Here is a 230,686-nt window from a genome sequence, read left to right as displayed (position 1 = left end):
GTGCGTTGCTCGGTTTGGTCCAGCACCTGCTCGATACCCGGCTGGCGCTGCAGCAAGGCTTTGACGCGGGGAATGTCCTGCGCCTGCTTCACATACACATGCGCGACCTGATGATCGGCCACCGCAAACGCCGCGCTGGCGCCAGGGTCGAGCAACTCCCAGCTCAAGGATTGGCGCACTTGCAACAGGCCTTCGGCGCGCAGCACGCGGTTGATCGACACCGATTGCTCGACCGCTTCGATGCCGTATTCGGAGAGCAGCATCACCGCCGCGCCCTGCGCCTCGGCAAAGCTCAGCAAGCGGCCCACCTCGGCGTCGATGGCGCGCACTTCATCGGCAATCGACGGATGTTCAGGCCCCACGCGCTGCAAGCTGTAGTCCAGATGGGGCAAGTAAATCAATTGCAGGTGAGGGCGATTGAGCTGGAACTCGGCCATCGCGCAATCGACGATCCAGCGGCTCGAGGCAATGCCCGCCGCCGGGCCCCAGAAGCCATGGAAAGGGAACTCGCCAATCTGCGCCTCGATCTGCTCATGCAGCCCGGGCGGCGACGAATACAAGCCGAACTGCTTGCGCCCATCGGCCGGGTAATGCGGACGCGGGGTGATCGCGGCGTCCACGTCGGCGTACATGTTGTACCACCAGAACAACTGGCTGCAGCGAAAACCCGGGATCTCACGCTTGAGCGTGTGCCAGACTTTTTCGCCCTGGATCAGCGCGTTGGGTTGCAGCCAGAAACGCACTTCAGCCTGGTCGCGAAAGTACCAGCCATTGCCGACAATCCCATGTTGCGACGGCGGCGCGCCGGTGAGGATCGAGGCCTGCACGGTCGAGGTGACGGCGGGGAACACCGGTTGCAGGGTGGCCATCTGGGCGGTCTTGAGCAGGGCATTGATGTGCGGCGTCGCTTCACCCAACAGCGACGGCGTCAGCCCGACCACATTGATCAGCAACAGCGGTTGTTCAGAGGGCATCGGCGTATACCTTCTGCACGTGCAACAGGTTGCGCTGGCGCAGTTGTTCTTCGACCCAGCGCAGTTCGGCGGCAATGCCTTGCAATTGCGCAGGCTCGGTGGCGGGCCGCAGCTCAAAGGGCAGCACGCCCCAACTGTAGGTTTCCACCTCCAGCACCGGGCGGAAATCGCCATGGGCCGCCAGGTAGTCGAAGGTCTGCGCCAGCGCCACTTGGCTGCCGCTGAGTTCGGGCAACAACAGGTGTTCGCTGAACAGTGGAATGTGGAAATGGATGCGCAGTTCGTTGAACCCGGCGCAATGCGTCAGGGCGGCGGGCAGGTCCGGCCAAGCCACTCGGCGGCCCTGTGCGTCGAGCGCCTTCACTTGGTGCAAGTAGGTGATTTCGGCAAAGCTGCTCAGGGTCTTGAGCACGTGTTCGCGGCGCTGTTCATCGTCAGACGGCAGGCGGCAAATCAGCGCGTTGGACAGCTGGACCTTGCCCACCGGCACCCCGGCCTCACGCAGCCGGTCCAGCGACTGGTAGCAGTCTTCAAACATCACCGCCTGGTGGCACACATCAAAACACAGTGCCAGGTAGGCATGGTTCGGGTCCATGGCTTGCCGGCGCTGGAAGAACGCGATGGCCTGCTCGGTAGTCTCCAGCACGCAGTCCGGTTCCATCTCCAGGCAGAACACGATTTTCTTGCCGGTTTCCCAATGCAGGTGGGCGAGTGCGGCGGTGAGTTGGCTCAGGTGCTCATCGGCGCGTGCCTGCAAGGCCTCGTTCCAGGTGGCGGCATAGCCCAGCGGTACGCTGGAAATCACCCCTTGGCGGCAGTCGGGAGGCAAGGCATGAGCGAGGATGCGCGCCAGGTCCAGGCTGTAGGCTAGCCGTTGCGGGTCGGCCCAGTTGGGCAGGTAGACGTCGGCTTTCACCGCGCCCTGATGGAATTCACCATAGGGGAAACCGTTCAGTGACGTCAGGCGCAGGCCGCTGTGCTGGAGCAATGCCAGGAACTGCACACGCGCCGAATCCTGCTGTAGTTGCGCCGCCGCGTGAGCGCAAATCCACAGGCCGCTGTCCTGTTCCTCTAGCCCGCGCAGGCTGCGCACGCCTTGAAAGTGCTGCTTGATGGAGGCGCGTAACCCGGCCAGGTCACGGGCCGGGTGCACGTTGCTGCAATACCCGACCTGGGCGGCCGTCCAGCTGCTGGCGGCACTCATTTGACCACCGGGTCCTGGCCGCGCAGGGCCGAGTTTTCCTGCCATTGCTTGCGCTGGTCGATGGGCAGTGGCGTGCTGACCAAGGCCTTGTCCAACTGGCCGCTCTGGGCAAAAAAGTCCACCGGGTTGTGGAACAGCACCTGTTCCACCTGGGCTTCAGTAAAGCCCGCTGCCAACATCGCCTGGCCGGTCTTGGGCACTTTCAGTGGGTCGCTGATGCCCCAGTCGGCGGCGCTGTTGACCACCATTTTTTCGGTGCCGTATTCCTTGAGCAAGGCGACCATGCGCTGCTCCGACATCTTGGTGTTGGGGTAGATGGAATGGCCGCGCCAGCACTCGCTGTCGAGCACCAGCGGCAAGGTCAGTTCGTTGAGGTGGTCGATGATCACCAGGTGCTCGGCGATCCCCACGTCGCGGATCACCGCCAGGGTGCGTTTGGTGCCGCCGATCTTGTCGCGGTGTGGCGTGTGCACCAGCACCGGCAGGTTGAATTGCTTCGCAAGCTCAAGCTGCGCGGCAAGAAAGCGATCTTCTTCAGGGGTGATGTCGTCGTAGCCGATTTCGCCAACCGCGACCACGCCTTCTTTCACCAGGTAGCGCGGCAGAATCTCCAGCACTTCATTGGCGATCGACAGGTCATTCGCTTCTTTGGGGTTCAGGCCGATGGTGCAGAAATGGTGGATGCCGAACATGCTCGCGCGAAAGCGTTCCCAGCCCAGCAGCGTGTCGAAGTAGTCGACAAAACTGCCGACGCTGGTACGCGCCTGGCCCTGCCAGAACGCCGGTTCGATGACGCCGGTGATGCCGGCGGCCGCCATGTTCTGGTAGTCGTCGGTGGTGCGGCTGACCATGTGAATATGCGGATCAAAGTACTTGAGCATGGTGAATCCTCGTCAAGGGAAGGCGATGTGCGTCAGTTCAGGTAGGCGTGCCATTGCACCGGCAAACGCAAGCCGCGCAGGCGCTGCAGTTGCGCCGGGCTGAGCAGCTCGAAGGCAATCACCCGGGGCAGCCCGGGGGACACGGTTCGTTCGGCGGCGAGTTGTTCGTCGAGCAGGTCGAGGGCCAACTGATTAAGCGTGACGCCGTGGCGTTGCGTGAGGCCGACCAGGCGCCCCACGTCGAGGCCCATGCCGAGTGCCTTGAGCACCAGTTGGTGAAAGGCGCGCTCCGAGTAGTGGCGTGACGGGTAGGCCGTGTCGAGGGCGAGGGCGGCAAACACCTGCGGGTTGCTGGTGCGCCCGGCCTGCAAGGCCAGTTCCAGGCACTCGCCGTCGCTGTCGAGCCAGTCGAGGGCGCTGAGCAGAGCGATTTTTTCCTGATCGTCGCCCCACAGGAACAGCTGGCGCAGCAGCGGCAACTGCTCGGCAGCCTCGGTGTATTCGAGTGCCTGGGCCAGCAGCAACCCGCGCGCTAATTTCACCGCAGGTGCCGGCAGGTAACGCTTGCACTGGCCGCTCAACAGCGCCGCTGTGGTGGCGCTGGGTTGCTGGGCAAGCTGTGCCTGCGCCGCTTGCCACCCTTGCAGTTCGGTGGCTTCCAGTTGCTCGCTCAGGGTTTGTTGGCGTTCGGTGAGGCCATCCTGGCGTATGTTCATGTCGGCTTGATCCAACGCTGAAAGTGGGGGAGCAGAAAAAACACCAACACACACAACAGGCTGCCCAACGGCTGGTTGGCTACCGCCAGCACCAGTGCATCGAACAACGGCAAGGCGGCCAGGCCTGCGCCGATAAACGCGCGGACGTTTCTGTGCTGCGGGTGGGCCAGGTGCTTCCAGTAGTGCCAGCCCAGCCAGGCCAACCACAGCAGCAGCACCGGCCAGAACCACAGGTTGTTGGAATAGAACGCCAGGGCCAGCGGGCTGAGCATCAGCAGCAACGGCAGGCGGCTGATCAACTGGTTGCGGTGTTCCTGGCGCGCCAGGTAGGTCAGGCCGCTGATGTACACACCGAGCAGAATCGCGCACAGCCAGATTGGCTCCGGCGGCACCGCCAGGCTGGCCGCCGCCGTGAGGTAAAGCGCCGAGCGGCAGGCGCCCATCAGCCACACGCTGTGGGCGTATTTCTTGTGCAGCAGGTTGTAGCCGACGATGCAGCCGACCAGCAGCACCACGCCGCCAAGCAGCCAATGCGGCTGGTCGATCAAGCGGCTCAAGCCCAGCACCGCCGCGGCGGCAAGGATCAGCAACAGTGCGGTGGCCAGGCCGACTTGCTGGCGGCTGGCCAAACCCAGGGTGATCGGGCGCGGGTTGTGATGTTGCTGGTCCCAATCAGCATCGAGCCAGTCGTTCAACAGCATGCCGGCCAGGTACAGCAACGACAGCGTGATCAACAGCAGCACCCACACCTGCGACGACGGCGGCGCCAGCGCGCCGGCACTGCTGGCGAGCAGGGCGGCGGCCAGGGTGTTGGTCCACACCGTGGGCAGGTTGGAAACCCGGCCGAGGGTCATCCAGGTTTTCATCGGGCTCATTGTGCGTAACCCTCACCCAGTGGCAGCGGCGCAACACTGCGCGACGCCAGCCGTTGCAGCGCCGCCTGCATCTTCGCGCTGTCGATTTCATGCAGGTCCACCGACTGGCCGATGCGGTTGAGCATCGGGATCGACAGTTGCCCACCCAAGTGCTGGCGGAACTCCTCCAGGCCTAGCAGCAGCGGCGAGCGGCCCTGTGCATCGATCAAACTCAGCTCCGGCGGGCACAGGTTGAAGCCCAACGTGCACAACAGGTTCATCACCCGCTCAGTGTCGGTATCGCCGAGCAGCCCCAATGCATTGGCATACAACCCATCCAACGCCATGCCCACCGCGACCGCTTCGCCATGGCGCAGCCGGTGGTGGCTGAGGTTTTCCAGTTTGTGCGCGGCCCAGTGCCCGTAATCCAGCGGCCGACCGTTACCGCGTTCGAACGGGTCGCCGGCACCGGTGATGTGCGCCAGGTGCAGCTCGGCGCAGCGGCGAATCGCGTAGCGGCTGGCGGGGTGATCGAAGCGGGCGAGGGCGTCGGCGTGCTGCTCCATCCACTCGAAAAATGCCTGGTCCTTGATCAGCGCCACCTTGACCGCCTCGGCCAGCCCGGCGATCTGGTCGCGGCGGGTCAGGCTGGTGAGCAACTGGAAGTCATTGATCACCGCCGTGGCGGGGTAGAAGGCGCCCAGCAGGTTTTTCTGGCCGAAGGCATTGATGCCGTTTTTTACGCCAATGCCGGCGTCGTTCTGGGCCAGCACGGTGCTGGGAATTCGGATCAGGCGAATGCCGCGGTGGAAGGTGGCGCAGGCGTAGCCCACCGCATCCAGCACCGCGCCGCCGCCTAGGGCCAGCACGTAGCAGTGCCGGTCCAGGCCGTGTTGCAGCATGTCGGTGTAGAGCTGCTCCAGCACTTGCGCGTTTTTGCTCAGCTCACCGGCCGGCACGGCGATGGGCGCGGCGTGCACGTGCAGGTCGGCATGGGCGGCGAAGTAGGCGTCGATCTGTGCCAACAACTGAGGCGCGCTGTGCAGCAGTTGCTCATCGGCAAACACCATCACCTTCACCGGCCCGTTGTGTGGGTGAGTGAGTTGCTGATGCAGGCACGGGTTGAGCGGGTCGAACAGGTGGTCGGTGAAGATCACCGGGTAGTCGTAACGGACCTCGAACCGCCCGCGCAGGGGCTGATCCACACTGGGCTTGCGCTTGAACAGGCTGTAACCGGCCACAAACGCCAGCGGCAACACCATGCTGGCGAGGAGGGTGACCAGCAGCGCGTGCTGCTCGATCAGCAACGTGCCAATGGCGGTGTAGGCCAGCGCCAGCCCCGCATTCGCCAACGTGGTAATCAGCAAAAACGCGCGCAGCGGATAACGCTGCATCCCGGCGGCCACTACCGACGTTTCCGCCAACACCGGCACACCGCGCAGGCAGATCAACGACAACGTACCCAGCCGATACGCCAACTGCCCAGGCTGGCGCTGATGCAGCCCAAGGCGGCCGGACAGCAACCGAAAATAACCGGCCCCCAGCGCATAACCCAACCCGGCGCCCAGGCACAGCCCGATGAAAATCACCAGGTAACCCCCGAGGCTGCCGAGTACGGCCACCGCCAGCAGCGCGACCATGCTCGACGGCACCGGCAGCACCACGTCGAGGGCGAGCAGGGCGATCAGCAGCAGTGCCAGGTTGAATGCTTGGGCAGGTGTCGAGGGTTGGTACAGGTTGAGGTGAGTCAGGAACGCTTGGATCTGTTGTTCAAACAACAGGAAGCTGGCAATCACCAGCACAGAAAAGCCCATCAACGACAGCCAAAAATGCGCGGCTGGCCCCTTTTTCGAAAACGCACGATACCACCGGCTGCGCTTCATCAAAGCATCCCTTTTGAGAGTTAAGACTTAAGTTCCGTGTCACTGTTAAGCGCTGTTTTTAGAGCAATAGAACCCCTGGCCTGAAGGGCGGGTTGTATACGTAATGGCTGATGGCTTTCACGGTATTCATGAACTTAGCCGGTTGTGGTTGTTTTGCAAGTTTGCGAAGGGATGTGTTTGAAACTGGCGTTTTAGGAGGCGCAGCCAGGCGGTGTTTATTCAGTGTTTACAATTAGTTGTATGGACTTTTTCCGCGCGTCAATAAGCCGTTGTTCGTGGCCCTTGCCAGTAAAAACTTAATCAATAAGTCGCTAGGTTCGTTATGTAGATTATTGCCGCTGGCTATATGTAACTCTAACAGCGGCGGGTGGTTGGGAACGGTTCCGCTTAACTCGGTGAGGGGTTAAGGCGCCGTGTCTGGTACCGCCCGATACACCGCGACCTGGTCCGAACGAATGGTCTCTTTCAACGTATACGTCGAGCCCGTCTTGATCTTGACCTTCCACTGTTGCGCCGCCTGGGAAGCGTTGGCGTTAAAGGCGGCGTCCGGGACGGCGGCGAAGGTGTCGTAGCGATACAGGGTGTAGGGCACGCTCGGCTTCAACCCGGAGACCGTCACGGTCAATGCCAACGCGGCAGACGGGGGCCGGGTATTGGCGTGTTGCGCCATCGGCGGTTGCTCGTCGATCACCTCGGTCCACAGCCGCACCGGCAGCGTCTGGCCGTCGTGATCGATGATGCCGGTCACTGCCACGCCGAACTGCCTGTTGCGCGGCAGGGAATACAGCGCCTGTGACGGCGCGTTGGCCTCCTGACGATTGGCCTGGAAGCGGTCGAACGAGAAGTGATACCGATACGCCGGGGCGCCGTCGGGTGACCAGAGGCCGTTGTCGCTCAGGGCCAGCACATCGTCGGGGTAAGCGTGCGGCGGTAACGTCAGCGGGTATTTCGACGAGATACCGTTCACCGGCACGATATGGTCGTACTGCGCGTCGCCGGCCTCGGCCTCAGTGGAGCCTTGGAACGCGTGCATGTTTTCATACACACCGATGATCACCGGGTAACCGGCCAGCACATTGCCCTTTAACCACGTCAGGAAGGCGTTGGCGTCCGGCGTGTTGACACTGTTCCACTGCACCGCCTGCAAATGCATCCGGGCGGCGGCGGCGCCATCGTTCACACCCACCAGCAACTGGCTCCCCGCTTTGGACTGGTCAATACCCGGGCTGGCAATGGCCCGGGCGTCGTATTGGGAAACGTACTGGCCGTAGTAGAGCCCGGCGCTGACGAAGGCCGCTTCACCGCAGTAACCGAAGTTCGCCGTCCATTGCAGACGCGGCGGGATATCGTTCTTCAGACGGGCGGCGCCAACGTCTTGAGCCCAGAGCCCTGCGGGCAACAACAGGACCATGAGCAGTACGCGTGGGTTGAGGGCCAACATGTCGATCGCCTTTGAACGTAGGGCTGATCAGGTTATCGACTCTCGATGGAGTTTCCCGTGAGGTTGTGTGGAGAAACGATGACCATGCTGGGTGCAGACTTCAATTGCCCACGAAGCGAAAACCACCGGATAGCTTGTCCTTGAGAAACCCCACCAACGCAGTCACTGACTTCGGCACATGCGGGGAGTACGGCCGAATCAAGTAAATCTCATCGGCAAACGCGCCTTTGAGCGTCCAGCCCTTGAGCACCTGCACCAACGTGCCACTGGCCAGCGCGGCATGCGCGCTGAAATCCGGGAGCAGGGCGATGCCCAGGTGGTTGAGCGCCGAGTCACGCAGGGCTTCGCTGTTGTTGGTGGAAAAGCTGCCGGCGATGGGCACGGTGATGCGCTCGACTTTTTTGCCGCCGCGTTCGAAGGTCCACGCCGGCTGGTCGGTGCCCCGTGGGTAGTACAGGCAGTTATGCGTGCTGAGATCGCTGGGTTCACGCGGCTCGCCGTGCTGTTGCAGGTAGGCCCGCGTGGCGACCAGCACCGAGCCGGTGTCGCACAGTTTCCACGCCACATGGGTTTCCGGCACCTGGAAGCCGTGTCGCACCGCCAGGTCGTAGCCTTCGGCGGCCAGCGAACTCAGGGCGTCCGACACGTCCAGCTGGATGCGCACCTGGGGATAGCGCTGCAAGAATTCGGACAGGTGCGGCACCAATTGTTGTCGGGCAAACGCTACCGGTGCGGTGAGGCGGACCAGGCCGCGAATCTCCCCGGCAGAGTCGCGCACCGAGGAGAAGCTGCGGGCGATGTGTTCATAGGCGCTACGCACTTCGCGGGTCAATGACTGCCCCGCATCGGTCAGCCGCACGCTACGTGTGGTACGGGTGACCAGCCGTGTACCTGTGGCCTTTTCCAGGTCCGAGATACGCTGGCTGACCGCGGATTTGCTCACGCCCAGGCGCGCGGCGGCGGCGGTGTAGGTGCCTTGCTCCTCCAGCACTGACAGCCAGTGAATATGCGTCCAGAGCCCCTCGATCTCAGCCTTTTCCATGATTCTATTGTTCGCTTATAAGGACAATAAGTTCTGGATTCTGCTCTGGTTTGGAACAAACCGAAAGCCTATCGTGGGCTCCAACGTTACCGACCTGGGATCAACTGCCATGAGCATCACCCTCGAGCACTACATCAACGACCAGCGCGTTTCCCGCGATGATCGCTATCAGGACGTCTACAACCCGGCCACTGGCGAGGTGACCGGCCGTGTCGCGTTGGCCAGCCGCCAGACCGTGGGCGAAGCCGTCGCCGCCGCCCAAGCCGCGTTTGCCGGCTGGGCCGACACGCCGCCGATCCGCCGTGCCCGTGTGCTGTTCGAGTACCTGCACCTGTTGCGCGAACGCAAGGACGACCTGGCGCGCATCATCGTCGCCGAACACGGCAAGGTGTTCACCGACGCCCAGGGCGAAGTCGACCGGGGCATCGACATTCTCGAATTCGCGTGCGGCATTCCGAACCTGCTCAAGGGCGAACATTCCGACCAGGTTTCGCGGGGCATGGACAACTGGACGATGCGCCAGCCACTGGGTGTGGTTGCCGGCGTGACGCCGTTCAACTTCCCGGTGATGGTGCCGATGTGGATGTACCCGATCGCCATCGCCGCGGGCAACACCTTCATCCTCAAGCCAAGCCCGACGGACCCGAGCGCCTCGCTGTTCATGGCCGAGCTGCTGCGCGAAGCCGGCTTGCCCAAAGGCGTGTTCAACGTGGTGCAGGGCGACAAGGAAGCGGTGGATGCACTGATCGAACACCCGGACGTCAAGGCCGTGAGCTTTGTCGGCTCTACGCCGATTGCGCAATACATCTATGAAACCGGCGCCCGCAACGGCAAGCGTGTGCAAGGCCTGGGCGGCGCGAAAAACCACATGGTGGTGATGCCCGATGCGGACATCGAAAAAACCGTCGATGCGCTGATGGGCGCGGCTTACGGCAGTGCCGGCGAGCGCTGCATGGCGATCTCGGTGGCGGTGCTGGTGGGCGATGTGGGCGACAAAGTCATCGCTGCCCTGACCGAGCGCGCCAAGCTACTGCGCATCACCGACGGCCGCGATTTAAAGGCCGAGATGGGCCCGATCGTTTCGCGCGCGGCACTGGAGCGCATCAGCGGCTACATCGAACAAGGCGTGCAAGCCGGCGCGCAATTGCTGCTCGATGGGCGTGACTACGTGCCCACCGAACCGGGCCTGGAAAACGGCTTCTGGCTCGGCGCTACCTTGTTCGATCACGTGACGAAAGACATGAGCATCTACCGCGAAGAAATCTTCGGCCCGGTGCTGGCCTGCGTGCGCGTGGATGACTTTGCCGAGGCGATCAAGCTGGTCAACGACCACGAATTCGGCAACGGCGTCAGCTGTTTTACCCGCGACGGTAATATTGCCCGCGAGTTTGCACGGCGTATCGAAGTGGGCATGGTCGGCATCAACGTGCCGATCCCGGTACCGATGGCCTGGCACGGTTTTGGTGGCTGGAAGAAGAGCTTGTTTGGTGACATGCATGCCTACGGCACTGAAGGCGTGCGCTTCTACACCAAGCAGAAGTCGATCATGCAGCGTTGGTCGGAGAGTATTGAGCAGGGCGCGGAGTTTGCGATGCCCGTGTCTAAGTAACATCGGAACACTGTAGGTCAACGGTGGGAGCGGGCTTGCCTGCGATGGGCATAGGTATCTACGCAACTTCTTGTGTCGTGCTAGGCCGATGACGGGTTTTTAGGTAGCTATGAGTGCATATCCGTTGCTGCGGTAACGGCTTCGTATGGTTCCGCCCTTACGGCGGGTCACTTTTGGAAAAGAGCCCCAAAAGTAACCAAAAGGGCTCTTGCCCCACCACTCGGTGCCTCGCCTAGGCTCGGCATGCCCTCACTCCGGCTTGAATCCGTGGGCCGCCGCCATGGGCCATCCTTGGCCCATCGCGGCTAACCCGGCGTCCTGCCGGGTTACCCACGGATTCAAGCCTGCGTTCGGCCATCGTGGTTTAACGGGGCGCCTCAGATCAAGATCAAAAGCAGACCAAAAGCAAGAGCACGGCGGCCTAGTAGCCGACCTGAGTGGTAGAAGCAAAAGCACGGCAGTACACTCTCTGTCTGATGTACTGAGATCCCAATGTGGGAGCGAGCAAGCCCGCTCCCACAATTTTGACCGAGTTTAGCTGCCAGCACTGCAATGCTCTGCTTTTCTGTGGGAGCTGGCTTGCCTGCGATGCAGACACCTCGGTGTATCAGGCATAGCCAGTTGATGTCATCGCAGGCAAGCCAGCTCCCACATTAGATTGAGTTCAGTTTCAAATATCAGGTCGGCTGTCAGGCCGCCTCGGCAGTGCTTTTGATTTAACCACTCAGGTCGGCTACTAGGCCGCCGTGCTTTTGCTTTTGATCTTGATCTTAGGCGCCCCGTTAACCACGCTGGCCGAACGCAGGCTTTGGAGCGTGGGTAAACCGGCAGGACGCCGGTTTAGCCGCGATGGGTCAAGGATGGCCCATGGCGGCGGCCCACGGTCCAAAGCCGGAGTGAGGGCACACCGAGCCTAAGCGAGGTGCCGAGTGGTGGGGCAAGAGCCCTTTTGGTTACTTTTGGGGCTCTTTTCCAAAAGTGACCCGCCGTAAGGGCGGAACCCATAGCAGCCGTTACCCAAATAACGGATATGCACCCAGCACCCCCCCGCGACAACCAAAGAACTCAACCCATAAAAAGATGTGTAGATACCTATGCTGCGATGGCGGTGTATCAGTCGTGCATTCGCTGGCAGACCCACCGCCATCGCGAGCAAACGCGGCTCCCACATGACTCAGGTGCTTCATACTGTCGGCTGGCGCGGGGGAAAGGATGAATGACATGCGGTATTACTTACTCAGACCGGATCACGCAGTACCGGAAAAATGGGTACTTGGGGACATACGGCACGTTAATAACTGGCACTTCAGAGATCCGCCAGTTAATTACATGGAGCCAGGCAGTTACACCCTCGACGTCAGGTTTGAAGGCGCTGAGGTTGATTACGCTTTGGCGGGTTATGGCAGTGTCCCGGTATTGAGCAGAAGAGCGCGTGATGCATTAGTGGGCTTGCCGGAGGTGGATGAGCCTTATCACCACCTCGTACTTGAGCCGGTGCAAATCGCGAACACGCGCGTTGAACAGGACTATTTCGTGATGATCATCGAGACGCAGGTTGAATGCGTCGATGAACAGCGCTCGGAATATCAGCGGTATACCGTAGATGATCCGGTGAGGCCGGACTTGGCGGGGGATTATCGCGGCTTTACCAGGCTCGTTATTGACCCGGTAAAAGTAGCTCGCCGAGATATTTTCAGGCTTAAGCACTATCTAGGCGCAATCATCGTCAGTGAAGAAGTAAAACGTCGCTTCGAAAGAGCTGGGGTAGTCGGCATAGCATTTGATTCGGTGAATGGTGACAAAACCACGGTGACCTAGGCGCGAGAAGCTGCTGTCGCTCGCACCTAGGCCGTCATCCCGTCAGAAAGCGGCTTTCACTTGTAAGCCCAATACCCATGCATTATCGATATCCACCCCGGAAAACGCCCCCGGCTCAATGATGTATTGCACATCCGGGCGCAGGGTCAGCCATGGCGTGGCCTGGTAGCCGTAGCTGAGTTCGATCAGTTGCTCGGCATTGTTCAGGTTGGGGTAGTCCGCCCCCGCGTTGAACGCTGCCAGTTCCTGCACGTCGCGACTGCGCGGGTTCGGCACCGCGCGGCCATAACCCAAGGCGACGGTATCGCGTGGGCGACCTTCAAACGGCTTGTACAGCACCACGCCCGCGCCATACCACTTGCTGAACGGCGAGGCGGCCTCACTGGCGGCCGAGTATTGGCCGAAAGCATGCAGCACGCGCCCGGCAGACGAACTGGACGCCCACACCGCCTGATCAATCAGCAGGTAGTGACCGCCACGGCCGCTGACCTCCTTGTTGCTGCCGATGCGTTTCACGTTGGAGCTGTCGTAGTAATACCCCAGCTTGTATTCACCCGGCAGAGTGCCCGCGTGCTTGTACACCAGCTCGATGGGCACCACGGTACCGGTGGTGTGTTTGGGCTCCAGGTGCCAGGCGCGGCTGGCGTTGCCGTTGCTCGACGGGTCGACATTGAACGCCGCCACGCGCAGTTGCCAGGACGGTGAAAAGTCGTATTTCACTCGCGCGCCGAGGTGCGCGTTCGGGTAGTTGGCCCAGCCGCTGCCGCCGGACATGTTCAGCGGGTGGCCGCAGAAACCGGCGTTCATGAAGTTGCACAGGATGCCGCTGTCGAGGCCACCGAGGTCATTGCCCATTGCCATGTAGCCGAGCTTGACGTTCAGCGCGGGGGTAAACAGCGTGCGCTCGTAGCTCAGCTCGGTGAGCCGTGTGTAGAGACCGCCGTAGTTTTCCTGGATCGGCAGGCGGTTGCCCACCAAGTCTTCGGAGGCACTGCTGCCACGCCGGTCGTTGATGGTCAGCTGGATGCGGTCGCCATTGTTCAGGCCGTAGAGCTTGCCCAAGTCGAACTGCACGCCAAGCTTGATGTTTTGCGAGTAGCGCGCCGAGCGGTGCTGGCCGCCGTCGGCGTTGTAGGCGGTCTCGCCGCTGTAGTCGCCGGTGAAGCGGATGCCTTGCTCGTCGAGTTCACGGCGCAGGCCGCCCCAGTCGCCGGTCAGGGTGGTGTCGTCGGCTTGAACGGGCAGGGCGGCCGCAAAGGCCAGGCCCAGCACCAGGCCGCCAAAGGGCAGATGAGAAGTGGGGTTCATGCGTGGTTTCCAAACAGAAGCGCGGTGCGGGGGCACCGCGCGAACACAGGGTTATTCCGGCAGTGCGTAGGCGATCACGTAGTCGCCACGGTCGGTGGACTGGCGCGCGCCGCCGGCGGTGATAACGATGTATTGCTTGCCGGTTTTCGGCGACACGTAGGTCATCGGGCCACCTTGGCTGCCCACTGGCAGGCGGGCCTTCCAGACTTCATCACCGTTGCCGCTGTTGAAGGCGCGCAGGTAGAAGTCCTGGGTGCCGGCGATAAAGATCAGGCCGCCCTGTGTCGACAGCGTGCCGCCCAGGGTTGGCAGGCCGACCTTGATTGGCAGGTGCATGCGGATGCCCAAGGGGCCGGTGTCTTCAACGGTGCCGACCGGCACTTGCCAGGCGATCTGCTGGGTCTTCATGTCAATGGCCGTCAGGGTGCCGAACGGTGGCGCCTGGCACGGAATGCCGGCGACCGACAGGAAGCGGTTTTTGTTCACCGCATACGGTGTGCCTTTGAGCGGCACGGCGCCCATGCCAGTGTTCAGCGCTTCGCCACCGGTCGAGGTCTGGGCCTTGTTCTGGGACGGCACCATCTGGATCCACAGGCCCAGGCGCATGTCGTTGACGAAGATAAAACCGTGCACCGGGTCAGTGGAAATACTGCCCCAGTTCATGCCGCCCAGGGAGCCCGGGAAGCTCAGCGATTTATCGGTGCCTGGCGCGGTGTACAGACCTTCGTAGCGCATGCCTTTGAAATCAATGCGGCACAGCAGTTGGTCGTACGGCGTGGCGCCCCACATGTCCGATTCGCTCAGGGTTTGCGCGCCGATTTGCGGCATGCCCACCGATTTAGGCTGGGTCAGCGAGTAGGGCTCGTTAAGGATGTTGGCGGCCTTGACCGGCACTTCCTTGACGTCGGTCAGCGGCTTGCCGGTGGCGCGGTCGAGCACATAGATCTGCCCGGCCTTGGTGCCGATCACCACCGCCGGTACAGGTTTGTCGCTGCCCGGTGGAGTGAAGTCGATCAGGCTCGGCTGCATCGGCAGGTCGAAGTCCCAGAGGTCATTGTGGACGGTCTGGTACACCCACTTTTCTGCACCGGTGGAGGCGTCCAGCGCCAGCACCGAGGCGCCGTATTTGTGGTTGAGTTGGGTACGTTCCACGCCATAGATGTCAGTGGACGAGCTGCCCATCGGCAGGAAAACCGTGTTCATCAACGGGTCATACGACATCGGCGCCCAACTGTTCGGGGTGCTGCGCACGTAGGTGCTGCCGGCGGCCGGGGCTCTCTTGTCCTCGGGGTTGCCCGGGTCGAAGGCCCAGCGCATTTGCCCACTGATCACGTCGAAACCACGGATCACGCCGCCGGGCATGTCGGTCTGCACGTTATCCGCCACACGCCCGCCCACCACCACGGTGGTGCCGGCGATCAGCGGTGCCGAAGACAGTTGGTAGTAGCTGTCCGGCACATTGCCCAGGCCGGCTTTCAAATCCACTTGGCCGTGGGTGCCGAAGTCTTCGCAGAACTTGCCGGTGTCGGCGTCCACTGCGATCAGGCGCGCATCAATGGTGTTGGTCAGCAAGCGACGCTGGCACTGCGCACCGGCGGGTACGCTGGCCGCGATAATTGGCGAGCTGTTCGGCTGGGTCGGTTGAGCAATCGGCGCGGTGGCGTCGAAATACGCCATGCCCCGGCAACGCTGCCACACCGCCGACGTGGCGTTAACTTCGTTCTTCCACAGCTCTTTGCCGGTGTCGGCATCCAGTGCGATCAGGTTGTTGTGCGGCGTGCAGATGAACACCTTGTTGCCGATTTGCAGGGGTGTCAGTTGGTCTTCGGCACCGTTGCCGTCGCTGATGGCCACGTCGCCGGTGTGGTAGGTCCACGCCACTTTGAGCTTGTTGACGGTGTCGCGGTTGATCTGGTCCAGCGCCGCAAAACGGCTGCCGCCTTCGGTATTGCCGTAGTGCGCCCAGTCTTTCTGCGCATCGGCCGCCGCCACCGGCGTGATGCCGGGGCCTTTGCCGGTTGGCGCTACGCTTGGGTGCGCGACGAACATATTGCCCGCCGCTACCGCCACGCCAACGGCCATCACGGCCGCGATGCCGTAAGCACCACGTGCAGGCCTGCCGGCCAGCAGCGGGTACACCAGCGCCACCACCACACCGATCACCGCAAACATGAACAGCCGCGAGAACAGTGGCCAGAACACCAGGCCGACATCCGCCACCGCCCACACGGCCGTGCCCACCAGGAAGGCCGCGAACAACCACGCGCCAGTCGGTTTACCCCGCGCGATCAACAGACCAGAAACCGCCATGGCCACGCCGCCGATCAAGAAGTACCAGGAACCGCCCAGGCTGACCAGTTTGGCGCCGCCAACGGCCATGGCCACGCCGAGCAGGGCAATGACAATGCCCAGTCCCAGCAGGAGAAATCTAGAGGCGCCAGCGGCGCGCGATGCTCGTTTCATATCGACAGAACTCGAAGGTGAGTGGGCAAAGACGCGATTTTAGCAAGATAAGTAACTAGTTAGTACATTGCGCCTGGTAATAGTCTTTTACAGGCTTGGGGATGATGGGGTGAGGTTTAGCGCCATTGTGGTGAACGGGCTAACTGTGGCGATTAGGCTCGGTGTGCCTGCGTTCGGCCAGCGTGGTTTTACGTGGCGCCTAAGATCAAAAGCAAGAGCACTGCAGTGCTGGCAGCCGAACTCGGTCAAATTGTGGGAGCGGCGGTGCGACGATTCGACTTGCTCGCGAATGCGGTGGTTCAGTTACAAATAAGCTGACTGACCCACCGCCTTCGCGAGCAAGCCCGCTCCCACATTTAGATCTCGGTACATCAGACAGAGAGTGTTCTGCTGTGCTGTTGCCCTGCTTTTGCTTCAACCACTCAGGTCGGCTACTAGGCCGCCGTGCTCTTGCTTTTGATCTTGATCTTGATCTTGATCTGAGGCGCCCCGTAAAACCACGCTGGCCGAACGCAGGCTTTGGAGCGTGGGTAAACCGGCAGGACGCCGGTTTAGCCGCGATGGGCCAAGGATGGCCCATGGCGGCGGCCCACGGTCCAAAGCCTGCGTGAGGGCACACCGAGCCTAGGCGAGGTGCCGAGTGGTGGGGCAAGAGCCTTTTGGTTACTTTTGGGCTCTTTCAAAAGTGACCCGCCGTAAGGGCGGAACCCCTATCAGCCGTTACCGCAGCAACGGATATGTACTCAATCTACCCAAAGATACGCCAGCCCTAAAACCAAACACCGCGCTCTGGCTGGCAGACCGCGGTGTATTTATTGGGGCCGCTTCCCAGCCCAACGCAGGGCAAGCCTGCTTGTCACACAGGGCTTGGTCTTCACCCCAAGGGCGCGAGAAACCCATCCACACACGCCATACACGCCTCACGCTCTTCAACATGCGGCATATGGCTCGATTGCTCGAAAATCTGCCAGCGCACGTCGCTGATGCCATCGGCAAACGGCTGCACGGTCGCAGGTGTGGCCTCATCAAACCGCCCGGAAATCAACAGCGTCGGCACCAGGATACGCGGCAGCCGATCAATGATGCTCCAGTGGCGCATGCTGCCGATCACATGGAACTCAGTCGGCCCATTCATCGCGTGGTAGACGGTAGGGTCTTCCTCAATGGCGACATTGGTGCGCTCAACTTCGGCGGGCACCGGCTGGACACGGCACACATGGCGCGCGTAAAACACCTCCGCCGCGGCGTGGTACTCGGCGCTGTCAGTGGTGCCTGCGGTTTCATGGCGTAGCAACGTCGCCTGCACCTCGCGTGGCAGCGCCTGGCGCAGCTCATCCGCCGCTTCGCTCCACAACGCCATGGAGGCTGGCGAGTTGGCAATGATCAATGCTTTCAAACCGGCGGGTTGGCGCACCGCGTGCTCGGCGCCGAGCATGCCGCCCCAAGACTGGCCCAGCAGCGCGTAGTCGCTGATCTCAAGGTGTTCGATCAGGTTGTCCAGCTCCGCCAGGAACAGCGCCACGGTCCAGAAGTCGGGGGAAACGCCGGGCAAATGCGTTGAGCGGCCATTGCCGACTTGGTCGTAGTGCACCACCGCGCGGCCAGTGGCGGCCAGGTCTTTGAAACTGTCGACGTAATCATGGGTGCAGCCCGGGCCGCCGTGAGCGACGATCAAGGGCAGGCGCCCTGAATTCAAGTCGCCGGTGACCCGGAACCACGTCCGATAGCCACGGAATTCGGCATAGCCTTCGCGTACCTGCATGTTCTGTACCTCCTTGGGATCTGATGGGGTACAGGCTAGCGAAAACGGTGCGTCAGGTGTACTGGTAAAAATGATAGGTTATCAACCGATACGCTCGCCACCCAGCGCATCACGCTGCATCGACTGCAGGTTTTTCTCGATGGTTTCGCAGATGCTTTCCATCTGGATCTGGTGCTCGCTGGAGTGAAACGGGCTTTGCAGGTCGGTGCCGATACGCTCGATGGCCAGCAGCATAAAGCCGACCACCGTCGACGCCAGCGGGGTGAACCAGCCCAAAGATTCCACCAGGCCCACCGGCACGATCAGGCAGAACAGCGAAATGAACAGCCGTGGGAAATACACGTAAGGGTAGGGCAGCGGCGTGTTGGCGATACGTTCCATGCCGCCCTGGGCGTTGGACAGGTCCACCAGCGTCGACTCCAGCCGCGCCAGGCGAATGCTGTCCAGGTGCCCGGCCTTGTATTCGCGGGCCAACAAAGCCGCCGAGCCGGTGAGGATGTCATTGGCAAAGTTGTTGGTCGCGCCGTTGCGCGCGAACTCCTCAGCGGGGATAAACGCGCGCACTTCCTCCGGGCAAGCATTACCCCTGAGGTGCGCCGCCAGGCAATTCACATAGGCCACATGGCGGCGCAGCAGCGTAGCTTTGACCGGGTTGACCTCGCCGTCCGGGTCATCCAGCAAGGTCAGCACCTGGCGGGCAAAGCTGCGCGAGTTGTTCACCATCGCGCCCCACAGCGTGCGGGCTTCCCACCAGCGGTTATAGGCGCTGCTGTTGCGAAAACTGATCAGCACCACCAGCGCCGAGCCCAGCAGCGTCAGCGGCATCAGCGGCAAATTGATCTTGGTGGTCAGAAACAGCATGAAGTCCACCGTGACGGCCACATCCCACAACAGCAGCCAGAACAAAGCCCAGCCCACATAGCCCATGGTCTTGATGATCAGTCGGTATTTTTTGATGATGGCGGCTTTCAAACGAGGACCTCGCGGCGGGCGATAAGCAACAGTGCTTAAGCTCGGACGCCCGTTTGCGGAGAAAGGTTCGCGTTGGGCCTGAATCGTTTCAGTTGCGTATGGCTATGTTTCAAACGCTCACGTCTAGGCGTGGCGGGTAGCTTGGAAATTCCGAAACGAAGACTTCGTTGATTTTGACACTGCAAAAAATCCGGCAAATGGGATAGATCGAGCCTTCAGGCAATGCGTCGACTTTTAGAAACTGTCACTTTTGAGGAAGATCAAATATGCGCATATGCATTTAAATGTTTGCGTTAATGCATATTCGCGCCTAGGGTTACCTCGAGCCAGATCGGAACGCGCCCTCGAATAGGCGCACCTCGGAACGTCGATCGCTCAGTAACACCGCTGCATCCATACACGCTGGACGCGTGTTTTCATTCATGGAGGATTGAAAAATGTTAACCCCTGAAACAACCCGGTTCACCGGCGACCCACAGCCCAACTGCCTGATCGGCCATTTGCTCGACCCGCAACTGGTCGAAGTCGAAGCGGCTCATCAGCCTAAAGTAATGGCGGCCGCCAGCCTGAATTTCAGCATGCAGAAACAAACCCAGACCAACTGGTGCTGGGCGGCTGTTTCCGCCTCGGTCGGTAACTACTACGGCACCGGGTCCTGGACCCAGTGCGGTGTCGCCAGCAACGCGCTGGACCGCAACTGCTGCAATCAGCCGGGACCGTGCAACGTCTACGGCTATCTGGATTCCGCCTTGCGAATCACGCGCAGCTACAACGGCATGACTCAAGGCTCGCTGCAGATGCCCGCCATCCAAAACCAGCTCAACAGGGGCCGACCCATCGGTTTGCGTTGCGCCTGGTACGGTGGCGGTGCGCACTTTCTGGTGATCTATGGCACCAACGGCAACTACCTGTTGATCGCAGATTCGATCTACGGCTATTCGACTCGCGCATTGAACTCGTTCCCCGGTTCGTACAACGGCGGCGGCAATTGGACCAACACTTACTTCACCGTAAAAAACTAAGGAGGGCTACATCATGCAACTGACTTATCCAAAGGCGCCCTCCAACGGCGTACAGGTACTGCGTCCAGCGCTGCAAGCTGCGCTGCAAACCCAGGGCTTTGGCATCAATCGCCAATTCGCGGCCGCTGTGCCGGGCCAAATCAGGCTGAGCGAAGGCTATCGTGGCTACTCGCTCAGCCTGGAGAACTTGAGTCTGGGTAAAGGCCTGAAAGACGCCGAGATCGGCGATTGGCATTACTTGGTATTTGCCGATGGAGCGACGATTGCCGACGCGCAATTGGCCGACGTACGCGGGCATGTCGAGTTCGCTTCGCTTAACCACGGGACGTTGGCAGCGGCGACGGTGGATGCGCTGAAACTGGCGGAACAGTCGCCGCAATTGCAGGGTAAAACCGTGGAGCTGCGTGTGTTATTCATCTCGGCACTGCACGTTGTGGCCATCTGGCTGCACGCCGACGGCGAAGAGGTGCTGATCCCGATTGAGCCGACCCCCAAGGAACTGGCGGTCACTCAGTTGTACGGTGAGGCGGCGCTGCTCGCGTTGCTCAAACCGGCGGCTGATCAGGCCCGCCAGCGTTTCGACGCGGACACCCGTGGGCAGTTGGGCAGTTGATAAAACTCTAGGGTGAAAAAACCCGGACATGGTCCGGGTTTTTTATCGACATGATTCAGCAAGACAGAGGCACGGTCGGCGTGCACCAGGTCATTTTCAAGCGGCAGCAGGGCGACAGGCGTGGAAGGCACCATGAAGTCATGAGCACCGCAGTACTGCGAGCGTCGTGCGCACATGGCCGGTTCCTCGAACTGCCCCCTGAGCGTAGACGCTGGATTTACAGCGGCGTCAGCACATTCATCACTGTGTCGAGCGCCACACGCGTGTCATCCAGCTGCACCAGCGAGGCGTGCCGGGCGCCGAGGGCGTCGCGGTTCTGGATCGCGGTGAGGATCGCCTTGTGGCGCGGCAGGCTCAGGCCCTGGATGTCGGGGCGGCGGTTGGTGATGTTGATCGACTCGCGCAACGGCAGTGAGAGCATGTTGCACATGTAGGCGAGCAAGTCGTTGCGGGTGGCATCGGCGATGGCGCGGTGAAAGTCCAGGTCGGCCTGCAGCAGGGCGTCGTGGGTCTTGGCGGTTTCCATGCCCAGGTAGGCTTTTTCGATGGTGGCGATGTCTTCGTCGGTGGCGGTGGTCGCGGCCATGGCGGCGATTTCCGGTTCGAGAATGCGCCGCACGCCGGCCAGGGTGTTGAAGAACTCACTGTGGGGCGTGGTCTGCATCAGCCAGGACAGCACGTCCGGGTCGAGCAAATGCCATTTCAAGCGCGGCCGCACCACGGCGCCTACCCGTGGTTTGGAATACACCAGGCCCTTGGCGCTGAGCACCCGCGTCGCCTCACGCAACACCGAGCGGCTGACCTTGTACTCCTCGCACAGCGTGGCTTCCATGGGCAGGCGTTCTTCGGGCTTGAAGCGACCGGAAACGATGTGCATGCCCAAGTCCTGAACGATCTGGGCATGCATGCTCTTGCGTGGCTTGGGCGGCTGGTGATCCATAACGAACGGGAGGCTCTGGCTAAATAGGCGGCATCATAGCATCCCAATTAGTGGGAATGACGGGGGACTTCAGCCCCCCGGCAACCCACCAGAAAGTCAAAGTCGCAGCCTTGGTCGGCCTGCAGCACATGGTCGATGTACAGCTGGCGGTAGCCGCCGACGATCAGCTTCTGCGGTGGCGCCAAGTCCGCCATGCGCGCCGCCAGCTCTGCGTCGGGGATGTCCAGGTGCAGGCGGCCGTTGGCGCAGTCGAGTTCGATCCAGTCGCCTTCTTGCACCGTGGCCAACGGCCCACCGGCGGCGGCTTCCGGCGCCACATGCAGCACTACCGTGCCGTAGGCCGTGCCGCTCATGCGCGCATCGGAAATACGCACCATGTCGGTCACGCCCTGGGCCAGCAGCTTGGCGGGCAAGCCCATGTTGCCGACTTCGGCCATGCCCGGGTAACCCTTGGGCCCGCAGTTTTTCATGACCAGGATCGAGTTGGCATCCACGTCCAATTCCGGGTCATTGATGCGCGCCTTGTACATGTCGAAATTCTCGAACACCACCGCACGGCCACGGTGCTGCATCAGTTGCGCGCTGGCGGCCGATGGCTTGAGCACGGCGCCCAGCGGTGCGAGGTTGCCGCGCAGCACGCAGATGCCGCCGTCGGCGCGGATCGGGTTGTCAAGGGTGCGGATCACTTCGTCCTGGCCGTAGATCGGCGAGTCCTTGGTGTTCTCGCCCAGGGACTTGCCGTTGACGGTCAGGGCATTCGGATGCGGGATCAGGTTGGCCTCGCCCAAGCGGCGCAGCACGGCAGGCAAGCCCCCGGCATAGTAGAACTCCTCCATCAGGAAGCGCCCTGACGGCTGCAGGTCGACAATGGTCGGCACGCCGCGTCCCATGCGCGTCCAGTCATCCAGGTCGAGTTCGACGCCGATACGCCCGGCGATGGCTTTCAAGTGGATCACCGCGTTGGTCGAGCCGCCGATGGCCGCGTTCACCCGTATCGCGTTTTCAAACGCCTCTTTGGTCAGGATCTTCGACAGCTTCAAGTCTTCGCGCACCATTTCCACCGCGCGCATGCCGGACATATGCGCCAGCACATACCGGCGCGCATCCACCGCCGGAATCGCCGCGTTGTGGGGCAGGGAAGTGCCGAGCGCCTCGGCCATGCAGGCCATGGTCGAGGCGGTGCCCATGGTGTTGCAGGTGCCCGCCGAGCGCGACATGCCGCCTTCGGCCGCGAGGAAATCGTCCAGGGTAATGGTGCCGGCCTTGACCTGTTCGCTGAGCTGCCACACCACCGTGCCCGAGCCGATGTCCTGGCCTTTGTGCTTGCCATTGAGCATCGGCCCGCCGGTGACGACGATGGCCGGCACGTCGCAACTGGCGGCGCCCATCAGCAGCGCCGGGGTGGTTTTGTCGCAGCCGGTGAGCAGCACCACACCGTCGATGGGGTTGCCGCGAATCGCTTCCTCAACGTCCATGCTCGCCAGGTTGCGGGTGAGCATGGCGGTGGGGCGTAGGTTGGACTCGCCGTTGGAGAACACCGGGAATTCCACCGGGAAGCCACCGGCCTCGATCACCCCACGTTTGACGTGCTCGGCGATCTGACGGAAATGCGCGTTGCACGGCGTCAGCTCCGACCAGGTGTTGCAAATGCCGATGATCGGTTTGCCATGGAACTGATGGTCGGCGATGCCTTGGTTCTTCATCCAGCTGCGGTACATGAAGCCGTTCTTGTCGGCGGTGCCAAACCACTGGGCGGAGCGGAGGGCGGGCTTTTTATCAGGCATGATCGACTCTCTTATTGTATGACTATATGTTCTATATGCGCCTAAACATAAGCGTAAAACCGAGGGTTTGGAAGTGTTGTTTTGTAAATAGTCATACTATATAGTCGGCTTCAACTGAGGCATGACCCTGGCTGAATTTGGCCGGAGGCGGCCTCCGAGCTTCTATAAAAACAACAATCGGAGATCGACCCATGAGCCAGGAACTGCGGCTGATTCGGCGCATCACGCTGAAACTGATTCCCTTCCTGATCCTGCTGTACCTGATCGCCTACGTGGACCGCTCAGCGGTAGGTTTCGCCAAGCTGCATATGGGCGCCGATGTCGGCATCGGTGACGCGGCGTACGGCTTGGGCGCAGGGCTGTTCTTTATTGGCTACTTCCTGTTCGAGATCCCCAGCAACCTGATGCTCGATCGCTTCGGCGCGCGGCGCTGGTTTGCGCGCATCATGCTGACCTGGGGCGCCATCACCATTGGCATGGCCTTCGTGCAGGGGCCGCACAGCTTCTATGTGATGCGCTTTCTGCTCGGCGCGGCGGAGGCGGGGTTTTTCCCTGGCGTGCTGTACTACATCACCCAGTGGTTCCCAGTGCGCCATCGCGGCAAGATCCTTGGGCTGTTCATCCTCTCCCAACCCATTGCGATGATGATCACAGGCCCCGTGTCCGGCGGTTTATTGGGCATGGACGGCATCCTCGGCCTGCACGGCTGGCAGTGGCTGTTCATCGTCATCGGTACCCCGGCGCTGCTGCTGACCTGGCCCGTGCTGCGCTTCCTGCCGGACGGCCCCCAACAGGTCAAGTGGATGAGCGAGGACGAGAAAACCTGGCTCACCGGCGAGCTGAATAAAGACCTGCAAGCCTACGGCCAGACTCGCCACGGCAACCCGCTGCATGCCCTCAAGGACAAGCGCGTGTTGCTGCTGGCGCTGTTCTACCTGCCGGTGACCTTGAGCATTTATGGGCTCGGCCTATGGCTGCCGACGCTGATCAAACAGTTCGGCGGCAGTGACCTGGTCACCGGTTTCGTCTCAGCAGTGCCGTACATTTTCGGCATCATCGGGCTGCTGATCATCCCGCGCAGTTCCGACCGGTTGAATGATCGTTATGGCCATCTCGCCGTGCTCTATGTGCTCGGTGCCATCGGCCTGTTCTGCAGTGCCTGGTTGAGTGTGCCGGTGCTGCAAATGGCCGCGCTGTGCTTGGCGGCGTTCGCGCTATTTTCCTGCACGGCAGTGTTCTGGACCTTGCCCGGGCGCTTCTTTGCCGGCGCCAGTGCGGCGGCGGGGATTGCACTGATCAACTCGGTGGGCAACCTCGGCGGCTACATCGGCCCATTTGTGATTGGCGCGCTCAAGGAATCCACCGGCAACCTGGCTTCGGGCTTGTACTTCCTGTCCGGGGTGATGGTGTTCGGGCTGGTCTTGACCGGCGTGGTCTACCGCGTGCTGGAGCGCAAGCACGTGCTGCCCGCCGACCAATTCGCCGCCAGCGCGCGTGGTGCTACACGTACTTAATCGAGGAGAAGCTGCATGCGTTTAGTTCAGTTCGAGTTACGCAACGGCGAACGCCGTGTCGGCGTGGTGCAAGGCAGCACGCTAAGAGAAGTGCGCACGGCGCGCAGCGTGCGCGAGTTGGCGCTGGCGGCCATCGAGGCGGGCGTCAAGTTGCAGCAACAGGTCGACAGCCTGGGCCTGGGCGACAGCTACGACTATGCCGAATTGCTGGCCGACCTGAAAATCCTGCCGCCACTCGATCACCCGGACCCGGCTCATATGCTGATCAGCGGCACCGGCCTGACTCACCTGGGCAGTGCCTCGGCGCGCGACAAGATGCACCAGCACGGCGCGCACGACAGCGCGATGACCGACACCCTGCGCATCTTCAAATGGGGCGTGGAGGGCGGCAAACCACCGGCCGGCCAAGCGGGCGTACAACCCGAGTGGTTCTACAAGGGCAACGGCAGCATCGTGGTACGCCCGGGCCAGGCCTTCCCGGTGCCGGCGTTCGCCGAAGACGCCGGTGAAGAGCCGGAAATCGGCGGCCTCTACGTGATCGGCCACGACGGCAAACCCTATCGCCTGGGCTTCGCCGTGGGCAACGAATTCTCCGACCACGTGATGGAGCGCAAGAATTACCTATACCTGGCTCACTCCAAACTGCGCAGTTGCAGCTATGGCCCTGAGTTGCGCGTGGGCGAGTTGCCCCAGCACCTGGCGGGCACCAGCCGCATCCTGCGCGACGGCCAGGTGATCTGGCAGAACGAATTCCTCAGTGGCGAGGCGAATATGTGCCACAGCCTGGAAAACCTTGAGTATCACCACTTCAAATACAGTCAATTCCTGACACCGGGCGACGTGCACATTCATTTCTTCGGCACCGCCACGCTGTCATTCGCCGACGGTATACGTACCCAACCGGGCGATGTGTTCGAGATCAGCCAGGCCGAGTTTGGCGCGCCGCTGGTCAACGCTGTCGGCAAGGCCGGCGCTGCGTTCGAGCCCGGCAATGTCATCACCCTTTAAGGAGAGCACCATGCCCCAGTTCCTCGGCCACAACTACATCGGCGGCCAGCGCAGTGCCAAAGGCCGCGTGACCCTGCAAAGCATTGATGCCAGCAGCGGCGAAGCCTTGGCCCAAACGTTCTACCAGGCCACACCGGAGGAGGTCGACGCCGCCGCCAAGGCCGCCGCAGCGGCTTACCCCGCCTACCGTGCGCTGAGTGCTTCGCGCCGCGCGCAGTTCCTGGATGCCGTCGCCGATGAGCTGGACGCGCTGGGGGATGACTTCGTCGCGCTGGTTTGCCGCGAAACCGCGCTGCCTGCCGCGCGTATCAAAGGCGAACGCGGTCGCACCAGCGGCCAGATGCGCCTGTTCGCAACGGTGCTGCGTCGCGGTGACTTCTACGGCGCGCGCATCGACCAGGCCTTGCCCGACCGCCAGCCACTGCCACGCCCGGACCTGCGCCAATACCGCATTGGCCTGGGCCCGGTGGCGGTGTTTGGTGCGAGCAACTTTCCCCTGGCGTTTTCCACCGCCGGTGGCGACACCGCCGCGGCGCTCGCGGCAGGTTGCCCGGTGGTGTTCAAGGCCCACAGCGGGCATATGGCCACGGCTGAGCAGGTCGCCGATGCGATCATTCGCGCGGCCGAGGCCACCGAGATGCCGGCGGGCGTGTTCAATATGATCTTCGGCGCTGGCGTCGGTGAGGCGCTGGTCAAGCACCCGGCGATCCAGGCTGTCGGTTTTACCGGCTCGCTCAAGGGCGGCCGCGCCTTGTGCGACATGGCGGCGGCACGCCCGCAGCCGATCCCGGTGTTTGCCGAGATGTCGAGCATCAACCCGGTCATCGTGTTGCCCCAGGCCTTGCAGGCGCGGGCGGACACGGTGGCTCGCGACCTGACCGCCTCGGTGGTGCAAGGCTGTGGCCAGTTTTGCACCAACCCTGGTGTGGTGATCGGCATTGCGTCGGCGCCGTTCACCGCGTTTACCCAGCAGGTTGCGCGACTGATCGCTGATCAGCCGGCGCAAACCATGCTCAACGCCGGCACCTTGAGCAGCTATGGCAAAGGCCTGGAGAAACTCTTGGCGCACCCTGGCATTCAGCACTTGGCGGGCAATGCCCAGGCGGTCAATCAGGCGCAGCCGCAGGTGTTTAAGGCCGACGTGGCTTTGCTGATCGACGGCGATGAAGTGCTGCAGGAAGAAGTGTTCGGCCCGACCACGGTGTTTGTCGAGGTGGCCGACCAAGCCCAGCTCAGCGCCGCCTTGCACGGCCTGCATGGGCAACTGACAGCCACGATCATCGGCGAACCCGACGACTTGCAGCAGTTCGCCGAACTCACCCCACTGCTGGAACAGAAAGTCGGGCGCATCCTGCTCAACGGCTACCCGACCGGCGTAGAAGTCTGCGATTCGATGGTGCATGGCGGCCCGTACCCGGCCACCTCGGATGCCCGTGGCACCTCGGTCGGCACCTTGGCCATCGACCGGTTCCTGCGCCCGGTGTGCTTGCAGAATTACCCTGATAGTCTGCTGCCCGACGCGTTAAAAAACGCCAACCCGTTGCGTATCCAGCGGCTGGTGGATGGCACGCCATCTCGCGACCCGCTGTAACCACCAGGAGGTTTTATGCCGTGTACCGCAGTTACTGCGCACCGTGCGCAGTTGGGCGAAGGCCCGTTCTGGGACGTGCCGACCCAGGCGCTGTATTGGGTGAATATCGCCGGCAAACAGGCGCTGCGCCTGATGGGCGGACACTTGCAGATCTGGCAGCTGCCCGAGCACGTCTCGGCCTTCATTCCCTGTGAAAGTGGCGATGCGTTGGTCACGCTGAGCAGCGGCGTGTATCGGCTGGACCTGGAAACCGAAGCCCTGAGCTTGCTGTGCGTGGCCGACCCGCAACCCGGTAACCGTGGCAATGAAGCGCGTTGCGATGCCCAGGGCCGCCTGTGGCTGGGCACCATGCAGAACAACATTGGCGAGCACGGCGAAGACCTGCCCATCACCCGACGTTCCGGCGGCCTGTTTCGCATTGATGCCGATGCGCAGGTCACGCCGCTGCTGCATGGCCTGGGTATTCCCAATACCTTGCTGTGGAGCGAGGACGGTAGCCAAGTGCACTTTGGCGACAGCCTGGATGGCACGCTCTACCGGCATTCGATCCAGGCGGGCGGCCAGCTCGACCCGGCGCAGGTATGGTTCGGTCCGCATTCACGTGGCGGGCCGGACGGCTCGGCGATGGACAGCCAAGGTTATATCTGGAACGCGCGCTGGGATGGCAGCTGCCTGCTGCGCCTGGCGCCGGACGGTGGCGTGGACCGGATTATCCAATTGCCCGTCAGCCGTCCCACCAGTTGCGTATTCGGTGGCCCCAACCTCACCACCCTCTACATCACCAGCGCCGCCAGCCCACTCGATCACCCGCTGGACGGCGCGGTGCTGGCCATCGAGGTCGATGTGCCAGGCACGCCCTGTCACCGCTTTGCCGGATAAACCCAAGACCCAAAAACAACAACAAGGAGTCACCCGTATGAATCGTCGTCGTGGTATCCGTTCCCTATGTTGCGCCGCTGCGGCGGTGTCGGCCCTGAGCCTGAGCGGCCTGTTGCTGGCCGCCGAGGAAGTGAAGATCGGTTTTCTGGTCAAGCAGGCGGAGGAGCCGTGGTTCCAGACCGAATGGGCCTTTGCCGAAAAAGCCGGCAAGGAACATGGCTTCACCGTGATCAAAATCGCCGTGCCCGATGGCGAGAAAACCCTCTCGGCCATCGACAGCCTGGCGGCCAACGGCGCCAAGGGCTTTGTGATCTGCCCGCCGGACGTGTCCCTGGGCCCGGCCATCGTCGCCAAGGCCCGCGCCAACGGCCTGAAAGTGATTGCGGTGGATGACCGTTTTGTCGATGCCAAGGGCAACTTCATGGAGGACGTGCCGTACCTGGGCATGGCCGCCTTCGAAGTCGGCCAGAAGCAGGGCGCGGCGATGGCGGCCGAGGCGAAAAAACGCGGCTGGGACTGGAAGGACACCTATGCGGTGATCAACACTTTCAATGAACTCGACACCGGTAAAAAGCGCACCGATGGCTCGGTCAAATCCCTCGAAGACGCGGGCTTCCCCAAGGACCACATCGTGTTCACCGCCGCCAAGACCCTTGACGTGCCGGGCAGCATGGATGCCACCAACTCGGCACTGGTCAAGCTGCCCAGCGGCGTGAAAAACCTGATCATCGGCGGCATGAACGACAACACCGTGCTGGGCGGCGTACGCGCTACCGAAACGGCCGGTTTTGCCGCCGCCAATGTGATCGGCATCGGCATCAATGGCACCGACGCCATCGGCGAACTGAAGAAAGCCAACAGCGGCTTCTTCGGCTCGATGCTGCCCAGCCCGCACATTGAGGGCTACAACACCGCGAAGATGATGTTCGACTGGGTCACCACCGGCAAGGAACCACCGAAGTACACCGCCATGGACGAAGTCACGCTGATCACCCGTGAGAACTTCAAGCAGGAACTGGAAAAAATCGGCCTCTGGAACTGAGGCAATCAAATGTGGGCGCAGGCTTGCCTGCGCCCACAGTTTAATCAGCGGAGAATTTGAACACGGTGTTCTGGCTATAAGTCTGCCCCGGGTTCAACCGGGTCGAGGCGAATGTGGGCTGGTTCGGCGCATCCGGAAAGTGCTGGGTCTCCAGGGTAAACGCGCTCCAGTGCGCATACGCCTTGCCGGCTTTGCCCTTCACCGTGCCATCCAGGAAGTTGCTGGTATAGAACTGCACGCCAGGCTCGGTGGTGTAGAGCTGCAAACGTCGGCCGGACGCGGGGTCGTGCACCTCGGCGGCGAGTTGCTTGATGTTGCCTTGGGTGTCCAGTGCCCAGTTGAAGTCAAACCCACCTTGTTTCGGCTCGGCGAATTTGAGCTGTGGATGCTCGTCCTTGATGCGCTGGCCGATAGGCGTCGGTGTGAGGAAGTCCATCGGCGTGCCTTTGACCGGCGCCAGTTCGCCCGTCGGAATCAAGGTGGCGTTCACTGGCGTGTAGTGGCTGGCGTGCAAGGTCGCCACTTGCTTGAGGATGTCGCCATTGCCCGCGCCGGCAAGGTTGAAGTAGCTGTGGTTGGTGAGGTTCAGCACCGTGGGTTTGTCGGTGGTGGCCTTGTAGTCGATGTGCAGTTCGTTGTTATCGTTGAGGCTGTAGGTGACCTCGGTTTTCAAGTTGCCCGGGAAGCCCATTTCGCCGTCCTTGGACAGGTAGCTCAGCTTCACGCCGACCGAATCCTTGCCCTTGACTGGTTCGGCTTGCCACACGTGTTTGTCAAAACCCTGGGCGCCGCCATGCAGCGAGTTGGGGCCATCGTTGAGCGGCACCTGGTAGCGTTTGCCGTCGAGTTCGAAGGCACCGCCGGCCAGCCGATTGCCGAAACGGCCAATGGTCGCGCCAAAAAATGCGGTGCCGCCCTGATAGCCCTGCACGTCATCGAAGCCGAGTACCACGTCATCGACCTTGCCGTTTTTGTCCGGCACTTTCAGCGACTGCAACACACCGCCGTAAGTGATCACCGTGGCTTGCATGCCATGGCTGTTGCGCAAGATGTATTGCTCGACGGCGGTGCCGTCATTGGTTTTGCCGAAAGGCTTGTGTTCACTGCTCAGCCCGGCCGCCTGGGCGCTGCCACTGGCGATCAACATGGACAAGGCGAGGCCTGAAAGCAGATGTCTAGGGTGCTTCATGGTCGAACTTCCTTTTGTTGTTTTGAGTGGAATAGTTCTACTAATGTGCGATATTTCGTCGAGTTGACAGCGAATTTATAGCCTTTAACGCCAGTTTCGCAAAATAAAATAAGACTAATTGATCGAGGCAATCGTTATATGAGTACTGAACAGGCCGTTTATCCTGACCTCAAGGGTAAGACCGTATTGATTTCTGGAGGTGCCTCAGGCATTGGCGAATTCATGGTGCGCGCCTTTGCCGCGCAGGGCGCCAAGGTGGCCTTCGTGGACCGCGCGCAAAGCCAGGGCGAGCGGCTGGCGGCGCTGTTGAGTGACCAGGGGCACACCGTGGAGTTCGTGTGGTGCGACATCACCGATGAGATCGCCTACAAGGCGGCGATAGCACGCTTTGAGCAATCGCTGGGGCCGATCACCGTGCTGGTCAACAATGCGGCCAACGACGTGCGTCACACCCTGGAAGAAGTCGATTCGGACATGTTCGACCGGCTGATCGCGGTCAACCTCAAGCACGCCTTTTTTGCCGCCAAGGCGCTGGTGCCGATGATGAAGGCCGCCGGTGGCGGGGCGATCATCAACCTGGGCTCGGTCGGCTGGATGATGGCGTCCGCCGGCTACCCGGTGTACGCCGCCAGCAAAGCCGCAGCCCACGGCATGACCCGGGCGCTGGCGCGGGAACTGGGCCCCAGCCGCATCCGGGTCAACACCTTGGTGCCGGGCTGGGTCATGACGGAAAAACAGCTGGCGATGTGGGTAGACGATGCGGCCAGGGAGTTGATCAGCCGCAGCCAGTGCCTGCCGGGCAGTGTGCTGCCGGAACACATCGCCAACATGGCGTTGTTTCTTGCCTCCGACGTGTCGGCGATGTGTTCGGCGCAGAACTTTATTGTGGATGGCGGTTGGGTGTAAGCCGGTTATTCGATGGGGTACTTCCTGAAGGCCGGATGTTGTTCCAGTTGGCTGGCGTGGCGTTGCAGGTTGGGAAACGCATCAGCCTTGAGCGCCGTCGGCAGCTTGAGTTGGGTGAACGACCAGGTCACGGCCGCCGTCAGCGCGGCCTGGTTCAGGTGTTCGCCGGTAGCCTGGGCCAGGTGTTTTTCCAGCAGTGAATAAGCGGCCAACAACTGCTCGGTCACCCGCTCGAGCCACGGCTCGTGCAGTTTCTCCGCGGGGCGCAGGTGGTGTTCGTAGACGATCTGTACGGTTTTCTCACAGGCCGCCAGGGCCAGCCCGAGCACTTGCAGGTGCTTGGCGCGGGTGTCGGCGGTGTGTGGCAGAAGTTTCTTGTCGGGCGGCGCCAGGGTGTCGAAGTAATCCAGGATCAGGCTGGAATCCATCAGCACCGTTCCATCATCCAGCACCAGCGTGGGCGCCTTGACCACCGGGTTGATCTTGGAGAACTCGGCGTAGGTGCTGAATACCGAGAGAGGCTCGTGCACAAAGTCCACGCCGTACAGCTCCAGGGAAATTGCCACGCGACGCACGTAAGGCGAGTCCAGCATGCCGACCAGTTTCATGAAGCCTCCATTGCTCTCAGGGGGGTGGTCTCACGAGATTAAGGGCACGGCGGCGGCCTGCGCAATAGCCTCGCGCAGTTGTTGATAGGCCTGCACGAGTTGGTCCAGGCTGAACGCCAGGTTGCGCCCGCTGGGGTTGGGCAGCACCCATACCGACGCGCCACCGAATAACTGCGCTTGCGGCCCCCACTCAATCTGCTGTTGGCCGGACAACGCGCTATAGCCGACTTTGCCGAGAAACGCGATGACGCGCGGCTGGCAGCGGTGGATTTTCTGTTCAAACGCCGTCGCCGCCTCCTTGAATTCATGCCGCGCCAATTCCCCCGCGCTGGCCGTCGGCCGCTCCACCAGCGTGGTTAGCCCGCAGTGATACTGCAACAGTGTGGTGCCATCCTGCGGGCGAATCTCATGGGGCGTAAAACCAGCCAAATGCAACGTGCGCCAGAAGCGATTGCTGCGATTGGCAAAGTGCTGGCCGAGCGCGGCGGAGCCTTTGCCCGGGTTGATGCCGCAGAACACCACGTGCAGGTGGTCGGCGAGGATGTCTTCGAGGCGGTCGCTCATGTTGATTCTGCCTGTAAATGGGTCAGCAGCCACTCGGTAAAGCGGCGCGCGAGCGGATCATGCTCACTGTCGCGATGGGTCAAGAGGGCCCAGTTGGGGCTGCGAATGGTGGCGTCTGCCAACGGTGTGAGCAAGCTATCTTCCTGCGCTGCGGCGCACTATGCCGAAGACCGTTCGACCTCGCGTTATCGCCAGCGCGCCGTGGCTTACCTGGATGTGGTGACTGCCCAATTGGCGGCGCTGCAGCGAATTACACCTGCAAACTCAGCCATTGAGCGCTAATGTAGGCGCTGATCAAAGCGCTGGGTGACGGGTGGAACGTGGCTCAATTGGCTGCGTCGAACCCTATTTAAACCAAGGAGAAGTCAGCATGACCGAGTACGTACCTCCGAAAGTCTGGACCTGGGACAGCGAAAGCGGCGGCACCTTTGCCAGCATCAACCGGCCTATCGCCGGTGCCACGCATGAGCAGGCACTGCCGGTCGGCAAGCACCCACTGCAACTGTATTCCCTGGCCACGCCCAATGGGCAGAAGGTCACGATTCTGCTGGAAGAGCTGTTGGCCCTGGGGCATGCCGGCGCGGAATACGATGCATGGTTGATCAAGATCGGTGACGGTGATCAGTTCGGCAGCGGCTTTGTTGCGGTGAACCCGAACTCGAAGATCCCGGCATTGCTGGATCGCAGTGGTGATACGCCGATTCGGGTGTTTGAGTCGGGTGCGATTTTGCAGTACCTGGCGCAGAAGTTTGGGGCGTTCTTCCCCACCGAACCTGCGGCGCGTGCGGAGTGTTTGTCGTGGTTGTTCTGGCAGATGGGCAGCGCGCCGTATCTGGGCGGTGGGTTTGGGCATTTTTATGCGTATGCGCCGAGCAAGATGGAGTACGCGATCAATCGGTTTGCCATGGAGACCAAGCGTCAGCTGGATGTGCTGGATCAGCGTTTGGCGGTGAGTGAGTATATTGCCGGGGACGAGTACACCATTGCCGATATTGCGATTTGGCCTTGGTATGGTGGGTTGGTCAAAGGCCGTTTGTATGGGGCGTCGGCGGAGTTTCTGTCGGTGCATGAATATAAACATGTGCTGCGCTGGGCTGAGGCGATTGAGGCGAGGCCGGCGGTGCAGCGGGGGCGGCGGGTGAATCGGGTTTCTGGGGAGCCTGCGGAGCAGTTGCGTGAGCGGCATGATGCGAGTGATTTGGACTGAGTACATATCCGTTGCGGCGGTAACGGCTTCGTATGGTTTCGCTCTTGCAGCGGGTCACTTTTGGCTGGGCCGGCATTCCGGGCTCTTTTCCAAAAGTGACCCGCCGTAAGGGCGGAACCCATATCAGCCGTTACCCAAATAACGGATATGTACTCGATCAAACCCCCGTCCGACTACCGGCTATTGTCAGGAATTTCCCACAAGAGTACAAATGTACTCCATGACAACCCTGACCCCCCGCCGCACCGCCATCCTGACCTTCATTCGCGACCGTATCGCGCAACAAGGCCAACCCCCCAGCCTCGCCGAGATCGCCGAGGCGTTCGGCTTCGCCTCGCGCAGCGTCGCCCGCAAGCACGTGGTGGCGCTCACCGAAGCCGGCTTCATCGAGGTCAACCCCAACCAGGCCCGTGGCATTCGCCTGCTTAACCAGCCGGCTCGTCCCGAATGGCTGGACGTGCCCGTGCTCGGCCGCGTCGCCGCCGGCTTGCCCATCGGCGCCGACGCCGAAGTGCACAACCGCCTGCAACTCGACCCCGCCACCTTCGCGAAAACCCCGGACTACCTGCTGCGGGTCCAGGGCGATTCAATGATCGAAGACGGCATCCTCGACGGCGACCTGGTCGGTGTACGCCGCAGCGCCGAAGCCTTGAACGGCCAGATCGTGGTGGCGCGCCTGGACGGCGAAGTCACCATCAAACGCTTCGAACGCCACGGCGAGCATGTGCGCCTGCTGCCGCGTAACCCCGCGTATCAACCCATCGTGGTCGGGCCCGATCAGGACCTGGCCATCGAAGGGGTGTTCTGCGGCCTGGTGAGGCAAGGCTGATGGGCGCCGTCGTTGCCCTGGACTCGCTGTTCAATGGCGGCCGAGTCTGGAAGGGCCGGCCTGCCGCGCCACCGGCCAGCGTGCACCCCACCGGGCTTGCGGCGCTGGATGCGGTGCTGCCCAGCGGCGGCTGGCCGGAGGCGGCCCTGAGCGAAATCCTGATGGCCAAGGAAGGGGTCGGCGAATTGCAATTGGTGTTGCCGACCCTGGCGCGCTTATCAAAGGCTGGCGAGCGCATCGTGCTGGTCGCGCCACCTTACACGCCGTACCCGCACGCCTGGCAGAACGCCGGGGTGGATTTGCGTCAGCTCTCGGTGATCCAGGCCGAGGAGCGCGATGCCTTGTGGGCGGTAGAGCAATGCCTGCGTTCCGGCAGCTGCGGCGCGGTGTTGTGCTGGCCGCGCAAGGCCGATGACCGTGCCCTGCGCCGCTTGCAGGTGGCGGCCGAAACCGGGCAGACCCTGGCGTTTGCCTGGCGCTCTTTACAGGAGGCGGTCAATGCATCGCCCGCCGCCTTGCGCCTGGCCGTTGAGGCAAAACCTGCGCAAGTGCGGGTGCTCAAGTGCCGCGGCGGGTTGGCCCATCCGGCGCCGATTGCGCTGGCGGGGCACTGAGGTTGCCATGCGCTGGGTGTGTATTGTCTTCCCGCAATTGGCGCTGGACGGGGTGCAGCGTGTGCATCCCGAGCCCGAGCAACCGCTGGCGCTGCTGGCCGGCACGCCGCAGCGCCGCGTGCTGCAAACCGTCAATGACGCCGCGCGCGCCTTGGGTTTGCGCCCCGGGCAATCGCTGACCGCCGCGCATGCCCTGGCCAAGACCTTCGCCAGCGCCGAATACGACCCCGCAGAGATCGAGCGCTGGCAGCAGTTTCTCGCGGCCTGGGCCTACCGTTTCAGTTCCCAGGTCAGCGTGTATTACCCGCGCGCCTTGTTGTTCGAGATCGAGTCGAGCCTGGGCCTGTTCGGGCCGTGGCCGCAGTTCGAGGCGCGGTTGCGCCAGGAGCTGACCGAGCTGGGGTTTCGCCACCGTATCGTTGCCGCACCCAACCCGGCATCGGCGCGGGTGCTGGCGAATAGTTACGATGGCCTGGCCGTGGCCGATGAGCACGCGTTGCACCAAGCCCTGGCGCCACTGCCGATTGATCGCGCCGGCCTTGACCCGCAGGCCGCCACCGCCTTGTCGCGCATGGGCCTGCGCACGCTGGCCCAGGTGCAGGCGTTGCCCCGGCATACCCTGGCGCGGCGTTTTGACGCCAGCTTGCTCAAGCACTTGGATGCACTGACCGGGCAGCGGCCGCTGCCACTGGCGTTCTATCAGCCGCCGGACCAGTTCGATGTGCGCATCGAGTTGAATTTCGACGTGCAATCCCACCAGGCGCTGCTGTTTCCCTTGCGCCGCCTGACCGGTGATCTGTCTGCCTTCCTTTGCGGGCGCGACAGTGGCGTGCAGCGTTTCGACCTGCACTTGGAACACGCCCAGGCGCCCGACAGCGTGATCAAGGTCGGCCTGCTCAGCGCCGAGCGTGAACCGGCGATGCTCTTCGAACTGGCCCGTGGCCGCCTGGAACAGGTGCAAGTCACCTCGCCGGTACGCGGCTTTCGCCTGGTGGCCCAGGACCTGCCGGTGTTCGTGCCGCAGCGCCAGGACTTGTTCGACGACCGCCCGCAACAGACTTTGCCCTGGGAGCAACTGCGCGAACGCCTGCGCGCACGTCTTGGCGATGAAGCGGTGCAAGGCTTGCGTTTTCATGCCGACCACCGCCCCGAATGCGCCTGGCAAGCCGCCGCCGATAACCGCGCGTGCCAAAGCTTGAGCAAGGTGCAACGCCCCGGTTGGCTGCTGCACGAACCGACCTTGCTGGCCGAGCAGGGCGTACAGATTTTGATGGGCCCGGAACGCATCGAGTCCGGCTGGTGGGATGGCGCCGATATTCGCCGCGACTATTACCTGATCCAGACCCGCGCCGGGCAGCAAGGCTGGGCCTATCGCACCGTGGGGCAAAGCGATGGGCTGTGGCTGCAAGGCTGGTTTGCATGAGCTACGCCGAGCTGCATTGCCTGTCCAATTTCAGCTTCCAACGCGGCGCGTCGAGTGCGCTGGAGCTGTTCGAGCGCGCCAAGCGCCAGGGTTATAGCGCCTTGGCGATCACCGATGAATGCACTTTATCGGGCATCGTGCGCGCCTGGCAGGCGGCGAAGGCGGTGGACTTGCCGCTGATTATCGGCAGCGAGGTGCGCATCGAGAACGGCCCGAAACTGGTGCTGCTGGTGCAGGACCTCAGCGGCTACCAACACCTGTGCCGCCTGATCACCCTGGCCCGACGCCGCGCCGAAAAAGGCCGCTATCGCCTGCTACAGGAAGACTTCGACCAGCCACTGCCGGGGTTGCTGGCATTGTGGGTCGCCGAAGACAGCGACACCCAAGCCTCGATCCAATGGCTGCGCCGCACCTTCGCCGAACGGCTGTGGCTGGCGGTGCACCTGCATTGCGGCCAGGACGATGCGCGCCATCTGGTGCAGCGCCTGGCCCTGGCCGCCAGCCTGCATATTCCGGCGGTGGCCTGCGGCGATGTGCACATGCATGCGCGTGGCCGCCGTGCCCTGCAAGACACCATGACCGCGATCCGCCATCACGTCACGGTGGCCGACGCCGGCACGCGCCTGCACCCCAATGGCGAGCGGCATCTGCGCAGCCTCGACGCCTTGGCCGCGCTGTACCCGCAAGCCTTGCTCGACGAAACCCTGGCTATCGCGCGGCGCTGCACCTTCGACTTGAGCCAGTTGCGTTACCACTACCCGCGCGAGCTGGTACCCGCAGGCCAGGATGCGAAATCCTGGCTGCGCCAGCTCACCGAAGAGGGCATCGCCCAGCGCTGGCCCCAGGGTGTCGACGCCAAGACCTTGCAGCAGATCAACCATGAGCTGGAGCTGATCAGCGAGCTGGGCTACGAGAGCTATTTCCTCACCGTGCATGACATCGTGCGCTTCGCCCGCAGCCGCTCGATCCTGTGCCAGGGCCGGGGTTCGGCGGCCAACTCGGCGGTGTGTTTTGCCTTGGGCATCACCGAGATCAACCCGAGCCTGATGAACATGCTGTTCGAGCGCTTCCTGTCCAAGGAGCGCAACGAGCCGCCGGATATCGACGTCGACTTCGAACACGAACGCCGCGAAGAAGTGCTGCAGTACGTGTTCCAGCGCTACGGCCGCACCCGAGCAGCGTTGACGGCGGTGGTCAGCAGCTACCACGCGGCTGGCGCGGTGCGCGATGTGGCCAAGGCCCTCGGCTTGCCGCCGGACCAGATCAACGCCTTGGCTGAATGCTGCGGGCGCTGGAGTGAAGACGCACCGCCCTTGGAGCGCCTGCGCGAAGGCGGCTTCGACCCGCAAAGCCCGATCCTGCGCCGCGTGCTCACGCTCACCCAGCAATTGATCGGCTTCCCCCGGCACCTGTCCCAGCACCCCGGCGGTTTTGTGATTTCCGAATACCCGTTGGACACCCTGGTGCCGGTGGAAAACGCCGCCATGGCCGAGCGCACCATCATCCAGTGGGACAAGGACGACCTCGATGCCGTCGGCCTGCTCAAGGTGGATATCCTCGCGTTAGGCATGCTCAGCGCGATCCGCCGCTGCTTCGATTTACTGCGCCGCCACCGCAACTTGGACTTGGCCTTGGCGAGCATCCCCAAGGAAGACCCCGCCACCTACGCGATGATCAGCAAGGCCGACACCATCGGTGTGTTCCAGATCGAGTCGCGGGCGCAGATGTCGATGCTGCCCAGGCTCAAGCCGCAAACTTTCTATGACCTGGTGATTGAGGTCGCTATCGTGCGGCCCGGGCCGATCCAGGGCGGCATGGTGCATCCGTACCTGCGGCGGCGGAACAAGGAAGAGCCCACCACCTATCCGTCGCCGCAGCTTGAGGCCGTGTTAAAGCGCACTTTGGGCGTGCCGCTGTTCCAGGAGCAGGTCATGCAGATCGCCATGGTTGCCGCCGATTATGGCCCCGGTGAGGCCGACCAGTTGCGCCGCTCTATGGCGGCCTGGAAACGCCACGGCGGGCTGGAACCGCATCAGGCGCGCCTGCGCACCGGCATGCTCAAAAACGGTTACAGCGAGGAATTTGCCGCGCAGATTTTCGAGCAGATCAAAGGCTTTGGCAGCTATGGTTTCCCCGAGTCCCACGCGGCCAGTTTCGCCTTGCTGACGTACGCCAGTTGCTGGCTCAAATGCCATGAACCGGCGGCCTTCGCCTGTGCACTGATCAACAGCTGGCCGATGGGCTTCTACAGCCCGGACCAGATCCTGCAGGATGCGCGGCGTCATCGCTTGCAGATTCGCCCGGTGGATGTGCTGGCCAGTGACTGGGATTGCAGCCTGGAACCCATCGACGGCCAGCAACCGGCGATTCGTATGGGGTTGCGCATGATCTCGGGGTTTCGCGAGGAGGATGGCCGGCGCATCGAAGCGGCCCGCCAGCGCCGGGCGTTCAGCGACATTGCCGACCTCGACGAGCGCGCCGGGCTGGATGCCCGCGCCCAGGCGTTGCTGGCGGACTCGGGCGCCTTGCGGGCCCTGGCTGGCAACCGGCACAAGGCGCGCTGGGAGGTGGCGGGCGTGCATAAGCAGCTGGGGCTGTTTGCTGGCCTGCCCAGCCCCGATGAAGCGCTGGTGGAACTGCCTGCCCCTACGGTCGGCGAGGACCTGCACGCCGACTATGCCACGGTGGGTACCACCCTCGGCCCGCATCCGTTGGTGTTGTTGCGTGCTGAGTTGCGTAAGCGCCGCTGCCGCAGTTCCCAGGAGCTGATGACGGTGGAGCATGGGCGCAATGTCAGCGTCGCGGGGTTGGTCACCGGTCGACAGCGCCCGGGCACCGCCAGCGGGGTGACCTTTGTCACGCTGGAGGATGAATTCGGCAACCTCAATGTGGTGGTCTGGCGCCACCTGGCCGAGCGTCAGCGCCAGGCATTAATCGGTTCACGACTGTTGAAAGTCGACGGGCGCTGGGAAGCTGTAGGCGAGGTGCGGCACCTGATTGCCGGGCGCCTGAGCGACCTGACGCCGCTGTTGGAAGGCATTCATGTGCGCAGCCGAGATTTTCACTGAGGCCAGTGGTTTTTGCCGGCATTACCCCCTAACGTATACCCAGTGAAACCATCTGCTGCTGGCGTGCTCCAAAACTTGCGACTGCCCTCTCTTTGCACAGAGCCAACCGATGCAATTTTTATCTAACCCCTACGGCTGTGAAGGCTGGTCTGGTGAAATGGCCCGGCGTATTCGTGCCTTCGATTGGTCGAGCACTGACCTGGGCGCGATCGACAGCTGGAGCACCAGCCTGGCCTGCAACGTGCAGATGATGCTGGCCTCGCCCATACCGATGGTGATGCTCTGGGGCCCGGCGGGGCACATGATCTACAACGACAGCTATTCGGTGCTTGCCGGCGGGCGGCACCCGTATTTGCTCGGTACGCCCGTGGAGCAGGGCTGGCCTGAAGTGGCCGAGTTCAACCGCTATGTGCTGGACACTTGCCTGGCGGGCGGCACGTTGTCGTTCAACAACAAAGAACTGGTGCTGCTGCGCAACGGCAAGCCCGAAGATGTGTGGATGGACCTTTACTACAGCCCCATCGCCGGCGATAACCAGCAACCGGCCGGGGTGCTGGCGATTGTGGTGGAGACCACCGCGCACGTGAACTCCGAGCGCCTGCGCCAGGAATTGACCCATAACCTGGAGCAACGCGTGGCTGCCGAAGTGCAGGCGCGTTCCGCCGCCGAAGCGCAACTGCGCCAATCGCAGAAGCTTGAAGCGATTGGGGGCCTCACCGGCGGCGTGGCCCACGACTTCAACAACCTGCTGCAAGTGATCGCTGGCAACCTGCACCTGCTGGCCCGGCATGAACCGGAAAACGCCCAGGTGCAGCGGCGTGTCACGGCCGCCATCGCGGCGGTGGAGCGCGGCGCCAAACTGTCTTCGCAACTGCTGGCCTTTGCCCGCCGTCAACCGCTGTCGCCGGCGGTCTATAACCCTCAGCGCATTTATGCCGGGTTGGTCGAACTGCTGCAGCGTGCGTTGGGCGAAACCATCCATATCGATGTGCAACTGCCCCAGGATTCCTGGTGCATCAACGTCGACCGCAACCAGTTGGAAAACGCGCTGCTCAACCTGGCGATCAATGCCCGCGATGCCATGCAAGGCGAGGGCGTGATCCGCATTACCGGCGAAAACATCCTCCTCAACCCCGACGACTGTGCAGGTAAGAGCCTCCTGCCGGGCGAGTACGTGCGCCTGGCCGTCACGGATATCGGCAGGGGCATGTCGGCGGCGATCCTGGCGCGGGTGTTCGAGCCTTTTTTTACCACCAAACGTGAGGGCCACGGCACTGGCCTGGGCCTGAGCATGGTATTTGGTTTTGTGCGCCAAAGCGGCGGGCATGTGGAGGTGTGGAGCGAGGAGGGCAGGGGCACGGTGGTGCAGATGTATTTCCCGCGCAGCCTCGGCGAGGAAAGCCACGACACCGAGGTTGACCCTGTGCTGCATACGGGTGGCCAGGAGACGATCCTGGTGGTCGAGGACAATGCTGACGTACGCGTGACGGTAGTGGATTTGCTCGAACAGTCGGGCTACACCGTGCTCACCGCCGAAGACGGCGACCGCGCGATGCAAACGTTGCTGGGCGGCGTACAACCGGACCTGATTTTTACCGATGTGGTGATGCCCGGCCGGATAAAAAGTACCGACCTGGCTGACTGGGCCCGCGCCCAGGTGCCGCCGGTGGCGGTGCTGTTCACCTCCGGGCATACCCGCGACATTCTCTCCAGCAATCACCTGCTGAGCCCCGACATTCACCTGCTGAGCAAGCCCTACAGCCCCGAAGCCTTGACGCAACGGGTGCGCAGCGTGCTCACCGCCAGACAAGGTTGCCCATGACTTCACAGCGCAACATCCCTCCCATCACTGCCCAGCGCCCAGGTTTTGTCCGGGTGCGCGGCGCCCGCGAACACAACCTGCGTAACGTCGATGTGGACATTCCCCGGGATGCCCTGGTGGTGTTCACCGGCGTCTCGGGCTCCGGCAAATCATCCTTGGCGTTTTCCACGGTGTATGCCGAGGCCCAGCGGCGTTATTTCGAATCGGTAGCGCCCTATGCGCGACGCCTGATCGATCAGGTCGGCGTGCCGGACGTGGACTCCATCGAAGGCCTGCCACCGGCTGTGGCCCTGCAACAGCAGCGCGGCACGCCGAGTGCGCGCTCTTCGGTGGGCAGCGTTACCACCTTGTCGAGCCTGATCCGCATGCTGTACTCCCGCGCCGGCAGCTATCCGCAGGGGCAGGCGATGCTGTACGCCGAGGACTTTTCACCGAACCTGCCCCAAGGCGCGTGCCCGCAATGCCATGGGCTGGGCCGGGTGTACGAAGTGACCGAGGCGCTGATGGTGCCCGACCCGTCCTTGACCATCCGTCAACGCGCGGTGGCGTCTTGGCCGTTGGCGTGGCAGGGGCAAAACCTGCGCGACATCCTCGTGACCCTGGGTTACGACGTGGATATCCCATGGCGCGAGCTGCCGAAAAAGCAGCGCGACTGGATCCTGTTCACCGAAGAAACCCCCACCGTGCCGGTGTACGCAGGCTTCACCCCTGAACAGACTCGCGACGCACTCAAGCGCAAGCTCGAGCCGAGCTACCAAGGCACTTTCAGTGGCGCGCGGCGCTACATCCTGCACACCTTCACCCACACCCAAAGTGCGCTGATGAAAAAGCGCGTGTCGCAGTTCATGCAAGGCAGTGCCTGCCCGGTGTGCGAGGGCAAACGGCTGACCCAGGCGGCGCTGTCGGTGAAGTTCGCCGGGGTGGATATTGGTGAGTTGTCGCAGCTGTCATTGTCGCAACTGGCCGAGTTGCTGCGCCCGGTCGCGGCGGGGCAGGACAAAATGAAACTGTCGGTGGAAAAGCGCCTGGCCGCGCAGCGTATCGCTCAGGATTTGCTGGAGCGGGTCAGCACCTTGACTGAATTGGGCCTGGGTTATCTGTCTTTGGAGCGCAGCACACCGACCTTGTCCTCCGGCGAGTTGCAGCGCCTGCGGCTGGCCACGCAATTGGGCTCGCAGTTATTCGGCGTGATCTATGTGCTGGATGAGCCGTCGGCGGGCCTGCACCCGGCGGATGGCGAAGCGTTGTTCACCGCGCTTGAGCGTCTGAAAGCGGCGGGCAATTCGTTGTTCGTGGTGGAGCATGACCTGGAAACCATGCGCCGCGCCGACTGGCTGATCGATGTGGGGCCGGCGGCCGGCGAGCACGGTGGGCAAGTGCTCTACAGCGGCCCGCCAGCGGGCTTGGCGGATGTCGAGGCATCGCAGACGCGCGAGTATCTGTTTACCGAGCAGCGCCCTTCGAGTCAGGCGCGTCGTGAGCCTTCCGGCTGGTTGAAGCTCAAAGGCGTGACACGCAATAACCTCAATGACCTGAACGTGGATTTCCCGCTGGGCTGCTTCACGGCAGTGACCGGGATTTCCGGCTCGGGCAAATCCAGCCTGGTCAGCCAGGCGTTGCTGGAACTGGTGGGCATTGGCCTGGGCCGCGTTGTGGAAAACGACGAAGAACCCAGCCTGGAAGACGCCACCCCACAAACCAGCGGTGGGCGTATCAGTGCCGGGCTGGAGCACATCCGCCGTCTGGTGCAGGTAGACCAGAAACCCATCGGCCGCACCCCGCGCTCTAACCTGGCAACCTACACCGGGCTGTTCGACAACGTGCGCAAACTGTTCGCCGCCACACCGGCTGCGAAGAAGCGCCACTACGATGCTGGGCAGTTCTCCTTCAACGTCGCCAAGGGCCGCTGCCCGAATTGCGAGGGTGAAGGGTTTGTCAGCGTCGAGTTGCTGTTTATGCCGAGCGTGTATGCGCCGTGCCCGACGTGCCACGGTGCGCGTTATAACCCGGACACCCTGGCGATCAAATGGCAGGGCTTGAGCATCGCCCAGGTGCTGGCGCTGACGGTGGAACAGGCGGTGGAGGTGTTTGCCGAACAGCCGGGGGTGTTGCGTTCGCTGCAGGTGCTGCGCGATATCGGCCTGGGTTATTTGCGTTTGGGCCAGCCGGCGACGGAACTGTCCGGCGGTGAGGCGCAGCGCATCAAGCTCGCGACCGAACTGCAACGCAATGCACGGGGCGCCACCTTGTACGTGCTGGATGAGCCGACGACCGGGCTGCACCCACGGGATGTGGACCGCTTGCTCAGGCAGCTGAATCATCTGGTGGACGCCGGGCATACGGTGGTGGTTGTGGAGCATGAAATGCGCGTGGTGGCGCAGAGTGACTGGGTGATTGATATCGGCCCGGGGGCGGGGGATTTGGGCGGGAAGGTGGTTGTCAGTGGCACGCCGCAGAAGGTGGCGAAAAGCAAGGTTAGCCGTACTGCGCCGTTTCTGAGCCGAGAGCTGATTTAACTAGCTATGAGGTCGAAATGTGGGGGCGGGCTTGCCTGGTATCTTCACATCTTTTTTTCGAATTGAATTGTGTGGTTGTTTTGGGGGGCGCTGGGTACATATCCGTTATTTGGGTGATGGCTGATATGGGTTCCGCTCTTACAGCGGCTCACTTTTGAAAAGCGCAAAAGTAAGCAAAACGCTCTTGCCCCACCACTCGGCACCTCGCTTAGGCTCGGTGTGCCCTCACTCCGGCTTTGGAGCGGGGGCCGCCGCCATGGGCCATCCTTGGCCCATCGCGGCTAAACCGGCGTCCTGCCGGTTTACCCCCGCTCCAAAGCCTGCGTTCGGCCAGCGTGGTTTAACGGGGCGCCTAAGATCAAGATCAAAAGCAAGAGCACGGCGGCCTAGTAGCCGACCTGAGTGGTTAGATCAAAAGCAAAGCCGAGGCGGCCTGACAGCCGACCTGATATTTGAAACTGAACTCAATCAAATGTGGGAGCTGGCTTGCCTGCGATGGCATCAACTGGTTATGCCTGATACACCGAGGTGCCTGCATCGCAGGCAAGCCAGCTCCCACAGAAAAGCAGAGCACTGCGGTGCTGGCAGCCGAGTTCGGTCAAAAGTGTGGGAGCGAGCAAGCCCGCTCCCACAGTTGGATCTCGGTACATCAGACAGAGAATGTGGTGCTCTGCTTCTGCCCTGCTTTTGCTTCAACCACTCAGGTCGGCTACTAGGCCGCCGTGCTCTTGCTTTTGATCTTGATCTTGATCTGAGGCGCCCCGTTAACCACGATGGCCGAACGCAGGCTTGAATCCGTGGGTAACCCGGCAGGACGCCGGGTTAGCCGCGATGGGCCAAGGATGGCCCATGGCGGCGGCCCACGGATTCAAGCCGGAGTGAGGGCATGCCGAGCCTAGGCGAGGCACCGAGTGGTGGGGCAAGAGCCCTTTTGGTTACTTTTGGGGCTCTTTTCCAAAAGTGACCCGCTGTAAGAGCGGAACCAATAGCAGCCGTTACCGCAGCAACGGATATGTACTCAATCCACCTAACCCCTCACAGGCTAAGCTCAACTTAAAGAGTTGCGTAAATATCTATGCTGCGATGACTGATACATCGGTCAAAGCAGTATCGACTGACAGCCCGCCATCGCAGGCAAGCCAGCTCCCACAGTCTTTGATCAGTGTTGAGTCAGTTGAATCTGCTCTTTAGCCAGCTTCACCACATTCTCCACCGTAAACCCAAATTTCTCCTGCAACTTGGCCAACGGCGCCGACGCGCCAAAGCTGTTCATCACCACCTTGGCGCCGGTCTGCCCGACATACCGGTCCCAACCCAATGGCCCGGCCTGTTCCACCACCACGCGCGCTTTCACCGCCGGCGGTAACACGCTGTCGCGGTAAGCCTGGTCCTGTTCTTCAAACAGCTCCCAGCTCGGCATCGACACCACTTGTGCCGAGATCCCTTGGCCTTTCAACTGCTCATACGCCGCCACCGCCAGGCTGACTTCACTGCCCGTCGCCAACAGCAGAACCTTCGGCTTGTCAGCACCCGCCAACACATAAGCGCCCTTGGCCGCGCCAGACGCCGCCGCATATTGGGTACGGTCCAACGTCGGCAATGCCTGACGCGACAACACCACACAACTCGGCCGATGAGTTTGCGCCAGGGCGACCTTCCACAACTCCAGGGTTTCGTTGGCATCGCCTGGCCGTAAGGTCAGCAACCCCGGCGTTGCACGCAGTTGCGTCAGATGCTCGATAGGCTGATGCGTCGGCCCATCTTCACCCACGCCAATCGAGTCATGGGTAAACACGAACACCACCGGCAACTCCATGATCGCCGCCAGGCGGATCGGCGGTTTCATGTAGTCGCTGAACACCAAGAACGTCGAGGTGTACGGCCGCAGGTAGGACAGCGCCATGCCATTGGCAATCGCGCCCATGGCGTGCTCGCGGATGCCGAAGTGCAGGTTGCGACCGCTGTAGTCGTCAGCACTGAAACGCCCGGCACCGTCAAAGGTGAGGTTGGTCTTGGTTGAAGGCGACAAGTCCGCCGAACCGCCGAGCAGCCAGGGGATGTGCTGGGCAAAGGCATTCAATACCTCGCCACCGGCGGCACGGCTGGCCACGCCCTTGGCGTCGGTGTCGAAGCTGGGCAGCTCATTTTGGCACTGCTCGGGCATTTCGCCTGCGCGCATGCGGCGCAGTTCATCCGCCAGTTCCGGTTCGTACTGTTCCAGCTGTGACAACCGCGCATTCCACTCTTCATACAACGGCTTGCTGCGCTCCAGCAGGGCGTCACGCAAAACGCTGCGGGCTTCGTCGGGCACCAGGAAATTGGAGTCTTCGGGCCAGCCGTAGGCGGCCTTGGTTAGGCGGATTTCGTCCGCGCCCAACGGCTCACCATGGGCGGCGGCGGTGTTGTGTTTGTGCGGCGAGCCATAGCCGATCACGCTGTCGACCACAATCAGGGTCGGCGCGCCGGTATTCGCTTTGAAGGTCTCCAGCGCCGTGCTCAAGGCCTGCAAGTCATTCGCGTCGGTAACGTGCAAGGTGTGCCAGCCGTAGGCCTGGAAACGCTTGATCACATCCTCACTGAACGCCAGCTCGGTGTGGCCCTCGATGCTGATGGTGTTGTTGTCGTAGATCCAGCACAGGTTATCCAGCTTCAAGTGCCCGGCCATCGACGCCGCTTCGCTGCTGATGCCTTCCATCATGTCGCCGTCACCGCACAGGGTGTAGACGTTGTAGTCGAACAGCACCTTGTCGTCGCGGTTAAAGCGCTGGCCCAGCCAACGCTCGGCCATGGCCATACCGACACTGTTGGCGCAGCCCTGGCCCAGCGGGCCGGTGGTGGTTTCAACGCCGGTGGTCATGCGGTACTCGGGATGGCCTGGGGTTTTGGAGCCCATCTGCCGGAATTGCTTGATATCGTCCAGGCTGATCGCCGGTTGGCCGGAGCGTTTGCCGTGGGCGTCAATCTCCACCACGCCGGCCAAGTGCAGCAGCGAGTAGAGCAGCATGGAGGCATGCCCCACCGACAACACAAAGCGGTCACGGTTAGGCCAGTCGGGGTGCTCGGGGTGATAACGCAGGAACCGGCTCCACAACGTGTAGCCCACCGGCGCCAAGCCCATGGGCGTGCCCGGGTGGCCGGAATTGGCCTTCTGCACGGCATCCATGGCCAGGGTGCGAATAGTGTTGATGCATTGGGTGTCGACAGCAGTGGCAGCGTGAGTCATAAAACCGTTCTCCCTCAGGTGGCGATCTACAGTGGAGGGCAGGGTGCGGCAAAGGTTTGATCCCATCGCCCACCTTGCGACGAACGGGGATGCATTGACTCAAGACATGACAAGACCCCTTGGAATGGGCTAGCTTCAAGAGCGTAGGCCATTGATCAACGTGCGGAGGTACTCCATGCCAGTGAAACACGACCTGTTGCAGGACCTGGGTTTGAGTAAAGAAACTGTCGACGAGCGCCGGGCAAAAAATCCCCATCTGAATGCGCTGTTTGATAAATACAAAACCGTCGATGACTTGGTGGTGACTGCTGAAAAAGCAGCTGGCAGCGATGAGGAACTGCGCAAGTTGAAGGAGAAGCGCTTGCTGGTTAAAGACGAGATTGTGCAGCACTTGGGCTAAATCAACGCCCGCGCTCCTACAGGGGCGCGGACATATTTGTTCAGAATTGCCTGAGGGACAGCGCGCTTTTGCGTGTTTATGATGCGCCCCGTCCACCCGGCTCTGGGGACTGTTGTGGCGCAAGGATTGCGCTGGTGAGCCGGGCGGACACTCTCATTTCATGCCAGTAGCGCTTGGGTGCATTCATCTATAGAGCGTTGCTGCGTCTCGCCATACAGCTTCAACTCATCAATCGTCTTGCGGCCCAGCGCCTTCTCGAATTCGGCCTGGTTCGAACTCGCCGCGTAGTGACTTTGCGCCGCATCCCCAAGGTTCGACTGAAAGATCCCCGCCGCACTCACCGGCAGAAAATCCTCATACACCAACGGTTCCACGTCGACGTGGCCGGCAGCAATCAGCGCCTCCAAGGTTTTCGGCTGATCGGCTTGGCCGTGTGCCGCCAGGCCTTGCTCGGTGGCGAAATAGCGAAAGTACGCCAGGCCCTGTTCGCGCATCTGCGTGTGGTTGTCGGGGAAGGCCGCGAAGTGTTGCTCCATCAAGTGCACATAACGTGCGGCGTTGGCCTCACTGGGAAAAGCCCCCAGTTCATCGCGCGCGGCGTTCAGCAGTTGGTCGTACAGGGCGCGGCCCTTGGGCGTCAACGCGACACCGCGTTGTTCAATTTCGCCGAAGCGCGCGCTGTGGCTGCCTTGGGCGTCGGTGAAGGCGATGGGCTCGTCGAGGGCCTTGAAGCTGGTCTGGCGCAGCAGGATCGGGCAGTGGCGGCGCGGCGGGCCTTCGATCACGGCCTTGGGGGTGATGCCTTTGCCGGGCATCGCGGCCTGCACCTTGTCGATGTCCAGCGTGCGCGGGGTCAGGTGGTTGATGTGCGGGCCCTTGAAGGCCACCACGTCGGCGATCAGGCGGTGCTGGTCGCTCAACTGCTGGTACTGCTGGCCGGTGACGGTGGCGGTGTGGTGCCAGCGGAAGGTTTCCAGGGCCTGGCGGATGAACGCTTCGGCATCAGGGGCGTTGAGGCCGCCGTCGCGTTCGGCTTGTTCGATCAACGCCAAGGCGCCTGGGGTGAAGATCTTGCGCTTAGCCAGCGCGCTTTCGGCGAAGGCGCGCAGTTCGAGGTTTTCGATCAGTTCCAGGCGCAGCAACGAGGTAAATACGCGGAACGGGCTGATCTGCAGCGAGCGTTCATGCACGGCGCGAAAGGCGGTGGAATGCACGGGCACGCCCGCCGGGGTCAGGTCGTAGTAGCCCACCGGTTGCATGCCCATCACCGCAAACAGGCGGCCGATGGTTGCCAGCTCAAAGGCAGTGCCCAGGCGGATGGCGCCGTGGCGCTCCTTGTCCAGGCGCTCGATTTCGCCGGTGCGGCGCAGCTGCCGGGCCAAGCTCGAATCACTGGCCAGCACCTGGGTATTGGTCTCGGCCACCAGCGCCATCAACGCCCCATACAGCGGGACTTCATCTCGGTACATGTCGGACATGGCCTTGGAGAAGCCTTTGCGGATCTCGTCGGGGCTGACATGTGCGGTGGTTGGCATAGAAAAATTCCTGATGGCTATTGTGATGAGCGTGGCCTGCCTCTGATTTTGTTGAGCTTGGGGGCGGCTTGCAAACGAAGATTCCTCTGGACTTCATTCTGCAAATGAATGAGATGACGTGAATATGACAAAAAACAGCAACGGTAAAATTTCATTTTCGCAGCCCCTTTCCTAACAAATTCTTCACGAGGTGCGCCCCGGTCCTCATGAAACAATCGTCACGTTTGTAGGGATGAAAACGCCGTTTTGCACACAACGTACATAAAAAAATGTTTAGGGGCCGTCACACATGAAAACTTCTACACTGGCGTTATCCATCACCGCCGCATTGCTCGCACAACAAGCCTGCGCGGATGATTTTGGGCTCGGCTCACTGGGCACGGGCACAGGTCACAGTGGCTTTGTTGAAGACAGCCATGCGGCGGTCAGTTCGCGGACCATGTACTACAGCGCAGATAACCGCTCGGGGACCAACAACGATCTGCGCGAAGCCGCGACCTTGCTGCGTTTCGACTACAAATCCGGCTACACCCAAGGCACCCTTGGCGTCGGTTTCGACGTGATGGCGTTCGGCGCCTTGCGTCTTGATGGTGGCGACGGCCACGCCGCTGGCCCAGGCCTGGCGGGGAACGGCAACAGCTTCTTCCCGACCAAAAACAACGGCACCGAGCCTGCCGACAGCTTCGGCCGCGCGGCGGGTAACGTGAAGTTCCGGATTTCCCAGACTGAGTTGCACGTGGGTGGCGGTTTGGCCCCGGTGCTGCCGATCCTGGTCTCCAACGACAGCCGTGTTGCGCCGCAGACCTTTGACGGCGGCATCCTCACCTCCAGCGACATTCCTAACGTGACCTTCACCGGCGGTGAGCTGAACAAGGCCGAAGGCCGTGCTTCGAGCAACTCCACGGGCTTGAGTGTGGCCGGTGGTACGCGTGACAGCGACAGCTTCAAGTTCGGTGGTGTGGACTACAAACCGTTCGGCTCGTCCGACAACGCCATCGCGAAAAACCTGACGTTGCAGTACTACTACGCCAACCTGCAGGACTTCTACAAACAGAACTATTTCGGCCTGGTCCACGTATTGCCGCTGGGCAATGACCAGTCGTTCAAGACTGACCTGCGCTACTTCGACAGCACCAGCGACGGCAAGAATGGCGAGAGCGGCTATGCGTTCAACAACAACGGTGGCTACGCCAAGCACGCCGGCGAAGTGGATAACAAAACCTACAGCGCCGCGTTCACCTACCAGTTGGGCGGCAGCAGCCTGATGCTCGGCCACATCGGCGTAAGCGACGATGGCGGCTTCGTATGGGTTAACCAGGGCAGCCTCGCCGACCCGCAACAACAAGGCGCCGGCGGCAGCGACTTCTACCTGTTCACCGACGCCGTGGTTGGCCAGTTCTCCCGTGCGGGTGAGCAAGTCAACTTTGGTCAGTACACGTATGACTTCAAGGCCTATGTACCCGGCCTGAAAGCGTCCGTGGCTTACCTGGACGGTACGGACATCAAGTCCAAGGTGGCCGGTGGCCCTGATCAGAAAGAAAACGAAACCGACTTGCGCCTGGATTACGTCGTGCAGGCCGGCCCGCTCAAAGGCTTTGGCACCACCTTCCGCACTGGTACGTATCACGGTCACAACACAGGTACTGCGGATCAGGATCAAACGCGCCTGATCTTCAACTATACCTACGCGATCTTCTAAGAAAGCGCGTGCTTTTACACAGTCGAAAAAGCGGAGGCCGCCTCATCAGCGGCCTCTTTTTTTGCGCGACTGGATGAGACTTCATGTGCATCGCAGCACGGATGGGTTCTACACTGCCCCTCACTTTGTCAGTGATGGAGGACCCAATGACGGCCACGCCCGTAACCAACATCCTTGAAACGATTGAAGGCCAACGCCTGGCAACGCAAGAGGCTGAGCGTTGGCGTGAGTGGGGCCCGTACTTGAGTGAACGCCAGTGGGGCACGGTGCGCGAAGACTACAGCGCAGACGGCGATGCCTGGGCCTACTTCCCCCATGAACATGCACGCAGCCGCGCCTACCGTTGGGGCGAGGACGGCTTGGCCGGTTTCAGCGACAAAGCGCAACGCTGGTGCCTGGGCCTGGCGCTGTGGAACGAGCGCGACGCGATCATCAAGGAGCGCCTGTTCGGCCTGAACAACGCCGAGGGCAACCACGGTGAAGACGTCAAGGAACTGTACTTTTTCGTCGATGGCGTACCGAGCCATGCCTACATGCGCATGCTCTACAAATACCCGCATGCGGCTTTTCCCTACGCCGACCTGACCACCGAGAACGCGCGCCGCGGGCTTGAGGATGCCGAGTACGAGATCCTCGACACTGGCGTGTTTGAAGACAACCGCTACTGCGATGTCAGCGTCGAATACGCCAAGCATCAGCCCGATGATATTTTCATGAAGGTCACCGTGCATAACCGCTCGGACCAGCCGACGCGTTTGCAGGTGCTGCCCCAACTGTGGGCCCGCAATGACTGGAGCTGGACCTTCGATGCGCCCAAGCCGCAGTTGCGCCTGGACGGCGAGCACGTGCTGGCCCAGCATCATGAACTTTCCGATCGCCACCTTAGCGCCTGGGGCCAGGACGGCGTGGAATGGTTGTTCTGCGAAAACGAGAGCAACTTTCCCACGCTGGGCGGGCAACCGGCGCCTGGGCCGTTCAAGGACGGCATCAATGATTACGTGGTAGGCGGCGTGCAATCGGCGATTCGCCGGGACGCCGGCACCAAGGTCGCCGCGCGTTTCATCCTCGAGCTGGCAGGCCTGGAAAGCAAAACCCTGTACCTGCGGTTTGCGCCCACGGACGCGCCCCAGGTCAATGCGCGCAAGCTGATCGAACAGCGCCGCCAAGAGGCCGATGACTTCTACGCGGCCTTGCAGCACGGCATTAGCGATGCAGACGCGCGCAATGTGCAGCGCCAGGCCCTGGCCGGGTTGCTGTGGTCCAAGCAGCTCTACTACTTCGACGTGAACCAATGGCTCGACGGCGACCCGGCTCAGCCCGCGCCGCCGCCTGAGCGCCTGCATATCCGCAATACCCATTGGCGGCACCTGTCCAACTTCGACATCCTCTCCATGCCCGACACTTGGGAATACCCGTGGTACGCCTCCTGGGACCAAGGCTTCCAGGCAGTGGCGATTGCGCTGATCGATCCTGGGTATGCCAAGCAGCAGTTGCTGCTGCTGGTGAAGGACCGTTTCATGCACCCCAACGGCCAGTTGCCGGCGTATGAGTGGCGTTTCGACGACGCCAACCCGCCGGTGCATGCCTGGGCCAGTTGGCGGGTGTATCAGCAGGATAAGGCGCTGACCGGCGTCGGCGACATGGATTTCCTCGAGCGGATTTTCCATAAGCTGCTGTTGAATTTTTCCTGGTGGGTCAACCGCAAGGATGCCGAAGGCCGCAACCTGTTCCAGGGCGGCTTCCTCGGTCTGGACAACATTGCCTTGTTCGACCGCTCGGCCACCTTGCCGCCGGGCTACCAGCTGGATCAGGCCGACGGCACGGCGTGGGTCGCGGCCTATGCGCTGGACCTGATGCGAATCGGGTTGGAGCTGGCCAAGCGCAACGTGGTGTATGTCGACATTGCGGTGAAGTTTTTCGAGCACTTCCTGTATATCGCCGGTGCCATTAACCGCGTCGACGACAGCGCCGAAGGGCTGTGGGATGAGCAGGACCTGTTCTTCTACGACGTACTGCACCGCCCCGACGGCCAGAACGAGCCGGTACGGCTGCGCTCCATTGTTGGCCTGATGCCGCTGTTCGCCGTGCTGGTGTTGGAGCAACGCGAGCATGAGGGCTTGCAAGGCTTGCGTGAACGCTTGCTGGGGTTCATGCACCACCGGCCGGACCTGGCCAAATTGGTGTCGCGCTGGAACGAGCCGGGGCAGGGCAATCGCCTGTTGCTGGCGCTGTTGCGTGGCGAGCGCACCAAGGACCTGTTGCGGCGCATGCTCGATGACAATGAGTTTCTGTCGGCCTTTGGTGTGCGCTCTTTGTCCAAGGCGTTTGCCGAGCAGCCGCTGGCGTTGAAGATGAATGGCGATACGTTGTGCGCGCGTTATCAGCCTGGGGAATCCGACTCGCGCCTGTACGGCGGCAACTCCAATTGGCGTGGGCCGTTGTGGATGCCGGTGAACTACATGCTGATCGAGTCGTTGCGTGAGTTTCATCGGTATTACGCGGATAACTTTTCGGTGGAGTACCCGACAGGCAGTGGTTATCTGGCGTCCCTGGAGGAGGTTGCTGACGGGCTGAGCCAGCGACTGACACGCTTGTTTTTAAGGGATGAGGATGGCTGCAGGCCGTCGATGGCGGGCTATGCGCAACTGGAGGCCGACCCGGCCAGCCGTGCTCTGGTGTTGTTCCATGAGTATTTCCATGGCGAGACCGGGCGGGGGTTGGGTGCTTCGCATCAGACGGGGTGGAGTGCGTTGGTGGCGTTGTTGTTGCAACCGAAAACTTAACGGTCACCAGCAATCGGGCGTGGGCGCTGGCTTGCCAGCACCCACATTGGCGCTGCATCGATTCAGAAATTGCATGCAAAAAAATCCTGCCGGCAACGGTTTGAATCAGGTAAATTCGCCGCCCCTTAAGACAAGGATGTAGACAATGGCGAATGTTATCGCGCGGTTTCGCAATGCGAGCCTCTTGGGTGCATTGCTGATGACCACCAGTATTGTCATCACGTCCCTGTATGCCCAGGCAAGTGTTGCGGCGCCCCTGATGATGCATTGCAGCGACTGCGAGAAAGGTGACCACACCTTCGATGCGACGAAATGGTTCAGCAGCGGCATGTACCGTCTTGAAACGGACATTGATCCCAGCCCGATGCGCTCGATGACGCGCAAGCATCCGGTGGTCTTCACGGCCAAGGACAATGACAAGCTGGTAGAGGCCGCGATAAGCGGGATCAAAAGATTCGACTCATCCCTCGATACCCGCACGCTTGAGTCACAGTGGCCTGTATTGACGGGACGTGTGCGTTACACCTACAGCGTCTTTGTGGCGCCTGACGAACCCAAGGACCTCTACGACATGTATTTGCAGATGGGTAAATACAAGGTGGTGATCGTGATTGGGTTGGACGTCAATACCGGTGATATCACCGACGAGAACGAAGCGCGTTACATTCGTGAGAACGATGGTAATGACCCCGCGTACATGGACACATTTGAACAGATGGATAACGCCGGCACCCGTTGATCGGGAGGCTGGCTGAACGAAAAATCCCGCCATTGGCGGGATTTTTTTTGAGCGCGGCGTTATCAGGCCGGGAACAGCTCGCTCAGTTTCATCGCCAGCATCATGTCGCCTTCGGTGCGCAGCTTGCCGCCCATGAACGCTTGCATGCCGTCGGTGGAGCCGTCAACGATGCCTTTCATGGTGTCGCCGTCCATGACCAGGGTCACTTGGGCGTCCGGGTTTTCGCCTTCCAGCAGTTCGCAGGTGTTGTTCTTCACTACCAGCGAAAAGTTCTGGGTGTCGTCGATACGGAAACCGAACACCAGGTCCAGGCCGTCGGCAGCGGCTGGGTTGAATTTGGCTTTCATTGCTTCTACAGCTTTGGCTACGTCAGTCATGGTTTCGATCCTTTAAGGTAGAGTCCAGTGACCTTGGGGTCACGGTTGGCCGCAATTCATCGGAAAGTGATGAACTGCGGCGCCTTCAACAGTTGCAAGTGGGTATGACTGTTGAAGGAAGCCAGTGCCACCTCGCGACCGCGGAATTTCAGCTGGTTGAGCGAGGTGTTAACAATTTGCCAGTTCAGTTCGAAGGCCTGGGCGGCAGGCATCCGGGTAATCAGGTGGAGCAGGGCGGTGATGGTACCGCCGGAGGTGAACACGGCGATCTTGTGCGAGCTGTCGGCGGCTTCAAGAATTCGTTGCAGGCCGCCTTGTACACGCTCGACAAACCCCAACCAGCTTTCCAGCCCCGGTGGATCATAAGTACCGGCCAGCCATCGCTCGATGATCAACGCGAAGATGCGCTGGAACTCGCTGCGGTTCTGCGCGCCATTACGCAGCACCTCCACAGCGTGGGGTTCACTGGCGAGCAAGTCAGGGAGCAGGGCGCGGATGATGGCCTCGCCGTCGAACTCGTTGAACGCCGGGTCGGTTTCCAGAGGCGGCACCGGCAGGCCCAGGGCGCTGTATTGATCGAACGCGGCCGTGGCGGTGTGCTGCTGGCGGCGCAGGTCGCCGGCGATGCAGCGGTCGAACGTCAGGCCCAGGTCGGCCAGGTGGCGCCCGAGTACTTGCGCTTGTTCCACGCCGACGGGCGACAGGACGTCATAGTCGTCTGCACCGAAGGAGGCCTGGCCATGTCGAATCAAATAAATGCTGCCCACGTCCGTTTTCCCGGTACGTTGAAAGTCTGGCGAGGTTATGAGGATGCCTGCGAGCTGTCAATGAAAAAACATACGCTTGTTTTAAAAGTGCGTTAGAGCAGCTTGGCTGCTGGCGGTTTGAGCACTGGTCGCCTGACGATCGCGTCGGTATGCTTGGGCAATCCGCGCCTGGCGCCGTGCATTGTTAAGGAGACACATGGATTTTTTGGCTGAATACGCGAGCTTTCTAGCGAAGACCGTCACCCTGGTGGTCGCTATTTTGGTGGTACTGATCAGCTTCGCGGCGCTGCGCAGCAAAGGCCGTCGCAAAGCGGCCGGCCAGTTGCAGGTCAGCAAGCTGAATGATTTCTACAAGGGCCTGCGTGAGCGCCTGGAATCGAGCCTGCTCGACAAAGACCAGCTCAAGGCCCTGCGCAAGTCCGAAAGCAAAACCGAAAAGAAGAACAGCAAGAAGAAGCCCGAGGCCAAGCCGCGGGTATTCGTGCTGGATTTTGACGGCGACATCAAGGCCTCTGCCACCGAAAGCCTGCGCCATGAAATCACCGCGCTGCTGAGCCTGGCCACGCCTAAAGATGAAGTGGTGCTGCGCCTGGAAAGTGGCGGCGGCATGGTCCACAGCTATGGCTTGGCGTCGTCCCAACTGGCGCGTATCCGCCAGGCCGGCGTGCCGTTGACCGTGTGCATCGACAAGGTCGCCGCCAGCGGCGGCTACATGATGGCGTGCATCGGCGAGAAGATCATCAGCGGCCCGTTCGCCATCCTCGGCTCGATTGGTGTGGTAGCGCAGTTGCCCAACGTCAACCGCCTGCTGAAAAAGCACGATATCGACTTTGAAGTGCTGACGGCCGGTGAATACAAACGCACCCTCACCGTGTTTGGCGAAAACACCGAGAAGGGCCGTGAGAAGTTCCAGGAAGACCTGGACATCACCCATCAGCTGTTCAAGAACTTCGTCTCGCGTTATCGCCCACAGCTGGCGATTGATGAAGTCGCGACCGGTGAAGTGTGGCTGGGTGTTGCAGCGCTCGACAAACAACTGGTCGACGAACTGCAAACCAGCGACGAATACCTGGCCACCAAGGCCAAGACTGCCGAGGTGTACCACCTGCACTATGCCGAGCGTAAAAGCCTGCAGGAGCGAGTGGGCCTGGCGGCCAGCGGCTCGGTAGACCGCGTGCTGCTGACCTGGTGGAGCCGATTGACCCAGCAGCGGTTCTGGTAAGTCGACCGATCGTTCCCACGCTTTGCGTGGGAATGCATCCTGTGACGCTCCGCGTCACCCTTGCGAAGGGCTTGAGTCTGGCGTGGGCAGGTTGGACGCGGAGCGTCCGGGGCGGCATTCCCACGCAGAGCGTGGGAGCGATCTAATCCCACATTTAGTTCTGAGTCAGTCTGGAAGACTGTTGTACTGAGGGAATCGGGTTTCTCATTAACGTCCCCACCACCAACGCCCCCAGCAGCCCCAACAACCCCGCCACCCACAACACCCCGCTGAAGCCACCCACAAATGCCTGCCGCGCCAGCGGTTGCACCTGCACCCGTGCCGGTTCCGGCAACACACCCATCGCCGCTGGCATATCACCTGCCACCACCCGCGATGCAATCCCCGCCACCTGGGCCTGCCACTGCGGATCGATGCTCGCACGCAGCAGCTGTTCACTATGGCTGCTCAGCAATGCCCCATACACACCGATAGCCAACATGATTGCGCTGAAACGCATGGTGGTGCTCATGCCCGAGGCCATCCCCGCGCGGTCTCGTGGCACGCAGGCCATGATGTTTTTCTGCGTGTCGCCATTGAGCAGGCCCGCACCGGCGCCGGTCACGGCAATCGCCAGGGCGAAGGGCAGATAGCCGCCCGCCGTTACCGCCCAGGCGCTCAACAGGTTGCCGCAACCGACCAGGGTCAAGCCGGTCGCCATCATCGTTGCCGGTGCAAAGCGCCCCGCCAGCCGCGCGCCGATGCGGGGGCAGATCAGCATGGTCAGCGCAAACGGCAACATGCCCAGGCCCGAAGCAATCGCGGAGAAGCCCAGGCCGTTTTGCAGGTAGAACGGCAGCAACGTCATCATCACTTGGGCGCACCCGGCATAGGCAAACATGCCGAGCAGGGCGCCGATAAAACGCGGATGGCGAAACAGTTGCAAGTCCACCATGGGCCGTTGTTGCACACGCTCGACGATCACAAACACACCCAGCAGCGCCGCGCCGCCGATCAGGCGTGCAGAGGTCAGCGGGTTAGCCCAGCCGATGCGATTGGCCTCGATCAGCCCCCACATCAGGCACAGCAGGCTCGCACTGAACGCCAGGCTGCCCCATGGATCAAGCCGCGCCGACTGAGTGTCGCGCGACTCTGGAATCGCACGCAGCACCAGCGCCATCAAGCCCAGGCCCACGGGCAGGTTGAGGTAGAAAATCCAGCGCCAGCCCAGGTATTCGGTGATCACGCCGCCCAGGGTTGGCGCGGCGGTCATCGCCACGCCCATGCACGCGCCCCAGAACGCCCAGGCTTTGGCGCGTTCCACTTCATCGTGGAAGGTATGGCCGATGGACGCGAGGGCGGACGTCAGCAACAAAGCCGCGCCGACACCTTTCACTGCGCGGGCGACATCCAGCAGCAGCGCAGTGGGCGCCGCACCGCAGCCTAGGGAGGCCAGGATGAAAATGCTCAAGCCCCAGATCAGCGTCTTCTGGCGGCCAAAGCGATCGGCGATGCTGCCGGCCGGTAGCAACAAGGCGGCGAACGCGAGCATATAGGCGCTGACCACCCACTCGATATCGGCGAAGTTGGCGCCCAGGTCGCGGGCGATGCTCGGCAGGGTCACGGCGACAATATTGGTGTCGAGCACGATCAGCGAACACACGCCGGAGGCGGTCAGTAGCGTCAAACGCGGACTGGCCCGGCTCATGGCTTAATTACCTTGCGGGCAATAGGGGAAAGGCAGTTGACTAACATCGCAAAGGCTCTCTAGTGTTGAGGTACGCTGAGCTTATCCCTAGCCGCAGCTCGTTCTATTAGCTGGCCTGAAGCACTTCATTACCTTTGAGCTAATCCTGCGATGGAAATCCGCCACTTCCGCTACTTTCTGGCCGTTGCCCGTCAGCGCAATTTCACCCGCGCCGCCGAGCAGCTAGGCATCGCGCCGCCGACCTTGAGCCGACAGATCCAGGACATGGAAGCCAGCCTGGGCACGCGTTTGTTTATCCGTCAGCAACGCGAAGTCAGCCTTACCGAAGCCGGCGCCGCGTTGTTGATTGAGGCCGAAGCCACGGTGCGCCAATTTGAATTTGCCCAGCGCAATGCCCAGCGCGCCGGGCGTGGCGAGATCGGCCATATCGAGTTGGGCTACGTGGCCTCGGCGGTGTACTCCGGTGTGTTGCAGCGGCAGATGCAAGCGTTCAGCCAGGCGTTTCCCGATGTAAGCGTGAACGTGCGCGAATGCGCGATGGCGACCTTGCCGAGTGCAGTGGCGGACGGGCGTTACGACATCGGCTATATCCGCTCGCCCATGACCCTGCCCGACGGTGTGGAAGCCTTGCGCCTGCACAGCGAAGGGTTTGTGTTGGCGCTGGCGCAGGATTCCTGGCTGCTGGGGCTCAAGGCCATTGGCTGCGAGCACCTGCAAAACGAGACGTTTATCCTGCCGGAGCAAATCAGCGGCACCTTGCACGTCGCCGCCCAGGGCGGTTTTGCCCCGCGCCTGGGGCCGCAGCCGGGTGGGTTGGTTGCGGTGGTGGCGCTGGTGTCGTTAGGGCAGGGCGTGGCGGTGGTGCCAGCGTCGATGGTCGGGCATGTGAGTTTGCCGGGCGTGGTGTACCGCGGTATTCAGGGCAGCGAGGCGTCGTCGTGGCTGTCGCTGATTCACCGGCGCTTTGAGAAAGCGCCGGCGGTGGCGCGGTATATCCAGCAGGTCAAGCAGATAGCTAGGGTGGAGGCTTGATCGCGGCGGGTGGGGTACTTTGCGGGTTAACGGTGTTGCTACCTTCGCGAGCACGCCCGCTCCCACATTCGACCGCATTCCAAATGCTGGAACTCGATCTAATGTGGGAGCGGGCTTGCTCGCGAAGGGGTCATCTGGGGCGCTACACCAACCTCGGTTGAACCGAATCCGCTAGCCGCGTCAGTATCAGGCAGCACGACACCGCCCCGGCATCCAGCACGCCCAGCGAGCGCTCGCCCAAACGGCTGGCGCGGCCGATTTTCGCGACCAGATCCTTGGTCGAGTCGCGCCCCTGTGAGGCGGCGGTTTTCATTGCGTCCAGCGCATCGTTGAAGGATGCGCCTCCTGCATGCGCGCGCTCAAAGGCTTCAACCGCCGGGATCAGGGTGTCCATCAAACACTTGTCGCCCACGCCCGCCTCGGTAATGTCTTGCAGTGAGGTCAGGCCACCGCGCAGCAGGTGGGCAAAGGTCGCGGCGTCGATGTCTTCACGGCCGCGCACTTCGTCGGCCATACCGATAAACAGGCTGCCGTACAACGGCCCCATGGAGCCGCCGATGCCTTCCATCAGGCTCAGGGTCAGTTCGTCCAGGGCTTCGGCCAGGGTCAGTTGCCGGCCCTCGATAGTGCGCCCGCAATGGGCGAAACCCTTGGCCATGTTGATGCCGTGGTCGCCGTCGCCAATCGCGCCGTCGACTTCGCTGAGGTATTCACGGTTGGCCACAATCACGCTGACCAAGTCGGCGACGATGGCGCTGCCGTCATGGGTGGAAAAATGTTGGCTCATGGTTCACTCCGCCTGGGTCATGCCGATGGAGCGGCAGGGTTGGTCGATCAGGGTTTTAAGCTCGGCGTCGAGGCCGAGCAGGGTCAGGGTCACGCCCATCATCTCAAGGGAAGTGAAGTAGTTGCCCACGTAGCAACGGTGAATCTTCAAGCCCTTGGCCTTGAGCTGGCGTTCCACCTCAGCGTAGAAAATGTACAGCTCCATGACTGGCGTGGCGCCCAGGCCGGAGACCAGCACGACCACGCTGTCGTCCTGGCTGAAGTCACGGTCGGCCAGGATCGGCGCGAGCATGCGTTCGGCCATGGCAGCGGCGGATTCGATGGCGATCACTTCAATGCCCGGTTCGCCGTGATGGCCGATGCCCAACTCCATCTGGCCGTCGGGAATCTGGAAGTTCGGCTTGCCCACCGCCGCGATGGTGCAGGGTGTGAGGCCGATGCCGATCGAGCGGCAATGGTCGACGGTTTTCTGCGCGACGCGAATCACCCCGTCGAGGTCATAATGCTGGGCGGCGGCGGCACCGCCGATCTTCCACATGAAGATTTCCCCGGCCACGCCACGGCGCTTGGCGATTTCGGCCTTGGGCGCGGAGGCCACGTCGTCGTTGGCGACCACGGTGCGGATGCGCATGTCTTTGCTGGCGGCCATTTTCATCGCCAGCTTCACGTTCATGTTGTCGCCGGCGTAGTTGCCATACAGGCAGGCCACGCCCGCGCCATGGTCGGCGGCGCGGAAGGCGTCGAAAAAACTCTTGGCGGTGGGTGAGGAGAAGATTTCACCGACGGCCACGGCGTCCACCAAGCCTGGGCCGACGTAGCCGAGAAACGCCGGTTCATGGCCGGAACCGCCGCCGGTGACAATGCCCACGTGGCCCTTGTTCGAGGGCTTGGCTTTGACGATAACACGTGGGTTGGACTCGTATTGGCGCAGCTCGGGGTGCGCGACCAGAATACCGCGCAGCATGTCCTCGACCACTTGGTCCGGATCGTTGATCACTCGATTCATAACGCGGGTTCCTGTGTTCTTATGTATAGGGCAACAAACTATCAACTGTGGGGGCTGGGGTCAGGGTTCCAGCACAACCTTCAGCGACTTGTCCCCGCGCTCCATCACCGCAAACGCTTCCTTGAAGTCCGCCAGCGCAAATTTGTGGGTCACTACGTCGCGCATGTCGATCTTGCGGTTGCCGATAAAGTCGATGGCGCGCGGGTACATGTACGGGCCCAGGTGTGAGCCCAGAATGTCCAGCTCTTTGCGGTCGCCGATGATTGACCAATCTACCGTGGCCTCATCATTAAAGACGCTGAATTCGACAAAACGCCCCAGCTTGCGCAGCATCGCCAGGCCTTGGTTCACCGCCTTGTGGTGCCCGGTGGCTTCGATGTAGATGTCGCAGCCATAGCCGTCGGTGATCGCGCGGATTTTGGCCATCACGTCGACTTCCGCCGGGTTCCACACTTCGTCGGCGCCCATGCGCAGGGCGAGGGCGGCGCGTTCGGGTTTCATGTCCAGCACGATCAGCTTTTTCGGGTTGCGCAGGCGCACGGCGCCGATGATGCCCAGGCCCAGGGTGCCGGCACCGGCCACCACCACGATGTCGTCATGGTCGACATTCGCGCGCTCGGCGGCATGCAGTGAGCAGGCCAGCGGTTCAATCAGGATGGCTTCGTCGGGGGCGATGGATTCCGGCACTTTGTGGATGATGCCTTCCTTGGTGAAGATCATGTACTGGGCCATGGCGCCCTGCACATTGTTCTGGAAGCCATACAGGTCATGCTTCTGGCACATCCAGTACTGGCCGTGGTTGCAGAAACGGCAGCCCCAGCACGGCACGATCTGCTCGGAGATCACCCGGTCACCGACCGCCACACCACGTTTTTCCGCGCCTGGGCCGAGGGCAACCACGCGGCAGACGAATTCATGCCCGGGAATCATCGGCGGTTTTACGTAGCGCGGTTGCTCGGCATCGCCCCAGAACGACGGCGCGCCGCGATAGGTCTTGATATCGCCCATGCAGATGCCGCACAGCTCGACTTTGGTGAGGATCTCGTCAGGCCCGGGCGTGGGCACGTCGACGGTTTCCAGGCGGTAGTCTTCCGGGCCATGGCAGACCACAGCCTGCATGGTTTTCGGGATGCTCGGGGCGAGTTGTTCAGGTGTGCGTTCGGTGACGGTGGACATGACAAAACCTCACGACAAAAAATGAATTACTGAATGCTGTAGCCGCCGTCGATCACCATGTTGGCGCCGGTGATCATCTGTGCTGCGTCGCTGAGCAGGTACAACGCCAGCCCGGCGATTTCTTCCGGCTGGGCGAAGCGGCCCGCCGGGATCTGCAATTTGGCCCGTTCGCCCACCTCACCGGCCCAGGCTTTCTTGCCCAGCGCGGTCTCGACGATGGTCGGGGAGATGGCGTTGACGTTGATCTGCGGCGCCCATTCCATGGCCAGCACCTTGGTCATGCCGACGATGGCGGCCTTGCTCGCGCAGTAGGCGACGTGGCGGTCCAGGCCGATCACGGCGGCTTGCGAGGCGAGGTTGACGATGCGCCCGCCGCCGTTGGCCAGCATGTGTTTGGCGCAGGCCTGGGCCACGAAGAAGCTGGCCTTGAGGTTGATATCCAGGGTGCTGTCCCAAGCGCTTTCGCTGACATCGACGGCCTTGTCGAGCAGGACGATGCCGGCGCTGTTGATCAGGTAATCCAGGCGTTGGAAGTGCTCGAACACCTGGTCGATGGTGTGTTGTACCTGGCCGATCTGGCTGAGGTCGACGGCAATGCCCAGGTGTTGGGCGCCCAGGCGGGCGGCGACTTCAACCACCGCTGGGTCACGGTCAAGCAAGGCCACGCGTGCGCCGCGCTCTGCCAGCAAGGTGGCGCAGGCCAGGCCAATCCCGGCGGCGCCGCCGGTGATCACCGCGCAACGGCCGGTGAGGTCGAAGGCTTGGTTCCAGAATCCAGACATGAATAACTCCTCTTTCAAAAGCGCTGCTGATCCAATGTGGGAGCTGGCTTGCCTGCGATGCAGGCGACTCGGTCTTTCAGTCAAACCGAGGTGATGCCATCGCAGGCCAGCCAGCTCCCACACTTGACCTTATTTCAAGGTGAAAGCTACTTACCGCCGCTGACTTGTTTGTACAGCGCATCCGCATTCGCATTGGTCACTGGTACCCACGGCAGGATGTAGTTTTTGGCCGTGCCATCAGCCCATTTCACGTCCTTGGCATAGCGCTCCCAGATCACTGATTGCGGCTTGTAGTCCTTGCCCGCCAACGCGCGCAAGGCCACGTCCAGCGCGCCTTGGGATTGCGCCTGGGCGTCTTGCAGGAAGGTGGTGACTTCGTCTTTTTTCGCCGCCTGGATCGCGTCCGGCATGCCGTCGATGGAGGTCACCGGCACGTCCTTGGAGGTCAGCCCGTGGGACTTAAGGGCCTGCACGGCGCCCAGGGCCATGTCGTCGTTCTGCGCGATCACGCCGTTGATGCCTTTGGGGTGCGCGTTCAGCCAGTCTTCGGTGAGGGTCATGGCCTGCGCGCGGTCCCAGTTGGCGGTCTTTTTCTCGATGATCTTGATGTCCGGGTGCTTGCCCAGCACTTCCAGCTCGCCTTTTTCCCGGTCGATCTGTGCCGACTGGCCAATCGGGCCCTGGATGATCACCACGTTGCCACGGCCGTTGAGCTTGTCGACCATGGCCTGGGCCTGCAGGCGGCCGCCTTCCACGTCATCGTTACCCACGTAAGGCACGGAGGCATCGGCTACTTTCGTATTGGAGGCGATGACCACCACGTCGTTGCTCATGGCTTGTTTCACGGTACCGACGCCGGCCTTGGTGTCGATTGGCACGAACAGGATGGCGTCGTAGCGCTGGGTCACCATGTTTTCGATCTGGTTGTTCTGGGTCAGGGCGTCGTAGTTGCCGTCGAACACGGTCAACTGCACGGTACCGTCCTTGACCGCCGGGTGTTCCTTCAGCTCGCGGACCCAGTTCTGCATGAACTGGCCCTTGAGGCCGTAGACGGCTGCGCCGACTTTGTAGGTCTTGCCATCGGCGGCCAACGCGATACTGCTGGCGAGCAGGGAGAGGGCCGCGACAGCAGCCAAAGACATTCCAGATTTCATGGTGAGAACTCCGCTTATTGTTGTGGGTCGTTCAGTGCATTTTTTGAGGAACAGCGACTAGCGTTTTTTCTTGCGCCACACATCGATCAGTACCGCGAACACGATGATCAGGCCCTTGGCGACCTGCTGGTAGTAGGAGGACACGCCGAGCAGGTTAAGGCCGTTGTTGATCACGCCGATCAACAGCGCACCAAACAGCGTGCCGACAATGCTGCCGGTGCCGCCCGACAGGCTGGTACCGCCGATCACCACAGCGGCAATCGCGTCCAGCTCATAGGAAACCCCGGCCTGGGGCAGGGCGGAGGTGGTGCGTGCCGACAGCACCACGCCGGCCAATCCGGCGAGCAAACCTGAGACCACGTACACCGAAAACATCACCTTGCGCACGCCGATGCCGGAGGTGCGCGCGCTCTTTTCGTTGCCGCCTACTGCGTACACATAGCGCCCGTACGTGGTGTAGCGCAGCACCATCCAGAAGATCAGCGCGACCACGGCGAAGATGACAATCGGCACGCCAATCGGGCCGATCTTGCCGATGCCCAGCGCCAGGTAAGCGTCGGGCAGGTCGGTGATCGGGCTGCCGTCGTTGAGGATAAAGGTCATGCCCCGCGCGATGCTGAGCATGCCGAGGGTGGCCACGAACGGTGGGATCGACAGGTTGGCGACCATAAAACCGTTGACCACGCCGAGCATCGCCCCGGCAAACATCCCGGCGCTGACCGCCGCCAGCAGGCCGTAGCCTTGGGTGGCGACCATGGCGCTGCACAACCCGGCGAACGCCAGGATCGAGCCTACCGACAGGTCGATGCCCTTGGTCAAAATCACGTAGGTCATGCCCACCGCGAGGATGCCGTTGATGGACGTCTGGCGCAGGATGTCCATCCAGTTGCGCCAGGTCATGAAGTATTCGCTGGAAAACGCCATCACCACGCACAGCAGGATAAACACCAGCGGCAAGCCGAAACGGTCAAGGGACAAACGCAGGCGATTGCGCGGCGTGGCAGTCAGGGGTGGGGCAATGGTTTTGGCATTCATGAGGCAAGACTCAACAAGGCTTCCTGGGAAAGGGCGGTGTCGGTGCTGATGGTCACCAGCCGGCCGCCCTTGAATACGGCGATGCGATCACTCAGGTGCAGCAACTCCGGGGCTTCGGACGACACCACAATGGCCGCGCCACCGGCACGTACGAACTGGTCGAGCAAGTGGTAGATCTCTTGCTTGGCGCCTTCATCAATGCCCCGGGTCGGTTCATCGCAGAGCAGGCACACCGGTTCGGTCGACAGGCATTTGGCGAGCACCACTTTTTGCTGGTTGCCGCCGCTCATGGAGGCCACCGGCAAGTCCAGTGAGGTGGTTTTGATCTGCAGGCGCTTGACCATGTCCTGCGCCAGCTGGGCTTCTTTGCGTGCATTGATCAGCGACCAGCTCGACAGGCGTTTGTAGGCCGACAGCGCAATGTTGGAAAGAATGCTGCCGGTGAGCACCAGGCCGCTGTCTTTGCGGTCTTCGGTGACCAGCGACATGCCGGCGTTGATCGTGGCCTTGGGCAAACCGATGGGCATGGGCTTGCCTTGCAGGGTGACGCTGCCGGAGTCCGCCACTGTCAGGCCGTAGATGCAGTTGAGAAATTCGCTGCGCCCCGAGCCCATCAGGCCATAGATGCCGAGGATTTCGCCTTGGCGCAGTTGCAGGCTGATGTCGTGAAACTCACCGTTGCGGCTCAGGTTATCGACTTGCAGGCAGGTGGCGGCGGCGCATTCGCGGCCGACCTTGTGGTCGATGCGCGTCAGTTCCTGGCCGACGATGCCGCGCACCAGGTGGTTGCGGTCGATATCGGCCATGCGCCCGCTTTCCACAAAGGCGCCGTCGCGAAAGATGCTGTAGTCGTCGGCGATCTGCGCCAGTTCACTTAAGCGGTGCGACACATACACGATGCCGGCGCCGCGGTCGGTGAGGCGGCGAATTGCCTTGAATAGGGTTTGCGCCTCGCGCTCGCCGATGGCCGAGGTCGGTTCGTCCATGATCATCACCTGGCAGTCATGGCTGAACGCCTTGGCGATTTCCACCAGTTGCACCTGCGCCACGCTCAGGCGGTGCATGGGGCTGGTGGCGTCGACGTCGAACTCCAGGCTGTCGAGCAGCTCGCGGGTGCGGCGGTTGAGGGTCTTGCTGTCGACGATGAAGCCAGCACGGCGCGGCTCACGGCCCAGCCAGATATTTTCGGCGACGGTCATATAAGGGATGGGTTCCAGCTCCTGGGTGATCATCGCGATCCCCGCCGCCAAGGCTTCGCTCGGGCGGTTGAACTGCACGGGTGCGCCGTTGAGCAGAATGCTCCCGGCGTCACGTTGGGTGATGCCCATCAGGATGCTCAGGAAGGTCGACTTGCCTGCGCCATTGCCGCCGCACAACGCGTGGACGCTGCCGGCCCGCAGAGAGAGGCGCCCGTCACGCAGGGCAGGCACCCCGGCGTAAGCCTTGGCGACGTGTTCAGCCTGGAGCAGTAATGGCGTGGCCATCGGCGTGTCCTCGTGCTGTGAATTCTTATTAGGTCGCACAGTCATGTTTTGCTGTGATCATATGTGTATCAAATGAAATTCTGATCAGTCAATCTCTTTCACTTAAAAGGTGTAAATCTCATCTGGCGGGGTCTCATCGCCCCTATATAGGGCTTTGACTGCGAGGTCAGTTAAAACTCGCTTGACAGGAAGGGCGGAATACCCGCGAAATGACTGAGCGAAATTTCATTGAGTGATCATATGATCAGTCATAAATACGATTACGGCAGCGGAGCCAGACGCCATGAACACACCATTCCCGGTGGCTATCGGATGCGATGAAGCGGGTTTTGAGCTCAAAGAGCTGTTGAAGCGCCATATCGAGGCGTTGGGTTACCCGGTGACCGACTTCGGCACCCACTCCACCGCGCCGGTGCTGTACCCGGACATCGCCCTGGCGGTGGCCAATGCCATCAATGCCGGGCAGCAGCGCCTGGGCGTGCTGGTGTGTGGCACCGGGATAGGCATGGCTATCTCGGCCAATAAGGTGCTGGGCATTCGGGCTGCGCAGGCGCATGACACGTATTCGGCGGAGCGGGCGCGCAAGAGCAACGATGCGCAGATCCTGTCCATCGGCGCGCGGGTGATCGGCGCAGAGCTGGCCAAAAGCATCGTCACCTCGTTCCTGGCGTCGGAGTTCGAGGCGGCGCGCTCCGGGGCCAAGGTGGCGCGCATCAATGCGATCGAGCGTGATGGGCATCAGTAGTGGACGGCGCGGGGTAAGAGTCGGGAGAATGCGCCTTTGACGCCGAAACGGAAGCCCGTCCCCATGAGTGAGAGTACCCAGCGCATCGCCAGCGATATCGATCAGATGACCGAAGTGGCGATGCTCTATTACCTCGAGAACGTCACTCAGGAAGCCATCGCCAAACGCTTCGACCTGTCACGCGCCAAGGTCAGTCGCCTGCTCAAGCGTGCGCGCGATGAAGGGATTGTCGAAGTGCGCGTGTTGCAGCACCCGGCGATGAACAACGAGCTGGAGCGGGCGCTGGTGGAACGCTTCAAGCTCGACCGGGCGTTGATCGCCGTCGACCACAGCGACCCCGACACCCAGCGCTCGGCCGTTGCCAGCCTGGTGGCCAACTACCTGAATAAAACCCTGAGTGACGGCATGATCGTCGCGGTGGGCATGGGGCGTAATGTGGGTGCGGTGGCTGACAACGTGTTTTTGCCGGTGACGCGCAATTGCACATTTGTCTGTGCCATCGGCGGTTCGCTCAAGGCTGGCGAGTACATGAACCCCGACCATATCTGCCGCCGCCTGGCCCTGCGCTTTGGCGGCGAGAGTGAAAGCCTGTACGCCCCGGCACTGGTGGCGAACCCGGAACTGCGTGGGGTGTTGATCAATAACGACACGGTGCGCTCGACCCTGGACCGGGCGCGGCGGGCGGACATTGCGCTGATTGGCATTGGCGATATGAGCGAAAACAGCAACATGGTGCGCATGGGCTGGTTCTCGCCTCAGGAAATCGCCCAGGCGCGGTTGTCCGGTACGGTGGGCGACATGATGGGCTATGACTTTATCGACATTCACGGGCAGCCGGCGGTCAACGCGATTCAAGGGCGGGTGATCGGGTTGACGGTGCAGGAGTTGTTTCGCATCCCGGATGTGGTGGCGATTGCCAGTGAGAACACCAAGGCGGCGGCGACGCTGGGGGCGTTGCGGTCGGGGGTGATTAATACCCTCGCAACCACGGTGACGAATGCGCATACGATTTTGGCGTTGGATGATGCAACGCGTAAAACCTGATTCAACACCGATTAAAATGTGGGATCGGGCGTGTGTGGGGGCTGGCTTGCCTGCGATAGCATCACCTCGGTCTTGTTGATAGACCGAGTCGCCTGCATCGCGGGCAAGCCCGGCTCCCACAGGTTTCTGTGGGGGTGAGAGGGTTGATTACAGATCTTGTAATAGTTTTATGTTGTGGGGAATTTGGGTTTGGGTTGTAGGATTTGAGTCCTTTTGTCATTTCAGGACTTGCATGAACACCCTCTCGGAGCCTCCCGGTCGTCTTTCCCCAAGACACCCACTGCCGCTGTTTGCGCTAAAGCATCCCGTATTCCGACTGCTAACATTGTCCCGGTCCACTGACCGCGCTTTGCCGTGTCTGGCACTCTGAAATCTATTACGAGACTCTATAAATGGAATGGTTAGCGGATCCAACGGCCTGGCTCGGCCTGTTGACCTTGATTGTGCTGGAACTGGTGCTGGGCATCGACAACTTGGTGTTTATCGCGATCCTGGCGGACAAGTTGCCGCCGGAGCAGCGCGACCGGGCGCGGTTGATCGGTTTGTCCCTGGCGCTGTTGATGCGCCTGGGCTTGCTGGCGAGTATTTCCTGGTTGGTGACGCTGACCCAGCCATTGTTCGAGGTGTTCGACAAGAGCTTCTCCGGCCGTGACCTGATCATGCTGTTCGGTGGTGTGTTCCTGTTGTTCAAGGCCACCATGGAATTGCACGAGCGCCTTGAAGGCCATGTGGCCCAGCGCTCGGGCAATGTGGCGTATGCGATGTTCTGGCCGATCGTGGCGCAGATCGTGGTGCTCGACGCAGTGTTCTCCCTTGACGCGGTGATTACCGCCGTGGGCATGGTCGATGAGCTGGCGGTGATGATGATCGCGGTGATTGTCTCCATCGGCCTGATGATCGTGGCCAGCAAGCCGCTGACCCGCTTCGTCAATGCGCACCCGACGGTGATCATGCTGTGCTTGGGCTTCTTGATGATGATTGGTTTCGCCCTGACTGCCGAAGGCTTGGGCTTCCATATTCCGAAGGGCTACCTGTATGCGGCGATTGGTTTCTCGATTCTGATCGAGGTGTTCAACCAGATTGCCCGTGCCCGTCGCAAGAAGTCGGCGCAAGGCACCTTGCCAGTTCGTCAGCGTACCGCGCATGCGGTGATGCGTTTGCTGGGCGGTCGCAGTCTGGCAGTGGAGGGCATGGATGACGAGGTTGCCGACCTGATGGGCGAGCCGGACGCGACCCAGGGCCCGCTGTTCGACCGACGCGAGCGCGTGATGATCAGCGGCGTGCTGCAATTGGCCGAGCGGCCGATCCGCACCTTGATGACACCACGGGCGCAGGTTGACTGTATCGATCTGGCGGACGATCCCGACACTATTCGCCTGAAACTGATGCATTCGTCCTACTCGCGGCTGCCGTTGATCCGCAATGGTGCCGTTGATGAGCCATTAGGCTTCGTGCATAAGAAGGAACTGCTCAAGGAATACCTGGCCGGCAACGAGCCGAACCTGGAACACCTGGCGCGCCGTGCGATTAACCTGCTGGAGAGTTTTTCGATCCTCAACGCCCTGGAGCAGATGCGCCAGGAATCCACCCACATTGCGTTCGTGATCAACGAATTCGGCGATTTCATGGGCGTGTTGAGCATGACCGACATTCTCGAATCCATCGCCGGTGAATTGCCGGATGCCAGCGAGATTGAAGGGCCGGATATCGTCGAGGAAGGTCAAGGTTTTCGCGCCAATGGCGCCTTGAACCTCAACCAGATTCGCCAGCGCACCGGCTTCAAGGCCGTGGCCACCGACGATTATCAGACCCTCGCAGGTTTAGTGATGAGCCTGCTGGACCGCCTGCCGATGGTCGGCGACAGCCTGGAGCATGAAGGCTGGCGCCTTACCGTGGCGGCGGTGGAGGAGCGGCGAGTTACGCAGGTGTTGTTAATGGCTAGTGCGCCTGCGATTTAAGCCGGTGTGTGCCATGTAGGTGATGCTTGGGGTTGTGCAGGGATGATGTCGGCCGTTTGTGCGTGTTTGCGTAGCGCATAAACGTCCGCATCAGCCGTTTTACCTGGCCCTCGTAGACGCCAAAGCCCTTGAGTTTTTCCTGCAACTGCCCATTGAGATAAATCAACAGCGTCGGTGTGCCTCCTACCTCTGGGTGCCTCGGCGTATTGGCGCAGTCGAGCACCAGGCTGACGACGTCCGGATACCTGGCAGCGATCAGTTCGAATAGCTCCACCGCGTCCGGGCAGGCAGGACAAGACTGCGAGGCAAACAGCAGGAACACGGGGTGGTGGGTGCTCAGAACTCTCTGATAGTCCTCGGCATTGGCAATGGTTGCGTTGGTGATCCCCATGGCAGTCTCCTTTTTTGACAGCATTCGTTTCGGCCAACGCTAAGTCGAGAGAGCACCACCGTCTACTGTCAACCTTCACAGGTAGACAGCTTCACGCATCCTCCGCACGCTCCACGCGTTCGCGAGCTTTGCGCGCCTGGCTCGCGCATTTCTTATATTCCTCGTTATCCCGCGACGCCTTTGCCTTGCGGTAACCATGATGGTTCTGGCTGGTGTAGTCCGTGCTGAAGGCCTCCTTGAGCTTGGTCAATTCTTCCTTGCATTCACGCCGATCATTGCTGGCCGAAGCCGTGCCGGCCGCCAAACAGCACAGCAAAACCACACTAAGGCTTAACTTCATCACGCCAGGCTCCTAAAGACAGATTTCCCTCAGCCTAGCCCAGCCCAAAAAATCAGCCAGAGCCCGGCAAAGAAACCCTTTGTGGGATCGGCGCACAGCCCCGCGACGGTGCACGGTAACGCCTCAATGGTGCACCCCATAACCCTGTCACCGCACTGTGTGGCCTTGAGTAGCAAACTGCTCCCACCTGCTGGCCCAGCGCGTTACTCCCCGAAAAATTTATCTACCTGATTTAAAACGAATTAATCCCCGACATGTTTTTCTCCTACAGCGTATGGCACACTTTCTGCTGTCTATTCCGTTGTTACATACCAAGTTCCGGTATAGCGGAATACACAACTCCTGGAGTGCTTGTCATGCATCACCGACCTTCCGTGTTTAAAGCGTGTGTTTTTCTCTTCGCCGCATCGGCTTCCCTCGCAAGCGTTGTGCAAGCGGCGGACAGCAAGCTCGATGATGTGCTCAAGCGTGGGCATCTCATCGTGGGTACAGGCAGTACCAATGCGCCGTGGCACTTCCAGGGAGCGGATGGCAAGTTGCAGGGTTTTGATATCGATATCGGCCGCATCGTGGCCAAGGGTTTGTTCAACGACCCGAGCAAGGTCGAGTTTGTGGTGCAGTCCTCCGACGCGCGTATTCCCAACCTGCTGACCAATAAGGTCGACATGAGTTGCCAGTTCATCACCGTTACCGCCAGCCGTGCGCAGCAGGTGGCCTTTACCTTGCCGTACTACCGCGAAGGCGTGGGCCTGTTGTTGCCGAATAACAGCAAATACAAAGAAATCGAAGACCTGCAGGCGGGCGGCGATGGCGTTACCGTGGCCGTGCTGCAAAACGTCTACGCCGAAGAACTGGTGCACCAGGCACTGCCCAAGGCCAAGGTTGACCAATACGACAGCGTCGACCTGATGTACCAGGCCGTGAACTCCGGCCGCGCCGATGCTGCTGCCACCGACCAATCCTCGGTCAAGTACCTGATGGTGCAGAACCCAGGCCGCTACCGCAGCCCGACCTACGCCTGGAGCCCGCAAACCTATGCGTGCGCGGTCAAGCGTGGCGACCAGGACTGGCTGAACTTCGTCAACACTGCGTTACATGAAGCCATGACCGGCGTGGAGTTCCCCACCTACAAAGCCTCGTTCAAACAGTGGTTCGGTGTGGATTTGCCAGAGCCGGCGATCGGTTTCCCGGTTGAGTTCAAGTAAATCGTAACCCTGGGGCGTCGCTGACGACGCCCCAATCAGGTACTGCCGACCATGAACTATCAGTTGAACTTTGCCGCCGTGTGGCGTGATTTTCCCAGCTTGCTGGCGGGGCTCGGCCTGGGCCTTGAGCTGGCATTGCTGTCGATCGCGATTGGCTGCGTGATCGGCTTGATGATGGCGTTTGCCATGCTGTCCAAGCACCGCGCGTTGCGAATCTTCGCCTCGGTGTATGTGACGGTAGTGCGCAATACGCCGATCCTTGTGCTGATCCTGTTGATCTACTTCGCACTGCCGTCACTGGGCATTCGTCTGGATAAAATCCCATCCTTCATCATTACCCTGTCGTTGTACGCCGGTGCTTACCTGACCGAAGTGTTCCGCGCCGGGCTGTTGAATATTCCCAAGGGCTTGCGTGAAGCCGGCCTGGCGATTGGCTTGGGTGAGTGGCGTATCCGCGCCTACATCACCGTGCCGGTGATGCTGCGCAACGTGCTGCCGGCGCTGTCGAACAACTTCATTTCGCTGTTCAAGGACACCTCGTTGGCCGCTGCGATTGCCGTGCCGGAGCTGACCTATTACGCCCGCAAGATCAACGTCGAAAGCTACCGGGTGATTGAAACCTGGATGGTCACGACCGCGCTCTACGTGGCTGCCTGTTACCTCATTGCCATGCTGCTCCGTTACCTGGAACAGCGTCTGGCGATCCGTCGTTAAGGAGGGTTTCCATGTACGAGTCCCCAAGCGTGTTGCATGAGTTGTGGATCGCCCGGGACACCCTGTGGGCGGGCTTTCAGGCCAGCGTGTATGTGTCTGCGCTGGCAATTATCTTCGGCACGCTGATCGGCATTGTCGCCGGGTTGATCCTGACCTACGGCAAATTCTGGATGCGCGCGCCGTTTCGTCTGTATGTCGATCTGATCCGTGGCACACCGGTGTTTGTACTGGTGTTGGCGTGTTTCTACATGCTGCCGGCGCTCGGTTGGCAGATCACCGCGTTCCAGGCCGGCGCCGTCGGGCTGACGTTGTTCTGCGGCTCCCACGTCTCGGAAATTGTGCGCGGTGCGCTGCAGGCCATTCCCCGTGGGCAACTGGAGGCGGGCAAGGCGATTGGCCTGACGTTCTACCAATCCCTGGGCTACGTGCTGTTGCCTCAAGCGCTGCGCCAGATCCTGCCGACCTGGGTCAATTCCTCCACGGAAATCGTCAAGGCCTCGACCTTGCTCTCGGTGATCGGTGTGGCCGAACTGCTGCTGAGCACCCAGCAAGTGATTGCGCGTACCTTCATGACTCTGGAGTTCTACCTGTTCGCCGGTTTTCTGTTCTTTGTCATCAACTACGCCATCGAGTTATTCGGGCGCTACATTGAAAAGCGGGTGGCCTTGCCATGAACCAACCTCAAAAAGAACAACCGCTGCTGAACATTCGCGGCCTGCGTAAACAGTACGGCGAGGTCGAAGTGCTCAAGGGCGTCGACCTGTCCATGCAACGCGGCAACGTGGTGACATTGATCGGCTCCAGCGGCTCGGGCAAGACCACGCTGCTGCGTTGCGTCAACCTGCTGGAAGAATTCCAGGGTGGGCAGATCACCCTGGACGGCGAGTCCATCGGCTACAGTGAGATCGCCGGCAAGCGCGTGCGTCACCCCGAGCGCGTGATCGCCCAGCACCGCGCGATGACCGGCATGGCCTTCCAGCAGTTCAACCTGTTCCCGCACCTGACGGCCTTGCAAAACGTCACCCTCGGCCTGCTCAAGGTCAAGAAGATGGGCAAGGACGAAGCCGTGGCCCTGGCCGAAAAATGGCTGGACCGCGTCGGCCTGCTGGAACGGCGCAACCACTTCCCCGGTCAGTTGTCCGGCGGCCAGCAACAGCGCGTGGCGATTGCCCGTGCGATTGCGATGAACCCAAGCCTGATGCTGTTCGACGAAGTCACCTCCGCCCTCGACCCGGAGTTGGTGGGCGAGGTGCTCAGCGTGATTAAGGGCTTGGCGGAGGAGGGCATGACCATGTTGCTGGTCACCCACGAAATGCGCTTTGCCTATGAAGTATCAGACAAGATCGTATTCATGAACCAGGGCCGTATTGAAGAGCAGGGCAGCGCGAAGGACATCTTCGAGCGCCCGCAATCGCCGCGCCTGGCGGAATTTTTGAAGAACATTCGTTTTTAATCAGGAGCAACTTTATGAGCATTACTCGTTACGGCACCGGCAGCACCGCCGGCGGTGGCCAACCTCGTCCTTTCGCACGTGCAGTGGAAGCGGACGGCTGGCTCTACGTCTCGGGCCAGGTGCCAGCGGTGGACGGTGAAATCATCAGCGGTGGCATCGTCGAACAGACCCGCCAGACCATGCGCAATGTGGTGGCGATCCTCGAAGAGGCCGGCTTTGAACTCAAAGACGTCGTGCGCGTGGGCGTGTGGTTGGAAGACCCACGGGACTTCTGGAGTTTCAACAAAGTCTTCGGCGAATACTTCACCCCAGAACACGCCCCGGCGCGCGCCTGTGTGCAGGCCAACATGATGGTGGACTGCAAGGTTGAGATTGATTGCGTGGCCTACAAGAAAAAAGGCTAAATGCTCGTTCCCACGCTCTGCGTGGGAACGTCGCCCTGGACGCTCTGCGTCCGCTTCTGTGACGCAGAGCGTCACGGTATGCCTTCCCACGCAGAGCGTGGGAACGATCATGGCTGCCTTGTAGCGCGCGCTATTGTGGCGAGGGAGCAAGCTCCCTCGCCACAGGGTTATCACTAGCTTTTAGACTTTGACCGGACCGAAACTGCCATGAGCGAAGACACCATCAAACGCCGCGCCAAAGGCCTGGACCGTGCATTCGACATCCTCGATTTCCTCAAGGAAATCGGCCAGCCCCTGCGCCCGAATGATATCGCCAGCGGCATCGGCAGCCCCAAATCCACGGTCTACGAACTGGTCGCGTCGTTGCTGGAACGGCGCATCCTCGAAACTGTAGGCAAGGACGGTCACGTCTACCTCGGCCGCCAGCTGTACTTCCTCGGCCAGGCGCACCTGCGTCATTTCGACCTGACCCGCGAGGCCGACCATGCCTTGCAGGAAATCGTCAGCCAAACCCACGAAACCGCGCAGATGTGCCTGCTCAACGGGCGCAAATACACGGTGGCGCTGATGCGCGAAGGCGAGCGGCATTTTCGCATCTCGTCGGACATCGGCGAAAACGCGCCAATCCCGTGGACAGCTTCCGGGCGCCTGCTGCTGGGGCACTTGAGCGACCAGCAAATCATCGACCTGATCGACTACGACGATTTCATCCTGCCGGACGGCCAGCGCCTGCCGCTGGAAACCTTCCTGGCGCAAATCCGCCAGGCCACCCTCGATGGGTTCTTCTCCTTCGACAGCGTGGCCGACACCTTTACCCATTGCTTTGCCGCCCCGGTGCGGGACGCGCAGGGCATCAGCATTGCGACCTTGTGCATCGTTGCCCCACGGGCCGACGCGCTTAAAAATTACAACGACTATCGCCGGGTGTTGATCGACAGCGCCAACAACCTGGCCCGTCGCATCAACGAATAGGAGTTTTTATGTCTGCCCTCAATGCCGTTGAAAAAGGCGCCGCCGCCGTTGGCGCTCACTTGGTCCGCGACGTCAGCCTGCCGGCTCTGGTGCTGCATCGCGACGCCCTGGAACACAACATCCGCTGGATGCAGGCATTTGTCAGCAACAGCGGCGCAGAACTCGCACCCCACGGCAAAACCAGCATGATGCCGGCGCTGTTTCAGCGCCAGATTGAGGCGGGCGCCTGGGGCATCACCCTGGCTAACGCGGTGCAAACCCGCGCCGCCTATGCCGGTGGCGTGCGCCGCGTGTTGATGGCCAACCAACTGGTCGGCGCGCCGAACATGGCGTTGATTGCCGACCTGCTGGCCGACAACGATTTCGACTTCCACTGCATGGTCGATCACCCGGACAACGTCGCCGACCTGGGCCTGTTCTTCGCCGCCCGTGGCCTGCGCTTGAACGTGATGATTGAGTACGGCGTGGTCGGTGGCCGTTGCGGTTGCCGCAGCGAGCAGGAGGTGCGCGAGTTGGTCACGGCGATCAAAGCCCAGCCAGCCTTGGCCCTCACCGGCATTGAAGGCTACGAAGGCGTGATCCACGGCGAGCACGCCGTCAGCGGTATCCGCGACTTCGCCGCCAGCCTGGTGCGCCTGGCCGTCGACCTGCAAAACAATGGTTCTTTCGACCTGCCCAAGCCGATCATCACCGCCTCGGGTTCGGCGTGGTACGACCTGATCGCCGAGTCGTTCGAGAGCCAGAACGCCGCCGGCCGTTTCCTCAGCGTGTTGCGCCCGGGCAGTTATGTGGCCCACGACCACGGCATCTACAAAGAGGCGCAATGCTGCGTGCTCGACCGCCGCAGCGACCTCAACGAAGGCCTGCGCCCGGCGCTGGAAATCTGGGCCCACGTGCAATCGATGCCCGAGCCAGGCTTTGCGGTCATCGCCCTGGGCAAACGCGACGTGGCCTACGACGCCGGCTTGCCGGTGCCGCTCAAGCGCTACAAGGCCGGTATCCTGCCGGCTGAAGGCGATGACGTGAGCGCCTGCAAAGTCACCGCAGTGATGGACCAGCACGCGTTCATGACCGTTGCGCCTGGGGTTGAGTTGCGTATTGGCGACATCATTTCCTTCGGCACTTCACACCCGTGCCTGACCTTCGACAAGTGGCAAGTGGGCTGCCTGGTGGATGAGCAGTTGCAGGTGGTTGAGTCATTGCATACCTGCTTCTAAACCGCGTCGCGCCCATCGCAGGCAAGCCAGCTCCCACATTGGAATTGTGAATACATTTCAAATGTGGGAGCTGGCTTGCCTGCGATGAGGCCTTAACGCCCACCAGAGACATTGGCTATGAACACACAACCGCGCATCGCCCTCATCGGCGAATGCATGATCGAACTCCAACACCGCGCCGATGCAAGCCTGCAACAAAGCTTCGGCGGCGACACCCTGAACGCGGCGGTGTACCTGCGCCGTGAGCTGGGCGATGTCGGCACGGTCGACTACGTCACCGCCCTGGGCGATGACAGCTTTAGCGATGCCATGTGCAAGCACTGGGCCGAAGAAGGCCTGGGCCTGGGCATGGTGCAGCGCCTGCCCGGGCGTTTGCCAGGTTTGTACTGCATCCAGACGGACGCGAACGGTGAACGCAAATTCCTCTACTGGCGCAACGAAGCCGCTGTGCGCGACTGCTTCACCACGCCGGCCGCCGAGCCGATCCTGGCCGCCCTGGCGGATTACGACGTGGTGTATTTCAGCGGCATCACCCTGGCGGTGCTGGGTGAAGTCGGGCGTGCTCGTTTACTGCAAACCCTGATCGAAACCCGCAAGCGCGGTGGCCAGGTGGTGTTCGACAACAACTATCGCCCGCGTTTGTGGGCCAGCGTCGAGGCGGCGCGCGCGGCCTATCACACGGTGTTGGCCGAAGTGGATATCGCCTTGCTGACCGAGGACGACGAGCGTGCGTTGTTTGGCTACGCCGACAGCGAGCAGGTGTTTGCGGCGTACCCGGCGATGGCAGAGGTGGTGCTCAAGCGCGGGGCGCAGGCGTGTTTGATCCGCTGCGCGGGCGAGCGCTTTGCCGTGCCGGCGCTGAAGGTTGAGAAGGTGGTGGACACCACGGCGGCGGGGGATTCGTTCAGTGCGGCGTATTTGGCCAGTCGGCTGAAGGGTGGTTCGCCAGAGGCGTCGGCCTTGGCTGCGCATCGGTTGGCGAGCCGGGTTATCCAGGTGCCCGGAGCACTGATCCCTAAACACTGATAGTTCCCACGCTCCGCGTGGGCATGCAGCCAGGGGCGCTCCGCGTCCCAGAAGCGGACGCGGAGCGTCCGGTGAGGCATTCCCACGCGAAGCGTGGGAACGATCGCTGGTCAGTCGCGGTAAAACACCTGCACCAAGTGGTACCCAAACTTGCTCTTGATCGGCCCATGCACCACTTTCACCGGCTTCTTGAAGATCACCGCATCAATCGCCCCCACCATCTGCCCCGGCCGCACTTCACCCAGGTCACCGCCGCGCTTGCCGGACGGGCAGGTCGAGTACTTTTTGGCCAGCACATCAAACGCTTCGCCCTTGGCAATGCGCTGCTTGAGCTGTTCGGCTTCTTCGCTGGTTTTCACCAGGATGTGACGGGCTTGGGCTTTCATGTTGTTACCTTGCAACGGTCAAACGTAAGGGCGCGCGATTATGCCTGAACTCACTCGTTGACGCTGATCATGCTGCGGATTTTTGTCGCCAGCAAGTCGATGGAAAACGGCTTGGCGACCATGTCCATGCCGTCTTCCAGGAAGCCTTGGCGCTCGGCGGCTTTTTCGGCGTAACCGGTCATGAACAACACGCGCAGGCCGGGCCGATGCTGGCGGGCGATTTCTGCCAGTTGCCGGCCGTTCATGCCCGGCAGGCCGACGTCGGTGACCAGCAAGTCCACGCGCAAATCCGACTCCAGCAACGGCAGCGCCGCGCGTGCGTCGGCTGCCTGGTGCGCGGTGTAGCCCAATTCATCCAGCACGTTGACCACCAACATGCGCACCGCAGGGTCATCCTCGACGACAACCACGGCCTCACCGGCCAGCGCCAGCGGGGCTTCGCTCAGGTGTTGCGGCAGGTTGCTCTCCAAGGCCGTGCCATGCAGGCGCGGCAGGTACAGGCGTACGCAGGTGCCTTGGCCGGGCTCGCTTTGAATGGTCACGTGGCCCCCGGACTGCTGGGCGAAGCCGTAGATCATCGACAGCCCCAGGCCGGTGCCCTGGCCGATGGGCTTGGTGGTGAAGAACGGGTCAAACGCCTTGGCCAGAATCTTTGGCGCCATGCCGCTGCCGTTGTCACTCACGCCGAGCATCACGTAATCGCCGGCCTTGACCGGTTCCAGCGTGGTGATGTCGGTGCCGTCCAAGTAACTGTTGGCGGTTTCGATCAACAATTCGCCGCCGTCAGGCATTGCATCACGCGCGTTGATCACCAGGTTGAGCAGGGCGTTTTCCAGCTGGCTGGCATCGGTGTTGACCGGCCAGATATCTTTGCCTAGTTCCACCTTGAGCGCGATGTGCGCGCCCTTGGTGCGCCGGAACAAGTCTTCCAGGGACGCCACCAGCGTGTTTGGGTCGAGCGGGCGCCGGTCCAGCGACTGGCGCCGTGAGAACGCCAGCAGCCGATGGGTGAGGGCGGCCGCGCGGTGGGCAGAGGACACCGCCGCGTCGGTAAACCGGCCGATCTCGTCACTGCGCCCGGCGGCGATATAGCGCTGCATCAGGTCGAGGCTGCCGATAATGCCGGTGAGCATATTGTTGAAGTCATGGGCGATGCCGCCGGTGAGTTGGCCCACCGCTTCCATCTTCTGCGCATGGCGCAGCGCATCTTCGGCACGCTCGCGTTCGAACATCTCGTTTTGCAGGCGCTGGTTGGCCTCGGCCAGCGCCTGGGTGCGCTGGGCCACCCGTTCTTCGAGGTTTTCGTTGAGGTTGCGCAGCGCTTCTTCGGTGAGTTTGCGTTCGGTTTCATCGATGACAAAGATGTAGAAACCGTTCACCGAGCCGTCATTGCTGAAGCGCGGCAGGTACTTCATCAACGCATGGCGCGGCCGACCGTCGTGGTGCGGCGTAACCGTCATGAAGCTGCACGCCTTGCCTCGCAGGGCGGCGGCGATCTTGTCCTCGCGCCCGGCATACAGTTCGTCGCCGATGATTTCGCGGATGCTCTTGCCGTACAACTCCTGCGGCGTCATGCCGTACCATTCCAGGTACGCGCTGTTGTTCAAGCGAAAGCGTTCTTCATGGTCGACGTAGCCGATCAGCACCGGCATGGCGTTGATGATCAGCTGCAGCTCGGTCTGGCTTTGGCGCAGGGCCTGTTCAGTGTGTTTGCGTTCGGTCAGGTCCAGCGCCGCGCCTAAAAAACGCGCCGGGCGGCCTTGGTGATCCTTGTAGCAACGGCCACGGGCAAACACCCAGCGCACTTGGCCGTCGGCTTGCAACAGGCGGTACTCCTCGGCGTACTCGGTGCCGAAGGTGATGCAGTGCTTGATGCTGCGCGCCACCATGCCACGGTCTTCGGGGTGCACGCCGTGCAGGTAGTCGCTGATCGGCAAGAGGTCGGCATCACTCGGGTCAACGCCGTGCAGGTAGGCGAAGTGGGCGTCGGCGACAAAACGGTCTTCGCCGATGTCCCAATCCCAGGTGCCGACCGCATCGGTCGCCGCGAGTGCCAGTTGCAGGCGTTGCTCGGAGTTGTGCTGGGCCTTGAGGCTGTCTTCGGAGCGCTGTTGCAGCTCCAAGGCTTTGCTGCGGCGTTCGTTGGTTTCGATGGCGGTGACCAGGATGCCGGCGACCGCGCCGCTTTCATCACGGACCGGGCTGTAGGTGAGGTCGAGCCAGATTTCAGTGTCGCGATGGTGGCGTTGCAGCACGAAACGCTGTTCGCTGAAGCTGCGCACCTGGCCGCTCAGCACCGCGTCGTAGACCGGCTCGGTGAAGCTCGCCAGTTCCGGCCAGGTCTCGTGGGCCGGCTGGCCCATGGCGCCGGGGTGCTTGTTGCCTGCGAGTCGGGCAAAACTGTCGTTGTACAGCTGGGTGAGTTGGCCGCCCCACAGCAGCAGCATCGGCATCGGTGAGTTGACGACGATATCCACCGCTGTGCGCAGGCTTTGTGGCCAATCATTGGCCGCACCGAGGGGGCTTTGCGCCCAGTCCAGCCGTGCAATCAATGCAGCAGCTTCGCTACCGGTGGATGTTGCGTTCATGAAAAAACCCTACGCATAACACTTTGAAAAACCACAAAAGCCGATTATCCCGCGAGTCGGGAACGGCTGACTACCCCTCGAAAAATAGCATGCATTGGGGCTTTGTCTTCAAATGAGTGCTTTTGCGCTGAAACCTTTCATCCTTCAGCCAGCTCGGGGCGATGGCGAAATTGCTCCAAGGCCTGCGGGTTTGCCAGGGCATCGGTGTTCTTCACCGGCTCGCCATGCACCACGTTACGCACCGCGAGTTCGACGATCTTGCCGCTGAGGGTGCGCGGGATATCGCTGACAGCGAGGATCTTCGCCGGCACGTGGCGCGGCGTGGTGTTGGCGCGGATCACCTGGCGAATCTGCTGCTGCAGGGCCTCATCGAGTTCGACGCCGTCATTGAGGCGCACAAACAGCACCACGCGCACATCGTCCTGCCAGCGTTGGCCGATGGCCAGGCTTTCCAGCACCTGCGGGACCTTTTCCACCTGGCGATAAATCTCCGCTGTGCCGATGCGCACGCCGCCGGGGTTAAGCACCGCGTCAGAGCGGCCGTGGATGAGCAGGCTGCCATTCGGGCGCTGCTCGGCGTAGTCGCCCTGGGCCCACACCCCGGGAAACTGGCTGAAATACGAGGCGCGCAGTTTTTTCTGCTGCGGGTCATTCCACAGGCCAATCGGCATGGCCGGAAAGTGCCGGGTGCACACCAACTCGCCTTTTTCGCCGATCAGCGGCTTGCCCTGGTCGTCCCACACTTCGATGGCCATCGCCAGGCTCTTGCATTGCATCTCACCACGGCGCACCGGCAGCACCGGGTTGCCGATCACAAAACAGGAGACGATATCGGTGCCGCCGGACATCGACGACAGGCACAGCTCGCCCTTGATTTCGCGGTACACGTAGTCATAGCTTTGCGGCGATAGCGGCGAGCCCGTCGAGATCAGGCCCTTGAGGCTGCTCAGGTCGTGGCTCAAGCGTGGTTGCAGCCCGGCGTTCTCCAGGGTGGCGAGGAACTTGGGGCTGGTGCCGAACACGCTGATTTTTTCCGCGTCGATCAGGTCGACCAAGCGCGCAGGTCCTGGGTGAAACGGTGAGCCGTCATACAGCACCGCCGTGGCGCCGAGGGCCAGCACCGACACCAGCCAGTTCCACATCATCCAGCCGCAGGTGGTGTAGTAGAACAGGCAGTCCTCGCGCGACAGATCGGCGTGCAGGCCGTGCTCCTTGAGGTGGGTGAGCAGCACGCCGCCGGTGCCGTGGATGATGCACTTGGGCACGCCGGTGGTGCCGCTGGAATAGAGGATGTACAGCGGGTGATCGAACGGCACCGCAACGAAATCGGGCACGCCGTTGGGTTGGTAAAAATCACGCCACAGCGCGACCTTGGCCGGGGTCCGATAGTCTTCGGCGCGCGCTTGCGGCCGCGCATAGGGCACGATAATCAACTGTTCGAGGGACGGCAGGCGTTCGAGGATTTCATTCAGTTTGGCCGTCTGGTCGATGTCCTTGCCGGCATAGCGGTAACCCGCGCAGGTGATCAACACCTTGGGTTCGATCTGGCCAAACCGATCGACCACGCCTTGGGTGCCGAAGTCCGGCGACGAGCACGACCATATCGCCCCGAGGCTGGTGGTGGCGAGCATGCCCACCAGGGTTTGCCAGGTGTTGGGCATGCACGCGGCTACGCGGTCGCCCACGCCGACACCGGCCGCGCGCAGGCTGTGTTGCAGGCCGGCGACGTGTTCGGCCAGTTCGGCGTAGGTCAGCTGTTCGCGCTGGCCGTCCTCGCTGATCGCGACCACCGCCGGGTGATCGTCGCGTCGGCGCAGCAGGTGTTCGGCAAAGTTCAGGGTGGCGCCGGGGAACCACTGGGCGTTGGGCATCTCAGTGTCTTCGATCAACGTCGTGGTGGGCGGGCTGCGAAACGCTACGTCGAAGAACGCGACGATGGCCTGCCAAAAGTAGGGGCGCTGGTCGATGCTCCACTGGTGCAGGGCAGGGTAGTCGGGCAGTTGCAGGCCGTGACGCTCATTGATAAAGCGCCGGAACTGGTCCATGCGCGTGTTGCGAATACGTTCGGGGGAGGGTTGCCAGAGGATTTCGGACATCAGCAAAGTCTCTTGTTCTTGTATCAATCTACCCAACAACACAGCGCCAACCTGTGGGAGCTGGCTTGCCTGCGATAGCGGTGTATCAGTCATGCATGAGCCAGCTGACCCAGCGCCCACATTTGATCTTCAGTGTCTGTTTTTATTGGGCCAGCCAGCCGCCGTCGATGTTCCACGCGGCACCACGCACCTGGGCGCCCGCCTCACTGCACAAAAACAACACTAACTCACCCAGCTGCGGCGGCGTCACAAACTCCAGCGACGGCTGTTTCTCCGAGAGCAAATCATGCTGCGCCTGCTGCGGGCCGACGCCTTTGGCTGCGCGGTCATCAATCTGCTTTTGCACCAACGGCGTCAGCACCCAGCCCGGGCAGATGGCGTTGCAGGTGACGTTACTGGTGGCGGTTTCCAGGCCCACCACCTTGGTCAAACCGATCACCCCATGCTTAGCCGCCACATATGCGGCCTTGCCCACCGAACCGACCAGGCCATGCACGGAGGCGATGTTGACGATGCGCCCCCAGCCCTTGGCCTTCATGCCTGGCAAACTCAAGCGCGTGCTGTGGAACACCGAAGACAGGTTGATCGCGATAATCGAGTCCCAGCGTTCGGCCGGGAAGTCTTCCACCGCCGACACATGCTGGATGCCGGCGTTGTTGACCAGAATGTCCACGCCGCCGAACTCACGCTCGGCGTAGGCGATCATGTCGGCGATCTGTGCCGGGTCGCTGACGTCGGCCGGGTGGTGGCCGACCTTGCCGCCGAACGCCTGCACCTGGGCGATCACCGCGCTGGCGTCGCCAAAGCCGTTGAGGATCAGGTTGGCGCCGGCCTTGGCCAGGCTCAGCGCGATGCCCAAACCGATGCCGCTGGTGGAGCCGGTAACCAGGGCGGTCTTGCCGTTCAAAGTCGTCATGAAAACCTCACACAATGCCGGTGGCGTAGAAAGTACCGATCACCACGAACACCGCAAGGGTCTTGATAATCGTGATGCCGAAAATGTCCTTGTAGGCTTCGCGGTGGGTCAGCCCGGTCACCGCCAGCAGCGTGATCACCGCGCCGTTGTGAGGCAGGGTGTCCATGCCGCCGCTGGCCATGGCCGCGACCCGGTGCAGCACTTCAAGGGGGATATTGGCCGCATGGGCCGCCGAAATAAAGCTCTCGGACATCGCCGCCAGGGCAATGCTCATGCCGCCGGAGGCGGAACCGGTGATGCCGGCCAGCAAGGTCACGGTAATCGCTTCGTTGACCAGCGGGTTGGGGATGCCCTTGAGCCAGTCCGCCAGCACCAGAAAGCCCGGCAACGAGGCGATCACCGCGCCAAAGCCGTATTCCGACGCGGTGTTCATCGCCGCCAGCAGCGCACCGCTCACCGCGCTTTTACTGCCTTCGGCGAGCTTGCTGCGAATTGCCGACCAGCCGAATACCAACACCATCACGATGCCGACCAGTAACGCCGCCTGCACCGCCCAGATCGCTGTGAGCTTGGCGATTTCGGTGGTCACCGGCGCGCTCATGCCCGGTAGGCTGAGGCTGTGGGTCTTGCCGTACCACTGTGGGATCCAGTGGGTGAACAGCAGGTTCATCACGCCCACCAGCAGCAGCGGCGACAGTGCGATCCACGGGTTAGGCAGGGCGATATTTTCAGCAGTTTCCGGCTCGTTGCGCAGCTCGGTGCCGTAGCCTTCACCGGCACGCTGGGCCTTGTTGCGCTGGCGCGCCAGGTAGAGCATGCCGGCACAGAACACGAAGATCGTGCCGATCAAGCCCAGCCACGGCGCGGCCCACGCGGTGGTGTTGAAGAAGGTGCTGGGGATGATGTTCTGGATCTGCGGCGTGCCGGGCAGGGCGTCCATGGTGAACGAGAACGCGCCGAGGGCGATGGTCGCCGGGATCAGGCGCTTGGGGATATTGCTCTGACGGAACATCTCCGCCGCAAACGGGTACACCGCAAACACCACCACAAACAGCGAGACGCCGCCGTAGGTAAGCAGGGCGCAAACCAGCACGATCACCAGCATCGCCTGGCGCGTGCCGAGCAAACGGATCGCGGCGGCGACGATGGCGCGCGAGAAGCCCGACAGTTCGATCAGCTTGCCGAACACCGCGCCGAGCAGGAATACCGGGAAATACAGTTTGATGAACCCGACCATTTTTTCCATGAACACCCCGGTAAACGCAGGGGCGACGGCGGACGGGTCGGTGAGCAGGACGGCGCCGAGGGCGGCGATGGGGGCAAACAGGATAACGCTGTAGCCACGGTAGGCGGCCAGCATCAGCAGCGCGAGGGCTGCCAGGGCAATGATCACACTCATGGTGTGTCTCCAGATCGAATTGTTATTTTTGTGGGGTGGTGCTTTGGAGAGGAGCTATAGCTAGATGTGTGCCAACACATTAACGTGTTGAAATATAAGGATATTGTTTTTACTTTAAGCTGCGTTTTTGAATTTTGTCTCTATTTTGAGACAGGTGAATATTCAATGTGGGGGCTGGCTTGTCTGCGATGGCCATAGGTATCTACACATCTTTTTATGGGTTGGATTCTTTGGTTGTCGCGGGGGCGCTGGGTACATATCCGTTATTTGGGTAACGGCTGCTATTGGTTCCGCTCTTACAGCGGGTCACTTTTGGAAAAGAGCCCCAAAAGTAACCAAAAGGGCTCTTGCCCCACCACTCGGCACCTCGCTTAGGCTCGGTGTGCCCTCACGCAGGCTTTGGACCGTGGGCCGCCGCCATGGGCCATCCTTGGCCCATCGCGGCTAAACCGGCGTCCTGCCGGTTTACCCACGCTCCAAAGCCTGCGTTCGGCCAGCGTGGTTTAACGGGGCGCCTCAGATCAAGATCAAGATCAAGATCAAGATCAAGATCAAAAGCACGGCGGCCTAGTAGCCGACCTGAGTGGTTAAATCAAAAGCAAAGCCGAGGCGGCCTGACAGCCGACCTGATAGTGGAAGTTGAAACTCAATCAAATGTGGGAGCTGGCTTGCCTGCGATGGCATCAACTCGGTGTACCTGATGGACCGAGGTGCCTGCATCGCAGCGGTGCGGCGATCCGACAAGCCAGCTCCCACATTAGAATATCTACATTTGTAGATTCTCGTCCCGATATAGAGACTAGGTAATGCCAAGGGCGACCATTTTTTTGTACAGCGTCGACCGCCCCAGCCCCAGGCGCTTGGCTGCCCCTACTACGTTGCCTTCACACGCCGCCAAAGCCGCCCCAATCACCTGCCGATCAAAGCGCTCCCGCGCCGCCGCAAACGTCTCGCCCTCGACCGTTTCCACCGCGCCACGCGCCACCGGGCTGAACGTGCCAATCGCGGCGCGAATCTCCCCCGCATCCAGCACCAAGTCATCACTCAGCAACGCCGCGCGCTCCAGCACATTGCGCAGCTCGCGGATATTTCCCGGCCACGCATGCTGCGCCAACAGCGCCAGTGCCTCGCGGTCCAGTTCATGCTGGCTGCGCAACTCTTCCAGAATCGCCTCACTCAACGCCGGAATGTCATCCAGCCGCTCACGCAACGGCGGCACCTGGATCGGCAGTACATTCAGCCGGTAATACAAATCCGCGCGGAACTCGCCGCGCTTGATCGCCGCCTCCAGGTCCATGGACGTGGCGGCAATCACCCGTACATCGCTGTGCCGCATTTCATTGGAGCCCACTGGCTCGTATTCCTTTTCCTGCAACACCCGCAGCAGTTTGCTTTGCAGCGGCAGCGGCATGTCGCCGATTTCATCAAGGAACAGCGTGCCGCCCTGGGCGATCTGCAATTTGCCGGGGCGGCCTTTGCGGTCGGCGCCGGTAAACGCGCCCGGCGCGGTGCCGAAGAACTCGGCTTCGAGCAGGTCACCGGGAATCGCCGCGCTGTTGATGCTGACGAAGGCTTTGTGCGCACGCGGTGATGCGCCGTGAATCGCCTGGGCCAGCAGCTCCTTGCCGGTGCCGGTTTCGCCGAGCAGCAACACTGGCGACTCAGCGCTCGCACTGCGCCGCGCCCGGCGTTTGACTTCCAGGCTGGCCGCGCTGGTGCCGATAAAGTGCGCGAAGTTGTATTTGCTCTGGCGCGAGCGCAACAGCGAGCGGGTCGACGCCAGCTCCTGCTGCATGCTCAGGTAGCGCTCGATCAGCGGCGACAGGTTGCGCAGCTCGTCGAACAGCGCAAAGCCAATCGCACCGATCACCGCGCCGGCATCGTCGTGAATTGGCAGGCGCATCACCACCAGCGGGCCTTTGGGCGTGTCCTGGATGTCCAGCAAGATCGGCTGGTCATTGCGCACCACCTGGCGCAACAGGCTGTTGGAAATCACCTGTTCGCAGGGCTGGCCGATGGCCTCGTCGGCGCTTTTGAGGCCGAAACGCTTGGCGTAGCGCTCGTTCATCCACACGATATTCGCGTCGCGGTCGACGATCACCGTGCCTTCGCTGGACTGCTCGATGATCTCGAACAGCGACTGGATGGCCAGGCCGCGAACCTGTTGGTAGTCCTTGAGGCTTTCGTTGCTATTCATGCGTGCCGAATCCTGTGATCGCTGTGATCGTTCCCACGCTCTGCGTGGGAATGCCTCCCGTGACGCTCTGCGTCACTTGGCGTGCGGGGCGCGGAGCGTCCTTGGCTGTGTTCCCACGCAGAGCGTGGGAGCAATCTCACAAGGGGATATGCGCAGCCGCCAGCAGTTCTTTGGTGTACGCGTGCTGCGGCGCTTCAAATACCTCATGACTCGCGCCACGCTCCACCACCTTGCCATCCTTGATCACAATCATGTCGTGAGCCATGGCGCGTACCACGGCCAGGTCATGGCTGATAAACAGGTAAGTCAGGCCGTACTTCTCTTGCAGTTCACGCAACAACGCCACGACCTGCTTCTGCACCGTGCGGTCCAGGGCTGAAGTGGGTTCGTCCAGCAGCATCAGCGCCGGTTTAAGCACCAGGGCGCGGGCGATGGCGATGCGTTGGCGCTGGCCACCGGAAAATTCGTGTGGGTAACGGTGCCGGCTGGCGGGGTCGAGGCCCACGTCCTTGAGCACCTGCATCACTTGCGCATCGCGCTCGGCCAGGCTGCACGGTGCGTGCACTTCCAGGCCTTCGCTGATGATCTGCTCCACCGACATGCGCGGGCTGAGGCTGCCGTAAGGGTCCTGGAACACCACCTGCATCTGCTTGCGCCACGGGCGCATTTGCTTGTGGTTGAGCGGGTCGAGGGCCTCGCCCTGGAAGCGGATACTGCCGGTGGAATCGAGCAAACGCAGAATCGCCTGGCCCAGGGTCGATTTACCCGAGCCGGACTCGCCGACAATCCCCAAGGTCTTGCCGCGCTGCACGCTGAGGCTGATACCGTCCACCGCGCGCAGGTAGGTCTTGCGCTGAAACAGCCCGCCGCTGAGGGGGAATTGCACCGTCAGGTCATCGACCTGCAACACCGTTTCGCGCTCATCGCTGCACAGTGCATCGCCGGCCGGTTCCGCATCCAGCAACAGGCGGCTGTAAGGGTGTTGCGGTGCGTTGAACAGCGTCTGGCAGTCGGCCTGCTCGACGATTTCACCGGCGCGCATCACGCACACGCGCTGCGCGATGCTGCGCACCAGGTTGAGGTCATGGCTGATCAGCAGCAGCGACATGCCCAGGCGCTGTTGCAAGGACTTGAGCAGCAGCAGGATCTTGCGCTGCACCGTCACGTCGAGTGCGGTGGTGGGTTCGTCGGCGATTAACAGTTCCGGCTCGCAGGCCAGGGCCATGGCAATCATCACCCGCTGGCGCTGCCCGCCGGACAGCTGATGCGGATAGGCTTTGAGGCGCTCCAGGGGTTTCTGGATGCCCACCAATTCGAGCAGTTCAAGGATGCGCGCCTGCGCCGCCTTGCCGCCCAGGCCCTTGTGCAGCAGCAGGGTTTCGCCGATCTGCTTTTCGATGCTGTGCAGCGGGTTGAGCGAAGTCATCGGCTCCTGGAAGATCATCGCAATGCGGTTGCCACGCAGCTTTTGCAGGGTGGCCGCCGAGGCGCCGATCAACTCCTGGCCGCGATATTTCACCGAGCCCGTGGTCTGCGTGCCGGCTTCGGGCAGCAGTTGCAGGATCGAGTGGGCCGTCACCGACTTGCCCGAGCCTGACTCGCCCACCAGCGCCAGGCATTCGCCGGGGCGCAGGTCCAGGCACAGCTTGCTCACCACGGTCTGGCCGCTGAAGGCGACACTCAGGTCGCGGATTTCAATGAGGTTCATAGGCAGTCACTCATGAGCGTGGGTCGAAGGCATCACGTAATGCCTCGCCGATAAAGACCAGCAGCGACAAGATCAGCGCCAAGGTGAAAAACGCCGTCAGGCCCAGCCAGGGCGCCTGCAGGTTCTGCTTGCCCTGGGCGATCAGTTCGCCGAGTGACGCACTGCCCGCCGGCATGCCGAAACCGAGGAAATCCAGGGCGCTCAAGGTCGAAATTGCCCCGGTCAAAATAAACGGCAGGTAGCTCAACGTCGCGGTCATGGCATTCGGCAGGATATGCCGGCGAATGATCTTGCCGTCGCCCAGGCCCAAGGCGCGCGCGGCCTTGACGTATTCCAGGTTGCGCCCGCGCAGGAACTCGGCGCGCACCACGTCCACCAGGGCCAGCCAGGAAAACAGCGCCATGATCCCCAGCAGCCACCAGAAGTTCGGCTCGACAAACCCTGAGAGGATGATCAGCAAGTACAGCACTGGCAGCCCGGACCACACTTCCAGAATGCGCTGGCCGAGCAGGTCCACCCAGCCGCCGTAGTAACCCTGCAAGGCGCCGGCGGCAATGCCGATGGCGGCGCTGATGGCCGTTAACGCCAGGGCAAACAAAATCGACACGCGGGCGCCAAAGATCACCCGCGCCAGCACATCACGCGACTGATCATCGGTGCCCAGCCAGTTCACCGTCGACGGCGGGCTGGGGGCAGGGCGGCTCAGTTCGTAGTTGGGCGTGTCATCGCTGAACGGGATCGGCGGGAACAGCATCCAACCGCCGTCCTGCTTGATCAGCTTTTGCACGTAGTCACTGCGGTAGTCGGCCTGGAACGGCAACTGCCCGCCGAACTGCTGCTCGGTGTAGCGCTTGAACACTGGGAAATACAGCTCGTTCTTGAAGCTGAGCACCCAGGGCTTGTCATTGGCGATCAACTCGCCGCCCAGGGTCAGGATAAACAGGCCGATAAACAACCACAGCGACCACCACCCGCGACGGTTCTTCTTGAACCGCTCGAAACGCCGACGCGCCACCGGAGACAAATTAAGCATCAGGCGTTCCTCGCGGCGAAGTCGATACGCGGGTCCACCAAGGTGTAGCAGAGGTCGCCGATGAGTTTTATCAGCAGGCCAAACAAGGTGAAGATGAACAGCGAGCCGAACACCACCGGGTAGTCGCGGGACACGGCGGCTTCATAGCTCATGCGGCCCAGGCCATCGAGGGAGAAGATCACCTCGATCAGCAGGGACCCTGCGAAAAACACGCTGATAAACGCCTGGGGAATCCCCGAGATCACCAGCAGCATGGCGTTGCGGAACACGTGGCCGTAGAGCACGCGCCGTTCGCTCAAGCCCTTGGCGCGGGCCGTTACCACGTATTGGCGGGTGATTTCATTCAAGAACGAGTTTTTGGTAAGGATGGTCAAGGTCGCAAACCCGCCGATAACCAGCGCGGTAACCGGTAGCACCAAGTGCCAGAAATAGTCGGCAATCTTGCCCACGGTGCTTAGCTCTTCGAAGTTTTCCGAGACCAGCCCGCGTACCGGGAACCAGTTGAGCGAGGTGCCACCGGCGAACACCACAATCAGGAACATCGCGAACAGGAACGCCGGCATCGCGTAGCCGATGACGATGGCGGTGCTGCTCCACACATCAAAGCTGCTGCCATGGCGTACTGCCTTGCGAATCCCCAGCGGGATCGACACAAGGTAGGTGATCAACGTGGCCCATAAGCCGAGGGAAATAGTCACCGGCATCTTTTCCAGGATCAGGTCAGTCACGGTCGCGCCGCGAAAGAAACTGTTGCCGAAATCCAGCTGCGCATAGCTCTTGAGCATCAGCCACAGGCGTTCCGGGGCGGGCTTGTCGAAGCCGTATTGTTTTTCGATGTCCTTGATCAACTTCGGGTCCAGGCCGCGGCTGGCCCGTGAGCCGCTGCTGATGCCCTCGCCGGATGAGCCACCGACGGCACCGCCGCCGATGCCTTGCAAGTGCGCAATGGCTTGCTCCACCGGGCCGCCAGGCGCGGCTTGGACGATCACAAAGTTAACCAGCAGGATGATCACCAGCGTCGGGATAATCAGCAGCAGGCGCCGCACGATATAGGCAAACATCAGCGGGCACCTGCGCGTTTTTTCAACTCGGCGTTCATTTGTTCATTCGTCAGTGGCGTGGGGCTGATTTCCCACCAGGTTTCCAAGGCTTCGTCGTTCTTCGCCTCGATGGCCGGGCGGCCGAAGCGGTTCCACCACGCGGCGGAGGTGCCGGGCGGGTAGTAGTTGGGAATCCACAGGTAGTTCCATTGCAGCACGCGGTCCAGGGCGTGGGCGTAGGTGAGCATCTGCGCCTGGGTGTTGGCCTTGACCAGGCCCTTGATCAACGTGTCGACGGCCGGGTCCTTGAGCACCATGTAGTTGTTGGCGCCCGAATCAAACGCGGCGGCGGAGCCGAAATAGTTGTACAGCTCCATGCCCGGCGAGGTGGTGACCGGGAAGCCGGTGACGATCATGTCGTAGTCGCGGGTCATCAGCCGGTTGACGTACTGGGAGGAGTCGATGCGGCGAATATTCAGGGTGATGCCGATCTGCGCCAGGTTGCGTTTGTACGGGAGTAGCAAGCGTTCCAGGCCGTTTTGTGTATTGAGGAAGGTGAACTCAAGCGGCTCGCCTTCGGCGTTGACCAGCTTGTCACCTTGCGGCTTCCAGCCCGCGTCCTCCAGCAAGGCCAGGGCTTGCAGCTGCTTGTCGCGGATCATGCCACTGCCGTCGGTGACGGGGGCCTTGAACACTTGGGTGAACACTTCGTCGGGAATCTGCCCGCGCAAGGGCTCAAGAATCGCCAGCTCCTCTGGGGTCGGCAACTGGCTCGCCGCCAGTGGGCTGTTGGAGAAATAGCTCTGCTGGCGGATGTACAGGTTGCGCATCATCTGCCGGTTGGCCCATTCGAAGTCCCACAGCATCGCCAGGGCCTCGCGCACGCGGCGGTCCTTGAACATCGGCTTTTGCACGTTGAACACGTAGCCCTGGGCCGGTTGCGGCATCTCTTTGGCCAAGTGCGCGCGTTGCAGGCGGCCATCGTCGAGGGCCGGGCCGTTGTAGCCGATGGAATAACCGGTGGCGGAGAACTCCCGGTTGAAGTCGTAGGCACCGCCACGCAGCACCTGGCGGGCCACTTCGGTGTCGCCGAAGTACTCCAGGCTCAGGTGATCAAAGTTGTACAGGCCACGGCTGACGGGCAAGTCCTTGCCCCACCAGTCCGGGTTGCGGGTGAAGGTGATGGTGGCGCCGGAGTCGATCTTGCTGACCTTGTACGGGCCGCTGCCCAGTGGGGCTTCGTAGCCGCCACCGTTGGAGAAGTCGCGGGTTTTCCACCAGTGCTCGGGGAACACCGGCAGGGTGGCGATATCCAGGGGCAGGGTGCGGTTTTCATTGCTGGAGAAATCAAAGCGCACCTGGCGCTCGCCTTCGACTTCGACGTGTTTGACGTCGGCGAACAGGGTACGGAAACGCAGGCTGCCTTGGGTCATCAGCAGGTCGAAGCTGTAGCGCACGTCTTCGGCGGTGATCGGTGTGCCGTCGGCGAAGCGCGCCTTGGGGTTGAGGTAGAAGCGCAGCGACAGGCCATCGTCGGCGCGTTCCATCTTTTCGGCGACCAAGCCGTAGACGGTGTACGGTTCATCCAGGGAGCGTTGGGCCAGCGGGGCGTACAGCCAGCCGTCGACCTGGGAGACGCCGATGCCTTTGTCGATGTACGGCAGCACGTGGTCGAAGCGCCCGATCTCAAGGGCTGAGCGCTTGAGGCTGCCGCCTTTGGGGGCGTTGGGGTTGGCGTAGTCGAAATGGGTGAAGCCGGCGGGGTACTTGGCCGGTTCGCCGTAGACCGTGAGGTAGGTCTGCGGGGCCGCGATCACGGCGGTGCTGGCCAGCAGCAGGGCCAGGGCAGAGCTAAGGAGTGCTGTGGAAAAAGCCAATCGCATTGTCAGCCTTGAGTGCCGGGTGAAGAATAGGTTTTTGTACGTTAACGGCTTCAACGTTGCCAGTCATCACATGCACAACGGCCCACCATAAGGCGGGCCGTTGTTTATAGCATTAGCACGGACTGGATCAGTCCTGGCGGCTGGTGACTTCCAGCAGGTGGTAGCCGAACTGGGTTTTCACTGGGCCTTGCACGGTGTTGACCGGGGCGCTGAAGACGACGGTGTCGAATTCTTTGACCATTTGGCCTGGGCCGAACGAACCGAGGTCACCGCCTTGGCGGCTGGAAGGGCAGCTGGAGTTGGCTTTGGCGACTTCTGCGAAATCGGCGCCGCCTTCGATCTGGGCTTTGAGTTCGTTGCACTTGTCTTCAGTGGAAACGAGGATGTGACGGGCGGTAGCTTTGGCCATGGGGAATAACTCCTTGAATAAAAAGGGTGAGCGTACCGGATTCAGGCGGTTATTTGTTGGCAAAGTTCCATGTTTTGTTGGTTGGTTGAGTACATATCCGTTGCTGCGGTAACGGCTAACTAGGGTTGCGCTCTTACAGCGGGCCACTTTTGGCAAACGCGCGGAATGCCGGCCCAGCCAAAAGTACCCAAAAGGTCTTTGCCCCACCACTCGGTGCCGAGTGGTGGGGCACAACAACCCCAGTACTCATCCACATTTGTCAGCGAGATCAGCTTACTTGCCGCCAGTAATCTGCTTCACCAACTCCGCATGCCCCTTCACATCATCCGCCCGGGAAATCGCCTGGATCACCAGCAAGTGCTTGCCTGAGCCACCGAGGAACGTGGAGTTCAAGGTCTTGCCACCGCCCTGGGTGGCGGTGCTGTCGACCTGGCGAAGTCCTAGGCCCTTAAAGGTGAGTTTCTTCTCGTTCTGCTTCTTGAAGTCGGGCAGGGCGGCGCTCTGGTCTTTGACGAAACCAGCCACGGCGCCATCCAGAAACTGCGGGTCGTTATCCTTGATCGTGGCCCCATCGTTGCGCACGGTTTCGGCGACGATCACCACACTTTTGCTGGCCGCGTTGGCGTACAGCGTGCCCTGGGTGTCGGCAGTGCCATCCTCAACCTTGCCGGTTGGCAGGGTGTCGGCGATGTAGGCCTTGGGCAAGTTGAAGGTGAACTTGCCGCCCAGGGTCGAGATGGTTTGCGTGCTGGCTGCGAACACGCTGCCGGCGGTGAGCGCGAGGGCCAGCAGGACGGCGGTCTTGGTGAAGGTGGCCATGAAGCGCTCCAGGAGATGAACGAAATTGCGGAGTATTCTGTCAGAGATTTCGCAATATCGTTCATTCGCACCCTCACGCTTTGTCGGACTCTTCCTCAAGCCGGTCCATCTCAAACAGCCGCGCCAGTTCGGTACGGGCTTCCTGGGCGGTTTGCATCACCTTGGCCGCATCGTCGTACACCGCGTGTTGCGCGGCCAGCAATTGCAGGTCGTGGTTTTTGAAACGGGAGATGCGTGCATCCGCCTGGGCTTGGCTCAAACCGAGGCCGACCAAGGTACGGCGGCTCATTTCCAGGCTGGAGTAAAAGGTCTCGCGCACCGGTGAGGCGTCCAGGTCCACCAGGCGGTGCACGTGCTGGCGGTTACGGGCACGGGCGATGATTTTCATGTGCGGGTAGAGGCTGCGTACCATTTCGGCGGTCTTGATATTGATCTGCGGATCGTCCATGGCAATCACGAAGAATTCAGCCTGATCGACCTTGGCCGCGTGAAGGATTTCCGGGCGCTGCGGGTCGCCGTAGAACACCGGCATGCCGCCGAAACTGCGGGTCAGTTCAATGGTTTCCACCGAGGTGTCGAGGGCGATGAACGAGATATTTTGCGCGCGCAGGATCCGCGCCACGATCTGGCCCATACGGCCCATGCCGGCAATCACCACGCGTGGCGCATCGCTTTCGATGGCGCGGTATTCCTCGGGCACCTCCACCGGTTTGGCCTTGGACTTGAACAGCTTTGTGCAGACCAACAACAGCAGCGGCGTCACGGCCATCGACAGGGTGATGGTCAGCACCAGCACATCGTAAAGGTGCGGTTCGAACAGGCCTTGGTCGCGGCCGATCTTGAACACCACGAAGGCGAATTCACCGCCAGCTGCCAGCACCACGCCCAGGCGCAGCGCGCTTTCGCGATTCAGGTCGCCCACCAGCCGGCCGACCGCGTACAGCAGCGGCAGCTTTAAGCCAATCAACAGCAGGGTCAGGCCGATCACCACCAGCGGCGAGCTGAGCAGCAGGCTGAGGTTGGCGCCCATGCCCACACTGATAAAAAACAGGCCGAGCAGCAGGCCCTTGAAGGGTTCGATCTGGGATTCGAGTTCGTGGCGGTATTCCGAGTCCGCTAGCAGCAGCCCGGCGAGGAACGCGCCCAGGGCCATCGACACGCCCACCAGTTCCATCAGCCAAGCGGTGCCGATCACCACCAGCAGTGCGGTGGCGGTGGACACTTCACGCAAGCCGGTCTTGGCGACGATGCGAAACACCGGGCGCAACAGGTAGCGCCCGCCGATGATCACCACAGCGATGCTGCCGAGGATCTGCAACACATGCTGCAGACCTTGGGCTTCGGTGGTCGGGTGATCGCTGCCGGCCAGCAGCGGCACCATCGCGATCAGCGGGATCGCGGCAATGTCCTGGAACAGCAGAATCGCAAACGCCAGGCGTCCATGGGGCTGGTTCAGTTCCTTGCGCTCGGCCAGGCTTTGCAGGCCGAACGCGGTGGAGGACAGCGCCAGGCCAAGGCCCAGCACAATTGCGCTGTTCCACGTTTGGCCGAACAGCCACAGCGCGACGACACCCATCACCACGCCCGTGAGCAACACCTGGGCCAGGCCAACGCCGAACACCGCCTTGCGCATCACCCACAACCGTTTGGGCGACAGCTCCAGGCCGATGATGAACAACAGCAACACCACCCCCAATTCCGAAAATTGCGCGACGCTTTGCGGGTTGCCGATCAGGCCCAATACCGAGGGGCCGATGATCACACCGGCGAACAGATAACCCAGCACCGCGCCCAGTTGCAGACGCTTGGCCAACGGCACGGTCAGCACGGCGGCGAGCAGGAACACCACGGCTGCTTGTAACAGGTTGCCTTCATGGGGCATTGCGAACTCCAGGCTCTTTAAAGCGAATCGACAGGGCGCTATTAGAGCGCTTTTTCACATTTTGAAACGTGTGTTTCTGCCGCGACAGTCAATGTATGTTGGCTGAAATCCCATTCTTGTCGGGCGTTTACGAAAGTATTAATACCATTTAATTCAATGACTTTTCTGTAGGTCTACTACCGTTTCGACACACTGGATCTGTTGTCGCCACGGTCAGGTATTTCGAGTTTGATGCGTGTGGGTTAATAGAGTTGGGCTTCTGCGCATTCATGGATGAAAGGCTTGAACAACTCCGGCACCCTCGACCTGGCACTGTTGGGCCTGGGCTATTCGGGGCAACGTTCGCGCAACGACAAGGATCACGCGATGACCATCAGCTTCTCTCTCGGTTTCTGATCAAAGCCGAGCACCTTTAACCGCCCGAAAGGGCGGTTTTTTTTGCAGTGATTGTTACTGGGCTGCAATGCCGCGACTTAAGGATATGAAAGAGCCGCGCCCTTTGTGGCGAGGGGGCACGCCCTAATGCCGTTCAGTTGAGCGCAGATCCCACATTTAATCTTCGCTGCTTTGGGCATTGCGTTCGCTTAACTGAACGGCATTAGGGCACGCCCGCTCGCCACGGGTGGCATTCCAATCTGGAAAATGAGGGAATAAAAGATTATTGAAATAATTCCTTTAAAGGAATATTCCTGTTTCCGGCAACCTAAATTCAGGGCCGTCACCATGGCTAAAAAATTCGCTGAATTTCAAGCGCGCATGACGCTCGAAGCGCGTGCTGAGGCCGAGCAGCTGTTCCGCCAACCTCTTAAAGAAATGCCGCTGCACGAACTGCGCAAGGCTCAACAATTGAGCCAGGAGCGCCTGGCCAAGGCATTGAATATCAACCAGGCGGCGGTTTCCAAGATGGAGCGCCGCACCGACATGTACATCAGCACATTGCGCGACTACATCCGGGCCATGGGCGGCGAACTGGAAATCATCGCGACGTTTCCGGGTGGCCGGGTCAAGATCGACAACTTCGCTTAATAAGGTGCATTGGGCCACTCATATGAACCAACTCCTCGCCATGCGCGCCTTTGTCCGTGTTGTCGATACCGGTTCGTTCAGCCGTGCGTCCGACCAACTGGCGCTGCCGCGTTCCACGGTCAGCAAGCTGATCACCGACCTTGAAAAGCACCTGGGCATCAAGCTGATGCACCGCACCACCCGCGCCTTGGCGCCAACGCTTGAGGGGCTGGAGTATTACCGCCATGCGCGGCGGCTGGTGGCTGAGCTGGATGAAGTGGACAGCGCCGCACGCGGGCAAGTCCTCAAGCCCGGTGGGCATTTGCGGGTGGATGCGCCGGCCTCGTTTGCCAATTGCCTGTTGATACCGGCGCTGGTGGATTTTCATCGCGAGTATCCCGATATCACCATCGCCTTAGGCATCAGCGACCGTGCGGTCAACATCGTCGGGGAGGGCGTTGATTGTGTGATTCGAGCCGGCAAGCTGGATGACATGGCGATGATCGGGCGCAAGGTGGCCGACCTTGAGTACCTGACTTGCGCAGCGCCCAGTTACTTGGACCGCAGGGGTGTGCCGCAGTCGCCGGAGGACCTGCAGAACAACCACCTCAAAGTCGGCTATTTCTTTACCGGCTCGGGCAAGCCGGAACCGCTGATTTTCGAGACGGCTGGGCAGCGTATCGAGGTCAACGACTGTGCCTTTTCGACCAATGAAGGCAATGGCCTCAAGGAAATGCTGCTCGCAGGCCTTGGCGTAGGGCAGCACTTCACCTCTATCGTGCAGTACTACCTCGACACCGGCCAACTGATCCGCGTGTTGCCGCACTGGTCACGCCCGGCCACGCCGCTGCATATCCTTTACCCACCCAATCGCCATCAGAGCGCGCGGCTCAAGGTGTTTACCGAGTGGGTCATCCGCACGTTCGGGATTAGGGAATAATCGCGGTTACGCGAATCTCCACGCGCATGGTCGGCAAACCCAGGGCCTCGACGCCGATTTGTGTCCAGATCGGTGCATGGTCGGGCATCAAGCGGCGGTAGTGCTTGACCATCGCCTCGTTGACCTGCGGTGGGAACCCGCCGACGTGGTAGGAGTTGATGTGAATCACATGCTCCCAACCCGCGCCGGCGGTGGTCAGGGTGCGCTCCAGGTTACGGAAGGCTTGGGCAATTTCTTCGTCGAGGTCGGTGGGGATCTGAAAATCATCATCCCAGCCGCCTTGGCCTGAGGTTTCCACGCGGTTGCCGACTCTCACCGCTTGCGAGTAGTGCAAGTGTTCGCGCATGTAATCGCCATAACCTGGGGTGACAAAAAACTCGGGGGTGCTCATGGTGTTTCCTCGGTTCAGTACAAGACTTGGCGAATGCTAGTGGACCGAATGCGCGAACAAAATCCCGGTTTTTTGCCATGACTATCTATCAGCCTGCACAATCGGCTTACGGTAAAGCCCCACGGCTAAACCGATGATGATGAGCGTGATGAAGATCAGGTGGGGTGTGGAAATGCGCTCGCCCAGTATCAGCATCGAACTGCCAATGCCGAATACCGGGATCAACAACGACAGCGGCGCCACGGTCGAAACGGGATAGGCCTTGAGCAGCGAGTTCCAGCCCCAGTAGGCAAAGTGCGTCGCCAGGTAAACCTGGAACAGGATCGACGTCACGGCGGTGAGGTCGAGGCTGGCGGGTACGTTCTCGAATGCGGTGCTGCCGTGCATCCACCAGGCCATCAGGCACAACGGAATCGGCGGGAACAGGCTGGCCCACACCATGAACGAGAAAATTTCCTTCACCCCTGACGCCTTGATGATGACGTTGCCGATGCTCCACGCCAACGCACTGAGCACGATCAACAGCACACCGAATACCGCATGCTCGCCGTCCTGGGTGCAGATGATGCCCGCCAGGCCCATCAAGGCGAGTAACGCGCCGACCCACTGCGCACGGCGGATGTGTTCCTTGAACAACAGGCAGCCCCAGCCGAGGGTAAAAAACACACTGAGCTGAATGATCAGCGAAGCGATCCCCGGGCTGACGCCGACCTGGATGCCATAGTTGATGACGCCCCACATGCCCAACCCGAAGATAACGCCATAGCCGGCCACATAGCCGAACCTCACGGCGGGGCGCTTGATAAAAAATACCAATGGCACGGCGGCGAGGGCAAAGCGCATGCCGGTTAGCACAAAGGGGTCGATTGAGCGCAGGCCCAGCTTGGTGATGGGGAAGTTCAAGCCCCAGACCAGCGTGACCAGCAGGGCGAGGGCCAGATGTTTCTTATGCATGGGTGTTCCTTTGAACAAGGTTGATCAAAGGCGTGAATGCTAGGGCGCGTGGAAATGGCCCGCTTGCTATCCCAGGTCATATGTTGACAAGATCGGGCCATGATCCCGATATTTGAAACCAGCGACCCTGAAGCCGTCGTCACACTGCGCGACTATGCGTCCGGCACCGTATTCCCGCGCCATACCCACCCGCGCGGGCAGTTCGCTTATGCCTCAACCGGTGCCTTGAGGATGTTTACCGACCTCGGCAATTGGGTGGTGCCACCGCAGCGGGCGATCTGGGTGCCGGGCGGTGTGCCCCATGAAATGCATATGCGTGGCGATGTGGTGATGCTCAATACCTACCTTGACGACAGAGCTGCGGAACGGGTAGGGCTGCAGGACCGCTGCCAGGTATTCGACGTGTCGCCGCTGCTCAGGCATCTGCTGGAAGCGGCACTGGCTATCGGACCATCGCCAGCCTCCGCTGTCCGGCAGCACTGCATATTGACGCTGTTGATCGATGAAATAAGCACCATGCCCGAATTGCCCCTCAGTGCGCCATTGCCCGCCGAACCGCGTCTGGCCCAGGCTTGCCAGCGCTTCCTGGACGCGCCTGCGCAAACCGTCTCCCTTGACGAAATGGCCGATTGGTCGAACATGAGCCGCCGCACCTTCACTCGCCATTTCCACGACTGCACCGGCATGACGTTCGTGGCCTGGCGCCAGCAAGTCTGCCTGCTCGAAGCCACCGCCCGGCTCAGCCACGGCGCCTCCATCACCCAGGTGGCGTTAGAGCTGGGTTTCAGCAGCTCCAGCGCCTTCACCTCGGTGTTCCGCCGCAACCTGGGGGACTCGCCGGCGCGCTACCTGGCCAAATCCAAGGCGGCATCAGTGTTCTGAACACTGCACACGTCGGTCAGGATTCACCTTTACCAAGGCCATGCTTTGTTACTATCGCCGTCCATCGTCACCAGGAGTCACCGGCCCATGCAACACCAGTGGGATGAAATGCACCGCACCCGCAAGCCCACGTTTGTATTGTGCGGCGAGCCCCAAGGGGATGTGCTCAATCTCTACGTTCACGGATACTCGGCCTTCTTCAATCGCCAGCAACTGGGCAATTTCAAGCAGCAGTTGGCGAGCATCGAAGGCTCGACCAACCTGATGCTGTTCTGGCCGGCGGGGCACTTTCTGGAAAACCTGTTTGCGCCGTTCAAGGATGTCATCACCTCGATGCTCGGTGGCGGCGGCCTGGGCGCGGCGACGGTGGGCGTGGGCAAAGCGATTGCGTATTTTCTCGACCATTACAAAAGTGTCGAGGCGCGGGTCGATGAAGTCGCTAAAACGTTATTGCCTGAGCTGGCCAGCTACCTGCACGCCGAATCGCTGAAGGTGCGGCGCATCAACCTGATCGGCCATTCCCTCGGCGCACGCATCCTGGTCAAGAGTGTGCTGGCCAGCCCCGAGGTGGCGCGCGAACTGCCGTTGAACAACGTGTTGCTGATGGGCGGGGCGATCTGTACGTCCAGCCCGTGGGATGAAGTGTCGGCGCCGCTCAAGGGGCGGGTGATTAACTGTCATTCCAGTAAAGACTGGGCGCTGGCGATGAAACCGGACACCGAGCGGTGTATTGGCCGCTATGCGATTGAGGTCACGCCGGCGCTCAAGGCCAAGGTCACCAATGTGCACCTGGCCACGTTCGACCATGGTGCCTATTGGCCGCAGTTGAAGACGGTGGTGCAATACACCGACCTGTTGCAGGAACGGCGCGGCATGATTCGCGCCGATCAGCGCAGCAGTGAAGTGCGCTTTGCCGAAGAGGACGTGGAACTGTTCCCCGCATTGGTGCAGGCGCGGCCGGACGAGCTGAAGTTCCTGGCCGAGTTGATGGCGCAAAAGCGCAGTGCTTCGATTGATGCCACTGTGCGCGAACCGCTGAAACTGGCCATCGAGCTGCAGCGCATGGGCGGTGACAGCATCATGAACCTTGCCCGTGGCCATGGCGTGAGTTATCGCAAGATCGCCGAAGGCGTGGCGCAGCGGCTGGGCATCAAGTTTGATGAACCGGTGGAAACCGTTGCACTGGCGGACATCGAGGCCCAGGTCGCAGAAAAATTGATCGAGCAGTACAAGGACAAACTCAGTCGCGCCGACCGGCAGGCCTTCGACGCCGAACTCAAGGCCGCCGCGCAAAAAGAGCAGGGCTTGTTCAACCGCTTCGACGTCGGCCGCTCGGCCACCACCGCCTTGAGCGGCACGGCGTTGGCGGGGTTAACCGGGTTTATCGTGCGGCGCGGCGCCGCCACGGCGATTCCAGTGGTGGGCCAGGCATTGGCGGCGGCGATGTTGCTGGTCACCGGCGTGCGCGCGTTTTCCGGCCCGGCGTATTCGATTACCACCTTATCGGTGTTGATGATCGGCATGATTCGCCAGCGCATGGAGCGCGAGGCGCTGAACCAGGAGCTGGACCTGGTGGTGCAGGTCGTGGACACGTTTGGCCTGCCCCGGGAGACGGTGATGCGCACGGTCGCGTCGGACTGATAAGCTGCGTTCTGACTTGTGTGTTTGCCTGGGATACCGCGTGAAATTCAGCCTGCCGAAAATCGCTACCGCCCCGTTCTGCCCGCCGGAAGTGGCCGGCTCCGTTGTCGTTGACCCCAAGGCTTCGTTTTTCAAACGAGCACTGATGTTCGCCGGCCCCGGCCTGCTGATCTCTATCGGCTACATGGACCCCGGCAACTGGGCGACAGCCATCGAGGCCGGTTCACGCTACGGCTACAGCCTGTTATTCGTGGTACTGCTGGCCAGCCTGGCAGGCATGGCGGTGCAATGCTTGTGTTCGCGGTTGGGCATCGCCACCGGTAAAGACCTGGCGCAGCTGTGCCGCGAGCGCTACAGCAAACGCTCGGCGCGTACGCAGTGGCTGCTGGCCGAGATCTCGATCATCGCCACCGACCTTGCCGAAGTGCTCGGTTGCGCCCTGGCGTTTCACCTGTTGCTGGGCGTGTCGCTGACCACCGGCATTGTCATTACCGCGTTCGACACACTGTTGATCCTGGCCCTGCAAAACCGCGGCTTCCGGCGTCTCGAGGCGATCATGCTGGCGCTGGTCGCAACCATCGGCGTGTGCTTCTTTATCGAACTGGTGCTGATCAAGCCTTATTGGCCGGACGTGCTCCGTGGTTTCACCCCGTCACTGTCGGCCATCAGCGATGCTGCGCCGATGTACCTGGCCATCGGCATACTCGGTGCCACGGTGATGCCGCATAACCTCTACCTGCACAGCTCCATTGTGCAAACCCGCCTGATTGGCAAAGACCTCGCCAGTAAACAGGACGCGGTCAAGCTGGCGCGTATCGACACCATCGGCTCCCTGGCCCTGGCCTTGCTGGTCAACGCTGCGATCCTGGTGCTGGCCGCTGCGGCTTTCTACAAGACCGGCCATACCGACGTGGTCGAGATCCAGGATGCTTACCACCTGCTCGACCCACTGGTGGGCGGCGCCTTCGCCAGTATCCTGTTCGGTATCGCCTTGCTGGCTTCCGGGCAGAGTTCGACGTTTACCGGCACCATTGCCGGGCAGGTGATCATGGAGGGTTACCTCAACCTGCGTATTCCGTGCTGGCAGCGACGCCTGATCACCCGTGGCCTGGCACTGATCCCGGCGTTTCTCGGGGTGTGGCTGATGGGCGACGATGCTATCGGAAAACTGCTGATTCTCAGCCAGGTGGTCCTCAGCCTACAGTTGCCGTTCGCGCTGTACCCGCTGATTCGCATGACCGATGACAAGCAACTGATGGGGCCGTTTGTTAACCGTCTGCCCACGCGGCTTTTGGCGTGGTTTCTGTTCGCGGTGATCAGTGGGGCGAATGCGTGGTTGATTGGGCAGTGGTTGTTCTGATCGGATGTTCAGGTCAAAAGGCGCCCTCAAACGCATCCAGCGGGTCGTCCGGTAGTGGCGCACTAAAGTCGTCCGGGACCAGCAGTTTCCCTCTCATAAGGCCGATTCGACGTCTGTGAGGTTTCCCGGCCGGCACCCGCTGGGCAAGCGCCCATCCGTTCTTGGTGATAAGAATGGTTTGGCCGGTACTGGACTGATGAGCCAGCTGTGAAACGCTGGCCTTTGCCTGGCCTGACGAAACGGTGATTGCGGTGCACGATGCGCTCATGGCGTCTCTCCTTTGCGGAAGTCGCCTGAGTTTGGCGCAGGGCGCCGTGCCCGGGAATGGTGGCCTGGGAAATCAGAATAAGCCTACTTTTCCCAGTAAGCTTTTTTACCTGACGCCCGCTGTTCAGAGTGATCGAGACCGCTCATCTGTCCCAATAAGGCACCGTCCCAAAACACTCCACAAAGTAATCAATCACCGTGCGCACCTTCAGCGACAGGCGTCGGCTGCCCGGCCACAACGCGGCAATCTGCTGCGGCTCCAGCGTTGTCGCCACGTCGTATTCGGTCAGCACCGCCTGCAAGGTGCCTGCGCGCAAGCCTTCGCCGATCAGCCAGGAGGGAAACACCACCAGCCCCAGGCCTTGCTCCGCTGCGTGGGTGAGGGTGTCGGCGTGGTTGCCGGTGATTGGGCCTTTGACGCTGTAGGGCGTCCAGTCGCCTTGGTCGCGACGGAAGAACCAACGTTGCTGGCCGGTGATGCCTTTGTAAGCCAGGCACTGGTGGTTGACCAGTTCGTCGGGGTGGCGCGGTGTGCCATGGCGGGCCAGGTAGGCAGGGCTGGCGGCGAGGCGAAAACGCTGGGGCGCGAAGATGCGCGCCTGCATGCCCGAGTCGTTGAGCACGCCGATGCGAAACAGCAGGTCGGTGCCGTCTTGCAGCGGGTCGACGTAGGTGTCGGTTTGCTGGATATCCAGTTGCAACTTGGGGTAGCGCCGACACAACTCGCCCAGCCACGGTGACAGGTGGCGCTGGCCGAACACCATCGGCGCATTGATGCGCACCAGGCCGCTGGGTTCGCTTTCCTGTTCCTGCAAGGCTTGGCCGGCTGTTTCCAGTTGTTCCAGCATCAAGCGCGCGTGATGCCCGAGCAGGCGCCCGGCTTCGGTAGGGCTGACGGCGCGGGTGTGGCGGTACAGCAACTGTTGGCCGAGTGCCTGCTCCATCAGCTGGATCTGCCGAGAAATGGAGGAGGGCGCCAGGCTTTCGCGGCGCGCAACTTCGGAAAAACTGCCGTGATCCAGCACGGCGACAAACAGGCGCAACGCCTTGAAACTCAATTCATTTAAGCCCTGCATCATGGTCTCCAAGCTGTGCGTAATGCGCAAAGGTGTTATCTGCATGCTCCCATTTATCGCACAGTACGGCCACCGGATAATGCGCGCCATGTTCAGTTCTTGAAGCGCAGGTGATGTATGCAGGCAAGTTCAATCGAAGGCGTGGCGCAGGCCACGCCGAAAAAAAACCTTCTACGGCTACTGTTGTTGCCGCTGGTGATTCTGGCGGGCATGGGCCTGTCGGTGGAGGCCGGTTTGCTCGGGCCGCTGGGTGTACAGGTGGGCCACTTGTGGGCGACCTTGAGCATCTTTGGCGTGGGCACGGCGATCCTGTTTTTGCTGCTGCTGTTCAGCGGCCCGCAAAAGGGCCCGGCACTGACTGACCTGCCGCGCTGGCAGCTGATCGGCGGGTTCCTGGGGCCGATGTACGTGGTGGTGCTGACCTTGGCCACGCCTCATATCGGTATCGCCATGACCATGATCGCGATTCTGTCGGGCCAGGTAGGCAAGAGCGTGTTGATCGACCATTTTGGCTGGTTCGGCACGGCGCGCAAGCGCGTCAATGGCGAGCGCTGGATAGCCCTGGCGTTGATTGTGGCGGCACTTGTTTTGATAGCGCGAGGGTAAGGCGATGAATTTGATTCTGTTATTGGTGCTGGTGATTGCCGCCGGCGCGGTGCTGAGTGTGCAAGCGGCCATCAACGGTCGCTTGGGCCAGGCTGTAGGTGTGTTGCGCAGCAGTTTGCTGACCTTCGCGGTGGGCGCGATCACCACTGCGCTGCTGATTTTCTTCTTTGAACCCGCCCAGGCCGTCAGCCTGCTGGATGTGCCCAAATGGCAACTGACCGGGACGCTGTTCGGCGTGGTGTACATGATGGTGATGGTCGGCGCGGTGCCTATCGTCGGTACGGCGGTGGCGACCGTCGCGGTGATCGTCGGGCAGTTGGGCATGGGCATGCTGATCGATAACTTCGGCTGGCTCGGTAACCCGGCCATCGAACTGTCGGGCAGCCGTATCGTGGCGATGCTCTGCTTGGCCCTGGCGCTGGTGTTCATGTACCGCAGCAATACTCGTCAGGCCGATTAACGGGCTGAACCTTGGCGCCTTGCCGGGAGTCATTGGTTAAGGTGCTGCGTTCGCAACACCTGGACGACCATGAAAAAGGAGTCTGACCATGCCAGATACAACCTGTGCCTGCCCACACTGCAAATGTGTACTCGGCGCCGACGCGGTAATGAAGGACGGTAAGGGCTATTGCTGCCAGGGCTGCGCCGAGCACCATGCGCATGGTGAGCCGTGCGCAGCGGCGACGGGCTGTGAGTGCGCCAAGTCCGCCAACGGCTAAAAATCCTCTCGGATTATCGGGTGGCGGTCATTACCATGGCCGCTCACCCTTGATTGATGTGCTGTTCATGGCCCTGGCCGCTCCCCCCCGACCTCAGTGATCACGCCGTGCCTATGCAACCCCTGGCGCGCACCTACCCGCGTGGGTTGTACGTAGAACCCCATAGCCACGACTGGGGCCAGTTGCTCTACGCCATGAGCGGCGTGATGTGGGTCGAAACACCTCGGGAAGCCTTGGTTGTACCGCCGCAACGCGCGGTGTGGCTGCCTCCGGGCGTGGAGCACGGCATTCGCGTGGTCTGCGACTTGCAGATGCGCAATATCTACCTGCGCCCGGCTTTGGCGGCGACGTTGGACAGCCAGGTGCAGATGATTGAAGTCGGTGGGCTGTTGCGTGAGCTGATCGTGACCTTGGTCGATCAGGGCGACAACGGCGATAGCGCTTACTACGACGCTGTGGTCGGCTTGGCCCTGTTGGAATTGCAGCGGGCGCGCCGTATGAGGAAGTGAACAAAGGCAGTGCAGACAAGCGCATTTTCCTGCCCTAACACCGTCAAAACTGTGGGAGCTGGCTTGCCTGCGATAGCGGTGGGTCAGCCAACAATTTTTTACCTGATGGGCCGCCATCGCGGGCAAGCCCGCTCCCACAGTTTGATCTTCACTGGGCTTTGGGAGTGAGTTTGGCTCGGAGGTTTCCTACAAGGGTTTCAGGTTGTCGCTCGGAAGGCGGCTGACTAACCTCACTGCCGTCGCTGCCAATTCAGCGACCGGATTTGACCGTCCGACTAAACCAGCGCGCTACAGCACCCAAGACCTATATCAGGCGTTTTTTCTACGCTTGATGTATCGTGTCGCGGCAGCTGTGCGCGGGATACCTTCGGGTATGCCGGATCCCTGGTTCCGGTCGGTCAACCCGCGTTCAGCTGCCACCCCACTTCGTTTGACCGCGAGTGATGGCAGCTCCACTACCAGGAGTTCCACCATGATCAAAGACAGCCCAAATCCCCCCGGCCAAAAAGACTTCGATACAAGCACCCTGCACGAAGTGGCCTACCGCGCGATCAACCACTACCTCAACCCTGGAAAACCAATCCCCGAACCGACCGACGGGCTCTTCAGCGTGCGCGCCGATCTGGGCACGGAAACCTTGCTGGTCAATGCGTCCCAGGACCTGGCGTCCATCAGCGAGATTGCCAACCATATGGCGTTTGAAATCGAAGGCTCGCAACGTAATGTCGCGCTGGGCATCTGCCGGATGCTGGAAGGGGTGCAACTGTTGGTGGATAAGGCTCTGAATGTGGCCCATCCGGCGGCATAACGACTTTCACACGGTCAAAACTGTGGGAGCGGGCTTGCTCGCGAAAGCGGTGGGTCAGTCACAGAAAGGTTGACTGAAATACCGCATTCGCGGGCAAGCCCGCTCCCACATTTTGACTTTTATCAGGCCTCGGGAACGCCTTTTTCCCAGGCGGACCAGTTCTTCAGAATCGCTTGAACCAACGGATTACCGGTGCGATACAGGTTCTCCAGCGCCGGCACAAACCCGCCTTGGTCGGCGTATTTCAGCAAGTTGTCCACTTCGCTGTAGCCAGGGTACGGCCGGTCGAAGTCCGAGCCGGCACGCACCACGGCCAGGCGCTGGATATCCACCAGGCCTTCGCGGCTGGCGCGCAGCAGGGCTTCGTAGGTGGAGTTGTCTTCCTGCTGGGTGGTGCAGTACTCGCCTTTGTTGTCGGTGAGTAACTTGGTCCAGACTTCGGCGCGCTCGCTCAGGCGCGTGCCGGAGAACCAGGTGTTGCCCGCCAGGGTGTCGCAGCGGGTGACTTGCGGTGGCTGGTTGGCCGGGGCGGCCGGGTAGTGTTTGCGCCAGGCGCTGGATTCCTTGCTCTCGCTCAGTTCAACCTTGTGCGACAGGGCAAACGCCTTGGCTTGCAGCTTGGGGTTGAGCTCAAACACTTCGGTCTTGTAGTCCAACGGCGGTTTTTCGTTGGGGCCTTTGGTATTGATGCCGATGTAACCGGTCGGCCAATCTTTAGGCGCATCACGCGAATCGATTTCCCACTGGGTGCCGAATTCCACCAAGTAATGCGCCCAGGCGGCGGTGCCGATGGTGCCGTGTTTTGGGCTGATGCCAGCGATCCCGGCGATCAAAAAGTAGCTCTGGCGCAAATCAAACTTGGGCGACAACGCCAAGGCGAGGGTCGAGGCGGCGGCGTTGGTCTGGCCCATGCCGGTGACCAGCAGGCACACGTCCTGGGTGTTGCAGCGGATCACTGGGTATTCGGCGGAGAGGCCCGGCACGCGCACCTCCTGCTTGAGTTCCAGGCGATCGATCCAGGTTTGCGCCTCGGGGGCGAACATGGTGATCAGCATCACTTTGGGCTTGATCGGCGCGGTGTCCGCCAATACCACGTGGGGCAACAGAGCCACGCCGACAGCCAGCGAGAGACGAGTAAACACGTTCATCTAATACTCCTTGATCAGAATTGGTAGCCGACACCGGCGTAGTAGCCCCAGCCATCGGAGCGAGCGCGGAAGTTGCCTTCGCCGAAATTCAGCTCGCTGCCATCTTCCCAGTTGCCGCCGTTATGAAAGTAACGGCCGACCAGGGAGAAGCGCAGGTGAGTGAACGAGTACAGCAGCACGTTGGTGGCCACCACGGAATTAGCGGTGCGCGCCGGGTTGTCCTTGTGCAGGTCCGAGCCGAAATCGTAGTTGGTGAAGCCGATGTAGGTCAGCGAAGCACCGTTGTCGAACTTGCCGATGGGCACGATGTACTTCATTTGTGCGCGGTAGCCGTCCCACTGGTATTCATTGCTCGCGCCATAGTTTTCCCACTGGTAGCGCCCATAGAAGTTGGCCGACAGGTTGACCCGCGAGTGGGTGTCGATGTCGGTACCCAAGCCGCTGTACAGGGTGTTGGCGCGGTTCGATTTGTTGCTGCCGTGGTCGTAGATCCAGTCAAACGCCACATACCATTCCTTGAACGGGCCGATAGCCAGGCTGCGACCGGCCAGGTAATCGATGGAGATACGCGGCTCGTGCTCCATGAATACCGGCGAGCCATGGTCCCATGCGCCCTTGTCATTACTGTTACCGATGCCGAGAATCTTCGGCACGTCGATATAGCCGTACAGCTCGAACGGGCCTTTACGGCCGAAGTACTCGTATTCCAGGTACACGTCATCTTGCGGTTTGGGGCCGAAGCTGATGTCTTTACTGCCGATCAGCGTCAGGTCCTGGTTGAACCAGTCCGACATATACACGCCTTTTTTCGTCGGGCTGGCTTCGGGAGCCAGGGTTTCGCCCTGTGCTGAGTCATCGGCGGGTTTCTCCTGCGCCAAAATGGGTGCGCTGAGTACTCCCGTAACGGCTGCCAGTAGCAAGGAAACACCAAAGAAAGCAGGATGCCTTGAGGTGAGGTGCATGGAAAATCCCTATTCGTACGCGGTTTGACCCGATTTCTCGGGCAACAGTGAACTTGCCTACCAAGTTCGTCCCGCAAACGTTTGCACAGGCTGTACCAACTTTTCTCAATGGCTTGAATGACATGGAAAAAGGCGTAATTAGTCGACCTTTTGATCAAAAATGATTGGGTGTCATTTTTGTAGGCAAAACCGAGGAGTCACAAGAATGTTCGAACGCTACCTGCAATCCTGGAACCTGACCGTTGATGGCGATCCTGTGGTGACGCCCGGCAGCCACCTGTTGCCCGTGCGTTGGCAAGGCCGGCCGGCAATGTTGAAAATGGCGCACACCGCTGAAGAGCAACTCGGTGGCCGGCTGATGAGCTGGTGGGCGGGCGAGGGTGCCGCGCAGGTGTATGCCCATGACGACACGGTGTTGCTGATGGAGCGGGCCATCGGCCCAGGCTCCCTGATGCGCATGGCCCTCAATGGGCAGGATGATCAAGCCAGCCAGATCGCCTGCGCCACGGTTGCCCGGTTGCATGCGTCACGCCCATCGCCGCCGCCAGGGTTAGTGCCCCTGCAAACCCGGTTCCAGTCCTTGTGGACGGCCGCTGATGACAACGGCGGCGTGTTGCGCGACTGCGCAGCGATGGCCCGTGCACTGTTGGCGGCGCCACAGGATGTCGTGGTGCTGCACGGTGATATCCATCACGACAATATTCTCGACTTCGGTGCTCGCGGCTGGCTGGCGATTGATCCAAAGCGCGTCATCGGCGAGCGCGGTTACGACTATGCCAACCTGATCTGCAACCCGGATTTGCCGACCTGCCACGACCCGCTGCGTTTCACCCGGCAGGTCGAGGTGATTGCCCAGGCTGCCAACCTCGCGCGCCCGCGCCTGCTGCAATGGGTGTTGGCCCATGCAGGTCTGTCCGCAGCGTGGTTCCTTGAAGATGGAGAGCGCCAGCGCGCAGCCATTGGCCTTGAAGTCGCCCGCCTGGCGCAACGCGCGTTGGCTCAATGGCCGACGGTGTAGGGCGATGGCTGCTCAGCGATGCGATTAAACAAATGCATCGCCGTTTCGCGCCGATACTCGCTCGGCGTCTGGTTCATCTCGATGCGAAAATGCCGGTTGAAGTTGGACAGGTTGGCGTAGCCCACTTCAAAGCAGATATCTGCCACCGACATGTCGCTTTGCAGCAACAACCGGCAGGCACGTTGCACGCGGAACTTGCGCATCAGGTCGATAAACCCGTGGCCGGTGTTGCGCTTGAAGAAGCGCGAGAAGCCCGGCTCGCTCATCTCCAGCTGTTGCGCGATGACCGACAAGCGTAAGTCGCCGGTCAGCTCGCGCATCAGGTAATCGAAGGCTTTGTTGATGCGCTCGGCGCTGCGCGCGTCCAGTGTCGGAGCGTAGCAAGGGCTGGCCAGCGCTTGCACGTGCGGTGCGGGGGCGTTTTTCAGCGTGTCGAGCAGCTGCAGGAACAGGATCAGCCGTTGCAGGCCGTGGGCCTTGCCGATGCCCTCCATCAAGCGCGCGGCCTGCACGGCGGTGTCGCCGCGAAATTGAAGGCCGCGACGGGCGTGTTCGAACAGCGGCTGCAAGTCGCCGAGTTCCGGCAGGGTTTTGCGCAGGGCGAGGAGGGCGGCGCCGTCGAATTGCAGGACTACGTCGCGCCCGGTCAGGTATTCGCCGGGGGCCAGGTCGCCGATCCAGTCGTGGGGCAGGTCCGGACCGATCAGCGCGACATGCCCGGCGCTGAACGCGCCGATGTAGTCACCCGCCACCAGCTTGCCGCTGCCTTGGCGGATCAGGTGGATTTCGAACTCGGGGTGGTGGTTCCAGCGCGCCAGGTCGTACGGGTAGTCATGTTCGAACCAGCGGAAACAGTGATCCGGCTCGGGCAGGATGACTTCGAGTTCGGCAGGGCGGTGTTCGAACAGTTTGGCGCGGCTGATGGGCATGGTGATGCCTCTTCTATTTGTGGAATCTGCTCAAAATACGCGGGTTGGTCACCGGTGCGCTACTCCTGGTTTCGCCCGGCACTGGTACTTTTTTGATCCGCGGCCCTCGGTTAAAAAAGTATCAGCCGTGCATTCGCCATGCGTTTGTGAGGGCTTGGTCAAGCTGCTGTAATCGGCGCTCAACAACAAAAACAACAGGTGGAAACCGCCATGTTCAAGCTCCCACACGCAATGTTCTTGCTGTCTGGTCTGGCCGTGGCCATGCCCAGCTACGCCGCCGACACCGTGACCATCGCCACGGTCAACAACAGCGACATGATCCGCATGCAGCGCCTGTCCAAAGTATTCGAGCAGCAGCACCCGGACATCAAGCTCAACTGGGTGGTGCTCGAAGAAAACGTGCTGCGTCAGCGCCTCACCACCGACATCGCCACCCAGGGCGGGCAGTTCGATGTGCTGACCATCGGCACCTACGAAACCCCCTTGTGGGGCGCCAAGCACTGGTTGGAGCCGCTGACGCAACTGCCGGCCGACTACGACGCCGACGATATCTTCCCGTCGGTGCGCCAGGGCCTGTCGGTCAACGATACCCTCTATGCCTTGCCGTTCTACGGCGAAAGCACGGTCACCTACTACCGCACCGACTTGTTCAAACAAGCAGGGCTGAGCATGCCTGCGCACCCGACCTGGACCCAGCTCGGCGAATTCGCCGCCAAGCTCACCGCAAAGGACAAAGGCCAATACGGCATGTGCCTGCGCGGCAAGGCCGGCTGGGGCGAGAACATCGCCTTGTTGAGCACCATGGCCAACGCCTTCGGCGCGCGCTGGTTCGACGAACAGTGGAAGCCTGAATTGACCAGCCCCGAGTGGACGGCGGCGGCCAACTATTACGTCAATACCCTGAAAAACTACGGCCCACCGGGCGTTTCCAGTAATGGTTTCAACGAGACCCTGGCGCTGTTCAACAGTGGCAAATGCGCGATCTGGGTGGACGCCAGCGTCGCCGGCTCCTTCACCACCGACAAGAGCCAAAGCAAAGTCGCCGACGACGTAGGCTTTGCCGCCGCCCCGACCGAAGTCACCGACAAAGGCTCTTCGTGGCTCTACGCCTGGTCCCTGGCGATTCCCGCCACCTCCAAGCACAAAGACGCCGCCAAGGCGTTCATCGCCTGGGCGACCTCCAAGGACTACATCCAATTGGTCGCCGATAAAGAAGGCATCACCAACGTACCGCCAGGCACCCGCCAGTCCACCTACAACGAGGCTTACTTGAAAGCCGCGCCGTTTGCCCAGGTGACGCTGGAGATGATGAAGCACGCCGACCCTGCGCACCCGTCGGCCAAGCCGGCGCCGTACGTCGGCATCCAGTACGTGACCATCCCGGAATTTCAGGCTATCGGCACCTCCGTCGGCAAGCTGTTTTCGGCGGCGCTCACCGGTGGCATGACGGTGGATCAGGCGCTGCTCCAAGCGCAGTCCACCACCGAACGCGAGATGAAACGCGCCGGCTACCCGAAATAATTTCTACAGGACACCACCATGAAACGACTCGAAGGTAAGAGCGCGCTGATCACCGGATCGGCGCGCGGCATCGGCCGCGCCTTTGCCCAGGCCTACATCGCTGAAGGCGCAACCGTTGCCATCGCCGATATCAACTTGCAACGCGCCCAGGCCACGGCGGCTGAGCTGGGCCCACGGGCTTATGCGGTAGCAATGGACGTCACTGACCAAGCCTCGATCGACGCCGCGATTGCCGCCGTGGTAGCCCATGCCGGCAAGCTCGATATCTTGATCAACAACGCCGCACTGTTCGACCTGGCGCCCATCGTCGACATCACCCGCGACAGCTTTGACCGGCTGTTCTCGATCAACGTCGCCGGCACGCTGTTTACCCTGCAGGCTGCCGCACGGCAGATGATCAGCCAGGGCCACGGCGGTAAGATCATCAACATGGCCAGCCAGGCCGGGCGGCGGGGTGAGCCGTTGGTGGCGATCTATTGTGCGACCAAGGCGGCGGTGATCAGCCTCACGCAATCGGCGGGGTTGAACCTGATCAAGCAGGGCATCAACGTCAATGCCATCGCCCCCGGCGTGGTGGACGGTGAGCACTGGGATGGCGTGGATGCGCTGTTTGCCAAGCATGAGGGGTTGCCGCCGGGGGAGAAGAAGAAGCGGGTTGGGGCTGAGGTGCCGTTTGGGCGCATGGGCACAGCGGAGGATTTGACTGGGATGGCTATCTTTCTTGCGTCGAAAGACGCCGACTACGTGGTTGCCCAGACCTACAACGTTGATGGCGGCAACTGGATGAACTAGAGCCTAGCCTCCATTAAGAATGTGGGCGCTGGCTTGCCTGCGATAGCCATGGGTATCTGCGCAACTTTTTGTGTTGCGTTAAGTTTTTGAGGGGGGTTTTAGGTAGGTATGAGTACATATCCGTTGCTGCGGTAACGGCTGATATGGGTTCCGCCCTTACGGCGGGTCACTTTTGGAAAAGAGCCCCAAAAGTAACCAAAAGGGCTCTTGCCCCACCACTCGTTGCCTCGCCTAGGCTCGGCATGCCAGAACGAAGGCTTGAATCTGTGGGCCGCCGCCATGGGCCATCCTTGGCCCATCGCGGCTAACCCGGCGTCCTGCCGGGTTGCCCACGGATTCAAGCCTGCGTTCGGCCATCGTGGTTAACGGGGCGCCTAAGATCAAAAGCAAGAGCACGGCGGCCTAGTAGCCGACCTGAGTGGTAGAAGCAAAAGCAGGGCAAAAGCACAGCAGCACACTTTCTGTCTGCTGCCAGACCGCAGTGCTCTGCTTTTCTGTGGGAGCTGGCTTGCCTGCGATGCAGACACCTCGGTGTATCAGGCATAACCAGTTGATGCCATCGCAGGCAAGCCAGCTCCCACATTAGATTGAGTTCAGCCATCAAGATCAGGTCGGCTGTCAGGCCGCCTCGGTTTTGCTTTTGATTTAACCACTCAGGTCGGCTACTAGGCCGCCGTGCTCTTGCTCTTGCTCTTGCTCTTGCTCTTGCTCTTGCTCTTGCTCTTGCTCTTGCTTTTGATCTTGATCTTGATCTGAGGCGCCCCGTTAACCACGCTGGCCGAACGCAGGCTTTGGAGCGTGGGTAAACCGGCAGGACGCCGGTTTAGCCGCGATGGGCCAAGGATGGCCCATGGCGGCGGCCCACGGTCCAAAGCCGGAGTGAGGGCACACCGAGCCTAAGCGAGGTGCCGAGTGGTGGGGCAAGAGCCTTTTGGTTACTTTTGGGCTCTTTCAAAAGTGACCCGCTGTAAGAGCGGAACCCATATCAGCCATCACCCAAATAACGGATATGTACCCAGCGCCCCCGCGACAACCAAAGAACTCAACCCATAAAAAGATGTGTAGATACCTATGCCGCAATAGCGGTGGGTCAGACCGCAAAGCTGTAACTGACAAACCGCTATCACAGCCAACCCAGCTCCCACATTCAATCTCCATTGTTGGTGATACCGAGTCACTCAGCAAAACTGCGATCAAAGAAATACAATTCCCCAGGCTTCAGGTTCTCCACCGTCGCCTGGGGCCGGCCACCTTCGCCGTGTTTCTTGCGGCCCGTTTCACGCAAATACCCCGCCTCAGTCAGCTTCAGCAAACGCTGACGAATACTGGTCTTCAACACCGGCCGCGCCAGCACCCGCGAAAAGATCGTGGTCGCTTGCGGCGCGCTGAACTCATGCCCCAGAAACATCAACGGCAAGTTGCTGTACAGCGATTTGGAAAACAGTCGTTCCTGCACCGCCGCCACGATCAGGTTGTGATCGAACGGCAATTTGATACTGCCATCGGCCACCGCATTCAGCGAAAACCAAGCCTGATGCTCACTCAAAACCACTTCTTCGGCCACGATCGCCAGGTAGTAGGTGGACGACGACCAGCAGCGCGGGTCGCGAAACGCATCACCCACCGTGCCCACTTGCTCACTCCAGGCCAGCTCAAAACCCACCTTGTCGCTGGCCCGCAAACGCTCCACCGCATCCTTGAGGCTCAGATCTTGCACGCCGCCGTTCACCACCACGCCCGGTAATGCCCAATGCCCGGCGAACGGCTCGGCTTCGCGCTTATTCAGCAGCAGTTTCAATTCCCCCGAGGCGCGGCAGTAGAACAACACGCACAGGTCGACGGTGTGGAGGTAGGCGCTAAGTGGCATGTGGAATCCTTCTGAACAGCGGTGGGGCACAGTCTAACGGATCGAACAGATATGTCATGTACCTGCTCCAGGATAGATAACCAAATGTTTCTTGCAATGAAAGTACATGACGTGTACTTTTGTTTCCAGGCCACCGGAGAACCACCATGACCCTCTCGAAAACTGCCATCGCTTCATTCGACGTCGACGCCCAGAAGAGCTTCACGCCACTGTGCCCCAACGAATTGCCGGTGGCGGGCGGTGACCAGATCGGTGCCGAACTCAACTACATGGCCAGCTTGTCCGGCCGGCGTGTCGGCAGCAAAGACGCGCACACCCCACATGCACCGTGGGTGGTCACGCAGCACAGCGAGATGCTGCAACCCACCGGCCTTGCCCACGCCGATGTCACGTGGGTCAGCCACTGTGTGCCGGGCACTGAGGGTTTTACCCTGCTGGACGAACTGCCGACCCCGTATGACTACGACTACTTCATCTGGAAAGGCGTCGAACCCGACCTGCACCCATACGGCGCCTGCTACCACGACCTGCACGACAAGTTGTCCACGGGCGTCATCGAGTACCTGAACGCTCAAGGCGTGCGTCGCGTGATCGTCGGTGGCCTGGCTCTGGATTACTGCGTCAAGACCACCGCCCTGCAACTGCTCAAGGCCGGCCTGGAAGTGGTGCTGCACCTGCCGGCCTGCCGAAGTATCAGCGAGGAGGGCGGCGTACAGGCGGTGAATGAGTTGCTCAAGGCCGGTGCCTGCATCAGCAGCACCCGCGAAGAACTGGCCGCGATGGCCACGCGTTAAGGAGAAACACCATGGAAAGTGCCTACGACTACGAATCCCCGGTGATCCAGGGCTTGCTCGACACCGACTACTACACCTTCACCATGATGCAGGCGGTGCTGCACCAGCACCCGAATGTCGACGTGGAGTACAACTTCATCGTCCGCTCCAAGGAAAAGCTCGGCCACTTGATCCCGCAGCTGCGCGACGAGCTGGAAAAACTCGCCAGCCTGCAGATGCGTGAAGGCGAATTGCGCTTTCTGTTCAACCCACGCTTTCGCGAGTACCTGACCCCGGACTACGAACGCTTCCTCGGCCTGTTCCGCTTTAACCTGCGTTATATCCACGTCAGCGAAGTCGACGGCCAACTGAATATCCGCGTGGTCGGCCCGATGCTGCACTGCATCATGTTCGAACAGCCGGTGCTGGCGCTGGTCAGCGAACTGCGCAACCGCGACAAATACCCCGACGTGACCTTGGAGGACGTTACCCGCAAGCTCTATCAGAAGTTCGACTGGCTGGAGAAAAACCTCAGCCGCGACGAGCTCGCTGACCTGCGCGTTTCCGACTTCTCGACTCGCCGGCGCTTGTCGTTCAAGGCCCAGCGCGAAGTTATCGATATCATGCGCCGCGATTTCCCCGGCCAGTTCATCGGCACCAGCAACGCACATTTGGCCTATGAGTTCGACCTGCCGCTGATCGGCACCATGGCCCACCAATGGCTGATGGTGCACCAGCAACTGGGGCGCCTGCGCGAGAGCCAGAACGCCGCGTTGGAAAACTGGGTGCGTGAATACCGTGGCCGTCTCGGCATCGCCCTGACCGACTGCATCAGCACCGACTTTTTCCTCAAGGACTTCGACCTGTACTTCGCCAAGCTCTACGACGGTCTGCGCCAGGACTCCGGTGACCCTATCGTCTGGGCCGACAAAGTCCTGGCCCGCTACAAAGAGTTGGGCATCGACCCGATGACCAAGGACCTGATGTTCTCCGACGGCCTGACCTTCGAGAAATGCCTGCCGATCCTGCGGCACATCCGCGGCAAGGCCAAGTTCGGTTTCGGCATGGGCACCAGCCTGGCGTGCGACGTAGAAGGTGTCGAGCCGCTGAGCATCGTGATGAAACTGGTGCGGGTGCACGGCGAGCCGGTGGTGAAGTTTTCTGATGACCCGATCAAGAACGTCTGTGAAGACGCCTCGTTTTTGCAGTACGCGGCGAAGGTGTTTTCTGTGGGAGGGGACTTGCTCCCGAAAGCGGTGGGTCAGCACTGACTGTGTTGACTGATACTCCGTCTTCGCGAGCAAGCCCGCTCCCACAGGTCAATGCAGCCAACAAAGAGGTGTGACATGCAAGAACGTATCGCGCGGGAACTGAATATCGACCGCGAGCTGGTCAAGGGCGGTGAGCCGCAGGAGATTCAGCGGCGCATCGACTTCATCAAGACCACCTTGCGCAACGCCGGCTGCAAGGCCCTGGTGCTGGGCATCAGTGGCGGTGTGGATTCCCTGACAGCCGGCCGTCTGTGCCAGTTGGCCGTGGAGCAACTGCGTACCGAAGGCTACACCGCGCGCTTTATCGCCATGCGCCTGCCGTATAAAGCCCAGGCCGACGAGCGCGATGCCCAGGCCGCCCTGGGCTTTATCACCCCGGACCACATCGATACCCTGAACATCGCCGCCAGTGTCGACGGCTTGATGGCGAGCCTGACTGCCACTGAAGCCAGCGCCGCGCAGGTCGACTTCATCAAAGGCAACGTCAAGGCCCGCACGCGGATGATCGCGCAGTACGCCGTGGCCAACTTGCACAACGGCCTGGTGGTCGGCACCGACCATGGCGCCGAAGCGTTGATGGGCTTCTTCACCAAATTCGGTGACGGCGCCTGCGACCTGGCACCGTTGTCGGGCCTGACCAAAACCCAGGTGCGGCTGTTGGCTGCATCGCTTGGAGCCCCGGCCAACCTGGTACACAAACCACCTACCGCCGACCTGGAAGAGCTGGCGCCGGGCAAGTTGGACGAGCAGGCCTACACCTGCACCTACGCCGAGATCGATGCCTACCTGATGGGCGAAACGGTGAGCGAGCGAGTGAAGGGAATTGTCGAAGGGGCTTACAGCAGAACAGCGCACAAGCGCGCCTTGCCCATCGGCCCACGCTGAATCAACGGCTCTGGTTTTGCTGCGTCAGCTCAGCTTCCAAGGCTTCAAGAAACACTTTCACGCGCCGGGGCACAAAGCGCCGGGTCGGGGTGATGGCCCACACGGCCAACTGCTCCATGGAGACGTCCTGCAACTGCACTTGGATCAGTGAGCCCTCTTGCAGTTGTGTGTACACATCCAGATAGGTCAGCATCGCCAGCCCCAAACCCCGCAGTGCTGCGGTTCTGACGGCATCGACGCTGGTGGTCTGCAATCGCCCGGCCACGCGCTTGCGGTACAGCGTGCCGTATTTTACCAGCGGCCAACGCGGGATGGCCTCCAGCAGCAGGCAGTCATGGCTGTCCAGGTCGTCGGCAACGCGTGGGGTGCCGCGCCGTTTCAAATAGTCGGGCGCCGCGCAGATCACGCGCGGGTTGGCCGCGACCTTGCGAGCGACCAGTTCCGAATCGACCAAGGGTGCAATGCGCAGCGCCAGGTCAAACCCTTGGGCAACGATATCGACCACACGGTCGCTGACATTCAGGTCAACCCGCAGCTCAGGGTGTTGCGCCAATAGGCGCGGTAATACCGCCAATACGATGGTTTGGCCGAACACGCTGGGCGTACTCATGCGCAACATGCCCGTGACTTTGCCCGAGGTTTGACTGAACTCGCCAATCGCACTTTCTTCGGCTTCACTCATGGTTTGGGCATAGGGCAGCAGGGCTTCGCCTTCTGCCGTCAACGACACCGAGCGTGTGGTGCGGTGAAACAGGCGCACGCCAAGCTCCTCTTCCAATGCGGCCAGCCGTCGCGAGACCTGCATAGGCGCGATGTCCAGCTGTCGAGCCGCGGCGGAGAGGCCGCCGGTTGCGTGCACAGCGAGGAAAATTCGCACATCGGAAATCAGCATTGTTATATCCGTATTGGTTATAGCGCCTTCACTGTGCGTGTGATTGATCCGCGCAGTGGCCTGCGTAAGCTGGAGTTCATTCAAGTCTTAGCCAGAACAGCCCAAGGTAAACACTCAATGACCGGCTCCAATCAAGCTATCTTATCTACATGTGTTATTAAAAATGTGCAATTGAACAACCGATTGGCGGTCGCACCGATGACCCGCGTAAGCGCCAGCGAAGACGGGGTGCCCACCGAGGCCATGCGGCAGTACTACCTGCGGTTTGCCAAAGGCGGCTTTGGCCTGGTCATCTCCGAAGGCATCTACACCGACCAAGCGTTTTCCCAGGGTTACCGGTATCAGCCAGGCTTGGTCGATGACCAGCAGGCACTGGCGTGGGCCGGTATTACGCGAGCGCTGCAACAGCAGGGCACAAAAATGTTCGCGCAGTTGATGCACGCGGGTGCACTCAGCCAAGGCAACCGGTTTCGCGACCACACCGTCGCGCCGTCGGCCGTGGTGCCGGCCGGTGAGCAAATGGCTTTTTACTTCGGCGAAGGCGGCTACCCGCAGCCCCGGCCAATCAGCGATGCGCAGATTGACGAAGTGATACAAGGCTTTGTCCAGTCGGCTTCCCGTGCGGTGCACATCAGTGGGTTTGACGGCATTGAAATCCACGGTGCGAACGGGTATTTGCTTGACCAGTTCTTGAACGCCCACACCAACCTGCGCACTGATGATTGGGGCGGGAGCCTGGAGCGCCGCCTGACCCTGCTGGTGGCTATCGTCAAAGCAGTGAAGGCTGAGGTCGGTGGCGCGGTGCCTGTGGGCATCCGTATTTCGCAAGGCAAAGTGAACGACTTCTTTTACAAGTGGCCGGGTGGCGAAAAAGACGCTCAGGTTATCTTCAGTTCATTGGCTGAGGCTGGCGCGGACTTTATCCACGTGACCGAACACGAAGCCTGGCAGCCGGCCTTCGCCGATGGGCAAGACTCCCTGCTGGCACTGGCACGGCTTTACGCGCCGGGCGTGCGCCTGATTGCCAACGGCAGTTTGCACAGCTTGACGCGGGCCAATGGCGCATTGCAAGACGGCGCGGACCTGGTGGCCCTGGGGAAGGGCGCCCTCAGCAACCCGGACTTGCCACAGCTGTTCGAATCGAGGGGCGAACCGAGGCCGTTCGACGGGGCGATCCTGGGCCCGATTGCCAATATCAAGGGCAGCGAGCTGGCTTTTGGGGAGGCACTTTGAACGCCTTCCTCAAGTGTGCGTGCATGGCGATCGCCGTTGCCGCAGCACCGCTGGTGTCTGCCGCGCAAACCGCGGCTCAGCACTTGCCGAGCGTGCAGTACGAGGAGGGTCAGTTGCCGTTGGCATGGTCCAGCGGTGCAGCAAACTGCGCGGCTACCAGTGAGGATTTTCAGGTTCACGCCTACAACGATAACCTCTACATTTTGCGCGAGTCAGGCTGCGTCAACGCGGAAAAACCGTTCCTGTACCTGTTGTTCGGTGAGGACCGCGCCCTATTGTTTGATACCGGCGCGGGCAGTGACACGGACCCGTCCACCGGCAGGGTTCCGGATGTGGTCGGTGCCGTCGACAAGGTCATCAACCAATGGCTGGCGAAGCACAACCGACGCTCGCTGCCGCTGGTGGTCGCCCACCTGCATTCGCATGCGGACCACACCTGGGGCGATGCCCTGTTCGTCAAACGGCCCAACACCACCTTGGTCAAGCCGGGCGATGTTGAGGCGCTGAAAACCTTCTTCGGCATCGCCAAGTGGCCGCAGCAGGTGGGCACTTACGACCTGGGTGGTCGTGTGCTCGACATCATCCCGATCCCCGGGCATGACGCCACTAGCATCGCCGCGTATGACCGCCAGACCGCCGTACTGCTGACGGGCGACTCGGTTTACCCAGGCCGCATCTACGTCAATGACGCCGACCCGCAAGTGACGCAGGACAGCCTGCAACGGTTGGTCGACTTCACCCGTACCCGGTTGGTCGCCCACGTATTGGGCTCGCACATCGAGCAGCGCGCGCCCTATGCCGATAACCCCAAAGGCCAGCACTACGCGCCCCAGGAAATGGGCCTGGCGCTTGGCCGTGCGCATTTGCTGGAGATGCTCGAAGCCGCCAAGCTGCGAACCGGGCAAGGTGACCAGAGCCGGATTACCCAAAAAGCCTATCGCGACTTCACGCTCTGCGGGGTGTACCCCGCGTGTGCGCCGGTCAATGTGCCCGTGCAGAAGGCGGGCAAATAGCGAAGCGTTGCGAGTCTTCCTTGCGGTGGAAGGCTCGGTCTTTTAGGTCCAACTACCGCTCAATCGAGCGACTCCAGCGCGCATTCCACTCCGGCCGCGCCTGGTTGACCTGATCCCAATCAATCGAAATCGCCGTCTGCAAGTAACCTTGCATCGCCTCCACCCGCGCGCGGGTTTTGTCGGTGGTGGGCGTGGTCGGGTTCGACGGGATCTGGTCGCCTTCTTCCAGCGCCGGCGCCTGGGCTTGCGCGGTCAGCAAAAACGCTGCGAGCTTTTGCGCCAGTTCCGGCTGGTCATTACGCGCAATCACACACTCGGCCACGTTCAGCACCACTGCGCCTTCCTTGGGTTGCGCATATTCCATCGGGATGCCGAGCAGTTTTTGCGTGGTGACCTGGGTCGGGGTAAGAGGGAAGATTGCGGCTTCGTCGGTTTGCACCATTTCGGAGATCTTCGCCGAGCTGGCGATGTATTCCAGTACGTTGGGGCCGATGGTTTTTGGCCAGGCCTTGAAGCCCGGCTCCACGTCTGTTTCAGAGCCGCCCTGGATTCGGTTGAACATCAAAAAGCCGTGCAGGCCAAAGGTGGAGGAGGCCAGGGATTGGAACACCACCTTGTCTTTGAATCGGGGATCGGCCAGGTCCATCCACGAGGTAGGCGCGGCCCAGCCTTTTTCCTTGAACATCTTGGCGTTGTAACCCAGGCCGGTGACGCCCAGGGTCACGGCCACGGCTTCATCCTTGATCTTCGCCTTGGCCGGGATCTGCTCCAGGGGCGCGCTGGGCGCGAGTTTGTCGCACAGGCCCATGGAGATGGCGCGGTACATGATGCCGTCGTCCAGAAACATCACGTGCATCTGTGGGTTGTCTTTGTTGGCCTGGACCTTGGCGAGGATGTCCGACGAGGTGCCGGGCACGATTACCACCTTGACGTTATTGGCCTTTTCGAACGCGGGCAGCACCTTGTCGGCGTACACCCGCTCCATGGTGCCGCCGTTCATGCCCAGGTACAGCGTCGGCGCGGCATGGGCGGTGGTCGCGAGCAACGCGAGGGTCAAGCAGGACAACGCGATACGTGTGTGCATGGGTTTTTCCTCTCAGGCTTGGAAACGACGGATGGAAAACGCTTCGATGGGGTGGCGGCTGGCCCCGCTGCAGACGATCTCTGCCAGGGCTTCACCGACCGCGGGGCCGAGCTGGAACCCGGCACCGGCAAAGCCGAAACCGTGGAGCAGGCCAGGTTGGGTGCTGCTGGGGCCGATCACCGGTTCATGATCGGGCAGGTAACCTTCGGTGCCGCTCCAGGTGCGAATGGCCTGGGCACCTTTGAGAAACGGGTACAACTCGCTGGCGTTGCGCAGAATCTCCAGCACCGCCGCGTGCCCTGGACGCGCTGTCAGCGGGCCAAGGGCAAAGCCACGGCCGCCGCCCAGGATGCAATTGCCACGGGCGACTTGGCGCGCATAAATCCCGCCGCCTTCAACGCCCGTGCTGACGTTCATCACCACCGGCAGCGGCTCGGTCACCAGCATCGCCGGGTGCGCGGCAGTCATCGGCACGGGTTCGCCAAACTGTGCGGCGACGGTGCCGGCCCAGGCCCCGGCGCAGTTGAGCAGCCACGGCGCGTACAGGTGCAGGCCGTTGGCGCAGTGCACGTGGAATTGGCGGCTGTCATGCTCGATGCGAATCACGTCGGCCTGCTCGTAGACCGAGGCGCCGAGTCGCCGCGCTGCACGGGCGAAGGCGGGCGAGACCAGGCGTGGGTTGGCGTGGCCGTCTTCGGGGCACAGCGAAGCGCCGACCGCGATATCGCCCACCCAAGGGAACCGTGCACGTAATTGGGCGTAGCCCAACAGTTGCAAACCCAGGCCAAAGCCACGGGTTTGCTCGGCATAGGCTTGCAACGCGGCAAAATCCGCATGACTGCGCGCCAGCTTCAAATGCCCGGAGCGCACGTACTCACCGTCGATGCCGATCAACCCCGGCAAGTCGGCCCACAGCTGATGAGCGCGCTGCGACAATGGCAACTGATGCAACGGCCGCCCCTGACGGCGCACGCCACCGTAGTTGACGCCACTGGAATGCGAGCCACAAAAGTCCCGCTCCACCAAGGCCACGCGCTGGCCTTTCTGCGCCAGCATCAAGGCTGCCGAAGCGCCGACGATGCCGCCGCCCAGTACGATCACGTCGATCATGGCTGCACCTCTACACCAAACGGCAGCGGCTTGATCGGTGCCTGGCCACGCAGGCGGCCGACGTGTTCAATCCCGCGCCCACTGCATTCGGCCACGATTTCCGCTGCCGCCAGCCCGCACATACGGCCCTGGCAGCGGCCCATGCCGACCCGGCAATGGGCTTTGACCCGATTGATCTCCCAGTGACCTTCATCCACCACCGCGCGCACCTCGCCGACGCTGACTTCTTCGCAGCGGCACAGCATCAGCTCATCCGGCGCCTGCGCGGCCCACTGTTCAGGAAAAGGGAAGGCGGTTTCCAGGCCATGGCGAAAGCGCTGGATGCCTGCCAGTTTTTGCTCCAGCACCGCCGCGCGGCGCTGGTCGATAGCAATGCCGCAATCCTCCAGCACCGCCAGCGCCGCGCGCTCACCGGCGATCTGCGCGGCATCCGCGCCCATGATCCCGGCACCGTCGCCGGCTAAGTAAACGCCATTGACGCTGCTGCGTCCGGCGCTGTCGCGCTCCGGCAACCAGGCGCGGTTCAAGCTGTTCCAGGCAAATTCACAGCCAAGCAAATCCGCCAGTTGCGTTTCGCTGCGCAAGGCATGGGCGAAGGCCACGGCATCGCAGTGCACTGTGTGCTCGCCCCAACGAATGCCCTTGACCCGTTGCTCGCCGTCGATCTGTGTCAGCGTTGCGCCCTGATGCACGGGAACCCCGTGGGCCGTCAGCCAGGCGCGGTAATACACACCTTTGGCCAAGGTCGCAGGTTGCCCCAGCAATGCAGGCAAGGCGCGGCATTGGGCGCTGAACGGGGCGCTGTCGAGTACCGCGACCACCTCGGCTCCAGCCTTGGCGTATTGGTAAGCCACCAGATACAGCAACGGCCCGCTGCCGCAAAACGCCACGCGCTCACCGATGGCGCAGCCCTGATACTTCAAGGCGATTTGCGCCGCGCCCAGGCTGTAGACACCCGGCAAGGTCCAGCCCGGCACCGGCAGGATGCGGTCGGTGGCGCCGGTGGCGACGATGATCTGCGCGTACTCGAGGCTCTCGGCGCGGCCGTTGTTCAACATGTCCAGGCGACCGTCCTCGGCGTTCCACACCAGGGTTTCGGGCCGGTAGTCGATCAAAGGCGCCAGCGCATCCATTGTGCGGTGCACGGCCTCGGCCTTGCTGGCTTCAAAGCCATACAGTTGTTTGGCCGAGCGCTGGAAGTTGGCCGGTTGGCGCCGGTAAATCTGCCCGCCGCCACGCAGGCTTTCATCCACCAGGCACGGCTTGATGCCATGGTCGAGCAGGGTGCGCGCCGCGCTGATCCCCGCCGGGCCTGCGCCCACGATCACGATTGGCTTCATGCTTGGCGCCCCGGGTCGCGGCTGATCGCCTGGCCTTCTTCCAATAACGTTGAACAGGCGCGCACGCGGGACCCATCTTCAAGCCGTACCCAGCAGTCCTGGCAAGCGCCCATCAGGCAGAAACCGGCGCGGCGTTCGGCGCTGAAATCGCTGCCGCGCAGGTGCTCGGCGCAGGTCAGTACGGCGGTCAGCACGGTGTCGCCGAGCAAGCCGGTGGCCGGTTGGCCGTCGAGGGTGAAGGCCAGGGCAGGGCGCTGGGTTTCGGCCAGTCGTTTGAACAACGCCATCAATGTTTCCCCACCAGCACGCGGTCCAGGCCGTAGACCCGGTCGAGCAGAATCATGGTGGCTGCGGTCAGCGCAATCACCAGCGCCGACACCGCCGCCATCATCGGGTCGATGGACTCGGTGGCGTACACGTACATACGCACCGGCAGGGTTTGCGTGGCCGGCGAGCTGACGAAGATCGACAGGGTCACTTCATCGAAACTGTTGATGAACGCCAGCAACCAGCCGCCAGCCACACCGGGCAAAATCATCGGCAAGGTGATCTGGCGAAACAGCGTAAAGCGGCTGGCACCCAGCGACTCCGCCGCTTGTTCGGCACTGCGGTCAATGCCAATCGCCGCCGCTAATACGAGGCGTAGCACGTACGGGGTGATGATCACTACGTGGGCGAGCATCAGCCAGATAAAGCTGCCATTCACGCCCATCAGCGCAAACAAACGCAGCATCGCCACACCCAGCACCAAGTGCGGGATGATGATCGGCGACAGAAACAACGCACTGAAAAAGTTGCGCCCGGGGAATTGATACCGGCTGATCGCCAGGGCCGCCGGCACTGCGATCAGTGTCGCCAACGTGGCGGCGGTAAACGCCAGGATCAGGCTGTTATAGAACGCCTGGATAAAGTCGGCACGCTCGAATACTGCACGAAACCAGCGCAGGGAGAAGCCCGAGGTGGGCAGGCTCAAGGTGTTTTCCGGGGTGAAGGCCACCAGGCACACCACCACCAGCGGCGCCATCATGAACAGCACCACCAAACCATGAAAGCCGAGGGCCAAAGGACCGTTTCTGGACATGCGCTTAAACCCCCAGGGACTTTTTGTAGCGGCTTTCGACCATGCGGTTCCAGCTCAGCATGATCAGCAGGTTGACCAACAGCAGCACCACCGCGATGGTCGCGCCCATGGGCCAGTTGAGTTCCGAGAGGTACTGGTCGTACACCACCGTGGCGACCATTTTCAGGCGGCGCCCGCCGAGCAGGCCGGGGATCGCAAACGAGCTGGCGGCCAGGCCGAACACAATCAAGGTGCCGGATAACACGCCAGGCATGACTTGCGGCAACACGATCTTGCGCATCACCGTGGCCTGGCTCGCGCCCAGCGACAGCGCCGCCTGTTCTGCCGACGGGTCGAGCTTTTGCAGCGAGGTCCACACCGGAATAATCATGAACGGCAGCATCACGTGCACCAGCGCGATGATCACCGCAAACGGCGTGTACAACAGTTTTACCGGACGCCCGCCGAGGGCCTGGATCACTTGGTTGACCAGCCCGTCGGCGCCAAGCAGCAGGCTCCAGCCAAAGGCGCGCACCACCACCGAAATCAACAGCGGCGTGAGGATCAGAATCAGGAAGATCGAGCGCCACGGCGTGCCCATGCGGCTGAGGATGTAGGCCTCGGGCACGCCGATCACCACGCACAGCAAGGTCACCAGCGCGCTGATCCAGAAGGTGCGCCAGAAGATCTCGTAGAAGTAAGAATCACTGAACAGCGACAGGTAATGCGCCAAGGTCCATTCATCCGCCTTCACGCCCACTTGGTAGTCGAACACGTTGAACGACAGCACCAGGGTCATTACCAGCGGCAGAATCAACAGCCCGGTAAACAGCGCCAGGGCCGGCAACGACAACAGATAACCCCGACTCATGCGCGCACCTCATCCACCGCCAACACGCGCAGCAAGCCGGCGTGCCAGTCCAGGCCCACGGCAGCGCCGCAACCGAGCGGCGCGCTGCCGTCATTGCTGCGCACCACGGTGATTTCGCCGAGGGTGGTGTGGATGCGGTACAGCCACTGGCTGCCGAAGAAGTAGCTGTCCAGGACCTTGCCTTGCACGCGCCCGCTGCCGGCGTCCACCAAGGTGATTTTTTCCGGGCGCAGGCTCAGGGTCAGCTCGCCGTCGCCGCTGGCGTGGCGCACTTGCGGGGCGCCGAATTCGTCGTAGTCGCCCGGCAGCAGGTTGGCTTTGCCGACGAAGTCCGAAATGAAGCGCGTGCGCGGGTGTTCGTAGAGTTTGTAAGGCGCGTCGATCTGGGTCACGCGCCCGGCCTGCATCACCACCACGCGGTCGCTGATGGACAAGGCTTCGGCCTGGTCGTGGGTGACCATCAAGGTGGTGATGCCCACGGCGCACTGGATGCGGCGGATTTCAAACTGCATTTCTTCACGCAGGTTGGCGTCGAGGTTCGACAGCGGTTCATCCAGCAGCAACACCGGCGGTTCGATCACCAGCGCGCGAGCCAAGGCCACACGCTGGCGCTGGCCGCCGGACAGCTCACGCGGGTAACGCTCGGCGTGTGGGGCCAGGCGCACCAGGTCCAGCACGGTTTTGACTTTACTGGCGATCTCGGCGGCCGGCACTTTGCGCATCTTCAAACCGAAGGCGACGTTGTCGCGCACAGTCATGTGCGGGAACAGCGCGTAGCTCTGGAACACCACGCCCAGGCCACGGCTGGCGGGTTTGGCGTGGGTGATGTCGCGCCCGTCGAGCAGGATCTGCCCGCCGCTCACGTCGACGAAGCCGGCGATCATTTGCAGGGTGGTGGTCTTGCCGCAGCCCGAGGGGCCGAGCAGGGAAACGAACTCGCCTTTTTCTACCGCAAGGTCAGTGGCGACCACCGCATCGACGGCGCCGTAGCGTTTGCTCAAGGCGTTGAGTTGGAGAAATGCCATGTCTGCGTTCCACCTTTTTGAGTCGCGTCGAAACGCGCTTTTTTGTTTTGGGCAGATGCGAAAGGGTGTTGCGGGTGCGTTGGCGCTCGATCTCGAGTCGGCTGCCATTTGTTGTTCATTTCGCCCCTGTGGACGCAGATTAGGACGAAGACTAGGATGGGCGAAAGATGGAATTTCACTGAATGAGTAAGTATTTTAAGATTTATTCACTCACCGGAATTTACAAAGAGATTGGGTGTTATGGATTCCACTGAGCGAAATGATGGCGGTAAAGAAGTCGGGGCGGGCAGCGTGTCTCGTTTGTTCGCGCTGCTGCGAACCCTGGGTGAAGTGCCCGAGGGCGGCGAACGGGTCACCCAACTTGCACAACAGGTCGGCCTGTCCCAGCCCACCACTCACCGCCTGTTACGCAGCCTGATGGACGAAGGCATGGTCGAGCAGGACGCACGCAGCAAGCGCTATCGCCTGAGCCTGGAGTTCTTCGCACTGGCGGCGAATGCGGGCAAGACCGGCAACCTGCGCGACCTGGTGCGGCCGAGCATGTTGCGCCTGAGTGCTTCATTGGGCGATTCGTTGTTCCTGTTGGCGCGCAGCGGCTTTGATGCGATCTGCCTGGACCGCAGCGAGGGACCGTATCCAATCCGCACGTTTACCGGCGATATCGGTGGGCGTGTCGCGTTGGGTGTGGGGCAGGGCAGCCTGGCGATTCTGGCGTTTTTGCCGGAGGAGGAGCGTGAGACGGTGATCCGCTACAACTTGCCTCGGCTCAAGGATTTTCACTTGTATGACGAAGTGCTGCTGCGTTCGGAAGTGGAGAGCGTGCGTAACCTTGGGTACGCAGCGCGTAACACCGGCGTGCTGGAAGGCATGGCCGGGCTGGCGGTGCCTATTCTCAATCGGGATGGCCATGCGGTGGCGGCGTTGAGTGTGGCGACCATCAGTGACCGCCTGGGGCCGAGCCGGTTGCCGATGGTGGTGGAGTTGCTCAAACGCGAGGCAGCGGCGATTGGGCCTAGGATTAATCCGTTTGATCCAACGTTGCGCAGGCCTTCACAAACCTTCGGGGGGTAACTTATCTGCCTGCCAACTCCCACAGGTCCATAGGTGGCGGCCTTTGGAGGTTTCACCACAATAACCTTGCATGCTGCCAGATAATGGCTAATATAACCCGGGTAAAATAAATAACACCCGGGTAATAAACCATGCCGACGCTAAACGCTCCTCAGTGCACTGTCTTCCTCCGCCACCAACGCGTGGCGGCCGGTACCTATTCGGACGTGGCCGATACCCTGGCAGGTCTGGACCTGCCGGCGGGCACCTTCCTGGTCTTTGATGACGCCACCGGCACCCAAGTCGATTACCCCTGGCCCAGCGGTTATGCGCCTGAGCAACCTGCGCAGGCGTCAAGCGATGACGAGCCTCCCTCGGTCCCCTCGGTTGGGCGCCCAAAGCTGGGTGTGATCGCGCGCGAAGTCACTCTGCTGCCGCGCCACTGGGAATGGCTGGGCCAACAACGCGGCGGCGCCTCGGCAGCCTTGCGCCGGCTGGTGGATGAAGCACGCAATGCCAATGCCGCACGTGATCAGGCGCGCCAGGCCAAGGAAGCCAGCTATCGTTTCATGAGTGCCATTGGCGGCGACCTGCAAGGTTTTGAAGACGCCTCGCGGGCGCTCTTCGCTGAGGATGCAGCGGCCTTCGCCAACAAGATCGCGCATTGGCCTAACGAGGTGCAGACGTACCTGGCCTGGTTGTCGCGTAATGCGTTCCCCGTCTAACAATAATTCCGGGACTCGAACCACCATGCCAGTCACCCAACAACGGCCGTTGTGGCAGATCTACCTGATCTTTCTGGCACCGATGGTGCTGTCCAATTTCCTGCAAAGCTTTTCCGGCACCCTTAACGGCATCTACGTCGGGCAAATGCTCGGCACCCAGGCGCTGGCGGCGGTGTCGGGGATGTTCCCGATCGTGTTTTTCTTTATCGCTTTGGTGATCGGCCTGGGGGCGGGCGCTTCGGTACTGATCGGCCAGGCATGGGGCGCCCAGGAAACCGGATTAGTCAAGGCGATCACCGGTGCGACGTTGACCTTGGGCGCGTTGGTGGGGTTGATCGCGGCCGTGCTCGGCGGCCTGTTCGCGCGCCCGGCGATGCAGGCGTTGGGTACACCGATTGACGTTCTCGACGATGCCGTGGGCTATGCCCAGATGATGATGCTGATCATGCCGCTGCTGCTGGTCTTCATCCTCTACACCCAGTTGCTGCGTGGCGTCAGTGACACAGTTTCGCCGCTGCTGGCGCTGATGGTCTCGACCCTGGTCGGCCTGTTGCTGACCCCGGCGCTGATTCGCGGCTGGATCGGCCTGCCGCCCATGGGCATCCAGAGTGCGGTGTACGCAGGTTTGGTCGGCAACGCCTCGGCGATGCTGTTTCTGATAGTGCGCCTGCGCCACAAAAAACACGTGATGGCGCCGGACCGCGAACTGCTCGCCGCCTTGCGCCTGGACCGGGCGATCCTCGGCAAAGTGCTGCGCATCGGCCTGCCGACCGGCTTGCAGATGGTGGTGCTGTCGTTGTCGGAATTGGTCATCCTCGCCTTGGTCAACAGCCACGGCTCCCAAGCCACGGCGGCGTATGGCGCGGTGACGCAGATCGTCAATTACGTGCAGTTCCCGGCGTTGTCGATTGCGATCACTGCGTCGATTCTCGGGGCCCAGGCGATTGGCGCCGGGCGCCTGGAGCGGATCGGGCCGATCCTGCGTACGGGCTTGCTGATCAACACCTGCCTCACCGGTGGCTTGATCGTGCTCGGCTACCTGCTGTCGCACTGGCTGCTGGGGCTGTTCATCACCGACGACGCGGCGCGGCTCAATGCCGAACACCTGCTGCACATCATGTTGTGGAGCATCCTGGTGTTCGGCTTCCAGGCGGTGGTGGGCGGGATCATGCGCGCCAGCGGCGTGGTGCTGATGCCGGTGGCGATCTCTATTTTCTGCGTGCTGTGTGTTGAACTGCCGATGGCGTACATGCTCAACGCGCACTTTGGCCTTGAAGGCGTGTGGATGGCGTTTCCGGTGACCTACCTGGCGATGCTGGCGCTGCAGACCGCTTACTACCGATTGGTGTGGCGGCATAAGCAGATCGTACGGTTGGTGTAGCGGGGCTTATTGCTTCAAGCCGCGCAGCAGTAGCTCCAGGCCCTGCAAGCCTTCTTCCAGCCGCGCGCCCGGGTGCTCATCCCGGACGATCCACAGCGCGGTGTTGACCAAGCTGCCATTGATCAACTGCGCCAGCGCAACGCTGGGGCCTTGCGCGATGGCACCCGCCTGCATCAAGCCCTCAAGCAGTTGGCGTAGTGACTCTACACAGTGTTGTTGAGCGCCTGTATCGCCGAGCACGGCTGGCGCATCCTGCAACACAATGCGTTGGATTTCCGGGTCCTGCGCCATGCGCAAATAGGTGCGGCAGCGTTCACAAAAGCCGTCCCAAGGGTCTTGGGCCTGATCGCTGATGCGCTGCAAGCGCGCGTCCATTTCGCTGTCGAGCTGGGCAACCACCGCCGCTAACAGGCCTTTCTTGTCACCAAAGTGGTGGTACAACGCCCCACGGGTCAGGCCGGCGCGTGCGGTAAAGTCGTCCATCGACGTGTTGGCATAGCCCTGCGTGGCGAAGGCCTGGCGGGCGCTGGCGATCAGCCGGGCGCGGGTGTCTTCGATCATTTCGGCACGGGCTCGGCTCATAGGTAAGGCTCGCGATGGGTGTTTGAGTGATTGACATACGCTGCGTATGTTACGCATGATTTGCCACATACGCACCGTATGTATGTTGCCTTGATGACTGCAGATAGCAAGTTTCAAGGCGCTGAGGAAGAGGTCAAGCAGGATGGCAAATCCCTACGCCGAGTTGTTCCAGGCCCCAGGCAGCCGGGCTTTTGTATTGGCCGGCATGCTGGCGCGCATGCCGATATCGATGGTCGGTATCGGCCTGATCACCATGCTCTCGCAAGTGCATGGCGGCTATGGCCTGGCGGGCGCGGTGGCAGCGGTTTTTGCCTTGGCCACGGCGTTTTGCGCGCCGCAGGTTTCGCGGTTGGTGGACCGTTATAGCCAGGGCAGGGTGCTGCCGCTGGCGGCACTGATCGGCGGCGGGGCGTTGTTGCTGTTGCTGTTATGCACCCGGCTTCAGGCGCCGAGCTGGACATTGTTTGTGTTTGCCGCTTTGGCCGGTTGCATGCCCAACATGTCGGCCATGGTGCGGGCGCGCTGGACCGAGTTGTATCGGGGACAACCCAAATTGCAGACCGCGTTTGCCCTGGAGTCGGTGCTCGATGAGGTGTGTTTCATTATCGGCCCGCCGATCTCGGTGGGCCTGAGCGTGGTGCTGTTCCCGGAGGCCGGGCCGTTGGTAGCCGCGCTGCTGTTGGCGGTGGGCGTGACCACCTTCGTGCTGCAACGCGCGACTGAGCCGCCAGTGCATGAACACCACGGCCATCACGGTCGCTGGCTGATCGCCTCACCTTCGGTGCTGATCCTGATGACCCTGCTGCTGGCCATGGGCGTCATCGTTGGCGTGGTAGATGTGGTCAGCGTCGCCTTTGCCCAGCAGCAGGGTCAGCCGGCGGCGGCGAGCATCGTGCTCTCGGTGTATGCCATCGGCTCGTGCCTGGCGGGGTTGGCCTTTGGCACACTCAAGCTCAAGGCATCGTTGCCACGCCAGTTCCTGTTCTGCGGTGTGGCGACAGCGTTGACCACCTTGCCGTTGCTGCTGGTAAACCATATTCCCGGGCTGGCCGTGGCGGTGTTTATTTCCGGTCTGTTCTTTGCACCTACGCTGATCGTGTCCATGGCCCTGGTGGAACAGGTCGTCCCGCCCAGTCGCCTCACCGAAGGCATGACTTGGCTGATCACCGGCTTGAGCATCGGCGTGGCTATCGGTGCGGCCAGCTCGGGTTGGATGATCGACCAGTTTGGCGCCACCAGCGGGTTCTGGGTGGCGTTGGTGGCGGGCGCGGTGGTGCTGGGCTCAGCGTTGCTGGGCTATCGGCGCCTGGGTTGAGAGCAGGGCCGTCAGGGCCTGTTTCTGATGGCCGAAACGCGCGGCAACGTAGGCCTCCAGTAACCGGATAAAGTCTTCGGCGATGGTTTGGCCCTTTAGCGTCATGACCCGTTCGCCATCCATATAGACCGGGGCCGAAGGGTGTTCACCTGCACCAGGCAAAGAGATGCCGATGTCGGCCAAGCGACTTTCCCCGGGCCCATTGACCACGCAGCCCATGACGGCTACTTGCAGGCGCTCGACCCCGGGGTACTGGGCGCGCCACAGCGGTGTCTGTTCGCGCAGAAAACCTTCGATGCGCTGCGCCAGTTCCTGGAAAAACACACTGGTGGTGCGCCCGCAGCCTGGGCACGCCACCACCTGTGGCGTAAAAGCGCGCAGACCCATGGTTTGCAGGATCTGCTGGGCCACGTGGACTTCCTGGGTGCGCTCACCGCGAGGTGGTGGGGTGAGGGAAATGCGCAGGGTGTCGCCGATACCTTCCTGCAGCAGCACGGCCAGCGCGGCCGTCGACGCGACGATGCCTTTGGAGCCCATGCCGGCTTCAGTCAACCCCAGGTGTAAGGGGAAGTCACAGCTCGCCGCCAAGTTTCGATAGACCGCAATCAGATCCTGCACATGGCTGACTTTGGCCGACAACACGATATGGTCCGCAGGTAACCCGACTTCAACCGCCCGCTGGGCGTTGTCGAGCGCCGAAACCACCAACGCCTCGCGCATCACCGCGTCGGCCGCCAGTGGCGTGGGGAGGGCGGCATTGGCATCCATCATGCGTGCCAGAAGGTCCGAGTCGAGGCTGCCCCAATTGACTCCGATGCGCACCGGCTTGTCATAGCGGCAAGCGACTTCGATCATTTGGCAGAATTGCTCATCGCGTCGTGAACCCTTGCCGACATTGCCGGGGTTGATCCGGTACTTGGCCAGGGCCTGGGCGCACTCCGGGTAAGCCGTCAGCAGGCGATGGCCGTTGAAGTGAAAGTCGCCCACCAGGGGCACTTCAACAGTACGTCGATCCAGCAATTCGCGGATGGTCGCCACTTGGGCGGCGGCCTCATGACTGTTGACGGTGATGCGCACCAGCTCCGCGCCCGCGCGGGCCAGACTTTCCACCTGGGCCGCGGTGGCTTGGGCATCGGCGGTGTCAGTATTGGTCATGGCCTGGACCACGATCGGCCCGTCGCTGCCAAGGTTGAGTGTGCCGATCCGCACCTGGCGGGTGACGCGACGCGCAATGGGGACGTTCATGGCAGTGCCTCCTCTGGCTTATTGCCGGGCAATCAGTCCGGGAGGCAGGCGAAACTGCGCATGCTCTTCGCGCCCTGGCAAGGTCTGGATGTGCAGCGGGGCAAACCGTGCCAGGGCAGCGATCACGTCCTGTACCGAGACCTCCGGGGTTGAAGCGCCTGCACTGATCCCAACGCTCATTTCTGGTGTAAACCATCGGGTATCCACCTCACTGCCGTCGCTCACAAGGTAGCTGGGCGTGCCGCTGTCGTTAGCCTGCTTGCACAAGGTTGTGGCGTTTGCGCTGTTGGCGTTGCCGACTACCAGCAGCACATCCACTTGGGCGCAGAGCTCACGTACGGCCTGTTGGCGGTTCTGCACCGCATAGCAAATATCGCGGGCGTCGGGCCCGACAATGTTGGGATAGCGTTGCGTCAGGGTTTTGACTACGGTGCGGGTATCATCCACGCTCAGCGTGGTCTGGGTGAGGTAGGCCAGTAGGGTATCGGCAGGAAAATCGAGGGCCCGGACCTGTTCGACGGTCTGAATCAAGGTGATTGGCGCGTCTACCTGGCCAAGGATGCCGATGACTTCCGGGTGCCCGGGTTCGCCGATCAGGATCAATTGATAACCTTTCGCGGCGTATTGGCGGGCGTGGTTATGCACCTTGGTCACCAGCGGGCACGTAGCATCGACCACTTGAAGTTGACGCTCTAACGCCTGGCGTTCCACTTCACGAGCCACTCCGTGTGCGCTGAAAATGGTCAGGGCACCGACCGGCACGCGCTCCAGTTCGTCGACAAAAACGGCACCTTGGTCCCGCAGTGTCTGAACCACATGGCGGTTGTGCACGATTTCGTGGCGTACGTAGACCGGTGCGCCGAATTGCTCCAAGGCCTGCTCGACCGTATCGATGGCGCGCACGACGCCGGCACAGAAACCTCGCGGTTGGGCCAGGATAATGTTCATGCTTGTGCACTCGCCAGTGTGTCGCAGGGCGACGGGTACCCCAGCTGTTGTTCATGGGCGAACCGGTGTATCGAATGCGCGATACCGAGGGCGTCCAGGCCGTAATGGCTCAACAGCTGCTCGGGCGTACCATGTTCGATAAAGTGGTCGGGCAACCCCAGTTGCAGCAGTGGAGGGCGTATATTCTGGCTGGCCAGGCACTCCAGGCAGGCCGACCCTGCACCCCCCATGATGCAGCCTTCTTCGACGGTCACCAGCCAATCATGTTCGCGCGCCAGCGTCTGGATCAAGTCACGGTCCAGGGGTTTGATAAAACGCATGTTAGCCACCGTAGCGTCGAGCAACTCTGCAGCTTCCAACGCTTGTTGCGTCATTGAGCCAAAGGCCAGGATCGCGATGCGTTTCCCGTAGGCCTGGGTGCAGGCGCGGCGGATCTCGCCTTTACCCATCGGTAGTTCGGTCAGCTCGGGTGAAGGTGAGATACCGCTGCCCGAGCCTCGTGGATAACGCACCGCGCACGGGCCCGGTTGTTGTACTGCGGTGTGCAGCATCTGCCGGCATTCCTGCTCGTCGGCCGGCGCCATGATGGTGAGATGAGGGATGCAGCGCAAATACGCGATATCGAAGGCGCCCATGTGGGTGGCACCATCGGCCCCCACGATGCCAGCGCGATCAATGGCAAACACCACAGGCAGTTGCTGCAGGGCGATGTCATGGATCAGTTGGTCATAACCGCGCTGCAGGAACGTCGAGTAGATCGCCACCACTGGTTTCAGACCTTCGGCGGCGAGCCCGGCGGCGAAGGTCAGCGCATGTTGCTCGGCGATTCCAACATCGAAGTAGCGCTCGGCAAAACGTCGTTCGAATGCGACCAGGCCTGAGCCTTCGCGCATGGCCGGGGTGATCACCACCACTCGCGGGTTACGCTCGGCTTCATCCGCCAGCCACTGGCCAAATACCTGCGTATAGGTGAGCGCACCCGCAGCCGCAGGGTGAATCCCCTCTATCGGGTCGAACTTACCCGGCCCGTGATAGAGCACCGGGTCAGTGGCTGCCGGGCCATAGCCATGGCCTTTTTCGGTGACGATATGCAGCAACTGCGGCCCACGGCGGGTTTTCAGTTCACGCAGGGCGGTCACCAGTTCATCGAGGTTATGCCCGTCGATGGGGCCGTTGTACGCAAGGCCCAGCGCCTTGAACAGGCCGGCGTCGTGGTCGCCATTGCGGTCTGCGGTCAGGGCGCCCAGGTGTTCGCGCAGCCTGCCCACCGAGGGCGAGATCGACATGTCGTTATCGTTGAGAATCACCAGGAACGGCAGGTCGCGGAATACGCCCGCATTGTTCAGCGCTTCAAAGGCCATGCCGCCGCTCAGGGCGCCGTCGCCGATCACTGCAATGCAGTGGCGCGACTGCCTGAGGGTGCGAGCCGCGAGGGCCATACCCAGCGCGGCCGAGATCGAGGTGCTGGCATGCGCTGTGCCGAAGCAGTCATAACAGGACTCACAACGGCACGGAAACCCCGAAATTCCGCCAAATTGGCGAATCCCGCCCATCTCCTTGCGGCGTCCGGTAAGGATCTTGTGGGCATAGGACTGATGCCCGACATCCCAGATAATTCGGTCATCCGGAGTGTTGAACACGTAATGCAGGGCAATGGTCAGTTCTACGCTGCCCAAGTTGGCCGAAAGATGGCCCCCTGTAGCGCTCACGCTTTGCAGAATAAAGCCCCGTAGTTCATCAGCCAGCGGCCCTAGGGCGGCGGACTGCAAGGCCCTTAGGCGCGAAGGGCTGTCGACGGTGTCGAGGAGTTCGAACATGGCAGGATTTCCTCAGCGGTACGAGGCTTCAGGACGTCGTCACGCTGTGCGCACATTGAATGGCATGGGCCATCGAGCGCTGGTCTGCATCACTGTCGAAAAGCGCTGCGCGATAACGAGAGGTATCGATCTCCAACCAACGTTGATGGCCGCTTATCCAATGCCTCAAGCCGTCAATGTAGTACTTGAGGGCGGGGCTCGCGTTGACAAGAAGTTGGTTTGAATGTTGAGTGAAGTTGTTTATTTCAGTGCGTATTTTATCCGCAGTTATATCAATACCTTCTTGCAATGTATGGCCTTGACCCGCCAGCAGAGTGACCATGTTTTCATGCAGTCCAGTTTGTTTGAGTTCAGTGCTCAAGCTAAAAATGTCATTGGTCAAACTGACGATGGTATTGGTACTGTCTTCGAGTTGTTCGATCTCGGCAGAAAATCGCACTTCGCCTTCCAGAGGTACGGGGCTGGCGGCGTCGACCAGGGCCATCGCGGGAATCATGCCGCTGCCATGCCGCCGGAGACAGCGGTACTGGCGCAGCGTCACGGGTTCACTATTTATATGTGCCAGGATCTGCAGTGCGACGCCGCCATAAATCATGCGTGAACCATTGGCGAAGTGGGCAAAGCGCTCCGCGTCCAGGTGTCTTCTCAACCGTTGGCAGATATCCAGCAGGGCGCGCTCGCCGAATTCGGGCTGCAGTTGGGCGGTGTTCAGGTCAAGCACGTCGATAATCGCGGTGATATGGGCCACGGTGCGGGGTGATGGGACCTGCGCGCAGTCGAAGAACAAATCGTCTACCAGAAACAGCCAGGCGATGTAGTCGGCGATGGTGTTCAGTAGTTCGAGTGGGGCGGTGGGGTAACAGCGCGCCGCCAGCCAACCGTAACGGCACCTGACTGTGTGGGCGCGAAGGTTGCTGTTGGGCATCAGTTGGTGTTTCTCGACCCACTCGATGACATGGTTTTCTACCACTTGCGCATGCGGCGAACAGGCATCAGGCCACTTAAAAGAGAAGACGGGAAGGGACAGCGATTCGTTCATAGCAAGACTCCGAAGTGTCTACGCCATTGGACGGTACTGCGGACCAAGGATAGAAGCGCAAAAAAGTAGTAGGTAGAAGTTATATAACTTAGACGCTGTGGCGCAAAAAACAACCTGTCGGTTAGTTTGATTTGGAATTGAAGTGTTTGGGAAAGGCGATAGGCACCACCCTAGAAGTAAAGGGCATTTGGTTAATCGCAAGTCGGTATGTATGTGCCGTTGTAAAACAGTGAGGGGCGCCTAGTATTGCTTGGCACGAATGACCAAAAAGGATGGCAAGACCATGGTGCAACGCCTGCTCGTTCTCGGTTCAACCGGGTCGGTCGGCGACAGTGTTCTGGATGTAGTCGCGCGTCACCCCGAGACATTAGTGGTACATGGGCTTACCGCCCATACGCGTATGGACAAGCTGTACCAGCAATGTTTGCGCTTTCAACCCGCGATAGCGGTGGTCAGCGAACCGCAACACGCCATTGAGTTGCAGGCTCATTTGCTGGCGGCGGGCCTGCGCACTGAGGTGTTATGTGGTGTCGATGCGCTGTGTAGCGCCGCGCGAGAGCCTCAAATCGACACGGTGGTGGCGGCTATTGTGGGTGCCGCGGGTTTGTTGCCGACCTTGAGTGCCGCGCAGGCGGGCAAGAAAATCCTCTTGGCCAACAAGGAGGCGCTGGTCATATCGGGGGCTTTATTTATTCGGACGGCCGCCGACGCCGGCGCAACCGTAATCCCTCTCGACAGTGAGCACAATGCGATCTTTCAGTGCCTGCAAGGTTGCCAGGGTTCATTCGAAGGGGTAAATCGCCTGATACTCACGGCCTCCGGTGGCCCATTCAAGAACAGACCCTTGGACAGCTTGGGCGAAGTAACCCCTGAGCAAGCCTGTGCTCATCCCAATTGGTCCATGGGCCGTAAGATCTCCGTGGATTGCGCAACCATGATGAACAAGGGGTTGGAAATCATTGAGGCCCATTGGTTATTCAACCTGCCTGCCGAGCGCATCGAAGCCCTCATCCATCCGCAAAGCGTGGTGCATTCCATGGTGGTATTTCGTGATCAGTCGGTGATGGCGCAACTGGGCAACCCCGACATGCGCATGCCTGTGGCCCACGCCCTGGCGTATCCACAGCGGATTGAGTCGGGCGTCGCACCACTGGACTTGACGAGCTTTGGCGGGTTGACGTTTGAACACCCCGACGTGGGACGTTTTCCTTGTCTGGGCCTGGCAATGCAGGTATTGGCCGACGGGGCCCGGGCCAGTGCCGCCTTGAATGCCGCTAACGAGGTGGCAGTCGAGGCATTTCTGGGGCGACGTATTCGGTTTACCCAAATTTCGCAGGTGGTAGAGCAGGCGCTGCAGCATATTGACCTACCGAACCACTCCGGCCTTGAGGCCATCCTTGACCTGGATCACCAGGCACGTCGATTGGCGCGAGCGCAGGTGAAGATCTGCGCAGCGACGGTTTAGGCCAGGCATCAGCCAACCGCAGGGTAGGCATCCGCGCTGTGATGTTGCAAAAACTCATCCAGCGCCTGGCGTGTCAGGTCATTGAGCGTCACTTTCTTACGGGCCGCCGCCAGGGCCGCAGCCAGATGCAGGTCATGGCCGACCCGCACGTTGAATGAACCCTTGCACGGCTTCTCCGGTGTCTGCCCAAGGGTGTGGCATGTAGCGAGATAGTCGTCTACCGCCTCACGAAAGGCCGCGTCCAGCTCTGCGACCGTTTTACCCTCATAGCTGACCAGCGCCTTGATAAACAGCACTTTGCCAAACAGGCAATTGTCTTCGAGGCTGGCTTCGATAGAGCCGATGTAGCCGTTGTGTTTCAGTTGGTTGTTCACTGAATCAGTTCTCCTGATTTCAATTGTTCGATGATCTGGCGCCGAATGTAATGTTTCAGTTCGTTGCCGGGGTGAGGCCTGTGCAAGGTGATCATTGCACTGGGGTCGCCGATGTCGAATTTGACCCGGCTTCCAGCCCCTTCAATCTGTGTGTAGCCAAGACGATGCAGCAGCGTTACGAGCTCTGGCCAAGTAAAGGCCATGTGCTCATTGAGCAGTTTGGCGAGCAGCTTTTCATTTTTGGACACGGCGTTCCCTGCGTGTAACTAAATGTAGTTGCAAAAGTGGTGTTCGTCAATGCTAGCTCGGCTTGGAGTGTCTTTCCTGAAAATTGATGTAACCCTTGATGACGCCTCGCTCCAAGCCATTCATCCCCCGCTAATTTTTCCCCGTCCGGTTCGTTTTATAGGGACGACGTGCCTTTGTGCTTCCTGCCTATTGCTCCGGACTCCAAGAAATGAATGCTGAAGACTCCTTGAAACTTGCTCGCCGGTTTATCGGGTTGCCTCTGGAAAAACGCCAAGTGTTCCTGCAGGCCCTGCAGAAAGAAGGCGTGGATTTTTCCCGGTTTCCGATTCCGGCAGGGGTTGAGGCGCAGGATCGCCAAGCGTTGTCCTACGCCCAGCAGCGCATGTGGTTTCTGTGGCAATTGGACCCGGCCAGCGGCGCCTACAACCTGCCCGGCGCCGTGCGGCTCAAGGGGGCGCTCAGCCTGCGTGCGCTGGAGCAAGCCTTCGCCAGCCTGGTAGCTCGGCATGAAACTTTGCGCACAGTGTTCCAGCGTCAGGCCGATGAGCGCCTGACCCAGGTTGCGCTAGAACCGTCGCTGGCCGTCGAGCACCTGGACTTGAGTGCCTTGGCCGCCGCTGAGCGGGAGCTGGCCGTCAACCAAGCTGCGACGCGTCAATCGCTGCTGGCGTTCGACCTTGAACACGGCCCGCTGCTGCGCGTGCAATTGCTCAAGCTCGACGCGCAGGAGCACGTGCTGCTGCTGACCCTGCACCACATCGTCTCCGACGGTTGGTCGATGAACGTGCTGATCGACGAGTTCATCCGCTGCTACGACGCCCACGAGCGCAACGAGGCGCCGCAATTGCCGACGCTGCCGATCCAGTACAGCGATTACGCCCTGTGGCAGCGCCGCTGGCTGGAAGCGGGCGAACAGGCGCGTCAGCTGGAGTACTGGCAGGCGCGCCTGGGCGATGAGCATCCGGTATTGGAATTGCCGACGGATCGCTCGCGCCCGGCCATGCCCAGCTACCAAGGCACTCGCCATAATTTCGCCATTGATCCGAGCCTGGCCGCGCAACTGCGCAGCTGTGCGCAACAGCACAACGTCACCCTGTTCATGCTGCTGTTGGGCGCCTTCAACGTGCTGCTGCACCGTTACACCGGGCAGGGCGACATCCGCGTCGGCGTGCCTATCGCCAACCGTAACCGCAGTGAAGTTGAAGGGCTGATCGGCTTCTTCGTCAACACCCAGGTACTGCGCACCGAACTGACCGGGCAGACCCGCGTTGCCGAGCTGCTGCAAGGCATCAAGGAACACGCGCTGGGCGCCCAGGACCATCAGGAGTTGCCGTTCGAGCGTCTGGTGGAAGCGCTGAACGTCGAGCGTAGCCTTAGCCACACGCCGCTGTTCCAAGTGATGTACAACCACCAGCCGGTAGTGGCCGATATCGCTTCGGTCAGCACCGCCTCCGGCCTCGAACTGTCACTGGTTGAGTGGCAAAGCCGTACCACCCAATTCGACCTGACCCTCGACACCTTCGAGAAATCCGGCACCCTGCATGCCGCGCTGACCTATGCCAATGACCTGTTCGATGCGCCGTCTATTGCGCGCATGGCCCAGCACTGGATCAGCCTGTTGCAGGCCATGGTGGCCGATGGCGAACAGCGCATTGGTGAGTTGCCGATGCTGGCGGCCGAGGAGCAACACGTGCTGATCCATGCGTGGAACCAGACCGGCGAAGCCTATCCGACCGAGCGCGGCATCCACCAACTGATCGAAGACCAAGTGCAGTGCACGCCGGACGCGCCGGCCTTGGTGTGTGGCGCAACCACCTTGACCTACGCCCAACTCAATGCCCGCGCCAACCAACTGGCGCACGCCTTGCGCGAGCAGGGCGTTGGCCCGGACGTGCTGGTGGGCGTGTGTGTCGAGCGATCCATCGAAATGGTGGTAGGCCTGCTCGCGGTCCTCAAGGCCGGCGGCGCCTACGTGCCGTTGGACCCAGAATATCCCCAGGAACGCCTGGCCTACATGATCGAAGACAGCGGCATCGCGCTGCTGCTCAGTCAGCAGCGCCTGCTGGCGTCACTGCCGACTGAAAACGTCCAAGTGATCGCCCTGGATCAGGCGCCCGGTTGGCTCGACGGCTACAGCAGCGAATCGCCGGCCGTGGCTATCCAGGCGCTGAACTTGGCTTACGTGATCTACACCTCCGGCTCCACCGGCAAACCCAAGGGTGCCGGCAACAGCCATCGCGCGTTGGTCAACCGTTTGTGCTGGATGCAACAGGCCTATGGTTTAGACGCCAGCGATGCGGTCCTGCAGAAAACTCCGTTCAGTTTTGACGTGTCGGTATGGGAGTTCTTTTGGCCGCTGATGACCGGCGCCCGCTTGGTGGTCGCGGCGCCTGGGGAGCACCGCGAGCCGGCCCGCCTGATCGAAACCATTGGCCGCCACGCCATCACCACCTTGCACTTCGTGCCGTCGATGCTGCAGGCGTTTATCCATGAGCCGGGCGTGCAAGCCTGTGCCGGCCTCAAGCGCATCGTGTGCAGCGGTGAAGCCTTGCCACTGGACGCGCAACTGCAGGTGTTCGCGAAGCTGCCAACGGCGGGTTTATTCAACCTCTATGGCCCGACCGAAGCTGCCATCGACGTGACCCACTGGACTTGCGTCGACGAAGGCGCCGACAGCGTGCCCATCGGCCGTCCGATCGCCAACCTTGCCACCTACGTACTCGACGCCCAACTCAACCCGGTGCCAGCCGGTGTTGCCGGCGAGCTGTACCTGGGCGGCACCGGCCTGGCGCGCAGCTACCACCGTCGCCCCGCGCTGACGGCCGAGCGTTTTGTACCCAGCCCGTTTATCCACGGCGAGCGCCTCTATCGTACCGGCGACCGCGTCTGCCAGCGCGCCGATGGCGTGATCGAATACCTTGGCCGTCTCGACCATCAAGTGAAGCTGCGAGGCCTGCGTATCGAATTGGGCGAAATCGAAACGCGCCTGATGCAACATCCTTCAGTGCGCGAGGCGGTGGTGCTGGTGCAGGGTGGCAAGCAGTTGGTCGCGTACCTGGTGCTCGAAGGCGAAGCGCCGACCGACCTCAAGGCGTGGCTGCTCAGCAGTCTGCCGGAATACATGGTGCCGACCCATATGGTGCACTTGGCCAAACTGCCAGTGACCGCCAACGGCAAGCTCGACCGCAAGGCATTGCCGGTGCCAGATGCGGCGCCGCAACACGCCTTTGTTGCGCCTTCCAGCGAATTGCAAAAGGCCCTGGCGGCGATCTGGAGTGACGTGCTCGGCGTCGCCCCAGTCGGTCTGGACGACAACTTCTTCGAGCTGGGCGGCGATTCGATCATCTCCATCCAGGTGGTCAGCCGCGCGCGCCAGGCAGGCATTCGCCTCAGCCCGCGCGACCTGTTCCAGTACCAAAGCGTGCGTAGCCTGGCGCTGGTGGCCGCGTTTGAACAGGCGGCCGTTATCGATCAAGGCCCGGTGACCGGTGACGTGATCCTGACGCCCGTGCAGCAAAGCTTTTTCGCCCAGGCAATCCCGGCACGTCAGCATTGGAACCAGTCGCTGCTGCTGACGCCGCGTGAGGCGCTGGAGCCTGCACGCCTGGAAGCGGCGCTGACGCAACTGATCAACCACCACGACGTGTTGCGCCTGCGTTTTGTGCAGCAGGGCGACACCTGGCAGCAAGCCCACGGCGCGCCCGTCAACGAGCCGGCGCTATGGCAATCCTCTGCAAGCGATGACACGCAATTGGCCGCGTTGTGCGATGAAGCCCAGCGCAGCCTGGACCTGCAGCAAGGCCCATTGTTGCGTGCAGCGTTAGTGCAGATGGCCGATGGCACCCAGCGCCTGCTGCTGGTGGTCCATCACTTGGTGGTCGACGGCGTGTCCTGGCGCATCCTGCTGGAAGACCTGCAACAGGCTTATCGAGAAGCCGCATTGCCGGCCAAGACCAGCAGCTACCAGCAATGGGCGCAACAACTGCAGGCCTATGCGCAAACCCTTGATGATCAATTAGCCTTTTGGCAAGCACAGTCCAGCGACGCCGACCTGCCGTGCGACAACCCTCAGGGCGGCCTGCAAAACCGCCTGGGCACCCAGCTCGAAACCCGCCTCGATGCGGAGCTCACCCGCCAACTGCTACAAGACGCCCCGGCGGCCTATCGCACCCAGGTCAACGACCTGCTGCTGACGGCGCTGACGCGAGTAATCAGCCGTTGGAGCGGCCACGCGGCTTTGATTCAACTGGAAGGGCATGGTCGCGAAGACCTGTTCGACACCATCGATCTGAGCCGCACGGTCGGCTGGTTCACCAGCCTGTTTCCGGTACGTTTGCAGGCCCAGGGCGAGCTGTCGGACGCGATCAAATCCGTCAAAGAGCAACTGCGCGCCGTCCCGGATAAAGGCCTGGGCTACGGCCTGCTGCGCTACCTGGGCAGCCCGAAATCGCGCGAAACCCTGGTCGGCTTGGCTGCGCCGCGTATCACCTTCAACTACCTGGGGCAGTTCGACCGCCAGTTCAACGAGTCGGCGTTGTTCGTGCCCGCCGCGCAAGGCAGTGGCCAGGCCCAGGACCCGGAAGCGCCGTTGGCCAACTGGCTGACGGTGGAAGGGCAGGTGTATGGCGGTGAGCTGTCGCTGCAATGGGGCTTCAGCCGCGAGATGTTCAACGCCGCCACTATTCAGCGCCTGGCCGATGACTACGCCACGGAACTCAAGGCCTTGATCGAGCATTGCTGCGCAACGCCTGCTGGGCAGGTGACACCATCGGACTTCCCGCTGGCATGCCTGACCCAGCAGCAGCTGGATGCACTGCCCGTGGCCGGGCCGGACATCGCCGACCTCTACCCGCTGTCGCCGATGCAACAGGGCATGCTGTTTCACACCTTGTACGAACCCGAGGCCCAGGCCTATATCAACCAGCTGCGCCTGGACATTGAAGGCCTGGACCTGCTGACCTTTGGCCGTGCTTGGCAAGCGGCGCTGGACCGCCATGACATCTTGCGTAGCAGCTTCCACTGGCTGGGCCTGGACAGTGCTCATCAGGTGATCAAGCGTCAGGTCGACGTGCAGTTGCAGGTGATCGAAGACGTGAATGCCGACCTTGATGCCCTTGCCGATGCCGAGCGCTCACGCGGCTTTGAATTGAATGCCGCACCGCTGTTTCGTCTGATGCTGGTGCGCGGCGTCGGGTCTGCCTGGCACTTCATCTTCACCAGCCACCACATCCTCATGGATGGCTGGAGTAATGCGCAGTTGCTCGGCGAAGTGATTGCCCACTATGCAGGCCAGGCCTTGGAGGCGCCGCTGGGGCAGTTCCGCGATTACCTGGGCTGGCTGCAACAGCAACCTTCGGGAGAGGCGTTCTGGAAAGCGGCCATGGCGCCGTTGCAAGCGCCAACGTTGCTGGCCCAAGCACTGCGTGCGCCGGTCGACGGCGTGGGCATGGCTGACCATCAAGTGACACTGGACGACGGCTTTACCCACGCGCTTGGCGAGTTTGCCCGCCAACAAAAAATCACGCTCAATACCGTGCTGCAAGCCGCCTGGGGCCTCTTGCTGCAACGCTACACCGGCCAGGATTGCGTGGCGTTCGGCGCCACCGTTGCCGGGCGTTCGGCGCCATTGCCGGGGATCGAGCAGCAACTGGGCTTGTTCATCAACACTTTGCCGATCATCAGTGCGGCCTCACCCGCTCAGTCGGCCAGCGCTTGGCTCGGTGAGCTGCAAGCCCTGAACCTGAGCTTGCGCGACCATGAACACGTGCCGCTCTACGACATCCAGGCGTGGGCCGGTCAACAAGGTGCGTTGTTCGACACCTTGCTGGTGTTCGAAAACTTCCCGGTGGCCGAAGCGTTGAAGCAAGGCGCGCCCGCCGGCCTGACCTTCGGCCGGATGCACAACCACGAACGCACTCACTACCCGCTGACCCTGGGCGTTGAGTTGGGCGCCAGCCTGCGTCTGGAATTCAGCTACGACCGTGCCCACTTCAGCGAGCAACAGGTCACGCAACTGGGCGCTAACCTGCGTCACCTGTTGACGCAGCTGGTGGCGGATGCGGGTGTGGCACTGGGCAACCTGCAACTGCTGGACGCCGCCGCGCAGCACCAAGTACTCAGCCTCAGCCAATCCGTTGGTGCTGCGCCGCGTCATCAGCGTGTGCACGAGCGCATCGCTGCCCAGGCCCATGCTACGCCTGACGCGCTGGCGGTACAGGCGGGCAGTGAGCGCCTGAGCTACGCCCAGCTCAATCAGCGCGCCAACCGCCTGGCCCACCGCTTGCTGGCGCTCGGCGCAGGGCCGGGCCAGCGCGTCGGCCTGGCCAGTCGGCGTGGCCCGCAGTTGATCGTCAGCCTGCTGGCGGTGCTCAAAAGCGGCGCTGCCTATGTGCCGCTGGACCCGAAATACCCAGCCGAGCGCCTGGCCTACATGCTCGCGGACAGTCGCCTGGACCTGCTGCTCAGCGAAACCGGGTTGCTCGCCGATCTACCGCTGCCGCAAGGGTTGATCCGCGTGGATTTCAGCGCCTGCGGTGAAGAACTGGACAGCTACCCGGCAACCAATCCACCCAGCCATGCGGCGGCCGCCGACCTGGCGTATGTGATCTACACCTCCGGCTCCACCGGCCTGCCCAAAGGCGTGGCCATCGACCATGCCGCCCTCGGTCAGTTCTGTGACAGCGCCGAGGCGTATAGCCGCCTGTGTGCCGAAGACCGCGTGCTGCAATTTGCCACCTTCAGCTTTGACGGCTTTGTGGAGCAGTGCTACCCGCCGCTGTGCGTGGGTGCTGCCTTGATCATGCGTGGCGATGAGCTGTGGGACGCCGGGCAACTGGCGCGCGAGATCGTCGAGCAAGACGTGACCCTGGCCGACTTGCCCGCCGCTTACTGGTATTTGTTGGCCAAGGAGTGCGCGGCCGACCGCCGCAGCTTGGGTAACCTGCGCCAAGTGCATGTGGGCGGCGAGGCCATGTCGGTGGAAGGCGTGCGTGCCTGGCATGCCGCCGGGCTGGGCGGCGTAAGACTGGTCAATACTTATGGGCCGACCGAGGCGACGGTGGTGTCCAGCGTGCACGACTGCCAACTGGCGGATGCCAGTGATGCGTTCGGTGTGCCGATCGGGCGGGCCATCGCTGGCCGCTCGCTGTATGTGCTCGACAGCGGTTTCGAGCTGCTGGCCACCGACGGCGTCGGTGAGCTATGCATCGGCGCCGAGGCGGGTCTGGCCCAGCGTTATTTCGACCGCCCGGCCTTGACCGCCGAGCGCTTCCTGCCCGACCCGTTCTCCAGCGAGCCGGGTGCGCGGCTGTACCGCAGCGGCGACTTGGCCCGTTACAACGCGGCGGGGGTGCTGGAGTACGTCGGTCGTATCGACCATCAGGTCAAAATTCGCGGCTACCGCATCGAAATGGGCGAGATCGAGGCCTGCCTGCAAGCCTTGCCGGCGGTGCGTGAAGCCGCCGTCATCGCCCAGCCGAGTGCGGTGGGCATGCAATTGGTCGCCTATGTGGTGCCCGCCCACGGTCAAACCCTGGACGGGCAAGCCCTGGCGGCAACCTTGCGCCAGTCGCTGCCGGACTACATGGTGCCCGCGCACTGGCTGGTGCTTGACGCCTTGCCGCTGAACAACAACGGCAAGCTTGACCGCCGTGCGCTGCCGGGGCCTGACCTGAGTGTGCGTCAACACGCCTATGTAGCGCCACAAACCCCGCTGCAAGTGCAGTTGGCGGTGATCTGGCAGGCGGTGTTGCAGGTCGAGCAGGTGGGCCTCACGGATCATTTCTTCGAGCTGGGCGGGCATTCGTTGTTGGCCACCCAGGTGGTTTCCCGCGTGCGGCATGAACTGCGCCTCGAAGTGCCCCTGCGGGCGCTCTTTGAACACCCGACGTTGCAAGGGTTTGCGACGGCGTGCGCAGCGTTGCAGGTGCAAACCTCGCAACCTTTGGTCGCGGTGGAGCGTGGGCAACCGCTCGCACTGTCCTACGCCCAAGAGCGCCAGTGGTTTCTCTGGCAGCTGGACCCCGCCAGCGCTGCCTATCATGTGCCCAGCGTGCTGCGCCTTAAGGGGGTTCTGGATAAGGCCGCGTTGCAGCGTGCCTTCGATACGCTGGTGGCGCGCCATGAAAGCTTGCGCACCCATCTGCAACAAGAGGCCGGGCGTACCGTACAAGTGATCAGCCCGCAGGCGCGCATCGAGCTGGTCTTGATCGAGTCCGTTGAGGCCTCTCTCAAAGCCCAGGTGCAAGCGCAGATCGCCGAGCCGTTTGATTTGCGCCAAGGCCCGTTGATGCGTGTCAGCCTGTTGCGCCTGGCCGAAGATGAGCACGTGTTGGTGCTGGTGCAGCACCACATTATCTCCGATGGTTGGTCGATGCAGGTGATGGTCGACGAACTGGTGCAGCTCTACCAGGCGCACAGCCAGGGCCAGTTGTTGCAACTGCCGGCGCTGCCGATCCAGTATGCCGACTACGCTGCGTGGCAGCGCAGTTGGATGGACGCGGGGGAGAAGGCGCGTCAACTCGATTATTGGCGTGAAACGCTCGGTGGCGAGCAGCCGGTACTGGAGCTGCCGTTCGATCATCAACGCCCGGCGGTGCCGACACATCGCGGTGCACGCTTGAATATTGCGCTGCCCGCGCCGTTGCTGGGCGAGCTCAAAGCCCTGGCCCAGCGTGAAGGTGTGACGCTGTTCATGCTGTTGCTGGCGTCTTATCAGGTCTTGCTGCATCGCTACAGCGGCCAACAGGACATCCGCGTCGGTGTGCCGATTGCCAACCGCAATCGGGTCGAGACCGAGCGCCTGATCGGCTTTTTTGTCAACACTCAAGTGCTCAAGGCCGACCTCGATGGGCACCTCACTGTTACCAAGCTGTTGGCCCAGGTCAAGCAGCGCGCGCTGCAAGCGCAGGCGCATCAGGACCTGCCGTTCGAGCAACTGGTAGAAGCTCTGCAACCCGAGCGTAGCCTGAGCCTGAGCCCGTTGTTCCAGGTCGCGTTCAATCACAACATCAGCCTGGCCAGTCAGCATTTGCAGCGCCTTGCGCAGTTGCAGATGAGCCCGATCAGTTGGGACGAGACGGTCGCGCAGTTCGACCTGACCCTGGATGTCGAAGAGTCCCAGGAACAGCTGCGCGCCTCGTTAAGCTATGCCACCGACTTGTTCGAGCCTGCGACCATCGAGCGCATGGCGCGCCATTGGCAGAACCTGTTGCAGGCGATGGTTGCTGATCAGCAGCAAACCGTTGCCCAACTGAAGCTGCTGGACTATGACGAGCAGCAGCACATTCTGCAGCTGTGGAATCGCACTGACTCGGGCTTCTCGGCGCAGCGTTTGGTGCATGAATTGGTCGCTGATCGTGCACGGGAAAACCCGGGTGCCGTGGCGGTCAAATTCGATGCGCAAACCCTGACGTACGGCGAATTGGACCGCCAAGCCAATCGCCTGGCTCACGCGCTGATCACCCGTGGTGTCGGCCCGGAAGTGCGCGTGGCGATTGCCATGCCGCGCAGTGCCGAAATCATGGTGGCGTTTCTCGCCGTGCTCAAAGCCGGTGGCGTCTACGTGCCGCTGGACATTGAATACCCGCGTGATCGCCTGCTGTACATGATGCAAGACAGCCGCGCCAAACTGCTGCTGACCCACACCAGTGCCTTGCAGCAACTGCCGATCGCCGATGGCCTGGCTACCTTAGCCATTGACCGAACAGAGGAGTGGAGCGGTTACAGCGACACCGCGCCGCAAGTCGACCTGGACGGCGACAACCTCGCCTATGTGATTTACACCTCCGGCTCCACCGGCATGCCGAAGGGCGTGGCCGTTTCCCACGGCCCGTTGGTGGCGCACATCATCGCCACCGGCGAGCGCTACGAAACCAGCCCGGCCGATTGCGAACTGCACTTTATGTCCTTCGCCTTCGACGGTTCCCACGAAGGCTGGATGCACCCGCTGATCAATGGCGCCAGCGTCTTGATCCGCGATGACAGCCTGTGGCTGCCGGAATACACCTACGCACAAATGCACCGTCACAACGTAACGATGGCCGTGTTCCCGCCGGTGTACCTGCAACAGTTGGCTGAGCATGCCGAACGCGACGGTAACCCACCGGCGGTACGCGTTTACTGTTTTGGCGGCGATGCCGTCGCTCAAGCCAGTTACGACCTGGCATGGCGCGCGCTGAAACCGACTTACCTGTTCAACGGCTACGGCCCGACCGAAACCGTGGTCACGCCACTGCTATGGAAAGCCCGTCGAGGCGACCCATGCGGCGCCGTTTACGCACCCATCGGCACACTGCTGGGCAACCGCAGCGGCTATGTGCTGGACGCACAACTCAACCTGCAACCGATCGGCGTGGCCGGCGAGTTGTACCTGGGCGGAGAGGGCGTGGCCCGTGGTTATCTGGAGCGCCCGGCCCTCACCGCCGAGCGTTTTGTACCCGACCCATTCGGCAAGCCCGGCAGTCGTGTGTATCGCAGCGGCGACCTGACCCGTGGCCGTGCGGATGGCGTGGTGGATTACCTCGGCCGTGTCGACCATCAAGTAAAAATTCGCGGCTTCCGTATCGAACTGGGCGAGATCGAAGCGCGCCTGCGTGAGCAGGACAGCGTCGGTGAAACCGTGGTTGTGGCCCAGGAAAGCCCGAGTGGCAAACAACTGGTTGCGTATGTGGTGCCGGCAATCGCCCACGTCAACGAAACCGAGTTCCGCGACAGCCTGCGCCGTGCCCTGAAAACCCGTTTGCCGGACTACATGGTGCCGACCCACTTCATGTTCCTGGCACAGATGCCACTCACCCCCAACGGCAAACTCGACCGCAAGGGCTTGCCCGAGCCGGACGCGAGCTTGATGCAGCAGCATTACGTAGCGCCCGAAACCGAGCTGGAGCAGCAAATCGCCGCGATCTGGGCCGAGATTCTGCACCTGCCGCGGGTAGGCCTTGACGATAACTTCTTCGAGGTTGGCGGCCATTCCCTGCTGGCGATCCAGATCACGTCGCGGGTGCAAGCCGAGCTGGGGCTGGAGGTGCCGTTGGTGGAAGTGTTCCAGACCGAAACGTTGCGAGCTTATGCCCAGGCCGCTGCCACCTTCCGCGCCGGTAGCGCGGAAGATTTTGATGATCTTCGTGACTTTTTGAGCGAACTAGAGGCGATTTGAACCATGCTTTCCAACCCTAATATCGATCTGGTTTCGCGCTTTCTTCGTCTGCCTCTGGAACAGCGCCAGCAGTTCTACCAACGCCTGCAAAGCCGGGGCATGAGTTTCGCCCAGCTGCCGATCGCCTCGATTCGCGAAGCGGGCCAACACGCCCCGTTGTCTTATGCCCAGGAGCGCCAGTGGTTCCTGTGGCAACTGGACCCGGACAGCGCGGCCTATCACGTCCCCGGCGCCCTGCGCCTGAATGGGCGGTTGGACAAGGCCGCCCTGCAACGCAGCTTCGACACCTTGGTAGCGCGTCACGAAAGCTTGCGCACGCGTTTGCACTTGGATGGCGAGCAGCGTGCTCAGGAAGTGCTGGCCCATGCGGTGATCGAGATCGTTGAAGGCTCGGTCGACGAAGCTGCGCTTAAGACGCGCGTCGAAGCTGAAATCGCCCGGCCTTTTGATTTGCGGCACGGCCCGTTGCTGCGCGTCAGCTTGCTGTCCTTGAACGAAGAGGCGCATGTGCTGGTGCTGGTGCAGCACCATATCGTTTCTGATGGTTGGTCGATGGGCGTGATGGTGCAGGAGCTGATGCAGCTCTACGCCGCCTACAGCCAAGGCCAGCCCTGCACATTAGCGCCGCTGCCGATCCAGTACGCTGACTACGCGCTGTGGCAGCGCCGTTGGATGGAAGCAGGGGAGAAGGCGCGCCAATTGGAATACTGGCGGGAATTGCTCAGCGGTACGCAGCCAGTGCTGGAATTGCCGCTTGATCACCCGCGCCCGGCGCAGCAAAGCTTCCTCGGTGCACGTCAGGACATTGCCTTGGAACCGGCCTTGGTCGTCGCTCTCAAAGCGCTGGCCCAACGCGAAGGCGTGACGATGTTCATGCTGCTGTTGGCGTCGTTCCAGGCTTTTTTGTATCGCTATAGCGGGCAGCAGGACATCCGCGTCGGTGTGCCGATCGCCAACCGCAATCGGGTCGAGACCGAATCGCTGATCGGCTTCTTCGTCAACACCCAAGTGCTCAAGGCCGACCTCGATGGCCAGATGACCTTCGCCCAACTGCTGCAACACACCAAGCGCCGCGCGCTGGAAGCCCAGGCCCATCAGGATTTGCCGTTCGAACAGTTAGTCGAGGCCCTGCAGCCCGAACGCAGCCTGAGCCATAACCCGTTGTTCCAGGTGATGTTCAACCACCAAGCCAAGACCCAAACCGCAGAGCCGCAACTGCCGGGCCTGAGTGTGGCCAGCCTGGAGCTGGACACTCAGAGCGCTCAGTTTGACCTGAGCCTGGACACCCAGGAAACCGGCGACGGTATCTGGGCATCCTTGACCTACGCCACCGACCTGTTCGGTGCGGCCACCGCCGCGCGCATGATGGGTCATTGGCTGAGCCTGTTGCGCGCGGCGGAGGCCAACCCTGCATCCGCCTTGCAGGACCTGGCGACGCTGGATGCCACAGAGCGCCAACAGTTGGTCTACCAGTGGAATGCCACCGAGCGCGACTACCCGCAAGGCCAGTGGGTGCATCAGTTGATCGAGGCGCAGGTGTTGGCGCAGCCGCAGGCAACGGCGCTGCGTTTTAATCAGGTGTCACTCAGTTATGCCGAGCTGAACCGCCGCGCCAATCGCTTGGCTCATCGTTTGATCGAGGCGGGCGTCGGTCCTGATGCGCTGGTGGGGCTGGCCGTGGAGCGTTCCATCGAAATGGTCGTCGGCCTGCTCGCGGTGCTCAAGGCCGGTGGCGCGTATGTGCCGCTGGACCCGGAATACCCACGCGAGCGCCTGGCTTACATGTTGGAGGACAGCGGCGTGAAGCTGCTGCTGACCCAGGCTCATCTGCTCGCGCAGCTACCGATTCCACAGGGCTTGGAAACCCTGGTGCTGGGCGAGTCTGGTTTTGATAGCTACAGCGATGTAAACCCTGGCATCGCGCTGCACGGCGAAAACCTCGCCTACGTGATCTACACCTCCGGTTCCACCGGCCAGCCCAAAGGCGCCGGCAACCGTCATTCGGCACTGCTTAACCGCTTGCAATGGATGCAGGAAGCCTACGGCCTGGACGTCAGCGACAGCGTGCTGCAAAAGACGCCGTTCAGCTTTGATGTGTCGGTGTGGGAGTTCTTCTGGCCCCTGATGACCGGCGCGCGCTTGGTCGTCGCAGCGCCTGGGGACCATCGTGATCCGGCCAAGCTGGCCAGTCTGATCAAGGCCGAGCACATCACCACGTTGCACTTTGTGCCCTCGATGCTGCAGGCATTCCTGCATGACCCGGCCGTATCGACCTGTCAGAGCCTGCAACGCATCGTGTGCAGCGGCGAAGCGTTGCCGATGGATGCGCAGCAGCAAGTCTTCGCGAAACTGCCGCAAGCCGGGCTCTATAATTTGTACGGCCCGACCGAAGCCGCCATCGACGTGACCCACTGGACCTGCGTCGATGAAAGCCGTGAGGCCGTGCCAATCGGCCGCCCGATTGCGAACCTGGGCTGCTACATTCTCGACGCCCACTTCGAACCGGTGCCGGTCGGTGTGCTCGGTGAGTTGTACCTGGGTGGCATTGGCCTGGCGCGGGGTTATCACCGTCGTCCGGCGCTGACGGCCGAGCGGTTTATTGCCCATCCCTTTGTCAAAGGCCAGCGCCTGTATCGCACCGGCGATCTGGCGCGTTACCGCGACAATGGCGTGATCGAGTACGCCGGGCGTGTCGACCATCAAGTCAAACTGCGTGGTCTGCGCATCGAGTTGGGCGAAATCGAAGCGCGCCTGCTGGAACACGACGGGGTCCGCGAAGCGGCAGTGCTGGCGCTCGACGGCAAATACCTGGTGGGCTACCTGGTGCTGCAAAACGCCGCTGACGATTGGCGTGATGTGCTGGTGACTCATCTGGCCGAGCACCTGCCGGACTACATGGTGCCCGCGCAATGGGTGTTGCTGGAGCAGATGCCCCTGAGCCCCAACGGCAAGCTGGATCGCAAGGCGCTGCCCAAACCCGAAACCGCGCAGCATTACGAAGCCCCGCAAAGCGCCCTTGAGCAGCAGATTGCTGCGATCTGGGCCGATGTGCTGGGTATCGAACACGTGGGCTTGAACGACAACTTCTTCGAGCGCGGTGGCGACTCGATCATCTCGATCCAGGTGGTCAGCCGCGCCCGGGCTGCCGGTATTCATTTCACTGCCAAAGCGTTATTCCAGCACCAGACGGTGCGCAGTCTGGCGCGAGTGGCGCAATTGCAGACCGCCCAGGTGATCGACCAAGGCCCGGTGCAGGGTGAGACGCCGATGCTGGCGTTCCAGCAGTTGTTCTTCGACATGCAGCTGCCGGATCGTCATCACTGGAACCAGTCCCTGCTGCTGACGCCGCGCCAGGTGCTTGAGGGCGAGCGCCTGGAAGCCGCCCTACAGGGTTTGGTTGTGCACCACGATGTGCTGCGCTTGAGCTTCAGTCAGCACGCACAGGGCTGGAAGGCCGAGCATGGTGCAGCTGTTACGCAGGTGCTGTGGCAAGCCTCGGTGAAGGATGCCGACGAGTTGACTGAACTGTGCGAAACAGCCCAACGCAGCCTCGACCTGCAACAGGGGCCGTTGCTGCGTGCGGTGCTCGCCGACCTGGCTGACGGTTCCCAGCGTCTGTTGTTGGTCATGCACCACTTGGTGGTGGACGGAGTGTCCTGGCGGGTGTTCCTTGAAGACCTGCAAGCCTTGTATCGCCAGCAAAACCTGCCAGCCAAAACCTCGTCGTTCAAGGCCTGGGCCGAGCGGCTGCAAGCCCACGCCCGCAGCGCTGCGATTGCGTCCGAGAAAGACTTCTGGCTGCAACAGCTTGAAGGCGCGGCCACCGATTTGCCCTGCCGTGACCCGCACGGTGCGCGTCCCGGTCGACTGGCCCAAACCGTGGTCAGCCAACTGGATGCCGAGCGCACCCGGCAACTGTTGCAACAGGCACCGATGGCCTACCGCACACAGATCAACGACCTGCTGCTCACTGCCCTGACGCGGGTGATGTGTCAGTGGACCGGGCATGCAAGCAGCCTGATCCAGCTGGAAGGCCATGGTCGCGAGGACCTGTTTGATGACATCGACCTGACGCGCACGCTGGGTTGGTTCACCAGCCTGTTTCCCGTCCGCCTGACACCGGCCGAAACGCTTGCGTCCTCAATCAAGCAGATCAAGGAGCAACTGCGTGCCGTGCCGGATAAAGGCCTGGGGTTCGGCGCTTTGCGTTACCTCAGTGATGCCGCCACGCGTGAGGCGTTCAGTGCCTTGCCGGTGCCGCGTATCACCTTCAACTACCTGGGGCAGGTCGACGGCAGCTTTGACCAGCCGGACGCGTTGTTCGCTCCGGCGACCGAAAGCGCGGGGGCCGAGCAAAGCCCGGATGCGCCGCTGGGCAACTGGTTGACGCTCAACGGTCAGGTGTACGGCGGTGAGTTGCAGCTGAGCTGGACCTTCAGCCCGTTGATGTTCGACCCCGCTGTGATCGAAACGCTGAGCGCGGCCTATACCCGCGAACTCAACGCACTGGTAGAGCATTGCTGCACCCCCGGCAACAGCGGCGTGACCGCTTCCGATTTCCCGTTATCGCGCTTGAACCAGGCGCAGCTTGAATCGTTACCGCTGGCCTTCGATGCCATCGAAGACATCTACACCTTGTCGCCCATGCAGCAGGGCATGTTGTTCCACACGCTGTATGAGCAGGCGGCAGGTGATTACATCAACCAGATCCGCGTGACGGTCGAGGGCTTGGACGTGGCGCGTTTCCAGCAGGCCTGGGACGCCACCGTGCAGGCCCATGACGTGCTGCGCAGCGGGTTCTTCTGGGAGGGGCAGTTGGCGTGGCCGTGCCAAGTGGTGTACCGCGAGGCTCGGTTGCCAATCCAGGCGCTGGACTGGCGTGCCATGCCGGAGCGCGAGCTGGAATTACACAGCTTGCAGCAAGCCCAGCGCCGCCAAGGGTTTGAGCTGAACAAGGCACCGCTGGTGCGCCTTGTGCTGGTGCGCACCGATGAGCAGCGCCATGAATTGATCTACACCAACCACCACATCCTGATGGACGGCTGGAGCAATTCGCGGCTGTTCGGTGAAGTGCTGCAACGCTATGCCGGCGTTGCGGTGCCTGAGGCGGCCGGGCGTTATCGCGATTACATCGGCTGGCTGCAGCAGCGTGACGCTGATGCGACCGAAACCTTCTGGCGCGAGCAGTTGAGCGCGCTGCAAACCCCAACCCGCCTGGGCAGCAGCCAACCGACGGCGGTGCACGGGCATGGCGAGCATTACCTCGATTTCGACCGCACATTGACCGCGCGTCTTGAGGCGTTTGCCCGTGGCAACAAGGTCACGCTCAATACACTGATCCAGGCGGCGTGGCTGATCCTGTTGCAGCGACACAGCGGGCAGTCAGTGGTGGCCTTCGGCGCCACCGTGTCCGGGCGGCCAGCGGATCTGGCGGGCGTGGAGCAGCAAATCGGTCTGTTCATCAACACCTTGCCGGTGATCTGCGCGGTGGATGGGCAGCGATCGGTGGTGGACTGGTTGCAAGCAGTGCAGGCGCAGAACCTGGCCTTGCGTGAGCATGAACACACCGGCCTGTACGACATTCAGCGCTGGGCCGGGCAGGGCGGTGAAGCCTTGTTCGACAACATCCTGGTGTTCGAAAACTACCCGGTGTCCAAGGCCCTGGAGCAAAGCGGCGGCAGCGGCATTCGCTTTGGCACGCCTCACGCCCACGAGCAAACTAACTTTCCGCTGACGGTGCTGGTGGACCTGGGCGAAACCCTGTCGGTGCAGTTCAGCTTTGCCCGCGCGCACTTCAACGAAGATACCGTGCAAGGTTACGGCCGCCACCTGGTCAACCTGCTGCAGGCCATGCTTGAGGAGGGGCAACAACGCCTGGGTGATCTGGCGATGATGGACGTGGCTGAGCGTCAGCAAGTGGTGCAGGATTGGAACGCTACCTCGCGCGATTACCCGTTGCAGCAAACAGTCCACCAACTGATTGAAGCGCAGGCTGCGCGTACGCCGCACGCACCAGCACTGGTGTTTGCCGAGCAGCGCTTGAGCTACGCCGAGTTGAACCGGTGCGCCAACCGCCTGGCTCATCGCCTGATGCAGGCCGGTGTGGGGCCGGACGTGCTGGTGGGCCTGGCCGTGGACCGCTCCGTCGAAATGGTCGTCGGCCTGCTCGCGGTGCTCAAGGCCGGTGGCGCCTATGTGCCGCTGGACCCGGAATATCCGCGTGAGCGCCTGGCCTACATGCTCGAAGACAGCGGCGTGAAGCTGCTGCTGACCCAGGCGCACCTGCTGGATCAATTACCGATTCCACACGGCTTGGAAACCTTGGTGCTGGGCGAGTCCGGTTTTGACAACTACAGCGAAGCGAACCCAGGCATCCTGCTGGACGGCGAAAACCTGGCCTACGTGATCTACACCTCCGGCTCCACCGGCCAGCCCAAAGGCGCCGGCAACCGCCATTCGGCCCTGACCAACCGCCTGCAATGGATGCAGGAAGCCTACGCTCTGGACGTCAGCGACACGGTGCTGCAAAAGACCCCGTTCAGCTTCGACGTGTCGGTATGGGAGTTTTTCTGGCCACTGATGACCGGTGCGCGGCTGGTGGTTGCGCAGCCTGGGGACCACCGTGATCCGGCCAAGCTGGTCAGCCTGATCAATGCCGAGCAAATCACCACGCTGCACTTTGTGCCGTCGATGTTGCAGGCGTTCCTGCAAGACCCGAGCGTTGCGACGTGCCACACCTTGCACCGTATTGTGTGCAGCGGCGAGGCGCTGCCCGTTGACGCGCAACAACAGGTTTTTGCCAGGCTGCCTCAGGCCGGGCTCTACAACCTGTACGGCCCAACCGAGGCTGCCATTGATGTGACCCACTGGACCTGCATCGATGAAGGTCGTGATGCGGTGCCGATTGGCCGTCCGATCGCCAACCTGGGTTGCTACATCCTCGATAGCCAATTCGAGCCAGCCCCCGTTGGCGTGTTGGGCGAGCTGTACCTGGGCGGCGTTGGCCTGGCGCGTGGTTATCACCGTCGTGCGGCGTTGACGGCCGAGCGCTTTATTGCCCACCCCTTTATCAAAGGCGAACGCCTGTACCGCACCGGCGACCTGGCGCGTTATCGCGACGACGGTGTGATCGAGTACGCCGGGCGTATCGACCATCAAATCAAGCTGCGTGGCCTGCGCATCGAGTTGGGCGAAATCGAAGCGCGCCTGCTGGAGCATGACTGGGTCCGCGAAACGGCGGTGCTGGCGGTCGACGGCAAATACCTGGTGGGCTACTTGGTGCTGCAAAACGCCGGTGACGATTGGCGGGACGTGTTGAGCGCGCATCTGGCCCTGCACCTGCCGGACTACATGGTGCCCGCGCAATGGATGTTGCTGGAGCAGATGCCCCTGAGCCCCAATGGCAAGCTCGACCGCAAGGCGCTGCCCAAGGCGGATGCCAACTTGCAGGCGCGCGAATACGTAGCTCCGCGCAGTGAACTGGAACAACAGATCGCCGCGATATGGGCCGAGGTGCTGGAGGTACAGCGGGTCGGCCTGCATGACAACTTCTTCGAGCTGGGCGGGCATTCCCTGCTGGCCACCCAGGTGGTGGTGCGCCTGCGCGAGCAGTTGCACGCCGAATTCGACGTCAAATCGATCTTCACCACCCCGACCCTGGCGGATTTCAGCGCCTACGTGGCAGCCCAACACACAAATAATTCGCCGGTGCAGGACGCATTGGCTAAATCCTTGGAGGCCCTCAAACGTCTATCAGCAGAAGATTTGGATAAATTGATTTCCTGAGGGGCGTGGCGTGCAAGCATTAATCGAGTCGGTAGGGTCACTTTCGGCGCAACAAAAGAAAGCGTTGGCGGTAATGCTCAAGCAGCAAGGCATCAACCTGTTTGAGATTGCCCCGGTTTTCAAGCGTCAGGAAGGCGAGCCGCTGCGACTCTCTTATGCCCAGGAGCGGCAGTGGTTTTTGTGGCAGCTGGAGCCGCAGAGCCCTGCCTACCATTTGCCGCGAGCGTTGCGCTTGAAAGGCCAACTGGATCGGGCGGCCTTGCAGCGCAGCTTCGATGCCTTGGTTGCCCGCCATGAAAGCCTGCGTACCCATCTGCAGCAGGACGTCGACGGGGTGTTGCAGGTGGTCCGCCCGCACCAGCAGGTTGAGGTTGCTTATGAAACGGGCGATGCCTCGCAACTTGAGGCCTGGGTGCAAGCGCAAATTGCCCATCCTTTCGACCTGGAGCAAGGCCCCTTGCTGCGGGTCAAGGTCTTGCAACTGGCACCGGATGAGCATGTGCTGGTACTGGTGTTGCACCACATCGTGTCTGATGGCTGGTCGATGCAGGTGATGGTCGATGAGCTGGTGCAGATGTATGTCGCCTACAGCCAGGGCAAAGACGTGCAACTGCCCGCGTTGCCGATTCAATACCCGGACTATGCGCTGTGGCAGCGTAGTTGGATGGAGGCTGGCGAGAAAGAGCGCCAGCTGGGTTACTGGCGTGAGCGGTTGGGCGGTGAGCAACCAGTGCTGGAGTTGCCGTTGGACCACCCACGGCCGGCGGTTCAGAGCTACCGTGGCGCACGCCTGGATGTCAGCGTGGAGGCAGCGCTGGTCAATGGTCTCAAGGCATTGGCGCAGCGTGAGGGCGTGACCCTGTTCATGCTGTTACTGGCGTCGTTCCAGACGCTGTTGTATCGCTACAGCGGCCAGTCGGATATCCGCGTCGGCGTGCCGATTGCCAACCGCAATCGCGCAGAAACTGAGCGTCTGATCGGGTTTTTCGTCAACACCCAGGTGCTGAAAGCGGATATCGACGGGCAAATGACTTTCAGCCAGGTGTTGGCGCAGGTCAAGCAGCGCGCCCTGGAAGCGCAGAGTCATCAGGACTTGCCATTTGAACAGTTGGTCGAGGCCTTGCAGCCCGAACGCAGCCTGAGCCATAACCCGTTGTTCCAGGTGATGTTCAACCACCAGACCGAAGGCCATAAAACGCGTGCTGCGCAGCAATTGCCAGGCTTGGCGTTGGAGGCTTTGGAGTGGGGTGATCAGAGCGCGCAGTTTGACCTCAGCCTGGACACTCAGGAGTCACCCGAAGGCCTGGCGGCTTCGTTGACCTATGCCACCGACCTGTTCAACGCGGCCACCGTTGAGCGCATGGCGCAGCATTGGCAGGCACTGTTACGGGCGGTCGTCGCGCGCGCGGGAAATCGCGTCGCGCAACTGGCGATGTTGACCAAGGATGAGCAGCGCCGCGTGTTGCACGATTGGAATCACGCTGCTGCCGCGTTCGTAGAGTCGACGGGCGTGCAGAGCCTGTTTGAGGTGCAGGCGCGGCAACGGCCGGAGGCTATCGCCCTGTGCCTGGGTGAGCAAACCATCAGCTATGCCGAGCTGAACCGGCAAGCCAACCGCCTGGCCCATTATCTGATCGACCAAGGCGTCGGCGCCGAAGTGATGGTGGGCGTGGCGGTGGAGCGCTCGTTTGCGATGGTGGTTAGCCTGCTGGCGGTACTCAAGGCCGGTGGTGCGTATGTGCCGTTGGACCCGCAATACCCGCGCGAGCGCCTGTTGCACATGCTTGAAGACAGCGCTGTGCGCCTGGTGGTGTGTCAATCGTCAGTGCCGTTGCCGCTGCCGGAACACATTGAGCGGCTGGATCTCGATCGCCTCGATGGCGACCTGCAAGGCCGCTTTGAGCACAACCCCCAGGTCCAGGTCGATCCGCAGAACCTGGCTTACGTGATCTACACCTCCGGTTCCACCGGCAAGCCCAAGGGCGTGGCGATCAATCACGCGGCACTCACTGAGTTCTCCAGTATCGCCGCCGGTTATTCGCAGTTGACCCAGGCAGATCGCGTGCTGCAGTTTGCGACTCTGAACTTCGATGGGTTTGTCGAGCAGTTGTACCCGGCGCTGACCCACGGTGCCACGGTGATTCTGCGCGGCCCCGAGTTATGGGACAGCGCGCGGCTGTATGAGGAAATCATCACCCAGGGCATTACCCTGGCCGACCTGCCAACCGCCTACTGGAACCTGTTCCTGCTCGATTGCCTGGCCACCGGGCCGCGCGCTTACGGCGCGCTTCGCCAGGTGCATATCGGTGGTGAAGCCATGCCGCTGGAGGGACCGGCGCAATGGTTAAAAGCCGGCCTGGGCCATGTACGATTGCTCAATACCTATGGCCCGACTGAAGCGACGGTGGTGTCGAGTGTGCTGGACTGCACATCCGCCAGTGAAATCATCGGCGCCACGGCCAGCCCGATTGGCCGCGCGTTGCCAGGTCGTGCCCTGTACGTGCTGGACCGCGACCTGAACCTGGCGCCGTTGGGCGCAGTGGGCGAACTTTACATCGCCAGCCACCGTGGCTTGGCACGCGCCTATTTGAACCGCGCACTGCTCACGGCTGAACGCTTTGTGCCGGACCCGTTCGGTGACACCGGCGAGCGCCTCTACCGCACCGGCGACCTGGCGCGCTGCCGCGCCGACGGCGTCATTGAGTATGTGGGGCGGGTCGACCACCAAGTTAAAATCCGTGGTTTGCGTATCGAACTGGGCGAAATCGAAGCGCTGTTGCTGGCCCAGCCGGGTGTGCGCGAAACCTTGGTGCTGGCGGCCGACAATCAACTGGTGGCCTACCTGGTCGCCGAGCAGCAAGACGCCGAAGCGCTCAAGGCCGCGCTGCGTGAACAGCTGCCGGACTACATGGTGCCGGCCCACTTGGTCTTCCTTGATCGCATGCCGTTGAACCCGAACGGCAAGCTGGACCGTCAGGCACTGCCCAAACCTGATGCCTGCCAATCGCTGCAGGCCTGGGTCGCGCCGGTGACTGAGCTGGAACAGCAAGTTGCTGCTGTCTGGGCTCAAATCCTTGGTGCTGAACGGGTAGGGCTGACGGATCACTTCTTTGAAATGGGTGGCCATTCGCTGTTGGCGATGCAGGTGGTCTCACGCCTGCGCCATGCATTGGGCCGTGAAGTGCCACTCAAGCTGGTATTCGAACAACCGCGCCTCGAAGGCTTTGCCGCCGCCTTGCACGCATCGGAGGCGGTGGTGGGCGAACAGGCGCCGGCACTGGTTGCGGTCGGACGCGATCAACCGTTCCCGCTGTCCTATGCCCAGGAGCGCCAGTGGTTCCTTTGGCAGCTGGACCCCGGCAGTGCCGCTTACCATATCCCCAGTACCTTGCGCCTCAAGGGGCAGTTGGATACCTCCGCGTTGCAGCGCAGTTTCGATGTGTTGGTCGCCCGCCATGAAAGCCTGCGCACGTACATCGAACCGCAACCGGACGCTGCACGGCAGGTTATTCGCGCGCAGATGGCGTTACCCATCCCGTGCGTTGACGTGCAAGAACCCGACGTGCAGGCGCACGTTGAAGCCGAAATCGCGCGGCCGTTCGACTTGCAAGCAGGGCCGTTGCTGCGTGTGACGTTGCTGCGCGTGGCAGCGGACGAGCATGTACTGGTGCTGGTGCAACATCACATCGTCTGCGACGGTTGGTCGATGCAGGTGATGATCGACGAGCTGGTGCAGCTCTACCAGGCGTTCAGCCAGGGCCAGTTGTTGCAATTGCCGGTGATGCCGATCCAGTACGCCGACTTTGCCGTATGGCAGCGTACTTGGATGGAAGCCGGTGAGAAGGCGCGCCAACTGGCCTACTGGCGCGAACTGTTGGGTGGCGAGCAACCGGTGCTGGAGTTGCCGTTCGACCACCAACGCCCCGCGCAGCAGAGCCATCGCGGTGCGCGTCTGGATGTGCCATTGTCCGTCAGCCTGGCCGAGAGCCTTAAAGCTCTAGCTCAGGCCCAGGGCGTGACGATGTTTATGCTATTGCTGGCCTCGTTCCAGACGTTGCTGCACCGCTACAGCGGCCAACAGGACATTCGCGTCGGTGTGCCGATTGCCAACCGTAATCGGGTCGAGACCGAGCGCCTGATTGGCTTCTTCGTCAACACCCAGGTGCTCAAGGCCGACCTCGACGGGCACCTTACGGTTGCCGAGCTGCTGGCCCAGGTCAAACAGCGTGCCCTGGATGCCCAGGCCCATCAGGACCTGCCGTTCGAGCAACTGGTGGAAGCCTTGCAGCCGGAGCGCAGCCTGAGCCTCAACCCGTTATTCCAGGTGATGTTCAACTATCAGAGCGAAGGGCGACTGGGCGCCCCGTCGCAGACGCTGTCGAATTTGCACATTGAAGGCCTGGAGTGGGAGCGCCGTACCGCGCACTTCGACCTCGACCTGGATGTGCATGAAAGCGCAGAAGGCCTGTGGGCCTCGTTGGGCTACGCCACCGACTTGTTCGAGCCTGCGACCATCGAGCGCATGGCGCGCCATTGGCAGAACCTGTTGCAGGCGATGGTTGCTGATCAGCAGCAAACCGTTGCCCAACTGAAGCTGCTGGACTATGACGAGCAGCAGCACATTCTGCAGCTGTGGAATCGCACTGACTCGGGCTTCTCGGCGCAGCGTTTGGTGCATGAATTGGTCGCTGATCGTGCACGGGAAAACCCGGGTGCCGTGGCGGTCAAATTCGATGCGCAAACCCTGACGTACGGCGAATTGGACCGCCAAGCCAATCGCCTGGCTCACGCGCTGATCACCCGTGGTGTCGGCCCGGAAGTGCGCGTGGCGATTGCCATGCCGCGCAGTGCCGAAATCATGGTGGCGTTCCTCGCCGTGCTCAAAGCCGGTGGCGTCTACGTGCCGCTGGACATTGAATACCCGCGTGATCGCCTGCTGTACATGATGCAAGACAGTCGCGCCAAACTGCTGCTGACCCACACCAGTGCCTTGCAGCAACTGCCGGTCGCCGATGGCCTGGCTACCTTGGCCATTGACCGAACAGAGGAGTGGAGCGGTTACAGCGACACCGCGCCGCAAGTCGACCTGGACGGCGACAACCTCGCCTATGTGATTTACACCTCCGGCTCCACCGGCATGCCGAAGGGCGTGGCCGTTTCCCACGGCCCGTTGGTGGCGCACATCATCGCCACCGGCGAGCGCTACGAAACCAGCCCGGCCGATTGCGAACTGCACTTTATGTCCTTCGCCTTCGACGGTTCCCACGAAGGCTGGATGCACCCGCTGATCAATGGCGCCAGCGTCTTGATCCGCGATGACAGCCTGTGGCTGCCGGAATACACCTACGCACAAATGCACCGTCACAACGTAACGATGGCCGTGTTCCCGCCGGTGTACCTGCAACAGTTGGCTGAGCATGCCGAACGCGACGGTAACCCACCGGCGGTACGCGTTTACTGTTTTGGCGGCGATGCCGTCGCTCAAGCCAGTTACGACCTGGCATGGCGCGCGCTGAAACCGACTTACCTGTTCAACGGCTACGGCCCGACCGAAACCGTGGTCACGCCGCTGCTATGGAAAGCCCGTCGAGGCGACCCATGCGGTGCCGTTTACGCACCCATCGGCACACTGCTGGGCAACCGCAGCGGCTATGTGCTGGATGCACAACTCAACCTGCAACCGATTGGCGTGGCCGGCGAGTTGTACCTGGGCGGAGAGGGCGTGGCCCGTGGTTATCTGGAGCGCCCGGCCCTCACCGCCGAGCGTTTTGTACCCGACCCATTCGGCAAGCCCGGCAGTCGTGTGTATCGCAGCGGCGACCTGACCCGTGGCCGTGCGGATGGTGTGGTGGATTACCTCGGCCGTGTCGACCATCAAGTAAAAATTCGCGGCTTCCGTATCGAACTGGGCGAGATCGAAGCGCGCTTGCGCGAACAGGACAGCGTCGGTGAAACCGTGGTTGTGGCCCAGGAAAGCCCGAGTGGTAAGCAACTGGTGGCGTATGTCGTAGCGGCAACCGCCCACGTCAACGAAACCGAGTTCCGCGAAGCCCTGCGCCGCGCTCTGAAAACCTGCCTGCCGGACTACATGGTGCCGGCGCATTTCATGTTCCTGGCGCAAATGCCGTTGACCCCCAACGGCAAACTTGACCGCAAGGGGCTGCCGCCGCCGGATACGGCGCAGTCGCAGGGTGTGTGGGTTGAACCGGTCACGCCGTTGCAGCAGCAGGTGGCAGCGATCTGGGCGCAGGTGCTGGGGGCCGAGCGTATTGGCCTGACTGACCACTTCTTCGAGCTGGGCGGGCACTCGTTGCTGGCCATGCAGGTGATCTCTCGCGTGCGGCAACTGCTTGAACGCGAAGTGTCACTGCGCACCTTGTTTGAACAGCCGCAACTGCAAGGGTTTGTGCTGGCGCTGCAGGCCGCTGATCGTGACCTGGCGCCGACGATGGTGGCGGTCGGGCGCGACCAGCCGTTAGTGCTGTCCTTTGCTCAGGAGCGCCAGTGGTTTCTTTGGCAGCTGGACCCCCACAGCGCTGCCTACCATATTCCGAGCATTTTGCGCCTGAGCGGTCAGCTGGATCAGCAGGCCTTGCAGAGCAGCTTTGACGCACTGGTCGCACGGCATGAGAGCTTGCGTACCCGTATCAATCAGCAGGATGAGCGCGTGGTGCAAGTGATTCGCCCGGCCGAGCCGGTGCTGATTGCGCGGGTAGATGCCCTTGAAGCCACGCTACAGCAACAGGTGGAAGCCGAAATTGCGCGGCCTTTCGACCTGCAACAAGGGCCACTGCTGCGCGTCACGCTGATGCGCCTGGCGCAGGACCTGCATGTGCTGGTGCTGGTGCAGCACCATATCGTCTCCGATGGTTGGTCGATGCAGGTGGTGGTCGATGAGCTGGTGCAGCTGTACGGCGCTTACCGCCAGGGTGAGGTGGCGCAGTTACCGGCGTTGGCGTTGCAGTATGCCGATTACGCGCACTGGCAGCGCCAGTGGATGGCGGCCGGGGAGCGCGAGCGCCAATTGACGTATTGGCGCGCGCTGCTGGGGGGCGAACAGCCGGTCTTGGAGCTGCCGACTGCGCGTGCGCGTCCGGCGGTGCAAAGCTATCGTGGCGCGAGCCTGGACGTCGAGTTGCCGGCGCAATTGGCCACTGGGCTCAACGCCTTGGCCCAGCGCGAAGGTGTGACGGTGTTCATGCTGTTGCTGGCGTCATTCCAGGGCCTTTTGTATCGCTACAGCGGCCAGCGCGACATCCGCGTCGGGGTGCCGATCGCCAACCGCAACCGTGTCGAAGTCGAACGTCTAGTGGGTTTTTTCGTCAACACCCAAGTGCTCAAGGCCGAATTCGACGAGCAACTCACCGTTCGCCAGTTGCTGCAGCAGGTCAAGCGCCGCAGCCTGGATGCCCAGAGCCACCAGGACCTGCCGTTCGAGCAATTGGTCGAAGCGTTGCAGCCGGAGCGCAGCCTGAGCCATAACCCCTTGTTCCAAGTGTTGTTCAACCACCAGAACGATGCAGGCCTGGCCACCCAGGGCCGACACTTGCCTGACTTGCGTGTGGAAGGCTTGGACTGGGGCAGCCAGACCGCGCAGTTCGACCTGAGCCTGGACACCCAGGCATCGGCGGATGGCATCTGGGCCACACTTACCTATGCGACTGACTTGTTCGAGCCGGCGATGCTCCAGCGCATGCTTGGTCACTGGCAGAATATCTTGCAAGGCATGCTCGACGACCCGCAGCAGCGCGTCAGCCAACTGCCGATGCTGGACCGCACTGAGCAACGGGTGGCGCTGCAAGACTGGAACGCGACCGAGCAGGGCTACACGCAGCAGCCCGTTCACCAGTTGATCGAAGCGCAAGCCCAGCGTACCCCGCATGCGCAGGCGTTGGTCTTTGCCGAACAGCGCCTGACCTATGCTGAGCTCAACCGCCGCGCCAACCGTCTGGCCCATTGTCTGATGGCGGCGGGTGTCGGCCCGGATGTGTTGGTGGGGGTCGCCGTCGAGCGTTCGATTGAAATGGTCGTCGGCCTGCTGGCGGTGCTCAAGGCCGGTGGCGCTTATGTGCCGCTCGATCCTGAATACCCGCGCGAGCGCCTGGCCTACATGCTGCAAGACAGTGGCGTGAAGCTGCTGCTGACCCAGGCGCATTTGCTCGAGCAACTGCCGATTTCCCCAGGGTTGGAATGCCTGGTAGTGGGAGAGTCCGGGTTCGAGGGCTACAGCGATACGAACCCTGGCATAGCACTGTCTGGCGAAAACCTGGCTTACATGATTTACACCTCCGGTTCCACCGGCCAGCCCAAAGGCGCAGGTAACCGGCACTTGGCGCTGACCAACCGCTTGTGCTGGATGCAGCAAGCCTACGCGTTGAGTGCCAGTGACACGGTCTTGCAAAAGACCCCGTTCAGCTTCGATGTCTCGGTGTGGGAGTTTTTCTGGCCGCTGATGACGGGCGCAAGCCTGGTGGTCGCCGCCCCCGGTGATCATCGCGACCCCGCCAGGCTGGTGGCGCTGATTAACGCCGAACGCGTTACCACGCTGCACTTTGTGCCGTCGATGCTGCAGGCGTTCCTGCAAGACACCACGGTGGGCACCTGTCAGACCTTGCAGCGCATCGTGTGCAGCGGCGAAGCGCTGCCGGTGGATGCGCAGCAGCAGGTATTCACCAAGCTGCCGCAGGCTGCCTTGTATAACCTGTATGGCCCAACTGAAGCGGCTATCGACGTGACCCATTGGGTTTGCGTTGACGAAGGGCGTGACACGGTGCCCATTGGCCAACCCATCGCCAACTTGCGGACCTACGTGCTGGATGCGGATCTGCAGGCGGTTGCCGTGGGCGTGGCGGGCGAATTGTACTTGGGCGGCATCGGGCTGGCGCGCGGCTATCATCGGCGCCCGGGGCTCACGGCCGAACGGTTTATTGCTTCACCTTTCAAGTCGGGAGAGCGTCTGTACCGCACCGGCGACCGCGTCTGCCAGCGCGCCGACGGGGTTATCGAATACCTGGGGCGCCTGGATCATCAGGTTAAGCTGCGCGGCCTGCGTATCGAGTTGGGCGAGATTGAAGCGCGCATCCTCGAACATCCACAGGTGCGAGAGGCCTCGGTGCAGGTTATCGACGGCAAGCAGCTTGTGGGCTATCTGGTATTGCAGGCCCCGAGCGAGCACTGGCGCGCGTCTCTCAGCGCGTATCTCCTGGCGCATCTGCCTGACTACATGGTGCCGGCGCAGTGGGTGCTGCTGGCGCAGATGCCTCTAAGCCCCAATGGCAAGCTGGATCGCAAGGCATTGCCAAGGCCCGGTGCGGATCAACGGGAGCGTGCCTATCAGGCGCCGCAGAGCCCATTGGAACAGCGCCTCGCGATTATCTGGAGCGAGGTCCTGGGCGTCGAACAAGTGGGCTTGAATGACAACTTCTTTGAGCTGGGCGGGCACTCGCTGCTGGTGCTGATGCTCAAGGAGCGCATCCGCAAGGCTACCGGGACATTGCTGTCAGTCAGCCAATTAATGCTCAACCCGACGGTGGCGGGGCAGGTGGCGTGCCTAGGCGGCGACACCCGCCACTCGCTGATCGTCAAACTCAACAGTCAGACCCAAGGCACGCCACTGTTCCTGTTCCACCCCAGCTACGGTTCGGTGCATTGCTACAAGGCCATCGGCCTGGCGCTGCGTGAGCAGCGGCCGGTGCTTGGCGTGATCAGCCGGGCACTGGTCGATGAGGGCAGTGAAGTACCCACCTGGCAGGCCATGGTGGAGGACTACACCGCACAGCTGCTCGAGGCCGTGCCGCAAGGCCCGTATCGCTTGGCCGGCTGGTCCCTGGGCGGCAACTTGGCCATGGAAGTCGCTTACGCGCTGGAGCAGGCTGGGCGGGTGGTGGAGCTTGTCGGTTGGATCGACGCATCGCCGCCGTATTGGCTCAGGGCCTACTGGGACACGGCGGTGGTGGCGGATGACAGTGAGTTGCCGGTCAATCAACGTCGTGTGGAGCTGTTACAGGTCATGTTCCCGGACTCCAGCCAGTCGATCCAGGTTGCCTGGTTGCAAAGCCAGACGGTTGCTGGTGAAGAGGCGCAGCAATGGCAGGCCTTCAGCGCCTGGGCCGAAGGTGCGCTGGGTGAGACCTTTCTGGAGATCAAGAACTCCTTGCTTGATGGGGATGAAGCGCAGATCTCCTGGGCGCTGGATCGCGCCCTGGGCCAGCGCCTCAAGGATGCCGACTTCAAGCCGATCAACGCGCCGATCAGTTGCTGGTGGGCCGCCGCGAGCCGGGCTGGCCAGCATCGTCAGTTGATAGAAGCAAGCATGGAGCAGGTCATGGGCTGGCCGTGCATTGAGCAGTCAGTGTTGATCGACTCTACCCATGATCGAATCATCGATAACCCCACGTTCGTGCAGAGCTTTGCCGATGCAATGAAGTAACACCCTGTGTAAAAGCAACGCCCCTGGACAGGTGCCCTGGGGCGTTTTTTTATGCGGGTTATTCAGCACAGGGCCTTTTCAGCGGGCAATAAAAAACCCCTGGTCATCCGCGATGACCAGGGGTTTTGTGCTAGATCAGAAGTTCCAGCGGGTGCTGAGCATCACGTTACGCGGGTCACCGTAGTAGGCCGAGTTGTAGAAGCCGATGTTGGTGTAGTACTTCTTGTCGAAGATGTTGTTGACGTTAAGGGTCGCCGAGACATTCTTGGTCACCTGGTAGCGGGCCATCGCGTCCACTACCCAGAGCGGGTCCTGGGAGAAGTTTTCCGTAGTGCCTTTGGCGTAGTTGTTCAGCAGTTTCCAGCCGGTACCCTGCCAGCGCACGCCGGTGCCCAAGGTCAGCTTGTCCAATGGGCCGGTCAGTTTGTAGCTGGTGTAGAGATTGACCTGATCTTCCGGTTCCCAGGTGGAGAGCTTCTGGCCTTGTTTGTCGCGCATGATCTTGTGGGTATAACCCGCTTGCAACTGCCAGCCCGGCGCCAGTTCGCCAGAGATTTCCGCCTCGTAGCCTTTGGTCTTAGCTTCGGTGCCTAGAGATGCGTAATCCAACCCTGGGTGGCTGTTGGGGATATAGGCGACGTCGTCGACTGCGCGGTTTTTCTCGTGGACTTCGAAGTACGCCAGGCTCGAATTCAGGCGGCCATCGAAGAACTCACCTTTGATGCCGATCTCGTAGTTCTTGCCTTCATCCGGTTCGAGCGGCTTGTCGTTGCGGTCGCGGTAGTCGTCTTGCGGCAGGTAGATCTCGGTGAAGCTGGCGTAGGCCGAGAAGTTGTCGTTGAGGTCATAGGTGAGGCCGGCGTAAGGCACGACCTTGCCGGTGTCCTTGACCTGGCTGGTGCCGCTGACTTCGTAGTTGTTGACCCGGGTGCCGAGGATCAGGTGCAGGTCATCTGCCAGGCTGAAGCGCCCGGTGATGTAGCCGGCGCTCTGGCGGGTCAGCTCGTCGTTCTTTTTGGTCCGGGGGCCACGGTCCGGCTTGGGGGCGTCGCCGTCCCAGTTGAAGTAGTCGTGGCTGTTGTTGTAGTTGGTGGCGTTGGTGTAGTCGTTGCCCAGCCAGCGCGAGCGCGAGACCGAGGTGCCGACGACCAGCTCATGCTCACGCCCGAACAGGCTGAATGGGCCGGTGGCATACAAGTCGCCGGTGTCACTGGTGGTTTCACCGATGTAGGTACGGGTCAGCAGCGAGGCTTTGCCGGTGACCGCGTCTGGCGACAGCAGGGCCGACAGCGGCGCTTTATAACCGTTGATCTGGTGGTTGTACTGCGCCTTGCCGACCCAGCCGTTGTCGAACGTGTGTTCCAGGGTCGCGAAGGCCGTGCGCGTGTACTGCTTCCACTTGCTGTACTTGGCGCCGTTGTTGAAGGAGCGCGGCGTGCTGATGCGGTTACCGGCCGAGTCAAACAACGAGGCCGCACCGGACCAACTGGAACCCTGTGGGTTGCTGTCCTGATAGTCACCGCCAATGGTCAGCAGCGTATCCGGCGCCAGGTCGAATTCGAGGATGCCGTAGTAGACGTTGGTCTGGCGCTGATAGTGATCGAGGAACGTGTGTTTGTCCTGGTAGGCCGCGACAGCACGGCCGCGCACATTGCCGGACTCGGTCAACGGGCCGCTGACATCGATTTCCGAGCGATAGTTGTCCCAGGACCCCGCGCCCAAGTCGACATAGCCTTTGAATTCCGATGTGGGTTTTTTACGCACCATGTTGATGGTACCGCCCGGGCCACCGGCACCGGTAAGCAGGCCGGTGGCGCCCTTGAGGATTTCGACGCGGTCGTAGATCACGGTGTCGGTCAGGGTGTGGCCCGAGGAGTACTGGGCATCCTGCAGAATCGGAATGCCGTCGTACTGGAAGTTCTGGATGGCAAAGCCACGGGAGAAGTAACTGGTGCGCTCGCTGTCATAGGTCGCGACCGTAATGCCCGGCGTGTGGCGCATGACGTCGTCGATGGACTTGAGGTTGAAGTCATCCATGGCCTGTCGGGTCACCACGGAGATCGACTGCGGCGTCTCGCGTGGGCTCAATACCATGCGGGTCGCGGTGGCAATGGTGCCGGGGGTGTAGGAGCCGGAACCTTCAGTGATGGTCCCCAGCTGGTTGGCCGTCACCTGGGTCGCGCCCAGCTCCAGTGCCGACGTTCTAGCTGCACTGATGGTAAACGAGTTGCCTTGCAGGTCGTAACTGATACCCGTGTCGGTCAGCAAGGTGGTCATGGCCTGGCTGGGTTGTAACTTGCCCTTTATCGGGTGGCTGCGTTTGCCTTCTACATCGGTCGGGCTGTACAGCACCTGCAAATTGGTCTGGCGGCCGAATTCCTGAAGCGCGCTCCCCAGCGGCTGCGCAGGCACGTTCAATTCGATTTCCTGAGCCTGCACATAACCCGCCACCGGCAACGCCATTGCAAAGGCAAGGCTGCTGGGCAGGATAGGGATGTTCAAGAGGCGGCGCATGGAGAGTGCCTTGCTCAAGGGACTCAGACCGAACGTTGCTGGCATGGATGCATTCTCTTCTAGGTGTTAAGTGGGCAGTTCTTAGTGTTTATTGAGGTCAATTCTCATTACCACTAGTGAGACGTTCCTATCCGAAGAAACCGGAAAAGAAATTTCACGCCGGTTCCATCTCGTGCACCACTTTGCCCGCACGCAGGCGCACCAACTTGTCGGCGACATCGAAATAGCGGTCGTCATGGCTGATCACAATGATGGTTTTGCCCAGGCGTTTGAGGTCTGGGAGCAGCTCGGTGTAGAACACGCGGCGGAACGCCGGGTCCTGGTCGGCCGCCCATTCGTCGAACACCAGCACGGGGCGTTCTTCGAGCCACGCATTAACCAGCGCCAGGCGTTTGCGCTGGCCGGTGGAGAGGTCGGTGGTGCTGAATACGCCGTTTTTGACGCTGACCTTGTGCGCGATTTCCAGGCGCTCCAGGTACTTGGCGGCGCTGTCCAGCGATTGCGTGGCACTGCCCTGGACCAGGTCGTCGAACAGGTAGTAGTCGGCGAATACCGTGGTGAACAATTGGCGATAGTCATCGCGCACGGGGTCGGTCACGGTGTCGCCGTTAAGCCGGATTTCACCGGCGTCGGGTTGGTACAGACCGAGCAATAGCTTGATCAGGGTGGTCTTGCCGCAACCGTTCTCGCCGACGATAAACACGATATCGCCCTGCTTGATGCTCAGATTGATCGGCCCCAGGTGGAACGGCTCGCTGCCTTCCACCGGCGGCGGGCTGTAGCTGATGCCGCGCAATTCAAGGCTGTTGACCACCGGTGTCGGCGCTTCGCTGCCGTCCATCAACAAGTGTGGCTCGGGGGACGAGAAGCGATCCGACAACTCGGTGATGCGCGCAAAGGCAATCCGCGCCTTGCCGATGATCGGCAGGTAACCGACCACGTGTTCGAGCGGGCCTTTCATGTACAGCAGCACCAGCACGAAGCCTGTGATCACTGCAGGGTCCGGGTTGGGGTTGTAGGCTTGCATGGCCAGAGCCAGGCCGATGACCACGAAGAACAGCATCGAGCCGAAGGTTTTCGCCACGATGTAAATATTCACCGAGCGCACCTGGATAGCGCTGATCTGGTCGGCGGTTGCCTGGATGCGGTGGGTGTTCATCCGGTAGCGTCGTGGCCGGTGGATGCGCAGCTCCTTAGCGCCCGAGGCAATCGCTGAATAGTAGCGTTGCAGTTCGTCTTCCAGGTCGCGGGCTTCGTCAAAACCGCGGATGCCCTTGTGGCCGGCGATGAACTGCACGCTGCTGCCGATGACGATGGCCACGATCATCATCAGGAACATCGGCACCGACAGGTAGGCCAGGTAGCCCAGGCAGCCGAGGGTCACCGTGGTGGCGATGGCCAGCGGCGTGAACGCGAAGGAGAAGTCGCTGATGGTGTCGACGTCGTGGGTGAGGACCGGAATCAGGCGGTGGGCGCGGTAGCGCTCGATCTGCTCGATGGGCGCCGACAGCACTTTCTCGCCGAGGTCCTTGCGCAAGGCGGCGATGATCCGTTGGCCCACATAGTTGGTGCCGATATCCGAGACGATGGAGCTGGTCAGCGCCAACAGGCACAGCGCGGCAAAGGTCAGGATCACGCCCTGGGTCATGCCGGTGGTGGAATGCAGGGCGTTATTGATCGTCGCCAGCAGCAACGTGATGGCCAGGCCGCCGGCCATGCCCAGGGCGACGGAGACCGTCACGATAGTGCGAAAAGGCCTGAGCAATGCGAGCAAACCTTTGAAGGCGCCGCGCTTGGGGTCGGTCATAAATACTTCCCGGAAAGTCAAAAAGAGGGGGCTGGGCACACAGACCCTTACCCATGACAAACGAAGCGCTGGCGCGAGTATTTAGCGCGGCGTGCCCTTTGCTGGCGGCGCGGGATAAATTGCCGCCGGGCTGGTTCGTTCTTGTGCTGTAGGCGCACGTGTATCGACACGGCGCGCAGTCCATTCAGCGAGAGCGAAACAATGACGAAAAAGAACCTGGTGTATGTCTGGTCCCTGAGAAATGCCGCCGCCGACAAGGCCGGGCAGCCGGTGGCCTACAAGGACCACGCGCGCTACATGAAGTCGGTGCTGGAGTTTCTGGTGGGTTCGCTGAACGACACGCCGTTGGGCGAGACTTACAACCTGGTCGGCGTGGTGTACGACGATGACGAGCAGAACCCGCGTGATCAGCAACTGGTCAGCGATTACGGTTTTGCCTATAAGCCAGGCCGCCAGTGGTTGTACCCGGCGGACTTGCAGGTGCAGGGGCGCTTGGTCAACGACCTGTTGCTGAGCGTGCCATCCACCTATCGCCGCCTGCCGCGCGGCAGCGCCGAGCACATTGCGGGCAAGCAGGATTTCGAGCGTCGCCTGCATGACACGCTGGTGGAGTTAAAGGCCGATATCGTCGTGCTGGATGGTCTGCTGGTGATTCTGGATGAGCTGGTGCGCCCAGGGGCGCCGTTTGCACGGCGGATCATGAATATCCACCCAGGCATCACCCGCATCGAATCGCCTTACGAACGCCGTGGCGCTTACGCCACCTGGAATGCGTTGTACGGCGCGCGCGGGCAAACCGTGGTGGACTGGGCGACCAAGGCCACCACGCCGTCGGAGCCGCTGTACCTCACCGGGGCGTCGTTCCACTACGTGGATAACGGCATCGACTCCGGTGAAGTGTTCCACGATGTACTCAAAACCGAGATTTCGCCCGAGGACACCATCCTCGAACTGCGCTGGAATAACTTCAACAACAGCCTATTCCCGGCGCTGCATGAAGGGTTGGAGTTGTTGGCCAAGCAGGCCTGAACCTAACCCTATTGGGTGCATACAGATCAAAATTTGGGAGCGGGCTTGCCTGCGATGACGGCAGGCCACCTGAGATTATTTGCCTGATCCACCGCTATCGCAGGCAAGCCAGCTCCCACAATTGATAGTGTCCGCTGCAGCGTTCGCGTATCCCTCTAGTCATTGCCGCGAATTTCTACCTGATGTACCCAGGGTAAAATGTGGGATCGGGCTTGCTCGCGAAAGCGGTGAATCAGTCGATGCATCAGGTGGCTGACACACTGCCTTCGCGAGCAAACCCGCTCCCACCTTTGAAAGGTGGTGGTCTTAGAGTTCGCGCACGACCCTGAACCCAATCCAGTCACCGCGCGTGTGCGGGTAGATGTTGTTGCGGTTGCCCGAGCGCGAAAACACGGGTGCCTCGCCCCAGTCGTTGCCACGAATCTGGTAGCTCTCGCAGTTCGGCTCTACCCAGGCGCTGCCGTCGGTGGGTGCGCCGATGTAGTTGGGATGCTCGCAATCGGCAACCCGCTCGTAGACATTGCCGTGCATGTCGTACATGCCGAATGCATTCGGCGGGTAGCTGCCCACCGGCGAAGAGTAGCTGTAGCCATCCGCCGGGCCGTAGGTGTTGGCATGCTCGGCGATGCTGTAGCCCTTGCCTTCATCGAAGGGGAAAGGGAAGGGCCCGGTTGAGCCGGCGCGGGCGGCGTATTCACGTTGTGCTTCGCTGACCATCTGGTACTTCTGCCCGGTCTTTTTCGACAGCCAGGCCACGTAGTTCTTGATGTCGTCCATGTCCATGCACACCGCCGGCTGGCGCGGGCCTTGGGGGTAGCGCGGCTTGCTGGCGATGCATTCGCGGCCTGGGCGGTCGTCGCCATTGGCGATCTTGACCCCGGTCTGGCGCACGTAGCTGTCCCACTCTGCGGCGGTGACGTGGAAGCGGCTCATGGCGAAGGGTTTGGCGAAGGTCACCGCATGCATTGGGCCTTCATCCGGCTCGCGGCCGACTTCGTCTTCAGGGGTGCCCATGGTGAAGGTGCCGGCAGGCAGCACGACCATTTCGGGGCAGTCCTTGCAGTCCTTGAATACTTTGCCCGGCTGCGGGGTGGCGGCCTGGGCCAGGCCGGGCAACAGCGCGCCGCACAGGGCGGTCAGCGCCAGGGCAGTGAGGGGCTTGAGTCGGGATGGAGTCATGTGGGCATCTCGTTCAAAGGGAAAAGTGGGGTCACAACCGTTGGCTCAGCAAGGTCATGAAGCGCTGGATCTCATCCGAGCTGTTGAGCAGGCCGGGTGAGGTGCGAATCACCGGGCCGACATCGCGGTCCACTGCATCGATCACCACGCGGTTTTTCATCATGTGCGCGACCACGGCTTCGCTGTCCTGGCCCTTGACCCGGAAGAAGGTAAAGCCTGCCGAGAGCTCGGGGCTGCGCGGCGTGACCAGTTCGATCTGCGGGTGGGCCAGTAATTGGTCTTTGAGCTCGGTGTTGAGTGCGTGAATACGCGCCTGCACCGGCGCCTTGCCCAATTGCAGGTGCAGTTTGAAGGCTTCGTCCGCCGCCCAGCGATGCTCAAAGGCGTGGTAACCGCCAGGGGTCATGGTGGTGGCGAAGTTGGTGTCTTCGGAGAAGGTCGGCACCATCGGCGTGACGTATTTGTTCTCGGCGTCACGCGCGCAGACCAGCCCGGTACCGCGCGGGCCGAACATCCATTTGTGGGTGCCGGCGATAAAGAAGTCGCAGTGCATGGCTGGGAAGTCGAGGTTTTCCACGCCGAAGCCATGCACGCCATCGACCACGTAGAGAATGCGATCCTGCTCGTCGCGGTTGCGGTTGAGTTCTTCGACCAGCGTGCCGATCTCGCCGATGGGCAGCTTCACGCCACTGCCCGATTGCACCCAGGTCATGCCCAGTACGCGGGTATTGGGGCGAATGGCACGCTTGATGTTGCCCAGCACTTCGTCGCTGGAGACCTGGCTGGCATTCTCAAACAAGCGGATTCGACGCACCTGCGTGCCTTGCCGGGCGACGCGAAAATCCAGCACGCTCTGCGTGGCGTAGTGTTCGTGCTCGGTGGTGAGAATTTCCTGATCGGGCCCAAGCTTGATGCCGCCGTAGATCATCGCCAGGCCTTCCGAGGTACTGCCGGTCAGCGCGATCTGTGGCGGCTTGGCGTTCAGGTAGCGGCCGGCCCATTCGCGCACCTGGCCTTCGCGTATCCAGGTTTCTTCAAGGCCCCAGTCCATCGCCAGGCCGGGGTTGCGGTCGATCTGTTGGCGGTAGCGGTCAATCGCTTCGCGCACGGGCCGGGGATGTGAAGTGACCAGGAAGTTGGAAAAATGCAGGTAATTCGGGTCCTGGGTGAACAGTTGTTTGAGCCCCGTCCATGGGTCGTTTGTAGTGGGTGCCGGCTCGGCGGCCAGGGCCTGCGGGAGGAGGGCGGCGCCCATCGGCAGGCTGGCGGCGAATACGCCGGCCTGCTTGAGAAATGTACGGCGGTCGGTCATGGACTTGCTTCTAAGTGGTTAGCGGTTGGCCAATGGCTTGGCGGCTTTTTGTACTTGGTCCCACACCCGCAGGAAGTTGCCTCCCCACAGTTTGGCGATATCGGCTTCGGAATAACCGCGCTGGATCAGTTCGGCGGTGACGTTGCGCACCTCGCCGACGTTCTCCCAGCCCTGAATGCCGCCGCCGTCGTTGAAGTCTGACGAGATGCCGACGTGATCAATGCCGATCTTGCGCACGGTGTAGTCGATGGCATCGCCCCAATCCTTGAGGGTGGCCTTGGGTTCTTCTTCAAGAATGCCGTACAGGCCTTGGGCGTACTGGCCGAACTTCTGCTCGGACCAGGCGGCGATAATCGCGTCGCCGGGCATCAAGGCCATGGCCAGGTCTGGCAGCGGCGGCAAGTCGAAACGCGCGCGCAGGGCGTTGAGTTTTTCCTGGGTTGGCTGGCTCAGCGGGCGCAAATAGGCCGGGAAACCCACCACCTGCACCACGCCGCCGCTGTTCTTGATCAGTTGCAGTTCTTTGTCGCTGAGGTTGCGCGGGATATCCACCGAGGCGCGCGGTGCCGAGTGGGACGCCACCATCGGTGTGCGGCTCAGTTGCGCCACCTGTTCCAGGGCCTTGGTCGACATTTGCGACACATCGATGATCACGCCCAGGTCATTGAGGCGATGCACCGCTTGCTGGCCGATGGGCGACAGCCCTTCGAGGGCGTCGGTGGTGTCATTGAAAAACGGCAGTGGGCGGGATGAGTCGGCCCAGGCGTTGTTGCCGATATAGCTGAAACCGAACATGCGCATGCCGCGCGCCGCCCACAGGTCCAGTTGGTTCAGGTCATCGCCCAGCGGGTAGGCGTTGAGCATGCTGATAAATACCGCAAACTTGCCCTCGCCATGCAGGCGCCGGAAATCGTCCGGGGTGTAGGCAATGCCGACCACGTTGGGAAAGTCGCGGACCATGCCGGAGATGATCTTGTAGCGCACCTCCTGCTCATGGCGGGCCTCCTCGACAAAACCGTCAGTGGGTTTGTGCGGCGCGTTGGGCCCGTTCCAGATTTCCGGCCAGCCGAAAATCGTCAGCGCGGCGCCCGACAAGCGCCCGCGTGCGGCCTTGGCCAAGTCGAATTGGCCGCTGCCATCTTTGTCGGCCTCGTTGCCTGCGGTGCCAAAATCCATCGGCACGGTGATGTGGCTGTCGAACGACAGCAGGCGGTCCTGCATTTCATTGGCTTGCTTGATCACCTCCAGCGGGTAACCGGCATTGCCCCGGAACCAGTGGTCCCAGACCAGAAAGCCAGCCCCGGCGCCGATGGCCAATGCCAGCGGCAGGCCGATTAACAGCGCCTTTTTCGAACGTGGTTTTGTCATTGCCATCTCAGTCAGTTGAGGCCTTTGCTATCAGGGAAGAACGAGCCATGGCGGGGGAAATTTAGGCCTGGTGGGCGCTGCGGTAAATTTCCCGGGGCTGCAAACGTTCTAGCTCTGATTAAGCCGTTTCCTAAGGTAGACAATGACGATCTCTCGACGTGGGTTCATCGCAGGCCTGGCGCTGACAGGCGCCGCCGTGCCGGCGGCCTTTTATGCCCATCGCGAGCTGACGCGTGAAGAAGAGTTCCCCATCACCCCGGGCGAGGCCACGGTGGAGTTGGCCGACACCGAAGGCCAGCACTTGGCGAACATTTTGCGCGGTGTGTGGAGCCTGCGCCTGGAAGGCCGCGACGCTGGGCTAAAGGGCCTGCCGTTGCAAGGTCTGGAACTGCTGCTGGACATTGCCCCGCGTGGCCGTGGCTTGCGCGGCTACCTGGACACCGCACACAACCTGCGCGCCGAAGGTGAGCCGCGCTACCGCGTACTCGGTGATGTGCTGACAGGCGAGGGCGCCTTGCTTTACTGGCGCCTGATCGACCGCGATGCGGCCGACGGCGCACCGGCCTATGAGTTCAAGATGACCCTCGATGAAGTCTGGGCCGACTTCGCCAACGCCGGCAGCAGTACCCTCAGCGGGCAGATTCTCAACCTCGATCGGCCGTTGGCGTTGACCGAACGCGACAACCGCTTTATCGCCCACAAGCAGCTGTTTCCCGAAGCCCGCCAACGCATCGGCCTCAACCCGACGCTGCTGGCCTGGCTGATTTCGCCCGAGCACCGCCTGTTTCACCAGCTCTGGCATGCCACCCGTGACCAGTGGCACAAACTCTCGCAAGAGAAGCGCGACGCCTTGCGCGGTATCGGCTGGCAGCCTGGCCCGCGCGGCCAGGAACGCGACGCACGCGGCAAGCGCAAAGACCGCAACGGTTCGGGTATCGACTTCTTTTTCATGCATCGCCACATGCTCGGCACCGCACGCTCCATGCAAGATTTGCCGTCGTGGCCGCAATTCCCCGAACCGCAGCCGGCGCTGGAACGCGATCGCCTGGGCTTTGTGCGTTATTTCGATAACCACGACGGCTTCGCGCTGCCGCCGTGTTGGTCGGCGCCGGATGACAGCGACTACACCCAATGGGTCAGTGATATCAAGGCGGCCGAGGCCTACCACAGCAACTTCCAGGTCTGGGAATCCCAATATCGCGATCCGCGTTACTTGGCCAAGCTGACCTTGGGGCAGTTGGGCTCGGAGATGGAACTGGGCCTGCACGACTGGCTGCACATGCGCTGGGCCTCGGTGCCGCGTGACCCGTCCAACGGCGCGCCGGTGCCGTTCGCCCGCGATCCGTCGGACTTTGCCGCGCGCTGGTATGCGCCGGAAAACGACTTTCTCGGCGACCCGTTTTCATCGCATGTAAACCCGGTGTTCTGGCATTTTCACGGCTGGATCGACGACCGCATCGAGGATTGGTATCGCGCCCACGAGCGCTTTAATCCAGGCGAGGTCAGCCGGCTTGAGGTCAATGGCGTGAACTGGTTCGCGCAGGGGCGTTGGGTGGAAGTGGGCGATCCGTGGCTGGGGCCGGACACCCACGGCTGCAGCACCACGCCGGGGTTACAGATGGGGCGCTCGATGGAAATGGACCCGGAGACCATGAAGCTGGCGCTGCGTATTACATTTGCCGCTGAGGACGAAGGCTTGCAGGCATTGTTCAAGCGTGTGCCGAGGCGGCCCTGGTATGCACGGCACTTGAAGGTCAAGTAACGCCTGGGACGTTTGGCCAGAGATCGGCTACCAGAAACAGGCGTTCGGCTTCCTCCCAATCCTCGCCATTTTGCACAAGGCGCACCAACAGTTGCGCCGGTGCCATCGGGTCCAGCGCTGCCAGCCAGCCGTGCATCTGCTCCTCACTCCACACTTGCGCCTGCGGGTAATGCGCCGGCGCCAGCCAGGCGTGCCGGGGCAGCGGTTGCCAGCGCCCCGGTAGGCTGGCACTGACCAGCGCCGGCCAATCGCGCTGATGCAGCCAGCGCCCACGCAAATGCAGCGGATGGGCGCCGTGGGGCGGCTCGGCCTGGCCGGGCCAGGGGTAGAGCAAATACCCGCCGAGCCACAAGTGCGCGTCGAATTGCTGGATATCCAGCGCTGCGAGCGCCTCGCGGCTTTCCGGGCGTGCTGAAATCGGCAGTTGGTGCTGGGCCAGATGCGCTAACTTGCGGTCCAGCCGATCATGACAGCCGGGCCCCAGCCATTGCGCGGTGTCCAGGCTATTGCCGCTCTGCGGCCCCAGGTAGAGTTTGATCGCCAGTTCCAGGTGGTGCACGCCATCGCGGTCGCGCAGCAGCATATCCAGCTCGCCCAAGGTATGCCCGGCACGGCGGATCGGCAGGTTGGCAGCCAGCAATTCCACGCCCGGCGCATGCTGTACGGCAAATTGCCACAGGCGTTCGTAATACAGGCCCAGGCGGCGGGTGCGTGACAGGCTGAGCCAATGCTGCAAGGCGCGGCTGTCTTGGTCGAGAGTGCGCAACCAGTGTTCCAGCAGGTGCGGTGCCTGCACCCAGTCGCTACCGGCCAGCGGGTGGCGCTGTGGCCAAGGCGTTTGCGCGAGCATCGGCGGGGCCAGCATCACCCACGCCAGGTCGCGCACCTCGGGGTGCCGCAACTGGCGGGGCAGGTTGTGCAGATCCGGGAACACAGTCATGGTCCGAGCATAGCCTTTTAAGCGCAGGACAGGTGGCTGAGAACCATTGTCATCAAGGCTTCATGGCGACAAAGGATTTTGCCTGAAGCGGCCTTTCGCCCATAATCGTTGTTTTTCGCCACACCCAACATCCCGCAGGAGCCCCATGGAGCAATTTCGCAATATCGGCATTATCGGTCGCCTGGGCAGTACCCAGGTGCTGGACACCGTCCGCCGACTGAAAAAGTTTCTGCTCGAGCGCCACCTGCACGTGATCCTCGAAGACACCATCGCCGAAATCCTGCCGGGCCACGGCCTGCAAACCTCGTCGCGCAAAATGCTCGGCGAAGTCTGCGACATGGTCATTGTGGTCGGCGGCGACGGCAGCCTGCTCGGCGCCGCCCGGGCCCTGGCGCGGCATAACGTGCCGGTGTTGGGGATCAACCGCGGCAGCCTGGGGTTTCTCACCGACATCCGCCCGGATGAGCTGGAAGTCGAAGTGGCCAAGGTGCTCGACGGCCATTATCTGGTCGAAAACCGCTTCCTGCTGCAAGCCGAAGTGCGCCGCCACGGCGAGGCCATCGGCCAGGGCGATGCACTCAATGACGTGGTGCTGCACCCGGGCAAGTCCACGCGGATGATCGAGTTCGAGCTGTATATCGACGGCCAGTTCGTGTGTAGCCAGAAGGCCGACGGCCTGATCGTCGCCACGCCGACCGGTTCCACGGCGTATGCGCTGTCGGCAGGCGGCCCGATCATGCATCCCAAGCTGGATGCCATTGTGATCGTGCCGATGTACCCCCATATGTTGTCCAGCAGGCCAATTGTGGTCGATGGCAACAGTGAGCTGAAAATCGTGGTGTCCAAAGACATGCAGATCTACCCGCAAGTCTCCTGTGACGGGCAGAACCATTTCACCTGCGCCCCCGGTGACACCATCACCGTGAGCAAAAAGGCGCAGAAGTTGCGGTTGATCCACCCGCTGGATCACAACTACTACGAAGTGTGCCGCACCAAGTTGGGCTGGGGTAGCCGCTTGGGGGGTGGAGGCGACTGATGCTCGATCCCGCGCGTAACTACGACCTGATTGGTGACGTGCACGGTTGCGCTCATACCCTTGAGCATTTGCTCGACCGGCTGGGTTACCACAAGCAGGGTGGCACTTGGCGCCATCCGTCGCGAATGGCCGTGTTCCTCGGCGATATCATCGACCGTGGCCCGCGCATTCGCGAGGCGCTGCATATCGTCCACGACATGGCCGAGGCCGGTCAGGCGCTGTGCATCATGGGCAACCACGAATTCAACGCGCTGGGCTGGAGCACACCCGCGCCGCCGGGCAGCGGCAAGCAGTTCGTGCGCGAGCACAACCCACGCCACGCGCGATTGATCCACGAAACCCTGACCCAATTCGAACAGCACCCGGGCGACTGGCACGATTTTCTCGGTTGGTTCTACGACATGCCGCTGTTTGTTGATGCGGGGCGTTTCCGCGTGGTGCATGCGTGCTGGGATGATGGGTTTATCCAGCCGCTGCGCGCGACTTTCCCGGATGGCTGCATCGACCAGCATTTCCTGCAGGCCGCTGCCGTGCCGGGCAGTTTTGCCTGCAACGCCTTCGACCGCTTACTGCGCGGCACCGATATGCGCCTGCCGGATGGCCTGACGCTGACCGGTGGCGATGGGCTGACGCGCTCGTTCTTTCGCACCAAATTCTGGGAAGACGACCCGAAAACCTACGGCGACATCGTGTTCCAGCCCGATGCGCTGCCGGAGCCGGTGGCACGTACGCCATTGTCGTCGACCGAAAAAAACTCCCTGCTGCGTTATGGCGTCGACGAACCGTTGTTGTTCGTCGGCCATTACTGGCGCAGCGGCAAACCGGCACCGATCCGCCCCAACTTGGCCTGCCTGGACTACAGCGCCGTGCTGTACGGCAAGCTGGTGGCCTACCGGCTGGATCAGGAAACCCAACTGGATCCGCGCAAGTTTGTGTGGGTCGATGTTGAACGGCCGGAGGTGATCGCATGAGCCTCTGTGTGCCGTCACTGAACTTTTAAGGAAGCACCATGGATGATTCGACGTTCGACCAGTTGGAGGCCGCGTTGTCTGCGGCGCCCGGCAATGTCGCGCTGCTGACGCTGCTGCTTGGCGCCAGCCTTGAGCGCGGCGAGCATGAGCGGGGGCTTAAACTGCTGCCGGCCGACCTTGAACAGTGGCCCGATGCTGCCGCCCTGAAGCTGGCCGCAGCGCAGCTGTGCTTGGTCGCCGGCCAAGCCTCGCGTGCCTTGCAACTGATTGAGGGTAATGAGCCTGCCGCGCGCCTGCTCAAGGCGCGTGCGCTGGCGGCGTTGGAGCGCCTCAAGGAAGCCCAGGTGGAATACCGCGCGGCGGTCGATGCCAACCCGGCGCTGGACGACATGGCGCTGTGGCGCCGCTTGAATGTCTCGGTGCTGGATTTTCCGGCCGCCGAAGGGCGCCCGCGCCTGCGCGTGATTTCCAATGACGACACCGACCAGAGCGAAGTGGTGCGCCTGTTGGTGCCGGAAAAGGAAACCCTGACCTTTGATGATATCGGTGGCCTGGATGAGCTGAAAAAGACCATCCACAAAAAGATCATTCTGCCGTATCAAAAACCAGGCTTGTTCCAGCGCTTTCGCAAGAAGGTCGGCGGCGGCGTGCTGCTGTACGGCCCACCGGGCTGTGGCAAAACATTGTTGGCTCGTGCCACGGCCGGGGAGTGCAAGGCGACGTTTTTCAATGTGGCCATTTCCGATGTGCTGGACATGTACATCGGCGAATCCGAGCGCAAATTGCACGCGCTGTTCGAACAGGCACGGGCGCAGGCGCCTGCGGTGATGTTCTTCGATGAAGTCGAGGCGCTGGGTGGCAAACGGTCCAACACCCGCGAGTCGACGTCGTCAAAACTGGTCAGCCAGTTCTTGTCCGAGATGGACGGGTTTACCAATGACAACCACGGGGTGTTGATCCTCGCCGCGACCAACGTGCCGTGGTCGGTGGACTCGGCATTCCGTCGCCCCGGTCGCTTTGATCGGGTGCTGTTCGTGCCGCCACCGGATCGCGCAGCGCGCGAAAGCATGCTCAAGGTGATGATGAAAGGCCGGCCGATGGCCGATGACATCGACTTTGCCTTCCTGGCCAAGAACACTTCGGGCTTCTCGGGCGCGGACCTCAGCGAGCTGGTGGAAACCGCCGCCGACGAGGCGATTGAAGCCTCTATCGAGAGTGGCGCCGAACAGTCGATCTGCGACCGCCATTTCAAGGCAGCGTTGAAAGACGTGCGTGCTACCACCTTGGAGTGGCTGACCACGGCGCGCAATTACGCGCGCTATGCCAATGAAGGCAATCAATATGACGAGGTGCTGGCCTTCCTCGACAAGCACGGGAAGGGTCGCTGATGGCGCAATACGGTGGTTACCGCATCGAAGATGAACCGCGCCCGGGCGCCTTGGCCAAGTGGGCGGTTTCACCGCTCTGGCCATTGTTGGGCCTGATGCTGGGCGGTGCCTGGCTCGGCTTGCCATGGTTTGTGTTCAACTCGATTGCTGTGGGCAGCCCGACACGCGTGCGTGAGTGGGTCCTGGCTGGCGTGGCGTTGGTGGGCAGCGTGGTGATCGGTTTCGGGTTGCTGCAACTGGTGGGCTTGGGCTACATCCAGAGCCAGGCCGAGATCCAATATGCCTTGCTGGTGCTGGTGGTGTGGAAATTGAGCATTGGTTACCTGTTGTATATGCAGCAGAACGCGACCATCGAGATTTACCAGTACTACGGCGGTGTCCTCAACCGCTTTGGTCTTCCCTTGGCGTTGATTGGTGGCTTTGTGCTCAAGGGCATGGTCGTCAAATGGGTGCCCAGCACCCTTTGGTATCTGGTGATGAGCTGATGAATACCGATTACTTGCTGCAATTGGCCTATCAACGCCTACAGGCTGACCACAATGACGGCGCCATCGATGCGTTGCGCCAGTTGCTGGCCAGCGACCCGCATTCGGCCGAAGCCCATGCGTTATTGGCGATCTGTTTGATGAACATGCGGCGCGTGCACGCGGCCAAGCGTGAAGTGCAGCTGGCCCTGGCGGCCGATGCGCAGATGCCGTTGGCCCACTACGCGGCGGCCCAGGTGGCGATTGCCCTGCGCAAATTCAGCCTGGCCCAGGAACATCTGACCCAACTGCTGGATATGGAACCGCTCAACCCCGTCAATTACCGCTGCCTGGCTGAACTGTATCAATTGACCGGCCGCCTGGCGCAGAGCCGCGAACCACTGGAAAAAGCCCTGGAGCTGGGCCCCGACGATGCTTCCAATCTGGTTGCCATGGCGCAGTTTCATCGTGCCAGCGGCCATTGGGACCAGGCGCATCAGTTCGCGCGCCAGGCGTTGCAGGCCGATCCGAGTAATGCGGGCGCGGTGGTGGTGCTGGGGCATTTGCTGCTGCGCGAAGGCGATATCAACGGCGCCCGCGACCATGCCATCTGGGCCTTGCAGGAAAACGCCACGAATGTCGCGGCGTTGCACCTGCTGACGGCGGTAAAAGCCCGCAGCAATGTATTTCTTGGTGCCTGGTGGCGCTTCAACAGCTGGATGAACGAGCGCAGCGCCACCCGCGCCATTGTCCTGCTGCTGTTTATGTTCGTGGTCTATCGTGTGGTGGTCATCACCCTGGCGACCCAGGGTCATCCACAAGTGGCTCAGATGATTGATTGGGTGTGGCTGGCGTTTGCGGCCTATACCTTCGCGGCGCCGCAGATCTTCCGGCGCTTGCTGGAAAAGGAGCTGGCCCAGGTCAAGTTGTCCAAGGAATTCTGACGCGCCGGTATCGCGCCCGGCCGTCAATTGTCATCATTGCATTCGCTGAACCAGCGACCGTTATCTAGAGGTTGTGCACATGTCGTCTTTTGCTGAAATGATCGAAAACATCACCCCGGACGTCTACGAGAGCCTCAAGCTCGCCGTGGAAATCGGCAAGTGGTCCGATGGCCGCAAGCTCACTGCTGAGCAGCGCGAACTGTCGCTGCAAGCGGTGATCGCCTGGGAAATCCAGAACCTGCCAGAAGAGCAGCGTACCGGCTACATGGGCCCGCAGGAATGTGCGTCCAAGTCGGCGCCGGTGCCGAACATTCTGTTCAAGTCGGATGCGATCCATTGATTGAAATTGGTCGCGGTGCAGTCAGCAAAATGTCGGCGCAACTCGGTGAGCCGACCGTTCAATACGCGTTTCGCCTTGGCGATACCGAGGTGCCGGTCAACCCATTGATCGGCACTCACGTGCGCCTGGAATACCTCGGCGCCATCCATTGCAGCCATTGCGGTCGCAAGACCAAGACCAGTTTCAGCCAGGGTTACTGCTACCCGTGCATGACCAAACTGGCCCAGTGCGACCTGTGCATCATGAGCCCCGAGCGTTGCCATTACGACGCCGGCACCTGCCGTGATCCGGGTTGGGGCGAAACATTCTGCATGACCGACCATGTGGTGTACCTGGCTAACTCGTCGGGCATCAAGGTCGGCATCACCCGTGCCACCCAGTTGCCAACCCGTTGGTTGGACCAGGGCGCCAGCCAGGCGCTGCCGATCATGCGCGTTGCGACTCGCCAGCAGTCAGGTTTCGTCGAAGACCTGTTCCGCAGCCAAGTGGCGGACAAGACCAACTGGCGTGCTTTACTCAAGGGCGACGCGCAATCGGTGGACCTTGCGCAGGTGCGCGATGAGCTGTTCGCCTCGTGCGCCGAAGGCCTGTTGAATTTGCAGGAACGCTTTGGCCTACAAGCCATCCAACCGGTAACCGACATCGAACCACTCGAAATCCGCTACCCGGTGGAGCAGTATCCCGCCAAGATCGTCAGCTTCAACCTGGACAAGAACCCGATTGCCGAAGGCACGCTGTTGGGGATCAAGGGCCAATACCTGATCTTCGACACCGGCGTTATCAACATTCGTAAGTACACGGCCTACCAGCTCGCCGTGCATCAGTAGAAGGATGCCACCCATGCGCACCGAACAACCGAAGATGATTTACCTGAAGGACTATCAGGCGCCGGACTACCTGATTGAAGAGACGCACCTGACCTTCGAGTTGTTCGAGGACCACAGCCTGGTCCACGCGCAGCTGGTGATGCGCCGCAACCCCGAGCGCGGCGCCGGCCTGCCGCCGCTGTTGCTCGATGGCCAGCAGTTGGAGCTGTTGAGCGTCACCCTGGGCGACCGTGAACTGAGCGCAGCCGACTACCAGCTGACCGACAGCCACCTGACCCTGCACCCGACCAGCGAGACCTTCACGGTCGACACCAGCGTGCGCATCCATCCGGAAACCAACACCGCCCTGGAAGGCCTGTACAAATCCAGCGGCATGTTCTGCACCCAGTGCGAGGCTGAAGGCTTCCGTAAAATCACCTATTACCTCGACCGCCCGGACGTGATGAGCACCTTCACCACCACCGTGATCGCCGAGCAACACAGCTACCCGGTGCTGCTGTCCAACGGCAACCCGATCGCCAGCGGCCCGGGTGAAGACGGCCGCCACTGGGCGACCTGGGAAGACCCGTTCAAGAAACCGGCCTACCTGTTCGCGCTGGTGGCCGGTGATTTGTGGTGTGTTGAAGACACCTTCACCACCATGACCCACCGCGAAGTGGCGCTGCGCATCTACGTCGAGCCAGAAAATATCGACAAGTGCCAGCACGCCATGAACAGCCTGAAAAAGTCCATGCGCTGGGATGAAGAGACCTACGGCCGCGAGTATGACCTCGACATCTTCATGATCGTGGCGGTCAATGACTTCAACATGGGCGCCATGGAGAACAAGGGCCTCAATATCTTCAACTCCAGCGCCGTGCTGGCCCGCGCCGAAACCGCCACCGACGCCGCGCACCAGCGGGTCGAGGCGATCGTCGCCCACGAATATTTCCACAACTGGTCGGGCAACCGCGTGACCTGCCGCGACTGGTTCCAGCTGTCGTTGAAGGAAGGCTTCACCGTGTTCCGCGACTCGGGCTTCTCGGCCGACATGAACTCGGCCACGGTCAAGCGCATTCAGGACGTGGCGTACCTGCGTACCCACCAGTTTGCCGAAGACGCCGGCCCCATGGCCCACGCCGTGCGCCCGGACAGCTTTATCGAAATCTCCAACTTCTACACCCTGACCGTGTACGAAAAGGGCTCGGAAGTGGTCGGCATGATCCACACCTTGCTCGGCGCCGAAGGCTTCCGCAAAGGCAGCGACCTGTACTTCGAACGCCATGACGGCCAGGCCGTGACCTGCGACGACTTCATCAAGGCCATGGAAGATGCGAACGGCGCCGACCTGACGCAGTTCAAGCGCTGGTACAGCCAAGCCGGCACGCCACGCCTGGTGGTGAGCGAGTCCTACGACGCCGCTGCCAAGACCTACAGCCTGACCTTCCGCCAGAGCTGCCCGCAAACCCCGGACAAGGTTGAAAAACTGCCGTTCGTGATTCCGGTTGAGCTGGGCCTGCTGGACGCGAAGGGCGCCGCTATCGCCTTGCGCCTCGCCGGTGAGGCAAGCGCTGGCGCCACGTCCCGGGTGATTTCGGTGACCGAAGCCGAGCAGACCTTCACGTTCGTTGATATCGCCGAGCAGCCGTTGCCGTCGTTGCTGCGCGGCTTCTCGGCGCCGGTGAAACTGAGCTTCCCGTACAACCGCGACCAGCTGATGTTCCTGATGCAGCATGACAGCGACGGCTTTAACCGCTGGGATGCCGGCCAGCAACTGTCGGTGCAGGTGTTGCAGGAGCTGATCGGTCAGCATCAGGCGGGTCAGCCGCTGAAGCTGGATCAGCGCTTGATCGACGCGCTGCGCACGGTGTTGAGCGATGAAAGCCTGGACCAGGCGATGGTCGCCGAGATGCTCTCGCTGCCAAGCGAAGCCTACCTGACCGAAATCAGTGAAGTGGCGGATGTGGATGCGATCCACGCTGCCCGTGAGTTTGCCCGCAAGCAGCTGGCCGACAACCTCTATGAATCGCTGTGGCTGCGCTACCAGGCCAATCGCGAGCTGTCCAAGCAGACGCCGTACGTGGCGGCGGCCGAGCACTTTGCCCGTCGCGCCTTGCAGAACATCGCGCTGTCGTACCTGATGCTCAGCGGCAAGCCGCAAGTGCTGGTGGCGACGCTGGACCAGTTTGACACCAGCGACAACATGACCGAACGCCTGACCGCGCTGGCGGTGTTGGTGAATTCGCCGTTCGAGGCCGAGAAGGCCAAGGCGCTGGCGGTGTTTGCCGAGAACTTCAAGGACAACCCGTTGGTCATGGATCAGTGGTTCAGCGTGCAGGCTGGCAGCACCTTGCCGGGCGGGCTGGCGCGGGTCAACGCGTTGATGGAACACCCGGCGTTCAACATCAAGAACCCGAACAAGGTACGGGCACTGGTCGGCGCGTTTGCCGGGCAGAACCTGATCAACTTCCACGCGGCGGATGGCTCGGGCTACCGTTTCCTGGCGGACTTGGTGATCCAGTTGAACGCCTTCAATCCACAGATCGCCTCGCGCCAGTTGGCGCCGTTGACCCGCTGGCGCAAATACGACAGCGCGCGCCAGGCGCTGATGAAGGCGCAGCTGGAGCGCATTCGTGCCTGCGGTGAGCTGTCCAGCGATGTGTTCGAGGTGGTCAGCAAGAGCCTTGCGTAAGTTCTGCGCTTGAAAAAAAACGGCCTGCTCAGGCCGTTTTTTTTCGTCTCAGATAACGGTTGGCCGAGGGCGCGCGCCGGTATTTAGTAAGTTGCCACCCGCTGCGAGGTCGCCATTGAAAACAAAATGATCTGCGTCAGCTATTCAGTCAGACGGCTTTTTTACTGCTGACATTTTCTGACAGGGGGCTCTGCTAAGCTGCGGCACATTTTCGTTTTTCAGGCGGGATCAACGTGTCGCGTACCACTCGTCTACTGACTTTGCTCCAAGCCCTGCGCGGCAAAAAACGCCCGGTAACAGCCGCCGTACTGGCTGCACAGCTGGAAGTTTCCGAGCGCACGCTGTACCGCGATATCGCCGAATTGACCGCCTTGGGCGCACCGATTTTCGGCGAGGCCGGGGTAGGGTATGTGTTGCGCAGCGGCTTGTTTCTGCCGCCATTGATGCTCAACGCCGACGAAACCGAAGCGATCGTGCTGGGCTTGCGCTACGTGGATCAGCGCGGTGATGAGGTACTGAGCCGCGCCGCCGCGAACGCCTTGGCGAAGATTGCAGATGTGCTTGACCCGACGGCGCAGGAAGCCCTGCGTAACCCGACGTTGCTGCCGGGCCCGCCAGGGTTTGGCTACCCGGAAAACCGTGTGCCGCTTAATATGTTTCGCGAGGCCATTCGCAATCAGGCCAAATTGCATATCGATTACGCAGACGCGAGCCAAACCCAGAGCCAGCGCCTGATCTGGCCGCTGGCCCTGGGCTTTCTCAACGAGGTACGGGTGATCGTGGCCTGGTGTGAATTGCGCGGTGCCTATCGCACTTTTCGCACCGACCGGGTGGCCGCCGCCCAAGCCCACGGCGAGCGTTATCCGGGGCGACGCAGCGACTGGCTACGCGCCTGGCGCAAGTTGATGGAGCAGAATGAAGCCGGGCCGTTTACTCCTGACAAAAACTGACACAGCCCTGGCTTAGCATGGTGTTACAAATCACCAAACAAGGAGCTGTGCCATGTCTACTGCTGAATTGGCGCCGGCCATCGTGGCCTATATCACTGCGACGAATACCCGCGACATTTCGTCCGTTTCCGATTGGTTTGCCGAGGACGCCAACGTGTTCGATGAGGGCGAGCATCAGGCCGGCAGTGCCGCCATTGCCCGCTGGATGGAAGACACCGGGCGTCGCTACCAGCCGCGGGTCGAAGTACTCAACGTGCAGCATCGCACCGGCAAGGTGTTGGTCAGTAATGTGGTTTCCGGCAATTTCCCCGGTAGCCCGCTGGAGCTGCGCTACACCTTCCGCCTGAACGGGCAGGGCAAGATTTCACGGCTGGATATCTCCTTGTAAGTCATACTGGCACGCATGACTTTCGACTCGCCTCTCGCCGCTTACCAACACGCCATCGCCCAGCAAGGGTTCGTCCCCGACGACGCCCAGTGCCAGGCGGTGCAAGCCCTGCAAGCCTGCCACGAGGCCTTGCATCAAGGCCGCGCGCCCATCACCGGGGTTTATCTGTGGGGGCCGGTGGGGCGCGGCAAAACCTGGTTGATGGACCAGTTCTACCAAAGCCTGCGGGTGCCCGCGCGACGCCAGCATTTCCATCACTTCATGGGCTGGGTGCATCAGCGTTCGTTCCAGCTCAGCGGTATCCAGGACCCCTTGCAGGCTTTGGCTCGGGAACTCGCCCAGGAAGTACGCGTGCTGTGTTTCGACGAGCTGTTCGTGAATGACATCGGTGACGCGATCATTCTCGGCCGCTTGTTCCAGGTGATGTTCGAGGAGGGCGTGGTGGTGGTCTGCACGTCGAATCAGCCGCCCGACCAGCTCTACGCCGGCGGCTTCAATCGCGAGCGTTTCCTGCCGGGCATTGAGGCGATCAAGCAGCACATGCAAGTGGTGGCGGTAGACGGTGGTGAAGATCACCGGTTGCATCCTGGTGTGGGCCTGCAACGCTACTGGGTGAACCAGCCGGATGCACTTGCCACGGTATTCAAGCAACTGAGTGAAGGGCAGGCGGTGAGCGGCGGGGCGGTCACGGTTGGTTATCGTTCGATTGTGGCGGTGCAGTCCAGCGACACGGTGCTGTGGTGCCGCTACTGTGATCTGTGCGAACAGCCGCTGGCGGCCATGGACTTTATGCTGCTGTGCGACCGCTTCAAGGCGATTCTGCTGGGTGAAGTCCCCAACCTGAGCGCGCAAAAACGCCCGGCGCGCATTGCCCGGGGCACCGAAGATGCTGCCCAGCGCGTCGTGGCCGGTGATCGTGAGTTACCTGAATTGTCGGTGCATGATGACAGCGTGCGGCGTTTTATAGCGCTGGTGGACGAGTGTTATGACCGTAAAGTGCCGTTGTTCATCGAGGCCCGCGTGCCGCTGCAAAACCTCTATACCGAAGGCTATCTTGAGTTTGCATTTCGACGGACCCTGAGCCGCTTACAAGAGATGCAACTTCAACGTTTCGGCGCATAGGAAAAATCCGAGGCTGATGGTGCCTGTTAATGCGCACAACCTTCGCGCTTTCTATCGGGCATCTGTAGTTAATCTCCTTCATCTACTGCCTGCTCCGCGCTTACAATTGTTCCCCTAAAAGGGAGCCTATTCCCTTGTTGTCGTGATTGAGGAAGGACATGGACACCCCAGACATCCTGGTGCTGCAAGCCAGCTACACCAACCCCGTTCATGCCGAGGCCATCGGCCTGGTGCTTAACCATTACGCCGAAGACCCAATGGGCGGCGGCCATACGTTGCCTGCGGACTTGCTGCAGCAACTGCCCGCCGAACTGGCCAAGCGCGCCCACGCGTTCAGCGTACTGGCGTTTGTCGGCGGCGAGCCGGCGGGGTTGGTTAACTGCTTTGAAGGGTTCTCGACGTTTGCTTGCCGCCCGTTGGTTAACGTTCACGACGTGGTGGTGATGAATCAGTTTCGGGGCCTGGGGTTGAGTCAGAAAATGTTGCAGAAGGTCGAAGAGATCGCGCGTCAGCGTGGTTGCTGCAAGATCACCCTGGAGGTGCTCGAGGGCAATGAGGTGGCTCAGTCGGCGTATCGCAAGTTCGGTTTTGATGATTCGATTTTTGACCCGGCTCACGGGCGCATGTTGTTCTGGAATAAGCCGCTTTAATAGTTGCGGTTATTAAACTCAAAACAAAAAAAGGCGCCATTAAATGGCGCCAAGTTAACCTTTGCCAACGGAGCGGAATGGCGCAGGGTAGTGCGGATTAACTAAGTATTAAATTAGCTGTTCGGTTTTTGCTCGGCATCCGGTTGTTCGGTAGTGCGAGGCTTTACAGTCTTGCCATCGGCAATCGCTGTTTTGTCAGCCGTGCCGTGTGTCTTTTGCTGCATGAATGTGAAGTCGTTGTAAAACTGCTTGGAGCGCTCTGAACCGCCTTCTGCAAAGGCGGCAGCGGAGGTCAGGGTCATCAGGCTGGCAAGCATCAAGGTCGAGAGTTTCATGGCAGTATTCCCATTAAGAGTGATAGGTTTCCGGTCGCTCCTTGATCAGATTCATGGGGCGAGTTTGGAGGGGCCTTATTAAGAGGGAATTAACGGGGCGCGCCCCAAAAGTTAACGATTGTGTTAACTTCGGGGGCGTGGCTTAAAGCCTCCAGTCCAGCGCGAGCGTGATAGAGCGCGGGTCTCCCCAATACACGCCATTATAAAAGCCGATACGTTCGTAATATTTTTTATCAAATAGATTATTGACGTTAACTGATGCCGAAACATGCTCGTCGAACTGATAACGCGACATCAGGTTGACCACGGTGTAGGCCTGTTGGGTGATCTTCGCCCGCGTGGTGATCAGGTTGCCCTCGCCATCCCGGGCGCCCGTCGGGCGGTTGCTGAAGTCATACGTGTCGCTCTGCCAGTTGACCGCGCCACCGACGGTCAGCTTGTGCCACGCGCCAGGCAGCCGGTAGGCGCTGGAGACCTTCAGCAGGTTGAGTGGCTGTTCGGTATTGTTGCGTTTGCCTGAGCCATTCAGCGAGTGGGTATAGGTGTAGCCGGCAGTCACATTCCAATCGCGCATGACTTCACCGGCGACCTCCAGTTCGAAGCCCTTTACCTTGTTACCTTTGCCACCGGATTTGTAGTACTCCTCGCCTGTGGTCGGGTTCGGTGGTACCGAGTCGTCCCGTTCTGCCACGTTGTTCTGGGTGCTCCAGAAATAAGCCGCGGCCACATTCAAGCGCTGTTCCAGCAGGCTGCCTTTGAGGCCCACCTCGTAATTGCTACCTACGACGGGTTCCAGGTACTTGTTACTTGCGTCGAGGGCGTCCTGCGGTGTGAAAATATCGGTGTAACTGGCGTAGACCGTGTACTCCGGCGTCAGGTCATAGAGCAGCCCGGCATAAGGCGTCCACATATCATTGTGCGTCTGGCGGGACTTGTCGCTGTTCTTCAGCTGGTCGTTGGCGTCATAGTCAGGGACGGCCGTTTCGTATTCCCAGCTGCCATAACGGCTGCCCAGCACGGCGTGCAGGCGATCGGTCAGGTTCAGTTGAGTGGCAAGGTAACCCGCCTTTTGTTTTTTATTGCTGTGTTCACCTTTGAGGTGGGTGACCGTGTCGGGAAACTTGCCGATCCCGCCCATGTATTTCCAGTCGTCGATGGTGTTGTACCCGTCTGGTGTTTTGCCCCTGCGCATAAACGGTGAGGTGTCGCGTTGCGCGGCTTCCGCATACCCCACCATCAGCTTGTGCTCGCGACCGGCAAGCGCATAAGTCCCGGCGAGGCTGAGGTCAATGGCCTCCATTCTGGAGGTGCCGAGCATATGGCTGCTCCAGGCGTTCATGCCGCTGCGATTTTCATTAGGAAAGCCGGCGCCGCCATAGTAGACCTTGCCGTCCGTATCGCTTTGACGATGGGTATAGGCCGCTTTCAGGTGCCAGTCACCCGCGAGCCGATGGTCCAGCGTCACGAAGGTGGTCTTGTCCGTCAGTGGCCAGGAACTCCAATCCGCCGCCATGTTGGTGGAACGCGAGAGCTTGGCCTTGCCGCCTTGGCTGTTCCAGTAAGGCACGGTGCCCCAGGAGGTACCTTGCACGTGCTTGTCCTGGTAATCAAAGCCTACGGCCAGCACGGTGTCGTCTGAAAGATCGCCCTCTAGAATGCCGTAGCCGACGGTGCGCTGTAGCCCGTAGTTGTCACGGATCGACTTGCTGTCGCGGTAGGCCAGCACGCTGCGCCCGCGTAAGCGACCGTCAAATGCCAGTGGGCCGCCCACATCCACGTAGCTGTAGTAGTTGTCATGGCTGCCAGCGCTCACGCCGGTCTTGGCCTGCCATTTTGCGGTAGGGCGCTTGCGTACCATGTTGACGGTGGCCGAGGGGTCGCCTGCACCGGTGGTCAGCCCCGTGGCACCGCGGACGACCTCGATGCGGTCGTAGATGATGGTGTCGGCGTCTGACTTCATATACCCGAAGGTACTGAGCATACCGTCAACCTGGTAATTGGTGATGCCATAGCCACGGGAGGTATAGGAAACGCGGTCGGAGTCGTTGTGCTGGACGTTGACACCCGTGGTCTGGCGCAGCACGTCGGTCAGGGTGTTGAGATTGAAGTCGTCCATCTGTTGGCGGGTGATCACCGAGATCGACTGCGGGGTTTCTTTAATGGACAGGTCGAGCTTGGTCGCCGTACTCATCGAGCCCGTGGTGTAGGCCCCGGTGTGCTCGGTGTTGGCGCCCAGGCCTTCGGCGGTGATGCTTGTGGCGCCCAGCTCAAGGGCTTTCGCCGGAGGGTGTTCGGGGTCGGTTTCAGCCAGCAGGTCCGGGCTTAAAACAGCGCCGAACAGGCCAAGGGTGAGGGTCATTGAACGGGTAAAAGGCGCGAACATCGCGGTAGACTCCTTGTCGTCTTTGAGGCCGCCCCGGAAAGGGAAGGCCATGGCTCAAAGACGAAAGGAGGCGGAGAACTTTAGGCTTAAACGAGAATGATTGTTATCTTTCTGTTGCAGAGCCCTCAGCTATTTGGCAACCACCTCAGCCGCATCCGGCTTCTTCGGCTTGATCAAGCTGAAATCGATCAGGCCTTTTTTCTGGGCGATATAGGGGTCGCCAATCATCAATGGGCGCGGCTTGAAGCTGTCATTGACCAGGCTTTTGCTGCGGTCCCATTCATCGAAGCTCAGCCCGGCGAGGTCTGCCCAGGTGTGAATCAATTGCGAACTGCTGGAGGGCCGCTGCAGGCTGCTTGCGAAGCTCCAGTTGTGGGTTTCGCGCCATTTCGGTGAGGCGTACGCGATGAAGGGAATGGTGTACATCGGTGCCGTCGGCTTGCCCTCGTTACGCCCCAGGGTGCTGTGGCCGACCGAGTCGTACACGTCTTCGCCGTGGTCTGACAGGTAAAGCAGGAAACCGTTGGGATCGGTCTTGGCGTAGTCCTTGATCAGGCTTGATACCACGAAGTCGTTGTACAGCACGGCGTTGTCGTAGCTGTTGTAGACCGGCAGCTGCGCGTCGCTGATGCCCGGCGGTACGCCCTGGCGATCGGTGAATTTGTCGAAGGTCGGCGGGTAGCGGTACTGATAGCTCATGTGCGTACCCAGCAGGTGCACCACGATGAACTTGCGCTCGGTGGGATCGGCCATGGCCTTGGCAAACGGTGCCAGCACGTCGCCGTCGTATTGGCGGGCGTTCTGGTTGCGGTTGTTATTGAGATACACCTGCTCGTCGGCCTGTTCGGAGAAGGTCGTGAGCATGGTGTTGCGCTTGGTCATGGTCTGCTGGTTGGTGATCCAGTAGGTCTTGTAGCCGGCCTGTTTCATCACGCTGATGATTGACGGCGTCTTGAGGTACAGGTCCGGGTTCTCTTCATCGGCGAAGGTCAGCACCTGTTGCAGCGCTTCAATGGTGTAGGGGCGCGGGGTGATGACGTTATCGAACACCGCCAGTTGGTCGCGCAGCTTGTCCAGTTCCGGCGTGGTGTTGCGCGGGTAGCCGTAAAGGCTCATGCGCTGACGGTTGGTGGATTCACCGATGACCAGCACCAGGGTCGACGGCTGGCCGGCCATGCTGTCCTTGAGGTTCTTCAGGGGCGGGATCTGGCTGGCGCTGGTCAGCATGCCTTGCATACTGTTCAACTGTTCGGTGTAACGGCGGTAAGCGACGATCATCTGCCACGGCACCGCAGGTTCGATGCGGGTCTCGAAACCGTCGATGGCGTGTTCCATGCTGTCATTGGTAGCAATCTGTTTGACCAGCGGGTAACCGACCACGGCCACTACGATGGCGGTCGCCGCCAGTATCGACTGGCCACGCGGCAAGTAAACCGGACGCACGCGGGTCCACAGAAAAACAGCCAGGGCGGTATGGGCGATGAACGCCAGCACGATCCACCAGGCAAAGTATTGGGTGGCGTATTCGCCGGCTTCAGAGATGTTCGACTCGAACATGATGAAGATGACGCTTTGCGAAAATTCCTGCTGGTAGATGAAGAAGTAACCCAGGCTGGCCATGGAACAGGCCCACAGCACCACACCGATCAAGGCGGCGAGCAAGCGTGTACGCCGTGGGAATAGCAGCATCGGCGCCAGCCACAGCGCACTCATGAAGAACGCTTGGCGAAAACCGCTGAAACCGGAGGTGCCGGTCAGTTGGATCAGAAGTTGGGTAATACCCGAGAAGTACCAGAAAAACAGGAACAGCCAGCCAAGGCCAGCCCAATCAAAGCCTTTCGCAGACTTCGTGCTGCGTTTGAACATCGCCATCCAGCGCTCCAACCCGATAATTGCCAGTCGTCGCGCAGGAATGCGCGCAACAGAGGGCCACCGCACGTGGGCGGCCCTTTTCGGCGGGAGTATCGGGAGGAAGATGTGAAAACTTTGTGAGTTATTCCTGAACGGTTCGTTCAGCTTACGTTCAGCAAAGGGCGGGCTGGGTGCCGGAGGCTAGGTTGATTTGGGCCTGAAGGTGTGAGCGCAGGCGCAGCACTTCCTGCTGCAACTGATCGCGCTCGTCTTTCAACTGGCGCAATTCATCGCGTCGGACGCTGACGTAGAGGGTCTGTGGCGGGCGGGTCATCTGTGCTGTGCTCATTGCTTACCTCGCAAATAGCCGGTAGATCGCGGTGCCGGAACGCTTAAATCAAGGTTCTCGACAACAGTCGGAAGCAATTCTGAATTCTTTTTTGAATCAAGGGAACTTTTTTATTTTTGATGGTCTTGTGACTTTTTGGGCCGTGATGCTGAAACGATGGCTATTTTTTTGTCATGAAACTACACGGATCTGCTCTGGACTAACCCTCATTAGCCTCATTGCGCTATAAACTATGTCACACATTTTTTAGCAGTTAGGAGCATCAGCACATGCAACTGGGGATTATCGGACTAGGCCGCATGGGCGGTAACATTGCGCGGCGCCTGATGCTCAATGGGCATACCACCGTTGTATACGACCGTAACGAAGCATTTGTAAAAGGCTTGAGCGAGGAGGGCGCCACCGGCGTCGCCGACTTGAAAGCCCTGGTAGCCGGCCTGCAAAAGCCGCGCGCCGTTTGGGTCATGCTGCCTGCAGGCGACCCGACTGAAAACACCATCAATGAACTGAGCGAACTGCTGGAAGACGGTGATGTGATCATCGACGGCGGCAACACCAACTATAAGGATGACGTACGTCGCGCTAAAGCGCTGTCGGAAAAAGGCCTGCACTATGTCGACGTCGGCACCTCTGGCGGCGTTTGGGGCCTGGAACGTGGCTATTGCATGATGATCGGTGGCGACGCCGCGACCGTGCAGCGCCTCGACCCGATCTTCGCCAGCCTGGCTCCGGGCCTGGGTAATATCCCACGCACCAAGGACCGTTCCGCCCAGGCTGACAGCCGCGCCGAGCACGGCTACATCCATGCTGGCCCGGCCGGTTCCGGGCACTTTGTGAAGATGATTCACAACGGCATCGAGTACGGGATGATGCAGGCCTTTGCCGAAGGCTTCGACATCCTCAAAACCAAGAACTCGGAAAACCTGCCGCAAGACCAGCGCTTTGACCTCAACGTCGCCGACATCGCCGAAGTCTGGCGCCGTGGCAGCGTGGTCTCGTCCTGGCTGCTGGACCTGACTGCCGACGCCCTGGCTACCGACCCGAAACTCGACGGTTACTCAGGCTCCGTGGCCGACAGCGGTGAAGGCCGCTGGACCATCGAAGCGGCCATGGAGCAAGCGGTGCCGGTACCGGTATTGTCCACCTCGTTGTTCGCGCGTTTCCGTTCCCGCCAGCAGAGCACCTACGGTGACAAAATGCTGTCTGCCATGCGCTTCGGCTTTGGCGGCCATGTGGAGACTTCCAAAAAATGACCGTTAACGGCAAGAAACCCAAGGCCGAACCCGCTCCACCCACCACGCTGTTTCTGTTTGGCGCCCATGGCGACCTGGTCAAGCGCCTGCTGATGCCTGCGCTTTACAACCTGAGTCGTGACGGGCTGCTGGGCGATGGCCTGCGCATTGTCGGCGTTGATCACAACGCCATCAGTGACGCCGACTTCGCCAAGAAGCTCGAGGATTTCATCCGCACCGAGGCCGCGAGCAAGGTCAAGGGCAATGCCGACAACGCCCTGGACCCTGAGCTGTGGGCGCAGTTGGCCAAAGGTATCAGCTACGTCGAGGGTGACTTCCTCGACGACAGCACCTATGCCGACATCAGCAAGAAAATCGCCGACAGCGGCACCGGTAACGCGGTGTTCTACCTGGCCACTGCACCGCGCTTCTTCAGTGAAGTGGTGCAGCGCCTGGGCAGCGCCGGTTTGCTCAACGAAACCGATGACGCGTTCCGTCGTGTGGTGATCGAAAAGCCGTTCGGCTCTGACCTCGCCACCGCTGAAGCGCTGAACGCGTGCCTGCTCAAAGTGATGAGCGAGAAGCAGATCTATCGCATCGACCATTACCTGGGCAAGGAAACGGTGCAGAACATTCTCATCAGCCGTTTCTCCAACGTGCTGTTCGAAGCGTTCTGGAACAACCATTACATCGACCACGTGCAAATCACCGCGGCGGAAACCGTCGGCGTGGAAACCCGGGGTAATTTCTTCGAAAAAACCGGCACCCTGCGCGACATGGTGCCCAACCACCTGTTCCAGCTGCTGGCGATGGTCGCCATGGAGCCGCCGGCAGCGTTTGGCGCCGATGCGGTACGCGGTGAGAAAGCCAAGGTCGTCGGGGCCATCCGGCCCTGGTCACTGGAAGATGCGCGGGCCAACTCGGTACGCGGCCAGTACACCGCCGGCCAGATCGGCGGCAAGGCGCTTCCCGGTTACCGCGAAGAAGCCAACGTCGCGCCCGACAGCAGCACCGAGACGTTCGTGGCCCTCAAGGTGATGATCGACAACTGGCGCTGGGTCGGCGTGCCGTTCTACCTGCGCACCGGCAAGCGCATGAGCATTCGCGACACTGAAATCGTGATCTGCTTTAAGCACGCGCCTTACGCGCAGTTCCGCGATACCGAAGTGGATGAGCTCAAGCCCACCTACCTCAAAATCCAGATCCAGCCGAACGAAGGCATGTGGTTCGACCTGTTGGCGAAAAAACCTGGGCCGACCCTGGAAATGGCCAATATCGAGTTGGGTTTCGACTACAAGGACTTCTTCGAGATGCAGCCGTCTACGGGTTACGAAACCCTGATCTACGACTGCATGACCGGTGATCAGACCCTGTTCCAGCGCGCCGACAACATCGAAAACGGCTGGCGTGCGGTGCAGCCGTTCCTGGATGCCTGGAAAGAAGACGACGGTATCCAGGCCTACAAGGCCGGTGAAGATGGCCCGGCCGCTGCCGATGCCTTGCTGGCCCGCGATGGCCGCACCTGGCATAGCCTCGGATGAGTGACGCCGCGATCCATCCCATCCGGTTTGTACTGAGTGATATGGACGGCACGTTGCTGCGCGCTGACCACACGCCTAGCCAGCGCACCATCGACACGGTGCGCGCTTTGCGCGAGGCCGGGGTGTTCTTCAGCTTGGCCAGCGGGCGGCCGCCCAAGGCCATGATGCAGATGGTCGAAGCGTTTGGCATTGATGTGCCGGTAGCGGGCTTTAATGGCGGTACGTTGGTCAACCCCGATGGCAGCATACTGCTGGCGCATCATCTGCCGGCAGACGCGGCATTGGTTGCGCTGGCGCTGTTCAGCGCAGAGCCGGACGTAGAAGTCTGGCTGTTTGCCGACGGTGATTGGCTGCGCCGTGACCCGCCTGGCCCTATGGTCGCGCGGGAAGCGGATGGCTTGGGCTACGGGCCGGTGGTGGTCGAGAGTTTCGAGCCGTACCTGGATCGAGTCGACAAGATCGTCGCCGCCAGTCACAACACGCAATTGCTCAAAGAGCTGGAAGCACAGCTGCAACCCAAGGTCGAAGGGTTGGCGCATGTGTCGCGCTCACAACCGGTGTACCTGGACGTGACCGCCATGCTCGCCAACAAGGGTGAAGCCCTGAAGACCCTGGCGGCGCACCTTGGGGTGCCGCTTGAGCAAACGCTGGCCATCGGTGACGGTGGCAACGACCCGGCGATGTTTCACGTGGCAGGGTTGTCGATTGCCATGGGCCAGGCCGAAGAAGTGGTCAAGCGTCAAGCCAGCGTCGTCACCGGCAGTAATATCGAGGATGGCGCAGCCGAAGCTATCGAGCGGTTTATTCTCGCGCAGAAGTAACTGCGCCAGTTTGAATTGGCCACGCTCTAACAGCGAACTTGCGATCATTGTTTCTGCTTGCAGACAATGATCGCAAGTTGCTGCCTCGCATTACTTCGGCATTGCCCACGATTGCAACTGATGGCCATCTTTGTCGAGTTCGGCGCGCGCCTGCAACAACAAATCTTCCAGTTGCGCCGGGTCGGTATAGGCACTCGAAGACAGTTGTTTGCTGCCGATACGGGTATTGGTACGGTCGATGACGCTCAGGCTGAGGGCGCCATTGCCATCGTGCCAGGCCACGCACTGAAAGGGCTGGAAAGCACGGTCTGCGATCAAAAGAGCTTCGTTGATGCGGAGCGGGGCGTTCATGTGGGTGTTCTCTCTAAATGCCCATTCAAGTGAGTGCCGTCGGTTGGGCGAGCCAAACGGCTAGTTACTTGTACTGATGCACGATGGCGGGGTACGGGTCACATCCTAGAGCAAGAAATTTTAACTTTCCGTGATTAACGTCATGTAAGCGGCTGTTTTGGAAGCTGAATGAACGTTTCGGCGCGCCTCTAGTCTTTAGTCGAAAAGTCCGGGGGGTGGCTTTTTGCCAACACTTATAGCGAAACGGTACAAGGCGCGCGTCAATACCTTGCTAGTGTTAGCGCCAGGCATCACAAACCATTGTTTCTAAATAACTTTAATAATTCTGGCGCCAAGGAATAGTCATGGTTGTTACACCTGCCCAACGTCGCCTGCTGGTGGTCGATCCCTGTGACGACTGCCATGGGCTATTGCCCGGCCTGCGCACCGCCGGGTGGGAAGTGGACAGCTGTGCCCTAGGTGCGGTGGGCGATCGCTCGTGTGATGTGGGCTTGCTGCGCTTGCAGCCCGAGCACCTTGAACGCCCAGAAGCGGTCAAGGAATTGATCAGCCGCAGCGGTACCGAATGGATCGCCGTGCTCAGCCCGGATGTTCTGCGTCTGCAAAAAGTCGGTGATTTTGTCTGCGAATGGTTTTTCGACTTCCACACATTGCCTTTTGATGTGGCACGCGTGCAGGTCACGCTGGGGCGTGCGTTCGGCATGGCACGCCTGCGCGGCAAAGGCTACGCGCTGGTCGACGAGCCGGAACATGAACTGCTCGGCGACAGCCGACCCATCCGTGAACTGCGTAAATTGCTGGCTAAGCTTGCGCCCACCGAATCGCCGGTACTGATTCGCGGCGACAGCGGCACCGGTAAAGAGCTGGTGGCCAAGACCCTGCATCGTCAATCCCAGCGGCATGCCAAGCCATTTGTCGCGATCAACTGCGGCGCGATCCCCGAACACTTGATTCAGTCCGAGCTGTTCGGCCATGAAAAAGGTGCGTTTACCGGCGCGCACCAGCGCAAGGTCGGGCGCATTGAGGCGGCCCACGGTGGCACGCTGTTCCTTGACGAGATCGGCGATTTGCCGATGGAACTGCAAGCCAACCTGCTGCGTTTTCTGCAGGAAAAACAAATCGAACGCGTCGGCGGCAGCCAGCCCATCCCGGTGGATGTGCGCGTACTGGCGGCGACACACGTCGACCTGGAAGCGGCGGTAGCGAAGGGCACTTTTCGTGAAGACTTGTATTACCGGCTCAATGTCCTGCAGGTGATTACCGCGCCGCTGCGTGAGCGCCATGGCGACGTGGCGATGCTGGCCAATCACTTTTCGCGCTTTTACAGTCAGGAAACCGGGCGTCGCCCACGCAGTTTCAGCGAAGATGCGCTGGTGGCGATGGGGCAACACCCGTGGCCGGGCAATGTGCGCGAGTTGGCCAACCGTGTACGCCGTGGCTTGGTGCTGGCGGAAGGGCGGCAGATCGAAGCCGTTGATCTGGGGCTGCAAGTTGAGCAGGCAATCGCGCCACCGATGGCTACACTGGAAGATTACAAGCACCGCGCCGAACGTCAGGCGCTGTGCGATGTGCTCAACCGGCACAGCGACAACCTGAGTGTCGCGGCCCGTGTGCTGGGGGTTTCCCGGCCGACCTTCTACCGGTTGCTGCACAAACACCAGATCCGCTAGGGCGGGTAAACCGAAAAGCCCCGCAACGACGCTTATCGTTGCGGGGCTTTTCTTTGTGGCCAGGGACGCTCCGCGCCCGGCTGTCCCTAGAAGTAATACGGAAACTTCAAACTGAACGTAAAGTCCGGCGCATCATCCGTCATCCCAATGGACAGGTTCGGCACAATCGTCAGGTTCTCCGACGCCGCAATGGTCATGCCGACGTTGAAATAACCGGCGTTCGCATCGCTGGAGACCACCGATTGCCAATCCTGGCCACTCTGCTTGACCCTGCTTTTACGTTGCACCAGGTCGGACACCGAGAACGACATACTCATCTTCTCGTTGAGGGCGAAAGCGACGCCCACACCGAACTGGAAGCTGTCACCCAGGCTGACTTTACCGGGGGTTTTCTGGTTGACGTTGGGGTTGATGTCGCTGAACGAATCCTCGAAGTTATGGGTGTAGGACAGCGAACCGAACAGCACCGCGGGATCGAACGTCTTGACCAGGGAAATGCCCGGCGTCACCGACCACACACCGTTACCGGTTGGCAGGCTTTCCGGTATCGCGAGGTTATCGTTGCCGGCTTGCTCAATCAGCTTGATGCCATAGGGTTCCTTGCCGGTCGGCGCCTTGACCCGCAATGACACCACCGCGTCCGGCAGGTTGGCACTCTCATCGAGGAACTTATACGCAATGCCGAAGTTGACATCGCCGATGGTTGGGTCTCGGGTGACCGAGCCTTCCGAGGTGTTTTTGGCATCGCCGCCGGCACCACCGGACTGGTAGGTCGCTTCGCGGTACACCACCGGCACGTTCAGGTCGAACTGCCAGCGGTTGTCCAGGTTGTAGCGGCCGGTGAGGTCCAGGGTCCAGCTGTCTGACTTGATCCGGTCCAGGTTGATATTGCCGAGGAAGATCGAGTCCAGTGCCAGAAAGCCGTTGAGCGACAACTGGCGCGCGTCGTAGCGCGCATAGGTGATGCCGGTTTCAAAGCTGAACTTGCCGTTGCCGAAAAAGCCGCTGGCCTCGTTGTACAAGTTGCTCACACTTTGTGCCGGCGCCGAGTCGTCCTTCAGGTTTTGCCCGTAGGAACTGCCACCCGCTGCGCCGCCAGAAGCTGCAGCAGCGCCGACCCCGCGTGTATTGCCGGCGACAGTGGTGCCGCCTTTCTGGAAGTCGGCAGGTGATTTGGCCAAGCGTTTGGGTGCCGGCGTGGCAGGTTGATCTTCTACTTGTCTTACGCGTTGCTCCAATACGGCCAGTGCTTTTTGCTGCACTTCATAACGCTGTTTGAGCTCCAGCAGTTCCTGTTTCAACGTCTCGATATCCGTATCCGGCGCGGCATACAGCACGGATGCGGGTAGGAGCGTACTCAAACAAATCACGGCACGTAACGATAACGATCGATGCATGAAATAAGCCGTCCCTTTCTAATGCGTAAGTGTCGTGGCTCAGCGTAGTTCAATAACCGGCAGGGCGTAGGCCTTTGAGTTGATCAAGATTCAGGTTCTGGGTGATGTTGTTCAAACCGTTGTTGCCCAGCACCACATTGAGTTGGGTCAGGTTGTTCACGAAATTGCTGTTGCCTTGAATAACCGTGCCTTGCAGGACATTGCCGCCGCCAATTTGCTGCACCACATTGCCCTGGTTGTTGTTGGCCTGAAGCGCCATTTGCAGCCCGCCATTTTTAGCCGTGACCGTGACTTGGCCGGCCGCCGTGCCGCCGGTAATCGGCTGGCCGGCAACGAGGGCCTGCCCGGATTGCACGTAATTGGCCGGCGCCAGGCCGTTTTTCGTCACATTGATGTCGACGCCGTTATTGGCGGTGTTACCGTCACCTGCCGCCCGCACGCTTTGCGTGACGCCTTGGCCCGTGCCCAGGCCCGCACCGCCCACCACAGTGCCGGTGCCGTTAGGCTGCTTGACCACGCCGGTGCCGTCGTTGCCGGTAATCTGCACGTAGAACTGCGGGGTGATGGTGGAAGCGTTGACCTGCATATTGGCGGTACCGGTGACGGTTGCACCGGCGGCGTTGGTCCAGGTGCTGCTCATCACCAGGCCAAAGCTGACGATCCGTCCGGGCATCACATAACGCCCGCGCAGGTCAGCCATTTCCGAGTCTTTGAGTTCGATCGGCTTGAACGCGGAGGATGCGTAAGCCGGTGCTGAGGCTGCCAGGCACATGACCGTCAGCCAACGGAGAGTGTTCATCGTTTGCTCCTGGAGCATCCTGCTCCTTATTGCGCCTCTAGAAGAAGTCGCTCTGGATGAAACCGAAGTCCATCAATTCACTGTCGCGCACCGGGCTGAACTCGTTCAGCTGGTTCTTGGCGGTCAGCGGGGTGGGCGGCGTGAGCAGGGCGTTGGCCTTGTCATAGCCCTCGCCGATCACCGCGAACACAATGCCGTTCCAGCCCTTGACGAAGTCTTCCTTGGCATAGCGCTTGTTACCCAGCACGGGGTCGCCGATATACACCCACTCCTTGTCGGCACGCTGCAACACCACGAAGTGCTTGTAGCCGCGAATTTCCAGCAGAACGACCACGGGCACTTTCACGGTGATCAGCACTTCAGGCGTAATCCGGTAGCCCTTGGCGCGCATGTGGATGCTTTCCAGATAGCGCTTCATGTCAAGCATGGAGAAGCCCTGGGTGCGGACCAGATCCTGGTCCGCGTTGATCAGCATGCCCTTGATGACGTGGTCTTCATCCACGTCCATCCAATAGGCTTGGCGCAGGATGGTCGCCAGTGCGGCGGCACCGCAGCTGAAATCGGTTTTCTGTTCCACCAGGTTGGCGAATTTGCGCTCGCGGATGCTTTCGACCTTTTTGTACATCAACCCACCGCCGGGCATGACGATTGCCACTTGCCCTGCCAAGGCGTGGCCGGTGAGTGCGAGCAAAAGAAGGACGGCAACGAGGCGCATGATCGTATGACCTGCTGGACACTGGAAATAAAAAGGGCCTTGTTGCCAAGGCCCGATCAGGATCAGAAGCGAGTGATTGCTACGTTGTTCTGACCTTGGTTGTTGCTGCCCGACAGAACGTTGGAGTTCGACACCCCAGAGCTGTAGTTCATCGAGTTGTTCACGCTGGCGTTGTTGACCACCGGTTTGGTGTTCCAGCCGTGGCCGCTGGCCAGGTTGAGGGTCAGGTTGCCCGATACATCTTGCACGCCGGTAACGGCGGCGGCGCCGCTGTTGCCATTGCCCGAGGCGATTGCAACGCTGTTGCTGCCTTGGTTGGAGGTGCCCGAGGCGGCGTTCAGTTGAATCACACCCGAAGCGTGGTTGCCGCTGTCGTTGAGCGAAGCATTGTTTTTGGTGCCGCTGTTGACCACCAGGTTGCCGGTATTCGATTGTGCGGTGCCGGTGGTGGCAAACACGAAGTCGGCATCGCCGGCAACGATAGCCACATCGTTTTTACCTTGGTTGTTGTCGCCGCTCAGCACGTTGCCGTTGGCCACGCCGCTGATGTGGTTGTAGGAGTCATTGGCGGAGGCGTTGTTTTTGGTTTTGTCATTGATCACCACGTTGCCGTGGTTGCTTTGACCATCCAGTGTGGTTGCCGCCGCCGTGGTAGGAGGTTGACCCGCTTGAGCAGCAACAGCCATGAGCGCAGCGAGAGCGAAAGCCAGTGGTTTAAGAGCCATTGTAGTTTTCATGGTGTATCTCCTTGCTTCTAATTAGTTGGTTAAGTGTTGGTACGGTCTATCTAGCGACTCAGCTCCATCAGTTGAGTCGTACATTCAGGGTGTTAGCCACTCGGTTCCCCACCCCGGCGCTCTGGTTGACCTGAACCACTCCACGGCTGCCGGTGAAGGCCTGGTCGCTGGTAACGACCTGGCGGCTGCCAGTGGTAGGGGTCAACGCTGAGTCGGTTGCAAGCGCAACGTTCTGTTGCGACATGACGCTGTCGTCGATGCTTTGCGGGCCAGCGCTGAGGCTGATACGCACGGCATTGATCATCTGGTTCTGGGCCCCGGCCGACTGGTTGACGCTCAGTGCACCGTTGCCATTGCTGAAAGAGTTGCCCTGGATCGCGGCCTTGGCGTTCAAGGCGCGGTCGTCGGCGGCACCGCTGATTCTCTGGGTGACGGAGATGTTGGCCTGGGCGTTGTGGCCCACGGCGATGGCGACGTTATTGCTCAACTGTTGCTGGTCGCCGGCGGCCTGGTTGATCGAGGCCACGCCGTTGTACTGGCTGCCCGAGTTGTCGATAGTTGCGTTGTTGTTGCTGCTGTCGGCCATCGCCGCTGTGCAACTGAACGCTGCGAGAAGCATCCAGGAGCGATTCATTTCATTGCCCCCCCGACCATGCCGCTGATGTTGTTCAACGGGGCGAGTCCGCTGGAGATCGCGCCGTTGACGGTGCCCGCAATTGCGCTACCACCCCCGTGGCCGGCTGCACTGGCCGCACCCAGGTTGTTGGCGCTGCCGATGTTGTTCAAACCGGTGATGTCACCATTGGGCATGATGCTGCGGGTAATGCTTGAGCCACTGCTGATACCGGCGATGTCGTGGTCGCTCAGCTCATTGCTGGTCGCGCGGAAGACTTGCGCAGAGGGGTTGGCATTGACGGTGGTGGGGTAGGGGTCGACGCCGCGTGCACGGCCGATCGAATAAGGCTGGACCTGACGTTCGACCACGATCACACCGTCGCCCGCCGCGAGCACTGGAAAGCTCACGCTGGCACTCAATGCACAGCTGATCAGCAGGAGGCTCAGTGAGCCTGGATTGTGTGTGTCCACGGCAGTGTTCCTTATTCTTCGCGCTGACTCTAAACAGCGCTGTAAGGGAAAGAGCAGAACGCGTGCCGCTTTTGGTTTTGTGTTGATATTCAGTGGGTTGTGATTAAGGCGGGGCGAAGTGATGGCCAGGGTGTTTCAGCGTTGAGACACCCGCCGTATGGCTGGGTATGCCCAGCCCCACCGCAGGGGTGTCTCAGCGATGTAACAGTGCCCATGACAAAAGCATGAGTCCGCACCGGGTGGGCGGTTCAGGCCAGGCAGGTGTATCAAAAATGGACACTGCGGGCGCAAGCACGCCCATGGGTGCAACAAAGGCTTAGCCTTTGGGCGTTTTACGCGGGATGGAGTTGAGTACGGGGTTGCCGTCCTGGTTCTGGGTCAGGTAGACCGGCAGCACCTTGGGCAGGGAAGGGATGAGGTTATTAACCTCATTGATGTTGTAAATGCCGCCGATGCGAATCGTCCCGGTTGTGGCGTCGGCCAGCATCACCGGTTTGTTCAGGTAGCGGTTGATCAGCGGCAGCGCATCGGCCAGGGCCAGGTTGTCGAGCACCAGCTTGCCCTGGCGCCATGCCAGGCCTGCGTCGTTGGGGTGGGTGACGGCGACCTGCGGGGCGGCATCTCCCGTGTGGTAACTGGCCTGCATGCCGGGGCTGAGCGGCACGCTGGCGTGCAGCGCGTCGCTGGCAATCTGCACTGAGCCTTCAAGCAACGTGACCCGCACCTGGTCTTCATACTTCCAGACGTTGAACTGGGTGCCGGTGACCCGAACCTGCCCTTCGCCCGCGCGCACGATAAACGGGTGATTGCCGTCATGGCTGACTTTGAAAAACGCTTCGCCCTTTTTCAGGGTCACCCGGCGCTGGTTTTTGTAGTTGCTGTAGACCAGTTCAGTGCCCAGGTTCAGCTCGACCTGGCTGCCATCGCCAAGGGTGACCTTGCGCAGGCCATTGGCGGCGTCAAAGTGTTCATAGGAACTGGGCAGCCAGCCCGCTTCCCAGCCGGTAAAGGCCGCCAGCGGCAATGCGGCGAGGCACACTGCGGCGGCCACTGCGTAGGTGCGCAAGCGGCTGCGCGGCTTGAACTGCACCACCACTGCCACAGGTTCGCTGCGCGGCAGGTGATCGGCCACGTCCCAGATTTCCAACATGGCCGCATATTCGAAGGCATGCAGCGGGTCGGCATCGTGCCACTGCGCAAAAGCCTGACGTTCGCCCGCCGTGCAATCACTGGCATGCAGGCGCATGCACCAATGCGCGGCGGCGTCGGTGATGGCGTCATATTCGGCTTCTGAAAGGGACTTTTCGCTCATTAACTCATCCTGATTTCGCGCATTCTAACCTCCTGAGGCGGACCGCGAGAACAGCCATCATGGCGATTGCACATCAATTGGAACTTATTCTCGTTTGGGAATATCAGAAATTACAGGACACGAGTCCGTCATTCCCACAATGGAGTACGAACATGCTGAAGAAAACCTTAGTCGCCCTGTGTGCAACCACCGCCCTGCTCAGTGCCGGTGCAGCGATGGCTGATAAGCCGGGCGCGGGCTGGATTACCATCGAAAAGGCCATCGAAGTGGCCAAGACCAAGGCTGGATACGTCGAGGTTTACGCGGCCGAAGCGGACGACAACGGCTATTGGGAAGTCAAAGGCCGCAAGTCCGATGGCACCGTGTATGAAGCACGTATCGACGGCGCTTCCGGCAACATCCTGCGCGACCAGAAAGACTGACGGTGCCTCTGGGGGCTGCTCAAGCCCCCGGATCCAATACGCGGCCCAGGTGAGTAATCAAGCAGGTCGCCGAATCGGCGTTGGCCAAGAGGGTGTCCATGCGCGTGTCGGCGTCGCTCATGAATACCTGTCGGGCAGCTTTTAGGTGCTTGGCGCCGGTGGTACTGAGGATTTTTTGTTTAACCGAACTGGTTTCAGTGCCGCCACCAACGTCTTTCCAAACCCCCTTGCTGATGGTTCTAGTATTTATCCAGGTCCGGTTGAAAGAACCGAGTGACCAAAAACAGCCTGCGCTTATTGTCATCGCGAACAGTAAAGGCGAAGCCTCTTTGCGGATTCTGATGAGGCCGTGCGTAAGTTGACATCAGGCGCGGTGCGTGGTGTTTAATCAACGGCCTGAATGTCCATTCGTTGCCCCCTTCCAATCATAAAAACGGAGCTTCAAATGTCTGCGCAGTCTCCGACAGTTGCCACGGCGTCAACCTCTATCGGCTTCACTGAGTTGGTGGTATTGCTACAACAGGTCTTCGTCACGCACGGCACATCGCACGAGGTGGCCGCCATCCTGGCGCACAACTGCGCCAGCGCCGAACGCGATGGCGCGCATAGCCATGGCATCTTCCGCATCCCCGGTTACCTCAGCACCCTGGCCAGCGGCTGGGTCGACGGCAAGGCCGTGCCGGTGGTCACCGATGTGGCGTCCGGCTTCGTACGGGTAGACGCCTGCAATGGCTTCGCCCAACCTGCGCTGGCGGCGGCCCGTGCGTTGCTGGTGGCCAAGGCTCGCAGTGCGGGTATTGCATTGCTGGCTATTCACAATTCCCATCACTTTGCCGCGTTGTGGCCGGATGTCGAACCCTTCGCCGAAGAAGGCCTGGTGGCGCTGAGCGTGGTCAACAGCATGACCTGTGTGGTGCCCCATGGCGCCGATCGCCCGCTGTTCGGCACCAACCCCATCGCCTTTGCCGCACCACGGGCAGACGGCGCGCCCATCGTGTTTGACCTGGCCACCAGCGCCATTGCCCATGGCGACGTGCAGATCGCCGCGCGCAACGGCGAGCGCCTGCCGCCGGGCATGGGCGTCGACAGCCTTGGCCAGCCGACCCAGGACCCTAAAGCCATCCTTGAAGGCGGTGCATTGTTGCCGTTCGGCGGGCACAAGGGCTCGGCACTGTCGATGATGGTCGAGCTGCTGGCGGCGGCGTTGACCGGTGGCAACTTCTCGTTTGAGTTCGATTGGTCGGATCACCCGGGAGCACGCACGCCCTGGACCGGGCAGTTATTGATCCTGATCGACCCGAGCAAAACCGCCGGGCAAAGCTTTGCCGAGCGCAGCCAGGAACTGGTGCGGCAGATGCATGCAGCGGGGTTGCGGCGGTTGCCGGGGGATCGGCGCCATCGCACACGGGCGAAGTCGCAGGAGGCTGGGGTTGAAATTGAAGCGAAGGATCTGCAGCAGCTACAGGAATTGGCCGAAGGTTGAACCGGGCTGCTGCCGCAGGCAGCAGCCCCAGTCGCTTAGTTGCGACGACCGAGCAACAGACCCACCACCAGGCCAAAGCCTGCGGAAATGGCCACGGTCTGCCATGGGTGGCCACCGATGTAGGTCTCGGTGGCATCCACCACCGGCTTGCTGCGCTCGCGCACGTTGGACACCGAGTCCAGCGCTTGCTTGAGCTTGATAGCGACCTGCTCGCGCAAGGTTTCGCCTTCCTCGCCTATCAGGGCGGCGCTGCTTTTGAGCAGCTTGTCCGATTCTTCGATCAACGCCGTCAGTTCACTGAACGCTTGATCCTTGATTTGATCTTCAACAGCTTGGGCAGTTTGGGCGGCAGTTTTGCGGGCCATTGTGTGACTCCTTGCGAGTGAATGTGACAGTGAACAATGGAGTGTCGGGCCGCGCCAAAAGTTGCAGTTTTTTTGCTGGCGGCGTGGCGCTGAGTAAAATCCGAATCAGGAAGTTTCAACCTACAGTGTAAGATGTCGCCTATTTGTGCAGCAGGTAATTCAACATGAGCTTCAATCTGGCCAACAAAACCCTCGCCGAACGCGCCGAGCTGGAAGATGAAAAGTCCCGCCTCTACGACCTGTGGCAGACCAACCTGGGCAAGGCCAAGGGCGAAGCGGCGCGGTTGTTTGGCGAGCGCGCCAAGCGTAAAGGCAAGTGGGCCGAGTGGGTGCGCGCCGAGCTTGATGGCATGTCGCCGCCGGAGTTTTCCAACATGGTGCGCAGCGAAGTCAACAAGCTGATGGCTGCGGCTAAGTAAAGCACGCCACCACCGCCTCGCGGACTTTCAGCAGCAGCGGATCGCGCTGGGCCTGGGTACGCCAGCCCAGTTCCACCGGGTAGCGCGGCAGCGCCAGCGGGCAGGGCAGCACGCGCAAGCCGCTGAGCTGCGCAATGGCCTCGGCGGCATGCCCGGGAATCGTCGCTACCGCGTTGCTGCCCTTGAGCAGGAACGGCAGTGCGGCAAAGTGGCTGGTGACGCGCACACCTGACGGCTCAACCCTTGGGCCGCCAGCCCTTAATCGGTAATCCCGATAAACCCGCCCGACGACACCAACACATGTTCGCGTGCAACAAACGCTTCCAGGCTGATGCCGAGCTGGCCTGGCGCCATGCTGTGCGGGTCGACCAGGCAGCGGTAATCGCCTTCCCCCAACACGTGCCGGCTCAGCCGGCGCTCGGCAAAGCCGCCGGCGGTGATCGCCAAGTCCAGGCTGCGGTCGAGCAGGGCGCCCGCGACGATCTGGCTGTGGGTTTGCCGGAAGATCACCCGCAGTTTGGGCGCGCGCAGGGCAATTTCCTGCATCAGTTGGCGGCCATGGGCAATCTCGAAATCATCGGACAAGCCCAGTACCACTGACCGGCCCTGGTAGTCGGGGTTATCCGGATTGATCATCGCCAGACTCTGTCGGCAGCGGTCCAGCGCTTCGCTGATCACCGGTTTCAGCTGGTTGGCGCGCAAGGTGGGCGCCAAACCGCGACCAGTGCGTACAAACAATTGATCGCCATACAGTTCGCGTAAACGCCTCAGGCCTGCGCTGACCGCCGACTGGGTGACGCCCAGGCGCAATGCCGCGCGGCTGGCGCTGGACTCATCGTGCAAGGCTTCGAAGGTTTTCAGCAGGTTCAAATCAACCTGGGCGATATTCATTTGGCTCATATCATTTAGCACTGAGGTGGGCTTTATTCATGATCGAGGCTGGCCGGAGAATGGGCAACCCCTAACATTTGGAGTGATCGTGATGCCCATTTCTACCGTGGCCGCTTTGCAAATCGGTTCGTTGCCCGGCGGCAAAGCTCAGACCCTGGCGCAAATCCTCGCCTATGAGGACCAGATCCTGCGCAGCGGTGCGCAACTGGTGGTGATGCCCGAGGCCTTGCTGGGCGGCTACCCCAAGGGTGAGGGTTTCGGCACGCAGTTGGGTTATCGCCTGCCCGAAGGTCGCGAAGCGTTTGCGCGCTACTTTGCCAATGCCATCGACGTGCCAGGCGTGGAGACTGAGGCGCTGGCCGGGTTGTCGGCACGCACCGGCGCCAGCCTGGTACTGGGTGTGATCGAGCGCAGTGGCAGCACGCTGTATTGCACCGTGCTGTATGTCGAGCCGTCGGGCGGCCTGGTGGCCAAGCACCGCAAGTTGATGCCTACCGGCACCGAGCGGCTGATTTGGGGCAAGGGCGATGGCTCGACCTTGCCGGTGATCGACGCAGCGGTAGGCCGCCTCGGCGGCGCGGTGTGCTGGGAAAACATGATGCCTTTGCTGCGCACCGCGATGTACGCCAAAGGCGTGGAGGTGTGGTGCGCACCCACGGTGGATGAGCGCGAGATGTGGCAGGTGAGCATGCGCCATGTTGCCCATGAAGGCCGTTGTTTCGTGGTAAGCGCTTGCCAGGTGCAGGCATCGCCTGAGGCGTTGGGCGTGGAGATTGCCAACTGGCCGTCAGACCGGCCGTTGATCGCTGGCGGCAGTGTGATTATCGGGCCGATGGGCGACATTCTCGCTGGGCCGCTGCTGGGGGAGGCGGGGCTGCTGACCGCGCAGATCAATACCGATGATTTGGTACGCGCACGTTATGACTATGACGTGGTGGGGCACTATGCGCGGCCGGATATTTTCGAGCTGGTGGTGGATGAGCGCGCCAAGCCGGGGGTGCGCACTATCACTGACTAAAGCTTGCCGGCGATAGCGGTCTTTGGGGGCGCTTCTTTAGGTAGATTGGGTACATATCCGTTGCTGCGGTAACGGCGGCTTAGGGTTTCGCTCTTACAGCGAGTCACTTTTTTACAAACGCCTAAAAAAGTAACCAAAAAACGCTTTGCCCCACCACTCGGTGCCTCGCTTAGGCTCGGCATGCCCGCACGCAGGCTTGAATCCGTGGGCCGCCGCGATGGGCCATCCTTGGCCCAGCGCGGCTAACCCGGCGTCCTGCCGGGTTACCCACGGATTCAAGCCTGCGTGCGGCCAGCGTGGTTAACGGGGCCTGTCAGATCAAGATCAAAATCAAAATCTACAGCACGGCGGCCTAGTAGCCGACCTGAGTGGTAGAAGCAAAAGCAGAGCACCACACCACCCTATTTAGCTGATGTAATGAGATCCCAATGTGGGAGCGGGCTTGCTCGCGAAGGCGGTGTTTCAGTTGCAAATGAGCGGACTGACCCACCGCCTTCGCGAGCAAGCCCGCTCCCCCATTAGATCTTCATTGTTTGGCTGATTTGAGTTCCAGCCACTCCTCGCGGGTCATCTCCCAAATGTCCCGCGGGAAGCTGCCTGCGACAAATTGGCCTGTCTGCGTCCTGATCAAGCGCATCCCGGCGCGTTCCGATATCCGCCGTGACCCTTGGTTGGGTGCGGCTTTGGGCACACGCATCAGCGGGCGCTTGAGTACAGCAAACCAATACTCGGTCACCGCCGCGCTGGCTTCGGTCATCAAGCCTTGGCCTTGCCATTGCGGGCCCAGCCAGAAGCCCCGGTTATCGTCCTGCTCATCCATCAGGCAGATATTGCCGATCAACTGTTCTGGCGCACTTTTGAGCCGGATCGACCAATGCCAATGTTCGCCTCGGGCCATGGCCGGCAAGGCGACCTGTTCCAGGAAGCTGCGAGCGCCATCGGCTGGGAAGGGCCAAGGCACCTCGTCGCTGAGGTAGCGCACCACTTCCCAATGCGCGAATTGCTGCTGGACGGCCTCGACATCGTCCAGGGTCAGCGGGCGCAGGATCAGTCTTTCGGTGAACAAAGTCGGTTGCATGGCGTTTACCAGGTGGCCGTGTTCGGCAGGTTCAACGTACCGCGATCGACAAAACGCTGGGTTCCGAACAGGCCACCCGCGAGTTTGCCGCGCAGTACGTAAGGCAGCTTGTTCAAGCTTTGGGTCTGGCTCAGGCCCAGGGTCTGGCGCAATACAGAAAACGCTGAAACGCTGACCGGCACTGTCAGCACTGTCTCGGAAAAGCGTGGGATGCTTCCGGTTTGATCACTCACCCCAGACGCCAATGGCCGGCCATTGACGTCCAGGTCCAGGGCTACGCCGCTGTAGTCAATCGCCGTTTCATTGGGGTTTTGCACCCGCAGCTTCACGGCGAAGCGCACTTCCAAGTCCTGGCTTTGCAGGGGCTCGATGCCCACCACGGTGATATTCACCGGGTCGCGGTTGGGGAACAGCGCGCAGGCGCTCAAGGTCAGCAGCAGTAACGATAGAACCATGAGCTTGCGCATATAAAGGTGCTCCTATTTCGTGACGTCCGGATCCTGCATGACCTTGAGGGTAGAGGACTCCGGATCAAATTCATCTTCTTGCAGCTCTATGAACTCTTCCGGCAGGAAAATGTTCAGCAGGATTGCACAGAATGCGCCCACGGTGATCGGCGATTCGAAGATGTTGTGCAGCGCCTTGGGCAGGTCACGCAACACTTCCGGCACGGCGGCCACGCCCAGGCCCATGCCTAGCGAGATCGCCACGATCAGCACATTGCGCCGGTGCAGCCCGGCTTCGGCGAGGATCTTGATCCCGGCCACCGCCACGGTGCCGAACATGATCAACGTGGCGCCGCCGAGCACCGGCTTGGGCATCAGTTGCAGCACCGCGCCGATCATCGGGAACAGCCCCAGCAGCACCAGCAGGCCGGCGATAAAGTACGCCACATAACGGCTGGCCACGCCGGTCAACTGGATCACCCCATTGTTCTGGGCGAAAGTCACCATCGGCAGGCTGTTGAACGTCGCCGCCATCGCCGAGTTGAGGCCATCGGCCAACAGGCCCGACTTGATGCGCTTGATATACAGCGGGCCTTTGACTGGCTGTTGGGAAATCATCGAGTTGGCGGTCAAGTCACCGGCGGCTTCCAACGGTGAAATCAGGAAGATCACCGCCACCGGGATAAATGCCACCCAGTCGAACGAGAAACCGTATTTGAACGGCACCGGCACGCTGATCAACGGCACTTGAGGCAATGCGGCCAGGTCGACGCGGCCCATCCACCAGGCCACCACAAACCCCAGGGTCAGGCCGATCACAATCGAACCCAAACGCAGGAACGGGTTGTTGAAGCGGTTGAGCACCACGATGGTCAGCAGCACCAGCGCCGCCAGGCCCATGTTGCTCGCCGCGCCCAGCTCGCTTGAACCAAAGCCGCCGGCCATGTCGGTGACCGCCACTTTGATCAACGACAAGCCCATCAACGTGATGATGGTACCGGTCACCACGGGTGTGATCAGTTTGCGCAATTTGCCGATGAACTGGCTGAGCACCACTTCGATAAACGCCGCGAAGAAGCAGATGCCGAAAATCGTCGAAAGAATCTCATCGGTGCCACCGCCCCGAGCCTTGACCATAAAGCCGGCGCTGAGGATCACGCTGATAAACGAAAAGCTGGTGCCCTGCAGGCACAGCAGGCCGGAACCGATCGGGCCAAAGGTGCGCGCCTGCACGAAAGTGCCCAGGCCCGACACGAACAACGCCATGCTCACCAGATAGGGCACTTCGCTTTCAAGGCCCAATACGCCGCCGACGATCAACGTGGGGGTGATGATGCCGACGAAACTGGCGAGCACGTGTTGCAACGCGGCAAAAATCGCCGCGGTGAAGTGCGGGCGGTCTTCCAGGCCGTAGATCAGGTCGGATTTATAGCGGGGGCGAGGGGTTTGAGCTTCAGACAAAATACAGGCCCGAGAAGGAAAGGGGCGCGCAGGATGCCAGAAAGTTCCAGCTGCCAGAAGTGTGTAAAAATATTTCGAAACATCCTGCATAAAATCCACTCGCCTGCCGATACCCTCGTTAAGCCCACCCAACTATTACAACAGTGGTGCCCAAAGATCAGAGCTGCGCGTTGACGCCGGCTGATCGTGTCGCGGCAGGGATGCACGCCAACACTACTTCTCGAGAGCAGCCCTATGTCCCTCCGTCATCTGAATATTGCCCCTCGCGCGTTTCTCGGCTTTGCGTTCATTGCGTTGCTCGTCGTGATCCTTGGTGTATTTGCCGTCAACCGCATGACGCAGATTCGCCAGTCTTCGCTGGACATGGGGACCAATCAATTACCCAGTGTGAAGTATCTCGGCAACTTGACCGAGAACGTCCTGCGCCTGCGCATCCTGTCTTTTCGCATCCTGATCAACCGCGAGCCGGCGGCCCTGGAAGAAGCCAAGACCCGCGTGGCCGTATTGGTCGATAAGGTCAAGCAGGCCCAGAGTGCTTATGCCGTCATGCCGGCAGGTGCGGAAGAGGCGGCGCTGTACAAAACCTTCGTCGCGACCCTCGACAGTTACTTAGCCGCCCAGGCCGAGATGATGTCGCTGTCCCAGCAGAACAAAGTTGAAGAGATGCGCACCTTGATCAATACGCGCATCAAGGACGGCACCGACCGGATGGGCGAGCAGTTGAACAAGCTGATCGCCATCAACGGCGCCGACGCTGACCAGGCGGCTCTGGATGCTGAAAGCAGCTATCAGCAAGCTGTCACCGGGATCATCATCGTGTCAGTGGTTGCGGCACTGATGACGGTATTGCTGGCCTGGCTGCTGACTCGCAGCATCGTTACGCCGCTGCTCAAAGCCGTGGAAGCGGCCGAAACCATCGCCGGCGGCAACCTCACCAAGCTCATCGAAGACGATGGCAAGGATGAGCCGGCGCGCCTGCTCGGCGCCTTGTCGGCGATGCAAATCAACCTGCGCCAGACCATCCAGCACATTGCCGGTTCGGCCACGCAGTTGGCGTCTGCTGCGCATGAGTTGAGCGTTGTCACTGAAGAGGCCTCCAAAGGCCTGCAACAACAGAACAACGAAATCGACCAGGCCGCCACAGCCGTCAACGAAATGACCGCTGCAGTGGAAGAGGTGGCGCGCAACGCGGTGTCCACCTCCGAAGCCTCCAGCCAGTCCAACCAAGCGGCACGTGAAGGCCGCGACCGCGTGGTGGAAACCGTCGGCGCGATCCAGACCATGACCCAGGACGTGCAAAACACCTCGGTGATGATTGAAGGCCTGGCCACTCAAGGCCGTGACATTGGCAAGGTACTCGACGTGATCCGCGCGATTGCTGAACAGACCAACCTGTTGGCGCTCAACGCGGCGATTGAAGCGGCCCGCGCCGGTGAAGCCGGGCGTGGCTTTGCGGTGGTAGCCGATGAAGTGCGGGCTTTGGCCCACCGCACTGCGCAGTCGACCCAGGAAATCGAGAAAATGGTCGCCGGCATTCAGACCGGCACCGGTGAAGCAGTGCAGTCGATGCAGCAGAGCAACCAGCGCACCCACAGCACCCTGGAAATGGCCCGCGCCGCCGGTGTGGCGCTGGAGCAGATCACCCAGTCCATCAGCCTGATCAACGAGCGCAACCTGGTGATCGCCAGTGCGTCGGAAGAGCAGGCCCAGGTTTCCCGTGAGGTGGACCGCAATCTGGTCAACATCCGCGACCTGGCGACCCAGTCGGCAGCCGGTGCCAACCAGACCAGCGCAGCCAGCCATGAGCTGTCGCGCCTGGCGGTGGATTTGAATGGGATGGTCGCGCGCTTCGTTATCTGAGACTTAAATGTGCGGGAGCGACGGTGCGGCGCTCCCGCCGTGGCGTTTAGAGATCGCCGCCTTACTGGGATTTCACGCCTATGTATTGACGTGGTTAAGCGTTATGGGTGTGTTTTTACTCATGTTGCTCACGTTGATTTTCTCCTCTCTCGGGGTAAGTTTCGTGAGCAAATGCGAGTTGTTGTAGGACGCGCGCAGACGGCATCATCGTTAAAGGTTTTATACGGTTTCAGCCCTGCTTTGGCGTGGGCGGTGTAATTGAGGGCGTGAGCGGGCGGTTGTCAATATATCGTCTGGTTTTATGGGGGTCTTGCTAAGGATCATTAATACATTGTGGAAGCCATCACCCACATTCAGAATCAACCGGTGCATTCTAACATTTGGATCATAGTCCAACATCAACTCGCCTTTCTGACCATCCATTGTTCCGCGCTCGCCGGGAGACGCCTCGGTAATACTTACCTTAGAGATTCCAGACTCTTTCAAGACCCCGGAAATATCTATTTTATCGACACCACTGACGAAATCCTGAAGTCTGTCTGGTCTTTTGGGAGAGGAGTCGCTGACTCTGCGGTATATAAACGTATCAGCGCCGCCGCCGCCGTAGAGCGTGTCGCCCCCGGCCCCTCCAGTTATGCGATTGCGAACAGCGTTGCCGATCAGTAGATCGTGCCCGGCGCCACCGATGGCATTTTCCACAATCACGCCCTTGGCGATAGACACATTACCTTCCCTGCCGCCTACGTTCGAAAGCTGTTCGGCGTTCAAGTTGATCTTCTGGTTTTGTTTGAAGCCAGAAAAGTCCAAGGTGTCATTTCCGCCGTTATCCCATACGCAGAAGGAGGTCAATTCATCGGCGGAGGTCAAACTATAGTAATCGCGGTCAGCGTTGGAGTTGAAGCCATAAGTGGTATTGCCCGTACGGGTTTCATTGTTGGCACCGTAGAGACGCTGCCCCCCAGTAATATCATGCATCATTGGGGTTGACGCGCTGTCCGACACGCTGACGCCATTCTCGTCACGGGGCCGCCACCAATGGGTGTTGTAGGACATGGCCGTATGGGTCTTGTTGTTTTCAGGGTGCTCTCCGACCGGGTGCCCAAGCCCCAGGCTATGACCGATTTCGTGAATCATTGACGAGTTCAAAGGTGAGTTATCGTCGCCCAAGCCGATCCCGATGTTCATGTTTTTACTATGGTCACTGGGCATGGTGGCGTAACCGCCTACACCGTTATTGCCATGAATGACCAACAAGGCGTCTGCATTTTTGGCATTCTCGACAAACTTGACCTTCACCACATCTTCCCACGCCCGAATTGAACTTCTGAACGCTTTTTTCCTGGCTTCGCTGAACGCCAACGCCCCGCTGTCTTTAAGCCAGGACGCTTGGGGATCGGATGAGTTGAAGAATTTGTAGCCTATGGTTATTTGGCCGTCACCGTTTCGATCCTTGATTCTGAAATTTTCGCGGGTGAGCTGTGTTGCGATATCCCTTGGATGGGCGGGTGACGGAACGTCATGTTTGATTGGCGTCTGCAGGTTGTCGGCGTTGTATTGATGGGCATGGAAAAGTGCAGTCGTATTCGCGGGAGTGAGCGACATGGCAATCCTCGGCAAAAAAGAATAAAGAACGCGTTGGGAGAGGCGATAAAATAATCTTTTTTGTTGGGAATAGAAGTTTGGGTATATTTCTATATGCGACTTAAATAGGTCAGGTTTACGCGGGGGTATGATAAGTAGTGTAAGTGTGTCGGAACTTAATAGTCTGTCGGGACGAAAAAGTCATTCGGTTAAACAGGGCTGGCGCGTTTTGTATTAACTACCCTGGCGTATGGGCATTGGGAATACCTTAACCCAGCGCCTGTGAGCATGCTTGGCGGCGTACACCCTGGGGGGCACGCCGACCCAGCCGAGGACCCCGAGCGTCCTAAAGCTCGCTGACGTTGACCCATCGCGCTTGTATGGCGGCCAGGCGTATGGCGGCGGCCAGCCGCTCTACCGCCCAGGCAGCATCAAAGTCAGTGCCATCCGCGCCTTGCCCAGCCAGCGCCATGATCAACTCGTGCACTTCCAGGGTCTTCAACTCGTTGTAACCCAGTTGATGCCCAGCGGCTGGGCTGAACGCGGCATAGCCGGGCAGGGCGGGACCGGCCAGCACACGTTGGAAACCGTCCTGGCCGACGCGGCACACCTGTAGTTCATTCAATCGTTCCTGGTCAAACGCCAGCGTGCCTTGAGTGCCGCTGATCTCAAAACTCAGGTGGTTTTTGTAGCCGTGCTTGAGCCAACTGCTGCTCACCGTGCCGCGCGCGCCATTGGCGAATCGCAGCAGGGCATGCACTTGGTCATCCACTGCGATGGGTTTCAGGTCGCTGCTGCCTTTGACGGCCGGGCGCTGGGCGTGGACGGTCTGGGTGTCGGCGCACACGCTGTGCACATCGCCGACTAAATAGCGCGCCATTGACAGCAAGTGGCTGCCCAAATCGGCCAGGGCGCCCCCGGCATGCTCCACTTCGCAGCGCCACGACCAAGGCGAGGCCGCGTCGGCCATGAAGTCTTCGCTGAACTCACCCTGGAAACTGATGATTTCGCCCAGCTCGCCATTGGCGATCATCTGCCGCGCCAGGCTGATCATCGGGTTGTGCTGATAGTTGTAGCCGACCCGTGTGACGACCCCAGCCGCACTGGCGGCGCGGCGCATGGCGTCGGCCTGCTCCAGGCTGACGGCCAGCGGCTTCTCGCAATACACCGCTTTGCCCGCCGCTATCGCTGCCATGGCCATGGGGTAGTGCAAGTGGTTGGGCGTAGTGATGGCCACCACGTCGACCTTGGGGTCGTTGATCAACGCCTGCCAGTCGCCATGGGCCTGGGCAAACCCCCAGGCCGCGGCACAGCGTTGGGCGCGTTCGGTGTCGGCATCGGCCAGCGCGGCCAGCTTGAGGTGTACCGGCAGTTCGAAGACCGCGCGGGCATTGTTGAACGCCAGGGCGTGGGCGCGCCCCATGAAGCCCGTGCCGATCAGGCCGATTCCGAGTTCACGCATAGCGGTGTTCCTTTGAATTATTGTTTTCAAGAGGGGTATTAATGGAATAAAAATTCGCATATTTCAAGATATGGAATAAAAATTCATTGCGGTCGATCTCGATCGTTCCCACGCTCTGCGTGGTAATGCCGCCGGGGACGCTTTGCGTCCTGCGGGTGACGCAGAGCGTCACGGGATGCATTCCCACGCAGGAGCGTGGGAATGAGCATCATCAAGCGCGGTAATGCAGTCATATTCAGCCCATGGCCAAAAGCCGCTAGTTAACAAAAGATAACGTAGCGCCGATTGTCAGACGATTCGAAACCCCGATAGGATGGATCCTGCTTGCTCCAGGCGCTCTAGATTGCAGGTTTCAGAGCCCAGGAAGGCGAGACGACCTAACAATAATAAATCGGGAGAAAGGTCTATGAGTGAGCCTGTCATGGGTTGGGTTGTTTGCCGCCCACGCGCCGCACGCAGGGTTGCGATGTTGGCCACAGCGCTCTCGCTGCTGGGGGTGTTGTCGACACCCGTGCTGGCAGCCGGCGATACCGGCGCAGCGCCGGCATTTGCGATTGAATCCCCCAAAGCCGCCAAAGGCCTGATGATCGATGTGGTCCACGCGGGCTCTCGTCTGGTGGCCGTTGGTGATCGCGGGCACATCCTCTATTCCGATGACCAGGGCAGCACCTGGACCCAAGCCAAGGTGCCGACCCGGCAACTGCTCACAGCGGTATTTTTTGTCGACGCTAAACAAGGCTGGGCCGTCGGCCATGATGCGCAAATTCTCGCAAGCGCCGACGGCGGCGCCACCTGGACCCAGCAATACCAGGACCTCAAGCGCGAAGCGCCGTTGCTCGACATTTGGTTCAAGGACGCCAACCACGGCCTGGCCGTGGGCGCCTACGGTGCGTTGATCGAAACCACCGATGGCGGCAAAACCTGGGACGACGTCAGCGAGCGCCTCGACAACGAAGACCAGTTTCACCTCAACGCCATCGCCTACATCAAGGATGCCGGCCTGTTTATCGTCGGCGAGCAAGGCAGCATGTTCCGCTCCAGTGACGATGGCCAGACCTGGGAAAAACTCGAAGGCCCGTATGAGGGCTCGTTGTTTGGCGTGATCGGCACCGCTCAAGCACAAACCCTGTTGGCCTATGGCCTGCGCGGCAATCTTTACCGCTCCACGGATTTCGGCAGCACCTGGGAGCAAGTCGAACTGAACGCGACGCGCGGCGCCCTGGAGTTCGGCTTGTCGGGAGCGACCTTGCTCGATGACGGCTCGCTGGTGGTGGTCGGCAACGGTGGCAGCGTGGTGGTCAGCCACGACGACGGGCAGACCTTCAGCGTATTCAATCGCCCGGACCGCATTTCACTCTCGGCGGTCACGGCGGCAGGCAACGGCAACTTGATTCTGGTCGGGCAGGGTGGCGTTCGCGTCGCCACGGCCAGCGGCGCTGAACGCGTAAAACAATAATAAGGGCGGGGAAAGAATGAGCAGTCATCACAACGATAAAGCGACCTTTCTTGAGCGCCTGATCTTTAATAACCGCCCGGCAGTCATCGTCATCTGCCTGCTGGTGAGTATTTTCCTGTTCTGGCAGGCGACGTTGATTCGCCCGTCCACCAGCTTTGAAAAGATGATCCCGCTCAAGCACCCCTTCATCGAAAAGATGATGGAGCACCGCAACGACTTGGCCAACCTGGGCAACACGGTACGCATCTCGGTGGAGGCCAAGGACGGTGACATCTTCACGAAGGAATACATGGAGACCCTGCGCCAGATCAACGACGAGGTGTTCTACATCTCCGGCGTCGACCGCTCGGGCCTTAAGTCACTGTGGAGCCCCAGCGTACGCTGGACAGAGGTGACCGAAGAAGGCTTTGCCGGCGGCGAAGTGATCCCGCAGAGCTACAACGGCTCGCCGGCAAGTCTCGACCAACTGCGCAACAACGTGCTCAAGTCCGGCCAGGTTGGGCGCCTGGTTGCCAACGATTTCAAGTCGAGCATCGTCGACATTCCGCTGCTGGAGTCCTACCCGGACCCACAAGACCAGGGCAAGTTGCTGGCCCTGGACTACCGCACGTTCTCCCATGAACTCGAAGACAAGATCCGCGACAAATTCGAAGCGCAGAACCCCAATATCAAGGTCCACATCGTCGGGTTTGCCAAGAAGGTCGGTGACCTGATCGACGGCCTGGTGATGGTGGTGCTGTTCTTCGGCATCGCCTTCATCATCACCCTGATTCTGCTGTTGTGGTTCACCAACTGCCTGCGCAGCACCGTCGCGGTGTTGAGCACGACGCTGGTGGCGGTGGTCTGGCAACTCGGGTTGATGCACTTCTTCGGCTTCGGGCTCGATCCGTATTCGATGCTGGTGCCGTTCCTGATCTTCGCCATCGGTATTTCCCACGGCGTGCAGAAGATCAACGGCATTGCCCTGCAATCGAGTGAAGCGGACAACGCGCTGACGGCGGCGCGACGCACGTTCCGGCAACTGTTCCTGCCCGGCATGATCGCGATCCTCGCTGACGCGGTGGGCTTCATCACGCTGTTGATCATCGACATCGGCGTGATCCGCGAGTTGGCCATCGGCGCCTCCATCGGCGTGGCGGTGATCGTGTTCACCAACCTGATTCTGCTGCCGGTGGCGATTTCCTATGTCGGCATCAGCACGCGCGCCATTGCCAAAAGCAAGAAGGACGCGCACCGCGAACATCCGTTCTGGCGCCTGCTGTCAAAATTTGCCAGCCCCAAAGTCGCGCCGGTCTCGATTCTGTTGGCCCTGATCGCCTTCGGTGGCGGCCTCTGGTACAGCCAGAACCTGAAAATCGGCGACCTCGACCAAGGCGCGCCGGAACTTCGCCCGGACTCGCGCTACAACAAAGACAACAACTTCATCATCAGCAACTACTCCACCAGTTCCGACGTGCTGGTGGTGATGGTCAAGACGCGTGCCGAAGGCTGCTCGCGCTACGAAGCCATGGCGCCCATCGACCAGTTGATGTGGAAGATGCAGAACACCGAAGGCGTGCAGTCGGCGATCTCCTTGGTGACCGTGTCCAAGCAGATGATCAAGGGTATGAACGAGGGCAACCTGAAATGGGAAACCCTGTCGCGCAACCCCGACGTGCTGAACAACTCCATCGCCCGCGCCGACGGCCTGTACAACAACAATTGCTCGCTGGCGCCGGTGCTGGTGTTCCTCAACGACCACAAGGCCGAAACCCTCGACCGCGCGGTGCATGCGGTGCAGGACTTCGCCAAGGACAACAACAAGGATGGCCTGGAGTTTATCCTCGCCGCCGGTAACGCCGGGATTGAAGCCGCGACCAACGAGGTGATTAAAGAGTCGGAACTGATCATCTTGATCTTGGTGTACCTGTGCGTGGCGACCATGTGCATGATCACCTTCCGCTCCTGGGCGGCGACCCTGTGTATCGTGCTGCCGCTGGTACTGACGTCGGTATTGGGCAATGCGCTCATGGCGTTCATGGGCATCGGCGTCAAAGTCGCGACCTTGCCGGTGGTGGCATTGGGCGTGGGGATTGGCGTGGACTACGGCATCTACATCTACAGTCGCCTGGAAAGCTTTCTGCGCGCCGGCTTGCCGTTGCAAGAGGCGTACTACCAGACGCTCAAATCCACCGGTAAGGCCGTGTTGTTTACCGGGCTGTGCCTGGCCATCGGCGTGTGCACCTGGATCTTCTCGGCCATCAAGTTCCAGGCCGACATGGGCCTGATGCTGACCTTCATGTTGCTGTGGAACATGTTCGGCGCATTGTGGCTGTTGCCGGCGCTGGCACGATTCCTGATCAAGCCGGAAAAGCTGGCGGGGCAGAAGGGCAATTCGTTGTTTGCGCACTGATTCATCGTTGTCGCCAAAACGCCGTGGTCTGTGCTACGGCGTTTTGCATGGCGTGGTCTTAGGTCGATGCAACAATTTGACCTATCATGAGGTCTTTCCTTTTGATGACTGTTAGTTATGACTGCCGACACCGCTACCTTGCTCGACGCGTTTAAAGACTGCCAGATGGTCGAAATCGATGGGCTGCACACCTTCGACTTCAGCCTGGATGACCAGAAGTTGCTAATCGTCTGCATGGACGGTCGTGCCGAGAAACGCTGGAGTTTCAGCCTGGAGCAAATCAACGCTGCGGTCTTTGATCAAACCCTGCAAAGCTGGACCCTTACCGGTGAGTCGGGCGAGCATCGCCTGGTCTGCATGAGCGGCGTCACCGGCAACAATAACGACGAGGACGAAGCGGATGATGATGCGTAAATTCTGGCCTCTGCTGATGGCGGGCAGTGTCGGTGCGATGTCGGTGCAAGCTGCGCCGGCTGACACCTACGAATTGCTGGTGGGCAGTTACACCGCCGGCACCAGCGAAGGTATTTACCGCCTGCAATTTGACAGCCGTACCGGCCAGTTCACCGGTAAACCTGAGTTGGCGGCCAAGGCGGCCAACCCGTCGTGGCTGACGATCTCCAAAGACCAGAAGCATCTGTTTGTGGTCAACGAAAACGGCCCAGGCCAGAAAGACTCGGTCGGCCGCGTCAGCAGCTACAGCATTGACCCGCAGAGTCACCAGCTCAGCCTGATCAACCAAGTGCAGAGCCTGGGCAATGAGCCGACCCATTCCAGCCTGGCGGCTGATGGACGCTACCTGTTCGTTGCCAACTATTCGGTACTCGAAGACCCGGGCGGCAGCCTGGCCGTGCTGCCGGTCGACGCCAATGGCAAGTTATCGGCGCCGGTGCAATTGAGCGGGCACCCGTCCAGCCGGGTGAACCCTGAGCGCCAGGCATCCAACCATGTGCATTCGGTGGTGTCATCGCCGGACGGCAAGTACGTGTTTGTTCAGGACCTTGGGGCCGACAAGATTTTTGCCTACCACTACGACCCCAAGGCCAACCACGAGCTGCCACTGACCCCGGCCAACCCGGCCTCGGTGCAGCTGCCGCCCGGCAGCGGCCCGCGTCACTTGTTGTTCAGCGCGGACGGCAAGCATGCCTGGCTGACCACCGAGATGAGCGCCCAGGTCGCGGTGTTTGATTACAACGACGGCAAGCTCAGCCAAACCCAACTGGTGGAGTTCGCTGGCGGGCAACCGGTGTCCGACAAGGCCGGCGCCGCACTGCATGCTTCAAGCGATGGCAAATTCCTCTACGTGAGCAACCGTGGCACCGCCAACCAGATGCTGGTGTTCAGCATCGACCCGGCCACCGCGCACCTCAAGGAGCTGCAGCGCCGCACCGTGGAAGGCGACCACCCGCGTGAGTTCAGCCTGGACCCGAGCGGCAAGTTCTTGCTGATCGCCAACCAGAAAAGCAACCAAATCGTGGTCGTCGAACGCGACCCCAAGACCGGCCTGCTGGGTAAAACCGTGCAGAAACTGCCGATCGATGCCCCTAGCGACCTCAAGTTCCTGGTGCGTCAATAAGCCACAGGCCCCGCAGTGCGGGGCCTGACCTTTAGTATTAATTGTATTAATAGCGGCTACTGTTTCAAAGCATTTCTAAGGTTCAGCCCTCGGGCGTAAGTTTGGTTCCAAGGCCTTCCCGGCCACCTCACCAAACGAACACAAGGGTTACCGACATGAACTTGAACCTCTTCTCCATCATCGCCGCTTCTGCTGTTTCCGCCACCGTGGCATTGCCAGCCGCTGCCAGCGTGGACGTTGCCGGCAAAAAATCCAGTACATCCGCCTACACCCAGAAATACCTGCAACAAAGCGCCAACTTCTATGCCGCACTGGATCACAAAACCCAGCACTGAGCTTGAGCTGAACGGCGGTCAAATGTGGGAGCTGGCTTGCCTGCGATGAAATTAACTCGGTGTATCCGTTGGACCGAGTTGACGGCATCGCAGGCAAGCCAGCTCCCACATTTGATTGTGTTGATTTCAGGGTTTTGCCATCACTGCAATAAACAGCGGCGATTCCAGAAAGCGTTGTAGCCAGTTTTGTAAGCGCTGATACGGCGCTCCGGCAAACCACTCCCGGTCCACATGCGCAAACTGGCGCACAAACGGCGCCAGTGCTACATCGGCCAGGCTCAAATGGTCGGCCAGCAAAAACTCCCGGCCCGCCAGCAATCCTTCCAGCTTCTGCAAAAACACCTCGCCCTCTGCCCGATAATGTTCCATCGGCTGCTGCGGGTAGCGATCGGCGTATTTGTATCGATCCAGGTGATGTTTGAACACCTGATCATTCTCGGTAATCAGTTCCAGCACCGCCGGGTCACCCTGCAGTAACCAATCCTCAGGATCGTGCTGCGCCAGCGCCCACTGCATGATTTCCAGGCTTTCTTCAATCACCCGGCCGTCCACGCTCAATACGGGCACCGTGCCCTTGGGCGACAGCGCCAACATTTCCGCCGGTTTGGCCTTGAGGCTTACCTCGACGATCTGTACGGGCACGCCTGAATAGCGCAAGGCCAGGCGCGCCCGCATCGCGTACGGGCAGCGCCGAAACGAATACAGCAGCGCCTCGCTCACTTGACCTCCAAGGTGCTCAGGCCATTGCCCTGGCGCTTGACCTGGATCTGCACCGGGATGCGCTCGTGCATTTCCTGCACGTGGGAAATCACCGCGACCTTGCGGCCCTGGGCCTGCAAACCGTCCAACGCGTCCATCGCCAATTGCAGCGACTCGGGGTCGAGGCTGCCGAAGCCTTCGTCGATAAACAACGACTCGATTTTCAACGTGCTGGAGGCCATCGACGCCAGGCCCAAGGCCAGCGCCAGCGACACCAGGAACGTCTCGCCACCGGACAACGAGTGCACCGAGCGCAGTTCATCGCCCATTTCCGTGTCCATCACCAACAGCCCCAGCATGCTGCCGCCGCGTTTTAGGCGGTAGCGGCGCACCAGTTGGCGCAGTTGCACGTTGGCGTGGTGCACCAGCAAGTCGAGGTTGTAGGCCTGGGCGATCTTGCGGAAAGTGTCGCCAGTGGCCGAGCCGATCAGTGCATTCAGGCGCGCCCAGCGCTGCCATTCTTCGTAAGCCTTAGTGATCTGGTCGGCCAGCGCGTGGTTGGCGTCCTGACGACGCTGGTCTTCGGCCTGGCGCGCACGCAATTCGGCGCAGTGTTTCTCGCCCTCGGTGAATTGTTGGTTGAGCGCAGCCAGGCTGCTATCGAGTTGCTCAACGTCCAGGTTGCCGTTGTGCAAAGCCTGATGCTCGGCGAGGCGTTGTTCGCGTTCCTGCAGCAGCACCTTGGCTTGCTCGACGGCTTTTTCGCTGTGTTGCAGCTGCTGGCGCAGTGCGCTGACTTGGCTGTCATCAAAGCCCAGCAAGCGCGTGAGCCCATCGTCATCCAGTTCAGGGTGCAGGGCACGCCATTCGCCCAGGCGCTCGCCGAGGCTATGTTGCTCGGCCGCCAGCGCCTGTAGGCGCTCCTGCTGCGCCTTGAGGTCGGCGGCCAGTTGCACCAGCGCACTGCGGATCTCTTGCAGTTGTTGGTTGGCGTCGGCTTCGCTCTGGCGTGACTGCACCACCGTCTGTTCCAGCTGCTGTTGCCACTGTTCGGCACTGGCGTGATCGCCCAGCAGGGCCGTGAGTCTTTCCTGTGCGGCCTGTTGTTGCGTGGCCAACTCGGTGACGTGCAGGTGCAAAGCGTCCAGCTGCTGCTGGCGATGCTGCTGGTGGGTCTGTTCTTTCTCGATGGCCTGCTGACGTTCTTGCTGC

Annotated in this window: 183 protein-coding genes and 3 pseudogenes (2 of these 186 only partly in view); 90 read left to right on the top strand and 96 right to left on the bottom strand. The window is 61.2% G+C overall.

The window, feature by feature from the left end:
* The 8 genes from K0P33_RS19005 to K0P33_RS18970 form a co-directional block, all read right to left on the bottom strand.
* Positions 1-974: the 5' portion of a nucleotide pyrophosphatase/phosphodiesterase family protein gene (locus K0P33_RS19005; protein ID WP_094951853.1), read on the bottom strand. 472 nt of this gene lie to the left of the window's left edge; only the first 974 of its 1,446 coding nucleotides appear in the window; the start codon lies at positions 972-974; its stop codon lies beyond the left edge, outside the window.
* A complete protein-coding gene (gene eboE, locus K0P33_RS19000) occupies positions 964-2,178 on the bottom strand; it encodes a metabolite traffic protein EboE (RefSeq protein ID WP_242150515.1) in 1,215 nt (404 codons plus the stop codon). The genes K0P33_RS19005 and eboE overlap by 11 nt, the downstream gene beginning before the upstream one ends.
* Positions 2,175-3,059 carry a TatD family hydrolase gene (locus K0P33_RS18995; protein WP_242150512.1) on the bottom strand — a complete coding sequence of 295 codons (885 nt, stop codon included), beginning with the start codon at positions 3,057-3,059 and terminating at the stop codon, positions 2,175-2,177. Before K0P33_RS18995 ends, eboE begins: the two co-directional genes overlap by 4 nt.
* Before the next feature lie 32 nt (positions 3,060-3,091).
* Positions 3,092-3,775, bottom strand: coding sequence for an EboA domain-containing protein (locus K0P33_RS18990; RefSeq protein WP_242150509.1), 684 nt, complete (start codon positions 3,773-3,775; stop codon positions 3,092-3,094).
* Entirely contained in the window at positions 3,772-4,641 is an 870-nt protein-coding gene (locus tag K0P33_RS18985; RefSeq protein ID WP_242156080.1) for a UbiA family prenyltransferase, read from the bottom strand. Before K0P33_RS18985 ends, K0P33_RS18990 begins: the two co-directional genes overlap by 4 nt.
* Before the next feature lie 5 nt (positions 4,642-4,646).
* A complete protein-coding gene (locus K0P33_RS18980) occupies positions 4,647-6,512 on the bottom strand; it encodes a 3-dehydroquinate synthase (protein ID WP_094951858.1) in 1,866 nt (621 codons plus the stop codon).
* 403 nt (positions 6,513-6,915) lie between these two features.
* On the bottom strand, positions 6,916-7,953 hold the full coding sequence (locus K0P33_RS18975) for a hypothetical protein (protein WP_242150506.1): 1,038 nt from the start codon (positions 7,951-7,953) through the stop codon (positions 6,916-6,918).
* Between the two features lie 100 nt (positions 7,954-8,053).
* A complete protein-coding gene (locus tag K0P33_RS18970; RefSeq protein WP_094951860.1) occupies positions 8,054-8,995 on the bottom strand; it encodes a LysR family transcriptional regulator in 942 nt (313 codons plus the stop codon).
* A 109-nt stretch (positions 8,996-9,104) separates the two neighbouring features.
* On the opposite strand from K0P33_RS18970, the gene K0P33_RS18965 reads away from it, so the two are divergent.
* Both K0P33_RS18965 and K0P33_RS18960 read left to right on the top strand, forming a co-directional pair.
* The gene (locus K0P33_RS18965; RefSeq protein WP_242150502.1) at positions 9,105-10,604 is read left to right on the top strand and encodes a CoA-acylating methylmalonate-semialdehyde dehydrogenase; all 1,500 of its coding nucleotides are present in this window, start codon (positions 9,105-9,107) and stop codon (positions 10,602-10,604) included.
* Between the two features lie 1,221 nt (positions 10,605-11,825).
* Positions 11,826-12,422 carry a DUF1629 domain-containing protein gene (locus K0P33_RS18960; protein WP_242150500.1) on the top strand — a complete coding sequence of 199 codons (597 nt, stop codon included), beginning with the start codon at positions 11,826-11,828 and terminating at the stop codon, positions 12,420-12,422.
* A gap of 42 nt (positions 12,423-12,464) precedes the next feature.
* On the opposite strand, the gene K0P33_RS18955 is transcribed toward K0P33_RS18960, so the two are convergent.
* From K0P33_RS18955 to K0P33_RS18940, 4 genes are all read right to left on the bottom strand, one after another.
* Entirely contained in the window at positions 12,465-13,730 is a 1,266-nt protein-coding gene (locus K0P33_RS18955) for a carbohydrate porin (protein ID WP_242150497.1), read from the bottom strand.
* A 51-nt stretch (positions 13,731-13,781) separates the two neighbouring features.
* Positions 13,782-16,193 carry a glucose/quinate/shikimate family membrane-bound PQQ-dependent dehydrogenase gene (locus tag K0P33_RS18950; protein ID WP_242150494.1) on the bottom strand — a complete coding sequence of 804 codons (2,412 nt, stop codon included), beginning with the start codon at positions 16,191-16,193 and terminating at the stop codon, positions 13,782-13,784.
* A gap of 874 nt (positions 16,194-17,067) precedes the next feature.
* Positions 17,068-17,955 (bottom strand): proline iminopeptidase-family hydrolase, encoded by an 888-nt coding sequence (locus tag K0P33_RS18945; RefSeq protein WP_094952619.1) that lies wholly within the window; start codon positions 17,953-17,955, stop codon positions 17,068-17,070.
* Between the two features lie 81 nt (positions 17,956-18,036).
* Entirely contained in the window at positions 18,037-18,927 is an 891-nt protein-coding gene (locus K0P33_RS18940) for a bestrophin family ion channel (protein ID WP_242150491.1), read from the bottom strand.
* Positions 18,928-19,364: 437 nt separating this feature from the next.
* On the opposite strand from K0P33_RS18940, the gene K0P33_RS18935 reads away from it, so the two are divergent.
* Entirely contained in the window at positions 19,365-19,949 is a 585-nt protein-coding gene (locus K0P33_RS18935) for a papain-like cysteine protease family protein (RefSeq protein ID WP_094952621.1), read from the top strand.
* Between the two features lie 13 nt (positions 19,950-19,962).
* Complete coding sequence (locus K0P33_RS18930; protein WP_242150488.1) at positions 19,963-20,562, top strand: hypothetical protein; 600 nt, start codon at positions 19,963-19,965, stop codon at positions 20,560-20,562.
* A gap of 217 nt (positions 20,563-20,779) precedes the next feature.
* On the opposite strand, the gene K0P33_RS18925 is transcribed toward K0P33_RS18930, so the two are convergent.
* Both K0P33_RS18925 and K0P33_RS18920 read right to left on the bottom strand, forming a co-directional pair.
* Positions 20,780-21,502 carry a FadR/GntR family transcriptional regulator gene (locus tag K0P33_RS18925; RefSeq protein WP_094952623.1) on the bottom strand — a complete coding sequence of 241 codons (723 nt, stop codon included), beginning with the start codon at positions 21,500-21,502 and terminating at the stop codon, positions 20,780-20,782.
* A 47-nt stretch (positions 21,503-21,549) separates the two neighbouring features.
* Positions 21,550-23,286 carry an IlvD/Edd family dehydratase gene (locus K0P33_RS18920; protein ID WP_242150485.1) on the bottom strand — a complete coding sequence of 579 codons (1,737 nt, stop codon included), beginning with the start codon at positions 23,284-23,286 and terminating at the stop codon, positions 21,550-21,552.
* A gap of 191 nt (positions 23,287-23,477) precedes the next feature.
* Between K0P33_RS18920 and K0P33_RS18915 the strand changes: the two genes are divergently transcribed.
* The 5 genes from K0P33_RS18915 to K0P33_RS18895 are packed head-to-tail and all read left to right on the top strand — an operon-like array spanning position 23,478 to position 29,320.
* Positions 23,478-24,800 carry an MFS transporter gene (locus tag K0P33_RS18915; RefSeq protein WP_094952625.1) on the top strand — a complete coding sequence of 441 codons (1,323 nt, stop codon included), beginning with the start codon at positions 23,478-23,480 and terminating at the stop codon, positions 24,798-24,800.
* A 15-nt stretch (positions 24,801-24,815) separates the two neighbouring features.
* Positions 24,816-25,808, top strand: coding sequence for an AraD1 family protein (gene araD1 / locus K0P33_RS18910; RefSeq protein ID WP_242150482.1), 993 nt, complete (start codon positions 24,816-24,818; stop codon positions 25,806-25,808).
* A gap of 10 nt (positions 25,809-25,818) precedes the next feature.
* On the top strand, positions 25,819-27,399 hold the full coding sequence (locus K0P33_RS18905; RefSeq protein ID WP_242150480.1) for an aldehyde dehydrogenase (NADP(+)): 1,581 nt from the start codon (positions 25,819-25,821) through the stop codon (positions 27,397-27,399).
* A 15-nt stretch (positions 27,400-27,414) separates the two neighbouring features.
* Positions 27,415-28,278, top strand: a complete 864-nt coding sequence (locus K0P33_RS18900) for an SMP-30/gluconolactonase/LRE family protein (protein ID WP_242150477.1) — start codon at positions 27,415-27,417, stop codon at positions 28,276-28,278.
* A gap of 37 nt (positions 28,279-28,315) precedes the next feature.
* Positions 28,316-29,320: a substrate-binding domain-containing protein gene (locus K0P33_RS18895; protein ID WP_242150474.1), complete on the top strand. Its 1,005-nt coding sequence runs from the start codon at positions 28,316-28,318 to the stop codon at positions 29,318-29,320.
* A gap of 40 nt (positions 29,321-29,360) precedes the next feature.
* Here K0P33_RS18895 and K0P33_RS18890 read toward each other — a convergent pair whose 3' ends face one another.
* Positions 29,361-30,509 (bottom strand): aldose epimerase family protein, encoded by a 1,149-nt coding sequence (locus tag K0P33_RS18890; protein ID WP_094952630.1) that lies wholly within the window; start codon positions 30,507-30,509, stop codon positions 29,361-29,363.
* Between the two features lie 138 nt (positions 30,510-30,647).
* Here K0P33_RS18890 and K0P33_RS18885 point away from each other — a divergent pair, with 138 nt between their 5' ends.
* Positions 30,648-31,415 carry an SDR family oxidoreductase gene (locus K0P33_RS18885; protein ID WP_094952631.1) on the top strand — a complete coding sequence of 256 codons (768 nt, stop codon included), beginning with the start codon at positions 30,648-30,650 and terminating at the stop codon, positions 31,413-31,415.
* 5 nt (positions 31,416-31,420) lie between these two features.
* On the opposite strand, the gene K0P33_RS18880 is transcribed toward K0P33_RS18885, so the two are convergent.
* The 3 genes and pseudogenes from K0P33_RS18880 to K0P33_RS18870 form a co-directional block, all read right to left on the bottom strand.
* On the bottom strand, positions 31,421-32,023 hold the full coding sequence (locus tag K0P33_RS18880) for a glutathione S-transferase (protein WP_094952632.1): 603 nt from the start codon (positions 32,021-32,023) through the stop codon (positions 31,421-31,423).
* A 30-nt stretch (positions 32,024-32,053) separates the two neighbouring features.
* On the bottom strand, positions 32,054-32,587 hold the full coding sequence (gene mug, locus K0P33_RS18875; RefSeq protein ID WP_094952633.1) for a G/U mismatch-specific DNA glycosylase: 534 nt from the start codon (positions 32,585-32,587) through the stop codon (positions 32,054-32,056).
* Positions 32,584-32,736: pseudogene (locus tag K0P33_RS18870) on the bottom strand (LysR family transcriptional regulator); the annotation flags it as partial. The gene mug and the pseudogene K0P33_RS18870, both read right to left, overlap by 4 nt.
* Between K0P33_RS18870 and K0P33_RS18865 the strand changes: the two are divergent.
* The 8 genes from K0P33_RS18865 (at position 32,714) to uvrA (ending at position 44,066) form a co-directional block, all read left to right on the top strand.
* Entirely contained in the window at positions 32,714-32,869 is a 156-nt protein-coding gene (locus K0P33_RS18865; protein ID WP_242150471.1) for a hypothetical protein, read from the top strand. The pseudogene K0P33_RS18870 and the gene K0P33_RS18865 sit on opposite strands and share 23 nt — an antisense overlap.
* Before the next feature lie 88 nt (positions 32,870-32,957).
* Entirely contained in the window at positions 32,958-33,794 is an 837-nt protein-coding gene (gene yghU / locus K0P33_RS18860; protein ID WP_094952634.1) for a glutathione-dependent disulfide-bond oxidoreductase, read from the top strand.
* Between the two features lie 211 nt (positions 33,795-34,005).
* Positions 34,006-34,623, top strand: coding sequence for a transcriptional repressor LexA (gene lexA, locus K0P33_RS18855; protein WP_094952635.1), 618 nt, complete (start codon positions 34,006-34,008; stop codon positions 34,621-34,623).
* A complete protein-coding gene (imuA, locus tag K0P33_RS18850; protein ID WP_094952636.1) occupies positions 34,623-35,237 on the top strand; it encodes a translesion DNA synthesis-associated protein ImuA in 615 nt (204 codons plus the stop codon). The genes lexA and imuA overlap by 1 nt, the downstream gene beginning before the upstream one ends.
* 7 nt (positions 35,238-35,244) lie before the next feature.
* Positions 35,245-36,660 (top strand): DNA polymerase Y family protein, encoded by a 1,416-nt coding sequence (locus K0P33_RS18845; protein WP_242150468.1) that lies wholly within the window; start codon positions 35,245-35,247, stop codon positions 36,658-36,660.
* Positions 36,636-39,728, top strand: coding sequence for an error-prone DNA polymerase (locus K0P33_RS18840; RefSeq protein WP_242150465.1), 3,093 nt, complete (start codon positions 36,636-36,638; stop codon positions 39,726-39,728). Before K0P33_RS18845 ends, K0P33_RS18840 begins: the two co-directional genes overlap by 25 nt.
* Positions 39,729-39,837: 109 nt before the next feature.
* Positions 39,838-41,550 carry an ATP-binding protein gene (locus K0P33_RS18835; protein ID WP_242150462.1) on the top strand — a complete coding sequence of 571 codons (1,713 nt, stop codon included), beginning with the start codon at positions 39,838-39,840 and terminating at the stop codon, positions 41,548-41,550.
* Positions 41,547-44,066, top strand: coding sequence for an excinuclease ABC subunit UvrA (uvrA, locus tag K0P33_RS18830; protein ID WP_242150459.1), 2,520 nt, complete (start codon positions 41,547-41,549; stop codon positions 44,064-44,066). The genes K0P33_RS18835 and uvrA overlap by 4 nt, the downstream gene beginning before the upstream one ends.
* 1,159 nt (positions 44,067-45,225) lie before the next feature.
* Here the strand turns inward: uvrA and tkt are convergent.
* The gene (gene tkt, locus K0P33_RS18825; RefSeq protein WP_242150456.1) at positions 45,226-47,289 is read right to left on the bottom strand and encodes a transketolase; all 2,064 of its coding nucleotides are present in this window, start codon (positions 47,287-47,289) and stop codon (positions 45,226-45,228) included.
* Positions 47,290-47,464: 175 nt separating this feature from the next.
* Here tkt and K0P33_RS18820 point away from each other — a divergent pair, with 175 nt between their 5' ends.
* Entirely contained in the window at positions 47,465-47,689 is a 225-nt protein-coding gene (locus tag K0P33_RS18820; protein ID WP_094951656.1) for a DUF465 domain-containing protein, read from the top strand.
* Between the two features lie 158 nt (positions 47,690-47,847).
* On the opposite strand, the gene K0P33_RS18815 is transcribed toward K0P33_RS18820, so the two are convergent.
* The gene (locus K0P33_RS18815; RefSeq protein WP_242150453.1) at positions 47,848-49,224 is read right to left on the bottom strand and encodes a VOC family protein; all 1,377 of its coding nucleotides are present in this window, start codon (positions 49,222-49,224) and stop codon (positions 47,848-47,850) included.
* A gap of 289 nt (positions 49,225-49,513) precedes the next feature.
* Between K0P33_RS18815 and K0P33_RS18810 the strand changes: the two genes are divergently transcribed.
* From K0P33_RS18810 to K0P33_RS18800, 3 genes are all read left to right on the top strand, one after another.
* Complete coding sequence (locus K0P33_RS18810) at positions 49,514-50,923, top strand: OprD family outer membrane porin (protein ID WP_242150450.1); 1,410 nt, start codon at positions 49,514-49,516, stop codon at positions 50,921-50,923.
* 146 nt (positions 50,924-51,069) lie between these two features.
* Entirely contained in the window at positions 51,070-53,706 is a 2,637-nt protein-coding gene (locus tag K0P33_RS18805; protein ID WP_242150447.1) for a glucosidase, read from the top strand.
* Positions 53,707-53,851: 145 nt separating this feature from the next.
* Positions 53,852-54,445: a hypothetical protein gene (locus K0P33_RS18800; RefSeq protein ID WP_242150444.1), complete on the top strand. Its 594-nt coding sequence runs from the start codon at positions 53,852-53,854 to the stop codon at positions 54,443-54,445.
* 62 nt (positions 54,446-54,507) lie between these two features.
* Here K0P33_RS18800 and K0P33_RS18795 read toward each other — a convergent pair whose 3' ends face one another.
* Together K0P33_RS18795 and K0P33_RS18790 are read right to left on the bottom strand one after the other, a co-directional pair.
* Positions 54,508-54,822, bottom strand: a complete 315-nt coding sequence (locus tag K0P33_RS18795; protein WP_048730219.1) for an SCP2 sterol-binding domain-containing protein — start codon at positions 54,820-54,822, stop codon at positions 54,508-54,510.
* A gap of 56 nt (positions 54,823-54,878) precedes the next feature.
* Positions 54,879-55,589 carry a histidine phosphatase family protein gene (locus tag K0P33_RS18790; RefSeq protein WP_242150442.1) on the bottom strand — a complete coding sequence of 237 codons (711 nt, stop codon included), beginning with the start codon at positions 55,587-55,589 and terminating at the stop codon, positions 54,879-54,881.
* A 196-nt stretch (positions 55,590-55,785) separates the two neighbouring features.
* On the opposite strand from K0P33_RS18790, the gene sohB reads away from it, so the two are divergent.
* Positions 55,786-56,811, top strand: a complete 1,026-nt coding sequence (gene sohB / locus K0P33_RS18785; RefSeq protein ID WP_242150439.1) for a protease SohB — start codon at positions 55,786-55,788, stop codon at positions 56,809-56,811.
* Between the two features lie 154 nt (positions 56,812-56,965).
* Here sohB and K0P33_RS18780 read toward each other — a convergent pair whose 3' ends face one another.
* Positions 56,966-58,498, bottom strand: coding sequence for an MFS transporter (locus K0P33_RS18780; RefSeq protein WP_242150436.1), 1,533 nt, complete (start codon positions 58,496-58,498; stop codon positions 56,966-56,968).
* Positions 58,499-58,648: 150 nt separating this feature from the next.
* Between K0P33_RS18780 and K0P33_RS18775 the strand changes: the two genes are divergently transcribed.
* Positions 58,649-59,530 carry a LysR substrate-binding domain-containing protein gene (locus K0P33_RS18775; protein WP_242150433.1) on the top strand — a complete coding sequence of 294 codons (882 nt, stop codon included), beginning with the start codon at positions 58,649-58,651 and terminating at the stop codon, positions 59,528-59,530.
* A 142-nt stretch (positions 59,531-59,672) separates the two neighbouring features.
* On the opposite strand, the gene dhaL is transcribed toward K0P33_RS18775, so the two are convergent.
* The 7 genes from dhaL to K0P33_RS18740 all read right to left on the bottom strand — a co-directional run bounded on the left by dhaL (position 59,673) and on the right by K0P33_RS18740 (position 66,953).
* Positions 59,673-60,317: a dihydroxyacetone kinase subunit DhaL gene (dhaL, locus tag K0P33_RS18770; protein ID WP_242150430.1), complete on the bottom strand. Its 645-nt coding sequence runs from the start codon at positions 60,315-60,317 to the stop codon at positions 59,673-59,675.
* A gap of 3 nt (positions 60,318-60,320) precedes the next feature.
* A complete protein-coding gene (locus tag K0P33_RS18765; RefSeq protein WP_094951646.1) occupies positions 60,321-61,322 on the bottom strand; it encodes a dihydroxyacetone kinase subunit DhaK in 1,002 nt (333 codons plus the stop codon).
* Positions 61,323-61,382: 60 nt separating this feature from the next.
* Positions 61,383-62,498, bottom strand: coding sequence for an alcohol dehydrogenase catalytic domain-containing protein (locus K0P33_RS18760; protein ID WP_242150425.1), 1,116 nt, complete (start codon positions 62,496-62,498; stop codon positions 61,383-61,385).
* 26 nt (positions 62,499-62,524) lie between these two features.
* Positions 62,525-63,280 (bottom strand): SDR family oxidoreductase, encoded by a 756-nt coding sequence (locus K0P33_RS18755; protein WP_094951644.1) that lies wholly within the window; start codon positions 63,278-63,280, stop codon positions 62,525-62,527.
* A gap of 146 nt (positions 63,281-63,426) precedes the next feature.
* A complete protein-coding gene (locus K0P33_RS18750) occupies positions 63,427-64,434 on the bottom strand; it encodes a substrate-binding domain-containing protein (protein ID WP_094951643.1) in 1,008 nt (335 codons plus the stop codon).
* 57 nt (positions 64,435-64,491) lie between these two features.
* Positions 64,492-65,469 (bottom strand): ABC transporter permease, encoded by a 978-nt coding sequence (locus K0P33_RS18745; protein WP_094951642.1) that lies wholly within the window; start codon positions 65,467-65,469, stop codon positions 64,492-64,494.
* Entirely contained in the window at positions 65,466-66,953 is a 1,488-nt protein-coding gene (locus tag K0P33_RS18740; RefSeq protein ID WP_094951641.1) for a sugar ABC transporter ATP-binding protein, read from the bottom strand. The genes K0P33_RS18745 and K0P33_RS18740 overlap by 4 nt, the downstream gene beginning before the upstream one ends.
* A 283-nt stretch (positions 66,954-67,236) precedes the next feature.
* On the opposite strand from K0P33_RS18740, the gene rpiB reads away from it, so the two are divergent.
* From rpiB to K0P33_RS18725, 3 genes are all read left to right on the top strand, one after another.
* Complete coding sequence (gene rpiB / locus K0P33_RS18735; protein ID WP_242150422.1) at positions 67,237-67,698, top strand: ribose 5-phosphate isomerase B; 462 nt, start codon at positions 67,237-67,239, stop codon at positions 67,696-67,698.
* Between the two features lie 63 nt (positions 67,699-67,761).
* Positions 67,762-68,742: a sugar-binding transcriptional regulator gene (locus K0P33_RS18730; RefSeq protein WP_242150419.1), complete on the top strand. Its 981-nt coding sequence runs from the start codon at positions 67,762-67,764 to the stop codon at positions 68,740-68,742.
* A 392-nt stretch (positions 68,743-69,134) separates the two neighbouring features.
* Positions 69,135-70,700 (top strand): TerC family protein, encoded by a 1,566-nt coding sequence (locus tag K0P33_RS18725; RefSeq protein ID WP_094951638.1) that lies wholly within the window; start codon positions 69,135-69,137, stop codon positions 70,698-70,700.
* Here K0P33_RS18725 and K0P33_RS18720 read toward each other — a convergent pair.
* Together K0P33_RS18720 and K0P33_RS18715 are read right to left on the bottom strand one after the other, a co-directional pair.
* Positions 70,681-71,091 (bottom strand): thioredoxin family protein, encoded by a 411-nt coding sequence (locus K0P33_RS18720; RefSeq protein ID WP_094951637.1) that lies wholly within the window; start codon positions 71,089-71,091, stop codon positions 70,681-70,683. The two genes, K0P33_RS18725 and K0P33_RS18720, sit on opposite strands and share 20 nt — an antisense overlap.
* Before the next feature lie 91 nt (positions 71,092-71,182).
* Positions 71,183-71,431, bottom strand: a complete 249-nt coding sequence (locus K0P33_RS18715) for a hypothetical protein (RefSeq protein WP_094951636.1) — start codon at positions 71,429-71,431, stop codon at positions 71,183-71,185.
* 356 nt (positions 71,432-71,787) lie between these two features.
* Between K0P33_RS18715 and K0P33_RS18710 the strand changes: the two genes are divergently transcribed.
* The 8 genes from K0P33_RS18710 (at position 71,788) to K0P33_RS18675 (ending at position 78,422) form a co-directional block, all read left to right on the top strand.
* Positions 71,788-72,636, top strand: a complete 849-nt coding sequence (locus K0P33_RS18710; protein WP_094951635.1) for a transporter substrate-binding domain-containing protein — start codon at positions 71,788-71,790, stop codon at positions 72,634-72,636.
* A 51-nt stretch (positions 72,637-72,687) separates the two neighbouring features.
* Positions 72,688-73,350: an amino acid ABC transporter permease gene (locus tag K0P33_RS18705; protein ID WP_028616418.1), complete on the top strand. Its 663-nt coding sequence runs from the start codon at positions 72,688-72,690 to the stop codon at positions 73,348-73,350.
* Between the two features lie 11 nt (positions 73,351-73,361).
* Positions 73,362-74,024, top strand: coding sequence for an amino acid ABC transporter permease (locus tag K0P33_RS18700; RefSeq protein WP_094951634.1), 663 nt, complete (start codon positions 73,362-73,364; stop codon positions 74,022-74,024).
* Complete coding sequence (locus tag K0P33_RS18695; RefSeq protein WP_094951633.1) at positions 74,021-74,803, top strand: amino acid ABC transporter ATP-binding protein; 783 nt, start codon at positions 74,021-74,023, stop codon at positions 74,801-74,803. Before K0P33_RS18700 ends, K0P33_RS18695 begins: the two co-directional genes overlap by 4 nt.
* Positions 74,804-74,817: 14 nt before the next feature.
* Complete coding sequence (locus K0P33_RS18690) at positions 74,818-75,207, top strand: RidA family protein (RefSeq protein WP_094951632.1); 390 nt, start codon at positions 74,818-74,820, stop codon at positions 75,205-75,207.
* 207 nt (positions 75,208-75,414) lie between these two features.
* Complete coding sequence (locus K0P33_RS18685; protein ID WP_242150415.1) at positions 75,415-76,179, top strand: IclR family transcriptional regulator; 765 nt, start codon at positions 75,415-75,417, stop codon at positions 76,177-76,179.
* 8 nt (positions 76,180-76,187) lie between these two features.
* Complete coding sequence (locus K0P33_RS18680) at positions 76,188-77,396, top strand: amino acid deaminase (RefSeq protein ID WP_242150412.1); 1,209 nt, start codon at positions 76,188-76,190, stop codon at positions 77,394-77,396.
* A gap of 117 nt (positions 77,397-77,513) precedes the next feature.
* Positions 77,514-78,422, top strand: coding sequence for a sugar kinase (locus K0P33_RS18675; protein ID WP_242150410.1), 909 nt, complete (start codon positions 77,514-77,516; stop codon positions 78,420-78,422).
* 110 nt (positions 78,423-78,532) lie between these two features.
* Here K0P33_RS18675 and K0P33_RS18670 read toward each other — a convergent pair whose 3' ends face one another.
* The 13 genes from K0P33_RS18670 to K0P33_RS18610 all read right to left on the bottom strand — a co-directional run bounded on the left by K0P33_RS18670 (position 78,533) and on the right by K0P33_RS18610 (position 96,778).
* Positions 78,533-78,808 (bottom strand): peptidylprolyl isomerase, encoded by a 276-nt coding sequence (locus tag K0P33_RS18670; RefSeq protein ID WP_003174397.1) that lies wholly within the window; start codon positions 78,806-78,808, stop codon positions 78,533-78,535.
* Between the two features lie 50 nt (positions 78,809-78,858).
* Positions 78,859-81,396 carry a PAS domain-containing protein gene (locus tag K0P33_RS18665; RefSeq protein WP_242150407.1) on the bottom strand — a complete coding sequence of 846 codons (2,538 nt, stop codon included), beginning with the start codon at positions 81,394-81,396 and terminating at the stop codon, positions 78,859-78,861.
* 137 nt (positions 81,397-81,533) lie between these two features.
* Positions 81,534-83,492, bottom strand: a complete 1,959-nt coding sequence (locus tag K0P33_RS18660; protein WP_094951626.1) for an acetoacetate--CoA ligase — start codon at positions 83,490-83,492, stop codon at positions 81,534-81,536.
* A gap of 142 nt (positions 83,493-83,634) precedes the next feature.
* The gene (locus tag K0P33_RS18655; RefSeq protein ID WP_094951625.1) at positions 83,635-84,408 is read right to left on the bottom strand and encodes a 3-hydroxybutyrate dehydrogenase; all 774 of its coding nucleotides are present in this window, start codon (positions 84,406-84,408) and stop codon (positions 83,635-83,637) included.
* Between the two features lie 7 nt (positions 84,409-84,415).
* Positions 84,416-85,807: a GntP family permease gene (locus K0P33_RS18650; RefSeq protein WP_094951624.1), complete on the bottom strand. Its 1,392-nt coding sequence runs from the start codon at positions 85,805-85,807 to the stop codon at positions 84,416-84,418.
* A 799-nt stretch (positions 85,808-86,606) separates the two neighbouring features.
* Positions 86,607-88,004, bottom strand: coding sequence for a sigma 54-interacting transcriptional regulator (locus K0P33_RS18645; RefSeq protein WP_094952983.1), 1,398 nt, complete (start codon positions 88,002-88,004; stop codon positions 86,607-86,609).
* 136 nt (positions 88,005-88,140) lie between these two features.
* Positions 88,141-89,712: an ABC transporter ATP-binding protein gene (locus tag K0P33_RS18640; RefSeq protein ID WP_094952982.1), complete on the bottom strand. Its 1,572-nt coding sequence runs from the start codon at positions 89,710-89,712 to the stop codon at positions 88,141-88,143.
* A 10-nt stretch (positions 89,713-89,722) separates the two neighbouring features.
* Complete coding sequence (locus K0P33_RS18635) at positions 89,723-90,745, bottom strand: ABC transporter permease (RefSeq protein WP_242150404.1); 1,023 nt, start codon at positions 90,743-90,745, stop codon at positions 89,723-89,725.
* Positions 90,745-91,806, bottom strand: coding sequence for a microcin C ABC transporter permease YejB (locus K0P33_RS18630; RefSeq protein ID WP_094952980.1), 1,062 nt, complete (start codon positions 91,804-91,806; stop codon positions 90,745-90,747). The genes K0P33_RS18635 and K0P33_RS18630 overlap by 1 nt, the downstream gene beginning before the upstream one ends.
* Positions 91,806-93,668: an extracellular solute-binding protein gene (locus tag K0P33_RS18625; RefSeq protein WP_094952979.1), complete on the bottom strand. Its 1,863-nt coding sequence runs from the start codon at positions 93,666-93,668 to the stop codon at positions 91,806-91,808. Before K0P33_RS18625 ends, K0P33_RS18630 begins: the two co-directional genes overlap by 1 nt.
* 127 nt (positions 93,669-93,795) lie before the next feature.
* A complete protein-coding gene (locus tag K0P33_RS18620) occupies positions 93,796-94,077 on the bottom strand; it encodes a peptidylprolyl isomerase (protein WP_003174386.1) in 282 nt (93 codons plus the stop codon).
* A gap of 273 nt (positions 94,078-94,350) precedes the next feature.
* Complete coding sequence (locus K0P33_RS18615) at positions 94,351-94,896, bottom strand: hypothetical protein (RefSeq protein ID WP_242150401.1); 546 nt, start codon at positions 94,894-94,896, stop codon at positions 94,351-94,353.
* Between the two features lie 73 nt (positions 94,897-94,969).
* A complete protein-coding gene (locus K0P33_RS18610) occupies positions 94,970-96,778 on the bottom strand; it encodes a monovalent cation:proton antiporter-2 (CPA2) family protein (RefSeq protein ID WP_094952977.1) in 1,809 nt (602 codons plus the stop codon).
* Between the two features lie 273 nt (positions 96,779-97,051).
* Here K0P33_RS18610 and K0P33_RS31350 point away from each other — a divergent pair, with 273 nt between their 5' ends.
* The 3 genes from K0P33_RS31350 to K0P33_RS18600 all read left to right on the top strand — a co-directional run bounded on the left by K0P33_RS31350 (position 97,052) and on the right by K0P33_RS18600 (position 98,723).
* Positions 97,052-97,174 (top strand): hypothetical protein, encoded by a 123-nt coding sequence (locus tag K0P33_RS31350; protein ID WP_277933781.1) that lies wholly within the window; start codon positions 97,052-97,054, stop codon positions 97,172-97,174.
* Positions 97,175-97,501: 327 nt separating this feature from the next.
* Positions 97,502-97,804, top strand: coding sequence for an XRE family transcriptional regulator (locus K0P33_RS18605; protein ID WP_242150398.1), 303 nt, complete (start codon positions 97,502-97,504; stop codon positions 97,802-97,804).
* 22 nt (positions 97,805-97,826) lie between these two features.
* The gene (locus K0P33_RS18600) at positions 97,827-98,723 is read left to right on the top strand and encodes a LysR family transcriptional regulator (protein ID WP_094952975.1); all 897 of its coding nucleotides are present in this window, start codon (positions 97,827-97,829) and stop codon (positions 98,721-98,723) included.
* Here the strand turns inward: K0P33_RS18600 and K0P33_RS18595 are convergent.
* A complete protein-coding gene (locus K0P33_RS18595) occupies positions 98,713-99,114 on the bottom strand; it encodes a RidA family protein (protein ID WP_242150395.1) in 402 nt (133 codons plus the stop codon). The two genes, K0P33_RS18600 and K0P33_RS18595, sit on opposite strands and share 11 nt — an antisense overlap.
* A gap of 81 nt (positions 99,115-99,195) precedes the next feature.
* The gene (locus K0P33_RS18590) at positions 99,196-100,068 is read right to left on the bottom strand and encodes an EamA family transporter (protein WP_242150392.1); all 873 of its coding nucleotides are present in this window, start codon (positions 100,066-100,068) and stop codon (positions 99,196-99,198) included.
* A 99-nt stretch (positions 100,069-100,167) separates the two neighbouring features.
* On the opposite strand from K0P33_RS18590, the gene K0P33_RS18585 reads away from it, so the two are divergent.
* The 3 genes from K0P33_RS18585 (at position 100,168) to K0P33_RS18575 (ending at position 103,951) form a co-directional block, all read left to right on the top strand.
* Entirely contained in the window at positions 100,168-100,950 is a 783-nt protein-coding gene (locus K0P33_RS18585) for a helix-turn-helix transcriptional regulator (RefSeq protein ID WP_242150389.1), read from the top strand.
* A gap of 87 nt (positions 100,951-101,037) precedes the next feature.
* The gene (locus tag K0P33_RS18580; protein ID WP_094952971.1) at positions 101,038-102,591 is read left to right on the top strand and encodes a DUF726 domain-containing protein; all 1,554 of its coding nucleotides are present in this window, start codon (positions 101,038-101,040) and stop codon (positions 102,589-102,591) included.
* 40 nt (positions 102,592-102,631) lie between these two features.
* Complete coding sequence (locus tag K0P33_RS18575; RefSeq protein ID WP_242150386.1) at positions 102,632-103,951, top strand: Nramp family divalent metal transporter; 1,320 nt, start codon at positions 102,632-102,634, stop codon at positions 103,949-103,951.
* 13 nt (positions 103,952-103,964) lie between these two features.
* On the opposite strand, the gene K0P33_RS18570 is transcribed toward K0P33_RS18575, so the two are convergent.
* Both K0P33_RS18570 and K0P33_RS18565 read right to left on the bottom strand, forming a co-directional pair.
* On the bottom strand, positions 103,965-104,219 hold the full coding sequence (locus K0P33_RS18570) for a type II toxin-antitoxin system prevent-host-death family antitoxin (RefSeq protein WP_094952969.1): 255 nt from the start codon (positions 104,217-104,219) through the stop codon (positions 103,965-103,967).
* 142 nt (positions 104,220-104,361) lie between these two features.
* Complete coding sequence (locus tag K0P33_RS18565) at positions 104,362-105,294, bottom strand: LysR family transcriptional regulator (protein ID WP_242156079.1); 933 nt, start codon at positions 105,292-105,294, stop codon at positions 104,362-104,364.
* A 117-nt stretch (positions 105,295-105,411) separates the two neighbouring features.
* Between K0P33_RS18565 and K0P33_RS18560 the strand changes: the two genes are divergently transcribed.
* The 5 genes and pseudogenes from K0P33_RS18560 (at position 105,412) to K0P33_RS18540 (ending at position 107,936) form a co-directional block, all read left to right on the top strand.
* Entirely contained in the window at positions 105,412-105,900 is a 489-nt protein-coding gene (locus K0P33_RS18560) for a DMT family transporter (RefSeq protein ID WP_094952967.1), read from the top strand.
* A gap of 4 nt (positions 105,901-105,904) precedes the next feature.
* Positions 105,905-106,360 (top strand): DMT family transporter, encoded by a 456-nt coding sequence (locus K0P33_RS18555; RefSeq protein ID WP_242150383.1) that lies wholly within the window; start codon positions 105,905-105,907, stop codon positions 106,358-106,360.
* An 88-nt stretch (positions 106,361-106,448) separates the two neighbouring features.
* Positions 106,449-106,619, top strand: coding sequence for a metallothionein (locus tag K0P33_RS18550; protein ID WP_094952965.1), 171 nt, complete (start codon positions 106,449-106,451; stop codon positions 106,617-106,619).
* A gap of 67 nt (positions 106,620-106,686) precedes the next feature.
* Positions 106,687-107,116: pseudogene (locus K0P33_RS18545) on the top strand (AraC family ligand binding domain-containing protein); the annotation flags it as partial.
* A 484-nt stretch (positions 107,117-107,600) separates the two neighbouring features.
* The gene (locus K0P33_RS18540) at positions 107,601-107,936 is read left to right on the top strand and encodes a hypothetical protein (RefSeq protein WP_094953783.1); all 336 of its coding nucleotides are present in this window, start codon (positions 107,601-107,603) and stop codon (positions 107,934-107,936) included.
* 122 nt (positions 107,937-108,058) lie between these two features.
* Here the strand turns inward: K0P33_RS18540 and K0P33_RS18535 are convergent, their stop codons facing one another.
* Positions 108,059-109,084, bottom strand: a complete 1,026-nt coding sequence (locus K0P33_RS18535) for a purine nucleoside permease (protein WP_094953782.1) — start codon at positions 109,082-109,084, stop codon at positions 108,059-108,061.
* A 14-nt stretch (positions 109,085-109,098) separates the two neighbouring features.
* Positions 109,099-110,046 carry a nucleoside-specific channel-forming protein Tsx gene (locus K0P33_RS18530; RefSeq protein WP_094953781.1) on the bottom strand — a complete coding sequence of 316 codons (948 nt, stop codon included), beginning with the start codon at positions 110,044-110,046 and terminating at the stop codon, positions 109,099-109,101.
* A 205-nt stretch (positions 110,047-110,251) separates the two neighbouring features.
* On the opposite strand from K0P33_RS18530, the gene K0P33_RS18525 reads away from it, so the two are divergent.
* Complete coding sequence (locus tag K0P33_RS18525) at positions 110,252-111,064, top strand: aminoglycoside phosphotransferase family protein (RefSeq protein WP_242150380.1); 813 nt, start codon at positions 110,252-110,254, stop codon at positions 111,062-111,064.
* Here K0P33_RS18525 and K0P33_RS18520 read toward each other — a convergent pair.
* Entirely contained in the window at positions 111,046-111,993 is a 948-nt protein-coding gene (locus K0P33_RS18520) for an AraC family transcriptional regulator (protein ID WP_242150378.1), read from the bottom strand. The genes K0P33_RS18525 and K0P33_RS18520 overlap by 19 nt on opposite strands.
* 210 nt (positions 111,994-112,203) lie before the next feature.
* On the opposite strand from K0P33_RS18520, the gene K0P33_RS18515 reads away from it, so the two are divergent.
* A complete protein-coding gene (locus tag K0P33_RS18515; RefSeq protein ID WP_242150375.1) occupies positions 112,204-113,514 on the top strand; it encodes a sugar ABC transporter substrate-binding protein in 1,311 nt (436 codons plus the stop codon).
* An 18-nt stretch (positions 113,515-113,532) separates the two neighbouring features.
* The gene (locus tag K0P33_RS18510; RefSeq protein WP_242150372.1) at positions 113,533-114,306 is read left to right on the top strand and encodes an L-iditol 2-dehydrogenase; all 774 of its coding nucleotides are present in this window, start codon (positions 113,533-113,535) and stop codon (positions 114,304-114,306) included.
* A 1,174-nt stretch (positions 114,307-115,480) separates the two neighbouring features.
* Here K0P33_RS18510 and K0P33_RS18505 read toward each other — a convergent pair.
* Positions 115,481-116,173, bottom strand: a complete 693-nt coding sequence (locus K0P33_RS18505) for an NUDIX hydrolase (RefSeq protein ID WP_242150369.1) — start codon at positions 116,171-116,173, stop codon at positions 115,481-115,483.
* A 146-nt stretch (positions 116,174-116,319) separates the two neighbouring features.
* Here K0P33_RS18505 and K0P33_RS18500 point away from each other — a divergent pair, with 146 nt between their 5' ends.
* The 3 genes from K0P33_RS18500 to nadE all read left to right on the top strand — a co-directional run bounded on the left by K0P33_RS18500 (position 116,320) and on the right by nadE (position 119,102).
* Positions 116,320-116,967, top strand: a complete 648-nt coding sequence (locus tag K0P33_RS18500) for a nicotinamidase (protein ID WP_094952042.1) — start codon at positions 116,320-116,322, stop codon at positions 116,965-116,967.
* Between the two features lie 11 nt (positions 116,968-116,978).
* Entirely contained in the window at positions 116,979-118,217 is a 1,239-nt protein-coding gene (pncB, locus tag K0P33_RS18495) for a nicotinate phosphoribosyltransferase (protein WP_242150366.1), read from the top strand.
* Positions 118,218-118,292: 75 nt separating this feature from the next.
* Entirely contained in the window at positions 118,293-119,102 is an 810-nt protein-coding gene (nadE, locus tag K0P33_RS18490) for an ammonia-dependent NAD(+) synthetase (protein WP_242150363.1), read from the top strand.
* Position 119,103: 1 nt separating this feature from the next.
* Here the strand turns inward: nadE and K0P33_RS18485 are convergent, their stop codons facing one another.
* Positions 119,104-119,994: a LysR family transcriptional regulator gene (locus K0P33_RS18485; protein ID WP_242150359.1), complete on the bottom strand. Its 891-nt coding sequence runs from the start codon at positions 119,992-119,994 to the stop codon at positions 119,104-119,106.
* 117 nt (positions 119,995-120,111) lie between these two features.
* Between K0P33_RS18485 and K0P33_RS18480 the strand changes: the two genes are divergently transcribed.
* Positions 120,112-121,227 (top strand): NADH:flavin oxidoreductase, encoded by a 1,116-nt coding sequence (locus K0P33_RS18480; protein ID WP_242150356.1) that lies wholly within the window; start codon positions 120,112-120,114, stop codon positions 121,225-121,227.
* A gap of 23 nt (positions 121,228-121,250) precedes the next feature.
* A complete protein-coding gene (locus K0P33_RS18475) occupies positions 121,251-122,240 on the top strand; it encodes an MBL fold metallo-hydrolase (RefSeq protein ID WP_242150352.1) in 990 nt (329 codons plus the stop codon).
* Positions 122,241-122,292: 52 nt separating this feature from the next.
* Here the strand turns inward: K0P33_RS18475 and K0P33_RS18470 are convergent, their stop codons facing one another.
* From K0P33_RS18470 to K0P33_RS18440, 7 genes are read right to left on the bottom strand one after another with little or no spacing between them, the layout of a single operon-like run.
* Positions 122,293-123,324, bottom strand: a complete 1,032-nt coding sequence (locus K0P33_RS18470) for an ABC transporter substrate-binding protein (RefSeq protein ID WP_094952036.1) — start codon at positions 123,322-123,324, stop codon at positions 122,293-122,295.
* Between the two features lie 12 nt (positions 123,325-123,336).
* Positions 123,337-124,434, bottom strand: a complete 1,098-nt coding sequence (locus K0P33_RS18465; protein ID WP_242150349.1) for an FAD-dependent oxidoreductase — start codon at positions 124,432-124,434, stop codon at positions 123,337-123,339.
* Entirely contained in the window at positions 124,431-125,774 is a 1,344-nt protein-coding gene (locus K0P33_RS18460) for an FAD/NAD(P)-binding oxidoreductase (protein ID WP_242150346.1), read from the bottom strand. Before K0P33_RS18460 ends, K0P33_RS18465 begins: the two co-directional genes overlap by 4 nt.
* On the bottom strand, positions 125,771-126,061 hold the full coding sequence (locus K0P33_RS18455) for a (2Fe-2S)-binding protein (protein WP_242150343.1): 291 nt from the start codon (positions 126,059-126,061) through the stop codon (positions 125,771-125,773). The genes K0P33_RS18460 and K0P33_RS18455 overlap by 4 nt, the downstream gene beginning before the upstream one ends.
* Positions 126,061-126,855, bottom strand: coding sequence for an ABC transporter permease (locus K0P33_RS18450; RefSeq protein ID WP_094952032.1), 795 nt, complete (start codon positions 126,853-126,855; stop codon positions 126,061-126,063). Before K0P33_RS18450 ends, K0P33_RS18455 begins: the two co-directional genes overlap by 1 nt.
* 4 nt (positions 126,856-126,859) lie before the next feature.
* A complete protein-coding gene (locus tag K0P33_RS18445; protein ID WP_242150340.1) occupies positions 126,860-127,705 on the bottom strand; it encodes an ABC transporter permease in 846 nt (281 codons plus the stop codon).
* Positions 127,702-128,730, bottom strand: a complete 1,029-nt coding sequence (locus tag K0P33_RS18440; RefSeq protein ID WP_094952030.1) for an ABC transporter ATP-binding protein — start codon at positions 128,728-128,730, stop codon at positions 127,702-127,704. Before K0P33_RS18440 ends, K0P33_RS18445 begins: the two co-directional genes overlap by 4 nt.
* 240 nt (positions 128,731-128,970) lie before the next feature.
* Between K0P33_RS18440 and K0P33_RS18435 the strand changes: the two genes are divergently transcribed.
* From K0P33_RS18435 to K0P33_RS18425, 3 genes are all read left to right on the top strand, one after another.
* Positions 128,971-129,801 (top strand): IclR family transcriptional regulator, encoded by an 831-nt coding sequence (locus tag K0P33_RS18435; protein ID WP_242150337.1) that lies wholly within the window; start codon positions 128,971-128,973, stop codon positions 129,799-129,801.
* A 131-nt stretch (positions 129,802-129,932) separates the two neighbouring features.
* Positions 129,933-130,505: a DUF2239 family protein gene (locus tag K0P33_RS18430; RefSeq protein WP_242150334.1), complete on the top strand. Its 573-nt coding sequence runs from the start codon at positions 129,933-129,935 to the stop codon at positions 130,503-130,505.
* Between the two features lie 25 nt (positions 130,506-130,530).
* Complete coding sequence (locus K0P33_RS18425; protein ID WP_242150331.1) at positions 130,531-131,886, top strand: MATE family efflux transporter; 1,356 nt, start codon at positions 130,531-130,533, stop codon at positions 131,884-131,886.
* A gap of 6 nt (positions 131,887-131,892) precedes the next feature.
* Here the strand turns inward: K0P33_RS18425 and K0P33_RS18420 are convergent, their stop codons facing one another.
* Entirely contained in the window at positions 131,893-132,468 is a 576-nt protein-coding gene (locus K0P33_RS18420) for a TetR/AcrR family transcriptional regulator (protein ID WP_242150328.1), read from the bottom strand.
* A 142-nt stretch (positions 132,469-132,610) separates the two neighbouring features.
* Here K0P33_RS18420 and K0P33_RS18415 point away from each other — a divergent pair, with 142 nt between their 5' ends.
* Positions 132,611-133,783 carry an MFS transporter gene (locus K0P33_RS18415; protein ID WP_094952025.1) on the top strand — a complete coding sequence of 391 codons (1,173 nt, stop codon included), beginning with the start codon at positions 132,611-132,613 and terminating at the stop codon, positions 133,781-133,783.
* On the opposite strand, the gene ispG is transcribed toward K0P33_RS18415, so the two are convergent.
* The 4 genes from ispG to K0P33_RS18395 are packed head-to-tail and all read right to left on the bottom strand — an operon-like array spanning position 133,751 to position 138,832.
* Positions 133,751-135,028: a flavodoxin-dependent (E)-4-hydroxy-3-methylbut-2-enyl-diphosphate synthase gene (ispG, locus tag K0P33_RS18410; protein WP_242150325.1), complete on the bottom strand. Its 1,278-nt coding sequence runs from the start codon at positions 135,026-135,028 to the stop codon at positions 133,751-133,753. The genes K0P33_RS18415 and ispG overlap by 33 nt on opposite strands.
* A gap of 18 nt (positions 135,029-135,046) precedes the next feature.
* Positions 135,047-135,976 carry a 4-hydroxy-3-methylbut-2-enyl diphosphate reductase gene (ispH, locus tag K0P33_RS18405; protein WP_242150322.1) on the bottom strand — a complete coding sequence of 310 codons (930 nt, stop codon included), beginning with the start codon at positions 135,974-135,976 and terminating at the stop codon, positions 135,047-135,049.
* Positions 135,973-137,793 (bottom strand): 1-deoxy-D-xylulose-5-phosphate synthase, encoded by a 1,821-nt coding sequence (gene dxs, locus K0P33_RS18400; protein WP_242150318.1) that lies wholly within the window; start codon positions 137,791-137,793, stop codon positions 135,973-135,975. The genes ispH and dxs overlap by 4 nt, the downstream gene beginning before the upstream one ends.
* A gap of 28 nt (positions 137,794-137,821) precedes the next feature.
* Entirely contained in the window at positions 137,822-138,832 is a 1,011-nt protein-coding gene (locus K0P33_RS18395; RefSeq protein WP_242150315.1) for a hypothetical protein, read from the bottom strand.
* Between the two features lie 283 nt (positions 138,833-139,115).
* Between K0P33_RS18395 and ispC the strand changes: the two genes are divergently transcribed.
* Positions 139,116-140,297 carry a 1-deoxy-D-xylulose-5-phosphate reductoisomerase gene (gene ispC, locus K0P33_RS18390; RefSeq protein WP_094952020.1) on the top strand — a complete coding sequence of 394 codons (1,182 nt, stop codon included), beginning with the start codon at positions 139,116-139,118 and terminating at the stop codon, positions 140,295-140,297.
* A gap of 8 nt (positions 140,298-140,305) precedes the next feature.
* Here the strand turns inward: ispC and K0P33_RS18385 are convergent, their stop codons facing one another.
* Positions 140,306-140,671 carry a type II toxin-antitoxin system HicB family antitoxin gene (locus K0P33_RS18385; RefSeq protein ID WP_094952019.1) on the bottom strand — a complete coding sequence of 122 codons (366 nt, stop codon included), beginning with the start codon at positions 140,669-140,671 and terminating at the stop codon, positions 140,306-140,308.
* Entirely contained in the window at positions 140,668-140,919 is a 252-nt protein-coding gene (locus tag K0P33_RS18380) for a type II toxin-antitoxin system HicA family toxin (RefSeq protein WP_094952018.1), read from the bottom strand. Before K0P33_RS18380 ends, K0P33_RS18385 begins: the two co-directional genes overlap by 4 nt.
* A 209-nt stretch (positions 140,920-141,128) precedes the next feature.
* Here K0P33_RS18380 and K0P33_RS18375 point away from each other — a divergent pair, with 209 nt between their 5' ends.
* The 3 genes from K0P33_RS18375 (at position 141,129) to K0P33_RS18365 (ending at position 170,289) form a co-directional block, all read left to right on the top strand.
* Complete coding sequence (locus K0P33_RS18375; RefSeq protein WP_242150312.1) at positions 141,129-152,075, top strand: non-ribosomal peptide synthetase; 10,947 nt, start codon at positions 141,129-141,131, stop codon at positions 152,073-152,075.
* A 3-nt stretch (positions 152,076-152,078) separates the two neighbouring features.
* Positions 152,079-159,860, top strand: a complete 7,782-nt coding sequence (locus K0P33_RS18370) for an amino acid adenylation domain-containing protein (RefSeq protein WP_347341795.1) — start codon at positions 152,079-152,081, stop codon at positions 159,858-159,860.
* Between the two features lie 73 nt (positions 159,861-159,933).
* Positions 159,934-170,289, top strand: a complete 10,356-nt coding sequence (locus K0P33_RS18365) for a non-ribosomal peptide synthetase (RefSeq protein WP_242156077.1) — start codon at positions 159,934-159,936, stop codon at positions 170,287-170,289.
* Between the two features lie 135 nt (positions 170,290-170,424).
* Here K0P33_RS18365 and K0P33_RS18360 read toward each other — a convergent pair whose 3' ends face one another.
* Both K0P33_RS18360 and K0P33_RS18355 read right to left on the bottom strand, forming a co-directional pair.
* The gene (locus K0P33_RS18360) at positions 170,425-172,803 is read right to left on the bottom strand and encodes a TonB-dependent siderophore receptor (protein ID WP_094950651.1); all 2,379 of its coding nucleotides are present in this window, start codon (positions 172,801-172,803) and stop codon (positions 170,425-170,427) included.
* A 154-nt stretch (positions 172,804-172,957) separates the two neighbouring features.
* Positions 172,958-174,610, bottom strand: coding sequence for a cyclic peptide export ABC transporter (locus K0P33_RS18355; protein WP_242150309.1), 1,653 nt, complete (start codon positions 174,608-174,610; stop codon positions 172,958-172,960).
* Between the two features lie 201 nt (positions 174,611-174,811).
* Here K0P33_RS18355 and K0P33_RS18350 point away from each other — a divergent pair, with 201 nt between their 5' ends.
* The gene (locus K0P33_RS18350; RefSeq protein ID WP_242150306.1) at positions 174,812-175,639 is read left to right on the top strand and encodes a N(5)-hydroxyornithine transformylase PvdF; all 828 of its coding nucleotides are present in this window, start codon (positions 174,812-174,814) and stop codon (positions 175,637-175,639) included.
* A gap of 306 nt (positions 175,640-175,945) precedes the next feature.
* Here the strand turns inward: K0P33_RS18350 and K0P33_RS18345 are convergent, their stop codons facing one another.
* From K0P33_RS18345 to pvdM, 3 genes are read right to left on the bottom strand one after another with little or no spacing between them, the layout of a single operon-like run.
* The gene (locus K0P33_RS18345) at positions 175,946-176,818 is read right to left on the bottom strand and encodes a formylglycine-generating enzyme family protein (RefSeq protein WP_242150303.1); all 873 of its coding nucleotides are present in this window, start codon (positions 176,816-176,818) and stop codon (positions 175,946-175,948) included.
* 31 nt (positions 176,819-176,849) lie between these two features.
* The gene (locus tag K0P33_RS18340; RefSeq protein ID WP_083358707.1) at positions 176,850-178,130 is read right to left on the bottom strand and encodes an aminotransferase class V-fold PLP-dependent enzyme; all 1,281 of its coding nucleotides are present in this window, start codon (positions 178,128-178,130) and stop codon (positions 176,850-176,852) included.
* 18 nt (positions 178,131-178,148) lie between these two features.
* Positions 178,149-179,498, bottom strand: coding sequence for a pyoverdine-tailoring dipeptidase-like protein PvdM (gene pvdM / locus K0P33_RS18335; protein WP_242150300.1), 1,350 nt, complete (start codon positions 179,496-179,498; stop codon positions 178,149-178,151).
* 142 nt (positions 179,499-179,640) lie between these two features.
* Here pvdM and K0P33_RS18330 point away from each other — a divergent pair, with 142 nt between their 5' ends.
* A complete protein-coding gene (locus K0P33_RS18330) occupies positions 179,641-181,260 on the top strand; it encodes a PvdJ/PvdD/PvdP-like protein (RefSeq protein ID WP_242150297.1) in 1,620 nt (539 codons plus the stop codon).
* On the opposite strand, the gene K0P33_RS18325 is transcribed toward K0P33_RS18330, so the two are convergent.
* Positions 181,253-182,200, bottom strand: coding sequence for a DUF1853 family protein (locus tag K0P33_RS18325; protein WP_242150294.1), 948 nt, complete (start codon positions 182,198-182,200; stop codon positions 181,253-181,255). The genes K0P33_RS18330 and K0P33_RS18325 overlap by 8 nt on opposite strands.
* Before the next feature lie 145 nt (positions 182,201-182,345).
* Between K0P33_RS18325 and K0P33_RS18320 the strand changes: the two genes are divergently transcribed.
* From K0P33_RS18320 to K0P33_RS18265, 12 genes are all read left to right on the top strand, one after another.
* Positions 182,346-183,236 carry an NAD(+) kinase gene (locus K0P33_RS18320; RefSeq protein ID WP_003217892.1) on the top strand — a complete coding sequence of 297 codons (891 nt, stop codon included), beginning with the start codon at positions 182,346-182,348 and terminating at the stop codon, positions 183,234-183,236.
* Positions 183,236-184,207, top strand: a complete 972-nt coding sequence (locus tag K0P33_RS18315) for a metallophosphoesterase (protein ID WP_242150291.1) — start codon at positions 183,236-183,238, stop codon at positions 184,205-184,207. The genes K0P33_RS18320 and K0P33_RS18315 overlap by 1 nt, the downstream gene beginning before the upstream one ends.
* A 38-nt stretch (positions 184,208-184,245) precedes the next feature.
* Positions 184,246-185,595, top strand: a complete 1,350-nt coding sequence (locus tag K0P33_RS18310) for an ATP-binding protein (RefSeq protein WP_242150289.1) — start codon at positions 184,246-184,248, stop codon at positions 185,593-185,595.
* The gene (locus K0P33_RS18305; protein WP_094950661.1) at positions 185,595-186,080 is read left to right on the top strand and encodes a hypothetical protein; all 486 of its coding nucleotides are present in this window, start codon (positions 185,595-185,597) and stop codon (positions 186,078-186,080) included. The genes K0P33_RS18310 and K0P33_RS18305 overlap by 1 nt, the downstream gene beginning before the upstream one ends.
* Positions 186,080-187,003, top strand: coding sequence for a tetratricopeptide repeat protein (locus K0P33_RS18300; protein ID WP_242150287.1), 924 nt, complete (start codon positions 186,080-186,082; stop codon positions 187,001-187,003). Before K0P33_RS18305 ends, K0P33_RS18300 begins: the two co-directional genes overlap by 1 nt.
* Before the next feature lie 79 nt (positions 187,004-187,082).
* Positions 187,083-187,343 carry a DUF1315 family protein gene (locus tag K0P33_RS18295; RefSeq protein WP_094950663.1) on the top strand — a complete coding sequence of 87 codons (261 nt, stop codon included), beginning with the start codon at positions 187,083-187,085 and terminating at the stop codon, positions 187,341-187,343.
* Positions 187,340-188,170, top strand: a complete 831-nt coding sequence (locus K0P33_RS18290) for a DUF2797 domain-containing protein (RefSeq protein ID WP_094950664.1) — start codon at positions 187,340-187,342, stop codon at positions 188,168-188,170. The genes K0P33_RS18295 and K0P33_RS18290 overlap by 4 nt, the downstream gene beginning before the upstream one ends.
* A 13-nt stretch (positions 188,171-188,183) precedes the next feature.
* Positions 188,184-190,841, top strand: a complete 2,658-nt coding sequence (pepN, locus tag K0P33_RS18285; protein WP_242150283.1) for an aminopeptidase N — start codon at positions 188,184-188,186, stop codon at positions 190,839-190,841.
* A gap of 233 nt (positions 190,842-191,074) precedes the next feature.
* Positions 191,075-191,791 carry a YafY family protein gene (locus K0P33_RS18280; protein WP_242150280.1) on the top strand — a complete coding sequence of 239 codons (717 nt, stop codon included), beginning with the start codon at positions 191,075-191,077 and terminating at the stop codon, positions 191,789-191,791.
* Between the two features lie 52 nt (positions 191,792-191,843).
* Positions 191,844-192,179: a nuclear transport factor 2 family protein gene (locus K0P33_RS18275; RefSeq protein ID WP_094950667.1), complete on the top strand. Its 336-nt coding sequence runs from the start codon at positions 191,844-191,846 to the stop codon at positions 192,177-192,179.
* A 15-nt stretch (positions 192,180-192,194) separates the two neighbouring features.
* Positions 192,195-193,301, top strand: coding sequence for a cell division protein ZapE (gene zapE / locus K0P33_RS18270; protein WP_242150278.1), 1,107 nt, complete (start codon positions 192,195-192,197; stop codon positions 193,299-193,301).
* A 158-nt stretch (positions 193,302-193,459) separates the two neighbouring features.
* The gene (locus K0P33_RS18265) at positions 193,460-193,951 is read left to right on the top strand and encodes a GNAT family N-acetyltransferase (protein ID WP_094950669.1); all 492 of its coding nucleotides are present in this window, start codon (positions 193,460-193,462) and stop codon (positions 193,949-193,951) included.
* Positions 193,952-194,064: 113 nt separating this feature from the next.
* Here the strand turns inward: K0P33_RS18265 and K0P33_RS18260 are convergent, their stop codons facing one another.
* The 4 genes from K0P33_RS18260 to K0P33_RS18245 all read right to left on the bottom strand — a co-directional run bounded on the left by K0P33_RS18260 (position 194,065) and on the right by K0P33_RS18245 (position 198,869).
* A complete protein-coding gene (locus K0P33_RS18260; RefSeq protein WP_094950670.1) occupies positions 194,065-194,286 on the bottom strand; it encodes a hypothetical protein in 222 nt (73 codons plus the stop codon).
* Between the two features lie 142 nt (positions 194,287-194,428).
* Entirely contained in the window at positions 194,429-196,669 is a 2,241-nt protein-coding gene (locus K0P33_RS18255) for a TonB-dependent siderophore receptor (protein WP_242150274.1), read from the bottom strand.
* A gap of 129 nt (positions 196,670-196,798) precedes the next feature.
* Entirely contained in the window at positions 196,799-198,541 is a 1,743-nt protein-coding gene (locus K0P33_RS18250; protein WP_242156075.1) for a phosphoethanolamine transferase CptA, read from the bottom strand.
* A gap of 151 nt (positions 198,542-198,692) precedes the next feature.
* Entirely contained in the window at positions 198,693-198,869 is a 177-nt protein-coding gene (locus K0P33_RS18245) for a DUF6026 family protein (RefSeq protein WP_155296013.1), read from the bottom strand.
* Positions 198,870-199,138: 269 nt separating this feature from the next.
* On the opposite strand from K0P33_RS18245, the gene gnd reads away from it, so the two are divergent.
* The 3 genes from gnd to K0P33_RS18230 are packed head-to-tail and all read left to right on the top strand — an operon-like array spanning position 199,139 to position 202,463.
* The gene (gnd, locus tag K0P33_RS18240; protein WP_094950673.1) at positions 199,139-200,122 is read left to right on the top strand and encodes a phosphogluconate dehydrogenase (NAD(+)-dependent, decarboxylating); all 984 of its coding nucleotides are present in this window, start codon (positions 199,139-199,141) and stop codon (positions 200,120-200,122) included.
* Entirely contained in the window at positions 200,119-201,642 is a 1,524-nt protein-coding gene (zwf, locus tag K0P33_RS18235) for a glucose-6-phosphate dehydrogenase (protein WP_094950674.1), read from the top strand. Before gnd ends, zwf begins: the two co-directional genes overlap by 4 nt.
* Entirely contained in the window at positions 201,639-202,463 is an 825-nt protein-coding gene (locus tag K0P33_RS18230) for an HAD family hydrolase (protein WP_094950675.1), read from the top strand. Before zwf ends, K0P33_RS18230 begins: the two co-directional genes overlap by 4 nt.
* A gap of 90 nt (positions 202,464-202,553) precedes the next feature.
* Here K0P33_RS18230 and K0P33_RS18225 read toward each other — a convergent pair whose 3' ends face one another.
* Positions 202,554-202,814, bottom strand: a complete 261-nt coding sequence (locus K0P33_RS18225; RefSeq protein WP_083358686.1) for a hypothetical protein — start codon at positions 202,812-202,814, stop codon at positions 202,554-202,556.
* Between the two features lie 344 nt (positions 202,815-203,158).
* On the opposite strand from K0P33_RS18225, the gene K0P33_RS18220 reads away from it, so the two are divergent.
* The gene (locus tag K0P33_RS18220) at positions 203,159-204,484 is read left to right on the top strand and encodes a sigma-54 dependent transcriptional regulator (protein WP_094950676.1); all 1,326 of its coding nucleotides are present in this window, start codon (positions 203,159-203,161) and stop codon (positions 204,482-204,484) included.
* 86 nt (positions 204,485-204,570) lie between these two features.
* Here the strand turns inward: K0P33_RS18220 and K0P33_RS18215 are convergent, their stop codons facing one another.
* From K0P33_RS18215 to K0P33_RS18185, 7 genes are all read right to left on the bottom strand, one after another.
* Complete coding sequence (locus tag K0P33_RS18215) at positions 204,571-205,881, bottom strand: hypothetical protein (protein ID WP_094950677.1); 1,311 nt, start codon at positions 205,879-205,881, stop codon at positions 204,571-204,573.
* A 49-nt stretch (positions 205,882-205,930) separates the two neighbouring features.
* Positions 205,931-206,680, bottom strand: coding sequence for a hypothetical protein (locus tag K0P33_RS18210; RefSeq protein WP_242150270.1), 750 nt, complete (start codon positions 206,678-206,680; stop codon positions 205,931-205,933).
* 37 nt (positions 206,681-206,717) lie between these two features.
* Positions 206,718-207,395 carry a C39 family peptidase gene (locus K0P33_RS18205; protein WP_242150267.1) on the bottom strand — a complete coding sequence of 226 codons (678 nt, stop codon included), beginning with the start codon at positions 207,393-207,395 and terminating at the stop codon, positions 206,718-206,720.
* Positions 207,396-207,457: 62 nt separating this feature from the next.
* Positions 207,458-208,132, bottom strand: a complete 675-nt coding sequence (locus tag K0P33_RS18200) for a heme utilization protein (RefSeq protein ID WP_094950680.1) — start codon at positions 208,130-208,132, stop codon at positions 207,458-207,460.
* Between the two features lie 67 nt (positions 208,133-208,199).
* A complete protein-coding gene (locus tag K0P33_RS18195; RefSeq protein WP_242150264.1) occupies positions 208,200-208,766 on the bottom strand; it encodes an adhesin in 567 nt (188 codons plus the stop codon).
* Entirely contained in the window at positions 208,763-209,218 is a 456-nt protein-coding gene (locus K0P33_RS18190) for a hypothetical protein (protein ID WP_094950682.1), read from the bottom strand. The genes K0P33_RS18195 and K0P33_RS18190 overlap by 4 nt, the downstream gene beginning before the upstream one ends.
* A gap of 316 nt (positions 209,219-209,534) precedes the next feature.
* Positions 209,535-210,530, bottom strand: a complete 996-nt coding sequence (locus tag K0P33_RS18185; RefSeq protein WP_242150261.1) for a FecR family protein — start codon at positions 210,528-210,530, stop codon at positions 209,535-209,537.
* 152 nt (positions 210,531-210,682) lie between these two features.
* Between K0P33_RS18185 and K0P33_RS18180 the strand changes: the two genes are divergently transcribed.
* Positions 210,683-210,952 (top strand): PepSY domain-containing protein, encoded by a 270-nt coding sequence (locus K0P33_RS18180; RefSeq protein WP_094950684.1) that lies wholly within the window; start codon positions 210,683-210,685, stop codon positions 210,950-210,952.
* A 445-nt stretch (positions 210,953-211,397) separates the two neighbouring features.
* The gene (locus K0P33_RS18175) at positions 211,398-212,435 is read left to right on the top strand and encodes an Ldh family oxidoreductase (protein WP_242150258.1); all 1,038 of its coding nucleotides are present in this window, start codon (positions 211,398-211,400) and stop codon (positions 212,433-212,435) included.
* Between the two features lie 35 nt (positions 212,436-212,470).
* Here K0P33_RS18175 and K0P33_RS18170 read toward each other — a convergent pair whose 3' ends face one another.
* Positions 212,471-212,800 (bottom strand): DUF883 domain-containing protein, encoded by a 330-nt coding sequence (locus K0P33_RS18170; RefSeq protein WP_242150255.1) that lies wholly within the window; start codon positions 212,798-212,800, stop codon positions 212,471-212,473.
* A gap of 164 nt (positions 212,801-212,964) precedes the next feature.
* Between K0P33_RS18170 and K0P33_RS18165 the strand changes: the two genes are divergently transcribed.
* Positions 212,965-213,219: a hypothetical protein gene (locus K0P33_RS18165; protein WP_003190904.1), complete on the top strand. Its 255-nt coding sequence runs from the start codon at positions 212,965-212,967 to the stop codon at positions 213,217-213,219.
* Here K0P33_RS18165 and K0P33_RS18160 read toward each other — a convergent pair.
* A pseudogene (locus K0P33_RS18160) lies at positions 213,212-214,110 on the bottom strand (LysR family transcriptional regulator). The gene K0P33_RS18165 and the pseudogene K0P33_RS18160 sit on opposite strands and share 8 nt — an antisense overlap.
* Positions 214,111-214,201: 91 nt before the next feature.
* Between K0P33_RS18160 and K0P33_RS18155 the strand changes: the two are divergent.
* Positions 214,202-215,128, top strand: a complete 927-nt coding sequence (locus K0P33_RS18155; protein ID WP_094950689.1) for a carbon-nitrogen hydrolase family protein — start codon at positions 214,202-214,204, stop codon at positions 215,126-215,128.
* A 526-nt stretch (positions 215,129-215,654) separates the two neighbouring features.
* Here K0P33_RS18155 and K0P33_RS18150 read toward each other — a convergent pair.
* From K0P33_RS18150 to K0P33_RS18140, 3 genes are read right to left on the bottom strand one after another with little or no spacing between them, the layout of a single operon-like run.
* Positions 215,655-216,206 (bottom strand): GNAT family N-acetyltransferase, encoded by a 552-nt coding sequence (locus tag K0P33_RS18150; RefSeq protein ID WP_242150252.1) that lies wholly within the window; start codon positions 216,204-216,206, stop codon positions 215,655-215,657.
* Between the two features lie 5 nt (positions 216,207-216,211).
* Positions 216,212-216,673, bottom strand: a complete 462-nt coding sequence (locus K0P33_RS18145) for an LEA type 2 family protein (RefSeq protein WP_094950691.1) — start codon at positions 216,671-216,673, stop codon at positions 216,212-216,214.
* 12 nt (positions 216,674-216,685) lie between these two features.
* A complete protein-coding gene (locus tag K0P33_RS18140; protein WP_094950692.1) occupies positions 216,686-218,113 on the bottom strand; it encodes a nucleobase:cation symporter-2 family protein in 1,428 nt (475 codons plus the stop codon).
* A gap of 234 nt (positions 218,114-218,347) precedes the next feature.
* On the opposite strand from K0P33_RS18140, the gene K0P33_RS18135 reads away from it, so the two are divergent.
* Positions 218,348-219,973 carry a methyl-accepting chemotaxis protein gene (locus tag K0P33_RS18135; RefSeq protein ID WP_094950693.1) on the top strand — a complete coding sequence of 542 codons (1,626 nt, stop codon included), beginning with the start codon at positions 218,348-218,350 and terminating at the stop codon, positions 219,971-219,973.
* 219 nt (positions 219,974-220,192) lie between these two features.
* Here K0P33_RS18135 and K0P33_RS18130 read toward each other — a convergent pair whose 3' ends face one another.
* The 3 genes from K0P33_RS18130 to K0P33_RS18120 form a co-directional block, all read right to left on the bottom strand.
* A complete protein-coding gene (locus K0P33_RS18130) occupies positions 220,193-221,575 on the bottom strand; it encodes a M10 family metallopeptidase C-terminal domain-containing protein (RefSeq protein ID WP_242150249.1) in 1,383 nt (460 codons plus the stop codon).
* A gap of 325 nt (positions 221,576-221,900) precedes the next feature.
* Positions 221,901-223,016 (bottom strand): Gfo/Idh/MocA family oxidoreductase, encoded by a 1,116-nt coding sequence (locus tag K0P33_RS18125; RefSeq protein WP_242150246.1) that lies wholly within the window; start codon positions 223,014-223,016, stop codon positions 221,901-221,903.
* Complete coding sequence (locus tag K0P33_RS18120) at positions 223,009-223,188, bottom strand: hypothetical protein (protein WP_242150244.1); 180 nt, start codon at positions 223,186-223,188, stop codon at positions 223,009-223,011. The genes K0P33_RS18125 and K0P33_RS18120 overlap by 8 nt, the downstream gene beginning before the upstream one ends.
* A gap of 249 nt (positions 223,189-223,437) precedes the next feature.
* On the opposite strand from K0P33_RS18120, the gene K0P33_RS18115 reads away from it, so the two are divergent.
* From K0P33_RS18115 to K0P33_RS18095, 5 genes are all read left to right on the top strand, one after another.
* Positions 223,438-224,472, top strand: a complete 1,035-nt coding sequence (locus K0P33_RS18115; protein ID WP_242156071.1) for a YCF48-related protein — start codon at positions 223,438-223,440, stop codon at positions 224,470-224,472.
* Positions 224,473-224,488: 16 nt separating this feature from the next.
* Positions 224,489-226,864: an RND family transporter gene (locus K0P33_RS18110; protein WP_242150241.1), complete on the top strand. Its 2,376-nt coding sequence runs from the start codon at positions 224,489-224,491 to the stop codon at positions 226,862-226,864.
* A gap of 117 nt (positions 226,865-226,981) precedes the next feature.
* Positions 226,982-227,278 (top strand): DUF5629 family protein, encoded by a 297-nt coding sequence (locus tag K0P33_RS18105; protein ID WP_242150238.1) that lies wholly within the window; start codon positions 226,982-226,984, stop codon positions 227,276-227,278.
* Entirely contained in the window at positions 227,265-228,440 is a 1,176-nt protein-coding gene (locus K0P33_RS18100) for a lactonase family protein (protein ID WP_094953442.1), read from the top strand. The genes K0P33_RS18105 and K0P33_RS18100 overlap by 14 nt, the downstream gene beginning before the upstream one ends.
* A gap of 155 nt (positions 228,441-228,595) precedes the next feature.
* Positions 228,596-228,775, top strand: coding sequence for a hypothetical protein (locus K0P33_RS18095; RefSeq protein ID WP_065907868.1), 180 nt, complete (start codon positions 228,596-228,598; stop codon positions 228,773-228,775).
* Positions 228,776-228,901: 126 nt separating this feature from the next.
* Here K0P33_RS18095 and K0P33_RS18090 read toward each other — a convergent pair whose 3' ends face one another.
* Both K0P33_RS18090 and K0P33_RS18085 read right to left on the bottom strand, forming a co-directional pair.
* Positions 228,902-229,495 (bottom strand): glutathione S-transferase, encoded by a 594-nt coding sequence (locus K0P33_RS18090; RefSeq protein ID WP_242150235.1) that lies wholly within the window; start codon positions 229,493-229,495, stop codon positions 228,902-228,904.
* A protein-coding gene (locus tag K0P33_RS18085; protein WP_242150233.1) for an AAA family ATPase crosses the window boundary here: on the bottom strand, positions 229,492-230,686 show its end. Its footprint extends 2,444 nt past the window's final position; 1,195 of the gene's 3,639 nt are visible here — the last part of the coding sequence; its start codon lies beyond the right edge, outside the window — the gene reads right to left on this strand; it ends in the stop codon at positions 229,492-229,494. The genes K0P33_RS18090 and K0P33_RS18085 overlap by 4 nt, the downstream gene beginning before the upstream one ends.

The organism is Pseudomonas sp. ArH3a (genome assembly GCF_022648765.1).
GTDB lineage: Bacteria > Pseudomonadota > Gammaproteobacteria > Pseudomonadales > Pseudomonadaceae > Aquipseudomonas.
This window is presented reverse-complemented; position numbering and strand designations above follow the sequence as displayed.

What these genes read in the sequence shown, in the direction of transcription:
- eboE (WP_242150515.1), bottom strand. Translation starts at nt 2,178, where the DNA reads ATGAGTGCCGCCAGCAGCTGGACGGCCGCCCAGGTCGGGTATTGCAGC.
- K0P33_RS18995 (WP_242150512.1), bottom strand. Translation starts at nt 3,059, where the DNA reads ATGCTCAAGTACTTTGATCCGCATATTCACATGGTCAGCCGCACCACC.
- K0P33_RS18990 (WP_242150509.1), bottom strand. Translation starts at nt 3,775, where the DNA reads ATGAACATACGCCAGGATGGCCTCACCGAACGCCAACAAACCCTGAGC.
- K0P33_RS18985 (WP_242156080.1), bottom strand. Translation starts at nt 4,641, where the DNA reads ATGAAAACCTGGATGACCCTCGGCCGGGTTTCCAACCTGCCCACGGTG.
- K0P33_RS18980 (WP_094951858.1), bottom strand. Translation starts at nt 6,512, where the DNA reads ATGAAGCGCAGCCGGTGGTATCGTGCGTTTTCGAAAAAGGGGCCAGCC.
- K0P33_RS18975 (WP_242150506.1), bottom strand. Translation starts at nt 7,953, where the DNA reads ATGTTGGCCCTCAACCCACGCGTACTGCTCATGGTCCTGTTGTTGCCC.
- K0P33_RS18970 (WP_094951860.1), bottom strand. Translation starts at nt 8,995, where the DNA reads ATGGAAAAGGCTGAGATCGAGGGGCTCTGGACGCATATTCACTGGCTG.
- K0P33_RS18965 (WP_242150502.1), top strand. Translation starts at nt 9,105, where the DNA reads ATGAGCATCACCCTCGAGCACTACATCAACGACCAGCGCGTTTCCCGC.
- K0P33_RS18960 (WP_242150500.1), top strand. Translation starts at nt 11,826, where the DNA reads ATGCGGTATTACTTACTCAGACCGGATCACGCAGTACCGGAAAAATGG.
- K0P33_RS18955 (WP_242150497.1), bottom strand. Translation starts at nt 13,730, where the DNA reads ATGAACCCCACTTCTCATCTGCCCTTTGGCGGCCTGGTGCTGGGCCTG.
- K0P33_RS18950 (WP_242150494.1), bottom strand. Translation starts at nt 16,193, where the DNA reads ATGAAACGAGCATCGCGCGCCGCTGGCGCCTCTAGATTTCTCCTGCTG.
- K0P33_RS18945 (WP_094952619.1), bottom strand. Translation starts at nt 17,955, where the DNA reads ATGCAGGTACGCGAAGGCTATGCCGAATTCCGTGGCTATCGGACGTGG.
- K0P33_RS18935 (WP_094952621.1), top strand. Translation starts at nt 19,365, where the DNA reads ATGTTAACCCCTGAAACAACCCGGTTCACCGGCGACCCACAGCCCAAC.
- K0P33_RS18930 (WP_242150488.1), top strand. Translation starts at nt 19,963, where the DNA reads ATGCAACTGACTTATCCAAAGGCGCCCTCCAACGGCGTACAGGTACTG.
- K0P33_RS18925 (WP_094952623.1), bottom strand. Translation starts at nt 21,502, where the DNA reads ATGGATCACCAGCCGCCCAAGCCACGCAAGAGCATGCATGCCCAGATC.
- K0P33_RS18920 (WP_242150485.1), bottom strand. Translation starts at nt 23,286, where the DNA reads ATGCCTGATAAAAAGCCCGCCCTCCGCTCCGCCCAGTGGTTTGGCACC.
- K0P33_RS18915 (WP_094952625.1), top strand. Translation starts at nt 23,478, where the DNA reads ATGAGCCAGGAACTGCGGCTGATTCGGCGCATCACGCTGAAACTGATT.
- araD1 (WP_242150482.1), top strand. Translation starts at nt 24,816, where the DNA reads ATGCGTTTAGTTCAGTTCGAGTTACGCAACGGCGAACGCCGTGTCGGC.
- K0P33_RS18905 (WP_242150480.1), top strand. Translation starts at nt 25,819, where the DNA reads ATGCCCCAGTTCCTCGGCCACAACTACATCGGCGGCCAGCGCAGTGCC.
- K0P33_RS18900 (WP_242150477.1), top strand. Translation starts at nt 27,415, where the DNA reads ATGCCGTGTACCGCAGTTACTGCGCACCGTGCGCAGTTGGGCGAAGGC.
- K0P33_RS18895 (WP_242150474.1), top strand. Translation starts at nt 28,316, where the DNA reads ATGAATCGTCGTCGTGGTATCCGTTCCCTATGTTGCGCCGCTGCGGCG.
- K0P33_RS18890 (WP_094952630.1), bottom strand. Translation starts at nt 30,509, where the DNA reads ATGAAGCACCCTAGACATCTGCTTTCAGGCCTCGCCTTGTCCATGTTG.
- K0P33_RS18885 (WP_094952631.1), top strand. Translation starts at nt 30,648, where the DNA reads ATGAGTACTGAACAGGCCGTTTATCCTGACCTCAAGGGTAAGACCGTA.
- K0P33_RS18880 (WP_094952632.1), bottom strand. Translation starts at nt 32,023, where the DNA reads ATGAAACTGGTCGGCATGCTGGACTCGCCTTACGTGCGTCGCGTGGCA.
- mug (WP_094952633.1), bottom strand. Translation starts at nt 32,587, where the DNA reads ATGAGCGACCGCCTCGAAGACATCCTCGCCGACCACCTGCACGTGGTG.
- yghU (WP_094952634.1), top strand. Translation starts at nt 32,958, where the DNA reads ATGACCGAGTACGTACCTCCGAAAGTCTGGACCTGGGACAGCGAAAGC.
- lexA (WP_094952635.1), top strand. Translation starts at nt 34,006, where the DNA reads ATGTACTCCATGACAACCCTGACCCCCCGCCGCACCGCCATCCTGACC.
- imuA (WP_094952636.1), top strand. Translation starts at nt 34,623, where the DNA reads ATGGGCGCCGTCGTTGCCCTGGACTCGCTGTTCAATGGCGGCCGAGTC.
- K0P33_RS18845 (WP_242150468.1), top strand. Translation starts at nt 35,245, where the DNA reads ATGCGCTGGGTGTGTATTGTCTTCCCGCAATTGGCGCTGGACGGGGTG.
- K0P33_RS18835 (WP_242150462.1), top strand. Translation starts at nt 39,838, where the DNA reads ATGCAATTTTTATCTAACCCCTACGGCTGTGAAGGCTGGTCTGGTGAA.
- uvrA (WP_242150459.1), top strand. Translation starts at nt 41,547, where the DNA reads ATGACTTCACAGCGCAACATCCCTCCCATCACTGCCCAGCGCCCAGGT.
- tkt (WP_242150456.1), bottom strand. Translation starts at nt 47,289, where the DNA reads ATGACTCACGCTGCCACTGCTGTCGACACCCAATGCATCAACACTATT.
- K0P33_RS18820 (WP_094951656.1), top strand. Translation starts at nt 47,465, where the DNA reads ATGCCAGTGAAACACGACCTGTTGCAGGACCTGGGTTTGAGTAAAGAA.
- K0P33_RS18815 (WP_242150453.1), bottom strand. Translation starts at nt 49,224, where the DNA reads ATGCCAACCACCGCACATGTCAGCCCCGACGAGATCCGCAAAGGCTTC.
- K0P33_RS18810 (WP_242150450.1), top strand. Translation starts at nt 49,514, where the DNA reads ATGAAAACTTCTACACTGGCGTTATCCATCACCGCCGCATTGCTCGCA.
- K0P33_RS18805 (WP_242150447.1), top strand. Translation starts at nt 51,070, where the DNA reads ATGACGGCCACGCCCGTAACCAACATCCTTGAAACGATTGAAGGCCAA.
- K0P33_RS18800 (WP_242150444.1), top strand. Translation starts at nt 53,852, where the DNA reads ATGGCGAATGTTATCGCGCGGTTTCGCAATGCGAGCCTCTTGGGTGCA.
- K0P33_RS18795 (WP_048730219.1), bottom strand. Translation starts at nt 54,822, where the DNA reads ATGACTGACGTAGCCAAAGCTGTAGAAGCAATGAAAGCCAAATTCAAC.
- sohB (WP_242150439.1), top strand. Translation starts at nt 55,786, where the DNA reads ATGGATTTTTTGGCTGAATACGCGAGCTTTCTAGCGAAGACCGTCACC.
- K0P33_RS18780 (WP_242150436.1), bottom strand. Translation starts at nt 58,498, where the DNA reads ATGAGCCGGGCCAGTCCGCGTTTGACGCTACTGACCGCCTCCGGCGTG.
- K0P33_RS18775 (WP_242150433.1), top strand. Translation starts at nt 58,649, where the DNA reads ATGGAAATCCGCCACTTCCGCTACTTTCTGGCCGTTGCCCGTCAGCGC.
- dhaL (WP_242150430.1), bottom strand. Translation starts at nt 60,317, where the DNA reads ATGAGCCAACATTTTTCCACCCATGACGGCAGCGCCATCGTCGCCGAC.
- K0P33_RS18765 (WP_094951646.1), bottom strand. Translation starts at nt 61,322, where the DNA reads ATGAATCGAGTGATCAACGATCCGGACCAAGTGGTCGAGGACATGCTG.
- K0P33_RS18760 (WP_242150425.1), bottom strand. Translation starts at nt 62,498, where the DNA reads ATGTCCACCGTCACCGAACGCACACCTGAACAACTCGCCCCGAGCATC.
- K0P33_RS18755 (WP_094951644.1), bottom strand. Translation starts at nt 63,280, where the DNA reads ATGTCTGGATTCTGGAACCAAGCCTTCGACCTCACCGGCCGTTGCGCG.
- K0P33_RS18750 (WP_094951643.1), bottom strand. Translation starts at nt 64,434, where the DNA reads ATGAAATCTGGAATGTCTTTGGCTGCTGTCGCGGCCCTCTCCCTGCTC.
- K0P33_RS18745 (WP_094951642.1), bottom strand. Translation starts at nt 65,469, where the DNA reads ATGAATGCCAAAACCATTGCCCCACCCCTGACTGCCACGCCGCGCAAT.
- K0P33_RS18740 (WP_094951641.1), bottom strand. Translation starts at nt 66,953, where the DNA reads ATGGCCACGCCATTACTGCTCCAGGCTGAACACGTCGCCAAGGCTTAC.
- rpiB (WP_242150422.1), top strand. Translation starts at nt 67,237, where the DNA reads ATGAACACACCATTCCCGGTGGCTATCGGATGCGATGAAGCGGGTTTT.
- K0P33_RS18730 (WP_242150419.1), top strand. Translation starts at nt 67,762, where the DNA reads ATGAGTGAGAGTACCCAGCGCATCGCCAGCGATATCGATCAGATGACC.
- K0P33_RS18725 (WP_094951638.1), top strand. Translation starts at nt 69,135, where the DNA reads ATGGAATGGTTAGCGGATCCAACGGCCTGGCTCGGCCTGTTGACCTTG.
- K0P33_RS18720 (WP_094951637.1), bottom strand. Translation starts at nt 71,091, where the DNA reads ATGGGGATCACCAACGCAACCATTGCCAATGCCGAGGACTATCAGAGA.
- K0P33_RS18715 (WP_094951636.1), bottom strand. Translation starts at nt 71,431, where the DNA reads ATGAAGTTAAGCCTTAGTGTGGTTTTGCTGTGCTGTTTGGCGGCCGGC.
- K0P33_RS18710 (WP_094951635.1), top strand. Translation starts at nt 71,788, where the DNA reads ATGCATCACCGACCTTCCGTGTTTAAAGCGTGTGTTTTTCTCTTCGCC.
- K0P33_RS18705 (WP_028616418.1), top strand. Translation starts at nt 72,688, where the DNA reads ATGAACTATCAGTTGAACTTTGCCGCCGTGTGGCGTGATTTTCCCAGC.
- K0P33_RS18700 (WP_094951634.1), top strand. Translation starts at nt 73,362, where the DNA reads ATGTACGAGTCCCCAAGCGTGTTGCATGAGTTGTGGATCGCCCGGGAC.
- K0P33_RS18695 (WP_094951633.1), top strand. Translation starts at nt 74,021, where the DNA reads ATGAACCAACCTCAAAAAGAACAACCGCTGCTGAACATTCGCGGCCTG.
- K0P33_RS18690 (WP_094951632.1), top strand. Translation starts at nt 74,818, where the DNA reads ATGAGCATTACTCGTTACGGCACCGGCAGCACCGCCGGCGGTGGCCAA.
- K0P33_RS18685 (WP_242150415.1), top strand. Translation starts at nt 75,415, where the DNA reads ATGAGCGAAGACACCATCAAACGCCGCGCCAAAGGCCTGGACCGTGCA.
- K0P33_RS18680 (WP_242150412.1), top strand. Translation starts at nt 76,188, where the DNA reads ATGTCTGCCCTCAATGCCGTTGAAAAAGGCGCCGCCGCCGTTGGCGCT.
- K0P33_RS18675 (WP_242150410.1), top strand. Translation starts at nt 77,514, where the DNA reads ATGAACACACAACCGCGCATCGCCCTCATCGGCGAATGCATGATCGAA.
- K0P33_RS18670 (WP_003174397.1), bottom strand. Translation starts at nt 78,808, where the DNA reads ATGAAAGCCCAAGCCCGTCACATCCTGGTGAAAACCAGCGAAGAAGCC.
- K0P33_RS18665 (WP_242150407.1), bottom strand. Translation starts at nt 81,396, where the DNA reads ATGAACGCAACATCCACCGGTAGCGAAGCTGCTGCATTGATTGCACGG.
- K0P33_RS18660 (WP_094951626.1), bottom strand. Translation starts at nt 83,492, where the DNA reads ATGTCCGAAATCCTCTGGCAACCCTCCCCCGAACGTATTCGCAACACG.
- K0P33_RS18655 (WP_094951625.1), bottom strand. Translation starts at nt 84,408, where the DNA reads ATGACGACTTTGAACGGCAAGACCGCCCTGGTTACCGGCTCCACCAGC.
- K0P33_RS18650 (WP_094951624.1), bottom strand. Translation starts at nt 85,807, where the DNA reads ATGAGTGTGATCATTGCCCTGGCAGCCCTCGCGCTGCTGATGCTGGCC.
- K0P33_RS18645 (WP_094952983.1), bottom strand. Translation starts at nt 88,004, where the DNA reads ATGAATAGCAACGAAAGCCTCAAGGACTACCAACAGGTTCGCGGCCTG.
- K0P33_RS18640 (WP_094952982.1), bottom strand. Translation starts at nt 89,712, where the DNA reads ATGAACCTCATTGAAATCCGCGACCTGAGTGTCGCCTTCAGCGGCCAG.
- K0P33_RS18635 (WP_242150404.1), bottom strand. Translation starts at nt 90,745, where the DNA reads ATGCTTAATTTGTCTCCGGTGGCGCGTCGGCGTTTCGAGCGGTTCAAG.
- K0P33_RS18630 (WP_094952980.1), bottom strand. Translation starts at nt 91,806, where the DNA reads ATGTTTGCCTATATCGTGCGGCGCCTGCTGCTGATTATCCCGACGCTG.
- K0P33_RS18625 (WP_094952979.1), bottom strand. Translation starts at nt 93,668, where the DNA reads ATGCGATTGGCTTTTTCCACAGCACTCCTTAGCTCTGCCCTGGCCCTG.
- K0P33_RS18620 (WP_003174386.1), bottom strand. Translation starts at nt 94,077, where the DNA reads ATGGCCAAAGCTACCGCCCGTCACATCCTCGTTTCCACTGAAGACAAG.
- K0P33_RS18615 (WP_242150401.1), bottom strand. Translation starts at nt 94,896, where the DNA reads ATGGCCACCTTCACCAAGACCGCCGTCCTGCTGGCCCTCGCGCTCACC.
- K0P33_RS18610 (WP_094952977.1), bottom strand. Translation starts at nt 96,778, where the DNA reads ATGCCCCATGAAGGCAACCTGTTACAAGCAGCCGTGGTGTTCCTGCTC.
- K0P33_RS31350 (WP_277933781.1), top strand. Translation starts at nt 97,052, where the DNA reads ATGAAAGGCTTGAACAACTCCGGCACCCTCGACCTGGCACTGTTGGGC.
- K0P33_RS18605 (WP_242150398.1), top strand. Translation starts at nt 97,502, where the DNA reads ATGGCTAAAAAATTCGCTGAATTTCAAGCGCGCATGACGCTCGAAGCG.
- K0P33_RS18600 (WP_094952975.1), top strand. Translation starts at nt 97,827, where the DNA reads ATGAACCAACTCCTCGCCATGCGCGCCTTTGTCCGTGTTGTCGATACC.
- K0P33_RS18595 (WP_242150395.1), bottom strand. Translation starts at nt 99,114, where the DNA reads ATGAGCACCCCCGAGTTTTTTGTCACCCCAGGTTATGGCGATTACATG.
- K0P33_RS18590 (WP_242150392.1), bottom strand. Translation starts at nt 100,068, where the DNA reads ATGCATAAGAAACATCTGGCCCTCGCCCTGCTGGTCACGCTGGTCTGG.
- K0P33_RS18585 (WP_242150389.1), top strand. Translation starts at nt 100,168, where the DNA reads ATGATCCCGATATTTGAAACCAGCGACCCTGAAGCCGTCGTCACACTG.
- K0P33_RS18580 (WP_094952971.1), top strand. Translation starts at nt 101,038, where the DNA reads ATGCAACACCAGTGGGATGAAATGCACCGCACCCGCAAGCCCACGTTT.
- K0P33_RS18570 (WP_094952969.1), bottom strand. Translation starts at nt 104,219, where the DNA reads ATGAGCGCATCGTGCACCGCAATCACCGTTTCGTCAGGCCAGGCAAAG.
- K0P33_RS18565 (WP_242156079.1), bottom strand. Translation starts at nt 105,294, where the DNA reads ATGCAGGGCTTAAATGAATTGAGTTTCAAGGCGTTGCGCCTGTTTGTC.
- K0P33_RS18560 (WP_094952967.1), top strand. Translation starts at nt 105,412, where the DNA reads ATGCAGGCAAGTTCAATCGAAGGCGTGGCGCAGGCCACGCCGAAAAAA.
- K0P33_RS18555 (WP_242150383.1), top strand. Translation starts at nt 105,905, where the DNA reads ATGAATTTGATTCTGTTATTGGTGCTGGTGATTGCCGCCGGCGCGGTG.
- K0P33_RS18550 (WP_094952965.1), top strand. Translation starts at nt 106,449, where the DNA reads ATGCCAGATACAACCTGTGCCTGCCCACACTGCAAATGTGTACTCGGC.
- K0P33_RS18540 (WP_094953783.1), top strand. Translation starts at nt 107,601, where the DNA reads ATGATCAAAGACAGCCCAAATCCCCCCGGCCAAAAAGACTTCGATACA.
- K0P33_RS18535 (WP_094953782.1), bottom strand. Translation starts at nt 109,084, where the DNA reads ATGAACGTGTTTACTCGTCTCTCGCTGGCTGTCGGCGTGGCTCTGTTG.
- K0P33_RS18530 (WP_094953781.1), bottom strand. Translation starts at nt 110,046, where the DNA reads ATGCACCTCACCTCAAGGCATCCTGCTTTCTTTGGTGTTTCCTTGCTA.
- K0P33_RS18525 (WP_242150380.1), top strand. Translation starts at nt 110,252, where the DNA reads ATGTTCGAACGCTACCTGCAATCCTGGAACCTGACCGTTGATGGCGAT.
- K0P33_RS18520 (WP_242150378.1), bottom strand. Translation starts at nt 111,993, where the DNA reads ATGCCCATCAGCCGCGCCAAACTGTTCGAACACCGCCCTGCCGAACTC.
- K0P33_RS18515 (WP_242150375.1), top strand. Translation starts at nt 112,204, where the DNA reads ATGTTCAAGCTCCCACACGCAATGTTCTTGCTGTCTGGTCTGGCCGTG.
- K0P33_RS18510 (WP_242150372.1), top strand. Translation starts at nt 113,533, where the DNA reads ATGAAACGACTCGAAGGTAAGAGCGCGCTGATCACCGGATCGGCGCGC.
- K0P33_RS18505 (WP_242150369.1), bottom strand. Translation starts at nt 116,173, where the DNA reads ATGCCACTTAGCGCCTACCTCCACACCGTCGACCTGTGCGTGTTGTTC.
- K0P33_RS18500 (WP_094952042.1), top strand. Translation starts at nt 116,320, where the DNA reads ATGACCCTCTCGAAAACTGCCATCGCTTCATTCGACGTCGACGCCCAG.
- pncB (WP_242150366.1), top strand. Translation starts at nt 116,979, where the DNA reads ATGGAAAGTGCCTACGACTACGAATCCCCGGTGATCCAGGGCTTGCTC.
- nadE (WP_242150363.1), top strand. Translation starts at nt 118,293, where the DNA reads ATGCAAGAACGTATCGCGCGGGAACTGAATATCGACCGCGAGCTGGTC.
- K0P33_RS18485 (WP_242150359.1), bottom strand. Translation starts at nt 119,994, where the DNA reads ATGCTGATTTCCGATGTGCGAATTTTCCTCGCTGTGCACGCAACCGGC.
- K0P33_RS18480 (WP_242150356.1), top strand. Translation starts at nt 120,112, where the DNA reads ATGACCGGCTCCAATCAAGCTATCTTATCTACATGTGTTATTAAAAAT.
- K0P33_RS18475 (WP_242150352.1), top strand. Translation starts at nt 121,251, where the DNA reads ATGGCGATCGCCGTTGCCGCAGCACCGCTGGTGTCTGCCGCGCAAACC.
- K0P33_RS18470 (WP_094952036.1), bottom strand. Translation starts at nt 123,324, where the DNA reads ATGCACACACGTATCGCGTTGTCCTGCTTGACCCTCGCGTTGCTCGCG.
- K0P33_RS18465 (WP_242150349.1), bottom strand. Translation starts at nt 124,434, where the DNA reads ATGATCGACGTGATCGTACTGGGCGGCGGCATCGTCGGCGCTTCGGCA.
- K0P33_RS18460 (WP_242150346.1), bottom strand. Translation starts at nt 125,774, where the DNA reads ATGAAGCCAATCGTGATCGTGGGCGCAGGCCCGGCGGGGATCAGCGCG.
- K0P33_RS18455 (WP_242150343.1), bottom strand. Translation starts at nt 126,061, where the DNA reads ATGGCGTTGTTCAAACGACTGGCCGAAACCCAGCGCCCTGCCCTGGCC.
- K0P33_RS18450 (WP_094952032.1), bottom strand. Translation starts at nt 126,855, where the DNA reads ATGTCCAGAAACGGTCCTTTGGCCCTCGGCTTTCATGGTTTGGTGGTG.
- K0P33_RS18445 (WP_242150340.1), bottom strand. Translation starts at nt 127,705, where the DNA reads ATGAGTCGGGGTTATCTGTTGTCGTTGCCGGCCCTGGCGCTGTTTACC.
- K0P33_RS18440 (WP_094952030.1), bottom strand. Translation starts at nt 128,730, where the DNA reads ATGGCATTTCTCCAACTCAACGCCTTGAGCAAACGCTACGGCGCCGTC.
- K0P33_RS18435 (WP_242150337.1), top strand. Translation starts at nt 128,971, where the DNA reads ATGGATTCCACTGAGCGAAATGATGGCGGTAAAGAAGTCGGGGCGGGC.
- K0P33_RS18430 (WP_242150334.1), top strand. Translation starts at nt 129,933, where the DNA reads ATGCCGACGCTAAACGCTCCTCAGTGCACTGTCTTCCTCCGCCACCAA.
- K0P33_RS18425 (WP_242150331.1), top strand. Translation starts at nt 130,531, where the DNA reads ATGCCAGTCACCCAACAACGGCCGTTGTGGCAGATCTACCTGATCTTT.
- K0P33_RS18420 (WP_242150328.1), bottom strand. Translation starts at nt 132,468, where the DNA reads ATGAGCCGAGCCCGTGCCGAAATGATCGAAGACACCCGCGCCCGGCTG.
- K0P33_RS18415 (WP_094952025.1), top strand. Translation starts at nt 132,611, where the DNA reads ATGGCAAATCCCTACGCCGAGTTGTTCCAGGCCCCAGGCAGCCGGGCT.
- ispG (WP_242150325.1), bottom strand. Translation starts at nt 135,028, where the DNA reads ATGAACGTCCCCATTGCGCGTCGCGTCACCCGCCAGGTGCGGATCGGC.
- ispH (WP_242150322.1), bottom strand. Translation starts at nt 135,976, where the DNA reads ATGAACATTATCCTGGCCCAACCGCGAGGTTTCTGTGCCGGCGTCGTG.
- dxs (WP_242150318.1), bottom strand. Translation starts at nt 137,793, where the DNA reads ATGTTCGAACTCCTCGACACCGTCGACAGCCCTTCGCGCCTAAGGGCC.
- K0P33_RS18395 (WP_242150315.1), bottom strand. Translation starts at nt 138,832, where the DNA reads ATGAACGAATCGCTGTCCCTTCCCGTCTTCTCTTTTAAGTGGCCTGAT.
- ispC (WP_094952020.1), top strand. Translation starts at nt 139,116, where the DNA reads ATGGTGCAACGCCTGCTCGTTCTCGGTTCAACCGGGTCGGTCGGCGAC.
- K0P33_RS18375 (WP_242150312.1), top strand. Translation starts at nt 141,129, where the DNA reads ATGAATGCTGAAGACTCCTTGAAACTTGCTCGCCGGTTTATCGGGTTG.
- K0P33_RS18370 (WP_347341795.1), top strand. Translation starts at nt 152,079, where the DNA reads ATGCTTTCCAACCCTAATATCGATCTGGTTTCGCGCTTTCTTCGTCTG.
- K0P33_RS18365 (WP_242156077.1), top strand. Translation starts at nt 159,934, where the DNA reads ATGCTCAAGCAGCAAGGCATCAACCTGTTTGAGATTGCCCCGGTTTTC.
- K0P33_RS18360 (WP_094950651.1), bottom strand. Translation starts at nt 172,803, where the DNA reads ATGCGCCGCCTCTTGAACATCCCTATCCTGCCCAGCAGCCTTGCCTTT.
- K0P33_RS18355 (WP_242150309.1), bottom strand. Translation starts at nt 174,610, where the DNA reads ATGACCGACCCCAAGCGCGGCGCCTTCAAAGGTTTGCTCGCATTGCTC.
- K0P33_RS18350 (WP_242150306.1), top strand. Translation starts at nt 174,812, where the DNA reads ATGACGAAAAAGAACCTGGTGTATGTCTGGTCCCTGAGAAATGCCGCC.
- K0P33_RS18345 (WP_242150303.1), bottom strand. Translation starts at nt 176,818, where the DNA reads ATGACTCCATCCCGACTCAAGCCCCTCACTGCCCTGGCGCTGACCGCC.
- K0P33_RS18340 (WP_083358707.1), bottom strand. Translation starts at nt 178,130, where the DNA reads ATGACCGACCGCCGTACATTTCTCAAGCAGGCCGGCGTATTCGCCGCC.
- pvdM (WP_242150300.1), bottom strand. Translation starts at nt 179,498, where the DNA reads ATGACAAAACCACGTTCGAAAAAGGCGCTGTTAATCGGCCTGCCGCTG.
- K0P33_RS18330 (WP_242150297.1), top strand. Translation starts at nt 179,641, where the DNA reads ATGACGATCTCTCGACGTGGGTTCATCGCAGGCCTGGCGCTGACAGGC.
- K0P33_RS18325 (WP_242150294.1), bottom strand. Translation starts at nt 182,200, where the DNA reads ATGACTGTGTTCCCGGATCTGCACAACCTGCCCCGCCAGTTGCGGCAC.
- K0P33_RS18320 (WP_003217892.1), top strand. Translation starts at nt 182,346, where the DNA reads ATGGAGCAATTTCGCAATATCGGCATTATCGGTCGCCTGGGCAGTACC.
- K0P33_RS18315 (WP_242150291.1), top strand. Translation starts at nt 183,236, where the DNA reads ATGCTCGATCCCGCGCGTAACTACGACCTGATTGGTGACGTGCACGGT.
- K0P33_RS18310 (WP_242150289.1), top strand. Translation starts at nt 184,246, where the DNA reads ATGGATGATTCGACGTTCGACCAGTTGGAGGCCGCGTTGTCTGCGGCG.
- K0P33_RS18305 (WP_094950661.1), top strand. Translation starts at nt 185,595, where the DNA reads ATGGCGCAATACGGTGGTTACCGCATCGAAGATGAACCGCGCCCGGGC.
- K0P33_RS18300 (WP_242150287.1), top strand. Translation starts at nt 186,080, where the DNA reads ATGAATACCGATTACTTGCTGCAATTGGCCTATCAACGCCTACAGGCT.
- K0P33_RS18295 (WP_094950663.1), top strand. Translation starts at nt 187,083, where the DNA reads ATGTCGTCTTTTGCTGAAATGATCGAAAACATCACCCCGGACGTCTAC.
- pepN (WP_242150283.1), top strand. Translation starts at nt 188,184, where the DNA reads ATGCGCACCGAACAACCGAAGATGATTTACCTGAAGGACTATCAGGCG.
- K0P33_RS18275 (WP_094950667.1), top strand. Translation starts at nt 191,844, where the DNA reads ATGTCTACTGCTGAATTGGCGCCGGCCATCGTGGCCTATATCACTGCG.
- zapE (WP_242150278.1), top strand. Translation starts at nt 192,195, where the DNA reads ATGACTTTCGACTCGCCTCTCGCCGCTTACCAACACGCCATCGCCCAG.
- K0P33_RS18265 (WP_094950669.1), top strand. Translation starts at nt 193,460, where the DNA reads ATGGACACCCCAGACATCCTGGTGCTGCAAGCCAGCTACACCAACCCC.
- K0P33_RS18260 (WP_094950670.1), bottom strand. Translation starts at nt 194,286, where the DNA reads ATGAAACTCTCGACCTTGATGCTTGCCAGCCTGATGACCCTGACCTCC.
- K0P33_RS18255 (WP_242150274.1), bottom strand. Translation starts at nt 196,669, where the DNA reads ATGTTCGCGCCTTTTACCCGTTCAATGACCCTCACCCTTGGCCTGTTC.
- K0P33_RS18250 (WP_242156075.1), bottom strand. Translation starts at nt 198,541, where the DNA reads ATGGCGATGTTCAAACGCAGCACGAAGTCTGCGAAAGGCTTTGATTGG.
- K0P33_RS18245 (WP_155296013.1), bottom strand. Translation starts at nt 198,869, where the DNA reads ATGAGCACAGCACAGATGACCCGCCCGCCACAGACCCTCTACGTCAGC.
- gnd (WP_094950673.1), top strand. Translation starts at nt 199,139, where the DNA reads ATGCAACTGGGGATTATCGGACTAGGCCGCATGGGCGGTAACATTGCG.
- zwf (WP_094950674.1), top strand. Translation starts at nt 200,119, where the DNA reads ATGACCGTTAACGGCAAGAAACCCAAGGCCGAACCCGCTCCACCCACC.
- K0P33_RS18230 (WP_094950675.1), top strand. Translation starts at nt 201,639, where the DNA reads ATGAGTGACGCCGCGATCCATCCCATCCGGTTTGTACTGAGTGATATG.
- K0P33_RS18225 (WP_083358686.1), bottom strand. Translation starts at nt 202,814, where the DNA reads ATGAACGCCCCGCTCCGCATCAACGAAGCTCTTTTGATCGCAGACCGT.
- K0P33_RS18220 (WP_094950676.1), top strand. Translation starts at nt 203,159, where the DNA reads ATGGTTGTTACACCTGCCCAACGTCGCCTGCTGGTGGTCGATCCCTGT.
- K0P33_RS18215 (WP_094950677.1), bottom strand. Translation starts at nt 205,881, where the DNA reads ATGCATCGATCGTTATCGTTACGTGCCGTGATTTGTTTGAGTACGCTC.
- K0P33_RS18210 (WP_242150270.1), bottom strand. Translation starts at nt 206,680, where the DNA reads ATGAACACTCTCCGTTGGCTGACGGTCATGTGCCTGGCAGCCTCAGCA.
- K0P33_RS18205 (WP_242150267.1), bottom strand. Translation starts at nt 207,395, where the DNA reads ATGCGCCTCGTTGCCGTCCTTCTTTTGCTCGCACTCACCGGCCACGCC.
- K0P33_RS18200 (WP_094950680.1), bottom strand. Translation starts at nt 208,132, where the DNA reads ATGAAAACTACAATGGCTCTTAAACCACTGGCTTTCGCTCTCGCTGCG.
- K0P33_RS18195 (WP_242150264.1), bottom strand. Translation starts at nt 208,766, where the DNA reads ATGAATCGCTCCTGGATGCTTCTCGCAGCGTTCAGTTGCACAGCGGCG.
- K0P33_RS18185 (WP_242150261.1), bottom strand. Translation starts at nt 210,530, where the DNA reads ATGAGCGAAAAGTCCCTTTCAGAAGCCGAATATGACGCCATCACCGAC.
- K0P33_RS18180 (WP_094950684.1), top strand. Translation starts at nt 210,683, where the DNA reads ATGCTGAAGAAAACCTTAGTCGCCCTGTGTGCAACCACCGCCCTGCTC.
- K0P33_RS18175 (WP_242150258.1), top strand. Translation starts at nt 211,398, where the DNA reads ATGTCTGCGCAGTCTCCGACAGTTGCCACGGCGTCAACCTCTATCGGC.
- K0P33_RS18170 (WP_242150255.1), bottom strand. Translation starts at nt 212,800, where the DNA reads ATGGCCCGCAAAACTGCCGCCCAAACTGCCCAAGCTGTTGAAGATCAA.
- K0P33_RS18165 (WP_003190904.1), top strand. Translation starts at nt 212,965, where the DNA reads ATGAGCTTCAATCTGGCCAACAAAACCCTCGCCGAACGCGCCGAGCTG.
- K0P33_RS18155 (WP_094950689.1), top strand. Translation starts at nt 214,202, where the DNA reads ATGCCCATTTCTACCGTGGCCGCTTTGCAAATCGGTTCGTTGCCCGGC.
- K0P33_RS18150 (WP_242150252.1), bottom strand. Translation starts at nt 216,206, where the DNA reads ATGCAACCGACTTTGTTCACCGAAAGACTGATCCTGCGCCCGCTGACC.
- K0P33_RS18145 (WP_094950691.1), bottom strand. Translation starts at nt 216,673, where the DNA reads ATGCGCAAGCTCATGGTTCTATCGTTACTGCTGCTGACCTTGAGCGCC.
- K0P33_RS18135 (WP_094950693.1), top strand. Translation starts at nt 218,348, where the DNA reads ATGTCCCTCCGTCATCTGAATATTGCCCCTCGCGCGTTTCTCGGCTTT.
- K0P33_RS18130 (WP_242150249.1), bottom strand. Translation starts at nt 221,575, where the DNA reads ATGTCGCTCACTCCCGCGAATACGACTGCACTTTTCCATGCCCATCAA.
- K0P33_RS18125 (WP_242150246.1), bottom strand. Translation starts at nt 223,016, where the DNA reads ATGCGTGAACTCGGAATCGGCCTGATCGGCACGGGCTTCATGGGGCGC.
- K0P33_RS18115 (WP_242156071.1), top strand. Translation starts at nt 223,438, where the DNA reads ATGGGTTGGGTTGTTTGCCGCCCACGCGCCGCACGCAGGGTTGCGATG.
- K0P33_RS18110 (WP_242150241.1), top strand. Translation starts at nt 224,489, where the DNA reads ATGAGCAGTCATCACAACGATAAAGCGACCTTTCTTGAGCGCCTGATC.
- K0P33_RS18105 (WP_242150238.1), top strand. Translation starts at nt 226,982, where the DNA reads ATGACTGCCGACACCGCTACCTTGCTCGACGCGTTTAAAGACTGCCAG.
- K0P33_RS18100 (WP_094953442.1), top strand. Translation starts at nt 227,265, where the DNA reads ATGATGATGCGTAAATTCTGGCCTCTGCTGATGGCGGGCAGTGTCGGT.
- K0P33_RS18095 (WP_065907868.1), top strand. Translation starts at nt 228,596, where the DNA reads ATGAACTTGAACCTCTTCTCCATCATCGCCGCTTCTGCTGTTTCCGCC.